The organism is Nocardioides ungokensis (assembly GCF_013466985.1).
In the GTDB taxonomy this organism is placed as follows: domain Bacteria; phylum Actinomycetota; class Actinomycetes; order Propionibacteriales; family Nocardioidaceae; genus Nocardioides; species Nocardioides ungokensis.
Genome location: NZ_CP059164.1, coordinates 335,222 through 558,180, shown reverse-complemented (window position 1 = coordinate 558,180; position 222,959 = coordinate 335,222). Strand labels below are relative to the sequence as shown.

226 protein-coding genes, 4 tRNA genes, 1 other RNA gene, 12 pseudogenes and 1 riboswitch (2 of these 244 running past the window's edge) are annotated in these 222,959 nt (G+C 72.4%); of the genes and pseudogenes, 85 read left to right on the top strand and 158 right to left on the bottom strand.

All coding sequences use genetic code 11. The features are described from left to right. On the top strand, positions 1–662 hold the 3' portion of the coding sequence (locus H0S67_RS02805) for an HhH-GPD family protein (protein WP_180935362.1). The gene continues 205 nt to the left of window position 1, outside the view; only the last 662 of its 867 coding nucleotides appear in the window; the start codon falls outside the window, past its left edge; it ends in the stop codon at positions 660–662. A gap of 81 nt (positions 663–743) precedes the next feature. On the opposite strand, the gene H0S67_RS02800 is transcribed toward H0S67_RS02805, so the two are convergent. The 8 genes from H0S67_RS02800 to H0S67_RS02765 form a co-directional block, all read right to left on the bottom strand. Further along, the gene (locus H0S67_RS02800; RefSeq protein ID WP_180935361.1) at positions 744–3,332 is read right to left on the bottom strand and encodes an ATP-dependent Clp protease ATP-binding subunit; all 2,589 of its coding nucleotides are present in this window, start codon (positions 3,330–3,332) and stop codon (positions 744–746) included. Positions 3,333–3,556: 224 nt separating this feature from the next. Continuing rightward, positions 3,557–3,892, bottom strand: a complete 336-nt coding sequence (locus tag H0S67_RS02795; RefSeq protein WP_180935360.1) for a histone-like nucleoid-structuring protein Lsr2 — start codon at positions 3,890–3,892, stop codon at positions 3,557–3,559. A gap of 195 nt (positions 3,893–4,087) precedes the next feature. Next, positions 4,088–4,861, bottom strand: coding sequence for a type III pantothenate kinase (locus H0S67_RS02790; protein ID WP_180935359.1), 774 nt, complete (start codon positions 4,859–4,861; stop codon positions 4,088–4,090). Positions 4,862–4,865: 4 nt separating this feature from the next. After that, positions 4,866–5,774: a carboxylating nicotinate-nucleotide diphosphorylase gene (nadC, locus tag H0S67_RS02785; RefSeq protein ID WP_180935358.1), complete on the bottom strand. Its 909-nt coding sequence runs from the start codon at positions 5,772–5,774 to the stop codon at positions 4,866–4,868. Then, positions 5,771–7,459, bottom strand: a complete 1,689-nt coding sequence (locus tag H0S67_RS02780; protein ID WP_180935357.1) for an L-aspartate oxidase — start codon at positions 7,457–7,459, stop codon at positions 5,771–5,773. Before H0S67_RS02780 ends, nadC begins: the two co-directional genes overlap by 4 nt. A gap of 9 nt (positions 7,460–7,468) precedes the next feature. After that, complete coding sequence (gene panD, locus H0S67_RS02775; protein ID WP_180935356.1) at positions 7,469–7,888, bottom strand: aspartate 1-decarboxylase; 420 nt, start codon at positions 7,886–7,888, stop codon at positions 7,469–7,471. Next, a complete protein-coding gene (gene panC / locus H0S67_RS02770) occupies positions 7,888–8,784 on the bottom strand; it encodes a pantoate--beta-alanine ligase (RefSeq protein WP_180935355.1) in 897 nt (298 codons plus the stop codon). The genes panD and panC overlap by 1 nt, the downstream gene beginning before the upstream one ends. Continuing rightward, positions 8,781–9,716 carry a Rossmann-like and DUF2520 domain-containing protein gene (locus tag H0S67_RS02765; RefSeq protein ID WP_180935354.1) on the bottom strand — a complete coding sequence of 312 codons (936 nt, stop codon included), beginning with the start codon at positions 9,714–9,716 and terminating at the stop codon, positions 8,781–8,783. The genes panC and H0S67_RS02765 overlap by 4 nt, the downstream gene beginning before the upstream one ends. 236 nt (positions 9,717–9,952) lie before the next feature. On the opposite strand from H0S67_RS02765, the gene H0S67_RS02760 reads away from it, so the two are divergent. Next, positions 9,953–10,759, top strand: coding sequence for a sulfotransferase family protein (locus H0S67_RS02760; RefSeq protein WP_180935353.1), 807 nt, complete (start codon positions 9,953–9,955; stop codon positions 10,757–10,759). A 110-nt stretch (positions 10,760–10,869) separates the two neighbouring features. Here H0S67_RS02760 and H0S67_RS02755 read toward each other — a convergent pair whose 3' ends face one another. Together H0S67_RS02755 and H0S67_RS02750 are read right to left on the bottom strand one after the other, a co-directional pair. Beyond that, positions 10,870–11,847 carry a glycosyltransferase family 2 protein gene (locus H0S67_RS02755; RefSeq protein WP_180935352.1) on the bottom strand — a complete coding sequence of 326 codons (978 nt, stop codon included), beginning with the start codon at positions 11,845–11,847 and terminating at the stop codon, positions 10,870–10,872. A 3-nt stretch (positions 11,848–11,850) separates the two neighbouring features. Further along, positions 11,851–12,921, bottom strand: a complete 1,071-nt coding sequence (locus H0S67_RS02750; protein WP_180935351.1) for a sulfotransferase family protein — start codon at positions 12,919–12,921, stop codon at positions 11,851–11,853. Positions 12,922–13,150: 229 nt separating this feature from the next. Here H0S67_RS02750 and H0S67_RS02745 point away from each other — a divergent pair, with 229 nt between their 5' ends. Further along, positions 13,151–14,260 carry a sulfotransferase family protein gene (locus tag H0S67_RS02745; RefSeq protein ID WP_180935350.1) on the top strand — a complete coding sequence of 370 codons (1,110 nt, stop codon included), beginning with the start codon at positions 13,151–13,153 and terminating at the stop codon, positions 14,258–14,260. Between the two features lie 7 nt (positions 14,261–14,267). Then, positions 14,268–15,521, top strand: a complete 1,254-nt coding sequence (locus tag H0S67_RS02740; protein ID WP_180935349.1) for a glycosyltransferase family 2 protein — start codon at positions 14,268–14,270, stop codon at positions 15,519–15,521. Here the strand turns inward: H0S67_RS02740 and H0S67_RS02735 are convergent. The 3 genes from H0S67_RS02735 to H0S67_RS02725 all read right to left on the bottom strand — a co-directional run bounded on the left by H0S67_RS02735 (position 15,499) and on the right by H0S67_RS02725 (position 17,987). After that, entirely contained in the window at positions 15,499–16,452 is a 954-nt protein-coding gene (locus H0S67_RS02735; protein ID WP_180935348.1) for an ABC transporter substrate-binding protein, read from the bottom strand. The two genes, H0S67_RS02740 and H0S67_RS02735, sit on opposite strands and share 23 nt — an antisense overlap. Before the next feature lie 66 nt (positions 16,453–16,518). Further along, positions 16,519–17,283 carry an ABC transporter permease gene (locus tag H0S67_RS02730; RefSeq protein ID WP_180935347.1) on the bottom strand — a complete coding sequence of 255 codons (765 nt, stop codon included), beginning with the start codon at positions 17,281–17,283 and terminating at the stop codon, positions 16,519–16,521. After that, positions 17,280–17,987, bottom strand: coding sequence for an ABC transporter permease (locus H0S67_RS02725; RefSeq protein WP_180935346.1), 708 nt, complete (start codon positions 17,985–17,987; stop codon positions 17,280–17,282). Before H0S67_RS02725 ends, H0S67_RS02730 begins: the two co-directional genes overlap by 4 nt. 3 nt (positions 17,988–17,990) lie before the next feature. Here H0S67_RS02725 and H0S67_RS02720 point away from each other — a divergent pair, with 3 nt between their 5' ends. Next, a complete protein-coding gene (locus tag H0S67_RS02720) occupies positions 17,991–18,977 on the top strand; it encodes an ABC transporter ATP-binding protein (protein WP_425489871.1) in 987 nt (328 codons plus the stop codon). Positions 18,978–19,000: 23 nt separating this feature from the next. Here the strand turns inward: H0S67_RS02720 and H0S67_RS02715 are convergent, their stop codons facing one another. The 15 genes from H0S67_RS02715 to dacB all read right to left on the bottom strand — a co-directional run bounded on the left by H0S67_RS02715 (position 19,001) and on the right by dacB (position 32,147). Beyond that, on the bottom strand, positions 19,001–19,741 hold the full coding sequence (locus H0S67_RS02715; RefSeq protein WP_246355067.1) for a GNAT family N-acetyltransferase: 741 nt from the start codon (positions 19,739–19,741) through the stop codon (positions 19,001–19,003). A 496-nt stretch (positions 19,742–20,237) separates the two neighbouring features. Then, complete coding sequence (locus tag H0S67_RS02710; RefSeq protein WP_180935345.1) at positions 20,238–20,846, bottom strand: hypothetical protein; 609 nt, start codon at positions 20,844–20,846, stop codon at positions 20,238–20,240. A gap of 9 nt (positions 20,847–20,855) precedes the next feature. Next, a complete protein-coding gene (locus H0S67_RS24260) occupies positions 20,856–21,152 on the bottom strand; it encodes a DUF3180 domain-containing protein (protein ID WP_246355318.1) in 297 nt (98 codons plus the stop codon). A 187-nt stretch (positions 21,153–21,339) separates the two neighbouring features. Then, on the bottom strand, positions 21,340–21,909 hold the full coding sequence (gene folK, locus H0S67_RS02700) for a 2-amino-4-hydroxy-6-hydroxymethyldihydropteridine diphosphokinase (protein WP_180935344.1): 570 nt from the start codon (positions 21,907–21,909) through the stop codon (positions 21,340–21,342). Further along, the gene (gene folB, locus H0S67_RS02695; RefSeq protein ID WP_180935343.1) at positions 21,906–22,277 is read right to left on the bottom strand and encodes a dihydroneopterin aldolase; all 372 of its coding nucleotides are present in this window, start codon (positions 22,275–22,277) and stop codon (positions 21,906–21,908) included. The genes folK and folB overlap by 4 nt, the downstream gene beginning before the upstream one ends. Next, positions 22,274–23,161: a dihydropteroate synthase gene (folP, locus tag H0S67_RS02690; RefSeq protein ID WP_180935342.1), complete on the bottom strand. Its 888-nt coding sequence runs from the start codon at positions 23,159–23,161 to the stop codon at positions 22,274–22,276. Before folP ends, folB begins: the two co-directional genes overlap by 4 nt. Continuing rightward, positions 23,161–23,775, bottom strand: coding sequence for a GTP cyclohydrolase I FolE (gene folE, locus H0S67_RS02685; RefSeq protein WP_180935341.1), 615 nt, complete (start codon positions 23,773–23,775; stop codon positions 23,161–23,163). The genes folP and folE overlap by 1 nt, the downstream gene beginning before the upstream one ends. After that, positions 23,772–25,823: an ATP-dependent zinc metalloprotease FtsH gene (gene ftsH / locus H0S67_RS02680; RefSeq protein WP_180935340.1), complete on the bottom strand. Its 2,052-nt coding sequence runs from the start codon at positions 25,821–25,823 to the stop codon at positions 23,772–23,774. Before ftsH ends, folE begins: the two co-directional genes overlap by 4 nt. Before the next feature lie 126 nt (positions 25,824–25,949). After that, positions 25,950–26,501 (bottom strand): hypoxanthine phosphoribosyltransferase, encoded by a 552-nt coding sequence (hpt, locus tag H0S67_RS02675; protein ID WP_180935339.1) that lies wholly within the window; start codon positions 26,499–26,501, stop codon positions 25,950–25,952. 50 nt (positions 26,502–26,551) lie between these two features. Next, positions 26,552–26,809: a hypothetical protein gene (locus tag H0S67_RS02670; protein WP_180935338.1), complete on the bottom strand. Its 258-nt coding sequence runs from the start codon at positions 26,807–26,809 to the stop codon at positions 26,552–26,554. Between the two features lie 35 nt (positions 26,810–26,844). After that, a complete protein-coding gene (locus H0S67_RS02665) occupies positions 26,845–27,480 on the bottom strand; it encodes a hypothetical protein (protein ID WP_180935337.1) in 636 nt (211 codons plus the stop codon). Positions 27,481–27,605: 125 nt separating this feature from the next. Then, a complete protein-coding gene (locus H0S67_RS02660; RefSeq protein WP_180935336.1) occupies positions 27,606–28,526 on the bottom strand; it encodes a hypothetical protein in 921 nt (306 codons plus the stop codon). Positions 28,527–28,606: 80 nt separating this feature from the next. Further along, positions 28,607–29,596, bottom strand: a complete 990-nt coding sequence (gene tilS, locus H0S67_RS02655) for a tRNA lysidine(34) synthetase TilS (RefSeq protein ID WP_180935335.1) — start codon at positions 29,594–29,596, stop codon at positions 28,607–28,609. Continuing rightward, on the bottom strand, positions 29,593–30,633 hold the full coding sequence (locus H0S67_RS02650; RefSeq protein ID WP_246355066.1) for a zinc-dependent metalloprotease: 1,041 nt from the start codon (positions 30,631–30,633) through the stop codon (positions 29,593–29,595). The genes tilS and H0S67_RS02650 overlap by 4 nt, the downstream gene beginning before the upstream one ends. A 62-nt stretch (positions 30,634–30,695) precedes the next feature. Continuing rightward, the gene (dacB, locus tag H0S67_RS02645; RefSeq protein ID WP_180935334.1) at positions 30,696–32,147 is read right to left on the bottom strand and encodes a D-alanyl-D-alanine carboxypeptidase/D-alanyl-D-alanine endopeptidase; all 1,452 of its coding nucleotides are present in this window, start codon (positions 32,145–32,147) and stop codon (positions 30,696–30,698) included. Positions 32,148–32,248: 101 nt separating this feature from the next. Here dacB and H0S67_RS02640 point away from each other — a divergent pair, with 101 nt between their 5' ends. Beyond that, entirely contained in the window at positions 32,249–32,770 is a 522-nt protein-coding gene (locus tag H0S67_RS02640) for an inorganic diphosphatase (RefSeq protein ID WP_281368944.1), read from the top strand. A gap of 75 nt (positions 32,771–32,845) precedes the next feature. Here the strand turns inward: H0S67_RS02640 and H0S67_RS02635 are convergent, their stop codons facing one another. The 8 genes from H0S67_RS02635 to H0S67_RS02600 all read right to left on the bottom strand — a co-directional run bounded on the left by H0S67_RS02635 (position 32,846) and on the right by H0S67_RS02600 (position 42,981). Then, positions 32,846–34,855, bottom strand: a complete 2,010-nt coding sequence (locus H0S67_RS02635; RefSeq protein WP_180935333.1) for an acyl-CoA dehydrogenase family protein — start codon at positions 34,853–34,855, stop codon at positions 32,846–32,848. Positions 34,856–34,951: 96 nt separating this feature from the next. Next, positions 34,952–36,283: a C40 family peptidase gene (locus tag H0S67_RS02630; RefSeq protein WP_180935332.1), complete on the bottom strand. Its 1,332-nt coding sequence runs from the start codon at positions 36,281–36,283 to the stop codon at positions 34,952–34,954. A gap of 258 nt (positions 36,284–36,541) precedes the next feature. After that, entirely contained in the window at positions 36,542–37,612 is a 1,071-nt protein-coding gene (locus H0S67_RS02625) for a phosphatase PAP2 family protein (protein WP_246355065.1), read from the bottom strand. A 1-nt stretch (position 37,613) separates the two neighbouring features. Next, positions 37,614–38,642 carry an ABC transporter ATP-binding protein gene (locus H0S67_RS02620; RefSeq protein ID WP_180935330.1) on the bottom strand — a complete coding sequence of 343 codons (1,029 nt, stop codon included), beginning with the start codon at positions 38,640–38,642 and terminating at the stop codon, positions 37,614–37,616. Between the two features lie 2 nt (positions 38,643–38,644). Then, on the bottom strand, positions 38,645–40,297 hold the full coding sequence (locus tag H0S67_RS02615) for an ABC transporter permease (RefSeq protein ID WP_180935329.1): 1,653 nt from the start codon (positions 40,295–40,297) through the stop codon (positions 38,645–38,647). 30 nt (positions 40,298–40,327) lie between these two features. After that, positions 40,328–41,389, bottom strand: a complete 1,062-nt coding sequence (locus H0S67_RS02610; protein WP_180935328.1) for a thiamine ABC transporter substrate-binding protein — start codon at positions 41,387–41,389, stop codon at positions 40,328–40,330. Continuing rightward, a riboswitch (TPP riboswitch) is annotated at positions 41,379–41,497 on the bottom strand. It overlaps the preceding gene by 11 nt. 15 nt (positions 41,498–41,512) lie before the next feature. After that, complete coding sequence (locus H0S67_RS02605) at positions 41,513–42,397, bottom strand: RNA polymerase sigma-70 factor (protein WP_180935327.1); 885 nt, start codon at positions 42,395–42,397, stop codon at positions 41,513–41,515. Continuing rightward, positions 42,394–42,981, bottom strand: coding sequence for a carboxymuconolactone decarboxylase family protein (locus tag H0S67_RS02600; protein ID WP_180935326.1), 588 nt, complete (start codon positions 42,979–42,981; stop codon positions 42,394–42,396). The genes H0S67_RS02605 and H0S67_RS02600 overlap by 4 nt, the downstream gene beginning before the upstream one ends. A gap of 80 nt (positions 42,982–43,061) precedes the next feature. Here H0S67_RS02600 and H0S67_RS02595 point away from each other — a divergent pair, with 80 nt between their 5' ends. Continuing rightward, positions 43,062–44,402, top strand: coding sequence for a GNAT family N-acetyltransferase (locus tag H0S67_RS02595; RefSeq protein WP_180935325.1), 1,341 nt, complete (start codon positions 43,062–43,064; stop codon positions 44,400–44,402). Positions 44,403–44,426: 24 nt separating this feature from the next. Here H0S67_RS02595 and H0S67_RS02590 read toward each other — a convergent pair whose 3' ends face one another. Continuing rightward, the gene (locus H0S67_RS02590) at positions 44,427–45,488 is read right to left on the bottom strand and encodes an MBL fold metallo-hydrolase (RefSeq protein WP_180935324.1); all 1,062 of its coding nucleotides are present in this window, start codon (positions 45,486–45,488) and stop codon (positions 44,427–44,429) included. Positions 45,489–45,634: 146 nt separating this feature from the next. Between H0S67_RS02590 and H0S67_RS02585 the strand changes: the two genes are divergently transcribed. Further along, a complete protein-coding gene (locus tag H0S67_RS02585; RefSeq protein ID WP_180935323.1) occupies positions 45,635–46,042 on the top strand; it encodes a VOC family protein in 408 nt (135 codons plus the stop codon). Continuing rightward, on the top strand, positions 46,039–46,551 hold the full coding sequence (locus H0S67_RS02580; RefSeq protein ID WP_180935322.1) for a DinB family protein: 513 nt from the start codon (positions 46,039–46,041) through the stop codon (positions 46,549–46,551). Before H0S67_RS02585 ends, H0S67_RS02580 begins: the two co-directional genes overlap by 4 nt. Positions 46,552–46,566: 15 nt before the next feature. On the opposite strand, the gene H0S67_RS02575 is transcribed toward H0S67_RS02580, so the two are convergent. Then, a complete protein-coding gene (locus H0S67_RS02575; protein ID WP_180935321.1) occupies positions 46,567–48,435 on the bottom strand; it encodes a glycoside hydrolase family 15 protein in 1,869 nt (622 codons plus the stop codon). 241 nt (positions 48,436–48,676) lie between these two features. On the opposite strand from H0S67_RS02575, the gene H0S67_RS02570 reads away from it, so the two are divergent. Next, positions 48,677–49,216, top strand: a complete 540-nt coding sequence (locus H0S67_RS02570) for a potassium channel family protein (protein WP_180935320.1) — start codon at positions 48,677–48,679, stop codon at positions 49,214–49,216. Between the two features lie 4 nt (positions 49,217–49,220). Here H0S67_RS02570 and H0S67_RS02565 read toward each other — a convergent pair whose 3' ends face one another. Together H0S67_RS02565 and H0S67_RS02560 are read right to left on the bottom strand one after the other, a co-directional pair. After that, positions 49,221–49,643: a hypothetical protein gene (locus H0S67_RS02565; protein WP_180935319.1), complete on the bottom strand. Its 423-nt coding sequence runs from the start codon at positions 49,641–49,643 to the stop codon at positions 49,221–49,223. Beyond that, positions 49,636–50,019 carry a hypothetical protein gene (locus tag H0S67_RS02560; protein WP_180935318.1) on the bottom strand — a complete coding sequence of 128 codons (384 nt, stop codon included), beginning with the start codon at positions 50,017–50,019 and terminating at the stop codon, positions 49,636–49,638. Before H0S67_RS02560 ends, H0S67_RS02565 begins: the two co-directional genes overlap by 8 nt. Here H0S67_RS02560 and H0S67_RS27160 point away from each other — a divergent pair. Together H0S67_RS27160 and H0S67_RS24250 are read left to right on the top strand one after the other, a co-directional pair. Next, positions 50,018–50,530: pseudogene (locus tag H0S67_RS27160) on the top strand (methyltransferase); the annotation flags it as partial. The gene H0S67_RS02560 and the pseudogene H0S67_RS27160 overlap by 2 nt on opposite strands. Before the next feature lie 52 nt (positions 50,531–50,582). Beyond that, positions 50,583–50,840, top strand: a complete 258-nt coding sequence (locus H0S67_RS24250; protein WP_246355454.1) for a class I SAM-dependent methyltransferase — start codon at positions 50,583–50,585, stop codon at positions 50,838–50,840. Positions 50,841–50,851: 11 nt separating this feature from the next. Here the strand turns inward: H0S67_RS24250 and H0S67_RS26385 are convergent, their stop codons facing one another. Both H0S67_RS26385 and H0S67_RS02550 read right to left on the bottom strand, forming a co-directional pair. Further along, positions 50,852–50,980: a hypothetical protein gene (locus H0S67_RS26385; RefSeq protein WP_281369062.1), complete on the bottom strand. Its 129-nt coding sequence runs from the start codon at positions 50,978–50,980 to the stop codon at positions 50,852–50,854. Further along, complete coding sequence (locus H0S67_RS02550) at positions 50,947–51,519, bottom strand: biliverdin-producing heme oxygenase (protein WP_219635446.1); 573 nt, start codon at positions 51,517–51,519, stop codon at positions 50,947–50,949. Before H0S67_RS02550 ends, H0S67_RS26385 begins: the two co-directional genes overlap by 34 nt. Positions 51,520–51,656: 137 nt before the next feature. Here H0S67_RS02550 and H0S67_RS02545 point away from each other — a divergent pair, with 137 nt between their 5' ends. Both H0S67_RS02545 and H0S67_RS02540 read left to right on the top strand, forming a co-directional pair. Then, complete coding sequence (locus H0S67_RS02545; RefSeq protein ID WP_180935317.1) at positions 51,657–51,965, top strand: STAS domain-containing protein; 309 nt, start codon at positions 51,657–51,659, stop codon at positions 51,963–51,965. Between the two features lie 17 nt (positions 51,966–51,982). After that, positions 51,983–52,408, top strand: coding sequence for an ATP-binding protein (locus tag H0S67_RS02540; protein ID WP_180935316.1), 426 nt, complete (start codon positions 51,983–51,985; stop codon positions 52,406–52,408). An 11-nt stretch (positions 52,409–52,419) separates the two neighbouring features. Here H0S67_RS02540 and H0S67_RS02535 read toward each other — a convergent pair whose 3' ends face one another. After that, positions 52,420–52,764 (bottom strand): STAS domain-containing protein, encoded by a 345-nt coding sequence (locus H0S67_RS02535; protein ID WP_180935315.1) that lies wholly within the window; start codon positions 52,762–52,764, stop codon positions 52,420–52,422. A 140-nt stretch (positions 52,765–52,904) separates the two neighbouring features. Between H0S67_RS02535 and H0S67_RS02530 the strand changes: the two genes are divergently transcribed. The 5 genes from H0S67_RS02530 to H0S67_RS02510 all read left to right on the top strand — a co-directional run bounded on the left by H0S67_RS02530 (position 52,905) and on the right by H0S67_RS02510 (position 58,597). Beyond that, positions 52,905–55,160, top strand: a complete 2,256-nt coding sequence (locus H0S67_RS02530; RefSeq protein ID WP_180935314.1) for a SpoIIE family protein phosphatase — start codon at positions 52,905–52,907, stop codon at positions 55,158–55,160. Positions 55,161–55,197: 37 nt separating this feature from the next. Next, positions 55,198–55,737 carry a DUF421 domain-containing protein gene (locus H0S67_RS02525; RefSeq protein ID WP_180935313.1) on the top strand — a complete coding sequence of 180 codons (540 nt, stop codon included), beginning with the start codon at positions 55,198–55,200 and terminating at the stop codon, positions 55,735–55,737. A gap of 35 nt (positions 55,738–55,772) precedes the next feature. After that, positions 55,773–57,086, top strand: a complete 1,314-nt coding sequence (locus H0S67_RS02520; protein WP_246355317.1) for an MFS transporter — start codon at positions 55,773–55,775, stop codon at positions 57,084–57,086. 84 nt (positions 57,087–57,170) lie between these two features. Beyond that, on the top strand, positions 57,171–57,923 hold the full coding sequence (locus H0S67_RS02515) for a hypothetical protein (RefSeq protein WP_180935311.1): 753 nt from the start codon (positions 57,171–57,173) through the stop codon (positions 57,921–57,923). A 53-nt stretch (positions 57,924–57,976) separates the two neighbouring features. Continuing rightward, positions 57,977–58,597 carry a hypothetical protein gene (locus tag H0S67_RS02510; RefSeq protein WP_219635445.1) on the top strand — a complete coding sequence of 207 codons (621 nt, stop codon included), beginning with the start codon at positions 57,977–57,979 and terminating at the stop codon, positions 58,595–58,597. Between the two features lie 40 nt (positions 58,598–58,637). Here the strand turns inward: H0S67_RS02510 and H0S67_RS02505 are convergent, their stop codons facing one another. The 4 genes from H0S67_RS02505 to H0S67_RS02490 form a co-directional block, all read right to left on the bottom strand. After that, on the bottom strand, positions 58,638–59,315 hold the full coding sequence (locus tag H0S67_RS02505; protein WP_180935310.1) for a TIGR00266 family protein: 678 nt from the start codon (positions 59,313–59,315) through the stop codon (positions 58,638–58,640). 102 nt (positions 59,316–59,417) lie between these two features. After that, on the bottom strand, positions 59,418–60,104 hold the full coding sequence (bioD, locus tag H0S67_RS02500) for a dethiobiotin synthase (protein WP_246355064.1): 687 nt from the start codon (positions 60,102–60,104) through the stop codon (positions 59,418–59,420). Continuing rightward, entirely contained in the window at positions 60,101–61,237 is a 1,137-nt protein-coding gene (locus H0S67_RS02495; protein WP_180935309.1) for an 8-amino-7-oxononanoate synthase, read from the bottom strand. Before H0S67_RS02495 ends, bioD begins: the two co-directional genes overlap by 4 nt. After that, positions 61,234–62,532, bottom strand: a complete 1,299-nt coding sequence (locus H0S67_RS02490; protein WP_180935308.1) for an adenosylmethionine--8-amino-7-oxononanoate transaminase — start codon at positions 62,530–62,532, stop codon at positions 61,234–61,236. The genes H0S67_RS02495 and H0S67_RS02490 overlap by 4 nt, the downstream gene beginning before the upstream one ends. Before the next feature lie 72 nt (positions 62,533–62,604). On the opposite strand from H0S67_RS02490, the gene bioB reads away from it, so the two are divergent. Both bioB and bsaP read left to right on the top strand, forming a co-directional pair. After that, positions 62,605–63,600: a biotin synthase BioB gene (gene bioB / locus H0S67_RS02485; RefSeq protein ID WP_180935307.1), complete on the top strand. Its 996-nt coding sequence runs from the start codon at positions 62,605–62,607 to the stop codon at positions 63,598–63,600. Next, positions 63,600–63,782, top strand: a complete 183-nt coding sequence (gene bsaP / locus H0S67_RS27775; RefSeq protein ID WP_180935306.1) for a biotin synthase auxiliary protein BsaP — start codon at positions 63,600–63,602, stop codon at positions 63,780–63,782. Before bioB ends, bsaP begins: the two co-directional genes overlap by 1 nt. On the opposite strand, the gene H0S67_RS26380 is transcribed toward bsaP, so the two are convergent. The 3 genes and pseudogenes from H0S67_RS26380 to H0S67_RS02470 all read right to left on the bottom strand — a co-directional run bounded on the left by H0S67_RS26380 (position 63,772) and on the right by H0S67_RS02470 (position 65,261). Beyond that, positions 63,772–63,900 carry a hypothetical protein gene (locus tag H0S67_RS26380; RefSeq protein ID WP_281368943.1) on the bottom strand — a complete coding sequence of 43 codons (129 nt, stop codon included), beginning with the start codon at positions 63,898–63,900 and terminating at the stop codon, positions 63,772–63,774. The two genes, bsaP and H0S67_RS26380, sit on opposite strands and share 11 nt — an antisense overlap. A 137-nt stretch (positions 63,901–64,037) precedes the next feature. Then, positions 64,038–64,307, bottom strand: a pseudogene (locus H0S67_RS02475) (flavodoxin domain-containing protein); the annotation flags it as partial. Between the two features lie 102 nt (positions 64,308–64,409). Continuing rightward, positions 64,410–65,261: a Cof-type HAD-IIB family hydrolase gene (locus H0S67_RS02470; protein WP_219635443.1), complete on the bottom strand. Its 852-nt coding sequence runs from the start codon at positions 65,259–65,261 to the stop codon at positions 64,410–64,412. 143 nt (positions 65,262–65,404) lie between these two features. On the opposite strand from H0S67_RS02470, the gene H0S67_RS02465 reads away from it, so the two are divergent. Beyond that, positions 65,405–66,073 carry a hypothetical protein gene (locus H0S67_RS02465; protein ID WP_180935305.1) on the top strand — a complete coding sequence of 223 codons (669 nt, stop codon included), beginning with the start codon at positions 65,405–65,407 and terminating at the stop codon, positions 66,071–66,073. 10 nt (positions 66,074–66,083) lie between these two features. Here the strand turns inward: H0S67_RS02465 and H0S67_RS02460 are convergent, their stop codons facing one another. After that, a complete protein-coding gene (locus H0S67_RS02460) occupies positions 66,084–67,739 on the bottom strand; it encodes an MFS transporter (protein WP_246355063.1) in 1,656 nt (551 codons plus the stop codon). Positions 67,740–67,899: 160 nt separating this feature from the next. Here H0S67_RS02460 and H0S67_RS02455 point away from each other — a divergent pair, with 160 nt between their 5' ends. Then, positions 67,900–68,073 (top strand): hypothetical protein, encoded by a 174-nt coding sequence (locus H0S67_RS02455; protein WP_180935304.1) that lies wholly within the window; start codon positions 67,900–67,902, stop codon positions 68,071–68,073. A 357-nt stretch (positions 68,074–68,430) separates the two neighbouring features. Here the strand turns inward: H0S67_RS02455 and H0S67_RS02450 are convergent. Continuing rightward, a tRNA-Thr gene (locus H0S67_RS02450) sits at positions 68,431–68,506 on the bottom strand. A gap of 107 nt (positions 68,507–68,613) precedes the next feature. Beyond that, complete coding sequence (locus H0S67_RS26375; RefSeq protein ID WP_281368942.1) at positions 68,614–68,742, bottom strand: hypothetical protein; 129 nt, start codon at positions 68,740–68,742, stop codon at positions 68,614–68,616. A gap of 199 nt (positions 68,743–68,941) precedes the next feature. Here H0S67_RS26375 and H0S67_RS02440 point away from each other — a divergent pair, with 199 nt between their 5' ends. Beyond that, positions 68,942–69,880, top strand: coding sequence for a TauD/TfdA dioxygenase family protein (locus H0S67_RS02440; RefSeq protein ID WP_180935303.1), 939 nt, complete (start codon positions 68,942–68,944; stop codon positions 69,878–69,880). Between the two features lie 43 nt (positions 69,881–69,923). Here H0S67_RS02440 and H0S67_RS02435 read toward each other — a convergent pair whose 3' ends face one another. The 4 genes from H0S67_RS02435 to topA all read right to left on the bottom strand — a co-directional run bounded on the left by H0S67_RS02435 (position 69,924) and on the right by topA (position 76,179). Continuing rightward, the gene (locus H0S67_RS02435) at positions 69,924–71,486 is read right to left on the bottom strand and encodes an alpha/beta hydrolase (RefSeq protein WP_180935302.1); all 1,563 of its coding nucleotides are present in this window, start codon (positions 71,484–71,486) and stop codon (positions 69,924–69,926) included. Beyond that, positions 71,483–72,664 (bottom strand): DNA polymerase III subunit delta', encoded by a 1,182-nt coding sequence (locus H0S67_RS02430; RefSeq protein ID WP_180935301.1) that lies wholly within the window; start codon positions 72,662–72,664, stop codon positions 71,483–71,485. The genes H0S67_RS02435 and H0S67_RS02430 overlap by 4 nt, the downstream gene beginning before the upstream one ends. Beyond that, positions 72,661–73,317 (bottom strand): dTMP kinase, encoded by a 657-nt coding sequence (gene tmk, locus H0S67_RS02425; RefSeq protein WP_180935300.1) that lies wholly within the window; start codon positions 73,315–73,317, stop codon positions 72,661–72,663. Before tmk ends, H0S67_RS02430 begins: the two co-directional genes overlap by 4 nt. A gap of 159 nt (positions 73,318–73,476) precedes the next feature. Continuing rightward, a complete protein-coding gene (topA, locus tag H0S67_RS02420) occupies positions 73,477–76,179 on the bottom strand; it encodes a type I DNA topoisomerase (RefSeq protein ID WP_180935299.1) in 2,703 nt (900 codons plus the stop codon). A 154-nt stretch (positions 76,180–76,333) separates the two neighbouring features. Between topA and H0S67_RS02415 the strand changes: the two genes are divergently transcribed. Beyond that, on the top strand, positions 76,334–77,161 hold the full coding sequence (locus H0S67_RS02415; RefSeq protein ID WP_180935298.1) for a hypothetical protein: 828 nt from the start codon (positions 76,334–76,336) through the stop codon (positions 77,159–77,161). Positions 77,162–77,164: 3 nt separating this feature from the next. Here H0S67_RS02415 and H0S67_RS02410 read toward each other — a convergent pair whose 3' ends face one another. From H0S67_RS02410 to H0S67_RS02395, 4 genes are all read right to left on the bottom strand, one after another. Then, positions 77,165–77,827 (bottom strand): GrpB family protein, encoded by a 663-nt coding sequence (locus tag H0S67_RS02410; protein WP_246355062.1) that lies wholly within the window; start codon positions 77,825–77,827, stop codon positions 77,165–77,167. Positions 77,828–77,829: 2 nt separating this feature from the next. Further along, a complete protein-coding gene (locus H0S67_RS02405; protein WP_246355061.1) occupies positions 77,830–79,185 on the bottom strand; it encodes a DUF7059 domain-containing protein in 1,356 nt (451 codons plus the stop codon). Positions 79,186–79,322: 137 nt separating this feature from the next. Next, positions 79,323–81,761: a sodium-translocating pyrophosphatase gene (locus H0S67_RS02400; protein WP_180935297.1), complete on the bottom strand. Its 2,439-nt coding sequence runs from the start codon at positions 81,759–81,761 to the stop codon at positions 79,323–79,325. Positions 81,762–82,002: 241 nt separating this feature from the next. Continuing rightward, a complete protein-coding gene (locus H0S67_RS02395) occupies positions 82,003–82,341 on the bottom strand; it encodes an anti-sigma factor antagonist (protein ID WP_180935296.1) in 339 nt (112 codons plus the stop codon). Between the two features lie 205 nt (positions 82,342–82,546). On the opposite strand from H0S67_RS02395, the gene H0S67_RS02390 reads away from it, so the two are divergent. Next, a complete protein-coding gene (locus H0S67_RS02390; RefSeq protein WP_180935295.1) occupies positions 82,547–84,850 on the top strand; it encodes a DEAD/DEAH box helicase in 2,304 nt (767 codons plus the stop codon). 11 nt (positions 84,851–84,861) lie between these two features. On the opposite strand, the gene H0S67_RS02385 is transcribed toward H0S67_RS02390, so the two are convergent. From H0S67_RS02385 to H0S67_RS02360, 6 genes are all read right to left on the bottom strand, one after another. Continuing rightward, positions 84,862–85,179, bottom strand: coding sequence for an Rv3654c family TadE-like protein (locus tag H0S67_RS02385; RefSeq protein WP_246355060.1), 318 nt, complete (start codon positions 85,177–85,179; stop codon positions 84,862–84,864). 47 nt (positions 85,180–85,226) lie between these two features. Continuing rightward, a complete protein-coding gene (locus H0S67_RS26370; protein ID WP_180935293.1) occupies positions 85,227–85,589 on the bottom strand; it encodes a TadE family type IV pilus minor pilin in 363 nt (120 codons plus the stop codon). Continuing rightward, a complete protein-coding gene (locus H0S67_RS02375) occupies positions 85,586–85,729 on the bottom strand; it encodes a DUF4244 domain-containing protein (RefSeq protein WP_180936689.1) in 144 nt (47 codons plus the stop codon). The genes H0S67_RS26370 and H0S67_RS02375 overlap by 4 nt, the downstream gene beginning before the upstream one ends. 212 nt (positions 85,730–85,941) lie before the next feature. Continuing rightward, complete coding sequence (locus H0S67_RS02370; RefSeq protein WP_180935292.1) at positions 85,942–86,655, bottom strand: type II secretion system F family protein; 714 nt, start codon at positions 86,653–86,655, stop codon at positions 85,942–85,944. Further along, positions 86,652–87,470 (bottom strand): type II secretion system F family protein, encoded by an 819-nt coding sequence (locus H0S67_RS02365; RefSeq protein ID WP_180935291.1) that lies wholly within the window; start codon positions 87,468–87,470, stop codon positions 86,652–86,654. The genes H0S67_RS02370 and H0S67_RS02365 overlap by 4 nt, the downstream gene beginning before the upstream one ends. Then, positions 87,467–88,036 (bottom strand): ATPase, T2SS/T4P/T4SS family, encoded by a 570-nt coding sequence (locus H0S67_RS02360; protein ID WP_425489870.1) that lies wholly within the window; start codon positions 88,034–88,036, stop codon positions 87,467–87,469. The genes H0S67_RS02365 and H0S67_RS02360 overlap by 4 nt, the downstream gene beginning before the upstream one ends. 235 nt (positions 88,037–88,271) lie before the next feature. On the opposite strand from H0S67_RS02360, the gene H0S67_RS02355 reads away from it, so the two are divergent. From H0S67_RS02355 to H0S67_RS02345, 3 genes are all read left to right on the top strand, one after another. After that, positions 88,272–89,075 carry a TIGR04255 family protein gene (locus H0S67_RS02355; protein WP_180935290.1) on the top strand — a complete coding sequence of 268 codons (804 nt, stop codon included), beginning with the start codon at positions 88,272–88,274 and terminating at the stop codon, positions 89,073–89,075. 583 nt (positions 89,076–89,658) lie between these two features. Beyond that, on the top strand, positions 89,659–89,889 hold the full coding sequence (locus H0S67_RS02350) for a hypothetical protein (RefSeq protein ID WP_180935289.1): 231 nt from the start codon (positions 89,659–89,661) through the stop codon (positions 89,887–89,889). A gap of 338 nt (positions 89,890–90,227) precedes the next feature. After that, positions 90,228–90,380 carry a hypothetical protein gene (locus H0S67_RS02345; protein WP_180935288.1) on the top strand — a complete coding sequence of 51 codons (153 nt, stop codon included), beginning with the start codon at positions 90,228–90,230 and terminating at the stop codon, positions 90,378–90,380. A gap of 593 nt (positions 90,381–90,973) precedes the next feature. On the opposite strand, the gene H0S67_RS27770 is transcribed toward H0S67_RS02345, so the two are convergent. The 25 genes and pseudogenes from H0S67_RS27770 to H0S67_RS02235 all read right to left on the bottom strand — a co-directional run bounded on the left by H0S67_RS27770 (position 90,974) and on the right by H0S67_RS02235 (position 114,222). Beyond that, a complete protein-coding gene (locus H0S67_RS27770; protein ID WP_180935287.1) occupies positions 90,974–91,174 on the bottom strand; it encodes a DUF4236 domain-containing protein in 201 nt (66 codons plus the stop codon). A 6-nt stretch (positions 91,175–91,180) separates the two neighbouring features. Beyond that, the gene (locus tag H0S67_RS02335) at positions 91,181–91,450 is read right to left on the bottom strand and encodes an excalibur calcium-binding domain-containing protein (protein WP_180935286.1); all 270 of its coding nucleotides are present in this window, start codon (positions 91,448–91,450) and stop codon (positions 91,181–91,183) included. 575 nt (positions 91,451–92,025) lie between these two features. Continuing rightward, entirely contained in the window at positions 92,026–92,247 is a 222-nt protein-coding gene (locus H0S67_RS02330) for a hypothetical protein (RefSeq protein ID WP_180935285.1), read from the bottom strand. 181 nt (positions 92,248–92,428) lie between these two features. Next, on the bottom strand, positions 92,429–93,808 hold the full coding sequence (locus H0S67_RS02325) for a phage major capsid protein (RefSeq protein ID WP_180935284.1): 1,380 nt from the start codon (positions 93,806–93,808) through the stop codon (positions 92,429–92,431). Positions 93,809–94,016: 208 nt separating this feature from the next. Then, a complete protein-coding gene (locus tag H0S67_RS02320) occupies positions 94,017–94,160 on the bottom strand; it encodes a hypothetical protein (RefSeq protein ID WP_180935283.1) in 144 nt (47 codons plus the stop codon). Positions 94,161–94,301: 141 nt separating this feature from the next. After that, complete coding sequence (locus H0S67_RS02315) at positions 94,302–94,682, bottom strand: hypothetical protein (RefSeq protein WP_180935282.1); 381 nt, start codon at positions 94,680–94,682, stop codon at positions 94,302–94,304. Positions 94,683–95,099: 417 nt separating this feature from the next. After that, positions 95,100–95,429, bottom strand: coding sequence for a hypothetical protein (locus tag H0S67_RS02310; RefSeq protein WP_180935281.1), 330 nt, complete (start codon positions 95,427–95,429; stop codon positions 95,100–95,102). A 120-nt stretch (positions 95,430–95,549) separates the two neighbouring features. Continuing rightward, positions 95,550–95,780 carry a hypothetical protein gene (locus tag H0S67_RS02305; RefSeq protein ID WP_180935280.1) on the bottom strand — a complete coding sequence of 77 codons (231 nt, stop codon included), beginning with the start codon at positions 95,778–95,780 and terminating at the stop codon, positions 95,550–95,552. 279 nt (positions 95,781–96,059) lie between these two features. Further along, the gene (locus tag H0S67_RS23060; protein ID WP_246355316.1) at positions 96,060–97,553 is read right to left on the bottom strand and encodes a recombinase family protein; all 1,494 of its coding nucleotides are present in this window, start codon (positions 97,551–97,553) and stop codon (positions 96,060–96,062) included. Positions 97,554–97,646: 93 nt separating this feature from the next. Continuing rightward, positions 97,647–97,805 (bottom strand): annotated as a pseudogene (locus H0S67_RS27155) (TadA family conjugal transfer-associated ATPase); the annotation flags it as partial. 409 nt (positions 97,806–98,214) lie between these two features. After that, a complete protein-coding gene (ssd, locus tag H0S67_RS02290) occupies positions 98,215–99,261 on the bottom strand; it encodes a septum site-determining protein Ssd (RefSeq protein WP_180935279.1) in 1,047 nt (348 codons plus the stop codon). A 143-nt stretch (positions 99,262–99,404) separates the two neighbouring features. Beyond that, positions 99,405–100,592, bottom strand: coding sequence for an acyl-CoA dehydrogenase family protein (locus tag H0S67_RS02285; protein ID WP_180935278.1), 1,188 nt, complete (start codon positions 100,590–100,592; stop codon positions 99,405–99,407). Further along, positions 100,589–101,737 (bottom strand): CaiB/BaiF CoA transferase family protein, encoded by a 1,149-nt coding sequence (locus tag H0S67_RS02280; RefSeq protein ID WP_246355059.1) that lies wholly within the window; start codon positions 101,735–101,737, stop codon positions 100,589–100,591. Before H0S67_RS02280 ends, H0S67_RS02285 begins: the two co-directional genes overlap by 4 nt. Further along, positions 101,734–102,033, bottom strand: coding sequence for a hypothetical protein (locus H0S67_RS24240; RefSeq protein ID WP_246355058.1), 300 nt, complete (start codon positions 102,031–102,033; stop codon positions 101,734–101,736). The genes H0S67_RS02280 and H0S67_RS24240 overlap by 4 nt, the downstream gene beginning before the upstream one ends. Further along, positions 102,033–103,229: an aldehyde dehydrogenase family protein gene (locus H0S67_RS23055; protein ID WP_246355057.1), complete on the bottom strand. Its 1,197-nt coding sequence runs from the start codon at positions 103,227–103,229 to the stop codon at positions 102,033–102,035. Before H0S67_RS23055 ends, H0S67_RS24240 begins: the two co-directional genes overlap by 1 nt. Positions 103,230–103,237: 8 nt before the next feature. Continuing rightward, positions 103,238–103,681 (bottom strand): hypothetical protein, encoded by a 444-nt coding sequence (locus H0S67_RS23050; protein ID WP_219635441.1) that lies wholly within the window; start codon positions 103,679–103,681, stop codon positions 103,238–103,240. After that, a complete protein-coding gene (locus H0S67_RS02275) occupies positions 103,630–104,742 on the bottom strand; it encodes an APC family permease (protein ID WP_219635440.1) in 1,113 nt (370 codons plus the stop codon). The genes H0S67_RS23050 and H0S67_RS02275 overlap by 52 nt, the downstream gene beginning before the upstream one ends. 177 nt (positions 104,743–104,919) lie before the next feature. After that, entirely contained in the window at positions 104,920–106,389 is a 1,470-nt protein-coding gene (locus H0S67_RS02270) for a biotin carboxylase (protein WP_180935276.1), read from the bottom strand. Continuing rightward, on the bottom strand, positions 106,386–107,627 hold the full coding sequence (locus tag H0S67_RS02265; RefSeq protein ID WP_180935275.1) for a serine hydrolase domain-containing protein: 1,242 nt from the start codon (positions 107,625–107,627) through the stop codon (positions 106,386–106,388). The genes H0S67_RS02270 and H0S67_RS02265 overlap by 4 nt, the downstream gene beginning before the upstream one ends. A gap of 34 nt (positions 107,628–107,661) precedes the next feature. Continuing rightward, positions 107,662–107,844, bottom strand: a complete 183-nt coding sequence (locus tag H0S67_RS02260) for a hypothetical protein (protein WP_180935274.1) — start codon at positions 107,842–107,844, stop codon at positions 107,662–107,664. 2 nt (positions 107,845–107,846) lie between these two features. Continuing rightward, positions 107,847–108,743, bottom strand: coding sequence for a pyridoxal 5'-phosphate synthase lyase subunit PdxS (gene pdxS / locus H0S67_RS02255; protein WP_180935273.1), 897 nt, complete (start codon positions 108,741–108,743; stop codon positions 107,847–107,849). Next, positions 108,740–109,867: an alanine dehydrogenase gene (gene ald / locus H0S67_RS02250; protein ID WP_180935272.1), complete on the bottom strand. Its 1,128-nt coding sequence runs from the start codon at positions 109,865–109,867 to the stop codon at positions 108,740–108,742. Before ald ends, pdxS begins: the two co-directional genes overlap by 4 nt. Before the next feature lie 38 nt (positions 109,868–109,905). Continuing rightward, on the bottom strand, positions 109,906–111,300 hold the full coding sequence (locus H0S67_RS02245) for an aspartate aminotransferase family protein (protein WP_180935271.1): 1,395 nt from the start codon (positions 111,298–111,300) through the stop codon (positions 109,906–109,908). 65 nt (positions 111,301–111,365) lie between these two features. Next, positions 111,366–112,769: an APC family permease gene (locus H0S67_RS02240; RefSeq protein WP_180935270.1), complete on the bottom strand. Its 1,404-nt coding sequence runs from the start codon at positions 112,767–112,769 to the stop codon at positions 111,366–111,368. A 10-nt stretch (positions 112,770–112,779) separates the two neighbouring features. Continuing rightward, positions 112,780–114,222, bottom strand: a complete 1,443-nt coding sequence (locus H0S67_RS02235; protein ID WP_180935269.1) for a gamma-aminobutyraldehyde dehydrogenase — start codon at positions 114,220–114,222, stop codon at positions 112,780–112,782. A 149-nt stretch (positions 114,223–114,371) separates the two neighbouring features. On the opposite strand from H0S67_RS02235, the gene H0S67_RS02230 reads away from it, so the two are divergent. Beyond that, positions 114,372–115,913, top strand: a complete 1,542-nt coding sequence (locus tag H0S67_RS02230; RefSeq protein ID WP_180935268.1) for a PucR family transcriptional regulator — start codon at positions 114,372–114,374, stop codon at positions 115,911–115,913. Positions 115,914–115,989: 76 nt separating this feature from the next. Next, positions 115,990–116,787 (top strand): HAD family hydrolase, encoded by a 798-nt coding sequence (locus H0S67_RS02225; protein ID WP_180935267.1) that lies wholly within the window; start codon positions 115,990–115,992, stop codon positions 116,785–116,787. A gap of 251 nt (positions 116,788–117,038) precedes the next feature. Here the strand turns inward: H0S67_RS02225 and H0S67_RS02220 are convergent, their stop codons facing one another. Beyond that, entirely contained in the window at positions 117,039–117,782 is a 744-nt protein-coding gene (locus H0S67_RS02220; RefSeq protein ID WP_180935266.1) for a Fic family protein, read from the bottom strand. 68 nt (positions 117,783–117,850) lie between these two features. Here H0S67_RS02220 and H0S67_RS02215 point away from each other — a divergent pair, with 68 nt between their 5' ends. The 4 genes from H0S67_RS02215 (at position 117,851) to H0S67_RS02200 (ending at position 122,840) form a co-directional block, all read left to right on the top strand. After that, positions 117,851–118,732, top strand: a complete 882-nt coding sequence (locus H0S67_RS02215) for a class I SAM-dependent methyltransferase (protein ID WP_180935265.1) — start codon at positions 117,851–117,853, stop codon at positions 118,730–118,732. Between the two features lie 121 nt (positions 118,733–118,853). Next, positions 118,854–120,848, top strand: a complete 1,995-nt coding sequence (acs, locus tag H0S67_RS02210) for an acetate--CoA ligase (protein ID WP_180935264.1) — start codon at positions 118,854–118,856, stop codon at positions 120,846–120,848. 205 nt (positions 120,849–121,053) lie between these two features. Beyond that, positions 121,054–122,346, top strand: a complete 1,293-nt coding sequence (gene nhaA / locus H0S67_RS02205; RefSeq protein WP_180936688.1) for a Na+/H+ antiporter NhaA — start codon at positions 121,054–121,056, stop codon at positions 122,344–122,346. A 74-nt stretch (positions 122,347–122,420) separates the two neighbouring features. Next, positions 122,421–122,840 (top strand): phage holin family protein, encoded by a 420-nt coding sequence (locus H0S67_RS02200; protein WP_180935263.1) that lies wholly within the window; start codon positions 122,421–122,423, stop codon positions 122,838–122,840. A 62-nt stretch (positions 122,841–122,902) separates the two neighbouring features. Here H0S67_RS02200 and H0S67_RS02195 read toward each other — a convergent pair whose 3' ends face one another. The 4 genes and pseudogenes from H0S67_RS02195 to nth all read right to left on the bottom strand — a co-directional run bounded on the left by H0S67_RS02195 (position 122,903) and on the right by nth (position 126,059). Then, positions 122,903–124,078 (bottom strand): MarP family serine protease, encoded by a 1,176-nt coding sequence (locus tag H0S67_RS02195; RefSeq protein WP_180935262.1) that lies wholly within the window; start codon positions 124,076–124,078, stop codon positions 122,903–122,905. Further along, positions 124,075–124,785, bottom strand: coding sequence for an NUDIX hydrolase (locus H0S67_RS02190; protein ID WP_246355055.1), 711 nt, complete (start codon positions 124,783–124,785; stop codon positions 124,075–124,077). The genes H0S67_RS02195 and H0S67_RS02190 overlap by 4 nt, the downstream gene beginning before the upstream one ends. A gap of 10 nt (positions 124,786–124,795) precedes the next feature. Beyond that, positions 124,796–125,407, bottom strand: coding sequence for a TlpA family protein disulfide reductase (locus H0S67_RS02185; protein ID WP_180935261.1), 612 nt, complete (start codon positions 125,405–125,407; stop codon positions 124,796–124,798). Continuing rightward, positions 125,404–126,059 (bottom strand): annotated as a pseudogene (gene nth / locus H0S67_RS02180) (endonuclease III). The gene H0S67_RS02185 and the pseudogene nth overlap by 4 nt, the downstream one beginning before the upstream one ends. Positions 126,060–126,243: 184 nt before the next feature. Here nth and H0S67_RS02175 point away from each other — a divergent pair. The 3 genes from H0S67_RS02175 to H0S67_RS02165 all read left to right on the top strand — a co-directional run bounded on the left by H0S67_RS02175 (position 126,244) and on the right by H0S67_RS02165 (position 128,811). Next, a complete protein-coding gene (locus H0S67_RS02175; RefSeq protein WP_246355054.1) occupies positions 126,244–126,921 on the top strand; it encodes a Crp/Fnr family transcriptional regulator in 678 nt (225 codons plus the stop codon). 184 nt (positions 126,922–127,105) lie between these two features. Next, positions 127,106–127,492, top strand: coding sequence for a SigE family RNA polymerase sigma factor (locus H0S67_RS02170; RefSeq protein ID WP_343050293.1), 387 nt, complete (start codon positions 127,106–127,108; stop codon positions 127,490–127,492). Next, a complete protein-coding gene (locus tag H0S67_RS02165) occupies positions 127,489–128,811 on the top strand; it encodes a PD40 domain-containing protein (RefSeq protein ID WP_180935259.1) in 1,323 nt (440 codons plus the stop codon). Before H0S67_RS02170 ends, H0S67_RS02165 begins: the two co-directional genes overlap by 4 nt. A gap of 94 nt (positions 128,812–128,905) precedes the next feature. On the opposite strand, the gene H0S67_RS02160 is transcribed toward H0S67_RS02165, so the two are convergent. The 6 genes from H0S67_RS02160 to H0S67_RS02135 all read right to left on the bottom strand — a co-directional run bounded on the left by H0S67_RS02160 (position 128,906) and on the right by H0S67_RS02135 (position 132,910). Then, positions 128,906–129,499 carry an endonuclease domain-containing protein gene (locus tag H0S67_RS02160; protein WP_180935258.1) on the bottom strand — a complete coding sequence of 198 codons (594 nt, stop codon included), beginning with the start codon at positions 129,497–129,499 and terminating at the stop codon, positions 128,906–128,908. A 492-nt stretch (positions 129,500–129,991) separates the two neighbouring features. Then, entirely contained in the window at positions 129,992–130,459 is a 468-nt protein-coding gene (locus H0S67_RS27150) for an MBL fold metallo-hydrolase (RefSeq protein ID WP_343050292.1), read from the bottom strand. 331 nt (positions 130,460–130,790) lie between these two features. Beyond that, the gene (locus H0S67_RS02150) at positions 130,791–131,645 is read right to left on the bottom strand and encodes an NUDIX hydrolase (RefSeq protein WP_246355053.1); all 855 of its coding nucleotides are present in this window, start codon (positions 131,643–131,645) and stop codon (positions 130,791–130,793) included. Positions 131,646–131,650: 5 nt separating this feature from the next. Continuing rightward, the gene (locus H0S67_RS02145) at positions 131,651–132,109 is read right to left on the bottom strand and encodes a RidA family protein (protein WP_180935257.1); all 459 of its coding nucleotides are present in this window, start codon (positions 132,107–132,109) and stop codon (positions 131,651–131,653) included. A 1-nt stretch (position 132,110) separates the two neighbouring features. Continuing rightward, positions 132,111–132,269 carry a Sp36 family protein gene (gene sp36 / locus H0S67_RS02140; protein WP_180935256.1) on the bottom strand — a complete coding sequence of 53 codons (159 nt, stop codon included), beginning with the start codon at positions 132,267–132,269 and terminating at the stop codon, positions 132,111–132,113. A 35-nt stretch (positions 132,270–132,304) separates the two neighbouring features. Beyond that, a complete protein-coding gene (locus H0S67_RS02135) occupies positions 132,305–132,910 on the bottom strand; it encodes a dihydrofolate reductase family protein (protein ID WP_180935255.1) in 606 nt (201 codons plus the stop codon). 130 nt (positions 132,911–133,040) lie between these two features. Between H0S67_RS02135 and H0S67_RS02130 the strand changes: the two genes are divergently transcribed. Then, positions 133,041–134,411 (top strand): MFS transporter, encoded by a 1,371-nt coding sequence (locus H0S67_RS02130; protein ID WP_180935254.1) that lies wholly within the window; start codon positions 133,041–133,043, stop codon positions 134,409–134,411. Between the two features lie 5 nt (positions 134,412–134,416). On the opposite strand, the gene H0S67_RS02125 is transcribed toward H0S67_RS02130, so the two are convergent. Then, positions 134,417–135,061 (bottom strand): CoA transferase subunit B, encoded by a 645-nt coding sequence (locus tag H0S67_RS02125; protein ID WP_180935253.1) that lies wholly within the window; start codon positions 135,059–135,061, stop codon positions 134,417–134,419. A 1-nt stretch (position 135,062) separates the two neighbouring features. Beyond that, positions 135,063–135,842, bottom strand: coding sequence for a CoA transferase subunit A (locus H0S67_RS02120; RefSeq protein WP_180935252.1), 780 nt, complete (start codon positions 135,840–135,842; stop codon positions 135,063–135,065). Positions 135,843–135,920: 78 nt separating this feature from the next. On the opposite strand from H0S67_RS02120, the pseudogene bagA reads away from it, so the two are divergent. The 3 genes and pseudogenes from bagA to bagB form a co-directional block, all read left to right on the top strand. After that, positions 135,921–136,817: pseudogene (gene bagA, locus H0S67_RS24235) on the top strand (ATPase BagA); the annotation flags it as partial. 44 nt (positions 136,818–136,861) lie between these two features. Further along, complete coding sequence (locus H0S67_RS24230) at positions 136,862–137,065, top strand: hypothetical protein (protein ID WP_246355052.1); 204 nt, start codon at positions 136,862–136,864, stop codon at positions 137,063–137,065. Further along, the gene (bagB, locus tag H0S67_RS02110; RefSeq protein ID WP_180935251.1) at positions 137,062–138,246 is read left to right on the top strand and encodes an ArsA family ATPase; all 1,185 of its coding nucleotides are present in this window, start codon (positions 137,062–137,064) and stop codon (positions 138,244–138,246) included. The genes H0S67_RS24230 and bagB overlap by 4 nt, the downstream gene beginning before the upstream one ends. 30 nt (positions 138,247–138,276) lie before the next feature. On the opposite strand, the gene H0S67_RS02105 is transcribed toward bagB, so the two are convergent. Continuing rightward, entirely contained in the window at positions 138,277–138,573 is a 297-nt protein-coding gene (locus tag H0S67_RS02105; protein ID WP_180935250.1) for a WhiB family transcriptional regulator, read from the bottom strand. A gap of 197 nt (positions 138,574–138,770) precedes the next feature. On the opposite strand from H0S67_RS02105, the gene H0S67_RS02100 reads away from it, so the two are divergent. Next, positions 138,771–139,061 carry a hypothetical protein gene (locus tag H0S67_RS02100; RefSeq protein WP_180935249.1) on the top strand — a complete coding sequence of 97 codons (291 nt, stop codon included), beginning with the start codon at positions 138,771–138,773 and terminating at the stop codon, positions 139,059–139,061. Continuing rightward, positions 139,052–141,190 carry a penicillin-binding protein gene (locus H0S67_RS02095; RefSeq protein WP_180935248.1) on the top strand — a complete coding sequence of 713 codons (2,139 nt, stop codon included), beginning with the start codon at positions 139,052–139,054 and terminating at the stop codon, positions 141,188–141,190. The genes H0S67_RS02100 and H0S67_RS02095 overlap by 10 nt, the downstream gene beginning before the upstream one ends. A gap of 61 nt (positions 141,191–141,251) precedes the next feature. On the opposite strand, the gene H0S67_RS02090 is transcribed toward H0S67_RS02095, so the two are convergent. After that, on the bottom strand, positions 141,252–141,710 hold the full coding sequence (locus H0S67_RS02090; RefSeq protein ID WP_180935247.1) for a GatB/YqeY domain-containing protein: 459 nt from the start codon (positions 141,708–141,710) through the stop codon (positions 141,252–141,254). A 26-nt stretch (positions 141,711–141,736) separates the two neighbouring features. Here H0S67_RS02090 and H0S67_RS24225 point away from each other — a divergent pair, with 26 nt between their 5' ends. The 4 genes from H0S67_RS24225 to H0S67_RS02075 all read left to right on the top strand — a co-directional run bounded on the left by H0S67_RS24225 (position 141,737) and on the right by H0S67_RS02075 (position 143,770). Further along, a complete protein-coding gene (locus H0S67_RS24225) occupies positions 141,737–142,246 on the top strand; it encodes a metallophosphoesterase (RefSeq protein ID WP_246355051.1) in 510 nt (169 codons plus the stop codon). A gap of 53 nt (positions 142,247–142,299) precedes the next feature. Further along, positions 142,300–142,686, top strand: coding sequence for a metallophosphoesterase family protein (locus H0S67_RS24220; RefSeq protein WP_246355050.1), 387 nt, complete (start codon positions 142,300–142,302; stop codon positions 142,684–142,686). 102 nt (positions 142,687–142,788) lie between these two features. Then, positions 142,789–142,865 (top strand) — tRNA-Pro (locus tag H0S67_RS02080). A 122-nt stretch (positions 142,866–142,987) separates the two neighbouring features. Then, a complete protein-coding gene (locus H0S67_RS02075) occupies positions 142,988–143,770 on the top strand; it encodes a hypothetical protein (protein ID WP_180935246.1) in 783 nt (260 codons plus the stop codon). A 30-nt stretch (positions 143,771–143,800) separates the two neighbouring features. Here the strand turns inward: H0S67_RS02075 and H0S67_RS02070 are convergent, their stop codons facing one another. The 7 genes from H0S67_RS02070 to ffs form a co-directional block, all read right to left on the bottom strand. Then, positions 143,801–144,856 carry an aspartate-semialdehyde dehydrogenase gene (locus tag H0S67_RS02070; RefSeq protein WP_180935245.1) on the bottom strand — a complete coding sequence of 352 codons (1,056 nt, stop codon included), beginning with the start codon at positions 144,854–144,856 and terminating at the stop codon, positions 143,801–143,803. Then, positions 144,853–146,127: an aspartate kinase gene (locus tag H0S67_RS02065; RefSeq protein ID WP_180935244.1), complete on the bottom strand. Its 1,275-nt coding sequence runs from the start codon at positions 146,125–146,127 to the stop codon at positions 144,853–144,855. The genes H0S67_RS02070 and H0S67_RS02065 overlap by 4 nt, the downstream gene beginning before the upstream one ends. A gap of 93 nt (positions 146,128–146,220) precedes the next feature. Beyond that, the gene (locus H0S67_RS02060) at positions 146,221–146,832 is read right to left on the bottom strand and encodes a DUF5063 domain-containing protein (protein ID WP_180935243.1); all 612 of its coding nucleotides are present in this window, start codon (positions 146,830–146,832) and stop codon (positions 146,221–146,223) included. Then, positions 146,829–147,425, bottom strand: coding sequence for a recombination mediator RecR (recR, locus tag H0S67_RS02055; RefSeq protein ID WP_180935242.1), 597 nt, complete (start codon positions 147,423–147,425; stop codon positions 146,829–146,831). The genes H0S67_RS02060 and recR overlap by 4 nt, the downstream gene beginning before the upstream one ends. Positions 147,426–147,436: 11 nt before the next feature. Further along, a complete protein-coding gene (locus H0S67_RS02050; protein WP_180935241.1) occupies positions 147,437–147,811 on the bottom strand; it encodes a YbaB/EbfC family nucleoid-associated protein in 375 nt (124 codons plus the stop codon). A gap of 31 nt (positions 147,812–147,842) precedes the next feature. Beyond that, positions 147,843–150,038: a DNA polymerase III subunit gamma and tau gene (locus H0S67_RS02045; protein ID WP_180935240.1), complete on the bottom strand. Its 2,196-nt coding sequence runs from the start codon at positions 150,036–150,038 to the stop codon at positions 147,843–147,845. Positions 150,039–150,093: 55 nt separating this feature from the next. Next, positions 150,094–150,184, bottom strand: an RNA gene (ffs, locus tag H0S67_RS02040) — signal recognition particle sRNA small type. A gap of 97 nt (positions 150,185–150,281) precedes the next feature. Here ffs and H0S67_RS02035 point away from each other — a divergent pair. Together H0S67_RS02035 and H0S67_RS02030 are read left to right on the top strand one after the other, a co-directional pair. Beyond that, positions 150,282–150,370, top strand: a tRNA-Ser gene (locus H0S67_RS02035). Between the two features lie 133 nt (positions 150,371–150,503). Next, positions 150,504–151,493 carry an asparaginase gene (locus H0S67_RS02030; RefSeq protein WP_180935239.1) on the top strand — a complete coding sequence of 330 codons (990 nt, stop codon included), beginning with the start codon at positions 150,504–150,506 and terminating at the stop codon, positions 151,491–151,493. Positions 151,494–151,503: 10 nt separating this feature from the next. Here the strand turns inward: H0S67_RS02030 and H0S67_RS02025 are convergent, their stop codons facing one another. The 4 genes from H0S67_RS02025 to H0S67_RS02010 are packed head-to-tail and all read right to left on the bottom strand — an operon-like array spanning position 151,504 to position 154,969. After that, a complete protein-coding gene (locus H0S67_RS02025) occupies positions 151,504–152,943 on the bottom strand; it encodes a type VII secretion protein EccB (RefSeq protein WP_180935238.1) in 1,440 nt (479 codons plus the stop codon). 3 nt (positions 152,944–152,946) lie between these two features. Continuing rightward, complete coding sequence (locus tag H0S67_RS02020; RefSeq protein ID WP_180935237.1) at positions 152,947–154,326, bottom strand: EsaB/YukD family protein; 1,380 nt, start codon at positions 154,324–154,326, stop codon at positions 152,947–152,949. Continuing rightward, complete coding sequence (locus H0S67_RS02015; RefSeq protein ID WP_180935236.1) at positions 154,323–154,619, bottom strand: WXG100 family type VII secretion target; 297 nt, start codon at positions 154,617–154,619, stop codon at positions 154,323–154,325. The genes H0S67_RS02020 and H0S67_RS02015 overlap by 4 nt, the downstream gene beginning before the upstream one ends. Positions 154,620–154,648: 29 nt before the next feature. Then, positions 154,649–154,969 (bottom strand): WXG100 family type VII secretion target, encoded by a 321-nt coding sequence (locus tag H0S67_RS02010; RefSeq protein WP_180935235.1) that lies wholly within the window; start codon positions 154,967–154,969, stop codon positions 154,649–154,651. A gap of 219 nt (positions 154,970–155,188) precedes the next feature. Between H0S67_RS02010 and eccCa the strand changes: the two genes are divergently transcribed. The 5 genes from eccCa to H0S67_RS01990 all read left to right on the top strand — a co-directional run bounded on the left by eccCa (position 155,189) and on the right by H0S67_RS01990 (position 160,397). Continuing rightward, positions 155,189–158,443, top strand: a complete 3,255-nt coding sequence (eccCa, locus tag H0S67_RS02005; protein ID WP_246355049.1) for a type VII secretion protein EccCa — start codon at positions 155,189–155,191, stop codon at positions 158,441–158,443. After that, the gene (locus H0S67_RS24215; RefSeq protein WP_246355048.1) at positions 158,371–159,159 is read left to right on the top strand and encodes an FtsK/SpoIIIE domain-containing protein; all 789 of its coding nucleotides are present in this window, start codon (positions 158,371–158,373) and stop codon (positions 159,157–159,159) included. Before eccCa ends, H0S67_RS24215 begins: the two co-directional genes overlap by 73 nt. A 150-nt stretch (positions 159,160–159,309) precedes the next feature. Further along, positions 159,310–159,483 (top strand): hypothetical protein, encoded by a 174-nt coding sequence (locus H0S67_RS02000; protein ID WP_180935234.1) that lies wholly within the window; start codon positions 159,310–159,312, stop codon positions 159,481–159,483. Between the two features lie 109 nt (positions 159,484–159,592). Next, positions 159,593–159,889 carry a type II toxin-antitoxin system VapB family antitoxin gene (locus H0S67_RS01995; RefSeq protein ID WP_180935233.1) on the top strand — a complete coding sequence of 99 codons (297 nt, stop codon included), beginning with the start codon at positions 159,593–159,595 and terminating at the stop codon, positions 159,887–159,889. A 1-nt stretch (position 159,890) separates the two neighbouring features. Then, positions 159,891–160,397 (top strand): LytR C-terminal domain-containing protein, encoded by a 507-nt coding sequence (locus H0S67_RS01990; protein WP_180935232.1) that lies wholly within the window; start codon positions 159,891–159,893, stop codon positions 160,395–160,397. 53 nt (positions 160,398–160,450) lie between these two features. Here the strand turns inward: H0S67_RS01990 and H0S67_RS01985 are convergent, their stop codons facing one another. Beyond that, positions 160,451–161,962 (bottom strand): potassium/proton antiporter, encoded by a 1,512-nt coding sequence (locus tag H0S67_RS01985; RefSeq protein WP_180935231.1) that lies wholly within the window; start codon positions 161,960–161,962, stop codon positions 160,451–160,453. Between the two features lie 149 nt (positions 161,963–162,111). Here H0S67_RS01985 and H0S67_RS01980 point away from each other — a divergent pair, with 149 nt between their 5' ends. The 3 genes from H0S67_RS01980 to H0S67_RS01970 are packed head-to-tail and all read left to right on the top strand — an operon-like array spanning position 162,112 to position 164,935. Continuing rightward, the gene (locus H0S67_RS01980; RefSeq protein WP_180935230.1) at positions 162,112–162,558 is read left to right on the top strand and encodes a WXG100 family type VII secretion target; all 447 of its coding nucleotides are present in this window, start codon (positions 162,112–162,114) and stop codon (positions 162,556–162,558) included. Beyond that, positions 162,558–163,442 carry a hypothetical protein gene (locus H0S67_RS01975; RefSeq protein WP_180935229.1) on the top strand — a complete coding sequence of 295 codons (885 nt, stop codon included), beginning with the start codon at positions 162,558–162,560 and terminating at the stop codon, positions 163,440–163,442. The genes H0S67_RS01980 and H0S67_RS01975 overlap by 1 nt, the downstream gene beginning before the upstream one ends. Beyond that, entirely contained in the window at positions 163,439–164,935 is a 1,497-nt protein-coding gene (locus H0S67_RS01970) for a hypothetical protein (protein ID WP_180935228.1), read from the top strand. Before H0S67_RS01975 ends, H0S67_RS01970 begins: the two co-directional genes overlap by 4 nt. A gap of 19 nt (positions 164,936–164,954) precedes the next feature. Here the strand turns inward: H0S67_RS01970 and H0S67_RS01965 are convergent, their stop codons facing one another. The 3 genes and pseudogenes from H0S67_RS01965 to H0S67_RS27760 form a co-directional block, all read right to left on the bottom strand. Further along, on the bottom strand, positions 164,955–166,331 hold the full coding sequence (locus tag H0S67_RS01965; protein WP_180935227.1) for a VWA domain-containing protein: 1,377 nt from the start codon (positions 166,329–166,331) through the stop codon (positions 164,955–164,957). 14 nt (positions 166,332–166,345) lie between these two features. Then, positions 166,346–166,822: an AAA family ATPase gene (locus H0S67_RS27765; protein ID WP_425489955.1), complete on the bottom strand. Its 477-nt coding sequence runs from the start codon at positions 166,820–166,822 to the stop codon at positions 166,346–166,348. A 194-nt stretch (positions 166,823–167,016) separates the two neighbouring features. Beyond that, positions 167,017–167,319 (bottom strand): annotated as a pseudogene (locus H0S67_RS27760) (AAA family ATPase); the annotation flags it as partial. On the opposite strand from H0S67_RS27760, the gene H0S67_RS01955 reads away from it, so the two are divergent. Then, positions 167,318–167,788: an RpiB/LacA/LacB family sugar-phosphate isomerase gene (locus tag H0S67_RS01955; protein ID WP_180935226.1), complete on the top strand. Its 471-nt coding sequence runs from the start codon at positions 167,318–167,320 to the stop codon at positions 167,786–167,788. The pseudogene H0S67_RS27760 and the gene H0S67_RS01955 sit on opposite strands and share 2 nt — an antisense overlap. A 23-nt stretch (positions 167,789–167,811) precedes the next feature. On the opposite strand, the pseudogene H0S67_RS24210 reads toward H0S67_RS01955, so the two are convergent. The 3 genes and pseudogenes from H0S67_RS24210 to H0S67_RS01940 all read right to left on the bottom strand — a co-directional run. Beyond that, positions 167,812–168,600, bottom strand: a pseudogene (locus H0S67_RS24210) (ROK family protein); the annotation flags it as partial. Between the two features lie 205 nt (positions 168,601–168,805). After that, positions 168,806–168,952: pseudogene (locus tag H0S67_RS27755) on the bottom strand (MarR family transcriptional regulator); the annotation flags it as partial. Positions 168,953–168,976: 24 nt separating this feature from the next. Continuing rightward, a complete protein-coding gene (locus H0S67_RS01940; protein WP_180935223.1) occupies positions 168,977–172,183 on the bottom strand; it encodes a glucan 1,4-alpha-glucosidase in 3,207 nt (1,068 codons plus the stop codon). Between the two features lie 129 nt (positions 172,184–172,312). Between H0S67_RS01940 and H0S67_RS01935 the strand changes: the two genes are divergently transcribed. After that, positions 172,313–172,702 (top strand): hypothetical protein, encoded by a 390-nt coding sequence (locus H0S67_RS01935; RefSeq protein WP_180935222.1) that lies wholly within the window; start codon positions 172,313–172,315, stop codon positions 172,700–172,702. Positions 172,703–172,717: 15 nt separating this feature from the next. Here the strand turns inward: H0S67_RS01935 and H0S67_RS01930 are convergent, their stop codons facing one another. Continuing rightward, positions 172,718–173,482, bottom strand: a complete 765-nt coding sequence (locus H0S67_RS01930; RefSeq protein ID WP_180935221.1) for a crotonase/enoyl-CoA hydratase family protein — start codon at positions 173,480–173,482, stop codon at positions 172,718–172,720. 295 nt (positions 173,483–173,777) lie between these two features. On the opposite strand from H0S67_RS01930, the gene H0S67_RS01925 reads away from it, so the two are divergent. The 7 genes and pseudogenes from H0S67_RS01925 to H0S67_RS24205 all read left to right on the top strand — a co-directional run bounded on the left by H0S67_RS01925 (position 173,778) and on the right by H0S67_RS24205 (position 180,903). Further along, positions 173,778–174,686, top strand: coding sequence for an ABC transporter ATP-binding protein (locus tag H0S67_RS01925; protein WP_180935220.1), 909 nt, complete (start codon positions 173,778–173,780; stop codon positions 174,684–174,686). Then, entirely contained in the window at positions 174,671–175,519 is an 849-nt protein-coding gene (locus H0S67_RS01920) for an ABC transporter permease subunit (RefSeq protein WP_219635439.1), read from the top strand. Before H0S67_RS01925 ends, H0S67_RS01920 begins: the two co-directional genes overlap by 16 nt. A gap of 63 nt (positions 175,520–175,582) precedes the next feature. Continuing rightward, the gene (locus H0S67_RS01915; RefSeq protein WP_180935219.1) at positions 175,583–175,789 is read left to right on the top strand and encodes a DUF1918 domain-containing protein; all 207 of its coding nucleotides are present in this window, start codon (positions 175,583–175,585) and stop codon (positions 175,787–175,789) included. Further along, a complete protein-coding gene (locus H0S67_RS01910; protein WP_180935218.1) occupies positions 175,752–178,310 on the top strand; it encodes a cation-translocating P-type ATPase in 2,559 nt (852 codons plus the stop codon). Before H0S67_RS01915 ends, H0S67_RS01910 begins: the two co-directional genes overlap by 38 nt. Positions 178,311–178,469: 159 nt before the next feature. Further along, positions 178,470–179,624, top strand: coding sequence for an alkaline phosphatase family protein (locus H0S67_RS01905; protein WP_180935217.1), 1,155 nt, complete (start codon positions 178,470–178,472; stop codon positions 179,622–179,624). A 149-nt stretch (positions 179,625–179,773) separates the two neighbouring features. Next, positions 179,774–179,938, top strand: a pseudogene (locus H0S67_RS27750) (alkaline phosphatase family protein); the annotation flags it as partial. Beyond that, on the top strand, positions 179,905–180,903 hold the full coding sequence (locus H0S67_RS24205; protein WP_425489954.1) for an alkaline phosphatase family protein: 999 nt from the start codon (positions 179,905–179,907) through the stop codon (positions 180,901–180,903). The pseudogene H0S67_RS27750 and the gene H0S67_RS24205, both read left to right, overlap by 34 nt. 19 nt (positions 180,904–180,922) lie before the next feature. Here H0S67_RS24205 and H0S67_RS01895 read toward each other — a convergent pair whose 3' ends face one another. Next, positions 180,923–181,192 (bottom strand): DUF1876 domain-containing protein, encoded by a 270-nt coding sequence (locus tag H0S67_RS01895; RefSeq protein WP_180935216.1) that lies wholly within the window; start codon positions 181,190–181,192, stop codon positions 180,923–180,925. Between the two features lie 76 nt (positions 181,193–181,268). Continuing rightward, positions 181,269–182,066, bottom strand: a complete 798-nt coding sequence (locus H0S67_RS01890; RefSeq protein WP_180935215.1) for an MBL fold metallo-hydrolase — start codon at positions 182,064–182,066, stop codon at positions 181,269–181,271. A gap of 102 nt (positions 182,067–182,168) precedes the next feature. Between H0S67_RS01890 and H0S67_RS01885 the strand changes: the two genes are divergently transcribed. Beyond that, the gene (locus tag H0S67_RS01885; protein ID WP_180935214.1) at positions 182,169–182,375 is read left to right on the top strand and encodes a hypothetical protein; all 207 of its coding nucleotides are present in this window, start codon (positions 182,169–182,171) and stop codon (positions 182,373–182,375) included. Here the strand turns inward: H0S67_RS01885 and H0S67_RS01880 are convergent. The 16 genes and pseudogenes from H0S67_RS01880 to H0S67_RS01810 form a co-directional block, all read right to left on the bottom strand. Further along, positions 182,360–182,515: a hypothetical protein gene (locus H0S67_RS01880; protein WP_180935213.1), complete on the bottom strand. Its 156-nt coding sequence runs from the start codon at positions 182,513–182,515 to the stop codon at positions 182,360–182,362. The two genes, H0S67_RS01885 and H0S67_RS01880, sit on opposite strands and share 16 nt — an antisense overlap. Before the next feature lie 223 nt (positions 182,516–182,738). Further along, positions 182,739–182,828 (bottom strand) — tRNA-Ser (locus H0S67_RS01875). A 141-nt stretch (positions 182,829–182,969) separates the two neighbouring features. Beyond that, positions 182,970–184,073 (bottom strand): PLP-dependent cysteine synthase family protein, encoded by a 1,104-nt coding sequence (locus H0S67_RS01870; RefSeq protein WP_180935212.1) that lies wholly within the window; start codon positions 184,071–184,073, stop codon positions 182,970–182,972. A gap of 58 nt (positions 184,074–184,131) precedes the next feature. Further along, entirely contained in the window at positions 184,132–184,398 is a 267-nt protein-coding gene (locus H0S67_RS01865; protein WP_180935211.1) for a helix-turn-helix domain-containing protein, read from the bottom strand. Positions 184,399–184,406: 8 nt separating this feature from the next. Further along, positions 184,407–185,006, bottom strand: coding sequence for a LutC/YkgG family protein (locus tag H0S67_RS01860; RefSeq protein WP_180935210.1), 600 nt, complete (start codon positions 185,004–185,006; stop codon positions 184,407–184,409). Further along, entirely contained in the window at positions 185,003–186,496 is a 1,494-nt protein-coding gene (locus tag H0S67_RS01855; protein WP_180936684.1) for a lactate utilization protein B, read from the bottom strand. Before H0S67_RS01855 ends, H0S67_RS01860 begins: the two co-directional genes overlap by 4 nt. A gap of 17 nt (positions 186,497–186,513) precedes the next feature. Continuing rightward, positions 186,514–187,260, bottom strand: a complete 747-nt coding sequence (locus H0S67_RS01850) for a (Fe-S)-binding protein (protein ID WP_425489867.1) — start codon at positions 187,258–187,260, stop codon at positions 186,514–186,516. A 2-nt stretch (positions 187,261–187,262) separates the two neighbouring features. Further along, a complete protein-coding gene (locus H0S67_RS01845) occupies positions 187,263–188,759 on the bottom strand; it encodes a rhamnulokinase (protein WP_180935208.1) in 1,497 nt (498 codons plus the stop codon). Beyond that, positions 188,756–190,804, bottom strand: coding sequence for a bifunctional aldolase/short-chain dehydrogenase (locus tag H0S67_RS01840; RefSeq protein ID WP_180935207.1), 2,049 nt, complete (start codon positions 190,802–190,804; stop codon positions 188,756–188,758). The genes H0S67_RS01845 and H0S67_RS01840 overlap by 4 nt, the downstream gene beginning before the upstream one ends. A gap of 4 nt (positions 190,805–190,808) precedes the next feature. Then, a complete protein-coding gene (locus H0S67_RS24200) occupies positions 190,809–191,306 on the bottom strand; it encodes a hypothetical protein (protein WP_246355047.1) in 498 nt (165 codons plus the stop codon). Positions 191,307–191,997: 691 nt separating this feature from the next. Continuing rightward, a complete protein-coding gene (locus tag H0S67_RS01830; protein ID WP_246355046.1) occupies positions 191,998–192,351 on the bottom strand; it encodes an L-rhamnose mutarotase in 354 nt (117 codons plus the stop codon). A gap of 86 nt (positions 192,352–192,437) precedes the next feature. Continuing rightward, positions 192,438–193,463, bottom strand: coding sequence for a rhamnose ABC transporter substrate-binding protein (gene rhaS, locus H0S67_RS01825; RefSeq protein ID WP_180935206.1), 1,026 nt, complete (start codon positions 193,461–193,463; stop codon positions 192,438–192,440). Beyond that, positions 193,460–193,879: an ABC transporter permease gene (locus H0S67_RS26365; RefSeq protein WP_281369019.1), complete on the bottom strand. Its 420-nt coding sequence runs from the start codon at positions 193,877–193,879 to the stop codon at positions 193,460–193,462. Before H0S67_RS26365 ends, rhaS begins: the two co-directional genes overlap by 4 nt. Before the next feature lie 97 nt (positions 193,880–193,976). Further along, positions 193,977–194,327, bottom strand: a pseudogene (locus tag H0S67_RS26360) (ABC transporter permease); the annotation flags it as partial. A gap of 224 nt (positions 194,328–194,551) precedes the next feature. Further along, positions 194,552–195,583 (bottom strand): ABC transporter permease, encoded by a 1,032-nt coding sequence (locus H0S67_RS01815; protein ID WP_180935205.1) that lies wholly within the window; start codon positions 195,581–195,583, stop codon positions 194,552–194,554. Further along, on the bottom strand, positions 195,580–197,172 hold the full coding sequence (locus H0S67_RS01810; RefSeq protein ID WP_180935204.1) for a sugar ABC transporter ATP-binding protein: 1,593 nt from the start codon (positions 197,170–197,172) through the stop codon (positions 195,580–195,582). The genes H0S67_RS01815 and H0S67_RS01810 overlap by 4 nt, the downstream gene beginning before the upstream one ends. A gap of 186 nt (positions 197,173–197,358) precedes the next feature. Here H0S67_RS01810 and H0S67_RS01805 point away from each other — a divergent pair, with 186 nt between their 5' ends. Beyond that, entirely contained in the window at positions 197,359–198,399 is a 1,041-nt protein-coding gene (locus H0S67_RS01805; RefSeq protein ID WP_180935203.1) for a LacI family DNA-binding transcriptional regulator, read from the top strand. 92 nt (positions 198,400–198,491) lie between these two features. Here H0S67_RS01805 and H0S67_RS01800 read toward each other — a convergent pair whose 3' ends face one another. Genes H0S67_RS01800 through H0S67_RS01790 form a run of 3 tightly spaced genes read right to left on the bottom strand, consistent with a single transcriptional unit; the run spans position 198,492 to position 200,707 of the window. Next, positions 198,492–198,779, bottom strand: a complete 288-nt coding sequence (locus tag H0S67_RS01800) for a DUF2218 domain-containing protein (protein ID WP_180935202.1) — start codon at positions 198,777–198,779, stop codon at positions 198,492–198,494. 12 nt (positions 198,780–198,791) lie between these two features. Next, positions 198,792–199,535: an SDR family NAD(P)-dependent oxidoreductase gene (locus H0S67_RS01795; RefSeq protein WP_180935201.1), complete on the bottom strand. Its 744-nt coding sequence runs from the start codon at positions 199,533–199,535 to the stop codon at positions 198,792–198,794. Beyond that, complete coding sequence (locus H0S67_RS01790) at positions 199,532–200,707, bottom strand: alpha/beta hydrolase family protein (RefSeq protein ID WP_180935200.1); 1,176 nt, start codon at positions 200,705–200,707, stop codon at positions 199,532–199,534. Before H0S67_RS01790 ends, H0S67_RS01795 begins: the two co-directional genes overlap by 4 nt. Before the next feature lie 220 nt (positions 200,708–200,927). On the opposite strand from H0S67_RS01790, the gene H0S67_RS01785 reads away from it, so the two are divergent. After that, positions 200,928–201,281, top strand: a complete 354-nt coding sequence (locus H0S67_RS01785) for an STAS domain-containing protein (protein WP_180935199.1) — start codon at positions 200,928–200,930, stop codon at positions 201,279–201,281. Positions 201,282–201,316: 35 nt separating this feature from the next. Here H0S67_RS01785 and H0S67_RS01780 read toward each other — a convergent pair whose 3' ends face one another. Both H0S67_RS01780 and H0S67_RS01775 read right to left on the bottom strand, forming a co-directional pair. Continuing rightward, entirely contained in the window at positions 201,317–203,623 is a 2,307-nt protein-coding gene (locus tag H0S67_RS01780; protein ID WP_180935198.1) for an ATP-binding protein, read from the bottom strand. Positions 203,624–203,642: 19 nt separating this feature from the next. Then, entirely contained in the window at positions 203,643–207,170 is a 3,528-nt protein-coding gene (locus H0S67_RS01775; protein ID WP_180935197.1) for a DUF5995 family protein, read from the bottom strand. 94 nt (positions 207,171–207,264) lie between these two features. Between H0S67_RS01775 and H0S67_RS01770 the strand changes: the two genes are divergently transcribed. From H0S67_RS01770 to H0S67_RS27740, 5 genes and pseudogenes are all read left to right on the top strand, one after another. Then, positions 207,265–207,489 carry a hypothetical protein gene (locus tag H0S67_RS01770; protein ID WP_180935196.1) on the top strand — a complete coding sequence of 75 codons (225 nt, stop codon included), beginning with the start codon at positions 207,265–207,267 and terminating at the stop codon, positions 207,487–207,489. After that, the gene (locus tag H0S67_RS23040) at positions 207,482–208,042 is read left to right on the top strand and encodes an NAD-dependent epimerase/dehydratase family protein (protein ID WP_219635438.1); all 561 of its coding nucleotides are present in this window, start codon (positions 207,482–207,484) and stop codon (positions 208,040–208,042) included. The genes H0S67_RS01770 and H0S67_RS23040 overlap by 8 nt, the downstream gene beginning before the upstream one ends. Beyond that, the gene (locus H0S67_RS23035; RefSeq protein WP_219635437.1) at positions 208,039–208,425 is read left to right on the top strand and encodes an NAD-dependent epimerase/dehydratase family protein; all 387 of its coding nucleotides are present in this window, start codon (positions 208,039–208,041) and stop codon (positions 208,423–208,425) included. The genes H0S67_RS23040 and H0S67_RS23035 overlap by 4 nt, the downstream gene beginning before the upstream one ends. A gap of 46 nt (positions 208,426–208,471) precedes the next feature. Next, positions 208,472–208,930: pseudogene (locus tag H0S67_RS27745) on the top strand (SMP-30/gluconolactonase/LRE family protein); the annotation flags it as partial. Between the two features lie 70 nt (positions 208,931–209,000). Continuing rightward, positions 209,001–209,132, top strand: a pseudogene (locus tag H0S67_RS27740) (SMP-30/gluconolactonase/LRE family protein); the annotation flags it as partial. Here H0S67_RS27740 and H0S67_RS23030 read toward each other — a convergent pair. Together H0S67_RS23030 and H0S67_RS01755 are read right to left on the bottom strand one after the other, a co-directional pair. Then, positions 209,092–210,201, bottom strand: a complete 1,110-nt coding sequence (locus tag H0S67_RS23030) for an SDR family oxidoreductase (RefSeq protein WP_219635436.1) — start codon at positions 210,199–210,201, stop codon at positions 209,092–209,094. The pseudogene H0S67_RS27740 and the gene H0S67_RS23030 overlap by 41 nt on opposite strands. Before the next feature lie 82 nt (positions 210,202–210,283). Next, a complete protein-coding gene (locus H0S67_RS01755) occupies positions 210,284–210,550 on the bottom strand; it encodes an MmcQ/YjbR family DNA-binding protein (RefSeq protein WP_180936682.1) in 267 nt (88 codons plus the stop codon). A 147-nt stretch (positions 210,551–210,697) separates the two neighbouring features. On the opposite strand from H0S67_RS01755, the gene H0S67_RS01750 reads away from it, so the two are divergent. After that, on the top strand, positions 210,698–211,012 hold the full coding sequence (locus tag H0S67_RS01750; protein ID WP_246355045.1) for a hypothetical protein: 315 nt from the start codon (positions 210,698–210,700) through the stop codon (positions 211,010–211,012). Positions 211,013–211,027: 15 nt separating this feature from the next. Here H0S67_RS01750 and H0S67_RS01745 read toward each other — a convergent pair whose 3' ends face one another. After that, a complete protein-coding gene (locus tag H0S67_RS01745; RefSeq protein WP_180935195.1) occupies positions 211,028–211,561 on the bottom strand; it encodes a hypothetical protein in 534 nt (177 codons plus the stop codon). 59 nt (positions 211,562–211,620) lie between these two features. Here H0S67_RS01745 and H0S67_RS01740 point away from each other — a divergent pair, with 59 nt between their 5' ends. Together H0S67_RS01740 and H0S67_RS01735 are read left to right on the top strand one after the other, a co-directional pair. After that, a complete protein-coding gene (locus H0S67_RS01740; protein ID WP_180935194.1) occupies positions 211,621–211,974 on the top strand; it encodes a VOC family protein in 354 nt (117 codons plus the stop codon). Between the two features lie 71 nt (positions 211,975–212,045). Next, positions 212,046–212,531 (top strand): nitroreductase/quinone reductase family protein, encoded by a 486-nt coding sequence (locus tag H0S67_RS01735; protein WP_219635435.1) that lies wholly within the window; start codon positions 212,046–212,048, stop codon positions 212,529–212,531. A 24-nt stretch (positions 212,532–212,555) separates the two neighbouring features. On the opposite strand, the gene H0S67_RS01730 is transcribed toward H0S67_RS01735, so the two are convergent. The 3 genes from H0S67_RS01730 to H0S67_RS24190 form a co-directional block, all read right to left on the bottom strand. Then, positions 212,556–212,828 carry a hypothetical protein gene (locus H0S67_RS01730; protein ID WP_180935193.1) on the bottom strand — a complete coding sequence of 91 codons (273 nt, stop codon included), beginning with the start codon at positions 212,826–212,828 and terminating at the stop codon, positions 212,556–212,558. A gap of 140 nt (positions 212,829–212,968) precedes the next feature. Further along, the gene (locus H0S67_RS24195; protein ID WP_246355314.1) at positions 212,969–213,109 is read right to left on the bottom strand and encodes a LuxR C-terminal-related transcriptional regulator; all 141 of its coding nucleotides are present in this window, start codon (positions 213,107–213,109) and stop codon (positions 212,969–212,971) included. A gap of 1 nt (position 213,110) precedes the next feature. Then, entirely contained in the window at positions 213,111–215,348 is a 2,238-nt protein-coding gene (locus H0S67_RS24190; RefSeq protein WP_246355044.1) for an ATP-binding protein, read from the bottom strand. Positions 215,349–215,453: 105 nt separating this feature from the next. On the opposite strand from H0S67_RS24190, the gene H0S67_RS01720 reads away from it, so the two are divergent. Together H0S67_RS01720 and H0S67_RS01715 are read left to right on the top strand one after the other, a co-directional pair. Continuing rightward, positions 215,454–216,026 (top strand): TIGR03086 family metal-binding protein, encoded by a 573-nt coding sequence (locus H0S67_RS01720; RefSeq protein ID WP_180935191.1) that lies wholly within the window; start codon positions 215,454–215,456, stop codon positions 216,024–216,026. 136 nt (positions 216,027–216,162) lie between these two features. Beyond that, a complete protein-coding gene (locus tag H0S67_RS01715; RefSeq protein WP_180935190.1) occupies positions 216,163–217,422 on the top strand; it encodes a glycoside hydrolase family 1 protein in 1,260 nt (419 codons plus the stop codon). A 7-nt stretch (positions 217,423–217,429) separates the two neighbouring features. Here the strand turns inward: H0S67_RS01715 and H0S67_RS01710 are convergent, their stop codons facing one another. Next, a complete protein-coding gene (locus tag H0S67_RS01710; protein ID WP_180935189.1) occupies positions 217,430–218,098 on the bottom strand; it encodes a hypothetical protein in 669 nt (222 codons plus the stop codon). 95 nt (positions 218,099–218,193) lie between these two features. On the opposite strand from H0S67_RS01710, the gene H0S67_RS01705 reads away from it, so the two are divergent. Next, a complete protein-coding gene (locus H0S67_RS01705) occupies positions 218,194–218,940 on the top strand; it encodes a lipoate--protein ligase family protein (protein WP_180935188.1) in 747 nt (248 codons plus the stop codon). Between the two features lie 16 nt (positions 218,941–218,956). On the opposite strand, the gene H0S67_RS01700 is transcribed toward H0S67_RS01705, so the two are convergent. Continuing rightward, complete coding sequence (locus H0S67_RS01700; protein WP_180935187.1) at positions 218,957–219,214, bottom strand: PspC domain-containing protein; 258 nt, start codon at positions 219,212–219,214, stop codon at positions 218,957–218,959. Between the two features lie 207 nt (positions 219,215–219,421). Here H0S67_RS01700 and H0S67_RS01695 point away from each other — a divergent pair, with 207 nt between their 5' ends. From H0S67_RS01695 to H0S67_RS23025, 4 genes are all read left to right on the top strand, one after another. Continuing rightward, complete coding sequence (locus H0S67_RS01695) at positions 219,422–220,027, top strand: hypothetical protein (RefSeq protein WP_180935186.1); 606 nt, start codon at positions 219,422–219,424, stop codon at positions 220,025–220,027. A gap of 38 nt (positions 220,028–220,065) precedes the next feature. After that, positions 220,066–220,656 carry a carboxymuconolactone decarboxylase family protein gene (locus H0S67_RS01690; RefSeq protein WP_180935185.1) on the top strand — a complete coding sequence of 197 codons (591 nt, stop codon included), beginning with the start codon at positions 220,066–220,068 and terminating at the stop codon, positions 220,654–220,656. Positions 220,657–220,682: 26 nt separating this feature from the next. Continuing rightward, entirely contained in the window at positions 220,683–221,462 is a 780-nt protein-coding gene (locus H0S67_RS01685; protein ID WP_219635433.1) for an alpha/beta fold hydrolase, read from the top strand. Positions 221,463–221,565: 103 nt separating this feature from the next. Further along, positions 221,566–222,654, top strand: a complete 1,089-nt coding sequence (locus tag H0S67_RS23025; protein WP_219635432.1) for a carboxymuconolactone decarboxylase family protein — start codon at positions 221,566–221,568, stop codon at positions 222,652–222,654. A 24-nt stretch (positions 222,655–222,678) separates the two neighbouring features. On the opposite strand, the gene H0S67_RS01670 is transcribed toward H0S67_RS23025, so the two are convergent. Then, on the bottom strand, positions 222,679–222,959 hold the final stretch of the coding sequence (locus H0S67_RS01670; RefSeq protein WP_180935184.1) for a fumarylacetoacetate hydrolase family protein. Its footprint extends 634 nt past the window's final position; the window shows 281 of its 915 coding nt (coding positions 635–915); its start codon lies beyond the right edge, outside the window; its stop codon occupies positions 222,679–222,681.

Here is a 222,959-nt window from a genome sequence, read left to right as displayed (position 1 = left end):
GCGAGGCGGTCCGGGCCTGGGGCAGGCTCGGCTACCCCCGTCGCGCGCTCCGGCTGCACGCGGCTGCCACGACCATCGTCGAGCGGCACGGCGGCGAGGTGCCGGCCTCCTACGACGACCTGCGGGATCTGCCCGGGGTCGGCGACTACACCGCGGCCGCGATCGCGACGTTCGCGCACGGCCGCCGGCACGTCGTCCTCGACACCAACGTGCGTCGGGTCCTGACCCGCGTCGCGACCGGGGCCGAGTTCCCCGCCGCCTCGGTCACCAAGGGCGAGCGCACCCTGGCCGCCGAGCTGCTTCCGACCGACGAGCCCACCGCGGCCACCTGGTCGGTCGCGGTCATGGAGCTCGGCGCGCTGGTCTGCACGGCCGCGAACCCTCGGTGCCACTCCTGCCCGGTCGCCGACCGGTGTGCGTGGCGCGCGGCCGGCCACCCGGCGTACGACGGCCCGCCGCGCAAGGTGCAGAGCTGGGCGGGCACCGACCGCCAGTGTCGCGGCCGGCTGCTCGCGGTCCTGCGCGACGCCGAGGGCGAGGTCAGCCAGGACCGGCTCGACGCGGCCTGGTCCGAGGAGCTCCAGCGGGCTCGCTGCCTGGCCAGCCTGGTCGAGGACGGGCTGGTCGCCCGTACCCCGCGCGGCAGCTACGCCCTCCCCTGACCCCGACTGCCCGGGACGTCGTACGGCCCGGTCGCAGGAGCGACCGGGCCGTATGACGCAGGCTGGAGGGCTGGAAGCCCGTCAGTCGTTGTCGGGGGACTTGGGCACGTCGATCGGGCCGGGCTCGTCACCCTCGTCGGTGGCGGTCTCGCCCGGGGCGAGCTCGACACCGGCGGTCTCGAACGGCGGCAGGTCCGGCAGGCTGCCGACCTTCTGCCCGTGGAAGGTGAACGTGGCGTCGGGCCCCTCACCCTCGACGCCCACGAGCACGATCTGGCCCGGACCGACCTCCCCGTAGAGCATCTTCTCCGCGAGGGTGTCCTCGATCTCGCGCTGGACGGTGCGACGCAGCGGGCGCGCACCCAGCACGGGGTCGAAGCCCCGCTGAGCCAGGAGGTTCTTGGCCGGCTGGGTCAGCTCGAGCTGCATGTCCCGGTCCTTCAGGCGCAGCTCCACCGCGGCGATCATGTTGTCCACCATCGAGATGATCTGCTCCTGCGACAGCGGCGGGAACACGATGATCTCGTCGACGCGGTTGAGGAACTCCGGCCGGAAGTGCTGCTTGAGCTCCTCGGAGACCTTCGCCTTCATCCGGTCGTAGGAACCGGCCGCGTCACCGCTCTGCTGGAAGCCGAGGTTGATGCCCTTGGCGATGTCCCTGGTGCCGAGGTTGGTGGTCATGATGATGACGGTGTTCTTGAAGTCGACCACCCGGCCCTGGGAGTCGGTCAGGCGACCCTCCTCCAGGATCTGCAGGAGGCTGTTGAAGATGTCCGGGTGCGCCTTCTCGACCTCGTCGAAGAGCACGACCGAGAACGGCTTGCGCCGCACCTTCTCGGTCAGCTGGCCACCCTCTTCGTAGCCGACGTAGCCGGGGGGCGAGCCGAACAGCCGCGAGACCGTGTGCTTCTCGCCGAACTCGCTCATGTCGAGCTGGATCAGCGCGTCCTCGTCGCCGAAGAGGAACTCCGCGAGCGTCTTGGACAGCCAGGTCTTCCCGACACCGGAGGGTCCGGCGAAGATGAACGAGCCGCCGGGACGCTTGGGGTCCTTCAGACCGGCACGGGTACGACGGATCGCCCGGGAGAGCGCCTTGACGGCCTCCTCCTGGCCGATGACGCGCTTGTGGAGCTCGTCCTCCATCTTGAGCAGCCGGGTGGACTCCTCCTCGGACAGCTTCACGATCGGGATGCCCGTGGCCACGGCCAGGACCTCGGCGATCAGCTCCTCGTCGACCTCCGCGACCTCGTCCATGTCGCCGGCGCGCCACTGCTTCTCGCGCTCGAGCTTCTTGGCGGTCAGCTGCTTCTCCTCGTCGCGCAGGCGCGCGGCCGCCTCGAAGTCCTGGCCGTCGATGGCGGCCTCCTTGCGCTGCCGCACGTCGCCGATCTTCTCGTCGTACTCGCGCAGGTCGGCGGGGGCGGTCATCCGGCGGATCCGCAGCCGCGAGCCGGCCTCGTCGATCAGGTCGATGGCCTTGTCGGGCAGGAAGCGGTCGGAGATGTAGCGGTCGGCCAGCGTCGCCGCCGAGACCAGCGCCTCGTCGGTGATGGTGACCCGGTGGTGCGCCTCGTAGCGGTCGCGCAGGCCCTTGAGCATCTCGATGGTGTGCGCGATCGAGGGCTCGGAGACCTGGATCGGCTGGAACCGGCGCTCGAGGGCGGCGTCCTTCTCGAGGTACTTGCGGTACTCGTCGAGGGTGGTCGCGCCGATGGTCTGCAGCTCGCCGCGGGCCAGCATCGGCTTGAGGATGCTGGCGGCGTCGATCGCGCCCTCGGCCGCGCCGGCGCCGACGAGGGTGTGGATCTCGTCGATGAACAGCACGATGTCGCCGCGGGTGCGGATCTCCTTGAGGACCTTCTTCAGCCGCTCCTCGAAGTCACCGCGGTAGCGCGACCCGGCCACCAGCGCGCCGAGGTCGAGCGTGTAGATCTGCTTGTCCTTCAGCGTCTCGGGGACGTTGCCCTTGACGATGTCCTGGGCCAGGCCCTCGACGATGGTCGTCTTGCCGACGCCCGGCTCGCCGATCAGGACCGGGTTGTTCTTCGTACGGCGGGACAGGATCTGCATGACCCGCTCGATCTCCTGCTCCCGGCCGATGACCGGGTCCAGCTTGCCCTCGCGGGCGTCCTGGGTGAGGTTGCGACCGAACTGGTCGAGCACCAGCGAGGACGAGGGCGCGTCGCTCGACGAGCCGCTCGTGGCGGCCCCCGACGACGCGGACTCCTTGCCCTGGAAGCCCGAGAGGAGCTGGATGACCTGCTGACGGACACGGTTCAGGTCGGCGCCGAGCTTCTGCAGCACCTGCGCCGCGACGCCCTCACCCTCGCGGATCAGGCCGAGCAGGATGTGCTCGGTCCCGATGTAGGAATGGCCGAGCTGCAGCGCCTCGCGCAGGGACAGCTCGAGCACCTTCTTGGCGCGCGGCGTGAACGGGATGTGGCCGCTGGGGGCCTGCTGGCCCTGGCCGATGATCTCCTCGACCTGGGCGCGGACCGCCTCCAGCGAGATGTCGAGGCTCTCGAGAGCCTTGGCGGCGACGCCCTCACCCTCGTGGATCAGGCCGAGCAGGATGTGCTCCGTCCCGATGTAGTTGTGGGAGAGCATGCGGGCCTCTTCCTGGGCCAGCACGACCACCCGGCGGGCTCGGTCTGTGAACCGCTCGAACATGCGCAACTCTCCTCAGGAGTTCGGGGCCGTCCCGCTCATTTGATCGTCGGGACCGGACAGGTGAACTAACCCCGTCCACAGCCTACGCGTTCCCGAAGGGCAGGTAATCACGCTCCGCTCTGAGCGAACAGGCCCGTGGTCACCTCCCCCGAAATGCGACCGAGTCGGCGTGAAGTTCCCTGACTGGCGGACACTTCACGCCGACTCGGCGTGGTGCGGGTGGCTCAGTGAGCCGCGTCGAAGGCCTCACGGACCTCGGCGGAGACGCGTCCACGATCGGGCACGTCGAAGCCGTTGGATCGGGCCCAGTCCCGGATCTCCCTGGCGCTCGGACCACCGGCTGCGGCCGCAGCTCCCGACGATCGACGACCGCGGCGGGAGGCGGACCCGACCTTGCGCGCGTGGCCCACGAACTCGGCGAGCGCGTCGCGCAGGCGGGCGGCGTTCGCGTCGTTCAGGTCGATCTCGTACGACGTTCCGTCGAGGCCGAAGGAGACCGACTCGGTCGCCTCGCTGCCGTCGAGGTCGTCGACGAGAACGATGTGCACCTTCTGAGCCATGGGATTACCTCGTTTTCGTTCCAAGGAATTCGAATCAACGAATTGATCATGCCATGAAAGGAATTCGTTCCGTCACCGGTCCCCGCCATTTGTCGCACCGATCGTGAACCCGAACTCGGCCCACACCCGGCAGCGGATGAGAGCCGTCACGGTGCCGGTTATCGAAGTTGCGGCCCGGCTCAGGTGCTGCCTGTATCAGGTGTTGCGGGCGAACACCATCTCGAGCCCGCGCAGCGTGAGCCATGGAGCGTGGTCGGTGAAGCAGCGACATTCCTCGAGCACCAACGGTGCGAGATAACCGGTCGCGATCACCCGCACGTCCTCATCCGTCACGCCGAGCTCGGCGATCATTCGGGCGACAATTCCCTCGACCTGGCTGGCGACACCGAAGACCATTCCCGACTGCAACGCCTCGACGGTGTTCTTGGCGATCACCGAACGCGGTCGCAGCAATTCCACCTTGCGGAGCTGGGCGCCTCTCCGGCCGAGCGCCTCCAGCGATATCTCGATTCCCGGGGCGATGGCGCCGCCGACGTACTGGCCGCGCGCGCTGACCACGTCGAACGTCGTGGCGGTCCCGCCGAAGTCGACGACGATCGCCGGGCCGCCGTAGTCCGTCGCGGCAGCCAGCGCGTTGATGATCCGGTCCGAGCCCACCTCGCGAGGGTTGTCCATCAGCACGGGGACGCCGGTCCGGACACCGGGCTCGACCACCACCCGGGGGACGTCGGGGAAGTGACCGGCGAGCATCTCGCGCCATTCGTGCAGCACCGCCGGGACCGTCGCGCAGACGGCGATACCGTCCACCTTGGCCAGGTCGTCGCCCAGCAGTCCCTTGAGGACCACCGACCAGTCGTCGGAGGTGCGCCGCTCGTCGGTCGCGACCCGCCAGTCCGCGACCACGTCCCCGTTCTCGAGGAGGCCGAGGACGGTGTGGCTGTTGCCGATGTCGGCCGCGAGCAGCGCCATCAGCTCACGCTTGCTCTTGGAGGTCCAGGCCGAGGTCGAAGACCTTCACCGAGTGGGTCAGCGCGCCCACCGAGATGAAGTCGACGCCGGTCTCGGCCACCTCCCGGGCCCGCTCGAAGGTGAGCCCGCCGGACGCCTCGAGGGTGGCGCGTTGCCCGACCAGCCGCACCGCCTCGGCCATCGTCGGGCAGTCCATGTTGTCGAGGAGGATCCGCTCGCATCCCGCATCCAGCAGCTCGCGCAGCTGGCCGAGGTCGGTCACCTCGACCTCCACGGGAAGGTCCGGGTAGGCCGAGCGGACAGCCTGGTACGCCGGGACCACGCCCCCGGCCGCGACGACGTGGTTGTCCTTGACCAGCGCCATGTCGGAGAGGCTGAACCGGTGGTTGAGGCCGCCGCCACAGCGCACGGCGTACTTCTGCAGGGCGCGGTAGGTCGGCAGCGTCTTGCGGGTGTCGAGCACCCGGGCCCGGGTCCCGTCGAGTGCCGCGACCCAGGCGGCCGTGGCGGTCGCGACGCCGGAGAGGTGGGAGGCGTAGTTGAGCGCGGTGCGCTCCGCGGTGAGCAAGCCACGGATCGGGCCGGACACGCGCATCACGACGTCGCCCGGGGCGACCGTGCTTCCGTCGGCGACCCGGTCGGTGACCTTGACGTCGTCGCCCATCACGTAGTGGAAGACCAGCGCCGCGACCGTGAGACCGGCGACCACGCCCGGCTCGCGGGTGGCCAGGTCGGCGGTCCCACGGGCCGTGTCCGGGATCGTGGCCGCGCTGGTCACGTCCTCGCCCGGGAGGTCCTCGGCGATGGCGAGGACGACGGCGTCGTAGACCGAGCGGGCGTCCAGGCCCGCGAGCGTGAGCTCCCCGAGCAGTCCGGCGGGGAGGGCGTCGTACGGCGTACGCACGATCGTCACGGGGTAGCTCCTTCAACGAGGTGGTCGGTGGCGGGGGCAGGCCGGAAGGCGAGCGTCGTCTCGCCGTCGACCATCACGGCGTCGAAGTGGCCGGCCCAGAGCTCGTCGTCACGCTCCGGGAAGTCCTCGCGCCAGTGCGACCCGCGCGTCTCCTCGCGCAGGGCGGCCGCCCCCGCGAGCGCGGCGCTGATCGTGAGCAGGTTGGTGGTCTCCCAGGCCTCCTGGCTGACCTCCTCGGCCGCGGCTCCGGCGACCTTGTCGAGCATCAGGGCGGCCTCGGCGAGCCCGTCGGCGCTGCGCAGCACCCCGACCCGGGAGGTCATCACCTCCTGCAGCTCACGGCGCACCGACCCGGGGACGAGTCCCGCGGTGCGGGTGTCCTCGACCGGGTCGGACCAGGGCCGCAGCTCGTCGGGCAGCACCGTCGCGATGCGTCGCGAGAAGACGAGCCCCTCGAGCAGGGAGTTCGACGCGAGCCGGTTGGCACCGTGCACGCCCGAGCAGGCGACCTCGCCGGTGGCGTACAGCCCGGCCACGTCGGTGCGTCCCCACAGGTCGGTCCGCACGCCGCCCGAGGCGTAGTGGCAGGCGGGGGCGACGGGGATCAGGTCGGTGACCGGGTCGACGCCGTGCGACCGCGCGGTGGCCAGGATCGTCGGGAAGCGGCGCTCCCAGAACTCCGCTCCGAGGTGGCGGGCGTCGAGCCACATGTGCGGCTGGCCGGTCTCGTTCATGCGCCGGGTGATCGCCTTGGCCACGACGTCGCGGGGGGCGAGGTCGGCGAGCTCGTGGACGCCCTGCATGAAGCGGTTGCCCCCCTCCTCGGGCAGAGCGTCGACGAGGAACGCGCCCTCGCCGCGCACCGCCTCGGAGATCAGCGGCTGCTGGCCGCGGGAATCGGGGCCGAGGTACATCACGGTGGGGTGGAACTGGACGAACTCCAGGTCGCGCAGCGCAGCGCCCGCGCGCAGCGCCACCGCCATCCCGTCCCCGGTCGAGACGGCCGGGTTGGTCGTCTGGGAGAAGACCTGGCCCAGACCGCCGCTGGCCAGGACCACCGCCCGGCAGTGGACCGCGCCGACGCCGTCGCGCTGGCCCTCCCCCATCACGTGCAGGGTGACCCCGGCAATCCCGCCGGCGTCGTCGAGGAGGAGGTCGACGGCGAGGGCGTGCTGGACCACCTCGATCTCCGGCGCCTGCTCGATCGCGGCGATGAGGGCGCGCTGGATCTCGGCCCCGGTGGCGTCGCCACCCGCGTGCGCGATCCGGTCGCGGTGGTGACCGCCCTCGCGGGTCAGCGAGAGCTCGCCGTCGGGGTCGTGGTCGAAGCGGGTGCCGAGCGCGATGAGCTCGTGGACCGCCTCGGGACCCTCGTTGACCAGGACGCGCACGGCCTCGAGGTCGCAGGCACCGGCACCGGCGACCAGGGTGTCGTGCTCGTGCTGGGCGGGGGTGTCGCCGGGGCCGAGGGCGGCGGCGATCCCGCCCTGCGCCCACTGCGTCGAGCCCGCGGCGAGCACGTCCTTGGTCACCACCAGGATCTTCTCGACCTTGCCGCGCAGGCGTAGCGCGGCGGTCAGCCCGGCGATGCCGGAGCCGATGACGACGACGTCGGAGGTCGTCGTCCACCCGGGCGGGGGCGCCGTGAGGCGACCGGGGACCCGGCGAAGGGGGGCGTCAGCCATTCATGCAGGCTATCGCCCGGCGGTCGCGTCACCGCGGACCAGACCGTTGCCGCCGAAGGTCTCGGCCGGGTCGAACCCGGTCGCCAGGACCTTGTTGTCCGCGTCGACGAAGACGACGTGGGGCTGGAAGGACCTGGCCTCCTCGGTGTCCATCTGGCCGTAGCCGATCAGGATCACCAGGTCACCGGGGTGCACCAGCCTGGCGGCCGCGCCGTTGATCCCGATCACCCCGGAGCCGCGCTCCCCGGCGATCGTGTAGGTCTCCAGGCGGGCGCCGTTGGTGATGTCGACGATGTGGACCAGCTCGCCGGGCAGCAGGTCGGCCGCCTCGAGCAGGTCCTCGTCGACGGTCACCGACCCGACGTAGTGCAGGTCCGCCTGGGTGACGGTGGCGCGGTGGATCTTGCTCTTCATCATCGTGCGGAGCATCAGAGTTCCTCCTGGCGCTGGTCGGGCGCGGACCCGAGGGTGAGGGGCATGTTGTCGATGAGGCGGGTGCCGCCCACACGGGCGGCCACCAGGATCCGGGCCTCGGTGCCGGCCGGTACGTCGGGCGGCAGGTCACCCAGCTCGGGGTCGGTGAGGGCCAGGTAGTCCAGGTCGACGCCGGTCGTGCGCCGCAGCTCCGCCCGGGCCGCGTCGAGCGCGACGTCGGCGCCGTACTCCGCCACCTCCTGGGCGGCCCGCAGGGTCCGGCTGAGCGCGACCGCCTCCTGGCGCGGCTCGTCCTCGAGGTAGCGGTTGCGGCTGGAGAGCGCGAGCCCGTCGGGCTCCCGCTGCGTGGGGGCACCGACGACCGTGACGGGCATGTTGAGGTCCAGCACCATCCGCTTGATCAGCACCAGCTGCTGGTAGTCCTTCTCGCCGAAGACGGCCACGTCGGGGCGGACCAGGCCGAGGAGCTTGGCCACCACGGTCAGCACGCCCCTGAAGTGCCCGGGACGGGTGCTGCCCTCGAGCACCGTGGCCAGCGGCCCCGGCTCGACCGTGACCTGCGGCTCCCCGCCGGGATAGACCTCGTCGACCGACGGCGCGAAGACGACGTCGACGCCCTCGCGCTCACAGACCTTCAGGTCGGCCTCGAGCGTGCGGGGGTAGCGGTCGAGGTCCTCGCCGGCACCGAACTGCAGCGGGTTGACGAAGATCGACACGACCAGCGCACCGTCGGCGACGTGCTCACGCGCGACCCGCATCAGGCTGGCATGGCCCTCGTGGAGCGCGCCCATGGTCGGCACCAGTCCGACCGGGCGCCCCCCGGAGCGGGCCGGGGACAGGATCTCGGCGAGCTCGTCGCGGGTGCGCGCGACCAGCGGTGTGGCACTCATGGCAGCGTCGGTCGCGGGGTCGACCCCGGAGCGGGCGCCTGGGCGTCCACCGACTCGTCGAGGACCCGGCGGATGGCTGCGGCCCGGATCGGCAGCAGCCGGCCGTCGGTCACGGCGCGGTCGACGGTGGCCCGCGCCAGTGCGACGTACGACGCCAGGGTCTGCGGCGCGTTGGCCTCGATGTCCTCGAGGTGTGCCCGGACCGTGTTGACGTCACCGCGGACGATCGGGCCGGTGAGGGCGGCGTCGCCGTGCTCCAGGGCGTTGTCGAGCGCCGCCGCCAGCAGCGGCCGGAGCGTGCCCGCGGGGTCGTCGGCCCCCGCCGCGGTCAGGATCTCCATGGCCTCGGTGACGAGGGTGACCAGGTGGTTGGCGCCGTGTGCGAGCCCGGCGTGGTAGAGCGTGCGCATCTCCTCGGCGACCCACATCGGGCGGCCGCCGAGGTCGGCGACGAGACGCTCGGCGATGGCCCGCTCGCCCGGTCCGGCGGTGAGGCCGAAGACGCAGCCGGACAGGCGCGGGAGGTCCACCGGGGTGCCGGTGAACGTCATCGCCGGGTGCATGGCGACCACGTGGGCACCGGCCGCCGCGGCCGGCTCCAGCACGCCCAGGCCGTGCCGACCGGAGGTGTGCACGACGTACTGCCCCTCGCGGATGGCGCCGCTGGCGCTGAGCATCGTCACGACGTTGGGCAGCATGTCGTCCGGGACCGTCAGCAGCAGCAGGTCGCAGGCGCGGGCGACCGCGGTGGGCTTCGCGTGCCGGGTGCCCGGCAGGAGCTCGGCGATGCGGTGGCGGGAGGCGTCGGACTCGCCCCCGGCGGCCACGACCCGGTGGCCGGCGTCGCGCAGGGCGGCGGCCAGGACGCCGCCGACCCGGCCGGCGCCGATGACGCCGACCCTGAAGGTGGGCGTCGAGGTGGAGCTCTTCATGCGTGAACCCTCCGTTCCAGTCCCTCCGACGCCCTCGGGCGAGGGCCGGTGCGGGTACCGGACGTGTCTCGGTCTGTGCAGTGAACACACACTAGGACGCGGTTGCTTCCCGGGGGAACGGCGTCGCGGTGTGACGAGGGCGACTCCCGCCTCCGTGTTAGCCTCCTGCCTCTGGGGATGGCCGTTTTTCGAACCAGTTGACGCGTCTGCCGGGCTGGTTCATGGGAGGAATTGCGTTGACGGAGATCGAGCCGGAGAACGACTTCGGCGACAGGCGGTACACCTTCTGCATCGCAGGCACCCAGAAGTCCGGGACGAGCACCCTCTCCGCGATGCTCGACAAGCACCGCATGATCCAGCGCGCTCCGAAGAAGGAGATGCACTACTTCGACGACGAGAAGCGCGACTGGGCCAGCGGGGACTTCTCCGACTTCACCGTGCCGGCCAAGCGACCCCGCCCGCAGCTGATGGGCGACGCCACCCCGCTCTACCTGTGGTGGCCGCAGGCCCTCGAGCGGATCCGTGCCTACAACCCCGACATGAAGATCATCGCGATCTTCCGGGACCCCATCGAGCGGCTGTTCTCGCAGTGGGTCATGAACGTCAACCGCTGGCCCGAGGTGGCCCCGGACTGGCCCGAGTTCCTGACCCGCTTCGCGCCCGACGGCCTCGAGGACCACATCCCCGAGGGGGCCAACGTGGACGGCTACCGGATGAACTCCGGTGTCGTGCGCGGCTACTACGGCGCCCAGCTCGAGCGCGCCATCGCGGTGATGGGCGCCGACCAGGTCCACGCCCTGGAGTTCCGCTCGTTCCTCGGCGACTACCGCAACGCGCTCGACAAGATCACCGAGTTCCTCGGCATCCACGCCTTCCGGACCTACCCGACCTCCCGCACTCGATGCCGGGCAAGCCCACCGTGGTGGGCACCACCCCCACGCCCGCGGACATCGCCGGCCTCGTGGAGCGCTACCGGCAGGACTTCGCGGTCTTCAAGAAGCTCTCGGGGCTCGACGTGTCCCAGTGGCCGCTGCAGCGCCTGATCGACGGCGACCTGCAGCCCGACGAGCTGGCTGCGCAGTACGCCAAGAAGGTCGTCGCCCACCCCCAGCACGACTGACCGGCTGAGCCGGTCGGGGGCGACCGACCCCCGTCAGCGGCTGTCGGCCCGGACCGGAACCTCGGGGGCCTCGGCATCGAAGCCCGGCCGCTGGTCGAGCGGGACCGTGACGGGGCGCGGCCGGCGGGGCAGCCAGGCCTGCGTGACGTAGGTGATCACGTGGTCGTAGTCCGCGGGCGCCTCGATCCGGACGACACCCTCGATCTCGTCGGCACGTCCCTCCTTGAGGGCGTGGAAGACCTCCCACTCGCGGAGCTTGCGCATCGTGCGCGGGGTGGCCCCGAAGGCGTCCTGCCCGTCCCAGTGGTCGAACTCGTCGCTGTCGAGGTACTTCAGCTCGACGCACAGGCCCTCGGGGAGGCGCACCCGGCGTGCCTGCCGCGGCACCATCCGCATCTCCCACTCGTAGGCCTTGACGTGGCGGTACTCCTCGCCCATGGGGAAGACGTACTCCTCGACGTTGATCATGTAGACGTCGAGGTAGGCGACCCGCTCGCTCTCCACGAAGAGCGGGTGGCGCGGCATCGCGATGACCGCCTCCACGCTCTCCAGCTGCCAAGAGAGGTCGGCGAAGGTCTCGATCCCCTCCCGGGTCAGCACCATGTCGCCGTCCCACTTCATGGAGTACGACGTGTCCACGTGCGCGAAGGACCAGTTGTAGAAGTAGGCGAGGTTGTGCACCGACGCCTCGGGCGTCGCGAGGTGCTCGGCACCGCACCGGCTCACGTCGAAGGGGTACGCCGTCACGGTCAGGCGCTCGGCGGCGCCGACCTGCTCGGCGACCGCACGGGCCACGTCGGGGGTGCCGTCGTCGGACTGGTTGTCGACGACCACCACGTGCTGGACCGCCTCGAAGAGCGGGGGCAGGACCCAAGGCAGGCTCCGCGCCTCGTTCTTGACCCGCAGCACCGCGGTGACGCCCGGCTTCTGTGCGTGGAAGTCGCGGGGCCACGAGACGTCGAAGTCGTGGCGCTCCTCGAGGTTGGAGAGCTGGAGGTGGTTGTCCGTCATCGCTCACTCACCCCGGTTCTGCAGGCGCCGCTTCACCCGTCCACCGGCGCGCCGGGTCCGCAGGTAGGTCTTGCGCATCGGGGACGCCGCCTCGAAGGCAGCGGCCGCCTCCGCCTCGGCCTGGGCGGCCCGGGCCTGGCGGGTCGCCCGCAGGAACGCCGGGCCGGCCGCGACCACGCTGGAGTTGGCCAGCGCCTCTGCGTCGGAGTAGACGGCCCCGTAGGCACGGCGCAGCTCGTCGAGGGCCGCGTGGACCTCCGGGGTGTCACCCCCGGGCTCGGCGAGCAGGTTGAGCTGGTCCCAAGTGGCCTGCGCGACCTCACGCAGGTTGTCCGGGACCGAGAGGTCGTCCCACGTGGCGCGCACCCGGCGCAGCTGCGGGTCGACGAAGGTGTGGACCTCCTGCATCTTGCCGGTGCCGGCCTCGGCGACCTCCGCGAGGTCGAGCTCCTCGCCGAGCCGCACCACGGTCTTGGTCCAGTCGTCGAGCAGGTCGTGGTAGCGGACGAACGCCCGGGCCGAGCCGCGGGTGGCGCGCTCGGTGCACAGCATCACGTTGGCCCAGCCGGCCAGCCGGCTGATGTCGCCCTGCCGGCCGCCGTAGTAGGCGTTCTTGCTGCCCACCACCTCGGCGGGCGGGCGCAGCATGGTGATGGTGCGCGTCGACGCGCCGGACCGCACCGCGGCCACGCGCCACAGGCCCAGGAACCACGAGATCCGCGGGTCCTTGATCACCAGCGAGTCACTGTGCGCGAACTGCTCCTCGAGCCACGTGGTGAGCTCGGAGCGGTTCAGCTCCCGGGTGCCGGCGCGACCGGCGTCGAACCAGGCACTGGGCCGGGCGTCCGCGGTGTGGACGTTGACGCGCTTGAGCAGCGTCTCGTGGAAGTCGACCACCCAGCGGGGCTCGCCGAAGCCCTTGGGATTGGTCGCGTCGGCGACCACCTCGGGCTCGGGCACGTGCATCCCCATGTGCTTGAGGATCCCCGACATCAGGCTGGTGCCGCTGCGGCCGGAGCCGGCGACCAGCACGACCTTGCGCTGGGCGTCCACCGCACCAGGGGTCGCCGACATCGCCAGGTCCTCATCGGTCAGCTTGTCCGTATCCGCTTCGACCGGAACCTGTTCGAGCATCGACTCGACCTCCATAGACGCAGTCGTGGTGTGTTGACGCAGGAGACACGCGGTGGTGCCGGTGGCTCAGGATAGCCCGAGGGGGCCGTACGAGCCTCACCCAGCCGGTCCCCCCACCTGCCTCCGCCCGGGGCGTCGCCGCGCCCGCGGGACTGGCTAGCATCAGGCCATGCTCCCGGACGACTCGTCACCCCAGACCTCTGTGACCCATCCGGGCACCGCACGCCGCCTGGTCCTCGTCGCCGGCGCCGGCCGCTCGGGAACCAGCACCGTGGCTGGCATCCTGCAGCGCCTCGGGCTGGTGGTGCCGACCCCCGAGGTCCTCACCGACGAGACCAACCCCAAGGGCTTCTCGGAGTCCCAGTGGGTGGTCGACTTCCACGACGACCTGCTCAAGCACGCCAACGTGCAGGTCTCCGACGCCCGTCCCGACGCGTGGACGCGCACCAGCGGTTTCGCGGAGCGCCCCGGGGCCACCCGGGTGCTGACCACCTGGCTCGAGCAGCAGTTCTCCGAGGCCGACGAGCTGCTGATCAAGGATCCGCGGATCTCGTGGTTCCTCCCCCTGTGGACGACGATCGCGCGCCGGGTCGGCGCCGAGCCGTCGTTCATCACGATGCTCCGGCCACCGGCCGAGATCGTGGGCAGCAAGCGCGCCTACTACAACAGCTCGTTGCAGGACGCCCACGGCGTCGCGGCCTGGGTGAACATGCTGCTAAGCACCGAGCGCGCGACCCGCGGCTCCGCCCGGGCCTTCGTCCGCTACCACGACCTGCTCGACGACTGGGCCCCCGTCGTCGAGGGGATCGGCACCGCCCTGGCCCTGCCCGGCCTCCAGGAGCTCGGACCGCAGCAGCGCGCGGCCGTCGGGGGCTTCGTCGACCCGGCCCTGCGCCGGGTCAGCCTGACCTGGGACGACCTCGACCTGCCGGAACGGCTCACCACCATCGCGCGCAGCGCCTGGGAGGCGCTCGACGAGCTGCCCGGCGCGGGCGCGGACACCGACGCCGTGAGCGCGCGCCTCGACGAGGTCTACGAGGAGTACTGCTCCTACTACCTGGAGTCGGAGATGGTCTCGCGCTCCTCGGTCATCGCGGCCCGCGCCCAGGAGCGCGCCCGGCAGGAGTCCGCGGAGGCTCCGGTCACGCCTGCGGCCACCGGGCTCCGGGCGGGCGCAGTCCGCGCGGCGAGGCGCGTCCCGGCTCCGGTGCGCCGCCTGGTCCCGGCCTCGGCCCGGGCCCGGCTCCGGGCCCGGCTCGCTCCGGGCGCGCGGCCGTAGGGTCCGCATGGCGAGCCTGCTGAGCCGGCTGCGGCGGCGCCCGGCCACCGACGGCGCTCCCCCGGCGCTGCTGAGCGTGGTGGTCCCGGCGTACGACGTCGAGGACTACCTCGCCGCCTGCCTCGACAGCATCCTGGACCAGTCCTACCCGGCCCTCGAGGTCGTGGTCGTGGACGACGGGTCGACCGACACGACCGGTGCGGTCGCCGACCGCTACGCCGACCGTGACCCGCGGGTGCGCGTCATCCACCAGGCGAACGCCGGGCTCGGCGCCGCCCGCAACGAGGGGACCCGGCAGAGCACCGGGGCCTACCTCGCCTTCGCGGACAGCGACGACCTGGTCAGCCCGGGGGCCTACGAGCGCCTCGTCGCCAGCCTGGAGGGCAGCGGCTCGGACCTCGCGATCGGCGCGGTCGAGCGCTTCGACGACGACCGCACCTTCATGACTCCCCTCATGCGGGAGAACCACCGCAGCGCCGCCGCGGCGGCGACCATCGAGGACCTCCCGCTGGTGCTGGCCGACGTCTTCGCGTGGAACAAGGTCTACCGGCGCTCGTTCTGGGACGGCGCGGGCCTGGTCTTCCCCGAGGACGTGCGCTACGAGGACCAGCCGGCCCTGACCCGGGCCCTGGTCCAGGCCCGCGCCTTCGACGTGCTGACCGAGCCGGTCTACCGCTGGCGGATCCGCTCCGACGGGTCCTCGATCAGCCAGCAGCGCGCAGACCCGCGCGACCTCGCGGACCGGATCCTGACCAAGCGGTGGAGCACCGAGGTCGTGCGGGAGCGGACCTCGGAGGCGACGCAACGGGTGTGGTTCGCCCGGGTGCTGCCGATCGACATGTGGGAGTACTTCCGCGCCGTGCCGGGCAGCTCCGACGAGTTCTGGGCGATGCTGCGCGCGGGCGTCGGGGAGTTCTGGGGTCCCGACACCGTCCCCTTCGAGGAGACGGCGCTGCCCTGGCGGCAGCGGGTGATGGGCTGGCTGGTCTCGCGCGGCGAACGGTCGTCGCTCGAGGAGTTCCTCGCGTTCGTCGACCTCCACCCCGACGGGCTCCCCCCGGGTCGTCGGGGGCCGCGAGGTCGTCGACCACCCGGTCAGCGACCGGCCGGACCTGCCCGACGCCCTGCGCGCCCCCTGAGCCGGCGGTCCCGCGATGTGGGATGGGCCCCGCCGGTCGGCACCTCCGGCAGGCCGGATCCGGGTGCCGAACGGCGGGGACTACCGGGAGCGCGTCAGGTCAGAGCAGGCCGGCCTGGGTGAGGAACTCGTGCGCCACGTCCTCGGGCTTCTGCCGGTCGACGGCGACATTGGCGTTCAGCTCGGTGAGCTTCTCGGTCGTGAGCGCCGCCATCAGGTCGTTGAGCGGGGCGGCGACGTCGGGGTGTGCCTTCAGGAAGTCCGAGCTGACCGCCGGGATGAGGTTCTGCGCCGGCTGGATCTTCTTGTCGTCGTCGAGCAGCACCAAGCCCTGGGCGTCGAGCGTCCCGTCGGTGGTGCTCGTCTCGCCGAGCTGTGACTCGCCGTCGATCACCGACTTGTAGGTCTGGTCGCTGGCGTAGCCGAGCGGCAGCACCTTGGTGATGTCGATGCCGTAGACGTCCGACAGGCCACCCTCGCAGTCGGGCCGGCCCTCGCAGTCCGGGGCCGCGGCGAGCACGACGCTCTTGCCCTTGAGGTCGGAGAGGGTGCTGACCCCCTCGGAGTCGGCGTAGTCCTTCGAGACGAAGAACGCGTTGGTGTCGGTCGCCTCGGACGGGTTGAGCAGGGTGATGCCCTGCTTGTCGAGGAGGCTCTTGCCCGCCGCGATCGACTGCTGGGCGTCGGAGGTCGTGATCGGCTTGGCGTCGGCGCCGTTCTGGGTGGTGTTGAGGAAGTCGAGGATGCCGCCGACGTACTCGGGGACGACGTCGACGCCCTGCGGGAAGGTCTGCATGTAGACGTCGCGGGTGTCGACCAGCTTCACGTCCGTGGTGTAGCCCGCGTTGGTGAGGACCTCGTCGTACATCGCGGCGACCAGGGCCGCCTCGGGGAAGTTCTGCCCGGAGATGTGGACCGTGCCCTTGTCGCCCGAGGCCGACGGCGAGGCGCTGTCGCTGGCCTTGGAGCTGTTGAGGTCGTTCCCGGCGCACGCGGTGGCGAGGAACAGGGTGCCTACGGAGAGCACCGCGGCGAGTGAGCGTCGTACCTGCATGGCGTCCAACCTTCTGTGTCCCGCGGCCCCCGCCGCGCGTGTCCGGATGCGAGCGGTGACCCGCTCTCAGCTGCCGACAGGCTCGGCCGCTTCAGCCACCCTACGGCGCCCCACCGACTTCGGGTGCCTGCGTCCACGCGACGAGGCCCCCGGAGTGGGGTCCACGGCTCGCTGGACGGTCGCCGCGAACAGCTCGAGGACCAGCGCCACGAGCGCCACGACGATGGCTCCCGCGATGCCCTTGGGGTAGTCGGAGCGGTAGAAGCCGTCGGTGATGACCCGCCCGAGGCCCGGCCCGGCGACGAGCGCCGCGATGGTGGCGGTGGCCCAGACCTGGACCAGCGCGAGCCGGACGCCGGACATGACGAGCGGGAGGGCCAGCGGCAGCTCGACCCGGGTGAACTTCTGGAGCCCCGTCATGCCCATCCCGTCGGCGGCCTGCCGCACGTCGGCGGGGACCTCGCGCACCGCCACGTAGGCGTTGGTGATGAGCGGTGGCAGCGCGAAGAGGGTCAGCGCGATCAGGGTGGCCACGCCCGCGCGGCCGTAGGGGCCGAACGTCCTCACCCCGGGGTGGTCGGCGGTGACCAGGATCGCCAGCAGCGCGAACGTCGGCACCGCGCGCCCGATGTTGGAGATGTTGATGGCCAGGAAGCCGCCCCGGCCGAGGTGGCCCAGCCACAGGGCGACGGGCAGGCCGATCACCATCGCGGCCGCCAGTGCAGTGACGCTGATCAGCAGCTGCTGGACGAGCAGCTGCAGCATGCCGCCCTCGCCCTGCCAGTTCCCCGGGTCGGTCAGGTAGGTCCAGGTGTCGGCGAAGACGTTCATGCCTGCGCTCCCCGGGTCCAGGGGGTGAGCACCCACTGGAGCACGACGATGAGCGCGTCCAGCACGACGGCCAGCACCACGCACAGCACCGAGGCGGTGAACAGCTCGGCGCGGAAGTCGGTGGTCACGCCGTCCTTGATCAGGTTGCCCAACCCGCCGTACGCCACCAGGGAGCCGACCGTGGTCAGCGCGACCGTCGACACCGTCGCCACCCGCAGTCCGGCCATGATCACCGGGAGCGCCAGCGGCAGCTCGACGCGGAACAGCAGCCGACCGGCGCCGTACCCGAGGCCGGTGGCCGACTCGCGCACGTCGTCGGGCACCGAGCGGAGCCCCTCGAGCATGCTGCGCACCAGCACGGTCAGGGCGTAGAGCGCCAGCCCGATGACCACCGTCGTGGCGGTCAGCCCCGTGAACGGCACCAGCAGCGGGAACAGCGCGAGCGAGGGGATCGTGTAGATCCCGGTGCTCACCCCGAGGATCGAGGACTCCAGGCGCGGCAGCCGCCGGGCGAGCAGCGAGAGCGGGAACGCGATCACGACGCCGAGCAGCACCGCGGCGACCGTGATGCCGAGGTGCTGGGTGGTGGCGTCGACGATCTCGCTGCGGTAGTCGTGGAGGTACTGGGTGCAGAACCACTCGTTGGTCAGCCTGCTGTAGCAGCTCGGCTGCCCGGCGGCTGTCGCCTGCGCGAGTAGGGTCACCGCATGGACGTTACCGGCTCCCAGCCGATGATCCGGCTCACCGGGGTCGGGAAGACCTACGACGACGGGACCGTCGCCGTCCGCGAGCTCGACCTGGACATCGGGCGCGGCGAGCTGGTCTGCCTGGTCGGTCCGTCCGGCTGCGGCAAGTCGACGACGCTGAAGATGATCAACCGCCTCATCGAGCCCACGACGGGCGCGATCGAGATCGACGGCGTGGACGTGACGGGCCAGGACCCGGTCAAGCTGCGGCGCGGGATCGGCTACGTCATCCAGCAGGTTGGCCTCTTCCCGCACCAGAAGATCGTCACCAACGTGATGACGGTGCCGCTGCTGTACGGCGAGTCCCGGGCCAAGGCGCGCGCCCGCGCGGAAGAGCTGATGGAGCTCGTCGGCCTCGACCCCGCGACGTACGCCGACCGCTACCCGCACCAGCTCTCCGGCGGCCAGCGCCAGCGCGTCGGGGTGGCGCGCGCGCTGGCCGCGGACCCGCCGGTGCTGCTCATGGACGAGCCCTTCGGGGCGGTCGACCCGGTGGTGCGTGGCCACCTGCAGGCCGAGTTCCTGCGGCTTCAGCGCGAGCTCGGCAAGACCGTCGTGCTGGTGACCCACGACATCGACGAGGCGGTGCGGATGGGCGACCGGGTGGCGATCTTCGCCCAGGGCGGCCGGCTGGCGCAGTACGCGACCCCCGCCGACCTGCTGGGTCGTCCCGCCGACGACTTCGTCGCCGACTTCGTGGGCTCGACCCGGGGCCTGCGCCGGCTCGCGGTGACACCGATCGACCGGGCCCACCTCGAGCCCCTCGACGGCGTCCGCACCGGCGACCTGGGCGCGGCCATCGACCTCGACTCGACCCTCGAGCACGCCCTCGCCGTGCTGCTGAGCGAGGACAAGGCGATGGTGGCGGTCAAGCAGGGTGCCCAGTTCGTGGGGGTGCTCACCCCCAACGGCATCCACCGGGCCCTGCGGGCGTCACTGACCGAGTGAGGACTCGCGGCCCGGCGGTTCTCTCAGCCCTGGTCCGGGTCCACCGGCACATCCCGGTGCCACGACTCGGTGACGTACTTGGTCTTCCAGCCCATCGAGGTGTAGAGCCCGGCGGCGCCGGTCGGTGAGTCCGCGTCGACCTCGAGGCCGACGCGGTCACGGCCCCGGCTGGCGGCGTCGGCGATGATCGTGCGCAGCAGCCCCTTGGCCACGCCACGACCCCGGGCGGCCTCGAGCACGCCGAGGTAGGCGACGTACGACCCGTCGGGACCGGACGAGCTCTCGCTGACGGTCCCGACCAGGGCGCCGACCGGCTGCGGGGTCTCGTCGTCGGTGAGCTCGGCGAGCCACCAGTGGTCCCAGCGGTGCCCCGGGTCCTCGCGGAGCCGGAACAGGAACTCCTCGAAGGTCTCCTCGTAGGAGTTGAAGTGGTCGACGAACGCCGACTCGAGGACCTCGTGCACCTCGCGCAGGTCGGACTCGTCGGGCATCCCGGCACCGGTGCGCCGGACCAGCCGGAAGACGACCCCGTCCTGCTCCCAGTGGTCGGGGGAGCCCGTCAGCGTCGCCTCGTCGGACGTCACCGGCCGGCTCATCTGCCACCAGGTGCGCACCCGCTCGAAGCCCGACCCCTCCAGCCACTGGTGCTGGCGGTCGTCGTCGGCGAAGGCACCGGTGTCGATCTGCTGGACCTCCAGCCCGGCGGGCGGGCACCCACGGCCCTGGCCTGGCCGACCGCCCACTCCACGAGCAGCGCGGAGCACCGGTTGGCGATGTTCTCGGGCAGGTCGCGCTCGACGATGTGCACGAAGAGCATCCGCCCCTCGGGCGGTCGTGGACGCTGCCCCACGCGCGGATCTCCCCGGACTCGTCGCGGACCACGACGTTCTCCCGCATCCGCAGGCCGCGCTCGGAGACCTCCACGAGCACGTCGTCGACGCCCGAGGCGGCCCAGCCGCGCCCGTCGCGCTCGGGGCGCGCAGCAGGTGGGTCAGGCGGGCGACGTCGAACCGGTCAGCGGGTCGGGAGTGCCGACCTCCCACCCCTTCGGCAGACCCGGTTCGGTGCCGAGCTCCGATCGGATGACGAGGTCGGGGTCGCTCTCGAAACGGGAGTCCTCGGGGATCACGAGGCTCGATTCTGCCGTAGGTCCCGGAAATGCGTGGACCCGCCCGCTGGTTGGCGGGCGGGTCGACGTCGTACGGCGTCGGGCCGGCTACCGGTCGGAGGACGCTGTGCGTCGCCGGCGACGGGTCGGCGTCAGGCGTGGCGGCGCGCCGGTGCGGTCTGCCAGGCGAGCAGCTCGGCGCGCAGGACGTCGAGCTCCTGCTCCAGCTCGGCCACGCGGACGATCGCCTCGGCCGCGCGCTGCTCGGCGGACTCCAGACGCTCGTTGGTCTCCGTCCCCTCGCGCTCGGCCACGTCGGCCCGGCGGGCCTCGGAGTTCATCTTCCGGGTCGCCTCGGCGGCGCGCTTCTGGGCCGAGGTCAGCGCCTCCTCGAGGTCGTGGATCGCCGACTCGTGGGCAGCGATGCGCGACTGCATCGTCTCGGCGTACGCCGCGTGCTCGGCCGTGCGGGCCACGGTGAGGTCGCGGTAGGCCTGGGCCTGCTCGGCCCGGTCGCGGGCCGCCTCACGGCGGGTCTCCATCAGCTCGGAGTGGGTGATGCGGGTGGCCGCGGCACCGAGCACGACGCCCACGAGGGCGGCGAGCACGAGCGCGAGCCACGACCCGCTGAGGACGCCGCCGAGGACCAGCAGAGCCGAGATCGCGAGGAGTGCGACAGCGATGGTGAGCCGGACGCTCCGCTGCCGACGACGGGCCTTGGGGGCCCGGCTGGAGGTGGCCGGATTCGACGGGGAAGGCATGAAAGCAGGTTATGTCGTGTCGTCGTCGGAACGGACGCGACACGCACGCTCGAGAAGGACCGCTGTGATAGTGATGGCCGCTCCGGCGGCGGCGGCGGCCAGCGAGCGCCAGGCACGCTGGTCGGCAAGCTCGGCGCCCACGCCCAGCCACGACACGGCGTAGCCCGCGTAGCCGCCGGCCACGAGGGCCCCGACGTACGCGCAGGACCGGGCGAGCAGGAGCCTGTTCACCGCCCGGCGCGGCTCGAGACGCTCGCGGCGCACGTGCACCGTGCGCCAGGTGACCCACGCGGTGGCGCCGACGATCGCGGCGCCGAGGAAGAGTGCGAGCGGCTGCGTCCAGGTGACGACGGGGCGCTGCCGCGGGTCCGTTCGGTGATCGGGTGGATCAGCCAGCCACCGACGAGGCCGACGACGACCCAGGCGGTGAGGGCGCCCGCGGACGTCGGTCGCAGGTGCCCGCCCGACGGCTCCTCGTCGGACGGGTCCGACGTCACTGGATCTCGAGCGTGAGGTCGTCCCGCCGTGAGATCCCGCTGCGATCGGCCTTCTCGAGGAGCTCGGCGATCGGGCCCAGGTCGGGGAACTCCGCCTCCGGCTCGAGGTCGTGCCAGGGCTGCAGGACGAACGCGCGCTCGGCGGCCCGCGGGTGCGGGAGCCGGAGGAAGTCGTCGTCGTTGCGGCGGTCGCCGACCACGATCAGGTCGACATCGAGGGTGCGCGGGGCGTTCCTGACGTCGGTGCGCTCGCGCTCGAAGGCGTCCTCGATGGCCAGGGCACGGTCCATCAGACGGGTGGCGGCCAGCGTGGTGTCGATCAGGACCACGGCGTTCAGGTAGGTCTTGGCCTCGGCGGGGCTCTCGACCGGCTCGGTCTCGTAGACCGGCGAGACGCCGGTGACCCACACGTCGGGAGTGTCCGCGATCGCGTTGACGGCACCCTGGAGGCTGGCCATCCGCTCCCCGAGGTTGGACCCCAGCGCCAGCACCGCCCGACGGATCGGACGCATCTCGCCGGTCAGTGTGTCGGCGTCGATGATGTTCGGGTTGGGGGTCTCAGTCACTTCGCGCCCTCACGTGTTCGGCTGATCGTCAGGGCGACGTCCGCAAACGTCGCCTCGATGGGTGCATCCGGCTTGTGGACCGTGACCCGAGCCCATTCAACACGGAGGTCCAAGAGGCAGACGCCCGCGATGCGCTCGGCAAGGGTCTCGATCAGGTCGACCGGATCTTTCTCAACGGCGGCCTTCACCGCGGCCACGAGACTTCCGTAGTCCACGGTGTCGCGCAAGTCGTCGGATGCCGCCGCGGGGGCGATGTCGAGGCCCAGCACGAGGTCGACCACGAAGGTCTGGCCCTCCCTGCGCTCGAAGTCGAAGACTCCGTGGTGGCCGAAGCACTCGATGCCGAGGACGGCCAGTTCGTCGGTCATGCACTCTCCTGAGGCGTCGGGGTCGGAAGGGTCTGGTGGTGCTCGGCCGCGAGCCGCTCGACGACGGCGAGGGCGTCCCGGCTGGCACGGACGTCGTGCACGCGGATCCCCCAGACGCCCTGCTGGGCGAGGTGGACCGTGACGGCGGTGTTGGCATCCTCACGTCGGTCGACGGGCCGCGGGGAGCCGTCGGGACCGGGCAGCAGGGACCCCAGGAAGGACTTCCGGCTGGCCCCCACGAGCACGGGGTGGCCCAGGGCCTGCACGGCGTCGAGCCCGGCCAGCAGCTGCCAGTTGTGCTCGGCCCGCTTGGCGAAGCCCAGGCCCGGGTCGAGCACGATCCGGTCGGGGGCGATCCCGGCGGCGAGCATGGCCTCGACCCGCTGGGACAGCTCCTCGCAGACCGCAGCGACCACGCCGCCGGCAGCGTCGTACCGCGCGAAGTCGCGCATGTGGTCGCTGTGCGCCCGCCAGTGCATGGCGACGTACGGCGCCCCGGCGGCCGCGACGACCTCGAGCATCCGCGGGTCGGCCAGGCCCCCGGACACGTCGTTGACCATGGTCGCGCCGGCCGCCAGCGAGGCCTCGGCCACGTCGGCGCGCATCGTGTCGACCGAGACCACGGCCCCGTCGGCCGCGAGCGCCCGGATGACCGGGACCACCCGGCCGAGCTCCTCCTCGACCAGCGGCCGCGTCGCGCCCGGGCGGGTGGACTCGCCGCCGATGTCGAGGATGTCGGCCCCGTCGGCCAGCAGGTCGTGGGCGTGCGCGATCGCCGCCCCGGGCTCGACCCACCGCCCGCCGTCGGAGAACGAGTCGGGGGTGACGTTGACGACCCCCATCAGCCGTGGGCGGCCGAGCGGCGCGAGGAGCGGGTCCGGCATCAGTGGCCGCGGTTGATCAGCGCCATCGCCTCGGAGCGGGTGGCGGCCCGGTGCATCATCCCGCGCACCGCGGAGGTGATCGTGCGCGCACCGGCCTTGCGGACACCGCGCATCGTCATGCAGAGGTGCTCCGCCTCGATCACGACGATGACGCCACGCGCCTCCAGGATCTCCATGAGCGCATCGGCGACCTGCGTGGTCAGCCGCTCCTGCACCTGGGGCCGCTTGGCGTAGACGTCGACGAGCCGGGCCAGCTTGGACAGTCCGGTGATCTTGCCGCTCTCGGCCGGGATGTAGCCCACGTGGGCGACGCCGGTGAAGGGCACCAGGTGGTGCTCGCACATCGACCACAGCTCGATGTCGCGGACCAGGACCATCTCGTCGTGCCCGATGTCGAAGGTGGTCGTGAGGACCTCCTCCGGCGTCTGGCGCAGGCCCACGGTCAGCTCGGCGTAGGCGCGCGCGACCCGGTCCGGGGTCTCGCGCAAGCCCTCGCGATCGGGGTCCTCCCCGATCGCGAGGAGCAGCTCACGGACGGCGGCCGCGGCCCGGTCGTGGTCGAACTCCGGCACCTGTTCCGGGGACCGGGTCGCGATGCCGATCGGGTCGGTCATCGAGAGGGCAGGTCCGAGCCGGGGTGCCCACCGGTGGTGCCGGGGTCGCCGTGCACGTCGCCACCCGAGCCGGGGGGCGTGATGATCGCGCCCGCCTCGGCCGGGGCCGACCCGTTAACGGCGGCCCGGTCGCGGATCTCCTGAGGGATCTCCACGGGCGGCAGGGCGGACGGGTTGCGGTCCGGCGACCCGGTCCAGGCGGGCCGGACCGGGCGGCGGCGCAGGGGCGCGAAGACCTCGGCGACCTCGGCCTTGTCCAGCGTCTCCTTGTCGAGGAGCTCGAGCACGAGCCGGTCGAGCACGTCGCGGTTCTCCTCCAGGATGTCGAACGCCTCCTGGTGGGCGGTGGCGAGGAGCTTCTTGGTCTCCTCGTCGACCTTGGCGGCGACGTCCTCGGAGTAGTTGCGCTGGTGACCCAGGTCGCGGCCCAGGAACGGCTCGGAGTTGGACTCCCCGAGCTTGATGGCCCCGAGGCGCTCGGTCATGCCGTACTGCGTCACCATGGCCCGCGCGAGGTTGGTGGCCTTCTCGATGTCGTTGCCGGCGCCGGTGGTCGGGTCGTGGAAGACCATCTCCTCCGCCGCCCGGCCGCCGAGCATGTAGGCCAGCTTGTCGAGCATCTCCGAGCGGGTCTGGGAGTACTTGTCCTCGTCGGGCAGCACCATCGTGTAGCCGAGCGCACGGCCGCGCGGCAGGATCGTGATCTTGTGGACCGGGTCGGTGCCCGGCAGCGCCGCCGCCACCAGGGCGTGGCCGCCCTCGTGGTAGGCGGTGATCAGCTTCTCCTTCTCGCTCATCAGCCGCGAGCTGCGCTGCGGGCCGGCGATGACGCGGTCGATCGCCTCGTCGAGCGCGCGGTTGCCGATCAGCTTCTGGTTCTGCCGGGCGGTGAGCAGGGCCGCCTCGTTGAGCACGTTGGCCAGGTCGGCGCCGGTGAAGCCGGGGGTGCGCCGGGCGATCGACATCAGGTCGATGTCGGGCGCCATCGGCTTGCCGCGCGAGTGGACCTTGAGGATCATGTGGCGGCCGGCCAGGTCGGGGGCGTCGACGCCGATCTGGCGGTCGAAGCGGCCCGGGCGCAGCAGCGCGGGGTCGAGCACGTCGGGGCGGTTGGTGGCCGCGATCAGGATCACGCCACCGCGCACGTCGAAGCCGTCCATCTCGACCAGCAGCTGGTTGAGGGTCTGCTCGCGCTCGTCGTGGCCGCCGCCCATGCCGGCGCCGCGGTGGCGACCGACGGCGTCGATCTCGTCGATGAAGACGATCGCCGGGGCGTTCTCCTTGGCCTGCTCGAACAGGTCGCGCACCCGGGAGGCGCCGACGCCGACGAACATCTCGACGAAGTCGGAGCCGGAGATCGAGTAGAACGGCACGCCGGCCTCACCAGCGACGGCGCGGGCGAGCAGCGTCTTGCCGGTGCCGGGCGGGCCGTAGAGCAGCACGCCCTTGGGGATCTTGGCGCCGACGGCCTGGAACTTCGCCGGCTCCTGGAGGAACTCCTTGATCTCGCCGAGCTCCTCGATGGCCTCGTCACAGCCGGCGACATCGGTGAAGGTCGTCTTCGGCATGTCCTTGGAGATCAGCTTGGCCTTGGACTTGCCGAACTGCATCACGCCACGGCCGCCGCCGCCCTGCATGTTGTTCAGCAGCCACAGGAACACCAGGAAGATCACGACGAACGGCAGCACCGAGAACAGGAAGGACCCGATCAGGCTGGGCTTGGCGATCTTGGAGTTGGACTCCTCGATGGTGCCCTTCGCGACCTGCTGGTTGACCTCCTTGATGATGCCGTTCTGCTGGCCGGCGACCCAGTACGCCGTCACCTTGTCGCCCTCGGAGCGCACGCCGCTGTCCAGGGTGGCCTGGATCTGCTGGTCACCACCGATGAACGTGATGTCCTTGACCTGGCCCTTGGCGATGTACGACTCGAGACTGGACGTGCTGATCTCGTCGTACCCGCCGTTCGGGCTGAGGTACTGCAGGGCGAGGAGGACGCCGACCACGGCGACGACGATCCACAGCCACGGACCCTTGACTATGCGCTTCACAGGCTTCTCTCGACACGGCTCTGCCGTCCGCCCGGACTCATGGGCGGACGATCAACTGAACTGACGACGGTACACAACCTCGACAACGCCCATTCTCGCAGGCAAGTGCCCGAGACGGGGAAGAGATCAGGAGTAGACGTGTGGGGCGAGGGTCCCGATGTCGCGAAGGTTGCGGTAGCGCTCGCGGTAGTCCAGGCCGTAACCGACCACGAACTCGTTCGGGATGTCCCACCCGACGTACTTCACCTCGACCGGCATCTGCAACGCCTCGGGCTTGCGCAGGAGGGTGCAGATCTCGACGCTGGCGGGGCTCCGGGAGCTCAGGTTGGAGGTCAGCCACGACAGGGTGAGCCCGGTGTCGATGATCTCGTCGACGATGACGACGTGTCGGCCCGAGATGTCGGTGTCGAGGTCCTTGAGGATCCGGACCACGCCGCTGGACTTGGTGCCCGACCCGTAGGAGGAGACCGCCATCCAGTCCATCTCGAGGTGGCGGCCGAAGCTGCGGGCCAGGTCGGCCATCACCATGACCGCGCCGCGCAGGATGCCGACGATGAGGAGGTCCTTGCCGTCGTAGTCGGCCTCGATCTCGCGGGCGAGCTCGCCGAGGCGCTCCTGGATCTGGGCCTCGGTGAACAGCACGTTGACGAGGTCTTTCTCGACGTGGGAAGCGTCCATGCACGGAAGCCTAGGGGCAGCCCGCCCGCGGGGTCGTGCCCGACCCCGGTTCAGGCGGCCCGCACGACCTTGAACGTCTCCACGTTGTTGCTGTCCATGAACTGGGACTCCGGGGCTCTGTCGTACCTGGCACGTACGGAGAACTTGCCCGCGGCCAGCCGGGGCAGCCGGAAGGTCACCCGACCGTGGTCCTCGGGGTGCAGGTGCACCATGTGCAGCCAGCGGGACGTGCCCGTGTGCGCGGGGCGCACTCGGGCGACGCGCAGCGAGATGCTGCCGTTCTGCGGCTCAGTGCTCCCCGCACTCATGATCCGGACCCTGACCCTGGCGCGGTCCTGTGTCGTCACGCGCTGCGGCGTGTGGATCTGCACGGCGGTGGGGACGGGTTCATCCCTGCAGCAGTAGCAGGTGACCATGACCGTCGACGTGGCGGCCGACCCGTCCGCGTGACCGGCGAGATGGGCGGTGACGACGGCGCTGAGCTCCTGGCCGCAGTCCTCCCCGGTCGATGAGTACGACGGGCGGTCGCGCCGGCGATCGGGACGCTGCCGCGCATCCACTGGTAGGTGAACGTCAGCCCGTCGGCGTCCCAGGTGCCGTCGCTGACCTGAAGGGTCCCGCCCACGCCGAACGCGCCCGAGACCTCGGGGGCCTCGACGTTCTGCGGCGCCGCACCCAGCACAGTCACCGGCTCCGACGCCGCGGTGCCGTCCGGGCCACCGGGCTGAGAGGCCACGATTTCGACGCTCAGCGCATGCCCCTCGTCAGCGGCGGTCGGGGTGTACTGCTCCCCGGTCCCGGCCTGCTCGCCGTCGACGAACCAGGTGTAGGCGTAGGCGACGTCAGCCGGGTCCCACGTCCCGGGGTCGGCCGAGACGGTCTCCCCCACCGCCACCACGCCCGTGATCGCGGGGCGAGCCGTGTTGGTCGGCGGCCCGTCGGCCGCGTCCGCCGCCGTGGCCCCTGCCAAGACGGTCACCGTCCCGAGCGCGCCGCCACCAGGACAGAACCCACCCGTCGCATTGCTCTCCCCCGCACTCCATGGTCGCGGAGGTCAACCTACTCCTGCTCGCGACGACCATCCGCCGGCGACCCGAAGCCGGGTCAGCGGTCTTGCACGACCTTGAACGTCGTCACGTTGACAGCGTCCATGAACTGGGAGCCGGGCGGGCTGTCGTACTCGGCATGTACGGCGAACTTGCTCACGGCGAGTCGCGGCAACCGGAACGTGACCCGGCTGCGGTCGTCCGGGTGCAGGCGCGCAGTGTGGACCCACCGAGCGTGGACGCGGCGCTTCACGGACGTGACACGCAGGGTGACCGTGCCGGTGCTGGGATTCGCACTGCCCGCGGATTCGATGCGAACCCGGATCTGCGCGCGGTCCTGCGTCGTCACGTGCTCGGGCACGTGTATCCGGACGGCGGTCGGGGCGTCGCACATGCAGTAGTAGCAGGAAACCCTGAATATGGGCGTGGCTGCGACCCCGTCCGCGTGACCTGCCAGATGGGCAGTGACGACGACATCGAGGTCCTGGTTGCAGTCCTCCCAGGTGGATTGGTACGAGGAGCCGGTCGCGCCGGCGATCTGTGTGTCGCCGCGCATCCACTGGTAGGTGAACGTCAGCCCGTCGGCGTCCCAGGTGCCGTCGCTGACCTGAAGGATCCCGCCCACGCCGAACGCGCCCGAGACCTCGGGGGCCTCGACGTTCTGCGGGGCTGCACCCAGCACGGTCACCGGCTCCGAGGTCGCGGTGCCGTCCGGGCCGCCGTGCTGCGAGGCGGACACCTCGACGCTGAGCGCGTGCCCTTCGTCGGCGGCGGTCGGGGTGTACTGCTCGCCGGCCCCCGCCTGCTGGCCGTCGACGAACCAGGTGTAGGCGTAGGTGACGTCGGCCGGGTCCCACGTCCCGGGGTCGGCGGTGACGGTCTTCCCCACCGCCACCACACCCGTGATCGCGGGGCGAGCCGTGTTGGTCGGCGGCCCGTCGGCCGCGTCCGCCGTCGTGGCCCCTGCCAGGACGGACACCGCCGAGCAGCGCCGCCACCAGGACAGAACCCACCCGCCGCATTGCTCTCCCCCGTCACTCCATGGTTGCGGAGGTCAACCTACTCCTGCGCAAGCACCTCGCGGTGAACACCAGCAGTCCCGCGCTGCGCCCGGCACCGCAGGTGGCCGGGCAGGTCGATCCACTTCTGTCCGTGCCAGTCGGTGACGAGGGCGTCCAGGGCCAGCACGTGGTCGTGGAACAGCTCCGAGGCGGGCGACCCGGCCGCCAGGGCGGCCAACCGGAGCACCCGCCGTCGCACGGGCGCGGGCAGCAGCGCGAGACGGTCGGCCGGCAGCGAGCCCTCGTCGGTGCGCAGTCGCTCCCAGTCGGCCTCGGCCAGGTCGTCGAGCAGGTCCACGTCGTCGCGGACCTGCTCGGCGGTGCGGGCCAGGGCCTCGGCGACGCCGGGTCCCAGCTCGCGCTCGAGCAGGGGCAGCACGGTCTCGCGCACCCGCACCCGGGTGAAGCCGGGGTCGTGGTTGTGGGGGTCGTCCCAGTAGTCGATGCCCTCGACCTGGCAGGCGGTGACCGTGTCGGCGCGAGCGACGTCGAGCAGCGGTCGGCGGTAGTGGTCGAAGGAGCGGCGCATGCCGGCGAGGGACCGGCCGCCGGACCCCCGGGTGAGGCCGAGCAGCACCGTCTCGGCCTGGTCGTCACGGGTGTGGCCGAGCAGGACCGCGACCGCACCGGTGTGCTCGGCGACCTGTTCGAGGACGGCGTACCTCGCCCGCCGCGCCGCCGCCTCGGGACCCAGGCCTCCGCCCTCCACCTGCACCCGGGCCGTGAGCGTCTCATCCGCCCCCAGCGCCGCCATCTGGGCCACGACGCGGTCCGCGTGCGCCGCCGAGCCCGGCTGCAGCCCGTGGTCCACGGTGGCGCCGACGACGCGCAGCGAGCCCGTCCTCGCCTCGAAGACGGTCGCCGCGAGCAGCGCCAGCGAGTCCGCGCCACCGGAGCACGCCACCACGACCGTGCTGCCCGGCTCGAGGTCCGCCAGGCACCGGCGTACGCCGCGGCGTACGGCCGCGACGGCCGGGTGCAGGCTCACAGCACCCGGGACACCCAGGCCGCGGGCTCGCCGATCTCGGCCTTGGTGGGGAGGTTCTCGGGGCGGTCCCACACCGCGTTGAACTCGTGCATGCCGACCTTGCCCACCACACCGCGGACGAACGCCGCGCCGTCGCGGTACTGCGCCATCTTCGCGTCCAGGCCGAGCAGGCGGCGCAGCACGCGGTCCAGGGGACCCACGCCCTTGCGGCGGCGGTCGAAGCTGCGCCGGATCTCGGCGACCGTCGGGATCACGGTCGGCCCCACGCCGTCCATGACCACGTCTGCATGGCCCTCGAGCAGCGACATCACGCCGGTGACGCGCTCGATGATCTCCTTCTGCTCAGGCGTCCCGATCGCGTCGATCAGGCTGGATCCGCCGCCGCCCTTGATGGCCTCCGTCACGCGCTTGAGGCCGTCGTCGAGGAGCTTGGTGGGCTCGAGCGTCTCGGCGATCTGCTGCATCTCACCGAAGAGGTGGTCGCGCATCCAGGGCACCGCCGTGAACTGCACCCGGTGGGTCTCCTCGTGCAGGCACACCCACAGCCGGAAGTCGCGGGGCAGGGCGTCGAGCTCCCGCTCGACGTGCACGATGTTGGGCGCGACCAGGAGCAGTCGACCCGCGGGCCCGAAGAACGGGTCGAACTGGCCGAGCACCTTGCCGGCGAGGAAGCCGAGCAGGCCGCCCACCTCCGCACCGGTGATCTTCGACCCGACCGCGAGCGCGACGCCGCTGGGCTGCCCCTTCTTCGCGGCGAGCTGCTCGATCACCGGCCCGAGGATGGTGGCGAAGCTGTCGGCGTTGGCCTGGATCCAGCCCGGCCGGTCGACGACCACGACGGGCGCGGTCCGCTCCTCGGCCACCAGGCCGGTGAACTCGCGGACCAGGCCGGTGGACCGGTTCGCGCCGGCGCGCAGCTCGGCCACGGCCGCTGCTGCCTCGTCCGGACTGACCCGGGGCCCGTCGCCGGCCACGCGGGAGCCGAGCGAGACCGCGAGGTCCCAGTCGACCATGGCCGAAGCCGGGTTGTTCGTCATGGCTCGACCGTACCCACGTCGGGCAATCCGCGTGGCCGCTACTCACGAGAGCGGACGCGAGCTCATCCCCCGCAGCGACAGGCGCCGAGGTCCGCGGCGAGGCGGTCGAGCGCGTCCCGGGCGGCCAGGGTGTCGGGGACGGCGACCCGGTCGGCCATCAGCACGAAGACCATCGGGTCGCCGGTCACGTCGGTGGCGACACCCGCCAGGGCGCTCACCCCGGTCAGCGTGCCCGTCTTGGCGCGCACCCGGCCCCGACCCTGGGGGGCGGCGTCGGCGAAGCGGTCCTCCAGGGAGCCGGTGAACCCCGAGACCGGCAGTCCGGTGACCACCGGACGCAGCTCGGGATGGTCGTCGGAGGCCGCGAGGGCCAGCACCGCCGCCAGCGTGTCCGGGTCCAACCGGTCCTGGCGGGAGAGGCCGCTGCCGTCGTGGACCACGGCCCCGTCCAGCGGGATCCCGAGCCCGCCCAGCACCCTCGTCACGCCGCGGGCACCGTCGACGAAGGACCCCTGGCCACCGGTGGCGATGCCGACCTGGTGCGAGAGCACCTCGGCGCCCTCGTTGTCGCTCACGAGCAGGATCTGCTCGACGATCTGCGACAGCGGCGGGCTCTCGACGCTCGCCACCGGCGTGGCGTGCGGGTCGGCGCGCTGGGCCCGGGGCACCCCGACGACCTTGATGCCGGCGCGGCCCAGGGCCGCGGCGAAGGTCGCCGCCGCGGTCGCCGGCGGGTCCGCCACCCGGCCGATGCCGCTCGGGGGACGACCCTCGTCGACCCACAGCGAGGTGATGGGCGCGACCACACCGTCGGGGACGTAGTCGGCCGGCCAGTGCGGGTCGACCCGGGGGCCGGTGAAGAGCGACGCGTCGTAGCCGAGGTGGACCCGGCGGATGCCCTTCTGCTGCAGCGCGCGAGCGGTGGAGCGGGCCAGCGTCACCACGTCCGCGCGGTGCGGGTACGTCGACGGGCTGACCGGCCGGCTCGCCAGGAACGGGTCCCCGCCGCCGACCAGGACGATCCGGCCGCCGCCCTCGCGGACGACCTTCGTGGAGAACGTGTGCTCCGGGCCGAGCGTCGCGAGGGCGGCCGTGGTGGTCAGCAGCTTCATGGTGGAGGCCGGCATCGCGACGCCGCTGCCGTGCTCGAAGACCGGCTTCGCCCCGTCCAGCGTCGCGACCGTGGCGAGGACGTGCCGTCCGAGGTCCGGGTCCTTCAGCGGGCGGGCCAGGGCGCGGCGTACCGACGCCCCGTCCAGCGGCGCCGCGGCGTCGACCGCCGGGGCCACCGGCGCGGGCGCCGCAGGGGGGCGCAGGGTCAGGCCGCTGGGCGGTGCGACCGCCGCGGGGTTGTGCACCGGGTCCGCCGGCTCGGTGCCGAACCAGCGCGGTCCGAGCTCGAAGCGGTACGCCGCGGCGGCCGAGCCGAGGAGCACCAGGACCAGCAGGACGGGGAGCCAGCGCAGGATCGGGTCGCCGGACCGCCGAGCGTGGCGTGTGTCACGTCCGACCACCGATTGCCCCTTCCCGAGTGCGCGTTTGCGCACATTGTGCGCGAGACTGTCCTGCGCCCCGACCGAGGGGCCCACACCGACAGCCGGTCCGACGGGGACCGATGACGACGATCGCGGAGGATGACGTGCTGGAGTTCGACGTACTCGTGGAGATCCCCAAGGGCTCGCGCAACAAGTACGAGGTCGACCACGAGACCGGTCGGATCCGCCTCGACCGCATGCTCTTCACGTCGACGGCGTACCCCGAGGACTACGGCTACATCGAGAACACCCTCGGCCAGGACGGCGACCCGCTGGACGCGCTGGTCATCCTCCAGGCGCCGACCTTCCCCGGCTGCCTGATCAAGTGCCGCGCGATCGGCATGTTCCGCATGACCGACGAGGCCGGCGGCGACGACAAGGTCCTGTGCGTCCCCACGCACGACCCGCGCCTGGAGCACCTGCGCGACATCAACCACGTCTCGAAGTTCGACCGCCTCGAGATCCAGCACTTCTTCGAGGTCTACAAGGACCTCGAGCCCGGCAAGTCCGTCGAGGGCGCCGAGTGGGTGGGACGCACCGAGGCCGAGGCCGAGGTCCAGGCGTCGTTCGAGCGGGCGAAGGCAGCCGGCCACACGCACTGAGCGCCTCGCTCCCCTGACACCCACGATCCCCCCGCTGTTGCGGGGGGATCGTCGTCGTTGCGGGCCCGGTCAGGCTCAGGCCGGGCCCACCAGGTCGGGTGAGCGCAGCATCTCCACCGGGACGTCGAAGGCGTCGACGAGGTCCCCGGCGAGCGGACGGATCTTGCGGCACAGGCTGCCGATCTCGCGGCTGATCGACTTGGACCGCGCCACCGTGAGCCGGCCGTGCTCCATGAACCAGGCACGGTCGGCCTCGATCGTGGCGAGGGCGTGCAGGTCGCAGAGCAGGTTCAGCGCGACCTTGAGGTCGCTCTCGGGCAGGGCGCGGACCTTGGCGACGAACGCCTCGAGGACGAGGCGCTCCACGTGCGCACGCGCCGCCGCGATCACGTGGTCCTGCACCCGCGAGAAGACCACGCCCGGGTTCATCCCTTGGTCGATGCCCCGCTTCAGCCGGCGGGCGACCCCAGCCAGCATGTGCTCCTCGCGGAAGCGCAGCATCGTCAGCTGGTAGTCCGGGTCGAGCAGCCCGGCCTCCTGGTCCCACTCGTCGCCGCCCGGGAGGATGTCCTTGATCCGCTCCAGCAGCTTGTGGACGTTGGTCCTCTCGATCACGGTGTCGACGGCCATCCCCGCGACGAAGCGCACCATGCCGAACTGGTCGAGGTCCTCGAAGTCGCTGGAGTAGTCGGTGAGCAGCCCCTTGGCCACGAGCTGGAGCAGCACGTGGTTGTCACCCTCGAAGGTCGTGAACACGTCGGTGTCGGCCTTGAGGGCGGCGAACCGGTTGACCGCCAGGTAGCCCGCCCCACCGCACGCCTCCCGGCACTCCTGGATCGTGCGGGTGCCGTGCCAGGTGCCGAGGGCCTTGGTCCCCGCGGCGCGCGACTCCAGCTCACGCCGCGCCTGCTCCGCATCCTCGCCCGCCGACGGGTCCGCGGAGAACACGTCGTGCAGCTGGGAGGCCACGACCTCCTGCGCGAAGTGCAGGGCGTAGGTGCGTGCCAGCAGCGGAAGCAGCCGGCGCTGGTGCATCCCGTAGTCGAGGAGCAGCTCCTCCTGCTCGTCGGAGCTCGCCTCGAACTGGCGGCGCCGCAGGGCGTACTTCACCGCGATCGCGAGCGCCACCTTGGCGGCGTTGATCCCGGCCCCACCCACGCAGACCCGGCCCTGGACCAAGGTGCCGAGCATCGTGAAGAACCGGCGGTTGGGGTTGTCGATCTCGCTCCGGTACACGCCCGCGGGCGTGACGTCGGCGAACCGGTTGAGCAGCGCGGTGCGGGGCACCCGGACGCCGTCGAACCACAGCCGCCCGTTGTCGACGCCGTTGAGCCCCATCTTGGCGCCGTCGTCCTCGATGCGGACGCCGGCGCAGGGCTTGCCGCCACTCCGGATCGGTACGACAAAGGCGTGCACCCCGTGGGAGGTGCCGGCCACCTCGAGCTGGGCGAAGACCACGGCCACCTCGGCGTGCACCGCGGCGTTGCCGATGTAGTCCTTGCGCGCCTGGTCGCCGTGGGTGGTGATCACGAACTCCTGGGTCGCCACGTCGTAGGTCGCGACGGTGCCGAGCGCCTGCACGTTGGAGCCGTGCCCGGACTCGGTCATCGCGAAGCAGCCCATCAGCTTCCCGGTGATCAGGTCGGGCAGGTAGGCCTCGTGGTGCTCGCGGGTGCCGAGCTGGAGGATCGCGCCACCGAAGAGACCGAACTGCACGCCGACCTTCACCAGCACCGACAGGTCGCCGTAGGCCAGGGTCTCGAACGCCGCCACCGAGGCGCCGATGTCGCCCCCGCCGCCGTACTCCTCCGGGAAGCCCATGCCGGTCTGGCCCGTCGAGGCCATCTCGACGACGACCTCCTTGACCCGCTCGCGGAACTCCGCGCGCGACATCGTCTCGGCCTCCTCGAGGATGGAGGCGTACTCCGCGAGGTTGGTGCGCACCAGGCCACGGACCTCGGCGTACTTGCCGTCGAGGAGCGCGGTCAGCGCCGGGACGTCGACCTCGGGCTGGACGTAGCGGGACGCCTCCGCGCCCCCTGTCGCTGCGGAGGACGCGGTCGGGGGCACGGTGTCGGTGGCCATGGCGTCAACGTACCCACGCGCCGGGGGTCCGGAAACCGACTGCGACCGGGACTGAGACCGGGACCGGGCCGCCGGCTCCCGGTCGGGGACGGGCGGTCAGGGACGGGCGTAGAAGTTGGGCAGGGTCCAGGCGTAGATGGACGACTCCCGCACCGGGACGCCGGTCCGCGGCGCCTCGATGATCTCGCCGCCGCCGATGTAGAGCGCGACGTGGTAGATCGACGACGGGCTGCTCGACGAGCCCCAGAAGACGAGGTCACCGGGCTGGAGGGAGGAGAAGGAGACCGGCGTGGACTGCTCGTACTGCGCCACCGAGTAGTGCGGCAGGGAGATCCCGCCGGCACGCCAGCTGCCCATGGTCAGGCCGGAGCAGTCCCAGGCGTTCGGGCCGGCGGCACCCCAGACGTAGGGCTCGCCGATCTGGGCCCGCGCGAAGCTGATCGCGCCCTGGGCGCCCGACGCCGGAGCCGGAGGGGCTGGCGGCGCGGGCGGGGCGGGCGGAGCGGGCGGCGTGCTGGGACCAGGGTTCGTGCCGGAGTGGTCCGAGCCGCCGGTCGAGGACGGCTGTTGCGCGTGCTGCTGGGCCTGCTGCTGGGCTTGTTCGTGGGCCTGCTGGGCGGCCTGGTGGGCGGCCTGCTGGGCGGCCTGCTGGGCCTCGAGCTCCGCCTGGTGCTGCGCCGCGGCTGCCGCGGCGGCCGCCGCCTTGGCCTCCAGGGCAGCCTGCCGGCGCTGGGCCAGCTGGACACTCACGTGCTGCAGGTGGGCCAGCTGCGCGATCAGCCGCGTCTTCTCCGCGGCGATCGACTGCGACTCGGAAGCGGCGGCATCCTCGGCCGCCTGGGCGGCGTCGCGGGCCGCGCGGGCCTTCTCGGCGGCGGCGGTCGCCGCAGCCTGCGCGTCCTTCGCCTGCTGGGTGGCGACGTCGGCGATGGTGGCCGACGCGCGGAACTCGTCGTAGCGGTCGTCGAGCGCGGACTCGGCGTTCTGCACCGTGGTCGCCCGCTCGATGACGGTGCGGATGCCGTCGGACTTCGCGATCGCCGACAGGGCGCTCAGGCCGGGGGTCATCTCGTACGAGCTGACCACCGCGTCGCCGTACACCTCGCGCTGGCGCTCGACGTCGGCCGCGGCGATGCGGGAGTGCTCCTGGGCGTCGCGGGCGGCCTTGCGGGCCTGCTGGAGCTCCCAGCGGGCGCCGTTGAACGCCTCCGCGGCCTGGGCCGCGCGCTGCGCCGATGCCTCGAGGCGCTGGTTGGCCAGCACGAGCTGGGCCCGGACCGACTCGACGTCGGCCGCGGCTCCGCGGACCGCCTCCCGCGACTGCTGCACGTCGTGGCGTGACGGCATCGTGTGGTCGTCGGCGACGGCGACACCGGCGACGGAACCGCCGGCCACCATGGTCAGCGCGATCGCGGTTGCGATCCCCATTGCACGCACGTCTCGGCCTCTCGTCACTGGTTCAGGACCGCGGATGACTGCCTTGTCACCCGCGACACTTGGAGCACGCTAGTGCTCATCAGTCACAAAAGAAACATTTTCCTCAACTTTTTCTCTGACCCCCGGCGTGTCGCCTTGACGAACTACAAGGATGTAATTCTCGAAGTGGCGAGTGGCCGCCCACGGAACGGCCCCTCCCGAGGAGCTCGGGAGGGGCCGCGTCGTCGTGGTGCGCTGGACCGCCGCGGGTCAGCCGGAGCCGGCCTCCTGGCCGACGGGGACCTCGGGCGAGGTGGCCTCCGGAATCGGCGCCGTGCGGCCGTGGCTGTCGAACTTCTGGCCGCTCACGACACCGCCCACGTAGAAGGCGATGAGGGCGATCATGATGCCGGCGATGTCGTCGGAGATGTAGTGCCAGCCGAAGTAGATGGTGGCGATCAGCGTGAACGCGAAGTTGACCCAGAACACCCACTTGAGCACCTTCGAGCGCAGCGTGAACTGCACCATCAGGGCGACCAGCAGCGTGATCGCGCAGTGCAGGCTCGCGAACCCGGCGACCGACTGCACGGCGCCGTCGATCCCCACGTTGAGGACGTTGTCGCGGCTGTACTGCAGGGAGTTCATCAGCGACGAGGCCGGGGTGTCCGGCAGGCTGTTGTACAGCCAGGAGTACTCGAAGCCGGGCCCGAGGGTCGGCAGCGCGTAGTACGACACCGTGCCCAGCGTCCAGGCGATGCACTGGGAGGTCGCGAACCAGTAGCCGTAGGTGAGCTTGCGCGACCAGACCAGCCACGCGGTCAGCGCCAGCGGGACCAGCGGCAGGAACCACAGGTAGATCCAGGACAGGAAGTGCGCGGAGATCCCCGTCCCGAGCAGGGTGTGCAGCGCGATCGCGGGGTCGTGCCCGAACAGCAGCGTCCGGTCGACGAGATGCAGCTCGCGGTCGTAGGTGGTCCGGCCCATCACGAAGGGCAGGAACGACTTGAGGTTCCGGTAGCTCACGTAGGTCAGGTAGAAGCAGACCACGCCCATCACGACCAGCGTCACACGCTGCCGCGACCAGTGGCTGCGCACCCGCGCCCGGAAGATCGCGGGCATCGCGCGGGGCCGGAGCCGGGAGTACCACAGGGTGCGTGGCAGCAGGTCGACGAGGAACGCCGAGCCGACCAGCAGCGGCAGCCGCGCCCACGAGGGGCCGAGGAACCCGTCGGGGTCGACGAGGTGCTTGCCGAGCAGCACCGCCGCCAGCATCGCCAGCGCACTCATGGTGGCGGCGATGCCGATCAGGAGGAGCTGGGCGCGGCGATACACGCAGGCCATTCTAGGGATCGCGTGAGTGTGCTCCGGCCGCGGGGAGTCCCCCGGCCGGGATGACGGCGAGCTTCGCGGCCTCGACCGCGAGCCGCAGCCGCTCCCCCGGTCCGGGGTGGAGGTCCAGCGGTGCGACCGCATCGATCTCGCCCACCCCGGGCACGGCCACGACGAGGCGCACCTGCTCGGGGGTCGCTCGCCCCGAGACCACCTCCCCGAGCAGCGGTCCGTCCGGCGAGGCGATGAGCGCCGAGCGCCGTACGGCGACCGCCGGGGCGGGCGGCATCGCGGCGGCCCCGAGCAGGACCCCGGCGGCGTCCCCGTGCAGGACTCGGGCGTAGCCGAGGAAGAGCGCCGTCTCGGGATCGGCCGGGCCGCGCCACACCTCGGCGATGGGGCCGGACTGGACCACCCGGCCGCCACGCATGACGGCGAGCCGGTCGGCGACCGTGAACGCCTCCTCGTGGTCGTGGGTGACCATGAGCGCGGTCGTCCCGGCCGCGCGCAGGATCTCGCGCAGCTCGGCGGCCAGGCGCTCCCGCAGTCCGGCGTCCAGGGCCGAGAGCGGCTCGTCGAGGAGGATCAGCCGCGGCTCCACGGCCAGCGAGCGGGCCAGGGCGACCCGCTGCCGCTCCCCACCGGACAGGGTGGCGGGCAGGCGGCCGGCGTACCCCGCGAGGCCCACCAGCTCGAGGAGCTCCGCGACCCGGCGCTCGACCTGCGGGCCGCGCACCCGCCTGATCCGCAGCGCGTAGCCGACGTTGCGCCCGACCGTGAGGTGGCTGAAGAGCTGGCCGTCCTGGAACATCAGCGCGAAGCCGCGCTTGTGCGTGGGCACCCCGGCGAGGTCGTGGCCGTCCCAGCCGATCCGCCCGGCGCTCGGGGTCTCGAGGCCGGCAACGGCGCGCAGCAGGGTGGACTTCCCGCAGCCGGACGGCCCGAGCACGGCGAGGACCTCGCCGTCCGGGAGGTCCAGCGTCACGTCGACCACGGCGGGCACCCCGTCGTAGTCCACCGACACGTCGTCCAGGGTCAACATCGTCAGAAGGCTCCCACGGACGGCACCCGCAGCCGCTCGACGACCAGCATCACGACGGTCGTGGTCGCAGCGAGCACCACGGAGGCGGCCAGCGCCATCCCGAAGTTCATCGGGCCGGGGTGCCCGATCAGCCGGTAGATCACGATCGGCACGGTCGGATGGTCGTCGCGGGCCAGGAACGACGTGGCGCCGAACTCACCCAGCGACGCCGCGAAGGCGAATCCGCTGGCGGCGAGCAGCGGCTTCCACACCACCGGCAGGTCGACGGTGAGCACGGCGCGCAGCGGCCCGGCGCCCAGGGACGCGGCCGCCTGGCGCTGGCGGTCGTTGATGCCGGCGAGGACCGGCACGATGGTGCGGACGACGAGCGGCAGCGCCACCAGCGCCTGCGCGATCGGCACCAGGAACGGCGAGTCCCGCAGGTCGATCGGCGGGTGGTCCAGCGTGATCAGGAAGCCGAAGCCGAGGGTGACCGCCGAGACCCCCAGCGGCAGCATGAAGAACCCGTCGAGGCCGCTGCGCACGCGTCGCTCGGCGCGGGACCGCGAGCGCCGGGTGACGACGAACGCCACGAGCAGCCCCATCGAGAGCGACATCCAGGTGGCATCCACCGCGGTGCGCAGCGACGTCACCAGGGCGTCGGTGACCGGGACCAGGAGCGCCTGGTGGGTGCCGTCGGTGGTCAGCGCCCGGTAGTTGTCCAGGCTCCACCCGCCGTCCACGTGCAGCGAGCCGGACACCAGGGTCGCGATCGGCGCCGCCACCAGCACCAGCAGCACCGTGGTCGCGACCAGCGCGGCAGTGTCTCCACGCGCCGGACGACGCGGCCGTGCGACGACCCGGTCGGCGCCCCCGCCGGGCACCGCGCGCAGCCGGCCGGCGACCAGCAGCAGCGCCGCCACGGCGACCAGCTGGAGGATCGAGAGCGCCGCCGCGGCCTGGAGGTCGAGCAGGTTCGTCGTGAGCAGGTAGATCTCGGTCTCGACGGAGGAGTACCGCAGCCCGCCGAGGGTCAGCACCACGCCGAACGCCGTGGCGCAGAACAGGAAGACCACGCTCGCCGCCGACACGATCGCCGGTCGCAGCGCCGGCAGCGTCACGGTCCAGAACACCTGCACCGGGCCCGCGCCCAGCGCTGCGGCCGCCTCGGCAGGTCGTGGGTCGAGGGACTCCCAGGCGGTGCCGACCCCCCGGATCACCAGGGCGACGTTGAAGAACACCAGCCCCGCGAGGATCGCGATCGCGGTCCCGTCGAGGCGCAGGAAGCCCAGCGGGCCGGCCTCCCCGAGGAGCTGGCGGAAGGCGACCCCGACCACGACCGTCGGCAGCACGAACGGCACCAGCAGCGCCGCCCGGACCAGGTCCCGTCCCGGGAAGCGCAGCCGGTGCAGCGCGTGCGCGGCCGGTAGGCCGAGGAGGACCGCGACCACGGTCGCCACCGTGGCCGACCAGACCGTGAACCACACGACCCGGTGCACCCGAGGTCGCCCCAGCACCTCGAGCACGGCCCCCGGGTCGAAGCTGCCGTCGGCCCAGAAGCCCTCGTGCAGCATCCCGGCCACGGGCAGCACGAAGAAGACGCCCAGCACGGCCACCGGCACCACGGCCAGGCCCGCGAGCGTGAGCGGTCTCGACCACCGGGTCCCCAATGTCATGGGAGATGCCGCGTCATGGGAGCACTCGTGTCATCGGGAGGTGACGTCGCTCCAGTCCCGGAGCCACTCGTCGCGGTGCGCGGCGATCTCGGCCGGGTCCACGGCGTACGGCTTCGTGGGCTGCACGGCGAACTTCGCCCACTCCGTGGGCAGCTTCACGCCGTCGACGACCGGGAAGACGTACATGCTCTCCGGCAGCGCCGCCTGCACCTCCGGCGTCTCGAGGAACTTCACGAACGCCTCCGCGCCGGCGACGTTCCGCGCCCCCGAGAGGACGCCGGCGTACTCCACCTGCTCGAAGCAGGTGTCGAGCAGCGCGCTGGTGGTCGACGTGCTCGACCCCTTCGGCACGGTGAACGCCGGCGAGGAGTCGTAGGACAGCACGATCGGCCGGTCGCCCTTGCCGCCGCCCTGGGTGAAGTCGACCTCGTAGGCGTCGGACCAGCCGGCCGTGAGCTCGGCTCCGTTGTCCATCAGCTTCGACCAGTAGTCCTGCCACCCGCTGCCGTAGGCCGCGATGGTCGACAGCAGGAACGCCATGCCGGTGGAGCTGGTGGCGGCGCCCGGCAGCACGAAAAGGTCCCGGTAGGCCGGCTTCGTCAGGTCGTCGAGGGTCTTCGGCGGCGCGAGGTGGTGGTCGGCGAACCAGGTGTCGTCGACGTTGACGCACACGTTGCCGTTGTCGACCGGCGTGAGCCGGTGCTGGTCGTCCCCCGGCAGCGCGTAGTCGGAGACCCCCTTCGGCTCGTGGAAGGAGTACGGCGCGAACACGCCGGCGTCGAGGGCGCGCGACGCGAAGGTGTTGTCGACCCCGAAGGAGACGTCACCGATCGGGTCGTCCTTGGTCAGCACCAGCTTGTTGGTCAGCTGGCCCGCATCCCCCGAGGCCCGGACGACGAGCTGGTAGCCCGACTGCTTCTCGAACTCCTGCTCCAGCTTCTTGGGGAGCACGAACGAGTCGTGCGTGACCAGCACGACCTGCTTGTCGGCCGCGGAGCTGTCGGTCTCCTGCCCGACCGCCGAGCACGCCGAGGCGGTCAGGCCGAGAGCGCTGAGCGCGCAGAGCGCTGCGAGCGCACGCGTGGACTTCATGTGGACTCCCTTCGCCGGTGCTAACCGGAGCAGGTTCGGAGGGTCTGCGGCTCGTCCGCACTCTCAGCACGCCGGTCCCGCGGGGCGCGTGCTCCCCTGTCTTGTGCCACTCACTCTACGGCGTCACCTGGTCAGGCTGACCACCTCGTCCAGGCGGACCAGCTTCTCGGGGTTGCGCACCCAATAGATGCCGGTCACCAGGCCGTCCTCGACCAGCAGCGAGCCGACCGAGTCCAGCTCGCCGTCGAGGAAGACCCGCAGCGCCGGGGCGCCGTTGACGACGACCATGTCCGCCTGCGCGCCACCCTCCGGCGCGACCCCGTCGAGGAATCGCAGCACCTTGTCGCGGCCCAGGATCGGACGCAGGGCGGCCTTCTTGAAGCCGCCGCCGTCAGTGACGAGCACGACGTCCGGGGCCAGCACGTCCATCAGGCTCTGGATGTCGCCCGTGCTCGCGGCGACCAGGAACTTCCCGATCACCTCGTCGCGCTGGCTGACCGAGACGTCGGCCCGCGGGCGCCGCTCGTCGATGTGGGCGCGGGCCCGGTGCGCGATCTGTCGCACCGCAGCCGGTGACTTGTCCACGGCCGCGGCGATCTCGTCGTACCCCACGTCGAACACCTCGCGCAGCACGAAGACCGCCCGCTCGGTGGGCGCCAGGGTCTCCAGGACGAGCAGCATCGCCATCGAGACGCTGTCGGCCAGTTCGACGTCCTCGGCCACGTCGGGGGTGGTGAGCAACGGCTCGGGCAGCCAGGGACCGACGTACTGCTCACGGCGGCGGGCCTGCGTGCGCAGCCGGTTCAGGCTGAGCCGCGTGACGATCCGGACCAGGTAGGCACGCTCGTCACGGACCGCTTCGTGGTCCACCTCGGCCCAGCGCAGCCAGGTCTCCTGGAGCACGTCCTCGGCGTCGGCGGCCGACCCGAGCATCTCGTAGGAGACGGTGAAGAGCAGGTTGCGGTGGGCGACGAAGGTGTCGGTCGCACTGGTGGTCACGCCGCTCATCCTGCCGCCGCCTCGGTCGGGCGGGCCAGTGGCAGCTCGCAGACGTCGGAGTAGCCTTGGCTCTGCAGCCCGGCGGCGGAGTTGAAGCGCGAGTACATGTTCTCCAGCGCCACCACCTGCGTCAGCTCGACGACGGCGGGAGCGCCGAGCTGCTCGACCAGGCGCGCCACCATCTCGTCGGTGACCGTCGGCGGCGTGACGGTCATCGCCTCGGCGTACTCGAGCACGTCGCGCTCGAGCGGGCTGAAGACGTCGGACTCCCGCCAGCGTGGCACCTCGCGCACCTTGGCCAGGTCCAGGCCGTCGTTGTGCGCGACGAAGTAGCCGAAGTCGAGGCACCAGCTGCAGCCGATGGTGCCGGCACTGGCCAGCTGGGCGTAGGACGTCAGTGTCGGGTCGAGGGCGTCCCACTTGCGCGCCTTGCCCGAGAACGACATCACCGCCTTGAGGACGGCCTTGTTGTGGAAGTAGACGTAGAGGTTGTCCGGGAGCCGGTCGCCGACCATGCGCGTGGCGAACGTCCTCATCAGGGCGCCGTAGACGCCGGTGATCTCGGCCTTGGGGATCCGGAAGGTGCTGGGCACGGTGTGCTCCTCGGTGCGTCGGTGTTCGTCTGTCGGCATCAAGACACCGGGGCCTCCGGGTTTGTGACAGCCTCGGCGCCATGTCTCCCAGCCGTCGCCACGAGCTGCTCGCCTGGGCCGTCCCCCGGGTCCGGAAGTCACGCGACCTCGACACCGAGGACGCCGAGCGCGCCCGGCTGGAGCGCTGGCACGACGGGCTGAGCCGTGCGCTCCCGGTCCGCCTCGTCCCCCGTTTCCACCGCCGGTTCTCGGTCGTCACCGAGACCCTGACCGGCCCGTCCGGCGAGTTCCCGGCCCACGTCATCACGCCGCGGCACGTCGAGCCCCGCGTCACCGTGGTCTACCTGCACGGCGGCGGCTTCGTGGCACCGATCGACGCCTTCCACGTCCGGTACGTCGCCCGGCTCGCGCAGGCGCTCGGCGCGCGGATCGTGCTCCCCGACTACCCGCTGGCCCCCGAGCACAGCTGGCGCGACTCGCACGACGCGGTGGCGGACCTGGCCGGACGATGGCTCGAGGAGCCGGAGCCGGTGGTGCTGGCCGGCGACTCCGCGGGAGGCGGCTACGCCCTGGCCGTGGCGGAGACGCTGTGCGACCGCGGTGGCCCGCAGCCCTCGCACCTCCTGCTGCACTCGCCGTGGGTGGACCTGACGACCTCGGCGCCGGAGACCGCGTCGTTCGCGGTCCGCGACACCTGGCTGTTCCTCGGCAAGCTCCACGCGTACGCCGCGTGGTGGGCCGGGACCCCGGACGACCTCGGCCGCCACGAGGTCTCACCGGCGCTGGCCGAGCTCGACGGGCTGCCCCCGGCGCTGATGTTCTGCGGCACCCGCGACCTGCTCGCCCCGGGGTGCCGCCTGCTGGCGTCGCGGGCCGGCCTCGTCGTGGGACCTCACCTATGTCGAGGAGCCCGACCTGATCCACGTCTTCCCGCTGCTCCCGCTCCTGCCGGAGGCACGTCGGGCGTGGCGCCGGACCCTGGCCTTCCTGTCATGAGAGTCGTCGCGGTCCCGTTCGAGCAGCTCGACGCCCGCACGGCGTACGACGTGTGGCGGCTGCGGCAGGCCGTCTTCGTCGTGGAGCAGGAGTGCCCCTACCCCGACCTCGACGGCCGCGACACCGAGCCCGGCACCCGCCACGTCCTGCTCCAGGAGGGAGACGTGCTGCTCGGCTACGCCCGCGTCCTCGACGACGGCTCGACGTGGCGGATCGGGCGGGTCGTCCTCGCCGCCGACGCGCGAGGGCGCGGCCTGGCCGACCAGCTGGTGCGGACCGCCCTGTCGGTCTGCCCGGGCCGCGACGTCGTGCTCGACGCCCAGTCGCCGCTGGCCGGGTGGTACGCGTCGTTCGGGTTCGCCGTCGACGGCCCGGAGTTCGTCGAGGACGGCATCCCGCACGTCCCGATGCGTCGCCGGACGTAGCTCCGGGGGGCGGCCGGGGCCGGCCTAGACGGCCGTGAACACCACCACGCCGTCGACCTCCTCGCGGGTGGCCAGGCCGCGTGCGACCAGCAGCTCGAGGTGCGCCTTGGTCTCGAGGCCGGCCAGGGCGCTGTTGAAGGTGTCGAGGTCCGCGAGCCGGTGCTCGTGCCGCGTCCAGGGCAGCTCGCCCGCGACGTCGTACGCCGTGGCGCTGCCGCCGGCGAGCGCCTCGAGGCAGTGCCGGAGCCGCTCCTCGTGGTGCTCGAGCAGCTGGTCGACGCGCGCGTGGGAGGACGGCGCCACCGGGCCGTGGGCGGGCAGCAGGGTGAGGTCCGGGAGCCCGCGGACCTTGGTCAGCGAGCCCATGAAGTCGCGCAGCGGCTGCCGGACCGGGACCGGCTCGAAGCCGATCGACGGGGTGATCGTGGGCAGCACGTGGTCGCCGGCGGCGAAGAGCAGGCCCGCGGCCCGCTCGGCGAAGACGAAGTGGCCCTGCGTGTGGCCCGGGGTGTGCACCGCGTCCAGGGTGCGGGTCCCGACCTCGATCTCGTGGTCGCCCTCCAACCAGGTGTCCGGGTAGCCCCACATCGCGAGGTCCGGCACCCGGCCGTCGGTGAACCGTTGCCACTCCTCGGCGATCCGGTGGGCTCCCGCGGCCCTGAGGAGCAGCAGCGTGGGGTCCTCGGTCACCTCGTCGACCGCGTGCAGCAGGTCGAGGGTGGGCCGGTCGCCGAGGCCGAGACTGACGTGGGCGCCGACCTCGGCGGCGAGCACGGCCGCGAGCGTGTAGTGGTCGCGGTGGACATGGGTCACCAGGAAGCGGGTGATGTCGGTGAACCCGAAGCCGATCTCGCCCAGCGACTTCTCCAGCAGCGCCCGCCCCTCGTCGACCGCCCAGCCCCCGTCCACCAGCGTCAGGCCGTGCTCGGTCTCGATCGCGTAGACGTTGACAGCGCGCAGCCCGTCCATCGGCAGGGGCAGCGGGATCCGGTGGATGCCCTCGGCCACCCGCCACGCGCCGGGCTCGGTCCAGTGCCGGCCAGAGTCGGGCGAGACGGCGTGGGCGGTGCTGGTCGGGGAGCTCACGCCCCGACCCTAGGGCGCGGCCGTGCCGGGCCGAGGGCAGCGTCCACGGCCGCTGTGGCCGAGGCGTCCAGCGAAGCCCTGGATGCTGTTGGTCCTCGACCCCTAGGGTGTGGTGGTCGATCGGCACAGATCTCAGGGGGAGCGCGATGGGGACCGACGTGAGGACACTGGGGAACATCAGCGCGATCAGCTTGTTCGTGGCGGACGTGCCGCAGGCCAAGGCCTTCTACGAGGACGTGTTCGGGGTCTCGGTCATCTTCGAGGACGAGGTCTCGGCCGCCATGAAGTTCGACAACCTCCTCGTCAACCTGCTCCAGGACTCCGAGGCCCCGGGGCTCGTCGAGCCCGCGCCGGTTGCCGCTCGCGAGACCGGCTCGCGTTTCCAGCTCAGCATCTGGGTCGACGACGTCGACGCGGTCTGCGTCCAGCTCCGGGAGCGGGGCGTGGCCGTGCTCGTCGGTCCGGTCGACCGGCCCTGGGGCATGCGGGTCGCGACCTTCACCGACCCCGCGGGCCACAGCTGGGAGATCGCCCAGGGACTGGAGACGTCGTGACCGCGGCCGACGTCACCACCGCCGAGACCGAGCTCCTGCTCGCCCACCTCCGCTCACAGCGACGGCACGTGCTCGGCATCCTCGAGGGGCTGGACGACGAGACCCTCCGCCGCCCGGTGCTGCCCTCGGGATGGTCCTGCCTCGGGCTGGTCCGGCACCTGACGCACGACGACGAGCGGTTCTGGTTCCGCGGGGTCGTCGCGGGCGAGCAGGCGGTCCGGGACGAGGTCGAGGCGTCGACCGGTAGCGCCTGGCGGCTCGGGCCGGACGAGTCGGCCGACGCGATCCTGGCCGCCTACCGCGAGGAGGCCGCGCGCACCGACGCGATCGTCGGGCGCACGCCCCTGGACGCCGCTCCGGCCTGGTGGCCGGACTTCTTCGGCGACTTCCGCCTGGACAGCCTGCGCGAGGTGCTGCTGCACGTGATCACCGAGACCGCGACGCACGCAGGCCACCTCGACGCCGCGCGCGAGCTGATCGACGGCCGCACCTGGATGGTCATCGACTGACGCCCAGCGCGGGCGTCAGACCGAGGTGCCGGCGTACGCCGGGGCCTGCGCCGCGGCGTGCAGGTCCAGCTCCCTGTCCAGGGTGATGGCCGCGTCGATCAGGGCCAGGTGGGTGAACGCCTGCGGGAAGTTCCCGATCTGCTCGCCGGTCAGGGCGATCTCCTCGGAGAACAGGCCGACGTGGTTGGCGTAGGTGAACATCTTCTCGAAGACCAGCCGCGCGTCGTCGAGGCGGCCGGCCCGGGCGAGCGCGTCGACGTAGGTGAACGTGCACAGCGAGAAGGTGCCCTCGGAGCCGCGCAGCCCGTCCGGGGAGGCCGCGGGGTCGTAGCGGTAGACGAGGCTGTCGGTGACCAGCTCCTCGTCCATCGCGCGCAACGTCGAGGTCCACATCGGGTCGTGCGGAGACACGAAGCCCACGCTGGACATCCGGAGCAGCGAGGAGTCCAGCACCCGGTCGCCGTACTGCTGCACGAAGGCCTGCCGCTCGGCGTTCCACCCGCGCTCCATGATCTGGCGGTAGATCGCGTCACGCTGCCTGGTCCAGTGGTCCAGCGGCGCCGGCCGGCCGTGCTCGGCCGCCAGCCGGATGCCGCGGTCGAGGGCAACCCAGCACATCAGGCGACCGTAGGTGAAGTCCTTCCGGCCGCCCCGCGTCTCCCAGATCCCCTCCTCGGGCTGGTCCCAGTTGTCGGCGACCCACTCCAGGAGCCGGCTGACCGCGAGCCAGCCGGCATGCCCCATCTCCAGGCCGTGGGCGTCAGCGTAGTAAAGGCTGTCGAGCGCCTCGCCGTAGATGTCGAGCTGGAGCTGGCCGGCAGCGCCGTTGCCGATCCGCACCGGGCTCGAGCGGCGGTAGCCCTCCCAGTGCGGGAGCTCCTCCTCCTCCAGGTCGGGCGACCCGTCGATGCGGTACATGATGTTGAGCGGCCCCTCGGCCCCCTCCACCTGCTCGTCGACCCGTTCGCGCAGCCACTGCGCGAAGGCCCCCGCCTCCTCCATGAAGCCCAGGCCGATGAGCGCGTAGATCGAGAACGACGCGTCGCGGATCCACGTGTAGCGGTAGTCCCAGTTGCGCTCGCCCCCGACCTGCTCGGGCAGGCCGGCGGTGGGGGCGGCGACCAGGCCGCCCGAGGGGGCGTAGGTCATGAGCTTGAGGGTGATCGCCGACCGGGTCAGCATCTCCCGCCAGCGTCCGGTGTACGTCGACTGCGCGACCCACGACTTCCAGAAGTCCACCGTGTCGTCGAGCAGGCGCTGCACCTCCTCCACGCGCATCGTCCGGGCCGGTCCGGCCGAGCCGGTCTCCAGCACGAGGCCGCGCAGCTGTCCCGCGGTCAGCGTGACCCGGGCGTGCAGGTCGCCGTTCTCGTCGACCTCCGCGTGCGCGAGCTGCTCGTCTCCCGGCTCCCTCACCAGGTGCACGGTCACGGCCTCGTCGCCGCTGGTCAGCACCCCTCCGTGCTCGGTGATCTGCATCTCGTGCGCGCGGCGCCCGTAGTCGAACCGCGGGGCGATGTGTGCGTCGAAGGTCATCTGACCGCGCACGCAGCGAACCAGGCGGACGATCCGGTGGGTGTCGGTGGCGGTGGTGCCGGTCACGGGCATGAAGTCGACGGTCTCGCCGACCCCGTCCTCGGTCATGAACCGGGTGATCAGCACAGCAGTGTCGGGCAGGTAGAGCTGCTTGGTCGTGACCTGGTCGCTGTCGGGCCGGATCCGCAGGTGACCGCCGTTGCCGTGGTCGAGCAGGGCGCCGAACAGGCTCGGGGAGTCGAAGCGGGGCGCGCAGAACCAGTCGATGGCGCCGTCGGTGCTGATCAGGGCGCTGGTCTGCAGGTCTCCGATCATTCCGTGGTCAGCGATGCTCGGGTAGTCGTCCATGGGATGCCTTTCTCGCGCTGAGCCCCCGGCCGCGCTCGGGTGGCGTCCGGCCCGGGGAAGGTCCTGGGACTGCCAGCCTCGTCGCCGTCCCCACCTCCGACCTCATCCATCGCGGGTGATCACAACGGGCCGGGGATCTCATCAGCCCCGGGCGTTGACCGGGGCCACGCCCACCGCTTGACTCGGAGCACCCGCGTGGAGGCCCGCACGGGTCCGGAACCGAGCGTGGAGTCGCAACGAGATGAGCCACGACCACCTGTCGTACGAGCAGCTCCCCCCGCGGGCGCGGCGTCGCCTCGCCCTCGCGTCGCTGCTGCGGTCGGCGGTGGTCGCGGTGGCCATCGTCGTGGGCTACTTCGTCCTGCCGATGACCAAGCTGCAGGCGGCGGAGGCGGGCGTGCTGGTGGCCGGCATCACCGTGGTCGCCCTGCTGCTGGCCTGGCAGATCCGCGAGATCACGCGCTCGCCGTACCCCCGGATCCGGGCCGCGGGAGCCCTGGCAACCTCCGTGCCGCTCTTCCTGATCATCTTCGCCACCAGCTACTACCTGATGGACCAGAGCCAGGAGGGGCAGTTCACCGAGCCCCTGAACCGGCTCGACTCGCTCTACTTCACCGTCACGGTCTTCGCGACGGTCGGCTTCGGCGACATCGCCCCCGTCTCGCAGGCGGCCCGCATCGTCGCCATCCTGCAGATGATCGGCGACCTCGCGATCATCGGCCTGGCCGCCCGGTCGCTCTTCAACGCGGTGCAGAGGGGGCTCGAGCGCAGGGGCGAGTGAACGCTCAGCGCTCGGCGCGAGCGCGCTCCGGCTGCTGCTGCTTCTGCCGGCGCAGCCAGACGAGCCCCGCGATCGGCAGCACCGCCGGGACGAAGCCGTATCCGATGCCGTAGTCGGACCACACCGAGGCATCGGGGAACCAGTCGCCCTGCACCAGGCTCAGGGTGCCGACCGTGAGCACGCCGGCCAGCTCGACCCACAGCATCACGCTGGCGAAGCCGGTGTGGCCGACGGAGGCCCGGCGGATGGCCACCCAGCCTGCGGCGTACGTCACCGCCGCGACCGCGGAGAGGGTGTAGGCGATCGGCGCTCGTCCGGCGTCGGTGGCCAGCTGCACCGCCGCCCGGGCGCCGGCGGCGAGCGTGAACAGGGCGTAGAACGTGAGCAGCACCTTGTGCGGGCCGCTGCGGGGAGCCGTGTCAGGCACCGTGCCCCCACGTCATCTGGAGGCGTACGGCGACCACGGCGACGGCCAGGGCCGCGACGGTGACCACGCCGGACGACCAGGTCCCGCGGTCCTCGGCGATGGACTGCATCGCGATCGGCAGCACGCAGACCGCCGCGACCAGGTAGCCCACGTGCGCCGACATCTCCTCGGGACGTTGCCCGTTGAGCATGCTCCCCACGCCGGCGACCGCGCGCACGACGAGCAACAGCTCGAGGATCCAGACCATGTGGTCGAGCCAGGTCGGGCGCGGGACCCGGCGCACGGTGACGACGAGGGCCACCACGGCGACGAGGGCGGCGTACCCCGCCGCGACCAGGGTGAGCTGGCCGAGCGAGGTGTGGAGGGCGTCGTGCATGGACCATCATCGCGTCCCGCCCCTCGAGCCCGGAGACCGCATGACCACAGCTGTCCCACCGGCCGACGTCGTGGCCCGGCTGCGCGCCGCCGGGTGTGTCTTCGCCGAGGAGGAGGCCGCGCTGCTCGTCGGTGCCGCCGGCTCCAGCGGGGAGCTCGAGCGGATGGTCGCCGACCGCGTGGCCGGCATCCCGCTGGAGGTCCTGGTGGGGTGGGCGGAGTTCTGCGGCCTGCACGTCGTGGTGCTGCCGGGGGTGTTCGTGCCGCGACGACGCACCGAGCTGATGGCCCGACACGCGACCCGCCTCGCTGCCAGGGGCTCGGTGGTCGTGGACCTGTGCTGCGGCACCGGCGCGGTCGGCGCCGCCGTCTCGGCGTCCGTCCCCGGCGCCGAGGTGTACGCCGCCGACCTCGACCCGGCGGCGGTGTCCTGCGCCCGGCGCAACCTCCCGCCGGAGCGGGTCTTCGGCGGCGACCTCTACGACGCGCTGCCCGGCGGCCTGCTCGGCCGCGTCGACGTGCTCGCCTGCAACGCGCCGTACGTCCCGACGGACGATCAGCCTGATGCCGCCCGAGGCGCGCCTGCACGAGCACCGGGTGGCGCTCGACGGCGGCGTCGACGGCCTCGACGTCCAGCGCCGGGTCGTGGCCGGCGCGGCCGCCTGGCTGGCTCCCGGCGGGCACCTGCTCGTCGAGAGCAGTGTCGCCCAGGCGCCGGTGACCGCGCGGCTGATGAGGGAGGTGGGCCTCGTCCCCGAGGTCGTCCACGACGAGGAGGTCGGCGGCACGCTCGTCGTCGGCGCCCGACCCGGGCCCGGCTGAGCGGCCGTCCGTCAGGGTCGTCCGGCCGGCTCGCGAGGGCGTCCCGTGCCGTCGACCTCGGTGCCGCCGACCTCGAGGCCTGCCACCTCGTCGAGGAGCAGCCGGTTCAGGCGGAACGCGTGCCGGACCTCCTCGACCACCTCCTCGCGCTGGTCCTCGGTGAGCGGGAGGTCGTCGAGCGTCGCCCGGTAGGCCCCGCTTGTAGGCCACCGGCTTCGGGACGTCGGGGAAGTCGTAGGAACGCCAGTCCGGCCGGTCCAGTCCCTGGCCGGGGGTAGCCGCGGCGCAGCGCCCGGGCCAGCATCCGGCCACCGGAGAGGTCGCCGAGGTAGCGCGTGTAGTGGTGGGCGACCAGCAGGTGCGGTCGGTGCGCCGCGCGCTCGATCCGCTCCGGTAGGCGGCGGTCGCCGCCGAGGTGGCCGCTCCGGCATCGCCCGGCGCCCAGTGGGCGAGGTCCCGGTCGAGGGCGTCGAGACGGCACAGGGCATCGTCGTGCACCGGGGCGACCCGCGACGTGGTGGCGCTGCTCGTGGACCGCCGTCTCGAGGGCGGCGTAGACGGCGCGCAGCCGGCGCAGGTAGGCGGCGTACCGCGCGGGGTGAGCCCTGCCGGCCATCAGGTCCGCGACGAAGTCCGACGACTCGGCGTGCTCGTGGTCGCCGCGGGAACCCTCCCGCATGGCGAGCGACAGAGGGAGCGACGGGTCGGCTGCTGGGTGCACCTGGTTCCTTCCGCGCGGGGACGGTGCCCACGCTAGGCCAACGCCTTGCCGCCGGGCACATCGCGCCATCCGGGCGCGCGGGCTATCCTCGCCACGTGGACGACTTGTCTTACTCATCCAGCTTCGACGAGGGCTCCTCGACCCTGGCCGCCCGCGGCGAGATCGACGAGGCAGCCGGCATCGTCCTGCGCGACGAGATCACGAAGTACTCCAACGACTTCGCGCGCACGATCCGCATCGACCTGAGCGGGGTCGACTACTTCCCGAGCCTGGCCGTCGGCGTGCTCGCCACGGCCCGACGCAAGGCCGAGACGGCCGGCGTCGACCTGGTGCTGGCGGCCGCCGACGGGACCGTCGCGCAGCGGGTGCTCACCATCTGCGGTCTCGACCACGAGACCGCCTGAGTCAGGAGGCCGGGGGCATGGGGGACTCGAGGATGCCGACGACGGCGACGCCCGGTGCGCGGACCGAGACCCACGAGCTGCCCTTCTCCCGCGAGACCAACCGGCGGGCCCGCCGGCTGCTCGCTGACTTCGTCGGTCGTCAGAAGCTCGGGGCCGACATGGCCATGGACGCCGCGATCGTGCTCGGTGAGCTGGTGGCCAACGGGCTCGACCACGGCCGGCCGGACCCGCACCTCGGACTCGAGGTGTCGTGGATGCTCGAGAACCACAGCCTGCGGCTGAGCGTGCTCGACGGGGGTGGCCGGACCCAGCCGCACGTGGTGGCCGCCGAGGCCACCGACACGCGCGGCCGCGGCCTGGCGATGGTCGAGGCACTCTCGTCGTCGTGGTGGGTGGAGCGCCAGGGCGGCACCCGGGTCACCGCCGTGCTCCCCGTCCACTGACGGGTGCGGCCTCAGGCGGGGACGTCGGACTCCGGCGGGTCGCCCTCGTCGTCTGCGGAATCCAGGTAGGGCAGCGCGCAGACCATCAGCACCCGCTGGGCGACGCTGCCGCGCCGTGCGACCAGGTCCACCTGGCTGCCGGAGCGGTCGGCGGCAGCGATCGCCTTCGTCAGCACCCCGACGGCGACGCTGGGGAGGTAGTCGACACCACTGAGGTCGACGGCCAACCGGCCGCCGGGCCTGGTGCCGTGCTCGGCGAGCAGGTTGCGCAGGGTGATGATGCCGTAGTCGTCCACGTCGCCGCGTACCACGAGGGTCTCGTCGACGATCTCTGCCTGAAATGTTCGGTCCAGCACCGGCCCAGCCTAGGGGCACTCCCCTCTCGGCCCCTACCACCCCTAGAGGTGAGGGCAACCCAATCCAGCGGAGTCCCGCGAGGGATAGGCTGGCGCGATCGTCCGGCCGAAGGAAGCCGGCACCCGCCGCGGAAGGTTCCATGGTCGACAGTCCCGACGTACGACACACGCCCGCCTACGGCGCTGTCGACCTGCAGAACTGCGAGGACGAGCCCATCCACATCCCGGGGGCCGTCCAGCCGCACGGCGTGCTGCTCGCGGTTGATCCGGGCACTCTCGAGGTGGCCATCGCCTCCGCCAACTGCGAGGCGATGACCGGCGTCGCCCTCGCCGAGGCCGTGGGCAGTCCCCTCTCCGCGTTCATCGGCGACGACGCCGCCGCCGAGGTGCACCGCCGAGCCGCCGACCAGACCTTCCGCGAGCCGCTGATCGTGCGGCTCCCCGCATCGGTCACCGGCACGCTGGGCGGCGAGGAGGTCGACATCAGCCTCCACACCTCCGGCCACCGCCTGGTGGTGGAGATCGAGACCCTGGGCCGCCCCCGTTCGGTGATGCTGAGCTACCAGTCGGCGCGCGGTGCCATGGGCAGGCTCGCGGACGAGACCACGACGCTCGGCCTGGCCACTCGCCTCGCCCACGAGGTCGCCGCGCTCACAGAGTTCGACCGGGTCATGGTCTACCGGTTCGACCGGGACTGGAACGGCGAGGTCATCGCCGAGGAGCGACGCGAGGACCTCAACCCGTTCCTCGGCCTGCACTACCCCGCCGCCGACATCCCGGCCCAGGCCCGCCGGCTCTACACCGTCAACTGGACCCGCCTGATCGCCGACGTCGACTACGCGCCGGTCCCGCTCCAGCCCGTGCTCGACCCCGGTACCGGCGCCCCGCTGGACCTCTCCCTCTCGACGCTGCGCAGCGTCTCCCCCATCCACCTCGAGTACCTCCACAACATGGGCGTCACCGCGTCGATGTCGATCTCCCTGGTCATCGACGGGGAGCTGTGGGGCCTGATCGCCTGCCACCACTACTCGGGTCCCCACCGGCCGAGCCAGGACGCCAGGGCTGCGGCCGAGTTCCTCGGGCAGGTGGCCTCCCAGCAGATCGCCGAGCGCCTGCGCTCCGACGCGCGCGAGGAGGACCTGCTGACGAGGTCGATGCTGGGCCGGGTCGTCGGCCGGGTGGCGGCGTCGTCGGCATCCGCCCTCGACGCCCTGCTCGACGACCCCGAGATCATGGACCTGATGGGCGCCACCGGCATCTCGATGCGCTACGACGGGATCATTCGCAGCGTCGGTGACGTGCCGCCCCCCGAAGCCGCTGCGTACGTCGCCCATGCCCTGCTCGGGCCCGAGGACGGCTCGTTGGGCTTCAGCGACCACGTCAGCGAGCTCGACGAGCGGCTCGCGTCGTACCGCGGTCTGCCCGCGGGCGCGCTCGTGATCGGGACGCTGCCAGACCGCTGGATGATCTGGTTCCGCCCGGAGCTGGAGCAGACCGTCGACTGGGGTGGCGACCCCCGCAACAAGCATCTGGCCACCACCGAGGGACCGGCGGTCCGGCTCTCGCCGCGCAAGTCGTTCGACAAGTGGCGCGAGATCGTGCGCGGCCGCAGCCGGCCGTGGCAGCCCGAGCACGGCCGGGCGGCCCAGCAGCTGCGCAGCCAGGTCAACGGCCTGCTCCTCAAGCGCTCGCGCGACCAGATCGAGGTGGCGGAGTCGCTGCAGCGCAGCGTGCTGCTCGACGGCACCCCGGACCTCGACGGGGTCGACGTGGCGGTGCGCTACACCACCGCGGAGTCCTACCAGCTCGGGGGCGACTGGTGGGACTGGCTGGAGCTCGACGGCGACCGCGTCGCCTTCGTCATCGGCGACGTCGCCGGGCACGGGGTCTCCGCCGTGGCCGCCATGACCCAGGTGCGCGCGGCCCTGCGGGCCTACCTCTTCGCCGGCACTCCCCCGGGCGCCAGCCTCGACCAGCTCGACCTGTTCATGGCCGAGCTGCTCGGGGACCAGATCGCCTCCGCGCTGGTCGTGACGATCAACCGGGCCACCCGCGAGCTCGAGATGGCCAGCGCAGGCCACCCGCCGCCGCTGGTGCTGTCCTCCGACCCCACGCTGTCGGCGCAGCCGACCGCGCGACCGGTCCTGGGCCTCGGCGCCGGCAAGGCCACGCCCAGCCGGGTCACCGTCCCGTCGGGCACGACCCTGCTGCTCTACACCGACGGGCTCGTCGAGCGTCGCGGCACCGACCTCTTCGACAACCTCCGCATGCTGGCCGACGTGGCCGGCAGCGGCCCGTCGCAGGGGGACCTCGAGCACTGGGTCGACCGCATCCTCGACGCCGTGCCGGGGCAGGGTGACGACGACACCACCGTCCTGGCGCTGACCGTCCACTGACCCTTCCGCCGAACCGTCTCGCCGGGAGAGGAGCCACATGTTCGACGAGCTGACCACCACGCCGGCGACGGCGCTCCAGGTCGTCGTCGCCACCGTCGTGGTCTACCTCGTCTTCCTGGTGCTGGTGCGGCTGGCCGGGCAGCGCACGCTGACGACCCTGTCGGTCCCCGACCTCGCCTGCGTGATGGCCCTCGGCGCGATCATCGGGCGCACCGCGCTGCTGGCGGTGCCCACGCTGGCCACCGGCGTGATCGCCCTGGTGACCCTGATGCTGATGCAGCGACTGCTGTCGCTGCTCCGCCGCAGCGGTATCGACCGGTGGCTGCACCCGGCGCCCGTCGTCCTGGTGCAGCACGGACGCCTGCTCCACGACAACCTGGCGGGGGCGAGGGTCTCCCACGACGAGCTGCGTCAGCAGCTCCGCCTCGCCGGCGTCGCCTCGCTCGCCGAGGTCGACCGCGCGGTGCTCGAGCGCACCGGTGACATCAGCGTCCTGCGCGCCGCGCAGCCGGTCGACGGCTGGCTTGTCGCGGACCTCGACGTCGACGAGTTCCCGGAGGGCTCCCAGGAGCCCTAGAATCTTTACCGCAGAGGGTTTCACGCGTCTTGGAGGTGGGTTCGGCGCGTCGTACCGACGCACCCGGAAGGCCCCCCACCCGTGTCCCTCTCTCCTCCTACCGACGCCTGCTCGAGCTCGCCGGACCGGCGTACGTCGTCACCGCGTTCCTCGGCCGGCTGCCGCTGGCGATGAGCCAGCTCGGCACCCTCCTGCTCGTCTCGACCGCCACCGGCCGGTACGCCGAGGGCGGGCTCGCCGCCGGTGCGCTGGCGGTCGCCAACGCCGTGAGCGCACCCGTCGCAGGCACCCTGGCTGACCGACTCGGCCAGCGGCCGATCGTGCTGGCGCAGTCCCTGGCAGGTGCGGCGGCCCTGGCCACCCTGGTGCTGCTGGTGCACCTGCACGCCTCCAGCGTCGTCCTGGTCGCCACGGCCGGGCTGGCCGGGCTCGCGCTCCCGCAGATAGGCCCGCTCGCCCGGGTGCGCTGGCGCCCGCTCACCGCCGGCACCGGGGAGCACCAGCGCCGCCTGGTCGACGCCGCCTTCTCCTACGAGGGAGCTGCCGACGAGGCATCGTTCGCCGTCGGTCCCGCCCTGATCGGCCTCGGCGCCGTCGCCGTCTCCCCGTCGGGGGGCCTGCTCGCGGCGGCGGCGCTGCTCGCGGTCTTCGGCTCGGCCTTCGCCCTGCACCCGTCTGGCCGCCACGCCGCCGGCCGGGCGGTCGGGGCGACGGCTGGCCGGCTGCTGACCGTCGCCTTCGTGGTGCTGGTCCTGGCCCAGCTGGCCATCGGCGCGCTCTTCGGCGCCACCCAGACCGGCGCCACGGTGCTGGCCACCGGCGTCGGCCAGCCCGGTGCGGCCGGCCTCGTCCACGCCATGCTCGGCGTGGGCAGCGCCGCCGCCGGCATCGGCACCGCATTCGTGCCGGCGCGGATCGGCCACGAGCGGCGGGTCCTCGTCTCGGCGGTCGCGCTGCTGCTGCTGTCCCTCCCGCTGCTCCTGGCGGACGGGCTGGTCGGACTGACAGCCACGGTCTTCGCGCTCGGCTTCGCGGTCGCGCCGTACATGATCGGCGTCTTCACCCTGGGCGAGCGGATCGTGCCCTCGGCCCGGGTCGGCGCCGCCATGACCGTCCTGGCCAGCGCCACCGGGGTCGGCTACGCGCTCGGGTCGAGCATCGCGGGCCGGCTCGCCGACACCCACGGCCACACCGCGGCGTTCACCGTCACCGTCGCCGCGACCGTCTTCGCCGTGGTGCTCGCCGGCTCGCAACAGCGTCGCCTGCGCCGGGCCGCGGGCCCGCGGACGCCGGCCGAGCCCGAGCCGGCGCGCGCCGAGGTCGGGGCGATGGCACCCGGGCGTCGGTGACCTTCTGCCCTTCTGGAGGCGGGCGCCGCACGGTGACGCTGGCAGCGACGGCGTACCGCCGCCGCCTCGACACCAGGGGGCACCATGACACCGGAGCAGCACGGCACCGACGGCCAGGACGCGCTGCTCGGGGCGATGATGAACCTGACCAGGTTCCACCGCGAGCACGAGGAGTTCTACGCCTCCTCACCCCGCGAGTTCGCCGTCACCCTGCAGCGACATGCCCGGACGCTGCTGGCCCTGGCGGACCGGTGGTCGACGGCCGAGCCGTCCACACGCGCGGTCCTCAGTCCCTACGAGGGCGCCGAGGACCTCAACAGCCCCGCTGCGGTGCAGCTCGACGGCATGCTGTTCCTCGAGGGTGAGGGCCGCCCGGCCGAGCTGACCCCGATCATCCGCGACCTACGAAACGCGGCCGACGACCAGCGCGGCATCGGCGAGTGGCTGGCCAAGGCCATGGAGTCGTCGTGGGCGATGGCGGCGACCCTCGTGGAGGTCGACGGCCTGGCCGACATGCTCGGAGAGCGGCACCGCATCATCGCCAACGACTGGCAGGCCGCGACCATGAACACGGTGACGGCCCGCGTCCTCGACCGCGCCGCGGACCTCCTCGAGCACGTCGACTTCAGCCCCGCGGCGTTGCGCGCCGACCTGGCCGCCGGCCGCGTCTCGGCCGGACTGCTCTACTCGGCCGCCGAGATGATCTCCCACGCCGCCGATCTCTGCAGCGAGTCGGCGGGGCTCGTCCACGGCAACGAACGACGGTGGCGGACCTTCCGCCTGCGCGTGGGTGAGGTTCTGGCCCGCGCGCGGGACGACGCCGAGGTCTCCCGCTGAGCCGGGACGACGCCCCCGCGACCGGGCCGGCGCAGGAGAGCTACGCCTGGCCCTTGGTCGCGCTGGTCCTCGTGATCCTGCCGCAGGTCCTGGTGCCGGCGAGCATGCGGGAGGGGCCGCCGCTCGTGGTGCCCGCGATCGAGGGGACCGTGGTCGTGGTGCTTCTCATCGTGGCCGCGAAGCCGGGTCCCGTCCCGCGGGCCGCGCGCCCGCTGGTGCTGTGCCTGAGCGGCGTGCTGATCGCCGCGAACACCGCGGGGGCCGCCCGCCTGGTGATCGTGATCATGCGTCCCACCCCGCACGGCGAGTCACCGGCCACCGTCACGCAGCTTGTCATCGGAGCCGCCCTGGTGCTCGCCGCCAACGTCGTCACCTTCGGGCTCTTCTACTGGCAGATCGACGGGGGCGGGCCCGCCGGCCGAGCCGCCGGCATCCGGGTCTACCCCGACTTCCAGTTCCCCCAGACCGGGACCGAGGGGCTCGGTCCGCCGGACTGGCAGCCGCGCTTCCCCGACCACCTGTACGTCGCGTTCACCAACGTGGTCGCGTTCAGCCCCACCGACACGATGCCGCTCACCCACCGGGTCAAGGGGCTGATGGCGGTCCAGTCGGTGATCTCGCTGTGCGTGATCGGGCTCGTGCTCTCGCGGGTGATCAACATCCTGCCGCCGTGACCCCGCGATGACGTCGGCGACCGGTCGTCGTCCGGGCCGGTCAGCTGCTCCGCTGGGCGGGCATCTTCGAGATCATCCAGTCGACGAGCTCCGAGGTGTTGCGGGTCTGGAACCACACCCGCCCGGGACCGGTGAAGTCGGTGACGAGACCCTCGCCGCCCAGGATCGTGGACTTCCAGCTGCCGGCCTTGCGGACGGCGTACTGCACCGAGCCGTCGAAGGCGACGACGTGGCCGGTGTCGAGGGTGAGCACCTCATCGGCCACGAGGTCGAGCCGCCGGATCGCGCCGTAGCTCGACACCAGCAGGTCACCCGACCCGGTGCACCGCAGCAGCACCAGTCCCTCCCCGCTGAAGAACGACTTGCCCCCGCCCCACTTGGAGTCGACGTCGACCCCCGGGTCGGAGGCCGTCCAGGAGCCGGACTGCACCATCACGGTGCCCGTGCCGTCGAGCGGGACCAGCGTCATGTCGCCCGGCAGGACCGCGGCCACGCCGACGAGGCCACCCTTCTCGGAGCTGAAGTCGTTGACGAAGAAGCTCTCGCCGCCCAGCGACCGGCGCAGGCCCTTCATGAACCCGCCGCGCGTGGACGTGGCCATCCGGATGTCGCCGCGGGTCAGCGCCATGGCGCCGGCTTCCACCCGGACGGCTCCCCCGGCCGGCACGGTGATCTCGCCGAGGGCGAAGGAGGGGCCTGAGTGGATGTCGACCTGCATGCGATCTCTCCTCGGTGCGGCTCGGGGCGTGGTGGTGCCCTGTCTACCCGCTGCCCGCCCGCCGGTCCCTCACCCCGACGGGATGAGCCGGCACCCCGTGGTTCAGGCGAACCAGCCAGGCGACGCTGCCCCGAACGCCTCCCGGTCCAGGGCGCTCGCCCCCGCGGGGAGGGTGGCGATCACGGGCACTCCGGTCACCCGCGGCAGATCCTCGACGTTGCACCGCTCGGCCAGGCCCGGCTCGGCCGGCCAGGAGCCGATCACCAGCCCGGCCGGCTCCAGGCCCCGGCTGCGCAGGGCCCCGACCGTCAGCTCGGCGTGGTTGAGCGTGCCGAGGCCGGCGCCCACCACGACCACCACCTCGGTCGTCACGGTCTCGGCCAGCTCGGCGGCGAGGTCGAGCAGGGTCCCTCCGTCGGTGTCCAGCCGCACCAACAGGCCGCCGGCCCCCTCGACCACGACCGTGTCGTGGAACTCCGAGAGCACCCGCACCCGGTCGGCGTACTCCGCGACCGGCGGCAGCCGCAGGCCCGCGCGGCGGGCCGCGGTCTCCGGCGCGAGCGGCTCGTCGAGGGCGGTGAGCTCCTGCACCGCGCAGCCGGTGAGCCGGTGCACCTCCCCGGCGTCGGAGTCCCCGTCCGCGACGCCGGTCTGCACCGGCTTCACGACCACCACCGTCTCGCCGGCGGCCGCCGCGCGTGCGGTGAGCGCCGCCGTGGCGACGGTCTTGCCGACCCCCGTGGAGGTCCCGGTGACGACCACGACCCGACGCAGCCGCTGGCTGCTCACGCGTGCTCCTTCACGACCGCCACCAGCACCTCGGTGGCCCGCGACCAGTCCTCCGCCCGCACGCCCGCACCTGCCGTGATCCGCAGCCGCGAGATCCCGTCGGGCACCGAGGGCGGCCGGAAGCAGCCGACGCGGACACCCTGCGCGAGGGCCGCCGCCTGGGCGGCGACAGCCACCCGGGGTGAGGGCATCGGCACCGAGAGCACCGCACCCGCCGACGGTTCGACCCCCAGCGCGCCGGCGAGGTCGGTCACCCGAGCGCGGATCAGCGCGGGCATCTCGGGGTGGGCGCGCAGCTCCCCGAGTGCGGCCAGGGCGGCCGCGGCCGACGTGGGCGCCAGCCCGGTGTCGAAGATGAAGGGCCTGGCCCGGTTGACCAGGTGCTCGACCAGCGCCTGCGGGCCGAGCACGGCGCCGCCCTGGCTGCCCAGCGCCTTCGACAAGGTGGCGGTCACGACGACGTGCGGCAGCCCGGCCAGGCCGAGCTCGGCGACGATCCCCGGCCCGTGGACCCCCAGGCCGTGCGCCTCGTCGACCACCAGGAGGGCGTCGTGCTCCTCGCAGACCGCGGCGAGCTCGACGAGCGGCGCCCGGTCGCCGAGCACCGAGTAGACCGACTCGGCGAGCACCAGCGTGCGCCGGTCCCCGGCGGCCACGAGCGCCGATCGGACGGCGGCCACGTCGTTGTGCGGGACGACGGTCAGCCCGGCGCGTGACAGGCGCACGGCGTCGACCAGCGAGGCATGGACGTGCGCGTCGGACACCACCCGACAGTCGCGCCCGGCGAGGGCCGTCACCACCGAGAGGTTGGCGTGGTAGCCGGTCGAGTGGACCAGCGCGGCCGGCTGACGCAGGTACGCCGCCAGCGCCGCCTCGAGGTCGGCGTGGACCTGGAGGGTGCCGGTCACGAGCCGCGACGCCCGGGCACCGGCGCCCCAGGTGCGTGCCGCGGCGGCCGCCGCGGCGACGACGGCCGGATGGTGGGAGAGGCCGAGGTAGTCGTTGCCGGCGAGGTCGATGACCCGGTCGCCCGCGGGCCGGGGCACCAGCGTGCGGCGCAGTCCGTCGCGCTCGCGCTGGTCGGCCTGGTCGCGCAGCCAGTCGCCCCACCGGCCGTCGATCGGCTCGGTCATGCGACCACCGCCGCGGCCTCGATCGCCGTACAGATCGAGGCGACGTCCTCGTCGCTCGTGACGTACGGCGGCATCGTGTAGATCAGGTCGCGGAAGGGGCGCAGCCACACGCCGTGCCCGAGGGCCGCCTCGGTGGCCTTGCCGACGTCGACCGGGTGGTCGAGCTGGACGACGCCGACCGCGCCGAGGGTGCGCACGTCGACCACCCCGGGAAGGTGCCGCAGCGGCGCCAGGCCGGCCTCGAGGCCGGCGTTCACCCGCGCCACCTGCTCCCGCCAGGCGCCGGTTGCGAGCAGGTCGAGACTCGCCAGCGCGACGGCGCAGGCGAGCGGGTTGCCCATGTACGTCGGCCCGTGCATCAGCACGCCCGACTCGGAGTGGGAGAGGCCTGCCGCGATCCGGGGCGTGCACAGGACGGCAGCCAGGGTGAGGTAGCCGCCCGTGAGCGCCTTGCCCACGCACAGCACGTCGGGGACCACCCCGGCGGCCTCGGCGGCGAAGAAGGTGCCGGTCCGGCCGAAGCCGGTGGCGATCTCGTCGAGGACCAGCACCAGGCCGTGCCGGTCGGCGACCTCGCGCATCACGGTGAGGCAGGCGGCGGGGTAGACGTACATACCGCCCGCACCCTGCAGCAGCGGCTCGACGACGATGCCGGCGAGCTCGTGGGCGTGCTCGGCGGCCACTTCCTCGAACGCCGCCGCCCAGGCGGCAACGCCGTCCTCCGTGGCGGGCGGCCGGGGCGCGAAGACCTGCCGGGGCAGGAGGTCGGCGAACATCGAGTGCATCCCGCCGACCGGGTCGCAGACGCCCATGCAGCCGAAGGTGTCCCCGTGGTAGCCGCCGCGGACGGTGAGCATCCGGGTGCGCTCCGGGTGCCCGACGCCCCGCTGGTACTGCAGCACCATCTTCAGCGCGACCTCCACGCTCACCGACCCGGAGTCGGCGAGGAAGACGTGCTCGAGGCCTGCGGGTGCGAGCTCCACCAGCCGCTGCGCCAGCCGGATCGCCGGCTCGTGGGTGAGGCCGCCGAACATCACGTGGGCGACGTCGTCGGCCTGCCGGGCGAGCGCGGCGTTCAGCGTGGGGTGGTTGTAGCCGTGGATCGCCGCCCACCACGACGACATGCCGTCGACGACCTCGCTCCCGTCCCCGAGGGTGAGCCGGACGCCGCGGGCTCCGGTGACCAGGCGCGTGGGTGCCGGGTCGGTCATCGAGGCGTAGGGGTGCCACACGTGGGCCCGGTCGAGGTCGAGCAGGGACTCGAGGGCGGCGGGGGCGACGGGTGACGCGGTCATGGTGGGCCGAGTCTAGGCCCATTCCTGAACACCGTTCAGAACAGTGTTCAGTTCTGGTCTACGCTGTCGCTCGTGACGGACATCCTGGAACGTGCCCGCGACCGAGCCCTCGACCGCGGCGAGGGCCTCTCGTACGACGAGCTGGTGGAGGTCCTGCGGCTGCCGGACGACCAGGTCCCCGCGCTGCTCGAGCTGGCCCACGGCGTACGCATGAAGCACTGCGGTCCGGAGGTCGAGGTCGAGGGGATCATCAGCCTCAAGACCGGCGGCTGCCCCGAGGACTGCCACTTCTGCAGCCAGTCCGGTCAGTTCACCTCGCCGGTGCGCTCGGTCTGGCTGGACATCCCGCAGCTGGTGCGGGCCGCCGAGGAGACCGCCGCCACCGGCGCCACCGAGTTCTGCATCGTCGCCGCGGTGCGTGGCCCCGACGAGCGGCTGATGTCGCAGGTGCGCGACGGGATCAGGGCGATCCAGGAAGCCGTCGACATCAACGTCGCGTGCTCGCTGGGCATGCTCACCCAGGAGCAGGTCGACGACCTGGCGGCGATGGGCGTGCACCGCTACAACCACAACCTCGAGGCTGCGAGGTCCTACTTCCCGTCCGTGGTGACCACGCACTCCTACGAGGAGCGCTGGGACACCTGCCAGATGGTCCGCGCGGCCGGCATGGAGCTGTGCTGCGGCGGGCTGGTCGGGATGGGCGAGACCCTCGAGCAGCGCGCGGAGCTCGCCGCCCAGCTGGCCGAGCTCGACCCGCACGAGGTGCCGCTGAACTTCCTCAACCCGCGGCCCGGCACGCCCTTCGGCGACCTGCCCCTGATGGACTCCGCCGACGCGCTGCGCACCATCGCCGCCTTCCGGCTCGCGATGCCCCGCACGATCCTGCGGTACGCCGGCGGCCGCGAGCTCACCCTCGGTGACCTCGGCACCCGCGACGGGCTGCTCGGCGGCATCAACGCCGTCATCGTGGGCAACTACCTGACCACCCTCGGCCGCGACGCCGACGAGGACCTCGCGCTCCTCTCGGACCTCAAGATGCCGATCAAGGAACTCGCGAAGACTCTCTAATGGGTGGCTACTGCGGCCTCTGCGGCGAGCCGCGGGACGACCTGCCCCACGCGGCCTGCGATGCCCGCCTGGCCCTGGAGCCGCCCCGGTTCTGCACCTCGTGCCGGCGGCGGATGAAGGTGCAGGTGACGCCGCGCGGGTGGTCGGCCGAGTGCGTGGAGCACGGGGTCGTCACGGGCTGACGAGCTCGGCCAGGAAGTCCTCGGTGAATCGACGCACACCGTCCCACTCGGTGTAGACGTAGTCGCGAGACACGTCGGTGCCGAGCTCGCCCGGCTTGGTCTTCGCGATCCGCTTCATGAGGTGCCGGGTGAGGAACCCGTACTGCGTGTAGAGCAGCGCGCCGCTGAAGAGGGCGACCTTCGAGGGCCGCCACTTGGTCTCCTGCTCGAAGTCCTCGAGGTACTTCTCCGCCTCGCCGGTGTCACCGTGGCGGCCAGGCTCACCGAGAAGAACGCCGACGGGATCCGTGCGAGGACGTCCCGGTTGCGCTCCACGAACTCCCCGAGACGCTTGTCGTGCTTCCCCCGGTGGATGGAGGCGCCGACGATGACGCCGTCGTACGCCGTGAGGTCGACGTCCGGGGCCTCCTTCAGGTCCACCGGCTGGGCCTCGAGGTCGTGGTGGATGACCAGGTCGGCGATGTACTCCGCGATCTTCGCGGTCTGGCCCTCGGAGGTCAGGTAGGGAATGCAGATGCTGGTCACGATCGCCCGCCCTCCTGCGGTCGGTGGGTCGAGCCGCCGCGACCGGGCGGCCCCGCTGTGCCGAACCTCCCAGCCCGGGCGGGGCCGGCACAGGGGCGAAGGTCACCGGTGCGGGACGCGCGCCTCGAGCAGCTCCTCGATCGTGGTGAGGACGCCGTGGTCGAGGTTGGACGGCGCGCGGAAGCTGGCCCGCTCCAGCACCTCGGGGTGCGCGTTGGCGACGGCGAACGAGCCGGCGGCCTCGTCGAGCATCTCGAGGTCGTTGAGGTAGTCGCCGAACACGACGGTCTCCGCACGGGTGATGCCGAGCCGCTCCTGCAGGCGCCGCACCGCGACGCCCTTGTTGACGCCGGCGCCCATCAGGTCGACCCAGTGCTTGCCGGACACGACGACCTGGTGGGACTCGCGGAACGACGTCAGGGCCTCGGCGGCGCCGGCGACGGCGTCGCCGAAGTCGAAGACCGCGACCTTGACGATCTCGTCCTCCACCTCGAGCACGTCGTCGACCCGGGCGAGCTCGCGGTAGTACGGCTCGGCCCGGTCGAGGAACCCCCGGTCGCCCCGCTCGACGTAGGCCGAGCGCTTGCCGCAGACCACGACACCGAGGTCGGCGCGCCCGTCGTCGTGGAAGGCGCGCAGGGTGTCGACGGCAGCCACGACCGCGTCCCGGCCGAGGCCGGAGGAGCTCAGCTCCTGCCCGTCGCGCACGACGTACGCGCCGTTCTCGGCGACGAACACCATGCCCTCCGAGGCGCGGTCGAACATGTGCGCCAGCGTGGCGTACTGGCGCCCGCTGGCCGGGGCGAAGGTCACCCCCGCGTGGGTCATCCGCTCCAGCAGCGACCACAGCCGGTCGGGGACCCGGCCCCGGCCGTCCAGCAGCGTGCCGTCCATGTCGGCGACGACGAGGCGGGTGCTCGCGGGCAGGAACGCGGTGTGGGACGACGGGGTCACGGGTGGCTGCTCCCAAGGGTCGGGTGAGAGCCGCCGCGGTGCGACGGCCACGACCAGTCTCGGGGACGGCGTAGGGGCGAAGGTCACCGGGAACCACCCGGCCGGCGCTTGACCGCCTCTCCCCGCTGCTCGACGCTGAGGAGATGGCCAGTCACCAGGCGGGCGACCAGGTCTCGCTGCCTCTGCTCACGCTCGGCCGTGTCGACCTGCTGCGGATCCAGGTCGGCTACCGGGCGAGGCCCGACGGGGCGGCGTACGAGCAGTTCCTGCTCGACCTGCCCGCGCCGGAGCCCGACGGTCCTGACGCCTCCGAGCCGGACGAGGCGCGGGTCCTCGCGGCGCTGGAGCCGGTCCTGTACGCCGGTGCCGACGCCCCGCGCCACTACTCCCTCCACCGGCACCGGTGGCACACCAGCTGGGGCGCGAGCCCGGGCGCCCTCGAGATCGGGCTCCTCGTCACCACCGGGCCGCGCACCCCAGCCGTCGCCGAGGCAGCACTCGAGGGCGTGGTCCACGCCTTCCGCGAACTCATCGGCGCCACTGGTGAGCCGGTGGCGACACCGACCTCCCGCGAGGCCGCCCTCGTGCGCGCCCGGCGCGCAGCGGCGACGGCGTACGCCCTGGACCCCGACACCCTGTCGCTCAGCTCGGAGGAGCACCACCCGGCCGAGAACTCCTGGTCGCTGGCGCTGCGCACCCCGGAGCGGGACAGGTACGACGTCGAGGTCGGCCTGGTCGACGGCCACGCCGGCTCGGTGCGTGTGCGGCACGTGGACCACACCGAGGTGTTCGACTCCGTCGGCTCCGAGTGAGGCCGGGGGCTCAGACCTCGGACGCCTCGGTCGTCTCGGGGGCGGCCGATCCGCGGCTGCTGCCCGGCTGGACGTCGGGGATGCGGCCGGAGAAGAACAGCGAGACCAGGGCGATCATCGCCAGCACGCCGAGGGCGGCGTCGAGGCCGTCGATCCGGGCTGCGGCGTTCTCGTCCACCGCGATCTGGGTGGCCTGGCCACTGGCGCCCCTGTCGGCCATCGCCGACTCCACCTGCTTGTCGGACAGGAACGGGACCCCCGAGGCCAGGTCCACGCTGGCCTGCGACGCCACGTTGTCGGGGACGTCGGGATTGGCCTCGAGCCCGGAGATCAGCGAGCTGGTCAGGGCGGCGATCATGACCGAGCCGGCGAGCGCGGTGCCCAGTGACGCCCCGAGGTTGGTGGCGGTGTTCTGCAGTCCGCCGACGTCGCTGCTCTCCTCGGTCGGCACGGAGGAGGCCGTGACACTCCCGAGCTGGGAGGCCAGGCACCCCATCCCCAGGCCGATGACCAGCATCGGCCACGAGACCACGGTCGCGTCGGCGTTCGCATCGATGGCTGACATCAGGATCACGATCCCGGCCAGCATCAGCAGGATGCCGACCCGGACCACGCGACGCGGCGAGACGTCGGGCAGCAGCTTGGGGACCCCCATCGCCGCGGCCAGCAGGCCGACGGACAACGGCATGACGCGCAGCCCGGTCTCGATCGCCGACACACCCAGCGCCACGGACAGGAACAGCGGGACGACGAAGAACACGCCGGCCTGCAGCAGGAACTGGAAGGAGAACATCACCAGCCCGCCGTCGAGCTGGGTGTTCGCGAACATCGAGGGCCGCACCAGCGGGTCGCGCCCGGCGCGGAGGACGTGGGCCTCCCAGCGGAAGAACACCCACACCACGATGAGTCCCGCCAGGATCAGCCAGAACGACGCGGAGAGGTTGAGCAGTGCCGGGGCATCCGGCTTGGGCCGCACGAACCCCCACTCGCTGGTCCTCAGCACGCCGTAGACCGCCATCCCGAGCCCCACCACGGACAGCAGCGTCCCCACCAGGTCGAGGCTGGCCTTCTCCACGACGGGCGCGTCGCCGATCTTGCGGGACATGAGCAGGATGAGGGCGACGATCACGACCTCGCCGAAGAACACCAGCCGCCACGAGGCGTACGTCGTCGCGGCCCCGCCGATCAACGGCCCGACCGCGACCGCACACGCGCCCGCGGCGGCGACCAGGCCGTAGGCCCTCGGCCGGCCGGCCACCTCGAAGTTGGTCGCCACCAAGGCGACGATCGCCGGCATGATCAGGGCCGCGCCCATCCCCTCCAGGAAGGACCAGCCGATGATCAGCACGGTGAGGTTCTGGGCGATCCCGGTGACGAAGGAGCCGGCTCCGTAGACCACGCAGCCGATGGAGAAGGCCCTGAGCCGCCCGATGTTGGAGCCGATCTTGCCCCCGGTGATCATCAGGGTCGCCATCACGAGTGTGTAGAGGGTGATCGCCGTCTGGATGCCGGTGATCGACGTGCCGAGGTCCTGTGCCACCGTCGCCATCGACACGTTCATCACCGAGCTGTCCAGCGTCATCAGGAACTGGGCCGAGGCCAGGGTCAGCAGGATCCCGCCGGTCGCCCTCGCCGTACCGGTTGCCAGCGTGTCTTGACGGTCCACGCGCCCTCCCTGCCGTCATGCGGCACACGAACCCCGCTGGAGCCTCCAGTCACACATCGCGACTGCCCCGATCGTGGACCCGGCAGGGACGGTCGGGCATCACCCGCGTCGGATGAGGGCCGCGTGAGATCACCGACCGGCGAGCGGTAGCCTCGTGTGCATGCCCGAGAACGACGACCTCGACCCCGGCGCCAACACGCAGATGTGGCAGGCCTTCGTCGATCGCGCCGATCCTGAGCCGTCCCGGTCGTCCGGGATGCGGGTGGCCCTGGTCGCCGCGGCTCTCGTCGTGCTCGTGATCGTGGTTGCCCTCGCCTGGCTCCTGTTCGGCTGACCCGCCGGCGGTCCCACTCAGCGCATCATCGCGGGGCCCATGGCCCCCGGTGGTGGCACCATCCTGCTCAGGTAGTCGGCCTCGTCGCTCACCCAGCCCACAGGGAGCCGCCTCTCGGGGTGGCCGGACCGGCGGTGAGCTGGCCACCGTTTCCGCCGACCGAACGGTGGCTGACCCACCGCCGTACGCGTGACCTGCCCGACCCACTTGGCCAGCGGTGAGCTGGCCACCGTTTCCGCCGACCAAACCGGGGCTGACCCACCGCCGGGCACGCGACCGGCCTCGGACCAGCGGGCATGAAGAAAGCCCAGGCCCGAGCGCGTTGGTGCACTGGTGGCGCTGACCTGGGCTTCTGTGTGGAGCCGCCTGTCGGAATCGAACCGACGACCTATTCATTACGAGTGAATCGCTCTACCGACTGAGCTAAGGCGGCGCGCTGCCCGGCTCTGGTCCGAGGACCTGGTCCGGGCAACCCGGGGAAGTATACGGACGTCTCCGCCCGGTCGCGAAACCGGCGTCCGCACCCCGGAGGGGTGAGGATCAGGCCGCGAGGGTGACCTTGGTGGAGCGCGTCGCGGCGCGTCCGGCGGTCATCGCCTGCTCGGTGCCGCACCAGCAGGTGAAGGACACGACTCCCCCGCCTCGCACCCGACGCCGGGTGGGTCTCACGGCGCCCACGCCAGTTCGACACGCTCGCGATCGTGCACCGCGCCGGGGCCACCCTGTCCCCCGCCGCCCGCCTGATGATCGAGCTCGCCACCACCCGCATCCAGGCCATCGCCGAGCCGGTCCGACCACGCTGAGAGAGCTCGCCACCGTCCTCCGGTATTATCTAGTAAGTCACTAGACAATAAGTACGGAGGATCGCATGACCATCAGCCTCGACCGCACCACGCAGACCCTGTCCGTCCAGCGCCTCGGCGGCCGCATCGGGGCCCGCATCGACGGCGTGCGCCTCGGCGCCGACCTCGACCCCGACACCGTCTCGGCCATCCGGGCGGCACTGCTCAAGCACAAGGTGGTGTTCTTCCGCGGACAGGACCACCTCGACGACGCGGGACAGGTCGCCTTCGCCGAGCAGCTCGGGACCCTCACGACCGCCCACCCCACCGTCAACACCGGCAGCGCGCACGTCCTGAGCCTCGCCGCCACCAAGGGCATGGCGGCCAACAGCTGGCACACCGACGTCACCTTCGTCGACCGGATCCCGGCCATCAGCATCCTGCGCGGCGTCACCATCCCGGAGTACGGCGGCAACACCGTCTGGGCCAACACCGTCGCGGCGTACGAAGCCCTCCCGCTGTCGCTGAAGTCGCTCGTCGAGCACCTGTGGGCGGTGCACAGCAACGAGTACGACTACGTCGCCGACGTCGAGGACCCGGAGAACGACGGCCCGGACCGCGACGCGCTGGACCGCGAGCAGTTCCGCTCGACGTACTACGAGACCGAGCACCCGGTCGTGCGCATCCATCCCGAGACGGGCGAGCGCGCCCTGGTGCTCGGGCACTTCGTCAAGCGCTTCCTCGGCCTGAACTCATCGGAGTCCAGCGCGCTCTTCCAGCTGCTGCAGAACCGGGTGACCCGCCTGGAGAACACCATCCGCTGGACCTGGGCGCAGGGCGACGTGGCGATGTGGGACAACCGCGCCACCCAGCACTACGCCGTGGCCGACTTCGACAACCACCGCCGGGAGGTGCGCCGGGTGACCGTCGCGGGTGACGTGCCGGTCAGCACCGACGGCCGTCAGAGCCGGGTCGTCGTCGGCGACTCGGACGGCTACACGCGCATCGACGAGCTGATCAGCTGACCCACCGCCGGAGGACGGCCCCGGTCTGCTGGCGACAGGGGGGTCAGCAGGACAGGCCGTCCTTCGGCACGGTGCCGTCGATCAGGTAGCCCTCGACCGCTCGGTCGACGCACTCGTTGCCCGCGTGGTAGCCGGTGTGGCCGTCGCCATCCCGCCGGATCAGCACCCCGGAGTCGAGCTGGTGGGCGAGGTCCACCGCCCACTTCATCGGGGTCGCGGGGTCGCGGGTGGTGCCGATGACCACGATCGGTGGCGCACCCTTCGCGTGGACGCTGCGGTCCCGCGCCCCGGACTTCACCTGCCAGCCGTCACAGGTGGTCAGCCCCCAGGCGAACACGTCGCCGAACGTCGGCGACACCTTCTCGAACGCCGGCAGCTCGGCGGGGACCTGCGCGGGCGAGATCGCCGTCGGGTCGTCGAGGCAGCTGATCGCGTAGAGGGCCTCGATGAGGTTGTTGCCGTAGCCGCCGCTGTCGTCGCGGGAGTTGTAGAGGTCCGAGAGCTTCAGCAGGGTCGACCCGTCGCCGGACATCGCCTGCTGCAGGGCGGCCGACAGCACGTACCAGTACTGGCGGTCGTAGAGCGGCAGCGCGATCCCGTAGAAGGCGTTCCCGATCTGGAGCTGCCGGTCCGAGCTCGTCGGCAGCGGCTGGGCGTCGATCCGGGTCAGCAGCGAGGAGATCTTCGCCAGCCCCTCGTCGAGGGTGCTGCCGAGGAAGCAGCCGTCGGTGTGGTCGACACAGTCCTGGACGTAGGCGCGCAGCGCGGTCTCGAACCCGCCCGCCTGCTCCAGCGCCAGCTCGCGCGGCCCGATGGAGAGGTCCACGGCCCCGTCGAGCACGAGCCGCCCGGCCCGGTGCGGGAAGAGGTCGGCGTACGTCGCGCCCAGCTTGGTGCCGTAGGAGGCACCGAAGTAGGTCAGCCGCGACTCGCCGAGCGCCGCGCGCAGCACGTCCATGTCGCGGGCCGCCTCGACCGTGGAGACGTGCGCGGCCAGGTCGCCGGAGCGCTGCACGCAGCCGCGGCCGAACGTGCGCAGGATCCCGGCGTAGGTGGCGCGCTCGGCGGCGGTGTCGGGCGACGGGTCAGCCGCGACGTAGCCGTCGAGCTGGGCGTTGCTGAGGCAGTCGACGGGGTCGCTGCTGCCGGTCCCGCGCGGGTCGAAACCGACGATGTCGAAGCGGTCGAGCAGCGGCTGCCCGAACGCCTGGGAGGCGCCCGCGGCGTAGTCCGTGCCGGGTGCACCCGGGCCACCGGAGTTGACCACCAGCGAGCCGATCCGCTGGGCGGGGTCCTGGGCGGGCACCTTGAGCAGGGCGAGGTCGATCGTCCGCCCATCCAGGTGCTGGTAGTCCAGCGGCACGGTGAGCCTGGCGCACAGGTCGCCGTCGCGGCACGACGACCAGTCGAGACGCTGGGTGTAGAACCGCGCCAGCCCCGGGCTCGGCGCCCGGGTGGCTGAGGGCTCGGGAGTGGTGGTCGGGACCTCGGAGGGGCTCGTCGACGAGTTCGTCCCGTCGGACGAGGAGAGGAGCAGCAGGGCGGTGGCGCCGACGGCGGCGAGCAGCATCGCGACCACGAGGACCGCGACGAGGACCCGTCTCATCGCACGCTCCGGTCGGGCACCCGAAGGGCGACCATCATCGACTCCAGGGCGAGCGCGACCGGCACGTTGAACTCCAGCATCTGCTCGCGGGCCTCGAAGATCCACGCGATCCGGCGCAGGTTGAGCTCCGGGGTGGAGCCGCGCACGAGCTGGTCGATGTCGCCGCGGATCTCCTCGTTGACCAGGCGGCCGGGCGCCCCCAGGGCCAGCGCGATCGCGTCGCGGTAGACCGACACCAGGTCCATCAGCCCGCGGTCGACGACGTCGAGGTGGCGGCGCTTGGCCCGGGTCTTCTGCCCCTTCTCCAGCGACGAGAGGGCAGGGGCGTACTCGCGGGGCCGGCGCCCGCGCTCGACCACGCCGTACGACGAGTCGAGGTCGGCCTTCTCCCGGGCGTCGAGCTCGCCGGTGATCAGGTCGGCCTCCTCCTTGGTCACCTCGGCGAGGTTGGCGGCGGCGGTCATGCACGCCCCCAGCGACGTGAGCCGCGCCGGGATCGAGACCACCTCGCGGCGACGGTTGCGGGTGCCCTCGTCCCGCGCGAGCGCACGCGCCCGGCCGATGTGGCCCTGGCTGGCGCGGGCGGCGTACGACGCGAGCCCGTCGGCGACGCCGTCGACCCGCGTCAGGAACGCCGCCACGTCGTCGGTGGTGGGTGTGCTCAGCGTGACGAGGCGGCAGCGGGAGCGGATCGTGGGGAGCACGTCCTCGACCGTGGGGGCGCAGAGCATCCACACGGTGCGGTCGGTGGGCTCCTCGATCGCCTTGAGCAGCGCGTTGCAGGCCGCGTCGGTGAGCCGGTCGGCGTCCTCGACGACGAGGACCTGCCAGCGCCGCCCGACCGGGGCTAGCGCCGCCCGGCGGACCAGGTCACGGACCTCGTCGACGCCGATCGAGAGCTTCTCGGTGCGGATCACCGAGACGTCGGCGTGGGAGCCCGCGAGCGCGGTGTGGCACTCGTGGCACTCCCCGCAGCCGGCGCGGTCGGTGCCCGTCTGGTCGCACTCCAGCGCCGCGGCGAACGCGATCGCGGCGTTGGACCGGCCCGAGCCCGGCGGGCCGGTGAACAGCCAGGAGTGGGTCATGCCGTGGCCGCCGGCAGCGCGGCGCAAGGCGTCGACGGCGTGGCGCTGGCCGACCAGGCCGTCCCAGACGGTGCCCTGCCGGGTGACGGTCATGCCTGCACCCCCCGGACGGCACGCTCGAGCAGCGGGGTCACCTCGGCGCGGATCTCCGCGGCGATCTCCTCCACCGGGAGCCGGGCGTCGAGCACCAGGTAGTGGTCGGGGTCGGCGCCGGCCATCTCCAGGAACGCTGCGCGCACCCGCTCGTGGAACTCCACCGACTCGGCCTCGATCCGGTCGCGCTCGGCGAACCGGCCCAGGCCGCGCTCCGGCTCGAGGTCCAGGACGACCGTCAGGTGCGGGCGCAGGTCGTGGGTGGCCCACCGCGCCACCTGCTCGACCTCGCGGACGTCGAGCGAGCGGCCGGCACCCTGGTAGGCCAGCGTGGAGTCGACGTAGCGGTCCGTGACGACCACGGCACCCCGGTCGAGCGCCGGTTGCACGACGGTCTCGACGTGCTCGGCCTTGTCGGCGGCGTAGAGCAGCACCTCGGTCCGGTCGGCGAGCTCCCCGGTCTCGGGGCTGAGCACGATCCGGCGCATCTCGCGGCCGACCTCGGTGTCGCCGGGCTCGAAGGTCAGCACCACGGCGTACCCCTCCGCCTCGAGCCAGTCGCGCAGCAGCCGGGACTGGGTGGACTTGCCGGACCCCTCGCCGCCCTCGAAGCAGACGAAGACGCCGGTGGGTGCGTAGACGCCGGTGCTCACGGCGTACACCCTAGGCGTCGGCTCCGACGGGGGCGGCCGCGCGGGCCACCCCGCGGCGGGCGGCCGGGCCCTGCGGGGTCACCGAATGGTCACGGACTGCACCCCACGGGCCCGGATTTCTGCGGTCTGGTCACCAACCGTGAGTCCGGACCGCAGTTCTCAGGACTTCTTGGCCGCGGCCTTCTTCGTCGTCTTCTTCGCCGTGGACTTCTTCGCCGCCGACTTCTTGGCGGGCGCCTTCTTCGCGCCCTTCTTGGCGGTCTTCTTCGCCGGGCCCTTGGCGCGACGCTCGGCGAGCAGCTCGGCGGCGCGCTCGATGGTGATCGACTCCACCGAGTCCTCCTTGCGGAGGGTGGCGTTGTACTCACCGTCGGTGACGTACTCACCGAAGCGGCCGGCCTTCACCACGACCGGCTGTCCGGAGACCGGGTCGTTGCCGAGCTCCTTGAGCGGTGCCGTCGCCGCGGCCCGGCCGCGCTGCTTGGGCTGGGCGTAGATCTTGAGCGCCTCGTCGAGGGTGATCGAGAGCAGCTGGTCCTCGGAGACCAGCGACCGGGAGTCGGTGCCCTTCTTCAGGTACGGCCCGTAGCGGCCGTTCTGCGCGGTGATCTCCTCGCCGTCCTCGCCCGCCCCGACCACGCGCGGCAGCGAGAGCAGCTTGACCGCGTCGTCGAGGGTGACGGTGTCCAGCGACATCGACTTGAACAGCGAGCCGGTGCGCGGCTTGGCGGACTTCGGCGCGTCATCCGGGAGCTCCTCGGTGACGTAAGGGCCGAAGCGGCCGTTCTTCGCCACCACGCGCAGGCCGGTCTCCGGGTGGGAGCCGAGCTCGATCTCCTCGCCCGCCGGGTTGGCCAGCAGCTCCTTGGCCTTCTCCATGGTCAGCTCGTCGGGCGGCAGGTCGTCGGGCACGTTGGCACGGCGACCGAACGGCGTGCCGTCCTCGTCCGGGCCCTCGAGATACGGCCCGTAGCGGCCCACCCGCAGCTGGACGCCGGAGTCCTCGCCGCCGACGGGGAAGGTCGCCAGGTCGCGCGCGTCGATCTCGCCGAGCTCGTTGACGAGGGTGTGGAGCCCCGCGACGTCGCCGGTGCCGTAGTAGAACTCGCCGAGCTCGGTGTTGCGGTCCTTGCGGCCGGCCGCGATCTCGTCGAGGACGTCCTCCATGGTGGCGGTGAACTCGTAGGACACCTGGCGCGGGAAGTGCTCCTCGAGCAGCCGGGTCACCGAGAACGCGAGCCACGCCGGCACCAGCGCGGTGCCCTTCTTGTAGACGTAGCCGCGGTTGAGGATCGTGCCGATGATCGAGGCGTACGTCGACGGGCGACCGATCTCGCGGTCCTCGAGCTCCTTGATCAGCGTGGCCTCGGTGTAGCGGGCCGGCGGCTTGGTCTCGTGGCCGCTGGCGCTGACCGAGGCGGCCGAGACCACGTCGCCCTCCTCGAGGGCGGGCAGGCGGGTCTCCTGGTCGTCCTTGGCCGCCGAGGCGTCGTCGGTGCCCTCGACGTAGGCCTTGAGGAAGCCGTGGAAGGTGATGACGCGACCGCTGGCCGAGAAGACGACGTCCTCGCCCGTCGAGGCACCGCCGCCGAGGCGGATCGTCACCGACTGGCCGACGGCGTCACGCATCTGGGAGGCGACGGTGCGCATCCAGATCAGCTCGTAGAGCCGGAACTGCTCGCCCTTCAGCCCCGTCTGCGCCGGGGTGCGGAACGAGTCGCCGGCGGGCCGGATCGCCTCGTGCGCCTCCTGGGCGTTCTTGACCTTCGAGGCGTAGACACGGGGGGCGTCGGGCACGTACTCCGCGCCGTACAGCTCGCGCACCTGCGCCCTCGCCGCGCCGACGGCGGCGTCGGAGAGCGTGGTGGAGTCGGTACGCATGTAGGTGATGAAGCCGTTCTCGTACAGGCGCTGGGCGACCGACATGGTCACCGACGCGCTCATGCCGAGCTTGCGGCTGGCCTCCTGCTGGAGGGTGGTGGTCCGGAACGGCGCGTACGGCGAGCGGCGGTAGGGCTTGGACTCCACCGAGCGGACGTCGTACGTCGCGTCCTGGAGCGCCGCGGCCAGGCCCTCGGCGCGGGTGCGGTCGAGGTGGACCACCTTGCCGTCGGCCGAGGACTTGAGCAGGCCGTCAGGACCGAAGTCGGAGCCACGGGCGACCCGGGCGCCATCGACCGAGTGCAGCTTGGCGGGGAACATCCGCTGCTCGTGCTTGCTGCCGGCGTCGAAGGTGCCCTCGAGGTCCCAGTACGACGCGACCCGGAAGCGCATCCGCTCCCGCTCGCGGTCGACCACCAGCCGGGTCGCCACCGACTGCACGCGGCCCGCGGACAGGCCGGACATGACCTTCTTCCACAGCACCGGGGAGACCTCGTAGCCGTAGAGACGGTCGAGGATGCGGCGCGCCTCCTGGGCCTCGACGAGGTCGTCGTTGATCTGGCGCGGGTTCTCCACCGCAGCCTGGATCGCGGGCTTGGTGATCTCGTGGAAGACCATCCGGTGCACCGGGATGTTCTTGGGCTTCAGCTCGTCGAGCAGGTGCCAGGCGATCGCCTCGCCCTCGCGGTCCTCATCGGTGGCGAGGTAGAGCTCGTCGGCGTCCTTGAGCAGCGACCTGAGCTTGGAGATGTGGGACTTCTTGTCACGCGGGACCACGTAGTAGGGCTCGAAGCCGTTCTCGACGTCGACCGCCAGCCGCCCCCACGGCTTGTCCTTGATCTTGGCCGGCGTGTCCGCCGCGTTGTTCGGGAGGTCGCGGATGTGGCCGATGGAGGACTCGACGACGTACCCCGCGCCGAGGTACCCGCCGATCGTGCGGGCCTTCGCCGGGGACTCGACGATCACCAACTTGTGTGCCACGTGCGCTTCCTTCTCCTGCTTGCTGCTGCTGGCGGGCCCCGCTGCAGGCCCCACGGCCGCTCACGGTAGCGCGTCCGGCGCAGAACCCATTCCCTCCACTCTCCACGAGGGGCCTGTGGATGAGCTCTGCGGGCCGTCCGCGGGACGTGCCAGCGTGACCCCACCGACACCCGAACGCCCGGAGGCGCACATGTACGACCATCCCTGGCTGGGGGACCCCGGCTACCCCGACGAGCCCTCGGCCCTGGACCGCCTGACCCACCTGGTGCTCGTCGACGGCCGCCTCGTCGAGACCTGGTCCGAACCGGTGGCCGGCACCCGCTGGCAGCGCTACGCCGACCGGTTCGACCGCGAGCTCGCCCGACCGCAGCCGAGCCCGCCCCCGCCACCCCCGTGGCAGCGGGTGCTCGACTGGCTGGCCTCCGTCTGCGGCGGCGACGCGGCCGTGGCGGCGCTCACCGTCGAGCCCCTGAGCGACGACGGCAGTGACCTCCCGACCGAGACCCCCGACGAGGGCGCCCGCCGCCGACTCGAGGCCACCGCCGAGCTGCTGGACGCGGTGGCCGCCCGCTGGTTCGACGCGGAGATGGCCGTGGCGTTCCGGCGCGCGCTGCTGCTCGTCTGGGCCGAGGAGCCCGAGACGGTGCGCCAGGCCCGCACCGCCGCGCACCTCGCCGGTGGCATCTGCTGGGCGGTCGGCAAGGCGAACGGCAGCTACCGCCCCCAGGGGGACCTGCGGATGGCCCGCGTCCAGGAGGCCCTGGCCCTGTCGTCGGCGATCTCCGGCTACGGCGGCACCGTCCGGCGGGCGCTGGTGGGCTTCCGCGACCTCCAGGGCCCGCGCTGGTGGCGACCCGAGAACGTGCCCGCCCTCGAGCCGCTCGGAGTCCCGGACCTGCTGACCTCGACCACCCGGGAGCGGCTGGTCCGGCTCCGCGACCGGGCACTGGCGGCACGCGACGAGGCGACCCAGGCGGCGTGAGGGTCAGGCCGACGGGTCGTTGAGCTGCCGGATCGCTCGCCGCTCGTCGTCGGTGAGGTCCGACTCCGCGAGCACCTTCTGGAGCACCTGCGACTTGCGGGCGATGTAGGTGTCGATGTCCATCGTCGGGTCCGCCGCCAGCCCGGTCTTGACCGCGGCGTACTCGTCCCTGAGGTCGTCGCGCCGCCGCAGGACGTCTCGGACCGCCAGGTGGTTGCGCACGTTGACGGTCCCGTCCAGGCAGACGTACACGTTGCGCGCCGGACCGTCCCCGGGCGGGGTGAACGCCTCTCGACCTGTCACGCCCAGGTCCCCGCGGTGCCGGTAGCCGACGCGCTCGAGCGCGGCGACGGCGAGGTCCATGTCGACAGCGTCGACGATGACGTCGATGTCGAGGACCGGCTTGGCCGCCAGACCGGGGACGGAGGTGGAGCCGACGTGCTCGACGCGCGCCGAGGCGACATCGGCGAGCGCCCGGCGCAGGTCGCGGGCCACCTCGTCGAACCGGGCCGGCCACTCGTCGCGGTAGGCGACCACCTCGACGGCCATGTCAGTCCTCCAGGAACCCTCGAGCACGAGCTCGCGCACCACGGGGAGGTAGGTCGTCCGGGTCGCCGCGGCGTCGAGGTCGAGCAGCTGGGCGAGCGCGTCGAGGATCTGGCCCACCGTCAGCTCGCCGTCGCAGGCGCCGACCAGGCCCGCCTCGACGGTGTCGACCCGGCGGGCCCGGCGCAGCCCACCTGCTGGCGCAGCACGACCGTCTCCGGGTCCTCGGCCCCCGGCGCGCCGAGCGTCTCCTGCTGGACGTCGGGGCGGACGAGCAACCGGGAGTCCGGCCCCACCTCGACCTCGCGGGCCGCCGCCCAGTCACGGATGGCGGGCGCGATCGGCTGCTCGACGTCGTAGGGCCACTCGAGCAGGTCGCGCGCGGGAGCGCCCGCCGCGTCCGAGCCGCGCCGGTGCAGGTTGATCCAGCCGAAGCCGATCCCCTCGACGCCCTGGTCGTCGAACCACGACAGCCAGGTGTCGTAGCGCTCGGCGTAGTCGGGGCCGCCGTGGAGGCCCGCGTCCTTGAGCCACAGCTCGACGTACGCCGCCGGGTCGAGCACCTCGCGCTGCACGACGAAGGCGTCGCAGTCCTCAGAGATCCACGACGCCAGCCGGTCGTCCCAGTCGCGGCCCCGGGCGATCACCCAGTTGGCCAGCACCTGGCACCAGCCGCCGTCGGCGAGGTGCCGCGGCGCGGCCCGCACGATGTCCTCCACCACCCGGTCCCCGGGGAGGCCGGAGTCGCGGTAGACGAGGCGCTCCCCGGTCGCCGGGGAGATCACGAACGGCGGGTTCGTGGCGATCAGGTCGAACAGCTCGTCGCGGACCGGCTCGAAGAAGGATCCGTCGCGGACCTCGACCCGGTCGGCCACCTCGTTCAGCGCGGCGTTGAAGCCGGTGATCCGCAGGGCACGCTGGTTGACGTCCGTGGCAACCACCCGGCGGCTGTGGGCGGCGAGGTGCAGCGCCTGGACTCCGCACCCCGTCCCGAGGTCGAGTGCCCGACCGACGGGCTCGCGCAGCGTCAGCTGGGCCAGCGACGTCGAGGCCGAGCTGATCCCGAGCACGTGGTCGGTCCCGACGCGCACCGGGCGGCCGTCCAGGCCGGGGGTCAGGTCGCTGACCACCCAGAGGTCCAGGTCACCGGTGGCGTACGGCCGGACGTCCAGGCGCGCCGCCACCTCGCCGACGCCCTGCTCCAGGAAGCCCTCGACGGCGAGCCGGTCGACCATGCCCGGGAGCGCGCGCTCGGCCGCGGCGACCGCGACCGGGGCCTGGAGCAGGAAGAGCCGTACCAGCGTCTCCAGGGGCGTCCCGCCCCGGGTGGCGCGCAGGCCGGGCGTGGTCTCGTTGCGGCCCAGGGCGGCGTGGCCGAGCGGGCCGAGCAGCTCCGCCACCGCGTCGTAGGTGAAGCCTGCCCGCTGCAGCGCCTCGCGCAGCCGGGCGGGGAGGTCGGAGCGGTTCGCGGGGGTCACGCCCCGACCCTAGGCGGTGCCGCCGCCCCACGAACGGCTGGGCGAACGGCTGGGCGACCGGCTGGGCGGCGTCGTACGGGCGCCGGCACGACACCGGCCCCCGGAGTGCTCTCCGGGGGCCGGTGGTGGTGCTGGGACTACTGCGCCGGCGGCTCGAACCGCTGGGTCGCCGTCGGGTCCGAGGGCGGCGGCGAGGACGGCGGCGGCGACGTGGGCACGTAGGCCCGGGGCTGGGTCCTGCCGGCCTCGTCGACCTCGTCAGCAGGGGGCGCTGACGGCGGCGGGGGCGGCGGGGGCGGGGTGCCCTCGCTGCTCCCGATCGCGACCTCGCGCTGCTTGGACACGTAGACCGCACCGGCGATGATCGCCACCGCCACCAGGGCGATGATGATCCGGAGCGGGTCGTTCTGGTCCTTGCCGACGCCCATCGAGACGACCGCGCTGGCGATCAACAGCGAGACCAGGTTCATCACCTTGATCAGCGGGTTGATCGCCGGGCCGGCGGTGTCCTTGAACGGGTCGCCGACGGTGTCACCGATGACCGTGGCCGAGTGGGCCTCGGAGCCCTTGCCGCCGTGGTGGCCGTCCTCGACGAGCTTCTTGGCGTTGTCCCAGGCGCCACCGGAGTTGGCCAGGAAGACCGCCATCAGGGTGCCGGTGCCGATCGCGCCGGCGAGGAAGCCGGCCAGCGACGTGACGCCGAGGCCGAAGCCGACCGCCACCGGGGCGAGCACGGCCAGGATGCCGGGCGTGACCAGCTCGCGCAGCGAGTCCTTGGTGACGATGTCGACGACCTTGCCGTACTCCGGACGGCCGGTGCCCTCCATGATCCCCGGGATCTCGCGGAACTGGCGGCGCACCTCGAACACGACGGCACCCGCCGCGCGCCCGACGGCGTTGATCGCCAGCCCGGAGAACATGAAGACCACGGCCGCGCCCAGCAGGACGCCGACCAGGACCGCCGGGTTGAACACGAAGAAGTCGGCCGCCGAGAACTCGGCGGCGGTCGGGTTCGCCTTCGCCAGCGCCTCGAACACCGAGGTGGAGTACGACCCGAACAGGGCCGTGGCGGCGAGCACCGCCGTCGCGATCGCGATGCCCTTGGTGATCGCCTTGGTGGTGTTGCCGACCGCGTCGAGCTCGGTCAGGATCTGCGCGCCCTCGGGGCTGACGTCGCCCGACATCTCGGCGATGCCCTGGGCGTTGTCGGAGACCGGACCGAAGGTGTCCATCGCGACGATGACGCCGACGGTGGTCAGCAGGCCGGTGCCGGCCAGCGCGACCGCGAACAGCGAGACGGTGAGCGTCGCGCCGCCCAGCAGGTAGGCGCAGAACACGGCGGCGCCGATGACCAGGGTCGTGTAGACCGCGGACTCGAAGCCGACCGCGAGGCCGGAGAGGATCACGGTGGCCGCGCCGGTCAGCGAGGTCTTGCCGACGTCCTTGACCGGGCGGTGCTCGGTCCCGGTGTAGTAGCCGGTCAGGGCCAGGATCCCGGCCGCCATCACGATGCCGATCACCACGGCCAGGGCCGCGATCACCCGCGGGTCGCCGTCGGCGGCGCCGATGCCGCTGGTGTGGTCGAGGTCAGCGAAGCTGCTCGGCAGGTAGACGAAGGACAGCAAGACCGAGGCGACCGCGGCGATGGCCGCGGAGATGTAGAAGGCCCGATTGATGGTCTTCAGGCCGTTCTCGCCGGCCCGCGGCTTGCACAGGTAGACGCCGGCCACGGCGGTCAGGGCACCGATCGCGGGGATCAGCAGCGGGAAGACCAGGCCCTTGTCACCGAACGCCTGCGATCCGAGGATCAGCGCGGCGACCAGCGTCACGGCGTACGACTCGAAGAGGTCGGCGGCCATGCCGGCGCAGTCGCCCACGTTGTCGCCCACGTTGTCGGCGATCGTCGCGGCGTTGCGCGGGTCGTCCTCGGGGATGTTCTGCTCGACCTTGCCGACCAGGTCGGCACCGACGTCGGCGGCCTTGGTGAAGATGCCGCCGCCGACCCGCATGAACATGGCGAGCAGCGCGGCACCGAAGCCGAAGCCCTCGAGCACCTTCGGGGCCTGGTCCTGGAAGAGCAGCACCACGATGCTCGCGCCCAGCAGGCCGAGGCCCACGGTGAGCATGCCGACCATCGCGCCGGTGCGGAAGCCGATGTTCATGGCCGGGTCGCGACCGGACTCGTTGGCCGCGGCGGCGACGCGGAGGTTGGCGCGGACGGCCAGTGACATGCCGAGGTAGCCGACGGTGCCGGAGAAACCGGCCCCGACCAGGAAGAACACCGACCGGAAGATCCGGACCGTGGTGTCGTCGGCGGGCAGCGCGAGCAGCGCGAAGAACGCCACGCCGGCAAAGACGGCGAGCGTCCGGAACTGCCGCGTCAGGTACGCGTTGGCGCCCTCCTGCACCGCCTGGGCGATGTTCTTCATGTTGTCGGTGCCTTCACCGGCGGACAGGACCTCTTGACGGAACATCGCCGCCATCGCGAGCGCGCCGAGCGCGATCAGTGCGACGACGATGACCAGGACGAGGTTGCCACCGGAGACGTCCACGACGAAGGGATGGATCCCCGCCATGTGTTTCCTCCTGCGAGCTCAAGGGAGTGATTCAGGTCTCACGGACGTCGGGGAGTCTACGCACGAGGGACCACTGCAGAGCACGAAGGTGTGACGCGCGCCACACGGCGCGTCGCGGTTGGAACGGTCGAAGGGCAGCAAAAGGGTGACGAAGCCCGGGACAGGGCTTCGCCGCAGGGGCGACCAGGAGACGGTCAGCAGAGGCGGCCGGGGCGAGCCCGGGCCGCGGTGGGGCCGGCGGTCAGCTGCCGGCGAGCGCGGCGTCGGCCGACTCGTGGATCACGAAGACCTTCGCCAGGCCGGTGATCCGGAAGATCTTGAGCAGGCGGTCCTGGTTGCAGACCAGCTGCAGGGACCCGTCGTGGGCGCGGACCTTCTTCAGGCCGCCGACCAGGACACCGAGCCCGGTCGAGTCCAGGAACTCGACGGCTTCCATGTCGATGACGATGTCGTAGACACCGGCCGCGACGAGCTCGGTGATCTTGTCCCGCAGCTTCGGGGCGGTGTAGACGTCGATCTCGCCACCGACCGCAACGATGGTCTTCCCATCGACATCGCGGGTCGCAAGAGTCAGGTCCACTTCGTCTCCCCTTGGAGGCACTTTGATTTCATCGGGTGCCGGTTGCCGTGGCGCACCAGCCCCGAAACTCGGCCAGCACAATGAAACCACGCTCGCCCCCCAACCGCACAAAGAAGTAAAGACTGTGCGAGGCCCGACGTCCAGTGTCGGAGCCATTTGCGAGACTGGAAAAGTGGATCTTGCGGTCGAAACCCTGCCCTGGCGAATGGGCCAGCTGGTCGACCGGCTCGCCTCCGTCCCGGGCCGCGAGGGACGCCTCACGCACCTCGAGCTCCTCCCCCGTCGCGAGGCGCGAACCGAGGACTGGCCCGCCTGGGCGGCCCCCGACGTCGTGGCCGCCTTCGCCGCGCGCGGGGTCACCCGGCCGTGGCGGCACCAGGCCGAGGCCGCGGACGCGGCCCACGCCGGTCGGCACGTCGTGCTGGCCACCGGCACCGCCTCCGGCAAGTCACTGGCCTACCAGCTCCCCGCACTCACCGCGATCCGGTCGGGCCGCGGTCCGCGGGGCCAGCGCGGCGCCACCGTCCTCTACCTGGCGCCCACCAAGGCCCTGGCCCAGGACCAGCTCGCGGGACTGACCGACCTCGGGCTCGACGTCCGGGTCACCACCCACGACGGCGACAGCGGTCGGGACCAGCGTGACTGGGCCCGCGACCACGCGGAGTACGTCCTCACCAACCCCGACATGCTGCACCGCTCGCTGCTGCCGGGGCACGCGCGCTGGTCCGCCTTCCTCGGGTCGCTGGCCTACGTCGTGGTCGACGAGTGCCACCACTACCGTGGCGTCTTCGGTTCCCACGTGTCCCACGTGCTGCGACGCCTGCGCCGCATCTGCGCGGCGTACGGCGCCGACCCCACCTTCGTGCTCGCGTCCGCGACCGTCGCGGAGCCGGAGCTGGCCGCCCGCCGGCTGATCGGCACCGACGTCGAGGCGGTCACCGACGACGCCAGCCCGCGCGGCGAGGTCGCCCTCGCGCTCTGGGAGCCCCCGTTCAGCGCGGGCTCCGGGGAGAACGGCGCCCCCGTGCGCCGGGCCGCCTCGTCCGAGACCGCGGACCTGCTCGCCGACCTCGTCGCCGAGGGGGTCCGGACCCTCGCGTTCGTGCGGTCCCGGCGCGGCGCCGAGCACGTCGCGATGACCGCGGCCGACTTGCTGGCCGAGGTCGACCCGTCGCTGCCCGGCCGGGTCGCGTCGTACCGCGGTGGTTACCTGCCCGAGGAGCGCCGGGCCATCGAGCAGGCGCTGCGGAACGGCGACCTGACGGGCCTGGCCGCGACCAACGCACTCGAGCTCGGCATCGACATCAGCGGCCTCGACGCCGTCCTCATGGCGGGCTTCCCCGGCACCCGTGCGGCGCTCTGGCAGCAGGTGGGGCGGGCAGGCCGGGGCGCCCAGGACGCGCTGGGCGTCCTGGTGGCCCGCGACGACCCGCTCGACACCTACCTCGTCACGCACCCGGAGGCGCTGCTCGGCCGTCCGGTCGAGTCCACCGTCTTCGACCCGACCAACCCCTACGTCCTGGGCCCCCACCTGTGCGCGGCGGCTCAGGAGCGGCCGCTCACCGAGGCCGACCTCCCCCTGTTCGGGCCGACCGCCCGCGAGGTGCTCGACCAGCTCACCGAGGCCGGGCTGCTCCGCCGGCGCCCGCGCGGATGGTTCTGGACCGATCGCCGACGTGCCGCCGACCTGGCCGACATCCGCTCCACGGGCGGGTCGCCGGTCCAGCTGGTCGAGGCCGGGACCGGCCGCGTCGTCGGCACCGTCGACGCCTCCAGCGCGCACGGCACGGCGCACCAGGGCGCCGTCTACGTCCACCGCGGGGAGACGTGGCTGGTGAGCTCCCTCGACCTCGACGACCACGTCGCGGTCATCGAGCGCGCCGAGCCGGACTACTCCACCTCCGCCCGCGAGATCACCGACATCAGCATCGTCGCCGAGCGGGAGCACCGCGACTGGGCGGGCTGCCGACTGTCCTTCGGCGAGGTCGACGTGTCCCACCAGGTGGTGTCGTTCCTCAAGCGGCGCCAGCCCGGCGGGGACGTCATCGGCGAGGAGCCGCTCGACCTGCCGGAGCGCTCGCTGCGCACCTGTGCGGTCTGGTGGACGGTCCCCGAGCACGTGCTGGCGGAGTCGGGGCTGGCCGAGCAGGACCTGCCGGGGGCCGCGCACGCCGCCGAGCACTGCTCGATCGGGCTGCTCCCGCTCTTCGCGACCTGCGACCGCTGGGACATCGGTGGCGTGTCGACGGCGGTGCACCCGGACACCGGGCAGCTCACCGTGTTCGTCTACGACGGCCACCCGGGCGGGGCGGGGTTCGCCGAGCGGGGCTTCCGGGCCGCCCGCGAGTGGCTCACCGCCACCCGCGACGCCATCGAGGCCTGCTCGTGCGTCGACGGCTGCCCCTCGTGCATCCAGTCGCCGAAATGCGGCAACCAGAACAACCCGCTCGACAAGCCTGGCGCCGCCCGGCTGCTCGACGTCCTCCTCGGGGCGTCGGTCGGGGCCTGACCGGCTCGTCCTCAGGCGGGTCCGGCGCGGGACTCCGCGGCCAGGTCGGCGTCCTGCCCGAGCCAGTGCGGGCCGGTCACCTCGACCCGCACCCGCGCCTCGCGCCCCTCGACCTCGCAGGCCACCAGCCTCGCGTCGTTGGCCGCCGCGATCCCCTCCCCCGCCGCACAGGCGTCGCCGCCCCACCCCAGCGCCGAGGCGACGGCCAGGGCGGCGAGGTCGGCCGCGGACTGGGCCTGGCGGTGCGCCCGGACCATCGCACCCACCACACCCAGGGCGGCCCCGAGCAGCAGCAGGACGCCGACGCACGCGACGACCACGAGGCTCACCGACCCGCGGTCGGAGCGTGATCGGGGAGCTCGACCACCGGGACACCTCACGGCGCCGGCTCCGTCGCCGCGACCGCCTCGGCGTGCAGCGTGACCCCGGGCAGGAAGCCGAAGAGGCCACCCGGCCCGGACACGCTGCCCTCCGCCGCGGCCGTCACCCGGTCACCGTCCGTGCTCACCGTGACCCGGCTGCCGGGTGGCGCCACGTCGAGCCCGCGCGCCACCGCCTCCGGGCTGCTCTCGCCGCGCGCCGCCGCCCGGGCCGACTCCCGCGCCGCATCGACCACCCGGATCTGGGCCGCCGCCACCGCGAGCAGCCACACCAGCCCGACCGTCACGGCGAGCAGCAGGGGCAGCGCCATCGCCAGCTCGGCCGTCGCCGCGCCGGAGTCGCCCCGGGACCGCCTCATCCGATGCCCAGGAGCCCGAGCACGTGGTCGAACAGGGTGCGCAGCAGCTGCTCGCCGAAGCCGCCGGTCAGCAGCTTGTAGAGCAGGCCGGCGAGGCCCGCGCCGGCGGCGGTGCCGACGGCGTACTCGGCGGTCGTGATGCCGGCCTCGTCCCGCCCCGGGGACGGGGCGGGGCGCGAGGACGCTGCGCTGACGGGTCAGGGACATGGGTTCCTCCTTCGGGTGCGGCCGCCGGTGCGGCCGTCTGACGACGACCCTCGGCGATCCCGCGCCCGGGCGCCGCCGGGCGACCACCGAGCTGGGGACGGCGCGTGCGGCGGGACGGGCTGTGGACGTCCGGCGGGCCGCCGACTCACAACGCCAGGCCCGTCAGCAGGCCGGCGACCAGCGGGACGATGCCGACCAGCACGAAGGCCGGCAGCAGGCACAGCCCCAGCGGCAGGGCGGCCTTCACCCCGACCGCCCGGGCCCGGTCCTCGACATCGGCCCGGGCCCGGCGGGCCAGGTCCTCGGTCAGGCGCACCATCGTGGGCACGACCGCCGCACCGGTCGCCTGGGAGCGGGCCAGCGCCCGTCCCAGGGGCGCCAGCTCGGGATCGTCGCCGAGCGCCTCCCAGACCTGGACCGGGTCGACCCCGAGCGCGAGCCTGGCCACGACGCCCGCGAGCCGCGCCGAGGCGGCTCCCGGGAGCGCGGCGCACACGAGCGCGATCCCGTCGCCCGGCGCCACACCCGACCGCAGCGCAGCCGCGAACAGCGTGACCAGGTGCGGGAGGTCGCGACGCACCTCCTCACGGGCGCGGCGGTCCTCGGGAGTCTCGGCGCGCCCGATTACCACCCACACACCGGCTGCGGCGCCGACGCCGGCCACCGGCCCCGCCGGCCCGCCCACGAAGAGCAGGGCCCCGAGGCCGGCGAGGAGGGCCCACAGCGGCCGGTGGCGGCGCATCCACCCCGTCGCGCGCTGCTGCGGCCCCGGTGCCGCGGCGGGAGGCAGGCGGGGCCGGCGGGGCACGGCGAGGGCCGCCGCCGACGCGGCGCAGGCGACCGGGACCCAGCTGGTCACGAGGTCCGGTCCACGTCGCGGGCGATCGCCTCGATCCAGGCCAGCCCCGCCAGCCCGAACCCGACGCCTCCGGCGAGGCACGCGACCCCGACCGGGCTGCCGACCAGGAACACCCACGGGTTGCCACCGACCCCGGAGCCCATGGCGAGCGCGGGGACCGGCAGCCCGGCGACCATCCGCGCGGTCGCCCGGGCCGACGCCAGCTCGCCCTCGACGACCCGGCGGCTGGCCTCGGCGGCCCGCAGCTCCGCGGCGACGTCGTCCACGGCCTCGGCCAGGCCCTGGCCGGTGCGGTGCGCCACCTGCCAGGCGGCTGCCACCAGGCGAAGGTCCCCGGCGCCGGGGAGTCGCGCCAGGTCGCGCATCGACGCCGGCACGTCGGAGCCGACCCGGAAAGCCTCGGCGGCGGGGGCCAGCGGCGGCCACGCCTCCGAGGCTCGCTCCAGTGCCCGTCCCGGGGGCTGTCCGGCGCCGAGCTCGGCCGCCAGCAGCTCGCAGGTCTCGAGCACCCGGCCCGCGACCAGGCGCGCCGCTCGGCGTCGTCGGCGGGCGCCCCACAACAACCCGCCTCCCACCAGCGCTCCGGCCAGGACCACGACCAGTGCCGCGGTCGCGGCGCCGACGCCGGGCCGGGTCACCACCAGCACGCCGCCACCGGCTGCGAGCACCGCGACCGCGGCCCGGGGAGGCGACGCAGCCCCGGGCGCGCCCCGGGGTCCGCCGGGAGGACCGTCGGCCAAGCGGGTGCGCGGAGGCAGCAGCAGGACCACGGCCAGCGCCGCGGCGAGTGCGGCCACCGCGCTCGGCGGGGTCACGACCCGAGCCGCTCGGCGAGCCGGCCGGCGGCCGGCCCCACCGTCGCCCTCCCGTGCGGGTCGAGCTCGAGGGCCACCGCCATCGTGACCAGCCCGTCGGCACCACGCTCGGGGACCGCGACCTGGCCCAGCCGTCGCCGACCCTGCCGGTCGCGGGCGAGGTGCAGGACGACGTCGACGGCCGAGGCGAACTGGCTGTGCGCCGCCGCGCGCCCGAGTCCGGCCGCGAGGGCGAGCGCCTCGACCCGCGCGGGCACGTCGACGGCGGAGTTGGCGTGCAGGGTCCCGCACCCGCCCTCGTGGCCGGTGTTGAGCGCCGCCAACAGCTCGACGACCTCACCACCGCGGACCTCACCGACGACCAGCCGGTCCGGTCGCATCCGCAGCGCCTGGCGGACCAGCGTGCGCAGGCCGATCTCGCCCGCGCCCTCGATGTTGGGCGGTCTGCTCTCGAGGCCGACCACGTGGGGGTGGTCCGGGCGCAGCTCGCTGGCGTCCTCCACCAGCACGATCCGCTCCTCGGCCGGCACCAGCGCGAGCAGCGCCGCGAGCAGGGTGGTCTTCACGACCATCGGAATCGGCAGCGTTACGCGGTACCTCACATGTGACGTTCGTGCTGCGTCATCGAGCCTCGGCCGACGATGGCGGCATCCTTGAAGACAACTTCATAGGACAGCGCCACTCAGCGTGGGAGTTGCGCCACACTGTTCCGGACGGCCCCTACTAGCCGCACCCAAACGCGTGTCAATATCGACGCATCACCACGCGGGCAATATGTTGTTCGTGCCCGTTGATCGACTCATGGAGGCCGACCTGACCAGCGTAGAGCCCGAGGACCTTCCCGGACTGGAGTTGGGGCGAAGGTACGCTCACGCTCCGATTGTGGAAGCCATCCTCGAGCTCCAGGTCCGCAATCGTGACGACTTGACCGTCGAGGAACTTGCACGACTGGGACTAGAGGGCGACTTCGCAGAGGCGACCCCGATCTTCAATGTCGAGGGGCAGTTGGAGTTCGTCGACGGAGCCTTTACGAGCCAAGCCCACGGAGCGCAGGTCGGCTGGGCACATCAGCGAACCGATGGCCAAAGAGTTGTACAAGCCGGAATTGACCGATTCACCTTCATTTGGCGCGGCCCATATGACAACTGGGACGCCTTCGCCGACGAAGCGTGGACGCATTGGAACAACTACCTTCGCACGGCCGAGCCGCTGGAAGTGGGCCTTATCGGGGTTCGCTTCGTTAATCGAATCCCGATGCGCAAGGTGAGCATCGAAATCAAGGACTACCTGCGTACATCCGTCGAACTGTCTCCGTACTTGCCACAGGCCGTAAACGCTTTGTTCATGCAAGTAGAGATGCCGCTGAACAGATATCAGGCCAACGCTACGATCACCTCAGCGATGGACACCTCACCCAATCCCGAGACCGGACAGCCCGCCGTTGCGCTGATCCTCGACATCGACACCAAGGCAGAGTTGAATCGTGTGACCGATGACCCTGAGTTCGATGCGGCATTGCGGGCTATAGTGGGCAGACTGCGGACGGCGAAGAACTACGTGTTCGAAGCGTGCATCACCGACGCAACGAGGGGATTGATTGACTGATGGCCATCGTGACACCCAACAACCTGCAGCGCTCGTTGCCGCAGTCGGGTACTGACACGCGACGCCAGTACAAGCTCGCTTCGCAGGCCCGTCTGACCGGAGCGTGTCAACCGGAGCGGCATGGAATCCGGCCAACCTCACGGTGGCGTCCTTCTCTCGGGTTTCGACCATCTCGTTCGATGACCGCGCTCCCGTTCGCCGCGTCAGGGGCGTCCGAGTTACTGAAGACGATCTCGACTGGTGACCGCCGGTTCGCCGGCGTTGGTGGAGGCCACCTGTAAGCCCTGGCTCTGCCAAGGAGACATCTTTGAATCAGTGCTCCTCGTCCGCGCGGCGTGACCCAGGGGATGGCAGCGCAGGCGATGGCTCGGGGACCCGCCCTGCTCATCAGTCATGGTTGTGCGATCGACAAGAAGTCGGGCAGCGGTCTGTCCAAACTTGAGTATCTGAGTTTCTTGCCCATCCAAGATGTGAAGAAGCTCGACCCCGGTCGCGCTGGGAACTTCGTGCGTCCGCGGGGGAGATGCGCCCTTACGAGGCCCTGTATCTAGGCGACATTCCCAAGGTGGGCGAGGGATACGCCATGCTGACGCAGCCGTACACCCTGCCCGCCACGCTGTTGCGCACGGAACTCATGACGTTCTCCGCTGAGCAGACTGGGGACGTGGAAGACAGGCGCATCGTGGCCGGAATCGGCGATACCCGTGTGGCGCATCTTTCGGAAGCGATGATTGAACTGTTCTGGCACAAGTGGGCGGTCCAGTGGACTCGCAACGATTTCATCCTGGAAGACGAAGACGCGTCCGAGAACTAGGTGGCCCAGCCGGGCGGGTTTCACCGGCGGGGCATGCCGTCGGCCTCTCGAACGGCGCCAGCCAGGTGGACGTCACATGCTGAGATCGTCTGCTTTGGTCCGACCACGGTGAACGCAGGCGGCGCGGCGCAATTGTCGGAGCCGCCTTGCCCACATCGCGTCTCACTTGCTCTCCCCACGTGCATCGCGGGGTCGAAGGCCCGCACTTCTGCCATGGTGGCTCACCTCCCGTAACCGACCACTGAGGCCGATCCTGCTCTCCATCGGTGGCGAAAGGAAGATGTCGCGGAGTACCCCGCGCCCGTTCTGGGCACGGACGAGTGAAGGGAGGAACAGTCATGCAACTCAGCGTTAACGGCCACACTGTCGACGTCGATCCGAGCGACAAGGTTCGCCTTCACCTACCCGGCACAGACTGGGTGGTCACCTACTTCGGCCATCGGCAAAGCGACATGGATCTGGTGCTCGACCAGCGCCCGGAAGAGGGGTAGCAGGTTCCGATCAGGGAAGCCACTCAGCGACGGTCTGACCACCAGGGCGCCAGTATCATCTTCTCGATCTTCAGCCCAGCGGTACTTCCAGTTCGATCCAACCCTTCACGCAGTCACCCGGGTTGAGGCTGACGCTTTCGGGGAACTTCGGGGTCGGCCAGTCGTTCCAGCTGCTGCCGTTCCCGGCAACCTGTTGCCCATTGGGACTCGTCGCGTACCACTCACCGTTGTAGGACGAGTAGATGTCTCCGCCACTCATGTCGGCGTCGGGGCGAACACACTGGCGGAGTCGCAGGCCGAGGAACTGTGGCCGGGCTGAGGCGCGCGGTACTGAGCCGGAGGCAACGGGTACTTGATCTCCTCCAGTGTCATGGTCGCCGACATGCCCTCGCGGGTGTCTCCCACCCTCAGGGCGCTGCTACCCACGTTCGGCGGAGCGGCTGAGGGCGTCGGGTCGGCGGAATGCGAAGCAGTCAGGGTCGTCGTTGGGGTGACCGGGGTCTGGGGCGCTGCTGCTGCTGACGAACTGTCGGAGCCGCCACATCCGCTTAGCCCAAGAACGACGGCACCCACGATGATGGCGGCACTGGTCTTCATTTCCGAGATCCCCGAGTTGTGGTGGTTCCTACAGTTTTGAAGCGCCAGGACAGTCCCTTGCCGAGGCGGATGCTGCCTCGGCGGCGACTGCTCAGGCTCAGCGGCCCAACCTTCTTGGTGACCGACGCGCCGGACTTGGAGAAGTTGAGGTTGAGGCCGCGACCGATGCGCTTGCGGCGATAGAAGGCGAGGCCCACCGCGGGTCAGGCCGCCTCGCAGGCGATGCCGTCCTTGTCGCGGTCCGAGCCGGCGTTCTTCTTGTACCAGAGCGGCTTGCGGGCGAAGTTCGTCACCGGGGTGCCCGACGTCTTGTCGTGGGCACCGATCTTGCCGACGCCATGCGGGAACACCTTGTGCATGGCATCGCAGTTCGCGAACTTGTGCGGAGTGGCCGCGTTCGCGGGAGCTGCGGTCACGGTGGCGGTGAGGATGACGGCTGCGCTTGCGAGTGCGGCGCGCTTGACGAAGTGCATGGTGCTCCCCCGAGGCTTGATGGATGGATTGCTGAGGCTTCCGCGAGCGAGGGTTCCATGAGGACCCGCGTGGGCGCAGCAGAATCAAGAACTCGGGAGCAGCCACGGGCGGTGCAACGCCGACGCCCTTGCCGAGCGCGATTTCGCTGTCGGGGTGGTTCAGAACTAGCGTCTGAACACCTCGGCCCCCGGCTCGTTCTCCCCCGTACGAGTCCGGGGGCCGAGGCTTCAAGTCCCGACGGCTGCTCGCGTGTGGCGCGCAGAAGGGCGCGAGATCGTCTACGGCACTCGTTGCTCGCGATCGGCCTGAACGCCCGTCAGCGCCCCCGCAGCGCCCGTCTCGTGCGGCGTCTGGCCGGTGCGCTCGCCGCCAGCGCAGCCGAAGGCCCGAGCAGCGGGATGGAGCACCGGCTGCTCGGGCCTCGGGTGGCCGTCCCCCGGCGCGGGCATGGTGCGCCGGGGGACGGCGCGGCGTGCGAGCGGGGCGACCAGGAGGGCACCCCGGCTCGGCGCTCACGCCGCTGGAGTCCCGCCCCCGCCGCGAGGGGACCAGACCCCACGACGCGGGCGGGCGATCACGCGACGATGCCGCCCACCACGGGCGGGTCGTCCTGCTCGACCACCACGTTCGGGGCGGGCTTGGCCGCCTGGACCTTGCGGTGGCCGTTGTCTCGGTGCTGGGCCGGGATGCGGCTGCCCTCGGCGTAGAAGGTCGAGTAGCCGTCCCCGAGGTCGGGGCGCTCTACCTCGAGGTCGTGCGGCGCCCGCTCTCCGAGCGCCTTGCTGGTGTTCGTCATGGTCGTGCCTTCCTACTCGCTGTCTGCGGGGACGCCGAGGACGGCCCCGTGTCGTTGGTCGCACGGGTCTGCTGGCCCTGCGCGATGAGTTCCACCTCGATGTCGCCGCCCACCGGGGGCCGGTAGCCGGGACCACACAGCCCGGCCAGCCCGACCACCGGGCGAGGCTGCTCGCTGGCCATCAGACCGGCCCGGTGAAGGTCGCCACGGCGAACGCGGCGGGGTGCTCCACGCCGACGTCGGCGCGCATCCGACCGAAGATGCCGACCTGCCCGGTCGCGCGGTACAACTCGCGCGCCGTCTGGAGGGTGAACTGCGTCCGCAGCCCGAGGAGGGCCTGCCGGAAGTCGCCCATGTAGACCTCGGTGAGCGCCGTGCCGGTGCCCTTGGTGAGGTTGGCCGGGACCGCCCCCGTGGTGCGCAGCAGCGACAGCGGGTTGACGTAGTTCGTCAGCACGGACGGGGGCTGGAGGTAGGCGTTCGTCGTCTCGGTCAGCGAGGCCAGCGCCACCGCGGCGTTGGGGCTCGTGATCGTCGCCGTGGGCTCCACGTTGGCACCCAGCAGCGCCTTGAACAGAGCGAGCACGACCGTCCAGTTGGCGACGTCGCCGTTGGTGCCCGGCGCGTACAGCGTGACGCCCGACTGGTTGCGGATGCCGCGCGGCTCGGGCGACGTGCCGGACCCCCGCAGCACGACGCGGTCGACCTCGGAGGCGAACGCCGACGCCATGCTCTGGGCGACCACCTGGCCGATGCCGACCGGGTCGCTGTCCTCCTCGAGTTCCATGCTGACTCGGGTGCCCGCGTCGAGGCGCTTGGCGACCAGCTGGACGCTGTCGAGCGTCGCGTCCGACAGGGTGAGGGCCGCGCCTTCGTTGAGCCACTGAGGCGTCACGTCGCCGGTGATGCGCGGCACGTTGACGGTCTTGTTGGACATCGGGACCGTCTTGAGGCCAGCCGCCGACGTGACCATCCGGTTCCGCAGAAGGTCGATGACGTAGCCCGCGATGACGGTGGGCACGAGCGCGCCGGCCGACCCGGTCGTCGCCATGTCCTTCGTCTCCCCGATCGCTCGGGCGTAGTGCTCGACCTCCTTGCGGTCGAGCGGAAACGACAGGCTCTTGACCAGCACGCCCAGCGCGCCGCAGATGTCGTCGTCGGACGCCTGCGCGCCGGTGACGCCCTGCTCGGCCAGGATGTCCATGACCTTCACGTCGGGCGGGAGCGGCTGCGACCACGCGCCCTCGGGGACGCCCTTGGTGTAGGACTTCGCGCCGCGCTGGCCGCCGAACGGCTTGCCGTCGATGCCGACGCCCTGCCCCTTCTGCTGGCCGGGCAGCGCAGTCATGTCGTGCTTGTAGTCCGGCTCCCTCGCCTCCTTGGAGTCGAGCCAGTCGGCCTCGGCCTTCGCCTCGTTGGCCTGCTTGCGTGCCTCGTCGTAGACCTCGCGCTGGTTGGCGTCGAGACGGTTGACGTCGCCGTGGCCGTGCGTGTCGAGGATGTGAGCGGCGATCCGCTCGTTCTGCTGCTGCGCCTTGCGCAGGATGTCCAGCGTGGACATGGGCATCACCTTCGGTGACGGGGGCGGCTGAGAGGGCGCGCCCGGTTGACGGTTGACGTCAAGGCCGCGCCCCTCGCCCGAGGCGGCGAGCCGGACTGATCGGGTCCGGCATTCCTCTGCGGCTGCGGCACCGGGTCACCCCGACGAGGGGCTCCACGGTTCCGGCTCGGCCCCTTGCACTCGGGGTCTCTCGCCGTTGCAGGCAAGCCTACTCCGTGCCACGGACGACGCCGGGCGGATCGTCGTCGGGCGACTCGTCGGGGTCGACCATCTCGACGTCGGGGTCCGGGTCGCCGTAGCCGTGCCGCCAGCCCTCGACCTCGGGATCGTCGATCCTGCTGTGCTCACGCATGTCACACCTCCAATCGGCTTGCTGTGCGCGGGGTTCCGGCCACTACGCCGTCACCTTTTTGGAAAACCTGCCCAGATGTGCGCGTGCCTGACTCGCAGGTCTTCCAGCGGTTCCGCTGAAGTCCGCGACCCACCCCCCCTGTCATGCGGCTGGGTCCTGCTGCTCGGCGGGGCAGGCGTGGTGTCGGGGCCGCATGACGTCGAGGTCGACGCTCCACGAGTCGAGCCGCGGCCTGATGCGTTGCGAGCACGCGCAGCAGAGCGTCCGTCCGTGCTGCACGACGCCGCGCCATGCGTCGCGGTAGCGCTCGCGCTTGTCGGGGTCGCTCGACCACCAGGCGGGCGTGCGGTCGCGTGGTGCGGTGAGCGCCCACGTGTGCATGTGCGGCCTGTGCTCTCGTCGCCACAGCGTCTTGTGCTCTGGACAGAGCCCGATGGCGCACGCACCATCGGGTGCCCTGTCGGGCGGCTCGTCGCAGCCGTGGACGCGGCACTCGGTCACGCGGTTGCTGATCGCGGGCATCGGTCCTCCTCGGGATGATCGCATCGGGAGCAGCAGGGCAGGCCGGAGACGTTCTCCTTCGAGTCGCACGCTGCCTCGGACGCGGCGCACGACCGGCACACCCTGCGCGGGACGTCGACGGGTCCGAGCTGCTGGGCGTCGTCGTGGCTCATCGCGTGCCTGTTGCTCTCGGGCTGTCGCTGGCTGGCAGGCAGCGGGCGGGCGACGCGGCGAGCGAGCCGACAGGCTCGCTGTGCTCGCGGTCCGGCACGGCCCAGAGAACAGAACCGGAAAAGCCGGGTGACGTCGCCGGGGGTTACGGCAGTCAGCCGTCTATAGATAGCGGGGTCACATGTTGACCCCGCTAACGCCTGAGCGGGCGATCGCCTTAGCAGGGTCAAATCCGACACCCCGTTAGCGGTGCAGAATCTGGCCCCGCTAAGGCCGGTCTGGGATGAGGGCCTGATAGGTGCCGGGGTAGCCGTGCGTGCCGTGCCGGACGAGACCGAGGAAGCCCTCCTTGCAGCACACCCGCAGGCATCGCCGGATCGTCTGCTCGGAGCACCCGAGCCGGTCAGCGAGGTAGGCCCGATGGAGCCGGACGACGCCCTGCGCATCCATCGCCCGGCTGCCTTGGTAGGCGCGTCCGTCCTGCTGCTGGGCTGGCAGTTCGGAGAGCAGCAGGAGGAACACCCTGTCCCGGTCGCTGAGGGATCGGCTGCGGTAGACAGCCGCGCGGAAGCGGGGCCGTCGATCAGGTGCTGCCACGTCACGCCTCCTCCCGGCGGTCGGAGACGTGCATTACCGTGGCGAGCGGAGCAGCAGAGCCCATCGCATGGGTGTTCTCTCGCAGCCGCCTCGCCCGGTCAGCGGGGCGGCTTCTCCATGTCACGAGCCACCGCCTGGCCCGGCGGGCTTGCTCAGGATGATGCTGAGGATGCGCTGCCGCTGCTCGTCGGTGAGCGCGGGCGCGTTGTCCGTGAGAGCACGAAGGCGCGCCTCGTAGTTGGCGAACCGGAGTTCGGCTGCGGCCTGCTCCGCGGCGGCCTTGTTGCCGTGGCGGATGGCGATGGCGCGCTTGCCTCTGGCGGAGGCTTGCGCCGGTGTCATGCGGGGCATTGCTGGAGACCAATCCACTTGAGGGGCTGAGGGCTGGTCAGGCCCGATGTTGGTCTCCTTGGGGTGCGGCCAGTCTGCCAGTACCACGCATGCGTGGTAGCAGGCGACCGGCGTGTCGGTCAGAAGGGCTCAGCCGCGGCCTGACGGGCGATCAGCAGCTCGGGCGTGCGATCACGCGCGACAGCACCCCAACGCCCGCGAGAGCACGGGTTCTGCCCGCATGGACCGCAACAGAGCCCCCACTCCGGGTGGGGGCTCGGCGATGACGACGCGCTGGGCTCAGAGCCAGTCGATGCGGATCTGGTCGGGGTCGACGTAGGACTGGCCGGGCTTCCACCCCTTCGGCCTGCCGCCACGGGCCGGGAGGATCGTCACGCGGGCCAGCAGGTCGAGGAGCGCGCGCTGCTGGTCGAGTCGGAGCCCGGCCCAGACGTCGCGGATCGGCACGTCGGGGGTGAGCGCGTCGAGCAGCGGGTCGGGCCGGGTCGCAGCGGCCAGCGTGGCGCGGCGCTCTGCGATGCGGTCGCGCACCTTGCGGAGCGCTGCCCGCAGGTCTGCGATCTCGTCGGGGTCGGCCTCGGTCAGCGACTCGCGCAGGGCCTCGGCGCGGCGCTCGTCGGTCTCGATCAGGGTGGCGATCTCGGCGACGTCGTCGCTGCGCCCGCTGCGGGCTCGCCGGAGCGCGTCCAGCAGGGCGGGGTCGTCGAGCCGGGCGCACACAGCCTCGGCCACGAGCGCGTCGGTGGGGGCGGCCTCCCGGTTGCTGTGCTGGGCGTCTGGCCCCGCGAGAGTGGGGTCCCAGCAGCGGTAGGCGGTGGACTTCACGCCGCCCCGGCTAGTCGCGCTGCTCCGCATGGGCTGGCCGCAAGCGCAGAGGTATAGGCCGCTCCCGAGGTGGGCCGGGGTGTTGCCGGTGGTCGTCTTCCGGCCGGGCGCGTTCAGCACGTCGACGAGGGTGTCATGCCGGTCGCGGTCCCACAGGGGCTCCCACTGGCCGGTGCCGACGACGACGCCGTCTCGGGTGGCGAGCCCGGCGTTGCGGGGACGGAGCAGCATGTCGCGGAGGGTGTTGGAGTGCCAGCGGCCCCCGGCCACGGTGGGCACGTGCTCGGCGTTGAGCCGGTTCACGATGGAGCGCAGCGACCCCCCGGCCACGATGACGTCGGCAGCGTCGCGCAACACGGCAGCCTCGGCGGGGACGAGGCTCATCCCGTCAGGGGTGAACCCGTAGCGGCGCCGGCCGCCGTGATTGCCCCCGGCGCGGGCTCGTGTCTCACACGCGGCCTGCACCCGGCGGCTCGTGTCGTCGCTCGCCTTGCGGGCCATCGTCACCATGACGCGGGCCATCGCCTCGTCGCTGCTGTTCGTCAGGCGGAGGCTGCCGGTCGCGCTCTCGGCGGGGATGCGCACCCGGTTGGTGAACAGCCCGGCGGCGACGTCGATCAGGTCCTCGAGGTCGCGGAGGTCGCGGGCGACCCGGTCGAGGTCGTAGGCCAGGAAGCCGTCTGCCTGCTTGCTGCGCAGCAGGTCGAGCGCCCGCTGGAACTGCGGGCGCACCGTGCGGAACTGGCCGTGCTCGTCCCGCTTGCGCTTCCACGCGCTGGTGTCGGGCTCGACGAGGATGTGGTCGACGTGCCAGCCCAGCCGGGCAGCGGTCTCGCGGATCGCTTCCTGCTGGCGGGCGAGCGAGGCGACGTCACCTCGGGCGTCGGAGATGCGGGCGTACCCGATCACGTGTCGCGGCTTGGTCTCTGGGGGGCGGTGCGACGTCATGTGTCGAGTCTGCGTCGTAACGCTGTCAAAGCCAAGTGTCGTCTTGCCGGTGCCGGTGCCGCCGCTGACCAAGAAGGCGAGCCGGGCGGCGACGACCGCGCGCAGCAGCTCGACCCCGTCGCCGGTGAGGGCCCCGGCGGCGCAGAGCTCCTCCAGCGTGAAGCCCCGCGGCCGGGGCACGCGCAGCGACACCAGCGTCCCGGGCCGCGCGACCGGGGCGAGGACGGCGTGGAAGCGGGTCCCGTCGGGCAGGCGGAGGTCGGCGTGCGGGTGGCGTCGTCGAGGCGGCGCCCGCCGAGGGCTGCGAGCCGCTGGGCCAGGCGCCGCACCGACTCCTCGTCGGGGAACCGGACGCTCGTCAGCTCCAGCCCCGACCCGCGGTCGAGGTAGACCCGGTCCGCCCCGTTGACCAGGACGTCGGTCACGCCGGGCGTGCGCAGCAGCGGCTCGAGCGGGCCGGCCCCGACCACGTCGCGGCGCAGCGTCTCGTAGACGGCGAGGACCGCAGCGTCCCCGACCGGACGACCGGTCTCCCGCAGCGCCCGGGCGACCCGGTGCGGGGTGAGCTCCCCCGGGTCGCGGGCCAGCCGGTCGCGGACCGCCTCGAGGTCCCCGGAACCGGCGGTCCCGGTGGCGGTCCCGGCTGGGGTCGCACCGGCGCTCACGCGGCCGCCCGTGTCATGGTCAGGCGCAGCAGCACGTCGGCGGCGGCCCGGCCGAGGGGACCCCGGCGGGACCGCACCGGGCCCAGGCCGAGATCGATGGCCTCGGCGAGACCGCGCTGGTCGGCCATCCGCGCCGCCACCTGTACGCCGGTCGCGCGGGCCACCTGCTCGGACTCGATGCCGGACCCGCGCACGACGAGCCGGAGCCTCGACGGATCGGCGAAGCGGGCGCACAGTCGCCCCGCGGAGGCGACGCCGGCGACCGTGGGCACGACGAGCACGAGCACCCGGTCGCACCTGGAGACCATCTCCTCCACGACCGGGTCGTCGGTGCGCGGCAGGTCGAGGACGACCGTGTCGTGGCCCCGCTGGGCCGCCGAGAGCGCCTCCCGCACGGCGAAGGCCTGCAGGCCAACGGTGGCGCCGGCGTACCACGTGAGCACTCCGAGCCGCTCCCGCCTCGGCAGCGCCTCGCGCAGCGACCGGGCACTGAGGCGACCGGTGGTCTGGCACAGGGCGTCCCACCGGACGCCGTCGAGGCTCTCCAGGCCCAGGACGCGGTCGGCTCCCGGGCCGAGCGGGTCGGCGTCGACCACCACCGTCGGGCCGGAGCGGGCCGCGAGCTGGCCGAGGGCGCAGGCGAAGGTCGTGGCCCCGGCACCGCCCGACCCGCCCACCACCCCGACCAGCAGCCCGTGCGGCCGGTCGCTGTCCCCGAGGTCGGTGAGCCGCTCGGTCAGCCAGTCGCCCGAGCGCGGCAGCTCCGTGACGCTCTCCGCGCCCAGGGCGACGGCGGTGCGGAACAGGTCGTCGGCCACGACTCCCCAGGCCAGCACGTGCACGCCCGCCCGTCGCGGCGGCACGGTCTGGGACACCTCCCCCGCCAGGTCGGCACCGACCAGCACCAGCGGAGCCGCTGCCCAGCCGCGCAGCGCGGCGGCACCGTCGCGGGCGACGTCGGGGGTGACCCCGGCAGCGGCCGCCAGGCGCAGGAGCTCGTCGAGGAGGGTCTGGTCACGGGTGACGAAGAGCGGCGCGGTCATGGCCGAGAGGCTGCCCCGCGGCGCGGCCGGGCCACCAGCCCGTCGCGCAGGGGTTGTGGACGACGAAGCCCGAAGGAGGCACTGGGGACACTGACCGGCCCGCCGTCGTCAACCCCGAGGGACGCCGACCGGGCGGCCGATGCTCAGCGGAAGGCCGGGATGCCCGTGAGCGCCTGGCCGACCACCAGCGTGTGCATCTCCACCGTCCCCTCGTAGGTGAGCACCGACTCGAGGTTGGTCATGTGCCGGATCACGGGGTACTCCAGCGAGATCCCGTTGGCGCCGAGCATCGTGCGCGCCGTACGGCAGATCTCGAGGGCCTCACGCACGTTGTTGAGCTTGCCGAGGCTCACCTGCTCGGGTCGCAGCGCGTGGGCGTCCTTGAGCCGGCCCAGGTGCAGGGCGAGGAGCACGCCCTTGGAGTACTCCAGGACCATGTCGGCCAGCTTCTGCTGGGTGAGCTGGAAGCCGGCCACGGGGCGACCGAACTGCTCCCGGTCCATGGTGTAGTCCAGCGCCGTCTCGAGCGCGGACCGGGCCGCGCCCATCGCACCCCACACGATCCCGAAGCGCGCCTCGTTCAGGCAGGAGAGCGGACCGCCGAGCCCGGACGCGTGCGGCAGCACCGCACTGCCCGGCAGCCGAACGCCGTCGAGCACGAGCTCGCTGGTCACCGATGCCCGCAGCGACAGCTTGTGCCGGATCAGCGGAGCGGAGAAGCCGGGGCTCGCCGTCGGTACGACGAAGCCGCGGATCCCGTCGTCGGTCTGGGCCCACACGACCGCCACGTCGGCGATCGACCCGTTGGTGATCCACATCTTCCGGCCGTCCAGGACCCAGTCGTCGCCCTCCCGCCGGGCGCGCGTGCGCATGCTGCCGGGGTCCGAGCCGGAGTCCGGCTCGGTCAGCCCGAAGCACCCGATCGCCTCGCCCGCGGCCATCGGAGGGAGCCACTCCTGCTTCTGCTCCTCGCTCCCGAACCGGTGGATCGCGAACATGGCCAGCGACCCCTGGACGGAGACCAGCGAGCGGAGGCCGGAGTCGCTCGCCTCGAGCTCGAGGCACGCGATGCCGTACTCGGTGGCCGTCATGCCGGCGCAGCCGTGACCCTCGAGGTGCATGCCGAGCAGGCCCAGCGACCCGAGCTCCTTGGCCAGGGCCCGGACGTCGGGGATCTCGCCGCTCTCGAACCAGTCGGCGACGTGAGGATCGACGCGGGTGGCGCAGAGCTGCCGGACCGCTGCGCGCACGTCCTTCTCGTCGGTGGTCAGCAGCGTGTCGATGCCCGCCAGGTCGAGCGTGTCGAGTGCGGGGGCGTGCGTGGTGGTCATGGTCTCCTCATCTCGTCGGTCAACCAACGGCGGACCTGGTCGTTGTGCTCGCCGAGGGCCGGCGGCGGCGTGGGCTCGCGCACCGAGCTGCGCGAGTAGGTGATCGGGTGGCGGACCTGGGCGGCGTGCGGAGCGGGCAGGTCCACGGTCGGCCGGAGCCCGAGCTCCTCGGCCCGGCGGACGCCGGCGCCCACGTCCCCCACGACACCGACGGGTACGTCGGCCTCGGTCAGGACCCGCTGCCAGTGCTCCGCGTCGTGCCGACCGAGCACCCCCTCCAGCGCGGCGACGAGCGCCTCCCGGTGCTCGACCCGTGCCGGGTTGGTCGCGAAGCGCTCGTCCTCGGCCAGTGCCCCCAGGGCCAGGGCCTTGACCAGGCGCACGAACTGGCCGTCGTTGCCGCAGGCCACGGCGATCAGCCCGTCCCGGCAGCGCAGCGTCTCGTACGGCGCGATCGAGGGGTGCTGGTTGCCCATGCGGGTCGGCGCCACGCCGGTCGCGAGGTACGCCGACGCCTGGTTCGCGAGCCCGCCCAGCAGGCTGGAGAGCAGGTTCACCTCGACGTGCTGGCCCAGCCCGGTCCGCTCCCGGTCGGCGAGCGCGGCCAGGATCCCGATGACCGCGTCCTTGCCGGTGAGCACGTCCACCAGGGCGACGCCCACCTTGGTCGGCTCGCCGTCGGCGTCCCCGGTGATGCTCATCAGCCCGCCCACGGCCTGGACGACGAAGTCGTAGCCGGGGAGGTCCGCGCCGGCCCCGGCCCCGAACCCGCTCACCGAGCAGTAGACGAGGCCCGGGTTGAGCGCGCGGGCCCGCTCGTACCCGAGCCCGAGCCGGTCCAGGGTCCCCGTCCGGAAGTTCTCGACCAGGACATCGGCGCGGGACACGAGCTCCTCCGCCACGCGCAGGTCGTCGGGGTCACGCAGGTCCAGCTCCAGGCTCTTCTTGGAGCGGTTGGCGCACGCGAAGTAGGAGCTGCCGGTCTCGGTCCAGGGCGGGCCCCAGGCGCGGGTGTCGTCGCCGGTCGCCGGACGCTCGACCTTGACGACCTCCGCACCGAGGTCGGCCAGGGTGCTGGTCGCGAGCGGCCCGGCGAGCACCCGGCTGAAGTCGGCGACGACCACGCCTTCGAGGGGCGCGGTCACGAGAGCACCCCTCCCACCCGCCGGGGCAGTCCCCACGGGTTGGCCGCGCGGAGCGCCGGGGGCAGTGCGGCGTCCGGGACCTGCTGGTAGGTGACCGGTCGGACGAACCTCCCCAGGGCGGCGGCGCCGACCGACGTCGTCTGCGGCGCCGACGTGGCCGGCCACGGCCCGCCGTGCTGCTGGGCCCAGGAGAAGGCGACCCCGGTCGGCCACTGGTCGACCGCCACACGGCCGACGAGTCGGGACAGGCCCGCGACCAGTCGGCCGGTGTCCGGGTCGTCGGGACCGGCCGTCATCACCGAGGCGGCCAGGGCCCGGGAGCCGGGTGAGCAGCTGGTCGAGCTCGGCCAGGTCGTCGTACTCGGCCACCAGAGCGACGGGCCCGAAGCACTCCTCGAGCAGGGGGCTCCCGGCGCGCAGGGCGGCCAGCGGCGCCTCCAGCACGACGGCCGGCATCGACCAGCCTCCGGTCGGACCCGGGACCCGCCCCACCACCGACGCGCCCGCCGCGACGAGCTGGTCGACACCGGCGAGGGCCGCCGCCGCGATGCCCTCGGTGAGCGCCCAGCCCCCGGTGGCGGAGTCGGCGAGGGCCCGCGCCACCAGGTGCGAGGCACCCCGGCCGGCGGGCGCCAGCAGCAGGCCCGGCTTCGTGCAGTACTGCCCGGTGCCGAGGTGAGGGTGAACGGTCCACGAAACCGCTAGCGATCGTGGGGAGGTCGCGGCCCGCTGCCGGCGTGACCGCGACCGGGTTCACCGTCCCCATCTCCGCGAAGACCGGGATCACGACGGGCCTGTCGTTCGCTGCCTGCCACAACGCCAGGCCGCCCCGCTGGGAACCGGTGAAGGCGACGGCCGAGACATGCTCGGAGCGCACCAGCGCGCCTCCTGCCTCGAAGCCGGCGACCATCCCCACGGTGCCGTCGGGGGCGCCGGCCGCACAGAGTGCCCAGACCGCGATGTCGACCAGACGCCGTGACAGCTGCGGGTGCGCCGGGTGCGCCTTGACGACGACCGGGCAGCCCGCGGCGAGCGCCGAGGCGGTGTCGTTGCCCAGCACGCCGAACGCCAACGGGAAGTTGCTCGCCCCGAACACTGCGACCGGACCGAGTGGGACGTGCACCCGGCCCAGCGCCGGGGTCGTCCCCGACGCCGGGTCGAGCGTCGCCCCTAGGTAGGAGCCCTCGGCGGCGACGGACGCGTAGAACCGGAGCTGCGCGGCCGTCCTCGCGAGCTCGGCCACCAGGCGGGCCTCGCCGAGCGCCGTCTCGGCGTCCGCGAGCGCCACGAGCTCGCCGGCGATCCTGGGGTGCTCGAGGTCCGCCGCCACTGCCTCCAGCCAGCGCGCCCGCTCTCGCGGCGGGGTCGCGGCCACCACGGGCGCCGCTTGGGCCGCCAGCCCGGTCACCTCGCACAAGGTGTTCGGGTGCGTGACCTCGACACTCGCCAACCGGACGCCCGTCCGCGGGTCGTGGCTCGTCTCGACCGTCATGGCTCTCCTCAGGCCTCGACGGGGGCCGCGGCGTGGGTGGGGACCGGGACGGCGTCGCCGTGCGGCGCCTCGGACCTGTGGTGGGGCTTGGCGATGACCATGTAGAGCGCACCGACGCCGACCACGAGGCCCGCGGACAGCAGCACGATCCAGTTGTCGTACCAGGCGGCGTCGGGCGTGCGCGGCCACGCCATGTTGGTGGCGGCCCCGACCTGGTAGACCAGCGCGGCGACGTTCACGGCCAGCCCCCAGCGACCGAGGGTGAACCTCCCGCTGGGCCGCCATCCGCGCAGGCGGGCGCGCAGTGCGGCGAGGACCACCATCATGAAGCCGAGGTAGATGCCGAGCGCCGCGAACGAGACGATCTTGGTGAGGGCGTCCGCCGACACCTTGGAGCCGATCACGATGACGGCCGGGACGATCGCGGCCAGCGCCAGGGCGTACGGCGGCACCGCGCGCCGGGCGGGAACCGGGCGAAGACCGAGCTCGCGGGCATCATCTCGTCGCGGGCGTAGGAGTAGACCAGACGGCTGGCTGCGGCCTGCAGGCTCAGGGCGCAGGAGACGAACGAGATGAGCACGACGCCGACCACGATGCGGAACCCGAGCGGACCGAAGGCGTCACGCAGGACGGTGGTGACCGGGTCCGGGTCGGCACCGGAGATGACCGCGCCGAAGTCCGGGACGGCCAGGAGCAGGGCCAGGGTGATGAAGAACGACGCGGCACCGCCGATGTAGATGGTCATCCGCATGGACCGGGGGATCTGCACACCCGGGTTGCGCACCTCCTCGGCCACGTCGCCGCAGGCCTCGAAGCCGTAGTAGAGGTAGACGCCGATCAGCGCGGACGCGAGGAACGCGGGCAGGTACGAGCCGGATCCCTGAGCACCGAACGAGTCGACGAGCACGCCGAGACCGTGCTCGCGGTGCGCCAGCAGCAGCCAGCCGCCGACGACGACGGCTCCCGCCAGCTCGGCGGCGAAGCCGAAGAAGGCAGCCCGGGCCAGCAGGGTGGTGCCACCGAGGTTGAGCACCGTCGCCAGCGCGATGACGCCCAGGGCGCACGCGATCGTGACGTTGACCGACGGGTCGATGCCCAGCAGCATCGCGACGAACGGTCCGGCCCCGTAGGACACGCTGGCGATCGTGACCACCAGGGCGGTGATGTAGACCCAGCCGGTCATCCACGCCCAGCGCCTGCCCCAGAGCCTGCGGGCCCAGGGGTAGATGCCGCCCGAGACCGGGAACTGGGCCACGACCTCACCGAAGACCAGCGCGACCAGGAGCTGGCCGACGGCGGCAAGGACCACCGCCCAGATCATCGGAGGCCCTCCGGTGCCGAGGGCGAAGGCGAACAGGCTGTAGACGCCCACGACGGGCGAGAGGTACGTGAAGCCGAGGGAGAAGTTCCCCCACAGGTTCATGTCGCGCTTGAAGTCCGAGGTGTACCCGAGGGCCGCCAGATGGGCGTCGTCGTCGGGGTGCTCGAGAGGCTTGTCGGTGGTGACAGTCATGCGTGGCTCCTTGAACCATCCGGCCCGTGACCGACGTCACGGGCGCTGCTGGGAACGCTAGGGCTGGGACCGGACGCCGTCAGATGGACGATCCGGCGAACTTGGCCCTCGTCGTCCCGCCGGAATGGCCATCGGCTTCGGCAGGACGACGGGGGTCGTCGTCGTGGTGGGGCGAGGTCAGAGGGCAGACGTGCCCAGGGCGGAGAACGGCAGGGCCGGCTCGATCGAGGACAGCGGTGGCTGGCTCACGTAGCGCGCCCGGATGGCCTCGATGAACCGGCGGCACCGGGCCGTGAGCTCCTTCGGGTCGTCGGTCTGGAGCCGGCCCTTGGTCACGAGGACGCCCAGGTCGGCTCCCTCGAACCGGTAGTCGCCGGGACCGTAGACCCGCAGGAAGAAGAACTCGGTGTCGTCCTGCAGGCCGTGCCAGTCCAGGGCTGCGCGCCGGAACGAGATCGACCCGTCCTCGGCGAGGGACCACTGGCCGGTGCGGGGTGCGGCGAGGATCCGCTCCACCGGTCCCGTCGGCTCCTTCATGATCAGCTGGCTCCACACGTCGACCGAGGCGAGCTCGCGCCACCGCTCGTTGACCTCCTCGACGTCGAGGTCGTAGTCGACGTCGAGGTACTCCAGGAGGTGGAAGAGGAACAGCGGGATGTCGGCGTACGCCCCTGCCGTCACGTTGGTCATCGACGAGGCACCGGAGATCCGTGGGTTGAGCTCGCCGAGGTAGACCTCGTCGGTGTCGAGGTCGATGAGGACGTCGACCTCGAAGAAGCCCTTGTATCCCTCGACGGCCAGCCGGTCACCGAGCCGGGACACGAGCCGCGTCGCCTGTGCCCGGTGCTCGTCGCTGAGCGCCTCGGGGAAGAGGTCGTTGCCGCACCAGCCGCCCTGGTAGGGCGTCAGCTCCGGGTAGCCGGTCAGGTCGGTCATGAACGGGCCCACGACGGTCCCGTGGCGGGTGATCACGGCCTCGACCGCGGCCGCGGTGTGCCGGATCCGCTTCATCACCTTGACCTCGTTGTCGACCAGGTCGTCCGCACAGTCGCGCCAGTCGTCCTCGCCGGCCACGAAGAAGGTCGTCTGACCCGAGTCGCCGTACGGCAGCTGGACGACCAGGTCGCTCCCCAGCCCGGCGAGGTCGGCCACGAGGAGCAGCTCGTCGTACGACGAGACCGTCGTGATCACGTTCGGCACGCTCGGTGCGCCACCCTCGTTGCCGAGCCGGGTGGTCGTGACCTTCGAGTCCAGGTAGGACCGCAGCTGGTGCGAGGGCAGGATCAGGTCGTAGCCCAGCTCCGCGCAGATCTCCTCGGTCTCGGCGTCGAAGAAGACGGCGGCCACCTTGGGCCGGCCGCCCCGCTCGGCCAGCCGCTGCTGCACGTAGGGGTGGCGCAGCAGGTGGTTGGTGATCTCCTCGGACGACTCGAACTGCTCGTCGCCTCGGGGCGGCACGATCATCCGCGGGTGCGCTCCGTCCCACGTGTCGTAGTAGGTCACGTAGTTGAAGTTGCGGACCCAGCGGTCGAGCCCGAGCAGGTTGAAGCCGGTCGGGCCGACGAAGTAGATCGGTTGCTCGTTGGTGCGGAAGAAGCTGCGGATCTCGGCGATGTTGCGCAGCCGGGTCCGGGTGGCGGTGGTCATCGGTGTTCCTCGGTGTCGATCTTCGGGTTGGTCGTGTTCGTCGGGGCCGAGTCCCCGCCGGTCAGGTGGTCGGTGATGGCGTGGAACGCCGCCACCGTGTCCAGGTGTCGGCCCGGGTCCAGGGGGACCGGCCAGCTCGAGAGCTTCACGCCGACGGTGCGCGCGACCCGGTCGACGAGGACCATCTGGCCGTGGATGCCCAGGCACAGCAGCACCTCGCGGTCGGGGTAGGGCACCCAGATCTGGTTGCGGTAGTGGCCCCCGGGCATGCCGGTCAGGGACGGGCTGTGCGCGAAGGCCGACTTGGAGTCGTGCCCGCCGTCGAGGGTGTCCCGGACCCACCAGGCCGGGAGCACCTGCTCGCCGGCCGGCGACCGGCCGTCGTCCAGGAGCGCCTGGCCGAACCGGGCCACATCGCGCAACGTGGCGGCGAGCCCTCCGTCGTGGATGGCGGTGCCCAAGGGGTCGACGCTGAAGATCGCGTCGTGCTCGGCACCCAGTCGCGACCAGACGAGGCCGCTCAGCAGCTCCTGCATCGGCGCACCCGCCGCCCGCTCGCAGACCCAGCCGATCATGTTCGTCTCGGCGGAGCGGTAGTGGAAGACCCCGCCGTGCGGCCGGTCCGCCACCAGGGTCACCAGGAAGTCGTACAGCGAGCCCGGCATGCCCGGCACGCGGGGTCGCCACTCGACCGCGTGCTCCATGCGGCGGACGTCCGACTCCGGATCCAGGTAGGCCTCGGAGAAGCGCACCCCGGACCGCATGTCGAGGAGGTCGCCGACCGTGGTGTCCCCGTAGCCGGTCCCCCGGGTCTCGGGAACGACGTCCGCGACCCGGGTCTCGCGCTCCAGCATCCCGGTGTCGAGCAGGGTGGCGGCGACCGCGCCGACGAAGGACTTCGTCACCGACATGAGCAGGTGGGGCTGGTCCGCGGACATCGACGGTCCGTAGTGCTCGTAGACGACGGCGCCGTCGTGCAGCACCAGCATGCCGTCGGTCTCCGTGTCGCGGACCACGCCGGCCACCGTGTCCACGGCACCGCTGGCTCGGACCAGGCGCAGCGACTCGATCTCCGCGGGGTCCAGCCCCAGGTCTGTGGACCGTGCCGCAGCGACCTTCTCCCCGCGGTGGACGCGACGGGTCGCCACCACCTGGTCGAGGTGCAGGAAGCTCCACCGGTTGTGTGGCGGGTCCTGCCAGTTCGCCAGCGTGGCCTCCGGCTGTTCTGTCCCCGTCATGGGGGCTCCTCTCAAGGGCTCGTGATGGGGCGGGTCAGCGGTCGACGTCGCCGTAGGACTCGAGCCAGGCGAGTCGGGCGTGGTCGAAGGGGAAGGTGCCGAGCCGGGTGTCGATCTGCCGGCCGAGGGCGCGCAGGTGGCGGGTCCGTGCGGCCGTGTCGTCCCGGGTGTCGACGTCCCGGGTGTCGGTGTGGGGGGCGTACGTCGTGCCGGGCACCGTCACCACCCCCGCTCGGCGAGGCGGTGGGGCTGCGGGAGCTCCTCGACGTTGATGCCGACCATCGCCTCGCCCAGGCCGCGGGAGACCTTGGCGACCACGTCGGGGTCGTCGAAGAAGGTCGTGGCCTTCACGATCGCCTCGGCCCGCTGCGCGGGGTTGCCGGCCTTGAAGATGCCCGAGCCCACGAAGACGCCCTCGGCGCCCAGCTGCATCATCATCGCCGCGTCCGCCGGGGTCGCGATGCCGCCGGCGGTGAACAGCACCACCGGGAGCTTGCCCTTCTCCGCGACCTCCCTGACCAGCTCGTAGGGCGCCTGCAGCTCCTTCGCCGCGACGTACAGCTCGTCGGCCTCCAGCCCACCCAGGCGGCGGATCTCGCGACGGATGGTGCGCATGTGGGTCACCGCGTTCGACACGTCCCCGGTGCCGGCCTCGCCCTTGGAGCGGATCATCGCCGCACCCTCGGTGATCCGGCGCAGCGCCTCACCCAGGTTGGTCGCCCCACACACGAACGGCACCGTGAAGGCCCACTTGTCGATGTGGTTGGCGTAGTCGGCCGGGGTCAGCACCTCGGACTCGTCGATGTAGTCCACACCCAGGGACTGCAGCACCTGCGCCTCGGCGAAGTGACCGATCCGGGCCTTGGCCATCACCGGGATCGAGACCGCCTCGATGATCCCGTCGATCATGTCCGGGTCGCTCATCCGCGACACCCCGCCCTGGGCACGGATGTCGGCCGGAACCCGCTCCAGCGCCATCACGGCCACCGCGCCGGCGTCCTCGGCGATCCTCGCCTGCTCGGCGGTGACCACGTCCATGATCACGCCGCCCTTGAGCATCTCGGCCATGCCGCGCTTCACGCGCATCGTGCCCGGGACGACAGCTGCCTCGCTCATGCCGGCGCCCCGTCCAGGACCTGGTCGACGCTGACCGCGTCGATGCCGACCGCCTCGCCGACGGGCGCGTTCGTGAGCTGGCCGGCGTGGGTGTTCAGGCCCAGGGCCAGGGAGTGGTCGTCGCGGCACGCCTGGGCCCAGCCCTTGTTGGCCAGCGCCACGGCGTACGGCATGGTCGCGTTGGTCAGGGCGTAGGTCGAGGTGTTCGGCACCGCGCCGGGCATGTTCGCCACGCAGTAGAACGTCGAGTCGTGCACCGTGTACGTCGGGTCCGCGTGCGTGGTCGGGTGGGTGTCCTCGAAGCAGCCACCCTGGTCCACCGCGATGTCGACCAGCACCGAGCCCGGCTTCATCTGCGAGACCAGCTCGTTGGTGACCAGCTTGGGCGCCTTGGCACCCGGGATCAGCACCGCACCGATGACCATGTCGGCCTCGCGGACCTGCTGCTCGATGGCCAGCTTGGACGAGGCCAGCCCGTGCACCCGGTTGTTGTAGCGCCAGAACGACATCCGCAGCTTGTCCAGGTCGGTGTCCAGCAGGGTCACGTCGGCCCCCATGCCCAGCGCGATGTTCGCGGCGTTCTGCCCCGAGACCCCCGCACCGATGATCACGACCTTGGCGTTGGCGACCCCGCCCACGCCACCCATCAGCACGCCCCGACCCCCCTGGGCCTTGAGCAGCGAGTAGGCGCCCACCTGCGGCGCCAGGCAGCCCGCGACCTCCGACATCGGGTAGAGCAGCGGCAGCCCACCCGAGGGCAGCTGCACCGTCTCGTAGGCGATCCCGGTGACCTGGCGCTTGATCAGCTCCTCGGTCAGCGGCTTGTCCGCCGCCAGGTGCAGGTAGGTGAACAGCGTCTGCCCCTCCCGCATCCGGTGGTACTCCTCGGCCACCGGCTCCTTGACCTTGAGCACCATGTCGGCGGTGCCCCACACGTCGTCGGCCGTGTCGAGGACCTTCGCGCCCGAGGCCAGGTACTCCTCGTCGCTGATCGAGGAGCCGACCCCGGCGCACCGCTCGACGTACACCTCGTGACCGTGGGCAGTGAGCTCGTGCACGCCGACGGGCGTGATGGCGACCCGGTACTCGTGGTTCTTGACTTCCTTCGGAATGCCGATACGCATGGCGGTTCCGCCTTTCGTGCTCGTGGATGTGGGGGTGGTCAGAGGAGGTCGCTGGCCTCGGTGAGGACCGACTCCAGCGCCTGGGTGATCTCGTCGAAGTGCGACTGGTCGCAGATCAGCGGCGGCGAGAGCTGGATGACCGGGTCGCCGCGGTCGTCGGCGCGGCAGTAGAGACCTGCGTCGAACAGCGCCTTGGAGAGGAACCCGCGCAGCAGCCGCTCGGACTCGGCCTCGTCGAACGTCTCCTTGGTGACCTTGTCCTTGACGAGCTCGATGCCGTAGAAGTAGCCCGCCCCGCGGATGTCGCCCACGATCGGCAGGCCGGCCAGCTTGTCCAACGTGAGTCGGAACGACTCCTCGTTGGCGCGCACGTGCTCGAGCACGCCCTCCTTCTCGAAGGCGTCCAGGTTCGCCAGCGCCACCGCGGTGGCGACCGGGTGGCCGCCGAAGGTGTAGCCGTGCAGGAAGGTGTTGTCGCCCTTCAGGAAGGGCTCCATCAGCCGGTCCGACGCGATCATCGCGCCGAGCGGGGCGTAGCCGGACGTGATGCCCTTGGCGCAGGTGATGATGTCCGGCTGGTAGCCGTAGCGCTCCGCACCGAACATGTGGCCCAGCCGGCCGAAGGCGCAGATGACCTCGTCGGAGACCAGCAGCACGTCGTACTCGTCGCAGATCTCGCGGACCCGCTCGAAGTAGCCGGGCGGGGGCGGGAAGGCGCCACCGGCGTTCTGCACCGGCTCGAGGAAGACCGCGGCCACGGTGTCCGGGCCCTCGTTCTCGATCTGCACGGCGATCTGGTCCGCGGCCCACCGGCCGAAGGCCTCGGGGTCGTCACCGTGGATCGGGGCCCGGTAGATGTTGGTGTTCGGCACCCGGAACGTCGAGGGCACGAGCGGCTCGAAGGGCTGCTTGAGCCCGGGCAGCCCGGTGATCGAAAGAGCACCGTGGGTGGTCCCGTGGTAGGCGATGGTCCGCGACAGCACCTTGTGCTTCGTCGGCTTGCCGGTGAGCTTGAAGTAGTTCTTGGCGAGCTTCCAGGCCGCCTCGACCGCCTCGCCACCGCCGGTGGTGAAGAAGACGCGGTTCAGGTCACCCGGGGCGTAGGCGGCGACCCGCTCGGCGAGCTCGACCGCGGTGGGGTGCGCGTAGGACCACAGCGGGAAGTACGCCAGCTGGCTCGCCTGCCTGGCAGCGGCCTCCGCGAGGTCGGTGCGGCCGTGGCCCAGCTGGTTCACGAACAGTCCCGCGAGCGCGTCCAGGTAGCGGTTGCCGTGGATGTCGTACACGTAGGCGCCCTCGCCGCGCACGATCAGCGGCACGTCGGCCTCGGCGTACGTCGAGTGGCGGGTGAAGTGCATCCACAGGTGGTCCTTGGCGGACCTCTGGAGGTGGTCGTACTGGTTCTGGTCGAAGGTGAAGGTGTTTTCGGGCATGACTCTCACAGCTCTCGTCTGGTGATGCGGGGTGGTGGTGGGTTGAGGGAGGAGGGGCGGAGGAGCTACACGGTGACCAGCTCCGGGGCGATCTCCTCGTCGCCGGAGTCGCCGGGGTCGCCGTCGGCGCCGTGGTCGCCGAGGTCGATGTCGGTCACGCTCCGCCCGGTGATCCGGCTGAGCACGACCGCGTAGACGACGCCGATGGCGGCCCACGAGAGCCCGACGATGAGCGCGTCGCGGTGCAGGAAGCTCCAGAGGACTCCGGTCATCGCGGTGCCGACCACGGGCAGCAGCACGTTGGTGGCGATCTGCTTCACGGTGTGGTGCTCACGACGCCGGAACACGAAGTAGCCGATCACTGACAGGTTCACGAAGGTGAAGGCAATGAGGGCGCCGAAGTTGATCATCGAGGCGACCAGCTCCAGGCTCGGCGTGATCGCCAGCAGGGAGACGACTCCGACCGCGATGGTCGCGTAGACCGGCGTACCGCGCTTCGGGTGGACGTAGGCGAACAGACGTGCCGGCTGCAGGACGCGGTTGCGCCCCATCACGTGCAGGAGCCGCGAGACGCTGGCGTGCGAGGCGAGCGCCGAGGCGACCGTGGCCGCGAAAGCGGCGGCCACGAAGAGGATCTGGAAGAACCTCCCGCCCACGAGGAGCGCCATCTCCGGGAGCGTGTCGTCGGTCTGGTGGAAACCGGCGACGGTCGGGAACACCGCCTGCGCGACGTACCCGGCGGCCAGGAAGATGGCGCCGCCGATCAGCAGGGTGATGATGATCGCCTTCGGCACGTGCCGCCGGTCCCGGGCCTCCTCGGTGTACATCGTGATCGCGTCGAACCCGATGAAGGAGAAGCAGACCACGGTGGCGCCCGTGAGCACGGCCGTCGCGTGGATCCCGGAGTGGAAGAGCGGCTTGGTGGTCAGCAGGGTGCCGTCGCCCATGCCCCGCGAGAGCTGGACGACCGCGAGCACCAGGAAGACCGCGATCAGCACCACCGCGAACACGACCAGGACGAAGTTCAGCCTGGAGGTGGAGTTGAGGCTCCACGCGTTGATCGCGGTGACACCGGCGACGAAGACCACGACCCAGATCCAGCCGGGGACAGCAGGGAACAGCGAGGTCATGTAGAGCCGGATGATCAGGGCGTTGACCAGGGGCAGCAGGAGGTAGTCGAGCAGCGCCGCCCAGCCGACCATGAAGCCCACCCGGGGATGGATCGCCTCACGTGCATACGTGTACGACGAGCCCGCGGTGGGGAACACCTTGGACATCCGTCCGTAGCTGATCGCCGTGAAGATCATGACCACGAGCGCCAGCAGGTAGGCCAGGGGCACGACGCCGTTCGTCTGCTGGGTGACGATGCCGAACGTGTCGAAGAGGACCGTGGGGGTCATGTAGCCGAGACCGAGGGCCACGATCGCCCACAGTCCGAGGGATCGTTTCAGCCCGCCTTGCTGCGCCATGGTCGTCTCCTCAGCTCTCGATGCTGGCCATCACGTGCTTGACGCGCGTGTAGTCCTCGAGGCCGTACATGGACAGGTCCTTGCCGTAGCCGGAGTGCTTGAAGCCGCCGTGCGGCATCTCGGCGACGAGCGGGATGTGCGTGTTGATCCACACGCAGCCGAAGTCGAGGCGCTGCGACATGCGCAGTCCGCGGCCGAGGTCCCGGGTCCACACCGAGGACGCCAGCGCGTAGGGGACGTCGTTGGCCTTGGCCAGCGCCTCCTCCTCGTGGCGGAACGTCTGCACGGTGATGACGGGTCCGAAGACCTCGTTCTGGACGAGCTCGTCGTCCTGCTCGAGCCCGGTGACGAGGGTGGGCTCGACGTAGAAGCCGCGGTCGCCCTGACGCCGTCCACCGACGACGACCGTCGCGTGGTCGGGCACCCGGTCCAGGAAGCCCAGCACCCGTTCCAGCTGCTGCGCGTTGTTGACGGGCGGCACCAGGGCCTCCTCGTCGTGACGGCCGCCCTCGTACGACGTGCGCGTGGCGCGCGCCTGCTCGGCAAGCGCGGCGACGAACTCGTCGTGGACGGCGTCGGCCACCAGGACCCGCGTGGCGGCGGTGCAGTCCTGGCCCGCGTTGAAGTAGCCGGCGATGGCGATGCCCTCCGCGGCCGCCTCGATGTCAGCGTCGTCGAAGACCACGACCGGCGCCTTGCCGCCGAGCTCGAGGTGCACCCGCTTGACGTCGTCGGCTGCCGCGCGGGCCACCTCCTTGCCGGCGCCGACAGAGCCGGTGATCGACACCATCTGCGCGGTGGGGTGGCTGACGACGAGGTTGCCGGTGACGCGGTCGCCGCACACGACGTTGAGGACGCCGGCCGGCAGGAACTCCGAGGCGATCTCGGCGAGCAGCAGCGACGTCACCGGGGTGGAGTCGCTCGGCTTGAGCACGACGGTGTTGCCCGCGGCCAGCGCCGGGGCGAACTTCCAGACCGCCATCATCATCGGGTAGTTCCAAGGGGCGACCTGGCCGACGACGCCGACCGGCTCGCGGCGGATCCAGGAGGTGTGGCCCTCCATGTACTCAGCGGCCGCACGGCCCTCGAGGACCCGCGCCGCCCCGGCGAAGAACCGGATCTGGTCGACCATCGGCGGGATCTCCTCCGCCCGGATGAGCGGGACGAGCTTGCCGGTGTTGCGGCTCTCGGCCTCGGCCAGCTCCTCGGCCCGCGCCTCGACCGCGTCGGCGATGCGGAGCAGGGCCTCCTGTCGCTGGGCGGGGGTGGTCGACCGCCAGCCCTCGAACGCCTTCGCGGCGCTCTCGAAGGCGAGGTCGACGTCGGCCGGCCCGGAGACCGGCGCGCGGCCGTAGACCTCTCCGGTGGACGGGTCCACGAGGTCGCTCCGACGGCCGTCGCGGGTGTCGACGTACTCGCCGCCGACGAAGTTCTGGAGGTTCAGCTGGGACATGGTCTTCCTTGGGTCTGCTCGGGTCTCTGGTGTGACGCTCCCCACGCGCTCATTCGAGAGTAGGGTCGGGATTGAGCCCGTCTGATGGACAGAACGGCGAAGTTCGGGCGTCGCCACTGTGCGATGTGGCAGGGCTCTCAGGAGGCCCCGTGACCGTGACCCTGGAGTGGCTCCTCGACCGCCCCGACCTGGGCCTGCGCCTGGTGACCGACGTCCCCACCGCCCAGGAGGTCACCTGGGCGCACGCCATCGACGTGGGTGACCCGACCCCGTGGCTCAACGGCGGCGAGCTCGTGCTCACCACCGGGCTGCGGCTGGCCCGGTCCGCTCGTGAGCAGCGCGCGTACGTCGAGGGCCTCGCCGACTGCGGGGTGGCGGGCATCGGCTTCGGGGTCGGCATCCGCTACGACGAGATCCCCGTGCCCATCGTCGACGCCTGCGCCGAGCGAGGCGTCCCCCTGGTGGAGGTGCCGCTGCCGACGCCGTTCATCGCGATCACCCAGGCGGTCGCCCGACGGCTCTCCGAGCAGGAGCTGGAGTCGCTCCAGGAAGCCCTCACCCACCAGCGGCGGATCACACGGGCCGCCGTTCGCGGCGGCCTCACCGGCCTGGTCGGGGTACTCGACAGGGAGCTGCACTGCGACCCGGTGGTGCTCGACGAGTACGGCGCGGTGATGGCCTCCTCGACGCGGGACAGCGCGTTGATCGACCTGGTCGGCGCGCAGTGGCGGCGGCTGTCCCGGGAAGCGCACGGGGGCGCCGTCGGCATCGAGACCCAGCGGGGCACCCTGGAGATCCAGTCGCTCCGCGGTCGGTCCGCGGTGGTGGGCTGGCTGGCGGTGCACCACCACACCCCACCGACGGCCACTGACCGGCTGCTCCTCAACCAGGCCGCCGGCCTGATCACCTTGCAGCTGGACTGGCCGGCCGAGCTCGTCGCGGCGTACCACGCGCTCGGGGGAACGCTCCTGGACCTGCTGCTGCACCCCGGCCAGCAAGCCGGGTCCCTCGTGCGTCACCTGCACCACTTCGGGTTCGCCCCCACCGACCCGGTGATGCTCGCGGTCGTCAAGGCTCCGCGCAGCCGCCCGCGGCTGCTCCAGGTGGTCTCCGACCAGCTCGAGTCCAGCGCTCTGCCGCACGTGGTGACCAGGCTGGAGGGCGGCGTGGCCGCGCTGCTCCGGGCCCAGGACACCCGCCACCTCGTGGAGGTGCTCGCTTCGGCCGCTGAGGAGGCGGGGATGGGGCGGGTCGTCATCGGCGTCAGCGGCTCGTTGCCGCAGGCCGACGTGGCCACGGCCATCGCCTCGGCCGAGCAGGCCGCGGCGTCCGCACAGCGCGCGCGGCGCAGCGTCGGCTGGTTCGACGAGCTGACACTGGGTGCGGTCGTCGAGGACGAGACGGTCCGCTCGCGGATCTGGACGCTGGCGGGGCCGGCGCTGGACGCGCTGGAGCGCGGGGCCACCGCCCGGGAGGCGGACCTGGTGCCCTCGTTGGAGGCCTTCCTGCACCACAACGGGTCCTGGGAGACGGCAGCGCGAGCCCTCGGTGTGCATCGGCACACGCTGCGCGCCCGGATGGCCCGGGTGGAGGAGCTGACCGGGCTCACGCTCGACAGTGCCGAGACCCGGGTGCTGCTGCTGCTCGCGCTGATGAGCCGACCCGGGGGCCCGGCACCCTCGTCACAGTGACCCGGCGAGCGCGCACGGGACACTCCGCTGCCCGGTCCGGCCGCGCTGGGTCGGCGCCCGCACCTACGATGAGCCCATGGCGCCCCGCCCCACCGCGGCCTTCTTCGACCTCGACAAGACGATCATCGCCAAGTCGAGCACCCTGGCGTTCAGTCGTCCCTTCCAGGCAGGCGGCCTGATCTCCCGGCGCGCGGTGCTGCGCTCGGCCTACGCCCAGTTCGTCTACCTCGTCGGCGGCGCCGACCACGACCAGATGGAGAAGATGCGGCAGTTCATGTCGCAGCTCTGCGCGGGCTGGGACGTGGCGACGGTGCGCGAGATCGTCGCCGAGACCCTGCACAACATCGTCGACCCGCTGGTCTACGACGAGGCGGTCTCCCTCATCGAGGAGCACCACCTCGCCGGCCGCGACGTGGTGATCGTCTCGACCTCCGGGACCGAGGTGGTCGGTCCGATCGGCGAGATGCTCGGTGCCGACCGGGTGGTCGCCACCCGGATGGAGATCGAGGACGGGAAGTACACCGGCAGCATCGAGTACTACGCGTACGCCGAGGAGAAGGCCCGCGCCATCCGCGAGCTCGCCGACCTGATGGGCTACGACCTCGAGCACAGCTATGCCTACAGCGACTCGGTGACCGACGTGCACATGCTGGAGGCCGTCGGCCACCCGCACGCGGTCAACCCCGACCGCGAGCTGCGCCGGATCGCCGCCTCCAACGGCTGGCCGGTGCTGGTCTTCACCAAGCCGGTCACGCTGCGCAGCCGGGTCCCGTTCCCCCCGGCGCGGCAGACGCTGGCCGCCCTGGCCGTCGGCGGAGTCGTCGCGTTCGGCGGCGTGATGTGGGCCAGCGCCCGCAAACGACGCCTCGCCTGATCTGTCGCGCAGCGGCGCCGAATGTCAACCCTTGAACACCTGACCGCAGCGGCGTAGAAACAGGGTCAGAACTCCACAGGGCAGCACGTGATCCGGGTACCCACGCGGCGATCCACCCTTCCTACAGGGCGCTTGCACACCGGGATCTTCCCGGGGCAGCAGTTGATGATGCACGCCTGGTAGCCAACGGATCACGTGTCAGCGGCGGCATCCGAATCTCTTCGAGTCGGGTGCCGCTCGCACGTCCGGAGCTACTCGGCGGCCTGGTCCTCGGCGGGTCGGCGCAGCGGGCTCGCCTCGGCGCCCGCGGCGTACGCCTCGGCCGCGTAGAGCACCCACGCGTGCACGCCGGCGGGTCCGCCGTCGGCGTACCCCCGCAGGTTCGACTCGTACGCCGGCCGCAGCGCGAGGTGGCCGGCCTCCGGGACGACAAGCGACTTCTCGTCCACCCCGCGGCCGACCAGCAGCAGGCGCTCGGTGGCCCGGGCGACGACCCCGTTGTGCGACGCGAACGGCGCGGCGGTGGCGAGGTCGGCGTGGACGACCGCGGCGACCACGAGGGCCGGCACCGAGGTGGGCGCGGTCAGCAGCTCGGCCAGAGCCCGCAGCCGGTCGGCGGACGCGGCGTCCCGGGGCCGGCCGAGCTGCTCCTGCGGGAGCGACGCCGAGGCGGCGAGCGCGTGGATCCGCGCCAGCGCCTGGAGCGGGGCGCGGGAGAGCAGCGGCGACAGCGACAAGAGCTCGGCCGAGACCCGGACGGCGTCCTGGGCCACCGCGTCCCCGGTCCCGGCGCGCACCTCGGCCAGCGACGACGATGAGCCCTCGAGCGCAGCGCTCGCGTGCGCACCGCGGAGCAGCGACTCGGCGGTCGTCTCGGGTGACGTGCGGCGCAGGCCACGGTCGCGCAGGACCACGTCGATCCCGTCCCGGGCCGCGGCGTACGCCGACGGCACGCCCTCCAGGGTCGTCAGCCAGGCCAGCGGATCCGTGCTCATGGCCATGAAGGCTAGGGCGCGGCGCCGGGGTCCCGATCGGGTGGCCCCTGCCCGGTACCGTGGTCGTGATGAGTGACGCGCGCCAGCCCCCACCCACCGGCCCGGCCGCGGACTGGGCCCGATCCTTCGGGTCGGTCGCCGCCGCCTACGACCGCGGCCGCCCGTCGTACCCCCGCGAGGCGGCGGTCTGGCTCGTCGGCAAGACCCCGGTGACCGTGCTCGAGCTGGGCGCCGGCACCGGCAAGCTGACCGCGGAGCTGGTGGCCCTGGGCCACGACGTGCACGCCACCGATCCCGACACCGCGATGCTCGACATCCTGCGCCGCGACCTCCCCGACGTCCGCACCTCGGTGGCGTCCGCCGAGGAGATCCCGGCGCCGGACCGCTCGGTGGACGTGGTGGTCTGCGCCCAGGCGTTCCACTGGTTCGACCTGGACCGGGCGCTGCCCGAGATCGCGCGCGTCCTGCGGCCCGGTGGCCGCCTGGCGCTGGTGTGGAACCAGCGCGACGAGCGGATCCCGTGGGTACGCCGCCTCGGCGCGCTGATCGGGACCCAGGACCAGCTCCGGGACCCGGTCGGGCCGCTGGTCCAGTCGGCGCTGTTCGGCTTCGTCGAGGACGCCACCTTCCGCTTCTGGCAGACCGTCGACCGCGAGTCCATCCAGGACCTCGTCCTGTCCCGCTCCAACGTCGCCGTCCTCGACGAGGAGGCCCGTGCCGCGAAGCTGGCCGAGGTCCTCGCGTTCTACGACGACTTCGGGCGCGGCATGGACGGGATGCAGCTGCCCTACTCGGCCGACTGCTTCCGCGCGGCCGTGATCGACCAGCAGCCGCACCACGACGACGAGGACTCCGCCGAGGAGCCGCACGGAGACGCCGCGGCGCCGGGCGAGGAGCGCGAGGTCTCCGACGGCACCGACACCGACATGCTGCTCATCGACTTCCGCTGACCCGGCAAGGCAACCTGCGACCAACCGGGCGCGGGGCACTCTGACCGCGGCACGTATCCACGGCCGGGACCCACGTCCTAGGGTGGCGTGAGCCACATCGAGCTGAGATTCGGGAGACACCGTGAGCGCAGAGACCCCTTCTGAACAGACCTTGGCCAACCTGTCCCGTGAGGAGCGCCGGTTCGAGCCGCCGGCCGAGCTCGCGGAGCACGCCAACCTCAAGGCCGAGGCCTACGAGCGGGCGGCCGAGGACCGGGAGTCCTTCTGGGCCGAGCAGGCCGAGCGCCTCGACTGGGACCAGAAGTGGGACCGGGTGCTGGACTGGGACAACCCGCCCTTCGCGAAGTGGTTCGTCGGCGGCCGGCTCAACGCGGCGTACAACTGCGTCGACCGGCACGTCGAGGCCGGCCACGGGGACAAGGTCGCCTTCCACTGGGTCGGCGAGCCCGAGGACGACGCGCGCACGATCACCTACGCCGAGATGAAGGACGAGGTCTGCAAGGCGGCCAACGCGCTGACCGAGCTGGGCGTGCGGACCGGCGACCGTGTCGCGATCTACCTGCCGATGATCCCCGAGGCGGTCGTGGCCATGCTGGCCTGCGCCCGCATCGGCGCCCCGCACACGGTGGTCTTCGGCGGCTTCTCCTCCGACGCCCTCGCGACCCGGCTCGTCGACTGCCAGGCCAAGGTCGTCATCACCTCCGACGGCGGCTACCGCCGCGGCGCGGCCTCCGCGCTCAAGCCGGCGGTCGACGAGGCCCGCGCCAAGACCGCGGAGAACGGCTTCACCGTCGAGAAGGTGCTGGTCGTGCGTCGCACCGGCCAGGAGGTCGACTGGGACGACTCGGTCGACGTGTGGTGGCACGACGCCGTCGACTCCGCCTCGGCCGAGCACGCATGCGAGTTCTTCGACGCCGAGCACCCGCTCTACGTCATGTACACCTCGGGCACGACCGGCAAGCCGAAGGGCATCCTGCACACGACCGGCGGCTACCTCGTGGGCTCGGCGTACACCCACTGGTCGATCTTCGACCTCAAGCCGGAGACGGACGTCTACTGGTGCTCCGCCGACATCGGGTGGGTCACCGGCCACTCCTACATCGTCTACGGGCCGATGGCCAACGGCGCGACCCAGGTGATGTACGAAGGCGTCCCGGACAGCCCCGAGCGCGGCCGCTGGTGGAAGATCATCGAGAAGTACGGCGTGACGATCTTCTACACCGCCCCCACCGCGATCCGCTCGTTCATGAAGCAGGGCCGCGAGATCCCGGACCGCCACGACATGTCGTCGCTGCGGCTGCTCGGCTCCGTCGGCGAGCCGATCAACCCCGAGGCGTACATCTGGTACCGCTCGGTCATCGGCGGCGACCGCACGCCGGTCGTCGACACCTGGTGGCAGACCGAGACCGGCTCGATCATGATCAGCCCGCTGCCCGGCGTCACCGCCGGCAAGCCGGGCTCCGCGATGACCCCCATCCCCGGCGTGGCCGCCGAGGTCGTCAATGACGAGGGGGTCCCGGTCCCGAACGGCTCCGGTGGCTACCTCGTGCTGACCCAGCCGTGGCCCTCGATGCTGCGCACCCTGTGGGGCGACGACGAGCGGTTCAAGGAGACCTACTGGTCGCGCTTCGAGAAGCAGGGCTTCTACTTCGCCGGCGACGGTGCGAAGAAGGACGAGGACGGTGACATCTGGGTCCTCGGCCGCGTCGACGACGTCATGAACGTCTCCGGTCACCGGCTCTCGACGACCGAGATCGAGTCGGCGCTGGTCTCGCACCCCAAGGTCGCCGAGGCCGCGGTCGTGGGCGCCAAGGACGAGGACACCGGTCAGGCCGTCTGCGCGTTCGTGATCCTGCGCGAGGAGGCCGGTGACGGCGGCGCGGACATCGTCGAGGAGCTGCGCAACCACGTCCGCAAGGAGATCGGCGCGATCGCCAAGCCGCGGCAGATCATGATCGTCGCCGAGCTGCCCAAGACCCGCTCGGGCAAGATCATGCGGCGCCTGCTGCGCGACGTCGCCGAGCACCGCGAGGTCGGCGACGTCACCACCCTCGCCGACTCCTCGGTCATGGACCTGATCTCGCAGGGCATCGACTCGGGCAAGTCCGAGGACTGACCCCTGACGCCGAGTCGGCCCTGGTCGTCAACCAGCGCCGACTCGGGGGGTCCTGGACGTCAAGCAGCGCCGACTCGGGGGGCCTGCGGGACGGTAGGCTGGCGGCAGGGAGCGCCGGGAAGTCTGGTCGGCACCGTTCCGCCGACCCCAGGAGCCCCGTGACCTCGTCCCAGCCGCCCCCCGGCCGCCCCGTCGCAGAGCACCGCTGCGGCTCTTCGCGCGCGGCTCGTTCCCCGAGAGCTCCCGCGTCGGGGAGATCCTGAGGGCGGAGACCACCGGCGGGATGCTGCTGATCGCGGGCGCACTGGTCGCCATCGTCTGGGCCAACACGCCGTGGTCGGACGCCTACACCGCGCTGCGCGACTGGACCGTCGGCCCCGCGGCGCTCCACCTCGACCTCAGCCTGGGCGCCTGGGCGGCCGATGGGCTGCTGGCGATCTTCTTCTTCGTGGCCGGGCTCGAGCTCAAGCGGGAGTTCGTCGCCGGCGACCTGCGCGACGTACGACGGGCCGCCCTGCCCGTGGTCGCGGCGGTCGCCGGCATGACCGTGCCCGCCCTCGTCTTCGTCGCGGTCAACCTCGGTGCCGGCGGCGGGCTGAAGGGCTGGGCCATCCCGACCGCGACCGACATCGCCTTCGCGGTGGCGATCCTGGCCGTGATCAGCACCCACCTGCCGTCCGGGCTGCGCACGTTCCTGCTCACCCTCGCGGTCGTCGACGACCTGCTGGCCATCACGATCATCGCCGTCTTCTACACCTCCGAGCTGCACCTGCTCTACCTCGCGCTGGCGGTGGTGCCGATCGCCGTCTTCGGGTTCCTCGTGCAGCGGCGGATCCACCGGGGGTGGCTGCTCATGCCCCTGGCGTTCGTGGCCTGGACGCTGGTGCACGCGTCCGGCGTGCACGCGACGGTGGCGGGCGTCGCGCTGGCCTTCACCGTCCCCGTGCTGCGGCGCGACGGGCAGGACGGCGCCGGGCTGGCCGAGCACCTCGAGCACGTGGTCCGCCCGGTCTCGGCGGGCATCGCCGTGCCGGTCTTCGCCTTCTTCGCCGCGGGCGTGACGGTGGGCGGCCTGCACGGCCTGGCCCAGGCACTCCGGGACCCGATCGCCCTCGGGATCGTCGCGGGCCTGGTGGTCGGCAAGACGGTCGGCATCGCGGGCTCCACCTGGGCACTCGCGACGTTCACCCGGGCCGACCTCGACGACGAGCTGAGCTGGACCGACGTGATCGGCATGTCCATGCTCGCGGGGATCGGCTTCACGGTCTCGCTGCTGATCGGCGAGCTGGCCTACGGGACCGGCAGCGGGCGCGACGACCACGTCAAGGTGGGCGTGCTCATCGGGTCCCTCGTGGCCACGGTGTGCGCCGCCGCCGTCCTGCGCACCCGCAACCGCGCCTACCGGCGGATCTGCGAGATGGAGGAGGTCGACGCCGACGCCGACGGGATCCCCGACGTCTTCCAGCGCGACGGCCGGGAGGAGCCGGGACCGGCCTGAGCGGGCGGTCCCACCCCGTCCTTCTGTAGGGTCAGCACCGGCCCACAAACACCCAGCACCAGGGGGAACACCGCATGGCAACCGAACCGGTCACGGCAGCACCCGCTTCGGACGGCGACCCCACCATCGGGCGTCTGGTCACCGACGCCAGCCGTGACATCTCGACCCTGATCTCCAAGGAGATCCAGCTCGCGAAGTCCGAGCTCAAGGTGAGCATCAAGGCGGGCGGCACCGGTGTCGGGCTCTTCGCCGCAGCGGGGTTCCTGGCCGTGCTGGCCGTCATCATGCTGTCGGTGGCGATCGCCTACCTGATCAACTGGAACGGCGACGGGCTGGCCCTGCAGTGGGCGTTCCTGATCGTCTTCGGTTTCTACCTGCTGCTTGCCGGCCTGCTGGTCTTCATCGGCGTCCGCAAGGTCAAGCAGGTGCGCGCCCCCGAGAAGGCCATCGCCCAGGGCAAGCAGATCCCGAACGCCCTCAAGGGCAAGGCCTGACGGAGCCGCAGCCGCGGATCCGCCGAGGACCGGCCGACCACCGGGCCGACCACCCGGGCCGACTACCCGGCGCAGTCTCCGGTCGAGACCGCGCCGTTGCTGGACCGGCCGAGGGCCGCGCTGCGCGACACCTGCTCGGCGGTGAGCGCGTAGCCGGTCTGCTGGTCGGTGACCGAGGCCGCGAACACCACGCCGACGACGTCACCGGCCGAGGAGATGATCGGCCCGCCCGAGTTGCCGGGGCGCACCAGCCCGCGCAGGGAGAAGACCTGGCGGATGACGGTGCCGTCGCCGTAGATGTTCGGCGAGCGGAGTCGCTGCTCGGAGCGGATGCGGCCGGGCTCCACGTCGTACGGCCCGTCCTCGGGGTAGCCGAGGATCGCGACACCCTCGTTGGCGTCGCCGTTCTGGTCGAAGTCGAGCGCCGGCGCCGCACCCGTGTCGAGGGCGAGGACCGCCACGTCGATGTCGGGGTTGTAGTAGACGACCTCGGCCGGCACCGACGAGTCGCCGACGATGACCTCGGGGTGGCTGACACCGGCGACCACGTGGGCGTTGGTCATCAGCCGGTCCGGGGCGTAGACGAAGCCCGAGCCCTCGACCCCGCGGCCGCAGTCGTTGGTGCCCCGCACCTTGAGCACGCTGGCGGCGGCGTCGGTGACGTCGGGGTCCTTCAGCAGCCGCTGCGGGCCGGGGGCGACCTGGACGATCCGCTCGGGAGCGAAGGGCTCGAGGTAGCGGGGGAAGAAGCTGGTGCCCACGACGTCGTTGAAGGCCTGGAGCACGCCGCTCGCCGAGGCGGGGAGGACGCCGTCGACCTCGCCGAGCACCGTGGAGCTGCGCACCATCGGCGTGATCCCGCCGATCCGGGTGCCGGAGATGGCCACCCCGAGCGCCCACGCGACGATCAGCACGGCCGCGGCGCTGAGTGCTGCGCCGCCGACCGCGTCGATGGCCCGGATGGGCTGCCAGGTGATCCGGTCGCGGATCTTGGCGCCGATGAACTGCAGCAGCGCCTGGCCGAGGGAGGCGCTCAGGATCACGATGAAGAGCGCCCCGAGGGAGACCAGCAGCGAGGGCGTGGCGTCGCCGAGCGCGACCGGGGCGAGCCACACCCCGAAGAGCCCGCCGAGCAGCAGGCCACCGGTGGCGAAGGCGCCGGTGATGAAGCCCTGCCAGTAGCCGGAGAGGGCGTAGGCCAGCACCAGGACCACCAGCAGCCAGTCGAGCAGGTTCACCGGCGTTCCTCGAATCGGGTGTTGGGCTGCACGTCACGCGGGACGGGCTCACCCTGCAGCATGTAGTCGGGCAGGTCACGCATCGGCGGGTCGTCGACCTCGTCGACCCACCCCAGGAAGTCGAAGAGGCGGACGATGATGCCGGCGGTGAAGCCCCAGACGATGACGTCCTTGTCCTCGCCGATCAGGAAGCCGGGGCCGACCCATCCTGAGGGATGGCGTACGGCGATGCGATGGGAGGGGTCGAGCAGCTCACGGATCGGGACCCGGTAGACCTCGTGCACCTCGTCGGGATCCACCACCGAGACCTCGGTGGGCTCGTGCCACCAGGCGAGGACCGGAGTCACCGCGAAGTTGCTCGGCGGCAGCCACAGTTCCGGCAGCTCGGCGAAGACCGAGACCCCCGAGGGGTCGAGCCCCGTCTCCTCCCAGGCCTCGCGCAGCGCCGCCTCCACCGGTGTCTCCCCGGGGTCGAGGGACCCGCCAGGGAAGGACACCTGCCCGGGGTGCGAGCGCATGTGGTGGGCGCGCTCGGTCAGCAGCAGGTCGGGACCGTCGGCCCCCTCTCCGAAGAGCATCAGGACCGCGCCCAGCCTGGCGTCGGAGTCCTCCGGCGGCATGAACCGGGTCAGGTCGTGCACGGTGATGGACTCCGCTCCGTCCGCGACGGGGCGCAGCCACTCCGGCAGCTCGGGGGTCTCGCTCACGCTGTCCGCCTCATAGGCCGACCCCCAGGTGGTCGTTGACGAGGGAGACGAGCTGGTCGACCGAGTCGACGCCGCCGGCTGCGAGCTCGACCTTGCCGTCCGCGTCGACGAAGGCGAAGAGCGGCAGGCCCATCCGGGCCGGGAACGGCGCCTTGCCCACGAGCGCACCCTGGGGGTCGGCCAGGAGCGGGTAGGTCACCCCGGACTTCTGGACCAACGCCATCGCGCTGAGCGTCTGCGGGTCCTCGAAGTCGACGCCGACCACGTCCACCCGGTCGCCGTACCTCCGGTGGAACTCCTCGAGCACCGGCATCTCCTTGCGGCACGGTGCGCACCAGGAGGCCCAGAGGTTGACCACCAGCGGGCCGCGCAGGCTCGAGAGGGCGACGTCCTTGCCGCCGCCCAGGCAGGGCAGGGTGACGTCCGGCAGGCCGCCGTCGACGGCCGCGGCGCCGCCCGGCTTGCAGGCCTCGACACCGGCGTCGTGCTTGAGCTGTCGCAGCTGGGCGGTGTCGACGTCGATCTTCGCCGCCCCCGGCGACGGGACGCTCGCCGAGCCGCAGGCACCCAGCACGAGCCCCGCTGCGGCCAGCGCAGCCGCCAGCACCGGTGGGACCCTCACGCGCGGCCCTCGGTCTTCACCAGCTTCGCCGCCGCCACCGGGTCGGTCGGGCCCTCGCCGAACGCCGGGCACCAGCGCGCGACCGGGCAGGCACCGCAGGCGGGGTTGCGCGAGTGGCAGATCCGGCGCCCGTGCCAGATCAGTGGTGGCTGAGCATCGTCCAGTCCCGCTTGGGGAAGAGCGCCCCGATGGCGTGCTCGACCTTGACCGGGTCGGTCTCGTCGGTCCAGCCGAACCGGCGCGCCAGGCGCCCGAAGTGGGTGTCGACGGTGATCCCCGGGATGCCGAACGCGTTGCCGAGGACCACGTTGGCGGTCTTGCGGCCAACACCGGGCAGGGTGACCAGGTCGGCCAGACGCGGCGGGACCTCGCCGTCGTACCGCTCGACGAGCGCCTGGCTCAGCTTGAGCAGCGACTCGGTCTTGGCGCGGAAGAAGCCCAGCGGACCGACGATCTGCTCGAGCTTGTCGCGCTCGGCCGCCGCCATCGCGGCGGCGTCGGGGTACGCCGCGAACAGGGTCGGCCGCACCGCGTTGACTCTCTTGTCGGTCGTCTGGGCCGACAGCACGGTCACGACGAGCAGCTCGAAGGGGTTGTCGAAGTCGAGCTCGCAGCGGGCGTCGGGGTAGGTCTCGGCGAGGGCGCGGTCGATCTTCCGGGCACGGCGGACCAAGCCGGTGGGGGTTTCCTCATCGAGCACGCGCCCAGCCTACGGCGCCCCGTGGACAGCCGTCGCAGCGCGACTTCCGGGGTGGGGTTGTTCCTGTGATGAAATTCCACTGGCTAGGATCATCGCGGCCGTCCGTATGGGGCGGGTGAGGTCACCAGGAGGATTCGTGGACAACGACGTACTGCGCCAGGCGCCGCTGTTCAGCGCGCTCGACGACGAAGCGGCCACCGCGTTGCGGTCGTCGATGACCGAGAGCCGGTTGCGCCGAGGTGACGTGCTGTTCCACGAGGGCGACTCCGGCGACAAGCTGTACGTCGTGCTGGACGGCAAGGTGAAGCTCGGCCGCACGTCCTCGGACGGTCGCGAGAACCTCCTCGCCATCCTCGGCCCCGGCCAGATGTTCGGCGAGCTCTCGCTCTTCGACCCGGGCCCGCGCTCCGCCACGGTGACGGCGGTGACCGACGCGTCGTTCGCCTCCCTCTCCCACGAGGACCTGCTGCGCTGGCTCGAGGGCCGCCCGGTCGTCGCTCGCGGACTGCTCGCGCAGCTCGCCGGCCGGCTCCGCAAGGCCAACGACGTGGTCGCCGACCTGGTCTTCTCCGACGTGCCCGGCCGCGTGGCCAAGGCACTGCTCGACCTCGCCGACCGCTTCGGCCGCACCGCCGACGACGGCGTGCACGTGCACCACGACCTCACCCAGGAGGAGCTCGCCCAGCTGGTCGGCGCCTCCCGAGAGACGGTCAACAAGGCGCTGGCCGACTTCGCGTCCCGCGGCTGGCTGCGCCTCGAGCCGCGCTCGGTCGTGATCATGGACGTGGAGCGGCTCTCCCGCCGGGCCCGCTGACCCTTCTCGAACTTTCTCGGGACCGGTGACCCCCGGAGCCGCCCCTGCGCGCGTCGTAGAGGTGAAAGGGGGCTCGAGTGCCGACTGCTGAGGACGACTTCCACGCGTTCGTGGTGGCGCGCACGCCTGCCCTGTCGCGCACGGCGTACCTCCTGACGGGGGACGCCCATCTCGCGGAGGTCTCGTGCAGACGGCACTCTTCAAGGCGGCGCGCAGCTGGCAGCGCATCCAGGGCTCACCGGAGGCCTACGTCCGGCGGATCCTCTACACCCAGAACATCTCCTGGTGGCGCACCCGCCGCGTGAAGGAGACCGCGCTCGGCTCGTACGACGTCCCCACGGCCACCGGCGACGCCGACCTGCGGATCACCCTGGAGCAGGCCCTGGCCGGGCTGACCACCCGACAGCGGACCGTGCTGGTGCTGCGCTACTTCGAGGACCTCACCGAGGTGCAGACGGCGGCCACGCTGGGCATCGGGGCCGGGACGGTCAAGTCGATCACCCGCCAGGCGCTGGCGCGGCTGCGGACGCTGGCACCCGAGCTCGCCGAGCTGGTCGGAGCGGACTCGTGACCGGGCGGCTGCGCGAGGAGCTGTCCCGCATCGGCGACACGGCGCCCGTCGCCCACGTCGACCCCGACACCTGGGGCCGGGCCCGGCGTGCGCGGACGCGCGACCGGGTGCTCGTCGGCGCCGCCGCGGTCGCCGTGCTGGCGCTGGTGGGCGGCCTGGCGGGGCTGCTCCCCGATCGGTCCTCGACCCCGGTGGCGGGCGCGCAGGGGGCAGTGCCGGACCACATCTACGCAGTCACCTCGACCGAGGACGTGCCGGTGACCTCCGACCTCGCGGTCGGACGGACGGCCGCGGCGTACGTCACGACCATCGGCGCGACCGCACGGGTCGTCACCATCGGGGCGGCGGACGGCGTCTACCACGTCCTCGACCTCCCCCGGTTCGCCGAGCGCGGCGGGCTGGAGTACGCCGCGTCCGCGCCGGTGGCCCTGTCCCCCGACGGCACGCAGATCGCCTACTCCTACTCGGGACAGGTCCGTGGCCACGCGCCCGTGCCGACCGGCCTGACGATCGTGGACCTCAGGTCGGGTGCGACGAGGAGCGTCCCGGTGACCGGCGGGCAGGGCGTCCTGGTGCAGACCGTCGCCTGGTCGCCGAACGGGCGCTGGCTGGTGTGGTCGGGCCAGGTCTCCACCCTCTGGACCGACCGCGAGCGCCGCTTCGGCGAGGAGATGGCGGCCGGCCGGATCGCGCCCGGTGCCAGCACCTCCGAGCCTGTCCCCGTCTCGAACCGCACGTCGCAGGCATTCGGCATCGGCAGCTCGGGCCAGGTGGCGATCACGTCCGCGAGCAAGCTGGTCGTTTGGGACGGCACCGTTGTCGAGCAGATCAGCGTGCCGCGTCGATGGGGACTCCCAGTGGACATCGCCCACGCCGGCGATGTCCTGGCGGACGTGCGCGCCGGACCGGCCGGGCAGGGGCGCCCCGCCTTCCACGTGCTGCGCTGGTCTGGCAACGGCAAGAGCCCGCGCCTCGCAACCCCGGACGCGGACGGCCTGACGATGGCGGTGCGCGGCTGGCTCGGTGACACGCCCGTCGTGGAGACGCAACCGCTCCGCGGCGCCTGGACCACCACCGCGCTCGAGCTGCTCACCGACTCCGGGCTGCGCGAGGTCGGACGGGTCGACTCCGGGGTGCAGGACCTGACCGTGGCCACGGACCTGATGACCGCCTCGCAGCCCACCGTCGCCGTACCCGCTCCCGACTGGGTGCCCCAGGACGGGCCCCCCTGGTGGTGGATCGGCCTCGGCGCCGGCCTCGTGATGCTTCTCGGCCTCGTCGCGCTGGTGACCGCCCGGCGCCGCCGCCCCACCCGTTGAGTTGGGCGGGGTTCGGCCTCGAGTTGGGCTTGATTCGGTCTCGAGTTGGGCCTCGTTTCGGCGTCCTGGTCCGCCAGGTCTGGCGACCACCGACTCAGCGCAGACCCAGGGAGTCGCGAATCTGGCGGATCCATCGATCCGTGCCCTCCGCCGTGAAGTCGTGCTTGGTCACCACGATCACCGTCCAGCCGTTGTCGCGGAGCCACTGACGACGCACTCGGTCTGCCGCGCGATCCTCCGGACTGGTGTGGAACTCCTCGCCGTCGTACTCGATGGCAACCCGCGCATGTGGATAGGCCAGGTCGAGCCGGTACGTCGGCACCCCATCCACATGGACCCAGTGCTGGAGCCTGGGACACGGAAGCCCGCGATCCAGGATCTCCAAGCGGGTCCACGACTCGCCGGGTGACTCGGAGGCGCCGTCCACCAGGGGAATCAGCTCCCGCAGCTGGATCACGCCGCGCCGCCGGAAGTACCGCGGCACGACCCTCATCATCTCGGCCAGCGTCAGCCCGTGCACGCGCGCGAGCGCATCCATGGCCGCGAGCGCATCGCGCCGAGACAGCTTGCAGCCGAGATCCATGGCGGTGCGCAGGGGCGTGTCACGCGGACACCATCGAGGGTCATCCAGTCGGTCGGCTTCAGTCTCGCGTCCCTCCAGAGCACTCCGGGCGGTCGGTCGGGTCATGACCTCTCAGGACGAACGACTCGAGCCTCGGCCCGACGTCTCGTTCGCGGAAGGGGTGCACGTCGGCACCGTGCAGCCACGCCGCGCTGCGGTCGCAGAGCACCGAGTGCTTGCTGATGACCAGAGCGCGGCTTGCGCCCGCAGCAGGGGCGTGAGCTCGACGTCCGCCCGCACGTAGACCCGCTGAACAACCGGACCAGCTGTCGTTGCCGTACGGCCGCGTCCACCTTCCATCGGCGGACGCCGAGCCTGGCCACCTGCGCCCAGGTGAACGGCGTCGAGGGGAACTCGGGTGAGACCACATGCGCCCACGGTGCGACGGCCCTGACACCGTCCGAGGCCGCTGACGCCGTACCTGTGCACAAAGGCGGCAGGAGGATGCGCTGTGGACGATCTGCGGCCGGATGCGCAGCGTCCCCTGTGCACGACACGCGGACTCGAGCCCAAGTCGGAACCGAATCAGGCCCAACTCAAAGCTGAATCAGGCCCAACTCAACGGGCGGAGAGGTAGGCCAGCTGGGCCCGCACGGACAGCTCGGCGGCGCCCCAGAGGGACCTGGTCGACGTCGGCGTAGACGATCTCCACGACGCGGCGGGGCAGCTCGTCGGCGGGGAGGCCCTCGGGGTGGTCGGCCACGAGCCGGGCGACCGCCGCCTCGACCTGCTCCAGACGCTCGCGACGGTGGGCGATGTAGAAGTCGAGGGCGCCCAGCGCGTCGCCGATGACCGGGCCGTGGCCGGGCCAGATGGCGCCCACCTCGTGGGCGGCGGCGAGGGCGTGCAGGCGGTCCAGGAGTCGAGGTAGGCGCCCAGCTGGCCGTCGGGGTGGGCCACGACGGTGGTGCCCCGGCCCAGGACAGTGTCGCCGGTCAGCACCACGCCCTCGGCGGGCAGCAGGAAGGACAGCGAGTCGGAGGTGTGGCCCGGCGTGCCGACGACCCGGATCTCGAGGCCGTCCACCGAGACCACGTCCGCCGTCGCCGAGGCCCTCCGAGCCGAGGCGGTACGCCGGGTCCAGCGCACGTACGCCGCACCCGACCCGCTCGGCGAACTCCGGGCGGCCTCGGCGTGGTCGGCGTGGTGGTGGTGAGCAGCACGACCCCGACCTCGCCGGCCTCGGCAGCGACCGCATCCAGGTGGGCCGGGATCGAGGGACCGGGGTCGATCACCACCGAGCGCCGGGCACCCGGCTCGCGCAGCACCCAGGTGTTGGTGCCGTCGAGCGTCATGATGTCGGCGTTCGGGGCGAGCACGCACCGGCCCCGCTCACCGAAGGTTCCTCCGGTCCAGCTCATGCGGGGCGCGACTCCACCAGCGGGCGCAGCGTCTCCGGCATCGACAGCGTGGCGTCCTCGCCCTCACCGACGACCTGCGGGGTGAACATCTCGACGGTGCGGCCGCCGGCGGCTGCGAGCACCGACGCGGGATCGGGGTACTGGGCGACCTCCAGGCAGGTCAGGTAGGTCGGCGGCAGCATCAGCATCTCGGAGGCCTCGACGGCCTCGACCGCGCCCATCGCGGGCAGCCAGGTGACTGACGACGACTCGGTCGACACGTCCCTGGTCCGCTGCCCTTCCGGCAGCTCCGCGACGAAGAACCACGTCCGGTAGCGGCGCGGCTCGAAGACCGGCGTCAGCCAGCCCGACCAGACCCCGAGCAGGTCGGTGCGCAGCACCAGCCCACGACGCGCCAGGAACTCGGTGAAGGCCAGCTCGCGCTGCTCCAGGGCGACCCGGTCGGCCTCCCAGTCCGCACCCGTCGTGTCGTCGACGACCGTGTGCGGGGAGGGCCCGGCCAGCAGCACGCCCGACTCCTCGAACGTCTCCCGGACCGCCGCACACACCAGCGCGAGCGCGGTCTCCTCGTCGGTGCCGAGCCGCTCTGCCCACTCGGCCGGGGACGGCCCCTCCCAGCCGACGTGGGCCGCGAAGTCGCGCGGGTCCACGCCGCCGCCCGGGAAGACGCACATGCCGGCCGCGAACGCCATCGACGTCTGGCGGCGCAGCAGGTAGACCGACGGGCCGGACTCCGAGGGCCGTAGCAGCACGACGGTCGCCGCGTTGCGCGGCTCGGCGGGCGTGCGCGTGCCGTCGGCGTACTCGCGCGCCTGCTCGACCAGCTGCGGCGGCAGCGGGATCCGGAGCACGGGCCTCAGACCTCGACGAGGATCTCGACCTCGACCGGGGAGTCCAGCGGCAGCACCGGCACGCCGACCGCCGAGCGGGCGTGGACACCCGCGTCGCCGAAGACCTTGCCGAAGAGCTCGGAGGCGCCGTTCGCGACCAGCGGCTGGCCGGTGAAGTCCGGCGTGGAGGCGACGAACGCCACCACCTTGACGATCCGCTTGACCAGCGAGAGGTCGCCGATCTCGGCCTTGACCGCCGCGATTGCGTTGAGCGCGCACTGCTGCGCGCACTCGACGGCCTCCTCCTGGCTGACCTCGCCGCCGACCTTGCCGGTGAGCATCAGCTCGCCCGACCGCATCGGCAGCTGGCCGGAGGTGAAGACGTGGTTGCCGCTGCGCACGGCCGGGACGTACGCCGCCACCGGCTTGGCCACGTCGGGCACGGACAGGCCGAGCTCGGCCAGCTTCTCCTCGGGAGTGCTCATCTCAACCCTCCAGCGGACGCTTGAAGTAGCCGACGAGGTTCTCGGGGTTCATGCCCGGCGCGATCTGCACCAGCTCCCACCCGTCGGCTCCGAAGTTGTCCAGGATCTGCTTCGCGGCGTGCGTCAGGATCGGCGCCGTCAGGTACTCCCACTTGGTCATGGGCCGCACCCTACTCGGCGCCGCGACGGCCCGGGTCAGCGCTTGACGGCGTACCGGACGTGCGTGGCGTACGCCGAGCTCCACACCCCGCGCACCTCCAGGTCGAGGTCCTGCTCGAACCCCTCGAACAGCCGCTTGCCCGCGCCCAGCACGACCGGCGCTGTCGAGATCGCGAGCTCGTCGACGACCCCCGCCGCCAGGCCCTGCCGGATCAGGTCGGCGCCGCCGCCCAGCGCCACGGTTCCGTCGCCGGCGAGCTCACGCGCCTTCAGCAGCGCGGCGTCGAAGCCGTCGACGAACACGAACCCGGCGGAGGGGTCGGGCTGGTCCTCGGTCCGGTGGGTCAGCACGACCAGCGGGCCGGGGAAGGGGTTGGTGCCGCCCCAGGCCCCGGCCGCCTCGTACATGTTCCGGCCGACGATGCCGGCCCCCATGCCCGCGGTGAGGTCGTCGAAGAACTCCTTGTCGGCCCCGTGCATGCCGTCGGCGCTGCGGCCGTCGTCGGCATAGGTCCACGGCCCGCCCATGACCCAGTGGTGGAGGCGCTCGCCCCCGACGCCCAGGCCCTGGCCGGGGCCGTCGTCCGGCCCCACGACGTGGCCGTCGACCGACGTGGTGATGGAAGCGATGGTCTTGCCCATGGTGTCCCTCCGAGGTGCTGGTTCGAGCGTTCAGACCGGCGCCGTGACCCCGACTCATCGGTGACCTGTCGGTCGCGCCGTCGAAACTGCCTTGACCTCCAGCGGACTTGAAGTCCTAGCGTTTCCACTCGTGACCCTCGCCCCGCCCCGGCCGCCACGTCGGGAACGCCTCCTCGACCCGGCGTACGCCGCCACCACCAGCGGGATGTTCGCGCTCATCGCGTTCGTGGCCTTCGAGGCGATGGCGGTGGCCACCGTGATGCCCACGGTGGCCCGAGACCTTGACGGGGTCGGACTGTTCGCGCTGTCGTTCGCGGCGCCGCTCGCGAGCGGCGTGGTCGGGATGGTGGCGGCCGGCATGTGGAGCGACAGGAACAGCCCGGTCCGACCGTTGATCGCCTCGCTCGTCCTGTTCTCGGCCGGCCTCGTCGTGTGCGGGCTCGCGCCCTCCATGGAGGTGCTCGTCGCCGGTCGCGTCCTCCAGGGGCTCGGAGGCGGGGCCCTGACGGTCGTGCTGTACGTGGTGGTCGGACTGTGCTTCCCCGCGGCGCTGCAGCCGGCCGTCTTCGCGAGCTTCGCGGCGGCCTGGGTGCTGCCGTCGCTGTTCGGTCCTGCGCTCGCTGCGTTCGTGGCGGACGCCGCGGGCTGGCGGTGGGTGTTCCTCGGCACGGTCGCCCTGGTCGGCGTCGCGGCCCTGCTGATCACCCCGGCGCTCCGCCGGCTCGGCCGGCGGGGCGAGGGTGAGCCCGCGCCCCGGTTTCGGCTGGCCTGGGCGGTGCTGGGCGCGGCGGCGGTGCTGGCGCTGGAGCTGCTCGGCTCCTCCGGCGGGTGGTCCCTCGTCCTCGCCGCGGTCGCGCTCGGCGTCGTGGCCCTCGCGCTGCACCACCTGCTCCCGGCCGGCACGCTGACCGCTCGCCGCGGGCTGCCGGCCGTCATCGGCACCCGCGGCCTGATGAGCGGGGCGTTCTTCTGCGCCGAGGCCTTCATCGTGTTCGTGCTGCAGGACCACTGGGGCCTCAGCCCCGGGCGGGCCGGGATCGCGCTCACCCTCGTCGGGATCGCCTGGGCGACGGCGAGCCAGACGCAGTCGCGCCTGGGTGACCGGGTGTCCCACGTGACGGCGATGCGGGTGGGCACTGCCGTGGTCCTGACCGGCGTCGCTGCTCTTGCGCTGGCGGTCGCGACCGACGTCCACCCGGCGCTCGCCGCGGCGTCGTACGTGCTGGCCGGCGCGGGCATGGGCTTCGGCTACCCGCGCACCAGCGTCGCGATGCTCGCCGCGTCCACCGACCGCGACCGTGGGTTCAACTCGTCGGCGCTGTCGGTCGCGGACTCCCTCGGGGCGGCGTTGGCGCTGTCCCTGTCCGGCGTGGTCTACGGCTCCGTCGACCGGGCGGGTGGGGACCCGTTCCTCGCGGTCTTCGTCGTGGCGACCGGGATCGGCGTCCTGGCGGTGCTGACGGCCGCGCGGACCCGGGCGACCGTCAGCCAGGTCGGCTGACCGAGTCAGCCGACGAGGACCTCGGGCTCGGTCTTCTCGCGCACCTCGTCCTCGGTGACCCCGGGTGCGAGCTCGACGAGCTTCAGGCCGTCCGGGGTGATGTCGATGACGCACAGGTCGGTGATGATCCGCTCGACGACGCCGCGGCCGGTGTAGGGCAGCGAGCACTCCTCGACGATCTTGTAGGAGCCGTCCTTGGCGACGTGCTCCATCAGCACGATGACCCGCTTGGCGCCGTGGACCAGGTCCATCGCACCGCCCATGCCCTTGACCATCTTGCCGGGGATCATCCAGTTGGCGATGTCACCGCCCTTGCTGACCTGCATCGCCCCGAGGATCGCGGCGTCGATCTTGCCGCCGCGGATCATCCCGAAGGACGTCGCGGAGTCGAAGAACGACGCCCCGCGTCGCAGCGTGACGGTCTCCTTGCCCGCGTTGATCAGGTCGGGGTCCTCCTCGCCCTCGACCGGGTACGCGCCCACGCCGAGGATGCCGTTCTCCGACTGCAGCACCAGCTCGACGTCGTCGCCGACGTAGTTGGGCACCAGCGTGGGCAGCCCGATGCCGAGGTTGACGTAGGACCCGTCGTGCAGCTCGGAGGCCGCGCGTGCGGCCATCTCCTCACGGGTCCACCCATGCGACTCAGCCATGTCAGTTGCCCTCCTTCGGACGCACGGTCCGCTTCTCGATCCGCTTGTCCGCCGCCTGCTCCGGGGTCAGCGGGACCACGCGCTGCACGAACACCCCGGGCGTGTGGATCTCGTTGGGGTCCAGCTCGCCGGGCTCCACCAGCTCCTCGACCTCGGCGACCGTCACCCGGCCGCACATCGCGGCCAGCGGGTTGAAGTTCCGCGCGGAGTCGCGGTAGACGAGGTTGCCGTGCCGGTCGCCCTTCCAGGCCCGCACCAGCCCGAAGTCGGCCACGATCGCGTGCTCGAGCACGAACTCCTTCTCGCCCTCGGCGGTCTCGAAGCTCTGCGTCTGCTTCGGCGGCGAGGAGACGACGACGTTGCCGTCCGCGTCGTACTTCCACGGCAGGCCGCCCTCGGCCACCTGGGTGCCGACGCCGGTCGCGGTGAAGAACGCCGGGATGCCCGAGCCGCCGGCCCGCATCCGCTCCGCGAGCGTCCCCTGCGGTGTCAGCTCAACCTCGAGCTCGCCGTGAAGGTACTGCCGCGCGAACTCCTTGTTCTCCCCGACGTAGGAGGAGATCATCCGGCGCAGCCGCTTGGCCATCAGCAGCCTGCCGAGGCCCCAGTCGTCGACGCCGCAGTTGTTCGACACCGCCTCGAGGTCCTCGGCCCCGGCCTCCAGGACCGCGTCGATCAGCACCGACGGGATGCCGCACAGCCCGAAGCCCCCGACCGCCAGCGTCGCACCGCTGGGGATGTCGGCCACCGCCTCGGCCGCACTCGCCACGACCTTGTCCACGTGATCGTCCTCCCTCGCCCACCAGGGGCCACACCTGTTTCGGGCCACGAAGGACCCCGACGTCAGGCGATCCTAGTCATGACGGACGTCACTCCCTATGGCCGCTCACCACACCCGGCCCCCGCTGCGGTGGTGCCCCCGGACATGGTCCGGCCCGCGGGATCCGCCGCAGGGAGGAGCGGCGGTGCGGACGCGCCGCCTAGGCTGCTCTACGTGTCCGAGCAGAAGCACGACTGGCCGCGTGTCCGTCTCCACGTCGTCACCGGCAAGGGCGGCACGGGCAAGTCGACGGTCGCGGCGGCCCTCGCGCTCGCGCTGGCCACGCACGGCAAGAACGTCCTGCTCTGCGAGGTCGAGGGGCGCCAGGGCATCGCCCGGATGTTCGACGTCGACCCGCTCCCCTACGAGGAACGACGGATCGCCACCGGCCTGCCCGGGCCCGAGGGCAACCCGGGCGTCGTGCACGCGCTCCACATCGACCCCGAGTCGGCGCTGCTGGAGTACCTCGCCATGTACTACAAGCTCGGGCGCGCCGGCCGGGCCCTGGACCGCTTCGGGGTGGTGGAGTTCGCGACCACCATCGCGCCGGGCGTCCGTGACGTGCTGCTCACCGGCAAGGTCTTCGAGGCGGTGCAGCGCAACAGCCGGAACAAGAAGGCGATCCGGTACGACGCCGTGGTGCTGGACGCGCCGCCGACCGGCCGGATCGCGCAGTTCCTCAACGTCAACAACGAGCTCGCCGGGCTGGCGCGGATGGGGCCGATCAAGAGCCAGGCCGACACCGTGATGACGCTGTTCCGTTCCCCGCGCACGGCGGTCCACCTGGTGACCGTGCTCGAGGAGATGCCGGTGCAGGAGACCGCGGACGGCATCGAGGAGCTCCGGGCGGCCCGGCTGCCCGTCGGCGGTGTGGTCGTGAACCTGGTCCGCCCCCGCGACCTCGACCGAGGCGACCTCGCGGCCGCCCTCGAGGGGAACATGGACCGCGCCGCGATCCGGTCGGACCTGAAGGAGGCGGGGTGCAGGACGGCAACGGCCTGGTCGACGGCCTCGTCGCGGAAGCCGGCGACCACGCCGAGCGACGCGCCCTCGAGGACGACCAGCGTGCACTGGTCAGCGAGCTGGAGGTGCCGACCTACGAGCTGCCCCGCCTCGCGGGCGGCGTCGACCTGGGCGGGCTCTACGAGCTCGCCACCGCACTCAGGGAACAGGGCATGGCATGAGCACCGCGCACCGGCAACGCAGCCGCTCACGTGTTGGCCCGCTGACCGAGGGACCGGCCTCCTCGCTCGACGTCGACGTGCTGCTCGACGATCCCGGCACGCGCATCATCGTCTGCTGCGGCTCGGGCGGCGTCGGCAAGACGACGACCTCTGCGGCCCTCGCGCTGCGGGCCGCCGAGCGTGGGCGCCGGGTGGTCGTCCTGACGATCGACCCGGCCCGCCGCCTGGCCCAGTCGATGGGCATCGAGGCGCTCGACAACACGCCCCGCCCGGTCGTGGGCGTCGACGCCGGGGCCGGCGGCTCGCTCGACGCGATGATGCTGGACATGAAGCGCACCTTCGACGAGGTCGTGGAGAGCCAGGCGACCCCCGAGAAGGCCCGCCAGATCCTGGAGAACCCCTTCTACATCGCGCTGTCGAGCTCCTTCGCGGGCACGCAGGAGTACATGGCGATGGAGAAGCTGGGACAGATCCACGGGGACGCCCAGCGCGACGGCAGCTACGACCTGATCGTGGTCGACACCCCGCCGTCCCGGTCGGCGCTGGACTTCCTCGACGCCCCCGAGCGGCTCTCGAGCTTCCTCGACGGCCGGTTCATCCGGCTGCTGCTGGCACCGGCCCGGGGGCCGGCCCGGATGATGTCGGCCGGCGTCGGCCTGATCACCAACGCGCTGACCAAGATCCTCGGCGCCCAGGTGCTGCGCGACATGCAGACATTCGTGGCAGCCTTCGACACGCTCTTCGGCGGCTTCCGGCAGCGCGCCCAGAAGACGTTCGAGCTGCTGCAGGCCGACGGTACGGCGTTCCTCGTCGTCGCCGCGCCCGAGCCGGACGCGCTGCGCGAGGCGGCGTACTTCGTGGAGCGGCTGAGCGAGGACCGGATGCCGCTGGCCGGGCTGATCGTCAACCGCGCCAGCCCGGAGCCCCAGGGCGACCTTTCGGCCGACGAGGCGATGGCGGCCGCGGCCCGGCTGCGCACGCAGGACCCGGAGTCGCTGACGGCGGGGCTGCTCCGGCTGCACGCCGACCGGTCCCGCATGGTCGAGCGGGAGGCACGGCTGCGCGAGCGCTTCGGCGCGGCCCACCCCGAGGTCCCGACCGCCGTGGTGCCGGCACTGGCCGGCGACGTCCACGACCTCGAGGGCCTGCGCCGCATCGGCGACCTGCTCGCCGGCGGCTGAGGATCCCTCAGCGGACGCGGCGCCGGGTCGTCAGACGTCCGCCGTGACCTTGACCGGGTTGGCACCCTGGTCGCGTGCCGCCTCGAGCACGGCGCGCCAGGAGGCGGTCGGCCGGCGGCGGAGCAGCGCGCGGCGCTCCCGCTCGGTCATGCCGCCCCAGACGCCCCACTCGATCTGGTTGTCGAGCGCCTCGGCGAGGCACTCGGTGCGCACCGGGCAACCGGCGCACAGCTGCTTGGCCTTGTTCTGCTCAGCACCGCGCACGAACAGCTGGTCCGGCTGTGCCTGACGGCAAGCGGCCGCTGAAGTCCAGTCTTCAACCCACATAGTTGATGTCCCCACATCGTCCGAGATAGGCGGCGTCCCCATGACGTCTACCCGGGTAAGTCCCCTCAGGGTATGAAAGTTAAGGACTTCGCGAGTGTTGCGGCAGACCCCTTCTACCCAAATGTCCTAGTCCGAAGTGACTAGTTACTTCGGGTCATGAATGGGTTGGGGGTCGGCCCCTCCCGTACTCTGGGCCCATGTCCAGCCCTCGGTCCACCCCGCCCGGCGAACGTCTCTCGGCCGGCCGCGTGGCCTCCCACCTCGGTGTGATGCTCGCGGTCGCTGTCGTCATGGGCGTCGTGGTCGCCGGTCTGGCCATCCCCTTCGCCGGTGTCCTCGGCCTCGGCGCACGCGATGTCGCGAAGACGATGGACAGCCTCCCGGAGGCCCTCAAGACCGAGGCACTGCCAGAGAAGACCACGATCGTCGACAGCCGCGGCAACACCATCGCGACCCTGTCGACGAGAACCGTGTCAGCGTGCCGCTGAGCCAGGTCTCCCGCACGATGGTCAAGGCCATCGTCGCGATCGAGGACTACCGCTTCTACCAGCACGGCGCCCTCGACCTGAAGGGCACGCTGCGGGCACTGGTCACCAACCAGGCCAGCGGCGGCGTGTCCCAGGGTGGCTCCTCGATCACCCAGCAGATGGTCAAGCTGACCCTGCTGAGCCAGGCCAAGACCAAGGCGCAGCAGCGGGCGGCCACGGCCGACACCTACGCCCGCAAGCTGCGCGAGCTGCGCTACGCCATCGCCTTCGAGCAGAACTACTCCAAGGACTGGATCCTCGAGCGCTACCTCAACATCGCCTACTTCGGCGACGGCGCCTACGGCATCCAGTCCGCGGCCCGGCACTACTTCAACAAGAACGCCAAGGACCTCGACCTGCGCGAGTCGGCGACGCTCGCGGGCCTGGTCAAGAACCCCACCGGCTACGACCCGACGAACGACCCGGAGCGGTCGATCGAGCGCCGCAACACCGTCCTGGACCGGATGGCGGAGCTGAACGTCATCAACCCGGTCAAGGCCGACAAGATCAAGAAGGAGCCGCTCGGGCTCCACCCGATCCCGTCCAGCAACGGCTGCGTCGACTCGCGGGCGCCGTTCTTCTGCTCCTACGCCATCTCCACCCTGATGAGGGACCCCGCTCTCGGCAAGACGCCGGAGGAGCGCAAGAAGCTGCTGTACGCCGGCGGCCTCACCATCCGCACGACCCTCGACCTGCGCGACCAGGCGGCGGCCGACAACTCCGTCCGCAACCACGTCGACCCCACCAACCAGGCGATCGGCGCGCTGGCCATGATCGAGCCGCGCACCGGTGACGTGAAGGCCATCGCCCAGTCGCGGCCGATGGGCAGCGACAAGGCGCGCGGCGAGACCTACCTGAACTACGTCGTGCCGCAGCAGTACGGCCACTCGGCAGGGTTCCAGGCCGGCTCGACCTTCAAGGCGTTCGTGCTCGCCGCGGCGATCGAGAAGCACATCCCGCTGAGCACCACGATCAACGCCCCGCCCACGGTGTACCTCAACGAGGGCTCCTTCCCCGACTGCCAGGGCCACTACCCGAGCACGCAGATCTGGCCCGCCCACAACTCCACCGACAGCGGCACGTTCAACCTCTACACCGGCACGCAGCTCTCGGTGAACACCTTCTACGCCCAGCTCGAGCAGCGCACCGGGCTCTGCGAGCCCTACCGGCTGGCCAAGGCCATGGGCGTCGAGCTCGACGACCCGGCCCACGAGCGGGTCCCGTCGTTCACCCTGGGCGTGCCGAGCACCAGCCCGCTGGAGATGGCCGAGGCCTACGCCACGTTCGCCGGCCGCGGCCTGCACTGCGACGCCCGCCCGGTCAGCGAGATCCTGGACTCCAACGGCAACACGCTCAAGCAGTACCCCTCGCAGTGCCAGCAGGTCATCCCCGCACCGGTCGCCGACGCGGTGAACGACGTGCTGCGCGGTGTCCAGGAGCCCGGCGGCTTCGGCTACGACGCGGGCATCTCGCTCAACCAGCCGTCGGCCGGCAAGACCGGCACCATCAACGACAACATGGCCGTGTGGTTCGTGGGCTACACCCCCAACCTCACCACCGCCTCGATGATCGCGGGCGCCAACAGCCTCGGCCACTGGGTCTCGCTGAACGGCCAGACGCTGCACGGCACGTACGTCGCCTCGGCGCACGGCTCGACCACGGCGGGCCCGATGTGGGGCGACGCGATGAAGGTGATCCAGCAGTGGCTGCCGGACACCGACTTCACCAGGCCGTCGGCCTCCGACGTCGCCGGCGTGCTGACCACGGTGCCCGACACCGGCGGCATGAACGTCACCCAGGCGCAGCAGGTGCTGCGGGCCGCGGGCTTCAGCCCGGTCCTCGGCGGCTACCGCGACTCGCCCAACGCGCTGGACTCGGTCGCCTACACCTCACCCGCGGCGGGCAGCCAGTCCGGCAGCGGCACCACGATCACGATCTACCAGTCCACCGGACACGTCTACGTCCCGCCGCAGCACCACGGCGGCGGCGGCAACAACGGCGGCGGCGGCAACACCGGTGGCGGCGGCAAGCCGGGTGGCGGCCCAGGTGGCGGCGGCCCCGGTGGTGGTGGCCCCGGCGGCGGGCACTGACTGATGCGCCGACCGCGGCCGGCCCGGATCCGGGCCGGCCGCGGTCAGGACGCCTGAGGCGTCACGCCAGCTGGCGGCGTACCTCCGCGGCGACGGCGCCACCGTCGGCGCGGCCCTTCACCTGCGGCTGCACCACGCCCATGACACGCCCCATGGCCTTCATGCCCTCGCCCGCGGCGCCGACCTGCTCGACCGCGGCGGTGACGAGCCCGGCGATCTCCTCGGCGGTCAGCTGCTCCGGCAGGTAGTCGGCGATGACGGCGGCCTCGGCCTTCTCCTTGGCCGCCATCTCGGCCCGGCCGCCGTCCTCGAAGGCGGTCGCGGCCTCCCGACGCTTCTTGGCCTCGGTCGAGAGCACCCCGACGATGTCGTCGTCGCTCAGCTCGCGCTGCTGCTTGCCGGCCACCTCGGCGTTGGTGATCGCGGTGAGGACCATCCGCAGCGTGGAGGAGCGCACCTCGTCGCGGGCCTTCATGGCGGAGGTGAGGTCGGTGCGCAGACGGTCCTTGAGGGTGCTCATGTCCGCCATTGTGGCAGCCTTGCGCCATGACTCCCCCCGCACAGGCTCCCCCGGCAAAGGCCTGGCATCCGCTGGCTGCCCTCGTGGGCACCGGAGCCGTGGCAGGGGCCGGCCTCGCGGCGTACGCCGCGTGGGAGGCACGGCAGTACACCCTGCGCCGCGTCACCGTGCCGATCCTGCCCCGAGGGCGCAGGCCGCTCCGGGTGCTGCACCTCAGCGACGTGCACATGACCCCGGGCCAGACCCGCAAGCAGGAGTGGCTGCGCGGCCTCGCCGACCTGCGGCCGGACCTGGTGGTCAACACCGGCGACAACCTGGCCCACCGCGACTCGGTGCCCATCGTGCGCGACTGCCTGGGGTCGCTGCTCGACGTCCCCGGGGTGTTCGTCTTCGGGTCCAACGACTACTACTCCCCCACGCTGCGCAACCCGCTGCGCTACGTGCTCCCCGACGACGGGCAGCGCAACATCCACACCCCCAGCTGCCCTGGCGTGACCTCGGGCGGGCGTTCACCGACGCCGGCTGGGTCGAGCTGACGAACACGCGCGAACGGCTCGAGGTCAACGGGACCAGCATCGCCTTCGCCGGCGTGGACGACCCGCACCTGGAGTACGACCGCCTGAGCGACGTCGCGGGCCCGGCCGACGCGGGGGCCGACGTCCGTCTCGGGGTCGCGCACGCGCCGTACCTGCGGGTCCTGGACCAGTTCGCTGCCGACGGCTACGACGCGATCATCGCCGGGCACACCCACGGCGGTCAGGTGTGCCTGCCCGGGCGTGGGGCGCTGACCACCAACTGCGACCTCGAGCCGGCCCGCGCGAAGGGGCTGCACCGCCATCCCGCGGCCTCCCGGCCGGGCGACCCGGGCTCGTCGTGGCTGCACGTGTCGGCCGGTCTCGGGACCAGTCCGTACACCCGGGTCCGGGTCGCCTGCCGCCCCGAGGCGACCCTGATGACGCTCACGCCGGCCTGCTGAGAGCACCCCTCCGACCACCACCCGGGCCGATTACAGCGGGCCGCCGGGGCTCGGGTATGCTCGCCGTGCTTGCGGGCCGGACCGGTTGGTCAGACCCGCAATCGGGCTGTGGCGCAGCTTGGTAGCGCGCCTCGTTCGGGACGAGGAGGCCGCAGGTTCAAATCCTGTCAGCCCGACCACACCAGGACCCCGATCCGCCGCCGCGGGTCGGGGTCCTGTCGTTGGCGGCTCGTTGACGGCATGACCCAGATGGGGTGGAGCGGGGGACGACCCGGGCATCGGTTCTGGCACACTGCCCGGCATGGTTGATGAGGACCGCGGGAACGACAAGCCGTCGCTGGAGCTGCCCTCGCTGCGCTTCGGACGCAAGCGGAAGCGCGCCGCCGAGGAGGCCCCGGCCCCCGACGCCCAGGCCCCCGACGCTCCCGCCCCGGTGCCGGAGCCGGCGGCGGTGGAGCCGACGCCGACCGAGCCGGTGCCCTCGGTGCCTGCCGACGAGACGCCGACCGCCCTCACGCCGCCGCCGGCGACCGCCGAACCGGTGCCGTCGCCGGATGCTCCCCCGCTGTTCGCCGACGAGGTCGCCCCGACCCCGCTGGCGCCACCGACCCCACCGGCCGCGGCGCCCGTGGTCGAGACCGCCGAACCCGCTGCGCAGGAGCAGCCGACCAAGCCGGCCCGGGTGCGCCGCCAGTGGTCGCTGCCCGCGATCGGGGGGATGGCCGCAGCCATGATCACCGGCGTGCTGGTGGGCGTCTTCACCGTGGGCCTGGTCTGGGCCTCCATGCACCTGTGCGAGGTCGTCCGTGGCACGTCCTCGTGCGGCGGGCCGGGCTACCTGCTGCTGCTCGGCATCGTCGTCGCCATGGTGCTGCTCGGGGCCGTCCTGCTGCGCGCGTGGGGCCTGCCGGACCCGTCGGCCACCAGCTTCCTGGCCGTGGGCCTGATGGGCGTCCTGGCCCTGCTCATGGTCGACCTGCTCTTCAACTGGTGGATGATCATCGTCATCCCCGCCATCGCGGCGGCCACGTTCGCACTGGCGCACCGGCTGACGGCGTCGTTCACGGAGCCCTCCGGGCGCTGACCGACGCCGACGAGAGCGTTCGTCGGCCGGTCAGCGGGAGGCGATCAGCTCGGCGATCTGCACGGTGTTGAGCGCCGCGCCCTTGCGCAGGTTGTCGTTGGAGACGAAGAGCGCCAAGCCGCGGTCGCCGTCGACGCCGGGGTCCTGCCGGATGCGCCCGACGTACGACGGGTCCTTGCCGGCGGCCTGCAGGGGCGTGGGGATGTCGGCCAGCTCGACGCCCGGGGCGTCGGCCAGCAGCTCGCGGGCCCGCGCCACCGTCATCGGCGCGGCGAACTCGGCGTTGATGGCCAGCGAGTGCCCGGTGAAGACCGGGACCCGCACGCAGATGCCCGAGACGCGCAGCTCGGGGATGCCGAGGATCTTGCGCGACTCGTTGCGGAGCTTCTGCTCCTCGTCGGTCTCGCCGAGCCCGTCGTCGACGATGGAGCCGGCCAGCGGCAGCACGTTGTAGGCGATGGTGCGGTCGTACTTCACCGGCTCCGGGAAGGCCACCGCCTCGCCGTCGTAGGCCAGCTCGCGTGCCTTGTCACCGGCTGCCGCGACCTGGGTGGCCAGCTCGTCGACACCGGCGACGCCGCTGCCCGAGACGGCCTGGTAGGTCGAGGCGATGAGCCGCACCAGCCCGGCCTCGTCGTGCAGCGGCTTGAGCACCGGCATCGCCGCCATCGTGGTGCAGTTCGGGTTGGCGATGATGCCGCGCCCGGCCGCGATCACGCCGTCCATCGCCTCGGGGTTGACCTCCGAGACCACCAGCGGGATCGCGGGGTCCCTGCGGAAGGCGCTGGAGTTGTCGACAACGATGACGCCGGCGTCGACGAACCTCGGCACCAGTGCGCGCGAGGTGGTGGCGCCGGCCGAGAAGAGCGCGATGTCGAGCCCGCTCGGGTCGGCGGTCTCGGCGTCCTCGACGACGACGCTCTGCACACCACGGGGTCCCGCGAAGGGCAGCACCGTGCCCGCGGACCGGGACGAGGCGAAGAAGCGGATCTCCTCGATCGGGAACTGCCGCTCCTCGAGGATCTGGCGCATGGCGACGCCGACCTGACCGGTCGCGCCGACCACGCCGAGCCGGACGGGCCTCATCGGCCGGTCCCGCCGTAGACGACGGCCTCGACCTCGTCGGCGTCGAGGTCGAACGCGGAGTGGGTCGCGCGGACGGCTTCGTCGACCTGGGCCTCGTCGACGATGACCGAGATCCGGATCTCGGAGGTGGAGATCATCTCGATGTTCACCCCCGCCGAGGCGAGCGAGGCGAAGAACTTCGCGGTGATCCCGGGGTGCGAGCGCATCCCGGCGCCGATCAGCGACACCTTGCCGATCTGGTCGTCGTAGAGCAGCTTGTCGTAGCCGACCTCCTCCTGGATCCGCGCCAGCGCGCCCATCGCGGACTGCCCGTCGGCACGCGGGAGGGTGAAGGAGATGTCGGTCAGGCCGGTCGCGGCCGCCGAGATGTTCTGCACCACCATGTCGATGTTGACCTCGGTCGCGGCGAGCGCCTCGAAGATCCGGGCGGCCTCGCCCACCTTGTCGGGCACACCGACGACGGTGATCTTGGCCTCGCTGCGGTCGTGGGCGACGCCGGCGATGATCGCCTGCTCCATGGGCTCTTCTCCCTCGGTGGGGTCGGGGATGATCCAGGTGCCCTCCTTCTGGCTGAAGGAGGAACGCACGTGGACGGGCATGTTGTAGCGGCGCGCGTACTCCACGCAGCGCAGGTGCAGGATCTTGGCGCCCGAGGCGGCCATCTCCAGCATCTCCTCGGTGGAGACCCGGTCGAGCTTGCGCGCCGCGGGCACGATCCGCGGGTCGGCGGTGAAGACGCCGTCGACGTCGCTGTAGATCTCGCAGACGTCGGCACCGAGGGCGGCCGCGAGCGCGACCGCCGTCGTGTCGGAGGCGCCCCGGCCGAGCGTGGTGATGTCCTTGGTGTCCTGCGAGACGCCCTGGAAGCCCGCCACGATCGCGATCGCGCCGTTCTGGATGGCGTTCTCGATCCGGCCGGGGGTGATGTCGATGATCTTGGCCTTGCCGTGCGCCGAGTCGGTGATCACGCCGGCCTGGGAGCCGGTGAACGACTGCGCCTTGTGACCGAGCTGCGCGATGGCCATCGCGACCAGCGCCATGGAGATGCGCTCGCCCGCGGTCAGCAGCATGTCGAGCTCACGCGGCGGCGGCAGCGGCGTCACCTGCTCGGCGAGGTCTCGCAGCTCGTCGGTCGTGTCGCCCATGGCGGACACCACCACCACGACGTCGTGACCGGCCTTGCGGGTGGCGACGATCCGTTGCGCGACCCGCTTGATCCCGGTCGCGTCAGCGACGGACGAGCCGCCGTACTTCTGCACGACAATGCCCACTGCACAGTCCTCGAGGGTCGGTTGGCATCTCCAGGCCGCCCGCGCCGGCCGGAGCCGGAGCAACGCCGCGCTGCGCCGCGACCGGCCCCGAGTCTACCGGGGTGCGGCGTCCTGCGAGCCGAGCATCTCAGCGTCGAGCATCTCGTCGGCCGCGGCCACCCGCTCCTCCTCGCCGTCGATCTCGGCGTCGAGCCGGTCGTGCGCCACCACCGAGAGCAGGGCGTTGAGGGCGGCGCCGGCCAGGTTGCCCCACGAGGCGACGTAGGAGAACTGCCACCACCACAGGGCCTCCTCGACGTTGCCGTTGCGGTAGTGGCGCAGGCCGTTCTCGAGGTCGGTGGCGATGCTGGTCAGGTCGTCGGAGAGCTGGCTCTCGACCACCTCGGGGACGTAGGGGTCGAAGACGAAGCTGTAGGTGTCGACGCTGTCGAGGATCCCGGCCAGCCGCAGCCGCATCTGGTCGAGGTCGGGCTCCGGGCCCACGTCGGGCTGGTACTCCGCCCGGGGCGTGAAGTCCCGCTGGGCACCCAGCCGGGCGCCGGCGAGGAGCACCTGGCTGATCTCGAGCAGCAGCAGCGACACCGCGCGGCCGCCGTCGGCCTCCCGGGCAATCGCCTTGAGCGCCAGCAGGAAGCTCGACACGGAGTCGGCGATCTGCTGCGCGAAGTCCTCGGTCTCGGCGTCGAGACCCGCGATCTCGGTCATTCAGCGTTCCGCCTTCCTGCGAATGCGCGCCCGAGGGTGACCTCATCGGCATACTCCAGGTCACCACCTACGGGCAGTCCACTCGCCAAACGCGTGACGCGCAAGCCGAGAGGCTTCAGCATCCGCGTGAGGTACGTCGCGGTCGCCTCGCCCTCGAGGTTGGGATCGGTGGCCAGGATGGTCTCGGTGATGGTGCCGTCAGCGAGCCGCACCATCAGCTCGCGGATGCGCAGCTGGTCGGGCCCGATGCCGTCGATCGGGGAGATCGCGCCGCCGAGGACGTGGTAGCGGCCACGGAACTCACGGGTCCGCTCGATGGCCACGACGTCCTTGTACTCCTCCACGACGCAGAGCACCGACGGGTCGCGGCGCGGGTCGCGGCAGATGCGGCACTGCTCGTCCTCGGAGACGTTGAAGCAGATGCTGCAGAACTTCACCCGGGCCTTGACCTCGATGAGCACGTCGGCGAGACGGCGCACGTCGGCCGGCTCGGCCTGGAGCAGGTGGAACGCGATCCGCTGCGCGCTCTTGGGACCGACGCCCGGCAGCTTGCCGAGCTCGTCGATGAGGTCCTGGACGACGCCTTCGTACAACGCAGCCCTTCCTAGAAACCGAGCTGACCGGGCAGGCCGCCGCCGCCACCGCCGCCGGCCAGCGGACCCAGGGTCTCGCTGGCGAGGGCGTCGGCCTGGGCCTTGGCGTCGCGGTAGGCGGCCACGATCATGTCGCCGAGGTCGGAGAGGTCGTCCGGGTCGCTGCCGTCGAAGCCGCCCGCCTTGATCTCGACCCCGACCAGCTCGCCGACGCCGTTGACCTTGACCGTCACCGCACCACCGGCGACGGTGCCGTCGACGGTCGTCTCGCTGAGCCGGGCCTGGGCCTCCTGGAGCTGCTCCTGCATCTGCTGGGCCTGCTGGAGCAGCGCGTTCATGTCGAAGCCACCGGCTCCGCCGAGCGCGTCGAAGGGGTTCTGGGTCATGGTGCGGTCACCTCTCGGGTTGGTCGGATGCTCACTGGTTCCGGATCTCCTCGATCACCCGGGCGCCGAGCTCACGCTCGAGCAGCTCGGTCCCCGCGAGGCCCTGGTTGTCCGCGTCGATGTCGTCGGGGTGGGCGTCGGCATCCGCGGCCGCCAGGGAGTCGGAGCGGCTGGCCGGCTCGCCGCCACCGGTCTGGCGGGTCTGCTGGATCGCAGCCTTGGCGGCGGCGATCGCCTCGGGTCCGGCCTTCTCACGCGTCGGCGGTGCGACCTGCTCCGGCGCCGGCTCGGCGCCCCCGCTCCCACCGTCGTGGATCTCGTCACGCGGCGGCTCCGGCGCACCGTCGGGCTGCTCGGTTGCCCAGGCGGGCGGCGCCTCGGGCGCGGACACCTGAGGGCCCGCCGGCGGCGAGTCCGGCGCGGCGGGCGTGCTGGGGGTGATCACCCGCGGGGCGTGGGGGTCGGCCTTGGCTCCCGGGTCGACGATGGTCACGACGCGCCAGTCGGCGCCGACGACGTCGATCGCGGCCTGGCGCACGATCTCGGCGCTGCCTCCGTTGTCGAAGGACTCGCGCGCACCGGCGTTGGAGAAGCCGAGGGTCAGCACCTTGCCCTCCACCGAGATGACCTGGCAGTTCTGCGTGAGGTGCATCCAGGTGACGCGCCGGCGCAGCTTGGTGGCCTCGACGATGTCGGGCCACAGGCGGCGCACCTCGACCAGCGTCAGGGCGCCCGACTCCGGTGCGGCAGCCGCCGCGGCCGACTCGGGTGCGGGGGTCGACACGGGGGCCGACACCGGGGCCAACACGGTGGGCGGCGTCACGGGGGCCGTCTCGGCGCGCGCGGCCGGCTCCTGCGCCGGCGCCGCGACGCGCTCCGGGTCCGGCGGTGCGGCCGGCGGTGCAGCCGGCGTCGCCTCGGGCCGGACCACTGCGGGCCCGGACGCGGGCGCGCTGGTGGGCGCGACGAGGTCGCTCTTGACGGTCACCGAGGCCGGGCGGTCCTGCGCGGGCGGCAACGAGGGCGCCGGTGCCGCGGCCGCCGGAGAGGGGGTGCCGGTGATCGCGTTCCGCTTCTCGAGACGGTCGAGGCGGGCCAGCACGCCGTCGGTGGCGTGGTCGGCCCCGGGCAGGAGCACCCTCGCGCACACCAGCTCCAGCAGCAGCCGCGGCGCGGTCGCCCCCCGCATCTCGGTCAGGCCGGTGGCGACCAGGTCGGCGGCCCGGCTCAGCTCGGCACCCCCGAAGCGCGCGGCCTGCGCCACCAGGCGCTCCCCCTGGTCCTCGGAGACGTCGATCAGCCCGGTGGCCGGGGCGTCGGGGACGGCGGCCACGATCACCAGGTCACGCAGCCGCCGCAGCAGGTCCTCGGTGAAGCGACGAGGGTCCTGGCCGGTCTCGATCACCTTGTCGACGACACCGAAGACGGCCGCGCCGTCACCCGCCGCGAACGCGTCTACGACCTCGTCGAGCAGCGTGTCGGGGGTGTAGCCGAGCAGACCGGTGGCGAGGACGTGGGTGACGCCCTCGGGACCGGCCCCGCCGAGGAGCTGGTCGAGGACCGAGAGCGTGTCGCGGGCCGACCCGGCACCGGCGCGGACCACCAGCGGCAGGGCCGCCGGCTCGATCGAGACGCCCTCCTTGTCGCACAGCTCGGAGAGGTACGACGAGAGCAGCCGCGGCGGGATCAGCCGGAACGGGTAGTGGTGGGTGCGCGAGCGGATCGTCGGCAGCACCTTGTCCGGCTCGGTGGTGGCGAAGATGAACCGCAGGTGGGGCGGCGGCTCCTCGACGAGCTTGAGCAGGGCGTTGAAGCCCTGCGTGGTGACCATGTGGGCCTCGTCGATGATGTAGACCTTGTAGCGGCTGCGGACGGGCGCGAAGAAGGCCTTCTCCCGCAGGTCGCGCGCGTCGTCGACGCCGCCGTGCGAGGCGGCGTCGATCTCGATCACGTCGATGGAGCCCGGGCCGCCGCGCGCCAGGTCGCGACAGCTGTCGCACTCCCCGCAGGGGTCGGACACCGGCGCCTGCTCGCAGTTCAGCGCCCGGGCGAGGATCCGTGCCGAGGTGGTCTTGCCGCAGCCCCGGGGGCCCGAGAAGAGATAGGCGTGGTTGACCCGGTTGTTCGCCAGCGCGACCCGCAGCGGCTCGGTGACGTGGTCCTGGCCGATGACCTCCCGAAATGTCTCGGGCCGGTAGCGGCGGTACAACGCGAGGGGTGACTCCACGCAAGAACCCTAACCACCCCCACCGACACCCGGTAGCGCGCGGCCCCGGGAAAGCAAAGGCCCCCCGCGTACCCGACAGAGCTCGCTTACCCTTGCTGCCTTCCGGCCCTGGGGGAGTTGGGCAAGATGCCGCCACACGGGGGGTTGGCCCCGAGTGTAGGGGAGCCGCTCGGCGGTCACCAAGACGGCACCCGCACCCGGGGGATTTCACGGCTCGGCGAACCGACCGGTACTCTCCTCCGCGGAGGATTCGCCTAGTGGCCTATGGCGCTCGCTTGGAAAGCGGGTTGGGTTAATAGCCCTCAGGGGTTCGAATCCCCTATCCTCCGCCACTCCCGAACGGCGTCGCACCACGTGCGGCGCCGTTCGTGGTTCCGGGTGCGGGTTGGGTCAACAGCACTCCCTGTCTCCAGGGGTCGAATCCCCTGTCCTCCCGGCGGTCCTCGTGTGCAAGGGTCACGTTCCGTGACCGTTGCGCTCTTCACCCTCGGTGGCACGATCTCCATGGCCGGCGTCGCGCCCGACGGCGACGGCGTCGTCGCCCGGCTGACCGGACGAGACCTGACGGCCGCCGTGCCGGGTCTGGCCGACCTCGGCGAGGACCTCGAGATCCACGACGTCGAGGCCGTGCCCAGTGCGTCGCTGACCTTCGCGCAGGTGCTCGACGTGGCGGCGGCCGCGTCCCGGGCGATCGAGGCAGGCGCTCGCGGCGTCGTGCTCAGCCAGGGCACCGACACGCTCGAGGAGACGGCGTTCCTCGTCGACCTGGTGTGGGCGCACGCCGAGCCCTTCGTGGTGACGGGAGCGATGCGCAACCCCACGCTGGCCGGGCCCGACGGCCCCGCGAACCTCCTCGCCGCCGCCCGGGTCGCGGCCTCCCCCGACGCCCGCGACCTCGGAGCGCTCGTCGTGCTCAACGACGAGATCCACGCCGCGCGGTGGGTGGGCAAGCAGCACAGCACCAGTACGGCGACGTTCGGGTCTCCCGACGCGGGCCCTCTCGGGCACGTCATCGAGGGCCGGGTCCGGCTCCTGACGCGGCCGCTGAGGAAACAGCCCCTCTCCGCGCCCGACCACGACCGCCTCGCAGCCCGGCGCGTGGCGCTGCACGTGGTGTCCCTCGAGGACGACGGGGACCGGTTGGACGGGCTTGCGGACACCCACGACGGCCTGGTCGTCGCGGGGTTCGGCGTGGGGCACGTGCCGGCCGCGCTCGCGCCACGGCTCGGAGCGCTGGCGGAGCGGATTCCCGTCGTACTCACGTCGCGCACGGGCGGCGGGTCGGTGCTGACCCACACGTACGGAGCACCCGGGTCGGAGGTCGACCTGCTCCGACGAGGGCTGGTCAACGGCGGGCTGCTGGACCCCTACAAGGCCAGGATCCTGCTGCGCCTGCTGCTCGCCGCCGGGTCGGACGGCGCCGCAATCGCGAGGGAGTTCGCGGAGCGCGGCTGAGGGAGGCCAGTCAGCGCCCGGACCGCAGGGCGTCGTCGACCGAGAGGCGCACGCCCCTGTCGAACAGCTCCACCCAGGAGCCGGGGACGACGGCGACGGGGTAGTGGGCGTAGCCCAGCCGGTCCGCGGCGTCCGGCCCCACCAGCCGGTGGCTCCGGCCCTGCGCATCGACGACGAACGGTCGGCCCCGGTCGATGTGGGACCAGTCCCCGGTGAGGACGTAGGCGCCGCGGCCCGGCTGGACGGCGACCTCGCGGTCGCCCGCGCGCAGGGTGGTCGGCGACGCGTCACCGGTGGCGTCGGTGGCGATCCGGACCGTTGGGGCGGCGCCGCAGGTCGCGTCGAGCACGGCGCAGTGGTCGCCGCCGGGGTCGTGCAAGCGGCCGGCGGGCCAGCGCGCGGCGGCGTACGCCGGACCGGCGCGGCCGATGTGCGGCGGCCCGTCGACGCGGAACTCGACCGGCTCGCCACCTCGGCGCGGCGCCTCCCCGAGCCTCCCCATGGGGGTCGGCCCGTTGCGGTAGACCGCCAGCGCGAAGTCGTTCAGCTCGACGACGGCCCTCCCGGTCAGCAGCAGGGACTCGGAGCCGGTGGTCAGCACGTCGCCCACGCGGGCGTCCGCCGGCAGGCCCAGCGTGCCCGCCCGCGGCACCCGGTCGCCGAACCCGCGGACCCGGAACGACGCCCAGTCCAGGTCGCCACCGTCGGGGAAGAGCCGCAGCCACTCCCCCGGCACCCGGGCGGCGCTGGAGCGGGACGGCAGCCCGAGCGCGTCGAGCAGGTTGTCCTGGTCGTCCCCGCCGCGTCCGGTGCTCGGCGGCAGCGCGTAGCGATGGGCACCCAGTGAGGTGCCGGCCCCGTCCACCGCCTCCGCGACCAGGTAGTAGGCGCCCTCGCTCTCGACCACGAAGCCGCCCTGGGGCACGTCCCGCACGGCGGCCTCCCCGGGGACCGCGACTCGCAGGCCTTCCCGATCGGCAGTGCACGCCGTCCAGCCGTCCCGGACCAGCCGCGAGGGGGCGGGCAGGCTCGCCGGCGCGCCGGGGATCCCGAGGTCGGCGCCGACCGTCTGGGCGTCGATGCTCCGCTGGGAGACGATGCGCGGCGAGGACCCGACCCCGGTGTCGAGGGCCAGGCGTGCGGAGGTGATGTTGTCGACCGGTCGCAGCACCGGGTGGTCACTCCGCTCGAGGATCACGTAGGCCGCTCCGGTCTCCCGCGAGACGACGAGGCCCGGCTCGGTCCACCCGGCCGGGTCTCTCGGCGACAGCATGCCTGCGATGGCAGCTCCCGCGACGAGCAGCACCGCCAGGGCCGCGCCTCCGGCCAGGGTGCGACCGGCGCGGAGAGGCTCGACCCCGCTGCCGGCGGGCGACCCCGAGACAAATGCGGTCACCAGGCGCCGGCGGCCGAAGGAGTGGGCCTCGGCGAGGTCGCGCCCGGTGGCCACGACTCAGCCCCGGATCGCCGTGAGGAGACCGCCGGCCACCACGAGGAGCGGCAGCAGCGAGACCAGGGCCACCGTCTCCGCGAGGTCGCCGGCGCGGCCGCGACGATCCGACCGGCGAGGCGGGTCGGCCCGCTCGGTCGGGGCCGACCGCATCAGCGTGACGAGCAGCAGCACGCCGCCGAGGGTGACGAGCGCGACGGCCGTGGCCGGTCGCCAGCCGACGTGCCCCATCAGCAGCGAGGTCACCACCGAGACCAGGCCGAGGACCCCGGACGACAGGCCGACGAGAACGGCCGCGTGGGCGTGGTACTGCCGGGTGCGCAGCATCGTGACCAGGGCCACCAGCACCGCGAGCGCGCTGCCGGCGAGCCCCAGCGAGACGGCGGCCGGCGCCAGCAGGACCAGCAGCAGGCCCACCGTCGCCGACAGGGACACGAGGACCTGGTGGGCCAGGCGGGCGTCTGCGCGCACCCGGGCCGGGTCGATCTCCGCGGCCGCGGTCGTGACCGGTGCGACCGCGCTGTGCCGGCCGGCGGTGGCCCCCGTGGCGCCCAGGGCCAGCCACGGGAACACGCTGCCCGCCATGGCCACCAGGACCAGGGCGGTGACCAGCACGACCGCGGGGTCGAACGCGGTCGCCCGCATCACGAGCCCGGCGGCCAGGAGGACGGCTCCCACCCCCGCGGGTGGGATCGCGAGGACCCGCCCCGCACCCAGTCCGAGCAGCGCGACCAGTCCCGCCACGAGCGCCCCGGCGCCGGCGCCGGCGATCGCGAGGCCGGGGAAGCGGTCGTGGGTCGTCGGCACCAGGCCGGCGACTCCGGCGTAGCCCGACGCCAGCCAGCTCATCCCGACGGGGACCGCGGTCTCGTCCCCGAGGCGGGAGAGCACGACCGCGCCGACCAGCAGCGAGATCGCCGCCACCGCCGCGGCCGCCGCGGCGAGCGGCGACCCCCGCTGGACCACCAGGGCGACGGCGCCGCCGAGGAGGAGCAGGCCCGCGGCCGTCAGGGCGGTACGCCGCCCCGCGGCTGCATCCCAGCCCCTGAGGTCGTGCAGCACGACGTCGGACATCGCCTCGACCACGTCGTCGTAAACCCGCGGCGCGGGGTCGTCGACGCCGGCGGCGAGGGTGAGCAGGCCGCCGTCCTCGATGCCCTGGACGACCAGTCCCGAGTCGCCCGACAGCTCGCGACCACCGGGCGTGACCACGCGGTAGCCGCCGGCCACCGTGGCGGCGTCGAGCAGTCCGACGCTGCGGGCCAGGTCGGGCACCAGCTCGGCCAGCGGGACGACGCCCGGGAGCGCGAGGTCGACCCGGCGGGTGCCGGACGCGACGGTGACGCGCAGCAGGGTCGAGGCGCCGCCGGGCGGCTGGCTCACCCGCCGAAGGACGCCGCGCCGCGCAGGTCCGCGGCGCGGTAGTCGGCGTTGGACTGCTGGACGGTCCTGCTCGTCTCGTCGAGGAGATCACGCATCTCCTCGATCGCCCTGTCCCACCTGGACTTGGCGACGCCGTAGGCCTGCTGGGCGCTCCCGGTCCAGTCGCTGCGCAGGGGCGCCACCTCCTGCTCGAGCCGGCCCATCCGTTCGTCGATCTCCCGGACCGTGCGGCACATGTCCTGCGCCGCGGTGTCGAGCCCGGCATGGTTGACGCGAAGTGCGTCGAGCGTCATGGCTGTGTCTCCTCGGTCCTCGTCGGTGGTCAGCCGAGGCGGCCGGCGGTGCGCTGGTAGCCGGCGGCCTGGGTCTGGTCGGTGTGGGTGTTGTCCCGCTCGGTGGACCGCAGGGACGCCTCGAACTCGTCGAGGGCGCCGGTGATCACGCGCTGCCTCTCGGTCCAGGCCTGGTGCAGCGCGAAGAACGCCGTGCCCCCGGCGCCGCACCACGCGCCCCGCAGCCCGGCGATCTGGCCGTCGAGCCTGCGGCTGAACCCGTCGAAGTCCTGCTTGGCCTCCGCCACCATCCCCGCAGCCCGGGACAGCGTCCGCTCGCCCTGTCCCATCTCGGGAGCGCTGTTCGACATGTGCCTTCCTCTCCTCACCGTGGCGGGCCACCGCCCCGGGATCCCCGTGGCGCCGCCCCTGCGACGCCCTGTCACTGAAGCACTTCCGGCGCGTCGGGGTTGATCGGTTTCCACAGGGGCGAAAGGAGGGCCGGGTTCTCCACAGGCGCCGCGGTCGACGGCCTCCGGGAGCCGGCCAGCGTGCCTAACATCGGGCCACGAACGGACGAGAGGGGCGTCGTGGGCACGAGGTTGCGCGGGACGCGGCCGGACGCGCCCGAGGTGCCGGCCGGCCGGGTCGACCTCCAGGCACCGCCGCGGCTCGAGGCCGGCGAGGGGGCCGGCGGCGTGCTGCTGAACGCGATCCCCATGCTCGGCAGCCTCGGGTCGATCGTCGTGATGGCGACGGCGAGCGGAGGCGCCGACGGCCGCAGCTACGTCACCGCCGGTGGCTTCCTGCTCGCCACGGTCAGCTTCGTCCTCGTGCAGCTGGACCGGCAGCGCCGGCAGCGCGCCCGGCAGGTCGCCGGGCCTCGCACCGAGTACCTCGGCTACCTGGCGGGAGTCCGCGACCTCGCGCGCCGGGCGGCCGACCAGCAGCGTCGGGCGCTGACCTGGCACCACCCGGACCCCGACGCCCTGCCGGCGCTGGCCGAGGAGCGCTCCCGGGTGTGGGAGCGTGACAGCTCCGACGACCACTTCCTGCACGTTCGCTTCGGCCTGTGCACGCAGCCGCTCGCCCTCGAGCTGGTCGCGCCGGAGGACGCGTCGCCCGACCGGGCCGACCCGGCCTGCGCCACCGCACTCCACCGCCTGCTCGCCGTGCACCGGGTGCAGCCCGACCTCCCGACCACCCTCGACCTGCGCGCCTTCATGCGAGTCGAGGTCTGCGGACCCGAGGAACCGGCACGGTCCCTGGCCCGCGCCCTGCTCTGCTCGGCCACCGGGTCCCACTCGCCCGAGCACCTCGTGGTCGCCGTGCTCTGCCCGGAGCAGGACCTGGTCCGCTGGGACTGGGTCAAGTGGTTGCCGCACGCCCTGAGCCGCCGCCGCTCCGACGCGGTAGGGCCGAGACGGATGGTGTCCAGCTCGCTCACCGACCTGGCCGCGCTGCTCCCGCCCGGTCTCGACGACGGCCCCCGCACGGGCGCTGACGAGCGACCCGGGCCACCGCACGTGCTGCTGGTCACCGACGGGATGCCGCTCCCGCCCGGGAACCCCGTCGTACCACCCGAGGGCCGGGACGGCGTCACCGTCCTCGACCTGCCGGTCAGCTGGAACGAGCTCGACGACGGGAGCCGGCTGCGCCTCCTGCTCGACGACGAGGCCGCGGCGGACGGTCGCCACCCGATGCAGGCGCTGCGGCTGCGCGAGGAGACCGTGCGCGGGCGGGCCGACCGGTGCGACCTTGCCACGGCCGAGGCCTTGGCACGCCGGCTGACCCCGCTCCACACGACCGGCCTCGGCCGGGTCGAAGGCAGTGCGAGCACCGGCCCCTCGGACGCGATGGAGCTGCTCGGTCTCGGCGACGTCGGCTCCCTCGACCCGGCCACCGCTTGGCGGCCGCGGCCGGCTCGCGACCGGCTGCGGGTGCCGATCGGCCTCGGCGAGGGTGGCTCGGTGGTCCACCTCGACCTCAAGGAGTCCGCCCAGCAGGGCATGGGCCCGCACGGCCTGGTCGTCGGCGCGACGGGCTCCGGCAAGTCGGAGCTCCTGCGCACCCTGGTCCTCGGGCTGGCGCTGACCCACTCGCCCGAGCAGCTGAACATGGTGCTGGTCGACTTCAAGGGTGGCGCCACCTTCGCCGGGATGGCGCAGGTGCCGCACGTCTCGGCGGTCATCACCAACCTGGCCCAGGACCTCACGCTCGTCGACCGCATGCAGGACGCACTGTCGGGCGAGATGGTGCGCCGCCAGGAGCTGCTCCGCGACGCCGGGAACCTCGCGTCGGTCCGCGACTACGAGAGGGCCCGGGCGGCGGGCGAGGACCTGGCCCCCCTCCCTGCGCTGTTCATCGTGGTCGACGAGTTCTCCGAGATGCTGTCGGCCAAGCCTGAGTTCATCGACCTCTTCGTCGCGATCGGGCGCCTCGGCAGGTCCCTCGGGCTCCACCTCCTGCTCGCGTCGCAGCGGCTCGAGGAGGGCCGTCTCCGCGGCCTCGAGTCGCACCTGTCCTACCGGATCGGCCTGCGCACCTTCAGCGCCGCCGAGTCACGCTCGGTGCTGGGCGTCCCCGACGCCTACGAGCTGCCAGCGGTACCCGGACTGGGCTACCTCAGGCCCGACCCCGCCACGATGCTTCGCTTCGAGGCCGCCTACGTGTCCGGTCCCGCGGCGGACCGGGTGCGGGCGCGTCGCGACGAGCGCGGCGACCCGCCGGGCATCCTGCCGTTCACGGTCGCCGAGGTGCACGGGCCGGGTCCCGCCGAGCCGGAGTCCCGGCCCGTGCCCGTCCCGGCCGCCGGCCCGGGCGACCAGCGGTCGCTGCTCGAGGTCGCCGTGAGCCGCCTGGCGGGGCACGGCCCCGCCGCCCACCGGGTGTGGCTGCCCCCGCTAGAGGCGCCCGACACGCTCGACGGGCTCATGGCCGGCCTGGACGAGGACCCACGCCTGGGCCTGGTCTCGCCGCGCTGGCTCGAGCGCGGTGGCCTGGTGGTCCCGGTCGGCACCGTCGACCTGCCGCGCGAGCAGCGGCGCGACACGCTGACGGTCGACCTCGACGGCCACGTCGCCGTCGTCGGCGGCCCGCGCTGCGGCAAGAGCACGATGCTGCGCACGATCGTGACCAGCACGTCGCTCACCACCACGCCGCTGGAGGCACAGTTCTTCGTCCTCGACTTCGGGGGCGGCACCTTCGCGCCGCTGGCGCGGCTGCCCCACGTCGCGGGGGTCGGCGCCAGGTCCGAGCCCGACGTCGTACGCCGCATCGTCGCCGAGGTCCGCGGTGTCGTCGACCGCCGCGAGGCCTGCTTCCGCGCCCACGGGATCGACTCCATCGAGACCTACCGGTCGCGTCGGGCGGCCGGCCGCGTGGACGACGGGTACGGCGACGTGTTCCTCGTCGTGGACGGGTGGAGCACCCTGCGCGCGGAGTTCGACGACCTCGAGACCGAGCTGCAGCAGCTCGCCACGCGAGGCCTCACCTTCGGCCTCCACGTCGTCGCCGGCGCGACCCGGTGGTCGGACTTCCGGGCCGCGACCCGGGACCTCTTCGGGACGCGCCTCGAGCTGCGGCTCGGCGACCCGATGGACTCCGAGATCGACCGTCGGGTCGCGGCGCAAGTGCCGCGTGGACGCCCCGGCCGCGGCCTGGTGCCGGGGGGCCGGCACTTCCTCGCGGCCCTGCCCCGCATCGACGGGGCGGCGGACGCGTCGACGCTCGGGGACGGCGTCGACGACCTGGTCGAGCGCGTCGCCGCGGCGTGGCGCGGCCCCGACGGACCCAAGCTCCGGCTGCTGCCGCGCGCATCGACCTCGACGACGTTCGCCGGCTGACCGCACCCCGGGAGGGCGACCGGCGGCTCCTGCTCGGGGTCGACGAGCGGGAGCTGGCCCCGGTCGCGCTGGACGCCGACGCCGAGCCGCACCTGCTGGTCCTCGGCGACGGACAGGCCGGCAAGAGCGCTGTGCTGCGGGCCCTCCTGCGGGAGGTCATGCGCACGCGGACCCCGCAGGAGGCCCAGATCGTCGTGGTCGACTACCGGCGCTCGCTGCTCGGCGAGGTGCCGGACGACTACCTGCTCCACTACCTGACCTCGGCGTCCCAGGCCCGACCGGCGGTCCGCGACCTCGCGACCTACCTGGAGGGCCGGCTCCCCGGGCCCGACGTGACGCCCGGCCAGCTGCGCAACCGCGCGTGGTGGCAGGGGGCCGAGGTGTTCGTGGTGGTGGACGACTACGACCTGGTGGCGACCCAGCAGGGCTCGCCGGTGCAGACCCTGCAGCCGCTGATGGCACAGGCCCGCGACGTCGGCCTGCACCTCGCGGTGGCGCGACGCTCCGGGGGCGCCTCGCGGGCGATCTACGAGCCGGTGCTCCAGTCGATGCGCGACCTGGCGGCGCCGGGCCTCCTGCTCTCCGGCAGCCCCGACGAGGGCCCGCTGGTCGGGAACCAGAAGCCGCAGCCGGCCCCGCCCGGCCGTGGCCGGCTGGTCACGCGCAACCGCGGCACCGAGGTCGTGCAGATGGCCTGGACCGACCCTGCGCCGTGACCCACGCAGAGCGGGCGGCCGTCGCCGACATGCCGCACCTCACACCTCGAGCCGGTCTCTTGACGTGGCTGTAACGCGTGGTCAACCTCCCGGCGATCTGGACCCCGCAGGCTGGTGCCTCCAAGGGGATCACCAGGTCAGGAGGACGAGATGGAGAGCACTACCTCGATGGAGCAGGACGTCGACCGCACGCGGGAGGTGCGCACCCAGCTGCGCAACCGCCACTCCCACGCCCTCACCTCGTTGATGGAGGCGCGCACGGACCTGCGGGGGGTCCACGCCCTGGCGGACTTCGTGGACGACTCGGTGCGCTGGTCCGCCTGACACAGGCCGGCCCCGGGGACCGGCCGTTGCCCAGCGGCGGCCGGTCGCCGGCGTACGGCGGGGCTCTGACCGCTCCGCCGGAGACCGCCCGGTGGCTATAGTCACGGGCGTGATCTTCAAGCGCGTCGGCGAGGGGCGCCCCTACCCGGACCACGGGATGTCCTCGCGCGCGTGGGCCGCGGTCCCGCCGCGCCAGGTCCGCCTCGACGAGCTCGTGACGACCAAGGACACCCTCCAGCTCGCGGCGCTGCTCGACGAGGACTCGACCTTCTACGGCGACCTCTTCGCCCATGTCGTGGAGTGGCGCGGCGAGTACTACCTCGAGGACGGCCTGCACCGGGCGCTCCGCGCGGCCCTGCAGCAGCGCAACGTCCTGCACGCCCGCGTCCACACCGTGGAGGACTGACGTGCGGGCGGGGGTCAGGTCGGCAGCGACGATCGGCGTCCTCTGCTTCATCCTCGTGCTCGGCGCTGTGTGGGGCTGGAAGGCCGTCACCGCCCCCTTCCCGAAGAAGGTGGCCGCGCCCCTCTGCGAGGACCAGAAGATCAGCAAGGGCGACAAGGTCTACCCCAGCGAGATCATCGTCAGCGTCTACAACGCCGGCACCCGCAACGGCCTGGCCGGCACCACGATGCAGTTCTTCACCGACCAGGGGTTCCAGGAGGGTGACGTCGGCGACGCCCCCGGCAAGAGCAAGGTCCCGTTCGTCCAGATCTGGACGACCGACCCGCACAACCCGGCCGTGAGGCTGGTCGAGAGCCGCTTCGGACCGGCGCACAAGGTCGTGAAGAAGAAGGGCCCCGGCAGCGGCATCAACGTGGTGGTGGGTGACGGCTTCACCAAGCTCCGCAAGGGACCGCACTTCGTGGTCGCCCGCGCCGACGCCGTGATCTGCAGCCCTCCCCTGGGTTGACGGGCTGGGCCGACGGGCTGGGCCGACGGGCTGGGCTGACAGGCCGGCTTCCATCAGGCCGGCCGGTGCGGAGGCCGTCCCAGCCACTGGGCCAGCCGCCCGCCCTCGCTGACCTGGCGCAGCCGCTGCTCGGTCTGGTCGCGGAGCCGGCGCGGGGTCACGACCAGCAGGTCGTCGCCGTGCCGCAGCACCGTGCGACGCTCCGGGACCAGCGTCTCCCCGTCCCGGATCACCATGCTCACCGAGACCCCCTTGGGCAGCCGCAGCTCGCCCACCTCCACCCCGTGCATCCGTGAGACGGGGCTGATCGTGACCTGCAGCAGGTCGGCCGCGATCCGCTCCAGCGGCGCGGCCTCCATCTCCAGCCCGCGGGGCTCCGAGCGCCGCGCGACCTTCAGCAGTCGCGCCACCATCGGCAGGGTCGGACCGGTCAGCATCGTGTAGATCACGACCATGACGAAGACCAGGTCGAAGAGCCGGGTGGCGCCCTCGACCCCCTCGGCCAGCGGGATGGTCGTGAGGACGATGGGCACCGCGCCGCGCAGCCCCGCCCACGACAGGAAGGACAGCTCGCGCCAGGACATCCGCTGCACGACCGAGCTGACCACCACCGACACCGGACGTGCCACGAAGGTCAGCACCAGCCCGGCCACGATGGCGAGCCCGACCGTCGACAGGCTGATCCGCGCCGGGGACAGCAGCAGGCCCAGCATCACGAAGAGGCCGATCTGGGCGAGCCAGGCCACGCCCTCCGCGAAGGAGCGGGTGGCCGCACGGTGGGGCAGCTCCATGTTGCCCAGCACCAGCGCGGCGACGTACACCGCGGCGAAGCCGGAGCCGTGCGCGGTGGCGGCGGCGCCGTACGCCAGGAAGGTCAGCGTGAGCACGGCGAGCGGGTAGAGGCCCGAGGACGGCAGCGCGGCCCGGCGCATCACCCACGCACCGCCGAACCCGCAGAGCAGGCCGAAGCCGGTGCCGGCCAGCAGCTCGTAGGCCACGATGCCGCCCGTGCCCAGCAGCCCGTGGTCGGACACCGCGCCGGTGGAGATCAGCGTCACCAGGACGACGGTGGGGGCGTCGTTCAGGCCGGACTCGGCCTCCAGCGCCCCGACCAGCCTCCGCGGCAGCGGGACCACGCGGAGCACCGAGAAGACCGCGGCCGCGTCCGTCGGGGAGGTGACCGCGCCGAGGAGCACGGCGAGCTCCCAGGACAGGCCGAGCAAGTAGTGCCCGGCCAGCGCCACCACCGCGACCGAGACGCAGACGCCGATCGTCGCGAGCGAGAGGCCGAGCCGCATGGAGGGACGGGCCTCGCTCCAGCGGGTGGTCAGGCCGCCCTCGGCCAGGATGACCGCGAGCGCGGCGAAGCCCAGGGAGTGGGCGAGCTCGGCGTTCTCGAAGTGGATGCCGAGTCCCGACTCGCCCAGCGCCACGCCCATCAGCAGGTAGACCAGCAGGCTGGGCAGCCCGGCGCTCGAGGAGAACCGGACGGCGAGGATCGCGAGCAGGGTGACCGCGGAACCCACCAGCAGGAATGTGTCGAGCTGGTGGACGTCGAACGACAAGAGGTCACCTCGTGCAATTGCAGGGGCGGCGAGCACGCAGTCTATCGGCCCCCGCTTCCCGGAACGGCCGTCCACAGCGCTGCCGCACCGGCGTTGCGCCGCCTCCGGGCCGGGAGCAGCATGCCGTCACCCGACCCGAGGAGCACGAGATGTACGGCGACACCCGCGTCCTCCGCGGCCTCGCCCGGGCGATGCGGGACCAGGCGGCCGACATCCGTCAGGAGGCCGACCGTCTCGCCGCCCGGGCAGAGCGCGTGCACTGGAGCGGCCTGGCGGCCGACGCGATGCGGCGCCGGTCGCACGACCGGGCGGCAGCCCTGAGGCGGACCGCGTCGCTCCACGAGGACGCGGCGGAGGCGCTCGATCGCCACGCGGCCGAGGTCGACCGCCTCGAGGAGCTGATCGCCGCCGTCGAGCGCCGGGTGCGCGCCCTCGTGGCGGGCGCCCGCGACCGGCTGGCCGCCCTCCGCCACGACCTGCTCGACGGGGTCCGGCACGTCCTGCCCGACCCCGTCGACGAGATGCTGGACCGCTTCGTCCCACCACCGCGGGGCAGCAAGGAGTGGCTCGAGGTCGACCTGCCGGGGCTGCCCTGATGGTCGCCGTGACCCTCGCCGCGGACGGCCGCACCGTCGCTCCTCCGGCGGAGCCGGCCCTCCGGCTGCCGCGCAGGCTCCGGCTCTCGCGGGCCGCCGTCGAGCACCTCGCGGACCGCACCGGCACCCCGCTGCCCTGGGAGCGCGGGCGCCGTCCCTCGGCCGACGCGCAGGATCCCGTCGCAGAGCTGCGTCGCCACCACCTGGTGACGCCGGACGGCCGGATCGACCCCGAGGTCGTCGGCGCGTGGGCGGTCCTCGGCTACCCCGAGGTCCTGGTCGACGTGGACGTGTCCGTCCGCCGCTCGGACGCCCCCGCCGGGTTCGTCCACCTGCACTCCTGGCAGCGGCGTCGTTGTGGTCGGGTGGCGAGCCTGTCCACCGCCGGGGGCCGGCTGCTCGAGCTCGGGTGGCACGACGACGACCTGTGGCAGGTCGAGCTCGCCCGTGCCGTGACCGTGCGGACCCCGTCGGCGCCCGGGCCCCCACCCGCCGCGGTGGTCGACCTCCCCCACGAGCTGCTGCTCGGCAGCGGGGCGGCGTTGCGGCTGCACCGCGAGGACGTGCTGGCCGACCTGGAGCGACGCCACGCCGGCGGGGTCCACGTCGACGACGACCCGGTCCCTCTCGGGCCGGCGACGACCGATGCGCAGGTGCGCCGGCTGCACGCCGCGGCGGTGGGCAGGATGCGCACGGTCGTGGCCGGGGTCGGCACCCGCGGTGCCCGGCGGATCGGCTGGGTCTCCTGGCTGCTCTTCCCCGACGGCTGGCGCGCGCTGGTGCCGCAGTTCCGCGACGGGCAACCCCGCGTCCGTCTCCAGCCCGTCGCGCCGTTGCGGCTGGGCGCCGAGGTGGCGCGGCTCGTCGTGGAGGTCCGGTCGTGACGGCCGAGAGCCGCGACGGCGGCCCCGTCGCGATCACCGGGGTCACCGGCGGATCGGCGGGCCTGGCCGCGACGTACGCCGCGGTGCTCGAGCTCGCCACGACGTACGACACCGCCGGCGACCGGATGCGCGGCTGGGCCGGGCTGGGCGCACGCATCCTGGCCGACGGCGACCTGGTGGCGTCCGCGGTGCTCTCACCGGTGACGTTCGCCGCGGTGGAGGGAGCGGTCCTCGACGCCACGACCGGTCCCGACGGACTGCTCGCCGAGTCACTGGGCTGGGAGACCGACGCGATCCTGGTCCGGGTTACCGTGCGGGTGCTCCAGGACGCCGACGAGATCGTGCACGCGACGTTCGAGGCCGTCGACTACCTCGTGGGCCGCGCCTCCGGGTCCGCCCTGATCCCGACAGTACCGGCCCTGCTCACGGTCGCTGTCACCGCCGGGCCGCTGGCGCTGCTGACCTGGCAGCACCTGCCGCCCGGGCTGCAGCAACAGCTGCGCCGGGGCGGCGCCGGCGCGGGCGCCGCCACCCAGTCCTGGCTGATGGACCACCCAGCCCTGGTCCAGCACCTGGTCAACGGGGGCGGCGGGCTGCTCGACGGGCTGTGGGACGGGACGACCCCCGGCCTGCCGGGCGGGCCGTTCGGGATCCCGGCGTTCACCCCCGACACCGAGTCGGCGGCCGGCACCCTGGCCGCGCTGTACGGCGACGACGGCGGCTTCGTGGTGCACGGCACCGACCTGACCACGACCGGCGGGCACACCCGGCCGGGCAGCCTCTCCGACGTCCTGGCGCACCTCGACGAGGTCAACGAGCTGTCCGACGTGCAGCACCCGGGCGCCAACGGCACCGTCGAGATCCAGACGATCCACCTCGGCGACGGGCAGGTCCGCCACATCGTGTACCTGCCGGGCACCGACGACATGACCACGCTGCCGTGGACCCAGGACGGCGACGTGCGCGACATGGGCACCAACCTCCAGCTGGTCGGCCGCCACGACAACGCCTACCTCGGCGGCATCCTGCAGGCGATGCACGACGCCGGCATCGGGCCGCACGACCCGGTGCTCCTGGCGGGTCACTCCCAGGGAGGCATGGAGGCGGCGGCGATCCTCGGCAACGGCAGCGACTTCGACGTGACGAACGTCGTCACCGCGGGGTCGCCGACGGCGCAGGTGGACGGCTTCCCACCCGGGACGCACGTGCTCTCGCTGGAGAACCACGGTGACGTCGTGCCGCTGCTCGACGGCGAGGAGAACCCCGACTCGCCCCAGCAGGTCACCTGTCACTTCGACGATCCCGGCACCGGGATCGGCGACAGCCACAGCCTGACGCACTACACCCACGGCGCGGCCGCGGTGGACGCCTCCGACGACCCGTCCCTGGTCGAGCAGCTGCACAGCCTGCGCCACCACGGCTTCCTCGCCGGGCCGGGCGCGGCCGACGTGACGGTGACCAGCCAGGTCTTCCAGATCACCCGGGCGCCGTAGGGTTCCCGCCCGGTGCGGGTCAGAGGATGTCGTGGACGAACTCGCCGAGCTGCGTGAGGTTGCGGCACTCCACCATCGGCACCACCTCGGCGTACCTCCCCGCCGCGGAGTCGCCGGTGTTCCAGTGCCGACGGTGCTCGGGGTTGAGCCACCAGGCGTGCCGCGCCGAGCCGGCCAGGTCCTTCAGCACCGGCAGGGAGAGGTCGCTGTAGTTGGAGCGCGCGTCGCCGAGGACGAGCAGCGAGGACTTCGGCCCGAGGGCGTCGGGGAACCGCTCGGCGAACGTCGAGAAGGCGCGCCCGTAGTTGGTGCGCCCCCACAGCGCGGCATGGGCGGTGCTGGCCGCGAGGTCGGCCATCACGTCCGCGACGTCCGCGCCCGGCCGGAAGTGGCCGGTCACCTCGTGGACGTCGTCGACGAACGTGAAGGCCCGCAGGTTCTGGAACTGGTCGCGCAGCGCGAAGACGAGCAGCAGCGTGAACTGGGCGAAGTTGGCGACCGAGCCGCTCACGTCGCAGAGCACGACGAGCTCGGTGCGGTGCGGGCGCTTCGGCTTGTGGTGGGTGACCAGGGGGACGCCGCCGGTGGAGATCGACGCCCGGACGGTACGCCGGAAGTCCAGCGGCCCGCGCCGCCGGGCGTGGTGCTCCTGGGTCAGCCGGGTGGCGAGCCGCCGGGCCAGCGGGTAGATCTCGCGCCGCATCTCCTCGAGGTCCGCCTTGCGCGCCGAGGTGAAGTCGATCCGGTCGATGGTCGGACGCAGCGCCACGTCGGCGACGTGGTCGGCGCCCTTCTCCTCGGCGATCCGCCGGCGGGCGTCGTCCTCCACCAGCCGGGTGAAGCCGCCGATCCGGCGGCCGGCGACGCGGGTCGCCTCCTCCTCGACGCGCCCCTCGCTCAACAACGACTGGACGATCCGGTCGGTGAGCTCGGCGGGAGACACCCGCTGGAGGGCGGTGTAGGCCGACCACGACGACAACCCCGGGCCGCGGCCTGGCATCGCCCCGAACCGGCCGACCATCTCGACCGCGAGGCGCTGGAGGGCCTGCCGATCGTCGGCCTCGAGCGCCGCGGCGAGCTCGGTGCGGAACGCCGAGAGGGCCGCGGCGTTGTCACGGACCGTGCCACCGTCGTCGCCGGCCTCAGCAGTCGCGGCCGCGGCCGCCCCCTCCCCGACCAGGCGCGGGAAGTAGAGGTCGAAGAGGCTGTCGAAGGTGGGCCGCTGCGAGTGCTTCTTGACCAGCGTGGCGGCGTACGCGTCCCTGACCGTCTCGCGGTGGTCCCACGGCAGGGCGCTCAGCGCGGCGATCGCGTCGAGGTCCTCGGCCAGGGACACCGGCAGCCCCGCGCCGCGCAGCGCCTCGAGGAACGCGATGTGGGAACCGACCAGCGACACGACGACCTCCCGGCTCAGGCCCGCCGGGCGAGCTTGAGCTCCCTGACCGCGCGGTCCTGGTCGGAGGCGTGCTTCAGGACGACGCCGAGGGTGTCGGCCACCGCCTGTTCGTCCAGGTCGCCGATCTCGAGCGCGATCAGGGTCCGCGCCCAGTCGACGGACTCCGCGATCGACGGCGCCTTCTTCAGGTCCAGCTCGCGGAGCCGCGCCACGGTCGCGACCAGCTGCCCGGCGATGCGGTCGTCCAGGCCCGGGACCTGGGAGCTCACGATCTCCCGCTCCCGCTCGGCGTCGGGATAGTCCAGGTGCAGGTAGAGGCAGCGGCGCTTGACCGCCTCGGACAGCTCGCGGGTCGCGTTGGAGGTCAGCACCACGAAGGGGCGGCGTACGGCGGCCACGGTGCCGAGCTCGGGGATCGTGACCTGAAAGTCCGAGAGCACCTCGAGCAGCAGACCCTCGACCTCGACGTCGGTCTTGTCGACCTCGTCGATGAGCAGGACCGTGGGCTCCGCGCGCCGGATCGCGTGAGCAGCGGCCGGGTCAGCAGGAACTCGTCGGTGAAGATGTCGTCGTGCGTCTCCGACCAGGACCGGTCGTCACCCTGCGACGCTTGGATGCGCAGCAGCTGCTTCTTGTAGTTCCACTCGTACAACGCCCGCGCCTCGTCCAGGCCCTCGTAGCACTGCAGCCGGACCAGGTCGGCGCCCGTCGCCCGCGCGACCGCCTTGGCCAGCTCGGTCTTGCCGACGCCCGCGGGACCCTCGACGAGGAGCGGCTTCTCCAGCGCGCCCGCGAGGTACGCCGTCGTCGCGGTCGCCGCGTCGGCGAGGTAGCCGGACCTCGCAAGGCGGTCGGCGGTGTCGGAGGGAGAGGAGAACCAGGCGGAGGTCACGCGACGAGCGTAGGCGCCACGCGCTGTGACCACCCGCCGGGCTCGGCACGCCTGGTGTCTGGCGGTCCTCTCCCCCGGGTGCGAGTCTCGGGGCATGAGGATTGCGCTGGCGAGCGACCATGCCGGGTTCGCACTGAAGGAAGAGATCAAGGCGTGGCTCACCGGGGAGGGCCACGAGACCGTCGACTTCGGGGCGCCCGACGAGACCGCCTGCGACCTGCCGGACCACGTCTACCCCGCCGCGCTGGCCGTGGGCAGGGGCGAGGCGGAGCGGGGCGTGTTCGTCGACGGGGTCGGCTACGGCAGCGCGATGATCGCGAACCGGGTCGCGGGCGTCGACGCCGCCGTCTGCCAGGACCCGTTCTGCGCGGGACTGGCGCGGTCCCACTCCGACACCAATGTGCTCTGCATCGGGGGGAAGATCATCGGCTCCGCCCTCGCGATGGAGGTCGTGAGGACGTGGATGGCCACCGAGTTCCTCGGTGGCGAGGAGAAGTACGCCCGACGGGTGGCCAAGGGACGCGCGATCGCCGAGCGCCACCTGCGCCCGCTCGCGGACCTGTAGCCGGCCGGGATCGGGCGGGCCGGTCAGGGCAGGACCGGCCGCGCGAGCCGCAGCGCCAGTGCCACCGCGCCCATCACCTCGGCCCGCTCGCCCAGCTCCCCGGCCACCACGTCGAGGCCGGCGGCCGCGGACCCGAGCACCGAGCCCGCCAGGGCGGCTCGGAGCGGTCCGAGCAGCAGCTCGCCGGTGGCGGCGACCTCGCCCCCGATGACCAGCCGCTGCGGGTTCAGCAGGTTGGCGAGCCCACCGAGGGCCACCCCCAGCCAGCTGCCGGTCCGGCCGATCGCGGCGGCAGAGGCCTCGTCACCCGCGAGGGCGGCGTGCACGACCTCGCGCACGGAGGCACGCCCGGAGCGGGCCAGCAGCGCCTGCCCGCCGGCGAGCACCTCCAGGCACCCCCGGCTGCCGCAGCGGCACCGCCGGCCGCCGGGGTCCAGGGACACGTGCCCGATCTCGCCGGCCGTCCCGGCGTACCCCCCGAACGGCTCGCCACGCAGCACCAGCCCGGCGCCGATCCCGGTGGCGACCTTGACGTAGGCCAGCTCCGAGCAGCCGCGGCCGGCGCCCCAGGTCGACTCGCTCAGGGCGCCGAGGTTGGCGTCGTTGCCGACCGCGGCGGCCGTGCCGAAGACCGCCTCCAGCCGCTCGACCGGGCGCACGTCGCGCCAGCCCGGCAGGATCGTCGGGTCCACGCCCCCGCCCCCAGTGGCCCGCACCGGGCCCGGGAAGCCGCACCCCACACCCACGACGTCCGCCCCCGGGGCACCCTCGGCGAGCAGGTCGGTCGGCGAGGCCGCGGGCCAGCTCGAGGTGGTGGTCCGCGGGGGCGTCCGCCTCGAGCGGGACGCTCCGCTCGCCGATGACCCGGTGCGCCAGGTCGGCCAGCGCGACCCGCACGTGGGCCTTCCCGAGGTCGATGCCCAGCACTACGCCGGCGGACCGGTGCAGGGTGAGCAGGGTGGCCGGGCGGCCGCCCCGCGCACCGGGCGCGGAGCGGTCCGCCAGCTCGACCAGGACGCCGGCGTCGGCCAGGTCGGCGACCAGGCCGGAGACGGTGGACGGCGCGAGCGCAGCCCGCCGCGCGAGCTCGGCCTGCGAGAGCGGGCCCCAGCGGCTCAGCGTGCCGAGCACGCGGGCCCGCCCGTCGCGGCGTGCCGTGCTCATGCGGGTGGTCTCATCCCGGTGCCGTCACCTCTCGATCGGGACCATCGGCAGCCGGACCGTCCCGTCCTGCCACTGCATCACGGTGTGCTGGTCCTGGCCCTGCCCCACCACGATGTCGAGGGCGTTGGGGTCGCGGGTGTCCGTGTCGTGGTCGGCACTGTCCTCCCACTGGCCGGCACCGCCGCCGAAGCGGTACTCCTTGATCCACCACGGGTCGCCGGCGTCCCAGTAGGCCTTGTCGTAGACCGGGCGGATGTAGCCGATGCCCTCGCCGGTCTCGGCGTTGCCGAACATCGCCACGCCGTACGACGCGGTGGCGGGGTCGAGGCCGCCCAGCGCCGACTTCGGGACGATCGCCGCGATCTGCCGGGTCTCCGGCACCGCCACCAGCCGGACGTCGCCGACCTTGCTTCCGTCGGGCGCGAAGACGCCCTTGCTGTCGTAGCGCCCGTCAGCCACCACGACGCGTTGCCAGCCCGACGCCGTGTCGAGGTTGGTCCCGGGCAGCGCCGCCGCCGGGTCGCCCGAGCCGTCGCCGAGGTAGACGTTGATGCGCTGGTGGCTGATCTGGTCGCCGCCCCACGGGTTGGTGATCTCGCCGCGGATCCCGGACACGAAGACCACGTTGTCGCCGTCCTGGTAGACGTCCTCGCCGGTGAGGTCGAAGATCCCGGGCAGGTAGACGGGGTTGGTCGGGTAGACGTAGGTCCCCGGCCCGTCGTCGTCGCCGGTCGGGTCCGTGAGCCCGCCGATGCGGGTCCCGTAGGAGACCACCGTCGCCGACCTCACGTTGGTGCCGCCCCGGCGGTCCACCGCGGCGACGGTGACCGGGTTGCGCACCTCGGCCAGCGGCACGGTCAGGTCGAAGGAGCCGTCCGGGTCCAGGTGCACCCGGCGGCGCTCGCCGGCCACGTCGACGTACACCCGGGTGCCCGAGGTCCGGCCGGTGACGCGCACCCGGTCGCCGTCGGCGACCGTGACGCGGTCCGGCGAGGTGAGCCGGAGCATCGGACGGCTCGGCGTCCCGTGCGTGTAGCGGTCGGCGACCACCGACGGGGTCTCGACGGGGTGGCCGGCGGCGATCGCCCGCGCCAGACGGACGTACTGCGCCATCGCCCAGGCCAGCGGTCCGGCCGATCCGGTGCCGTCGCCGAAGACGTGCCCGTACGACGTGGGCTCGGGCTGGTCCCACACCTGCTCGGGGATCATGAAGCCCTCGTTGGCCGAGCGGGCCATCGTCTCGAGGTAGCCCAGCCCCGCGTGGCCCCGGGCCACCTCGTACTCGCCCCGCTCGCCACCGAGCAGCGGCCACAGCCGGCCGATCCCGGTGCCGTCCCACGGCGAGCCGTCGGCCTTCTCGCCGTACCCGTCGTAGGTGTAGCGGTGCCACATCCGTCCGTTGGGCGTCATCTGGGAGATCGACGAGTCGGTGTCGGCGAGCGAGCCGGCGACGTACTTGTCACCCGGCGACTTCACGCCGAGGCGGACCAGCTCGAGGAAGCCCTGGTCGAGGACGCTGCGCTCGTCGTGCACCCCTGCCCCGTTGCCGTAGTCGCGGGTGTCGTCGTCGTTGGGGTCGGTGTCGCCGTCGATGCGCATGTAGTAGTGGTGGTCGCCGACCGGGCCGGTGGTGGTGTACAGCCAGCTCTCGATGCGGCGCTGCCAGTCGTCGGCCGTCGCCTGGTAGACGGCGGCGGACGCGTCGTCGTCGTTGCGGCGGGCAATGTCGGCGGCGGCGGTCAGGCCCGCGATCTGGCTGGCCAGGGTCGAGGGCGAGTAGCCGCCCGTCTCCTCCCAACGCTCCTGCGGGGTCTTCGGCCCCGCGGCCACCAGGTAGTCGGCGGCCGGCTTGACCTGCCGGCGGTAGAAGTCGTCTCCGAAGCGGTGGACCTGCCAGGCGAGCACGATCGGGAACGCCGTCTCGTCGAGCTGGACGGCCTGCTGGTCGGGGGTGCCGTCGACGTGCGAGGTCTGCGGGAAGTGCCCGTCGTCGCGCTGCTGCTTGCGGAAGAGCCAGGTCACCGCCCGTTCGGCGGCGCCGCGGTCGCCGGCGGCGAGCAGGCTGCTGACCTGCTGGTAGAGGTCGCGGGCCCACACGAAGTGGTAGCCCCCGCCGCCCTGGTCGGCGTTCACGCGCTGGCCCCACGGCAGTGTCAGGCTGGCGATGAAGGCACCGGGGTGGGCCTTGTCCTCGTGCGACCGCACCGTCATCAGTGCCACGTTGTACTGCGTACGCAGGTCACCGGTCAGCGCGGCCGGAGCGGGCTTGAGCCCGGCCAGGTAGTCGTGCCAGCCCGACTGGTAGTCGGTGCGGACGGCGGCGAAGGGTCGGGCCAGCGAGTCCCGGGCCGTGGTGAGCGCCTCCTGCTCGTCGGCGCCGAAGGCGAGCGCCAGGTCGACGTGCGCGCTGCCGGCGTCGGAGGTGGGGATCCGGCCGGTCTGCACGATGTTGCCCGGGCCTGCCGAGTCGTACGTCGTCAGCGCGTGGTCGCGACCGAGCTGGGCCCACCCGTCGCTGCCGCTGTCGGCGTCGCCGAGGTAGCCGGTGGACACCTGGCTGAAGCCCGAGGAGGCCACCAGCGCGCTGCTGACCGGCTTGCCGTCCACGTGCGTGTCGGAGGAGACCAGCGCGGGCCTGCCGTCCACCTCGGCGGTGTGACCGGAGTCGTCGGAGGCGTTGTTGGCCAGGGACATGTCGTCGACGACGTAGAGGCTGAGCGGGTCGCCGGTGAGCGTCTGGAAGTCGACGTCGACGAGCACGGTCGAGCGCGCCGGGTCGGTCACGTAGGTCTTGGTGAGCTGCCAGCGGCCGTCGTCGTCCCGGGTGACCTGGCGGTAGGTCAGCGACCTGGTGTCGGTCAGCTCGACGGTCCGGGTGGTGTGGTCGGTCTCGCGCTGGGTGAACGTCGACCCGTCGGTGACGACGAACGACAGGTCGCGGATGTTCGCGGTGTCGGCGGCCGGGTAGTAGACCTCGCTGAGGGTGCCCTCGGTGAGGGTGTACCAGACCTTGGAGGCACGGCTCAGGGCCGTGCCGACGCCGTCCTTGTCGCCGGTGCGCCAGGTGGTCGATGCCCCCGGGGCGCCGGGTGCTTCCCCCGCGGCGGAGCCTGCGGTCGAGCCCGCGGCGGCGGCCGGTGGGGCCCCGGCGAGCGTGGGGGTGAGGGTGGACAGGGCCACGGCCAGGCCGGCGGCGACCGCCAGGGACCGGGAGACAGCGAATCCGAGCATTCGGGCCTCGAGGGGTGTGTGAAGTTTGGTCGAAATCGAACAAACCGGACCCTAGGCGTGACCGCGGTCACAGGTCAACGGACCCGGGCGGTCCAGCCCGACGTGACCTGCGACCCGTGTGCTCGTTGGATGATCATGGAGCCTCTCACCCGTCGACCCCGTCTGCGCGGCGTGCGTCATCGCGTCCTGCAGGCGGCCGGGGTGACGCTGGTCGCCGCAGGCGTGGTGGCGGCGCTCCTCCCCGGCGGCTTCGACGTCGCCGACATGAACCTCCCCGGGAGCGGCAGCAGCACCGTCGGCTCCTCGCTCCAGACGCCGACAGATGCCCACCTGGCCGCGTTGATGCAGCGATACCGGTGCAGCACCGACGGCTTCGGGCACTCCCAGATCCCCGGGTCCGCGATCATCCGTCGAGCCGACGGCACCGTCGCGGTGGTCTCGTTCGACCGGGGCTGGCAGATCTTCAAGGCCGACGGCCCGGCCTCGCTGGTGGCCGTCTGTCTGCGACCGCACGACTGAGGCCGCGCGGGGGCCTCAGCCCTCGAAGGAGCCGTGCCGGCCCTCGCCGGCCACGAAGCGGGCGGCGCCGTCCAGCGCGCCGGCGGCGAGCGAGCGCACGCCGTGGTGGTACTCCCCCAGCAGCGCCTCGTCCTCGCCGAGCCCCTCCTGCTCCAGCGCCCCGAGACGGTCCCCGCGCATGCATGCCTGCGGGAACGCCGCCAGGGTCGCGGCCAGCGCCTCGGCCTCGGCCCGGGTCGTGCCGGGCGGCACCACCCGGTTGACCAGCCCGATGCGCTCGGCCTCGGCGGCGTCGACGGCGCGTCCGGTCAGGATCAGGTCCATCGCCCGGCTGGCACCGATCAGCCGGGGCAGGCGCACCGTGCCGCCGTCGATCAGCGGCACCCCCCAGCGGCGGCAGAAGGCCCCGAGGACCGCGTCCTGCGCCGCCACCCGCAGGTCGCACCAGGCCGCCAGCTCGAGGCCGCCGGCGACCGCGTGCCCCTCGATCGCGGCCACCACCGGCTTGGACAGCCGCAGCCGGGTCGGACCCATCGGCCCGTCCCCGTCCTCCTCGACCCGGTTGCCCCGCTCGGTCCCGACCGCCTTCAGGTCGGCGCCCGCACAGAAGGTGCCGCCCTCGCCGTACAGCACGGCGACGGCCTTCTCCGGGTCGGCGTCGAAGGCGCGGAACGCATCGGCGAGCGCTCGGGCCGTCGGCCCGTCCACCGCGTTGCGGGCCTCAGGACGGTGGAGGACCACGGTCGTCACGGGCCCCTGGCGTTCGACGCGGACGGTCATCGCGTCAGCCTAGGAGATCCGCCACGACAGAAGAGGACGAGGAGAGCCTCATCCCGTTTGACACGGGTAATGGAGTCTCGGGCGTCGGTCCGGTCTCCCGGACCTCGGTCCCGCAACCTTGGTCTGGCTCTCCTCGTCGCAACTTCAGTCAAGCCGGATCCGCGACGCCTCCCAAGGGCCCAAGGTCACCAGCAGCACGGGTGTCGAATCGCACCCCCGCCCCGGGACCAATGCCCCTGAGTCCGCCACTCGCAGCGCTCTAGCGTCGCAGGCAGGCGATCGGGAGGAGGCCGCGATGGAGGCCGCCGTCAGGACCAGCGGGCTGCGCAAGGAGTTCCGCGGCACGGTGGCGCTGCAGGGGCTCGACCTCGTCGTCCCTCCCGGCTCGGTCTTCGGCTACCTCGGGCCCAACGGGGCCGGAAAGACCACCACGATCCGGCTGCTGACCGGGCTGCTCCGCCCGACCTCCGGCACCGCCGAGGTGCTCGGGCTGGACGTCGCGAGCCGCCCGGACGAGGTGCAGCGCCGGGTGGGCTACCTGCCCGGCCGCTTCGTCGGCTACCCGGACCTGACCGGTGGGGAGTACCTCCGCTACCTGGCCGCGCTCCGCGGCGGCGTCGAGTGGTCCGAGGTGGACCGGCTGGCCGACAGGTTCGAGCTCGACCTCGCCCGCCGGCTCGGCACTCTCTCCCACGGCAACCAGCAGAAGGTGGGCCTGGTGCAGGCGTTCATGCACCGGCCGGACCTGCTGGTGCTCGACGAGCCGACCACCGGCCTGGACCCGATCATGCAGGCCGAGTTCCTGTCGCTGGTGGGCGAGGCGAGCCGGTCCGGGGCGACGGTCTTCCTCTCCTCGCACATCCTCTCCGAGGTCGAGGCGGTGGCCGACACCGTGGCGATCCTGCGCGAGGGCGAGCTGGTCCGCACCGCGACCATCCCCGAGCTGCGGGCCCAGGTGGTGCGCCGCTGGGACGTGACGTTCGTCCACGAGGTCCCGGCCGACGTGCTCCGCGCCATCCCGCAGGTAGCCGAGGTCCGGGTGCGGGACCGCACCGCGCACCTGGTGCTGGCCGGGTCCGCCGAGGAGCTGCTGCGCACGGTGGCGCCGTACGGCGTGGAGAACGTCGAGACCCACGAGACCGACCTGACCGAGGTGTTCCTCCGCTACTACACCCACGAGGAGGAGCCTTGGCGAGTCGCGTGATGCCGCTCCCCGGCACCGATCCGGGGACCCCGTTCCTCCTGCGCAGCGTCTACCTCAAGAGCCTGCGCGACGTGCGGCACGGCCTGGTCGGGTGGTCGATCGGCATCGCCCTGCTGGTGATCACCGAGTCGCTGATCTGGCCGTCCTTCCGGGACATGCCGGACATCGAGAAGCTCTTCTCGCAGTACCCCGACTACATGCAGCGGCTCTTCGACGTCTCGGCCATGACCAGCGGCATCGGCTTCATCAACTCCGAGCTGTTCACGCTGATGCTGCCGGTGCTGTTCCTGGTCCACGCGATCGGCCGCGGCGCCCGGCTGGTCGCCGGTGAGGAGGAGGACGGCACCCTCGACGTCCTGCTGGTCACGCCGCTCTCCACCACCCGCATCCTGCTCGAGAAGGCGGCGGCGCTGGTGACCGGCGTGTTCGCCCTCGGCCTCGTCCTGTACGTCGTGACGATGACCTGCAGCCTGTCCATCGGCATGGGCATCGGCCCACTCGACGCCCTGAGCGGATGCCTGTCCATGGTCCTGCTGGGCAGCGAGTTCGGCCTGATCGCCCTGGCCGCCGGTGCAGCCACCGGCCGCAAGTCCCTGGCCGTCGCCGTGCCCGCGGCACTGGCGGTGGCGGCGTACGTGCTCTACGTGGCCGGGCTGCTGGTCACCTCCGTCGACCCGTGGCAGCACCTGTCGCCGATGGAGCAGGCGCTGGCGAGCGGGCCGCTGGGCGGCGGTCTGCCGCTGGACTTCCTGTGGCTCGCGCTCGGCTGCGCGGTCGTCACGGTGGCGACCCTGCCCATGCTGGACCGCCGCGACATCGCGGCCCCCGGCTGACCCCCGTCCGATCCAACCAAGCCCCGATCCAACCAAGCCCCGATCCGATCCCGAGGAGACACCATGCAAGCCACCAAGGGTGACCGGCTGGTCATCCGAAGCGCCCACGTCGACGAGGCCGTCCGCGACGGCGAGATCCTGGAGGTGCACGGCGAGAACGGCGCCCCGCCGTACGTCGTCCGCTGGTCCGACACCGGTCACGAGTCGTTGACCTTCCCGGGGCCGGATGCCTATGTCCAGCACTTCGAGCACGACGACGCCGAGTCCTGAGCCACCCGGGGCCGCGCCGGTCGGCCTGACCGCGGCCGAGGCCGCCCGCAGGCTCACCGACACCGGCCCCAACTCGCTGCCCCAACCACCCCGCACCGGCCCGCTCGGCCGCATCGTCGGCCAGCTCCGGGACCCGATGATCCTGCTGCTGCTGGCGGCGGGGGTGGTGACGGTCGTGATCGGCGACGCTGGCGACGCCGCCGTGATCGCGCTGGTCGTGGTCGTGAACACCGCGGTCGGGGTGACCCAGGACCTGCGCGCCGACCAGGCGATCGCCGAGCTCGACCAGCTCACAGCGCCCGTCGCCGAGGTGGTGCGCGACGGCCGACGGGTCGAGGTGCCCGCGGCCGAGGTGGTGCCGGGGGACGTGGTGCGCCTCGACGCCGGCGGCATCGTGCCCGCGGACCTGAGGCTGGTCGAAGCGGTCACCTTCAGCGTCGACGAGTCGGCGATGACCGGGGAGTCCCAGCCGGTCGACCGCCGCGCCGGCGAGGAGGTGCTCTCCGGCACGGTCGCGACCCGGGGCCGGGCCGTCGGCGAGGTGCTGCGGACCGGCGCGGACAGCGGCCTCGGCAGGATCGCCGGTCTGATCGGGTCGGCCCGGGTGCGGGAGACACCCCTGCAGCGTCGGCTCCGCCGGCTCTCCCGCGACCTGGTCGTCGCGGTCCTCGCGATCGGGGTGGTCGTGGTCGTGCTCGGCCTGGTCCGCGGCGAGCCGCTGGTGCAGACCTCGATCCTGGCCGTCAGCCTCGCCGTGGCCGCGGTGCCCGAGTCCCTGCCCGCCGTCGTCACCATCTCGCTGGCCCTCGGCGCGCACCGGATGGCGCAGCGGCACGCCCTGGTGCGGCACCTGCCGGCGGTCGAGACCCTCGGCTCGGTGACCGTCATCGCCTCGGACAAGACCGGCACCCTGACCGAGGGACGGATGGTCGCCGGGGCGGTGTGGGTGGCACCCGGGCACCGCTACGACGTGACGGGCACCGGCTACGCGCCGCACGGGGAGGTGGTGGCCGACGGGGGCGCCGCGCCCGTGCCGGGGCTGGAGCGCCTGCTCCGCGACGCCGTGCTGTGCAACGACGCCCGGCTCGTCGAGCCGGCGGCGGACGGGGAGCCGTGGGGGGCGGCGGGCGACACCCTGGAGGCCGCCCTGCTCGCGCTCGCGGCGAAGGGCGGCGTCCCCGTCGAGCAGGCCGGACGGGCGTGGCCCCGCGAGGACGAGGTGCCGTTCGACGCCGAGCGCGGGTGGATGACGACCACGCACCGTGCGTCTGACGGCGACCGGCGGCTGCTGGTCTGCAAGGGCGCGCCCGAGGCGGTGCTCGACCTGGTGGCGCCGCCCGGGGAGGTGCGCGCGGCCGTGGAGGCCGAGACCACCCGGCTGGCCGGCCTGGGCTTCCGGGTGATCGCCGTGGCCGACGCCGCGTCCCACGACGGCACCTCGCCCGCGGAGTGTCCGCTGGACCTGGTGGGCCTCGTCGGCATCGCCGACCCGCCCCGCGAAGTCTCGCGCGAGGTGGTCGCCGACTGCCACGACGCCGGCATCGCGGTCGTGCTCGTCACCGGCGACCACCCGCTCACCGCCGACGCCGTCGCGGGCCGGCTCGGGATCACCGGGCCCGGCTCCACGACGGTCACCGGGCCGGAGGTGGCATCCGGGATCGACCCCGAGGCCCTCGGGGACACGCGCGTCTTCGCCCGCATCCGTCCCGAGCAGAAGGTGCAGATCGTGCACGCCCTCCAGGAGCGCGGCGAGGTCGTCGCGATGACCGGGGACGGCGTCAACGACGCGCCCGCCCTGCGCACCGCCGACATCGGCGTCGCGATGGGGAGGGGCGGCACCGAGGTCGCCCGCCAGGCCGCGGACCTCGTCCTCGCCGACGACGACCTGCGAACCGTGGTCGCGGCCGTCGAGGAGGGACGCCGGATCTACGGCAACATCCGCAACTTCCTGCGCTACGCCGTCTCCGGCGGCCTCGCCGAGGTGGTCGTCGTCGTGCTCGGCCCGCTCGTGGGGCTGGCGCTGCCGCTGCTCCCCGGCCAGATCCTCTGGATCAACATGCTCACCCACGGTCTCCCCGGCGTCGCGTTCGGCGCCGAGCCGGCCCGCGCCTCGGCGATGCGGAACCCGCCCCGCGCGCCCGACGAGTCCGTGCTGGGCGCCGGGCTGGCGCGCCAGATCGCCTGGATCGGCGCGCTGATCGGCGCACTCACGCTGGTGGCCGGCCTGGCCGCGCACCAGGCCGGCTGGCACGTGCAGACGACGGTCTTCCTCGCCCTCGGCTCGGCGCAGCTGGCGGTGGCGATGGCCCTGCGGGCCCCCGGACGACGCGGGGAGCGGCGGCCCCTGGACCTCGCGGTGGCGGGAGCGGCAGCGCTCCAGCTCGGCGGTGTCTACCTGCCGCCGCTCCAGGGACTGCTCGGGACCACCGCGCTGCCGGCCGCGGCCGCGGCGACGGCGATCGGCCTGGCGCTGGTGCCCGGGGTCGCGGTCTGGCTGCGGCTGAGCCCGTCGCGCCGCTGACCGCCACCCGACCCGTGGCTCGGTCACGCGCCCAGGCGTGGCGTCACCCACCGTTCACGTCGTCGTTGTTACTTCGTCGACCCGGGCGGGAATGTTCCCGGCGAGGGAAGTCGGGGAACCCGGTCCGAGCACGCCGAACCCATGAGGAGCACCTGCCCGATGCACGTCTGGAGTCTCACCACCCACGCCGTACGACGGGCGGTCGCCCCGCTCGCGGTCGCCACGCTCGCCGCCGCCGCACTGACCGCCGGGCTGGTCGCCCACCAGGCCGGCCCCGCCGACGCCGCGGCGGCCACCAGGAAGCAGATCGCGGCCGCGCCGGCCATCCGCCACGTCTTCGTCGTCAACCTGGAGAACAAGGGCTACGACCAGACCTTCGGGCCGGACTCACCCGCGCCGTACCTCTCGAAGACGCTGCGGGCGCAGGGCCAGCTGCTCACGCAGTACTACGGCACCGCCCACAACAGCCTGCCCAACTACATCGCGCAGATCAGCGGGCAGGGCCCGAACGCGCAGACCCAGGGCGACTGCCAGACCTACAGCGACTTCGTGCAGACGGGCACGGTCGCGCCCGGCCAGGCGGTCGGCAACGGCTGTGTCTACCCCTCCGGGGTCAAGACCGTGGCCGACCAGCTCGAGGCCAAGGGCCTGACCTGGAAGGGCTACATGGAGGACATGGGCTCGCCGTGCCGGCACCCGCAGCTCAACTCCGCGGACGACACCCAGAAGGCGAAGGTCGGCGACCAGTACGCCGCGCGCCACAACCCGTTCGTCTACTTCCACAGCATCATCGACAGCCCGACCTGCGCCCAGCACGACGTGGACCTCTCGCAGCTCACCGGCGACCTCGGCTCGGTCTCGACGACCCCGAACCTGAGCTACATCACGCCCAACCTGTGCGACGACGGCCACGACAGCCCCTGCGTCGACGGGCGACCCGGCGGGCTGGCCAGCGCCGACCAGTGGCTGAAGACCTGGATCCCGAAGATCCTCGCCTCCCCGGCGTACCAGCAGGACGGCCTGCTCGTCGTCACCTTCGACGAGGCCGACACCAATGACCCGAGTGGTGCCGACGCGTGCTGCGGTGAGGGCCCCGGGCCGAACGCCCCGCTCCCGGGCATCTACGGCCCCGGCGGCGGTCGCACCGGCGCGGTCGTGGTCTCGCCGTACGTCACCCCCGGCACCTGGAACGACACCGGCTACAACCACTACTCGCTGCTGCGCACGATCGAGGACACCTTCGGGCTGTCCCCGCTCGGCTACGCCAAGGACGCCCGCGGCTTCGGCACCGAGGTCTACGGGGCCGGCAAGTGACCCCGGCCAGCGGCCCGAGCCGCCGCCAGGTCCTGACCGGGGCAGCCGGCCTCGCCGGCGCCGTCGCGCTCGGGAGCGTCGAGACCGCGGACGCCGCGTCGACCCTGCCGTCGCCCTCGAAGTCGGGGATCGACCACATCATCGTGCTGATGATGGAGAACCGCTCCTTCGACCACTACCTCGGCTGGCTGCCCGGCGCCGACGGCAAGCAGGCCGGGCTGACCTACGTCGACCGAGACGGGGTCGCCCGCTCCACCCAGCACCTGACCGACTACCAGGGCTGCGCGCACCCCGATCCCGACCACTCCTTCGAGGGCGGGCGGGTGCAGCTCAACGGCGGCCGCTGCGACGGCTGGCTGCGCTCGGGGAGAACGACGAGTTCTCGATCGGCTACTACAAGCAGGGTGACCTGGGCTTCTACGGCCAGGCGGCGCCGTACTGGACCGTCTTCGACCGCTACTTCTCCGCAACCCTGGCCGAGACGTACCCCAACCGCTTCTACCAGCACAGCGCGCAGACCGACCGGATCCACAACTCGACCGACATCGCCACCATGCCGACGATCTGGGACCGGCTGGCCGACCGCGGCGTCTCGCACTCCTACTACTACGTCGACACTCCTTTCCTCGCCCTGTGGGGACCGAAGTACCTCGACATCGCGCGCACCTGGCCGCAGTTCCTCGCCGACTGCGCGACCGGGAGCCTCCCCGCGGTGTCCTTCCTCGACCCGAAGTTCCAGGACGAGGGCACCGGCACCTCGGCCGACGACCACCCGCACGCCGACATCCGTGCGGGGCAGTCGTTCCTCAACCAGGTCTACGAGGCGGTGACCGGCGGCCCCGCGTGGGGACGGACCGCGCTGGTGATCAACTACGACGAGTGGGGCGGGTTCTTCGACCACGTGCCGCCCGCCGTCGCGCCCGACGCCACTCCGGAGCGGGGCACCGGCCAGCGGGGGTTCCGCACCCCCGCGATGATGATCTCGCCGCGGGCGAAGCGCCACCACGTCGCGCACCACGTCTACGACCACACCTCGGTCCTGAAGATGATCGAGTGGCGGTGGAGGCTCGACCCGCTCACCAAGCGCGACGCCGCGGCGCGCAACATCGCCGAGGTGCTCGACTTCTCGCGGGCGCCGAACCTGCACGCACCACGCTGGTCCGTGCCCGCGGCCGTCAGCGCCCCGTGCGGGCCCGGCGGGACGGCCGACTACACCGACTGGCGCAACCTCGGTGCCCTGGCGCAGGAGCACGGGTGGCGGGTGGGTGGCACGGTCTGATCAACCGGGCCGACCTCGGTCACCGGTAGAGGTGCACGTGCTCCTTGGTGATCGCGCCGATGTCGTCGGCGGCGGCGTCCAGCAGCTGGTGGGCGAGGTCCGAGAGGGCGCGGGCCGTGGCGAGCTCGTCGCCGATCTCGGGCACGTCGGAGTCGGTGGGGTTCCGCCGGGCGGTCCCCTCGCCGGTCAGCTGCCGGGCCGACTTCTCCGAGTGCAGCCGCGCCTCGGCGTGGGTCCTGCCGTCCTTCTCGCCGATGAAGATCTCCACCGTCCAGGTCCTGGTGTGCATGGCTCCTCCTGCCCCGAATCGTGTCCCGTGTCCCCTCATCGAGCCACCCGCACGGGTGGCGCGTCAGGGGCCAAGGTCACCTGCGGGGTCCCGCGGGTCCCGCGGCCAGGTCCACCCGCTCCCCGTGGGCCGGCAGCACCGCGACCGTGCCGTCCCCCAACGCCTCCGCGAAGCGTCGTCCCGGCGTGACGAAGAGGTGCTGGTGCGTGCGCGGCGCGACCCGCCGCAGGCCGGTGCCCCAGAAGGTGCCCCAGTGCACGGGCAGAGCCCAGGTGGCACCGACCGTCTCCACCGCCTCCGCGGCCTGCACCGGGTCGAGGTGGTCGAGACCGAGCGTCGGCCCCCAGCCGCCGATCGGCGGCAGCGCCAGGTCGACGCGGCCGACGTCGCTCAGCTCGACGCCCGGACCGGTGTCGCCGGGATGCCAGAACGACCGCCCACCGCCCTCGACCCGGAACCCCACGGCGGTCCCCCGCCTGCCGGGCAGGGGCAGCCGGCGACCGTCGTGGTCGGCGGGCAGCACCTCCACCTCCAGCGTCCCCGCGTCACCCTCGAGGCGCACGGTCGAACCAGGCACGGCCACCACCACGCGGCGGAAGCCGAGCCTCCCGACCAGCTCCGCGGCCCCCGGGGCAGCGACGACCGTGGCGGTGCGCGGGAACAGCTTCAGCGACGGCACGTGGCAGTGGTCGGCGTGCGCGTGCGAGACGAGCACGACGTCGGCGTCCGCCGCCTCCGGTCCCGGCGACTCGGCGTACCTGCGCAGGTGGAGCAGCCGGCTCGTCAGCAGCGGGTCGAGCGCCACCCGCACGCCAGCCAGCTCGACGGTGGCCGACGAGTGACCCCACCAGGTGACGGCAAGCGGTTCGCCCATGTCTCCACGGTAGGGAACGGCCTCGTCGCCCGCCGAGTGCCGGAGGTCACCGGGTCATCGGCGTCCCTTCAGGATGCTCGACCCCGGACCGATACCCACGGCATGTGGACCCTCCTCGGCATCCTGCGCCACATCTTCTCCCGCGTTGCCGTGCTGGCCTGGTGGCTCGGCCCGGAGAACGGACCCGCCGTCGGCAGGCGTAGCAAGCGAGCCTGGCGCGGGTTGGTCGCCATCGGTCGCTTCGAGTGGCGGGCGGCGGTCATGCTCATCGTCGCGTTCTTCGCCTGGCTGGTCTATGCCGCCCACTGAGGCTGGACCACCACGTCCGCGGGCGATGCACGCACGGCCCACTGCTGGCGGACCAGCACCTGGGTCTTGAGGGCCAGCACGACCAGGCCGGCCAACAGGACCGCCGCGGCCGTCAGGGCGAGGATGCGTCGTGCGGTCACGTGGGGTGCTCCAGGCTCGGGCTGCATCGCCACCCGGTGGTGGCGATTCTCCTCCCAGAGACGCACGAGGGTGCCGATCGGTTGCCTTCGGCGGCGCGAACACGTTCCTCGGCAGCGTCGACGACGGCCTCTGTGCTCACTTCAGCTGAGTCACGAGCGGCGGTGGATGCGCCCCGGGCAATGACGAAGGGCCGGACCCCGGCGTGGGATCCGGCCCTTCGGCTGGCGGTGGCGGAGGGATTTGAACCCTCGGTGGGCTTGCACCCACAAACGCTTTCGAGGCGTTCTCCTTAGGCCGCTCGGACACGCCACCGCCGGAGAGAGTACCGGAGGGCCGGGGTGGCGGTGAAATCGGCTGCCCCGTGCTTGTAACGCGGTGTCCACGCATCTGGTGCGCCGTCGCAGCACCGCACCAGATGCGTGGACACCGCGTTACATGGAGACGGACCGACCCTCACGCGAGCTCGAGCAGGTGCTCCAGGCTCGCGAGGTGAGGGGCGATGTGCCAGCCCTGGGCGGCCACCCAGTCGTCGTCCCAGTACGTCGAGGAGTAGCGGTCGCCGCCGTCGCAGATCAGGGTGACCACGCTGCCGGTCTCGCCGGCGTCCCGCATCCGGACCGCGAGCTCGAGGGCGCCGACCAGGTTGGTGCCGGTGGAGGCGCCGACGCGCCGGCCGATGACCCGCTCGACCGTCCGCATCGCGGCGACCGAGGCGGCGTCCTCGACCCGGATCATCTCGTCGATCACGCCCGGGACGAACGACGGCTCCACCCGCGGGCGGCCGATCCCCTCGATACGCGAGCCGGGCGCGGTCGCCTCACAGCTGCGGGTCCGCCAGGCCTCGAGGAACGCCGAGCCCTCGGGGTCGACCACGGCCAGACGGGTGCTGGTCCGGCGGTAGCGGCAGTACCGCCCGATGGTCGCGCTGGTGCCACCCGTCCCGGCCCCGACCACGATCCAGGTGGGCTCCGGGTGCCGCTCCATGGCCATCTGCTCGAAGATCGAGCAGGCGATGTTGTTGTTGCCGCGCCAGTCGGTCACCACCGAGGCCCGGCCGAACTGGTCGAGGTAGTGGTAGCCCGGCTGCGCGCCCAGCCGCTCCGCCTCGGCGTACATCAGCTCGGCGCGCTCCACCAGGTCGCAGCGGCCGCCGGCGCGCTCGATCAGGTCCAGCTTGGCCTTCGTGGTGCCACGCGGCACCACAGCCACGAACTCCAGGCCCAGCATCGCCGCGAAGTAGGCCTCCGAGATTGCGGTCGAGCCGCTGGTGGCGTCGACGAGCACAGTGCCCTCGCTGATGTCGCCGTTGGCCAGCCCGTAGAGGACCAGCGACCGCGCGAGCCGGTGCTTCAGCGAGCCGGTGGGGTGCACCGACTCGTCCTTCAGGTACAGGTCCACGCCCCACGAGCGCGGCAGCGGGAAGACGTGCAGGTGCGTGTCCGCGCTGCGGTTGGCGTCTGCCTCCAGACGGCGGATCGCTTCGGTGACCCACGCTCGCTCCGGGTCGGCGGCGCGCGACGGGGCTGCGGGGGTGGTTGCGTCAGGCTCGACCGGCATGTCACGGAGCCTGCCAGAGAACGCCGGATCCGGCGCCCCCGGATCGCGACGGCAGGGCTCAGATCCACCGTCCGCGCACCGCGTGCACGACCGCCTCGATGGTCGAGTCGACGCCGATGTCGTCGGCGATCGAGCGCAGGCGTCGCCGCACGGTCCGGTCCGAGACGCCGAGGCGGCGCCCGATGCTCTCGACCGTGTGGCCCTCGGCGAGCAGGGCCAGGATCTCGAGGTCGGCGGGGTGCGGCGACCACGGCGCGCTCCCCGCGCCCGGTCCGGTCCGTCCGGTCCGTCCGGCCGGTCCCGAGGTCCTGCGCGGCTGGTCCATCGAAGGTCTCAGTCGACCACGATCACGTGGAGGGTGCGCGGGCCGTGGACGCCCTCGACACGGTCGAGCTCGATGTCGCTGGTGGCGCTCGGGCCGCTGATCCAGGTCAGCGGGTGGGTCGGGTCGAGCAGGTCCACCGCGTCCGGCACGTCGGCGACGACCTGGTCGGCGCGGACGATGCAGACGTGCAGGTCGGGCACCAGGGAGATCGCCCGGCGGCCCTGCCCGGGCCCGTGGTCGAGCACGATGGTGCCGGTCTCGGCGATCCCGACGCGTGCCTCGGTCACCACCGCGTCGATCCGGTCCAGGTCGCGGGCGGACAGACCGTCGTCGACGACGGCGCCTGGCACGTCGACACCGAGACCGACCGGCACCACGACCCCGGCACCCGCGGGCAGCGCGGCCGCCACCGCGGCGGGAAGGTCGGCCTCGGCACAGCGCTCGACGACGGCGCGGTAGTCGGCCACCCGCTCGGCGAACAGCCCGACCAGGTCGGCCGCGGGGTCCGGCGTGCGGCGCGGGGCCGGCGGGACCTCGGTGGGCGCAGACCGGTCCACGTCGGCCAGCGCCGAGCGCACCCGGGCCAGGATCTCGTCGCGGGCGCTCATCGCTCGTCCTTCCGTCCGCCGTCGGTTCCCCCGTGGGTGCCCCCCTGTGTGCGCAGCCACCACGCGCGGAACGACTCCCGCGGCGGCGCCGGCAGGTCGCGGGCACCGGTCCAGGCGGCACCGGGTCCGGGCAGTCGTCCGGCGGCCGGGCGGCCGCCGGGCAGCGTCGTAAGCCCCAGGCGACCGAGCACCCGCCCGGCCAGTCCCGAGGCCTTCTCGACCAGCGCCAGCCGCCGGCTGTCGCTGAAGGCGTACGCCGCCCCCTTCATGGCCACGGCCTCGGCCTTGGGCACCCGGTCGCCGCGGTGGGAGTCGACCACCTTCGACCGGAGGTGCACGAGCACCTCGGGGATGTCGATGCGCACCGGGCAGACCTCGAAGCAGGCGCCGCACAGCGAGGAGGCGTAGGGCAGCGAGTCGACCTGCGGGTCCTCACCGGTGCCGCGCAGCAGTGGGTTGAGGATCGCGCCGATCGGTCCGGGGTAGACCGAGCCGTAGGCGTGGCCGCCGACCCTCTCGTAGACCGGGCAGACGTTGAGGCAGGCCGAGCAGCGGATGCAGCGCAGCGCCTGGCGGCCGACCTGGTCGGCCAGCGCCCGGGTCCGGCCGTTGTCGAGGAGCACGACGTGCACCTCCTGCGGGCCGTCACCGGGGGTGACCCCGGACCAGGTGGAGGTGTAGGGGTTCATCCGCTCGCCGGTCGAGGAGCGCGGCAGCAGCCGCAGGAACGCGTCGAGGTCGGCCCAGGTCGGCACGACCTTCTCGATGCCCACCACCGACACCAGGACCTCGGGCAGCGTCAGGCACATCCGGCCGTTGCCCTCGGACTCGACGACCACGAGCGTGCCGGTCTCGGCCACCGCGAAGTTCGCGCCGGAGACGGCCACCCTGGCGCGCAGGAACTTCTCGCGCAGGTGCAGCCGGGCGGCACCCGCGAGCATCGCCGGGTCGTCGGTCAGGTCGTCGGGGGCGGCGCGGCCGGCGGCCGCCATCTTGTCGCGGAAGATCTCGCGGATCTCCGCACGGTTGCGGTGGATGGCGGGCACGAGGATGTGGGAGGGCAGGTCCTCGCCGAGCTGCACGATCAGCTCCGCGAGGTCGGTCTCCCAGGCGGCGATGCCGTGCTCGGCGAGCGCCTCGTTGAGGCCGATCTCCTGGGTGGCCATCGACTTGACCTTGACGACCTCGTCGGCGTCGTGGGCCCGGGCGACCTCGGCGACGATCGCGCAGGCTTCCGCCGCGTCCCGCGCCCAGTGCACGGTGGCTCCCCGCGCGGTCAATGCCGCCTCGAGGTCGACCAGGTGCCGGTCGAGGTCGCGCAGCGCGGACTCCTTGATCGCGGCACCGGTCAGCCGCAGGTCCTCCCAGTCCTCGATCTCGGCGACGACGCGGGCGCGCTTGTCGCGGATCGTGCGGGTGGCGTGGGCGAGGTTGTGGCGCAGCTGCGTGTCGGCGAGGGCCTCGCGCGCCGCCACCGGGAAGGCCGGCATGCCGACGAACGTGCCGCTCACTTCTGCTCCTCGGTGGCCGCCAGGATCTCGGCGAGGTGCATGACCCGCACCCCGGCTCGCTGCCGGGAGAGCACGCCGCCGATGTGCATCAGGCACGAGTTGTCGCCGGCGACCAGCACCTCGGCTCCCGTCTCCCGCACGTGGCGGGCCTTGTCGGCGCCCATGGCGACCGAGGTGTCGGCGTTCTTGACCGCGAAGGTGCCCCCGAAGCCGCAGCACTCCTCGGCCGCCGGGAGGTCGGTGAGCCCAATCCCCCGCACCGCCTCGAGCAGCCGGCGCGGACGGTCTCCCACGCCGAGCATCCGCAGGGAGTGACAGGTCGGGTGGTAGGTGACCCGGTGCGGGAAGTAGGCGCCGACGTCGGTCACCCCAAGCACGTCGACGAGGAACTCGCTGAGCTCGTAGACCTTCGGTGCGGTCTCGGCCACGGCGGCCTCGAGGCCTCGGTCCCCCGACCGGCGGGCCACGATCGAGTGCTGGTGCCGGGCCGACCCGGCGCACGACCCGGACGGGGTCACGATCGCGTCGTACCCCGCGAAGGCGTCGACGAAGGTGCGCACCACCGGGACCGCCTCGTCGAGGTAGCCGGTGTTGACCATCGGCTGGGCGCAGCACGTCTGCGCCTGGGGGAACTCCACGTCGACCCCCAGCCGGCGCAACAGCGTGACGACGGCCTTGCCGGTGTCGGGGAACATCGCGTCGTTGACGCAGGTGACCATGAGCGCGACACGCATGCGGCCCATCATCACACCGCTTCCCGGACACGGCGCTCGGCCGCGTCCCAGTCGAGCCCCGGTCGAGGTTCGTACCTGCGGACCTCATGCGTACGCCGCACCAGCGCGCGCATCGCGGCCAGGTCAGGAAGGTCGGCGCCCAGCGCACGCGCCTGCACCAGGGCGTTGCCGAGCGCAGCCGCCTCGGCCGGGCCGGCCAGCACCGGCAGCCCGAGCGCGTCGGCGGTGAGCTGGCACAGCAGCGCGTTCTGCGAGCCGCCGCCGACCACGTGCACCACCTCGACGTCGCGGCCGGCGACCTCGGCGGCCCGGCGCACGTGGAGGCGGTAGGCGAGCACCAGGCTGTCGAGGATGCAGCGGGTGATGGCCACCGGCGTCCGGGGCACCGGCTCGCCGGCCTCCGCGGCCAACCGCTGCACCCGCGCAGGCATGCTGTCGTCGGGGCCGGTGCCGGGCCGCAGCAGGCGCGGGTCGTCGATGTCCACGACCGTCCGCAGCGGGGGCGCCGCCTCGGCGCCGGCCAGCAGCGACGGCAGGTCCGCCTCGCGGATCCGCTGGTCCGACCAGGCCCGCATCGACTCGGAGAGCACCCAGAGTCCCATCACGTTCTTCAGGAACCGGAACGTCTTGTCGACCCCGCCCTCGTTGGTGAAGCCCGCGAGCCGGGCCTCCTCGGTCAGCACGGGCTCGTCGAGCTCGAGGCCCACCAGGGACCAGGTCCCCGACGAGATGTAGGCGAAGCTCTCGTCCCCGGCGGGGACGCCCACCACCGCCGAGGCGGTGTCGTGCGAGCCGACCGCCACCACCGGTACGCCGTGGGCGCCGACGTGGTCGGCCACCTCGGGCAGCAGCGTCCCGACGATCGAGCCGGGTTCGCGCAGCGGCGGCAGGATCGCCCACGGGATGCCCAGCCGGCCCGCGACGTCGACGGCCCACTGGCCGGTCCGCGCGTCGTACAGCCCGGTGGTGGAGGCGTTGGTGCGCTCCGCCCCGACCTCGCCGGTCAGCCAGTGCGTCAGCAGGTCGGGCAGCAGCAGCAGCGTCTCCGCTGCCTCAAGGGCCGCGGTCCCGAGGGAGGACACGAGCTGGTAGATCGTGTTGAAGGGCAGCTGCTGGAGGCCGGTGACGGCGTACAGCTCGGCCGGGTCGATCTTGACGTCCACCCGGGCCGGCATCCCGTCGGTGCGGGAGTCGCGGTGGCTGAACGGGTTGCCGAGCAGCCTGCCGTCGCGGTCGAGCAGCCCGTAGTCCACCGCCCAGGAGTCGATGCCGACGCCGTCCAGCGGGCCGGTCCGGGCCACCTCGCGCAGCCCGGCCAGGGTCTCGCGGTGGATGCCGAGCACGTCCCAGTAGAGGGAGCCACCGGCCCGGACCCCGCCGTTGGGGAAGCGGTGCACCTCCTCGAGGTGCAGCGACCGGGGGCCGACCCGGCAGGCCATCACCCGGCCGCTGGTCGCCCCGAGGTCGACCGCCGCGACCCGCACCGGCCCAGCCGAACGAGGGCTCATCGCAGGAACGCTGCGGCCACGCCCGCGTCGACCGGCACGTGCAGCCCCGTCGTGTGGCTCAGGTCCGGGCCGCACAGCACGAACACGGCGTTCGCGATGTTCTCCGGCAGCACCTCGCGCTTGAGGATGGTGCGCTGGGCGTAGAACTTGCCGAGGTCCTTCTCCTCCACCCCGTAGACCGCCGCCCGGTTGGCGCCCCAGCCGCCGGCGAAGATCCCGGAGCCCTGGACGACCCCGTCGGGGTTGACGCCGTTGACCTTGACGCCGTGCTCGCCGAGCTCGGCCGCGAGCAGCCGGACCTGGTGGGCCTGGTCGGCCTTGGTGGCGGAGTAGGCGATGTTGTTGGGGCCGGCGAAGATCGAGTTCTTCGAGGAGATGTAGACGATGTCGCCGCCCATCTCCTGGGCGATGAGCACCCGAGCGGCGGCCTTCGACACCAGGAACGAGCCCTTCGCCATCACGTTGTGCTGGAGGTCCCAGTCGTCGGCGGTCGTCTCGAGGAGCGACTTCGACAGCGAGAGCCCGGCGTTGTTGACCACCAGGTCGAGGCCGCCGAAGGCGAGCACGGTCGCGTCGACCATCGCCTGCACGGCGCCCTCGTCGGACACGTCGGCCGCGACGCCGACGGCCAGGTCGGGGCCTCCGATCTCTGCTGCCGCCGCCTGCGCCTTCTCCAGCGACAGGTCCGCGATGACGACGCAGGCGCCCTCGGCCGCGAGCCGCTTGGCCGTGGCCTTGCCGATGCCGCCGGCGGCGCCGGTGACCAGGGCGATCCGGGTGGCCAGGGGCTTGGGCTTGGGCATCCGCTGGAGCTTGGCCTCCTCGAGCGCCCAGTACTCGATGCGGAACTTCTCCGCCTCGTCGATGGGGGCGTACGTCGACAGGCCCTCGGCACCGCGCATCACGTTGATCGCGTTGACGTAGAACTCCCCCGCGACCCGGGCGGTCTGCTTGTCCTTGCCGTAGGAGAACATCCCGACGCCGGGCACCAGCACGATCAGCGGGTCCGCGCCGCGGATGGCCGGGGACTCCGGGGTCGCGTGCCGGTCGTAGTAGGCCTGGTAGTCCTCGCGGTAGGCCACCGCGAGCTCCCGCAGCCGGGCGATCGAGTCCTCGACCGAGGCCGAGGCGGGCAGGTCGAGCACCAGCGGCTTGACCTTGGTGCGCAGGAAGTGGTCGGGGCAGGAGGTGCCCAGCTCGGCCAGCCGCGGGTGCTCCGAGGCGGCCAGGAAGTCCAGGACGGCCTCGGACTCGGTGAAGTGCCCGACCATGGGACGGTCATGGGAGGCGATGCCGCGGATGGTGCCGGCCAGCGCGGCCGCCTTGGCTCGGCGCTGGTCCTGCGGCAGTGCGGCGTAACCCTCGAGCGGGGCACCGAAGGGCGCCGGCGAGCTGTGCTCGGCGATGTAGGCGGCGGCGGTGTCGATGATCCACAGCGAGTTGGCCTCGGCCTCGTCGCTGGTCTCGCCCCAGGCAGTGATGCCGTGCCCGCCGAGGATGCAGCCGACGGCCTGCGGGTTCTTCTCCTTGATCGCCGCGATGTCGAGGCCGAGCTGGAAGCCCGGACGGCGCCACGGCACCCACACGACCCGGTCGCCGAAGATCTTCGAGGTGAGCTGCTCGCCGTCGGCGGCCGTCGCGATGGCGATGCCGGAGTCGGGGTGCAGGTGGTCGACGTGCGCGGCGTCGACGAGGCCGTGCATGGCGGTGTCGATCGAGGGGGCGGCGCCGCCCTTGCCGTGCAGGCAGTAGTCGAAGGCCGCGACCATCTCGTCCTCGCGCTCGACGCCGGGGTAGACGTCGACCAGGGCGCGCATCCGGTCGAGTCGGAGCACGGCGAGACCGGACTCGGTCAGGGTGCCGAGGTCGCCGCCCGATCCCTTGACCCACACCAGCTCGACGGGCTCGCCGGTGACCGGGTCGGTCTCGGTGCCCTTGGCGGAGGTGTTGCCGCCGGCGTAGTTGGTGTTCTTCGGGTCGGCGCCGAGCCGGTTGGACCGGGCGATCAGCTCGGCCGCTGCGCTGTTGGTGACCGCGTTCGTCATGGGGTCAGTTCCATCCTGCCTGCGTCCCGCCCACGCGGTCCGCCTCGATTCGTTCCTGGTAGCCGCTCTCGAGGTAGGCCCGCATCGGGTTCGCCGGCAGGCCACGCTCCTCGCGCCACTGCGCGAGGTCGGCTCGTACGTCGGTGTAGAAGGCGTCCATGAAGATCTCGTTGGCCAGCAGGACGTCGCCGTCCTCCTGCGCCGCGCGCAGCGTGTCGGTGTCGACGAGCAGGGCCCGCGCGGTCATCTCCTGGACGTAGAGCACCGAGCGGATCTGGCCCGGGATCTTCCGCTCGATGTTGTGGCACTGGTCGAGCATGAAGGCGACGTCGCTGCGCCCCTCGGGGGTGGCGGGGCCGTAGCCGCCGCCGCGGACCACCTCGACGAGGATCCGGAACAGCTGGAACGGGTCGGCCGCGCCCACGATCAGGTCGTCGTCGGCGTAGAAGCGGCTGTTGAAGTCGAAGGAGCCGAGCTTCCCGAGCCGCAGCAGCTGGGCCACGATGAACTCGATGTTGGTGCCGGGCGCGTGGTGGCTGGCCGGTGTCGAGGCAGACGAACGCCCGGTCGCCGAGGGCCGCCACCTGGGCGTACGACGTGCCCCAGTCCGGGACGTCGGTGTGGTAGAACGCCGGCTCGAAGAACTTGTACTCCAGCACCAGGCGCTGGTCCTCGCCGACCCGGTCGTAGATCGCGGCCAGCGACTCGGCGAGCCGGTCCTGGCGGCCGCGCATGTCGCCCTGGCCGGGGTAGTTGGTGCCCTCCGCCAGCCAGATCTTCAGGTCCCGCGACCCGGTCGCGTCCATCACGTCGAGGCACTCGAAGTGGTGGTCGATCGCCTTCCGGCGGATCTTGGCGTCGGTGTGGGTGAGGGCGCCGAGCTTGTAGTCGTCGTCCTGGAAGGTGTTGGAGTTGATCGTGCCGAGCCCGACGCCGAGGTCCTCGGCGTAGCGGCGCAGCGCGGCGAAGTCGTCCACGAGGTCCCACGGGATGTGCAGGGAGACCAGCGGGGCGAGGCCGGTGAAGCGGTTCACGGCCGCGGCGTCGGCGATCTTCTCCTCCACGGTGCGGGGGGTGCCCGGAGAGCCGAAGACCTTGAACCGGGTGCCCGAGTTGCCGTATGCCCACGAGGGGACCTCGATGGCCTGGCCCTCCAGCAGGTGGCTGATCTGGCTGAACGTCGTCATCTCACATCACTTCTCGGTGTTCGTGGATCGGGCTGCCAGCTGGTCCTCGAGGTGGAAGACCTCCTCCAGCACGAGGAACCCCCGGTCCGGGGCGGCGCCTTCGAGGTCCTCGAAGAACTCCGACATCTCGGCCTGCCAACGGGCGTTGACCTCGGTGCGGGCCATGCCCGCGAGCGCGTCCTCCAGCGACGGGGTCTCGACGTAGCCGATGAGCATCCCGTCGGGGCGGAGGAAGAGCGAGTAGTTGTGCCAGCCGTTGTCGGCCAGCGCCCCGAGCATCTCCGGCCAGACCGCGGCGTGCCGGGCGCGGTACTCCTCGAGCCGGTCCGGGCGGACCTGGAGCTGGAAGCAGACGCGCACGACGGACTCCTTGGGTCGGGGAGATGGGGTACGGGGTGGTGGCCGCCCGGCCGGCGGGCGGGGATCCCGCCGGCCGGGCGGGGCGATCAGAACTTGAACTTGTCGATGTTGCTCTTGTCGAAGACGTACGGGTCACCCAGCAGGACGGTCGCGTCGGCGCCGACGGTGAAGGAGCCGAGCTTGCCCGCGTCGAACTTGTCACCCTCCTTGCCGGTGATGGTGCCGTCCACGAGCGCCTTGGCGGCGTACGCCGCGAGGTAGCCGAGGTCCTCGGGGTTCCACAGGGCGAACGAGGTGACGGTGCCGTCCTTGACGTACTCGCGCATCTGGTTGGGCGTGCCCAGGCCGGTCAGCGCGACCTTGCCCTTGTACTCCGAGGTGGACAGGTAGCGGGCGGCCGCCGCGATGCCGACGGTGGTCGGCGAGATGATGCCCTTCAGGTCCGGGTGGGCCTGCAGGAGCGCCGCGGTCTTGTCGAACGACGTCTGGTCGTCGTCGTTGCCGTAGACGGTGTCGACCAGCTTGATGTTCGGGTGGTCGGCGGCCAGGTCCTTCTTCATCAGCTCGATCCAGGCGTTCTGGTTGGTCGCGTTGGCGGCCGCCGAGAGGATCGCGATCTCACCGGAGTCGCCGATCTGCTTGGCGATCTCGTCGACCTGGACCTTGGCGATGCCCTCCGCGGTGGCCTGGTTGATGAACAGGTCCCGGCAGTCGGGGGACGTGTCGGAGTCGAAGGTGACGATCTTGGTGCCGGCGCTCTGCGCGGTCCCGATGGCGTTGCAGATGGCCTTCGGGTCGTCGGCCGAGATCACCAGGGCGTCGACGCCCTGCTGGGCCGCGGTGTTGATGAACGGCACCTGGGCGTCGGGGGTCGCGGTGTCGGGACCGACCTCGGCGTACGTGCCGCCGAACTCGTCGACGGCCGCCTTGCCACCGGCGTCGCTGGTGTCGAAGTACGGGTTGCCGAGGTTCTTCGGCAGGAAGGTCACGGTGGTCTTGCCACCACCGCTGCTCCCTGATGCGCCGTCGCTGTTCCCACCGCAAGCGGTCAGACCCAGGCTGGCCACCAGCGCCACTGCGGCCAGGGCGGAGAGCCGATTCTGGAACTTCATTGATCTCCCTTTCTGTGGTGCATCGCCGCTTGCCGGCGCCTGCCGAGGCGGAGCGCCCCGTTGGTCCTGCCTGAGGTCAGAGCCGAGAGCCAGGCGAGGAGGCTGGTGGACATCACCGAGAGCACGAGCAGCGCTCCGATGACGATGTTGATGACGTTGACCGTCAGGCTCTCCAGGCGCATCGCGCTGGAGAGGGCGCCGATGAGCACCACGCCGGCGATGACGCCGTGCAGGGCTCCGCGGCCGCCGAAGATCGAGACGCCGCCGAGGAGCACGGCCGCGATGACCTGCAGCTCCATCCCGGTCGCGTTGTCGCCGCGGGCGCTGCCGTAGCGCAGCGTGTAGTAGACGCCGGCCAGCGCCGAGACGGTGCCGGTCATCACGAACAGCCAGAACTTGGTGCGCTCGACGTTCACGCCGGTGAAGTGCGCGGCCTCGTCGTTCAGGCCGATCTCGAACCCCGCGGCCGAAGGGCGAGAAGTGCAGGAGCAGGGCGAAGAGGATCGCGAGGACCGCGATCGGGATGAGCACGACCGGGTAGCTGGAGGTGCCGATCCGGTCCTGTGCGAGGGTCGTCCACTTCTCCGGGAAGTCGGTCACCGCGGTGGTGCCGAGCAGTCCCACCGCGATGCCGCGGTAGAGCGCCAGGGTGCCGATCGTGACGGCCAGGGACGGCAGCCCGACGTAGGAGACGAGGAAGCCGTTGAACGCGCCGCACACCGCGCCCACCACCAGCGCGACCACCGCCGCCGCGGGGATCGAGAGCCCCGCGTCGTGGTGCAGCATCCCCACGAGCACGCTGCTCAGGCCCACCACGCTGGCGACCGAGAGGTCGATCTCGCCGGTGATGATGACCAGCGTCATCGGCAGCGCGATCAGGAGGATCGGCGTGATGTCGAGGAAGAGGAAGTAGAGGGTCAGCGGGCCGTCGAAGTTCGGCACGTTGAGGTTGGACCACACCAGGACGCCCACCAGCAGCGCGATCACGGCCATCTCGCGGGTCAGCATCACGCGCTGCCACAGCGGCCGGGAGTACGACGCGTAGGTGCGGGTCGCGGGGGTGTCGGGACGGGTCAGGACGGAGCTGGTCACGAGAGTTCCCTCGCTTCGACGAGTCGGCGTGCCTGGCGGACCGAGAGCACCCGGTCGAGCACGACGGCGCAGATGATCAGGGCACCGACCACGGCCTGCTGCCAGAAGTCCTGGATGCCGACGATCGGGAGCGCCCGGTTGATGGTGACGAGCAGGAACGCGCCGATGGCCGCGCCCCACACGGTGCCGCTGCCCCCGAAGATGGCCACGCCACCGATGACGGCGGCGCCCACGGCCTGGAGCTCGATGCCGTAGCCGGCACCGGAGCTGACCGTTCCGTAGCGCGCCGTGTAGACGACGCCGGCGAGACCGGCGAGCGCACCCGAGACGACGAACGCGGTGAGGACGCGGCGGGTGACCGGGAGGCCGTAGAGCTTGGCCGCGTCGGGGTCGGAGCCGATCGCGTAGAGCTCGCGACCGCCGCGGGCGGTCCAGAGCACGTAGCCGACGACCGCGAGGACGACCAGGGCGATGATGATGAGCACCGGGATCGTGAGGATCGAGGCGGTGCCCAGGTTGAGGAAGCCCTCGGGCATGTCGGAGGCGTTGATCCGGTTGCTGCCGGCCCAGGTCAGGAAGATGCCCCGGTAGATGTAGAGCGTGCCCAGGGTGATCACCAGGGCCGGCACCTTGCCGAAGGCCACCAGCACCCCGTTGACCGCGCCCAGCACCGCGCCGGCCAGCATGCCGATCACGAAGACCGCCACGATCGGCAGGCCCGGGTGGTCGAGGAAGAGTCGCCCGGTGAGGTACGCCGTGAGGCCGAGCACCGAGCCCACCGAGAGGTCGACGTTGCGCGTCACGATGACGACCGTCTGACCGATGGCGAGCGGCACCAGGATGCACGGGGTGAGCAGCAGGTCGCGCCACCCGTCGGAGCTGAAGAGGAAGGAGCTGCTCTTCAGCGTCGTCACCAGGATGACGGCCACGAGGACCGCCGCCACGGCGACCTCACGGGAGCGGAGCACGGTGCCCGCGGCCCGCTGCACCGGGGAGACGCGGCTGGGCCGCAGCATCAGGTCGGTCATGCCGTCACCTCCGTGGTGGTGGCCCCGTCGTGGTCGTGGTGGTCGTCGTGGTCGTCAGGGGCCTCGTCGCCGTGGCTGGCCTGGCCCCCGGCGTGGGTGGCGGCGTGCATCACGGCCTCCGGGGTGGCGTCGGCGCGGTCGAGGTCGGCGGTGATCCGGCCCTCGCAGACGACCAGGACGCGGTCGGCCATGCCGAGCACCTCGGGGAGCTCGGAGGAGATCATCACGATGGCCATGCCCTGGCCGGCCAGCTCGGAGAGCAGGCGGTGGACCTCGGCCTTGGTGCCGACGTCGATGCCGCGGGTGGGCTCGTCGATGATCAGCAGCCGGGGCTGGGTCGCGAGCCACTTGGCGATCACGACCTTCTGCTGGTTGCCGCCGCTCATGGTGGCGGCCTTGGCGTCCAGGGCGTTGGTCTTGACCTCGAGCCGCCCGGCCCACGGTCCGGCGGCGCGGTTCTCCGCGGCGCTGGTGAGCAGGCCGGCGTGGCTCAGGCCGCGGCGGATGACGCCGGCGACGTTGCGGGCCACCGAGCCCTCGGTGACCAGGCCCTGCCTGCGACGGTCCTCGGGGACGAACGCCATGCCGGCGCGGATCGCGGCGCGGGGGTTGTGGGCCGCCACCTGCTTGCCGCCGAGGCGGACGCGGCCGGCGTCGTAGCGGTCCACGCCGAAGACGGCGCGGGCGATCTCGCTCCGCCCGGCGCCCACGAGCCCGGCCAGGCCGACGATCTCACCGGCGCGGACCGTGAAGCTGACGTCGTGGAAGACACCGGCCCGCCGGAGCCCCTCGACCTCGAGGACCACCTCGCCGATCGTGGCAGGCGTCTTCGGGAACAGCTCGGCCACCTCGCGGCCGACCATCCGGGAGACGATCTCGGGGACCGTGGTCTCGGCGATCTTGTCGGTGGAGATGTAGGCGCCGTCGCGCATCACCGTGACGGTGTCGCAGAGAGCGAAGACCTCGTCGAAGCGGTGGGAGATGAAGACCAGTGCGCGACCCTCGTCGCGCAGGCTGCGCGCCACCGCGAACAGGCGCTCCACCTCGACCCCACTCAGCGCGGCGGTGGGCTCGTCCATGATCAGGAGGCTGGCGTCGAGCGAGATCGCCTTGGCGATCTCGATGATCTGCTGGTCGGCGATCGAGAGGCCGAGGGCCGGCCGGCGCGGGTCGATGCTCACGCCGAGGCGGGTGAACAGCGACTCGGCCTCGGCGTACATCGCGGCCCGGTCGATGCGACGCATCCGGCCGAGGGGCTGTCGGCCCATGAAGATGTTCTCGGTGACCGAGAGGTCGGGGAAGAGCGTCGGCTCCTGGTAGATCACGGCGACCCCGGCGTGCTTGGACTCCGCGGTCGAGCCGAAGTCGACGTCCTTGCCGTGCAGGCGGAAGACGCCACCGTCGCGGCGGTGGACGCCGGCGACGATCTTGACCAGCGTCGACTTCCCGGCACCGTTCTCACCCACGAGGGCGTGGATCGACCCGGGATGCACCTCGAGGCTGCCGGACTTCAGGGCCACGACGGAGCCGAAGGACTTGGCGACGTCGCGCAGCTCGAGCGCCGCGCCTCCGTTGGCCGGTCCTGACATCGGGAGCTCCTCTTGAAAGGTTTCAATTCTGTTGCCGATGACGGTAGGTGACCGCCATCACAGCCGTCAAGGTTCTTCTCAAAATTGACTCCGAGATCGGGCAAGAACTGGCGGACATCCCGGCCGAAGTCGTTGACGGAGACTACTTTGACCGTTTCAATTCGATCAACGAACAAGGGAGAATCGATGAGCGTCGGGGAGCGTCGCCCTCCGGGCGCGCGCAGCGCGTCGGTCAAGGACGTCGCGGCCACAGCGGGGGTGTCGCTCGGGACGGTCTCCAACGTCCTGAACCGACCCGAGCGGGTGAGCGCGGCCACGCGCGAACGCGTCGAGCGCGCGATGAACGACCTGGGCTTCGTGCGCAACGAGTCCGCACGCGCCCTGCGTGCCGGCAAGAGCCGCACGTTGGCCTACGTGATGCTCGACGCCACCAACCCGTTCTTCACCGACGTCGCCCAGGGCATCGAGCTCGCGGCCGAGGCGGCCGACCTGTCGCTGTTCATCTGCAACAGCGACAACCGGGCCTCCCGGGAGGACACCCACCTCGGCCACCTGCAGCAGCAGCGGGTGCAGGGCATCCTGATCACCCCGGTCGATCCCGAGGCCGACAGCCTCGACACCATCGCCCGGCACGGCACACCGCTGGTCATCGTCGACCGGATCCGACACGACGAGAGCTTCTGCTCGGTCGCGGTCGACGACGTCCTCGGGGGCCGGATCGCCGTGGAGCACCTGATCGACCGCGGGCACACCCGGGTCGCCTTCGTCGGCGGCCCGCTCTCCATCGGCCAGGTCGACGACCGCTGGCGGGGCGCCCGGGAGGCGTGGGCCGAGGCCGGGCTCCCCGAGGACGCACTCATCCTGATACCGACCACCGCGCTCTCCGTCTCCGAGGGCCGCAGCGCCGGCGAGCGACTGGCCGGCCTGCCCTCGCGCCGCCGGCCGACGGCGGCGTTCTGCGCCAACGACCTGATCGCGCTCGGGCTGCTCCAGCAGACGATCAGCAGTGGCCGCAAGGTGCCCGGAGACCTCGCGATCGTCGGCTACGACGACATCGAGTTCGCCGCGGCCGCCGCCGTACCCCTCACCTCGGTGCGGCAGCCGCGCCACGAGCTGGGGCGGATGGCCGCCGACCTGGTGATGGACGAGGCCGACAATCCCCGCCACGCCCACCAGCAGGTCACGTTCACCCCCGAGCTGGTCGCCCGCGCCTCGACCCTGGGCTGACCTGCCCGCATCCCATGTAACGCGGTGTCCACGTCACTGGGGCGGTGCTGCGACACCGCCCTGGCTGCGTGGACACCGCGTTACAAGGGCGGTCAGGAGGTCTCCCAGACCACCTCGAGCTCCTCGCGGGTGCCGAAGCGCTCGAGGTGGACCTTGACCACCTCGGCGAAGCGGTCGGCGTCCCCGTCGTCGGGGACCGACGCCTCGACGCGCAGTACGTCGGGCTCGGGGCGGAGCACCACCACCTGGCCGGTGTCGAACCTGATGACGGTGGCGCCGTCCTCCTCGCCCGCGCTGCCCTTGCGGGCCCAGTGTCCGGCGAGCTGCTTGGCGTAGCGGGCGGGCCGGTCGGTGGCCATCTGTCCGTGTCTCGTGTTCATGTCTTCCTTCTCTCAGGTCTGTGGGACGGGGGCGCCCGGGAGCACCGCTGACCAGCCCCCGTCGACGACGAGGTTGGCGCCGGTGACGTACGACGCCGCGTCGCTGGACAGAAAGAGCGCACACCGCACCACTTCCTCCGGCAGGCCGACTCGTCCCAGCGGGATGGCTCCGGCGATGCGGCGCATCGGGTGGTCCTCGGCGAGCAGGTCGCCACGGGTGGCCGGCGTGTCGACCATGCCGGGGCTGACGCAGTTGACCCGGATGCCGTGTGCGGCCCCTTCGGCCGCGAGCTGCTTCGTGAGCGCGATGACGCCACCCTTGGTGACCGTGTGCGCCACCCGTGCGTTGGTCACCGACCCGGTCAACCCGGCGGTGGAGCCGACCAGGACGACCGCACCGCCCGCGGCGCGCAGGTGCGGCCAGGCGTGCTTGACCGGGAAGAACACCACGTCGAGCTCGTGGCGGAGCACGAAGTGCCACTCGTCGCTGGTCACGTCCTCGACCGGGTTGAAGCGCGTGGTGCCGGCGTTGGCGTAGAGCACGTCGACCCTGCCGTGCTCCGCGACGGCGTCCTCGACCCAGGCCCGGACGGCGTCCTCGTCGGTGAGGTCGACCCGGGCGGTGCCGTGCGCCTCGCGGACGTCGCAGCCCACGACTGTGGCGCCTGCCTCGGCGAAGAGCCGCGCGGCCACGGCGCCCTGGCCACCCGCCGTTCCCGTGATCAGGGCGACCTTGCCGGCCAGGCTCACCTTCACGCGGTGGACTGTCCGGCCGGGGCCATCTCGGCGAACGTGTCCTCGATCCAGTCGGCCGTGTAGGCACCGACGTGCGGCAGGTGGTCGAGGCCGACGTGCTCGGTGGCCCCCTCCTCGGGAGTGAAGACCCGCAGCGTCCGCTTGGGGCTGTTGACGGCCTGGTCGTAGGACTGGTGGGCGTACTTCACGTTGATCTGGCGGTCGTTCTCGCCGTGGGTGATCAGGAAGGGGCAGGTGATCTGCTCGACGACGCCGTTGAGGTGGACGTCCTCCGAGGCCTTGATGAACGTGTCGAGGTCGTCGTAGCCCCACACCCACAGGACGTGCTCCCAGTAGTGCGGCACCGGGTTCTCGCCCTCGCGCTCGAGCCTGGCCCTCTGCACCTCGCCCCAGTTGTGGTTGGCGCCCCAGGCGACGACGAGCTTGATCCGCTTCTCGTACGCCGCGGCGCGCGGTGCGTAGTAGCCGCCCAGCGACCAGCCGACCAGGCCGATCCGGTCGTGGTCGACGTCGGCGCGGGTCTCGAGGTGGTCCACGCACGCGCGCGCCCAGTCCTCCGTCTCGACCCGGGACTTCAGGTCGAGGAAGCGCAGCGCCTCGCCGCTGCCGGGGCAGTCGACCATGAGCGTCGAGATCCCGCGCTGGGCCAGCTCCTGCGGCCAGCCCGAGGTGTACATGTGCTCCTTGGTGGAGTCCAGGCCGTTCCACATGATCACGGTCGGCGCCGGCGTGCCGTCGGACCGTTGCGCCTTCAGGAAGTACGCAGGCAGCTCGCTGCCCTCGAACGGCACGGCGACCCGGGTCGTGGCCGGGTCGACGAGGTCGAACGACCTCTGCAGCGCGGCGAGCCCCTGCCGGTAGAACGGGATCCGCTCGGGATCGGTCGAGCTCAGCATCCGCTCGGCCTGGCAGACGTACGCCGCGGACCGGAACCACTTCTGGCCGGCTGTGCGCAGGTGGCCGGCCTCCTCGGCCTCGGCCGCCTGCGTGGCGACCTGGTCAGCGACCCGCTTCCAGGCCAGCATCAGGTCGCGGGTCCCCGCGTCTCCCCGCTCGGCGGCCTCACGGATCGGCCGGCAGGCGCGGTCCACCTCGTCGATCGCGCCGCCGCTGTTGAGCGTGGCCGCGACGCCGAGGCTCCAGATGTAGTTGGTGGGGAAGTACTCGAACACGGCCGCCCTCGTCAGTCAGGTGTTGGTCTGCTCCGACTCTGCCGCGCGCACCGCCGACCCGGAACCAGCCAGCGGTGATGCTCGGCATCGGCCCCGGCGATGCCCCGGTCTCGTCCGGGAGTCACGTAGTGGACTCCGTAGTCCCGCGGAGGCCAGAGGCCGCCGGGCGCGTCAGGATCGATTCATCAGCCCTACGCGGAGCCCATGGAGTGATACCGAGATGCACGATCCGTTTCAGCGTCCGAGCCTGCTGTCGGTCTCGTTGGTCATCGAGTCCCCGTGCCTCTTCCTCAACCTGGCCGGGGAGCTCGACCTCTGCAGCGTCGACGAGGTGCCTCGTGAGGACTTCTCCTGGCGGCAGGACCTGACCACGGTCCTGGTCGACCTGGGTGAGCTCTCGTTCTGCGACGCGACCGGCATCAGGGCGCTGGTGGGCTTCGGCCGGATCCACGAGGCGCAGGGCCGGGCGGTCTCGGTCGTCCGGGCCAGCCCGTTCATCTGGCGCCTGATGCGCCTGTGCGGGATCTCCGACCGACTCTCCCTCACTCCCCCGACCAGCACCACCGCCGTGTGAGCAGCACTCCCGTGTGAGCGCTGCCGCGCGGGGGCTCAACGGCGACGCGCCTCCCGCTCGGCCACCCAGGCCGCCACCTGGGTGCGCGACCCGAAGCCGAGCTTGCGCAGGATGTGATCCACGTGGCTCTCCACGGTGCGCTGGGAGATCACGAGTTGCTCGGCGATGTCCCGGTTGGACAGGCCGGCCCCGACGAGGTCGGCCACCTCGAGCTCCCTTCGGGTCAGGAGGACCTGCTCCTCCGGTGCCTCTTCCACCGGAGTCCGCTCCAGCGCCAGGGCCAGCACCCGCTCGTCGGTGAGCTCCGCTCCGCGCTGGAACGCTGCACGGAAGGCGGCGTCCCCGCGGTCGATCCCGGCGCGCTCCTCGCTGTCGCGCCGGCACGACGAGAGGTGCGGGACGGCATCCGGGTCCACGCCCAGCTGCCGCCACACGGCGCCGGCGGCCCCGAGCAGCGTCGCGGCGTGCACCCGGTGGGGCTCGGCGGCTGCCACCAGGGCCAGCGCCTCGAGGACGAGGGCCGTGAGGGAGCGGTCGCCGAGCTCCGTCGCCATCACCAGCGCCTGCCGCTCGAGGGTGGCGGCCGCATCCAGGTCCCCGCGGAGCAGGGCCAGCACGCCCAGGGCGGACAACGCGTAGGAGCGGACGTGGACCTCCCCGGCCGGTCCGGTGAGGTCGACGCAGGCCTGCAGAGCAGCGCCGGCGCCGTCGGGGTCGCCCGAGAGGCCGCGGCAGACACCCAGGAGCACCAGCGCCGAGGACTCCAGTGGCCGGTCGCCGGCGGTGCGGGCCTCTGCCACGGCGAGCTCCAGCGGCGCCAGAGCCTCGGCGGGCGAGCCACCCCAGGTGGTCACGAGGGCGTCCGCGAGCAGCACGCGGCCCCGGACCGCGCCGTCGGCGGCGGCACCACCGGCGAGCAGGGCGACGGCCTCGTCGAGCAGGGACCGGCCGACGTCCGGCTCCCCCTGCAGGGTCGCCGCCCAGGCCGCCGTCGCCAGGCCGCGGGCCCGCGTGCCCGGGTCGGCCTCGACGACCTCCATCGCGCGCGCCAGCCAGTGCCGCGCCTCGCCCAGCTGCGCGGTCACCGCCCAGTAGGCCTCCAGCGCTGGCACCATCTCCAGCGCCTGAGCCGCGCGTCGGGGCTCGCCGACGGCGTGGCGGAGCGCCGCGCGCAGGTTGCCGTGCTCGCGCCGCAGGGTTCGCAACCAGCCGACCTGCCCGGGTCCGAAGGACTCGGCTGTCGCGCGGCGGACCAGGTCGGCGTACCACGCCAGGTGCCGGTCCCGCCCGTCCCGCTGCTGGTCCCCCGTGAGCTCCCCCGCGGCGTACGCGCGCAGCGACTCCGGCATCCGGAAGCGCACGTACGACGCGCCGTCGTCGTCCCGGGTCAGCACCGACTTCTCCAGCAGTCCGTCGACGAGGTCCAGCACGTCCACTGCGTCGAGGCCGTCTCCGGCGCACACCACCTCGGCGGCCTCCAGCGGGAACCCGCCGGTGAAGACCGACAGCCGGGCCCAGAGCAGGCGCTCGTCGGGGGTGCACAGCCGGCTGGTCGCCTCCAGCGAGGCGCGCAGCGAGCGTTGCCTGGGCGGCGCGTCCCGGGCGCCCTTCGCGAGCAGCCGTTGCCGGTCGCCCACGCTGTTGTCCAGCCGGTCGAGGATGCCCCGGGGCGTCAGCACGAGGATCCGGGCCGCGGCCAGCTCGACGGCGAGCGGCACGCCCTCGAGCTCCGCGCAGAGCTCCGCCACCGCGGCGGCGTTGTCCTCGGTGAGCCGGAACGTCGGCAGCGCGGCGCTGGCGCGGGCGACGAAGAGCGCCTGCGCGTCCTCGTCCGCCAGCGGTCCGATCGGTACGACGACCTCGCCGGTCACGCCCAGCTGCCGCTGGGAGGTGGCCAGCACCCGCAGCCGAGGGGCCGTGGCGAGGAGCACCGCCACCAGCTCGACCGCCTCGTCGAGCATCGCCTCGCAGCCGTCGAGCACCAGCAGGCCCGCACGATCGGCGACCGCGTGGGCGACGTCGCCGGCACCGGCCGACCCGTGGGCCAGCCGGACCCCGAGGGCGCCGGCCACCGAGTGGCCGAGGAGCTCGGGATCGACGAGGTCGGCGAGGTCGACGGCCCAGGTGTCCTCCCGGCGTACCCGCTCGTGGTCGGCAGCGGCGGCTCGGGCCAGCGCCGTCTTGCCGATCCCGCCCTGCCCGGTGAGCGTGACCAGCCGGGCCGACCCGAGCGTCTGCCGCAGGTCGGCGAGCTCGTGGCGACGCCCCAGCAGCTCACCAGGGCGCGACGGGGCGGTGGCGGTGCACGGAGGCGCCGTCAGCTGTTGGATCGCGTGCCGCATCGTGTCCGGTCAGCCCCGTCTAGTAGCCGTAGGGCTTGGCAGTGCCGAAGTCGTAGGGCATCGGCGGCGCGTCGTCGTGGTGCGCGGCGCACCACTGGTCCCGGGCAGTGGACGACGTCAGCGGCGGCACGTAGGACTGCGTGGCCAGGATGTTCTGCGCCTCGGCGGCGGCGTCGTTCTCGATGTTGGCGGCGACGAGGGCACGGGCCTGCGGGGTCGGCGCCGACACCAGCGCCTCGGCGTTGCGCCAGGCCTGCTCGCGCCACCCGGAGACGATCTGGAACAGCACGAGGTTGTTGAGCCCGAAGGGGTCCTCCGCATCGTCTGCGCTGGGGTCGAAGCGAGCCGCGACCTCGGCCAGCAGCGGCTCGGTGGCGGTGTAGAGCCACTTCTCGACCGCGTCGTAGTCAGGCTTGCGCGAGGACCCGTCCGGCGCGACCAGCCCGACCGAGGCCAGCACGAACGGCAGGTCGCGGTTGATGTGGGCGTTCATGCCGAGCAGGAGGCTCCCGGTGGCGCTGACCCGCTCGTCGCGTGAGGCGTCGAACGCGATGCGCCACGCCTGCGGCACCGAGGCGAGATCGCCCGAGGTGTAGGCGTAGTAGGCGTCGGTGTAGTGCTTGGCGAAGACGGCGTCCTGGTGGTTGGCGAACGGCACGTCCTGGTAGTAGCCGGGGATGTCCCGGCTCCAGCCGTACGTCTGCGTCATCCGCACGTAGGCGCGCGCGAAGACCGCGTCGTGCGAACAGCTCTTCGCGGTGGCGTCGGCGATCCTTGAGAGCTCCTTGAGCGTCGCCTTGAGGCAGTTGTCGCGGCCGGCCACGCAGTCGTTCGAGCTGGTCGGCACGTACTGGTCGGTCCAGCCGTTGAGGTACGACGACCACGGCACGTTCGGTGCGGTGGTCGCCGACGCACTCGTGCCGCCGACGGCCAGCGCGACGGCCAAGGCCGCCGCCAGGACCTCCCCCGTCCAGCGGGCGCGACGAAGCAAGGACTTCGCGGACACGTGGCTCCCTCCCCAGGCAGCGTGCCCCCCGCACCCGTCATTGTGCTCAACACCCCGGAGTTGTCGCGGGCCCGTGCCCCAAACGGGGGAAGCACGGCTGGGGTCCGGCCGGGACGGTCTAGTCCGGTCGCGGCTCGAGCCGGTTTCGGGCCGCAGTTCCTGTCGCTGATCCTGTTGTTGGTCGGCCACCCACGCGGCCAGCTGGGTCCGGGAGGTGAGGCTGAGCTTGCCGAGGATGTGGCCGACGTGGCCCTCGGCAGTACGCCGCGCCATCACCAGCCGCTCGGCTATCTCGCGGTCGGTCAGGCCCTCGGCCACCAGCGCGGCGACCTCGCTCTCCCGCCGGGTCAGCCGGACGCCGTCGCCGGATGCGGCCGTCGGAGCCGGCGTACGCCGCCCCACGGCGATCGCGACCGCGTCGTCGAAGCGCAGCAAGGTCCCCTCCTCGAACGCCGGGTCGAAGGCGTCGCCGAGCGCCTCGCGGGTCCGTGCGAGGCAGCGGTCGTGGTCGTCGTGCAGGTGGCCGAAGAGGCTCGCCCCGATCGAGTCGAGCGCGGCCTGCACCGCACCCAGGAGCCGGGCGGCCTCCACCGTGCGGCCCGCCTCGGACTCCGCCCACGCGACCACCTCGACCGACATCGCCATGCCCATCCGGTCGCCGAACGGCTCCTTGAGCCGCAGCACCTCACGGGCGTAGGTGCGTGCCCGGGCACCCCGGCCGAGCCGCCACTGGACCAGGGCCTGCACCCAGCGCGCCATCGCGGCGCACCAGCGCTCGGACGCCGCCTCGCTGAGCCCGATGCACTCCTCGGCGTACGCCATCGCCCGGTCGGGGTCGCCCAGGGTGGCGTGCACCGTGGCGAGCTGGACCAGGGCGAGCGGGACGCCGAAGGGGTCCGTGCCCTTCCCATGCAGCGCCAGCGCCTCCTCCAGCAGTGGCAGTGCCGCCGCGGGCTCACCCCAGAAGGCCGAGGCCAGCGCGAGCCCGTGCAGGGCGTGCGCACGCCACGTGGGGTCCCCGGCTGCGGTCGCCGCCGCGAGCGACTGCTCCAGCAGCGGCCGACCGACGTCGATCTCCCCCTGCAGGACGGCCAGCCGGCCCGCGACCTCCTCGCCGGCGGCCCGCGCAACCCTGCTTTCGGGGGGCTCGTCGTCGGTTGATGGCGGCAGCCGGGCCAACAGCCGCTCCGCCCAGGCGCGGCCCTCCCCGAAGCGGCCCACCATCACCCAGTGGTGCTGCAGCGTCGAGGCCATCCGCAGGCCCTCGACGGCGGCGCCCGGGTCGTGGGCCGGGTCGTGGGCCGGGTCGGCGGCCGGGGCGCGGGCAAGGCGTCCGAGGGCGGCGGCCAGGTTGTCGTGGTCGGCGCGCAGTCGGGCGAACCAGTCCACCTGGGCCGGGCCGAAGAGCTCGGCGGCGGCGGTTGCGGCCATCCCGGCGTACCAGCGGCGGTGCCGTTCGGCGTGCACCTCGACACCGCCGACCTCGGCCAGCCGGGCGTCGCCGTACTCGCGCAACGACTCCAGCATGTGGAAGCGCGATGCCCCGCCGACCTCGGCCGGCTCACGGACGAGAATCGACTTGGACACCAGCCCGTCGACGACCTCGGCGAGCGCGGCCGCGGGAAGGTCGTCGTCGCAGGCGACGGCCTCCAGGGCCGCGAGGTCGAACCCGCCCCGGAATACCGACGCCCGCGCCCACGCGAGCCGCTCGCGGGGCTCGAGCAGGTCGTGGCTCCAGTCGAGCAGCGCCCGGAGGGTCTGCTGCCGGGGCAGCGCGGCGCGGTTCCCCCGGGTGAGCACCGCGAAGCGGTCGCCGAGCCGGTTGAGCAGCTGCTGCACGGTCAGCGACCGCACGCGCACCGACGCCAGCTCGATCGCGAGCGGCATCCCGTCGAGCCGCCGGACCAGCTCGGCGAGCGCGTCCTGGTTGGCCTCGGTGACCTGGAACGACGGCCAGCTCGCGGTGGCCCGGTCGACGAAGAGCCGGACCGCGTCGTAGTGCATCAACGCCTCCGGCGAACCGGCGGCGCGGCCCGGGACGGGCATCGGCAACGGCGGCACCCGCAGCACCAGCTCCTCGGGCAGGGCCAGCGCGTGCCGGCTGGTGACCAGGATCCGGACGCCGGGACACCGGGCCAGCAGCTCCGCCACCAGTGCCGCGGCGGCCTCCTGCACGTGCTCGCAGTTGTCGAGCACCAGCAGCAGCTCGCGGCTGCGCAGGTGCGCGACGAGGCGTTCGGTGGGGCTGCCCCGCTCGGTGGACCGGATGCCCAGCGCCCCGACCACCGCCTCGGCGACCAGCTCGGGCACCTGCACAGGAGCCAGCTCCGCGACCCAGGCGCCGTCGGCCAGTCCGCGCTCCTGGTCCGCCGCGACCCGGAACGCCAGCCTGGTCTTGCCGATCCCGCCCGATCCGAGCAGCGTCACGAGCCGGTGCGAGGCCAGCCCGGCCCGCACCGAGGCGAGCTCATGCCTGCGTCCCACGAAGCTCGACAGCTCCGCGGGCACGTTGCTCCGGCGTTCGACCGAGGTCCCACGCATTGCCCGCCAAGCCTAGCCGCGGGCACCACTAGGGTGCCGTCGTGGATCCGAGGACCGAGGAGCTGCGCGCCGCCCACGACGTGCTGGCGGAGGCGTGGCCACGGCCTTCAAGCTGGGCGACGACTCGCTCCGCCGCGGAGGCGCCTCGCTGGATCTCGGCATCGGGTTCGACATCTACTGGCTGTCCCGCCACGAGATGGAGCGCTGCTTCACCGAGGCCCGCTTCGAGGTCGTCTTCTGGGCGGACCGGCCGCGGACCCCGACGAGGTCCAGCCGCAGGGATACCTCGTCGCGCGTGCCATCGTGTCCGCATGAGTGAGTCGAGCACTGCACCCACCGCCCTCGTCGTGGTCACCGGGGCCAACGGCCTCGTCGGCTCGCGCACCTGCGCGGCGCTGGTCGAGCGCGGCGCGACCGTGCGCGCCGTCGTACGACGCCCCGGCAGCGCCCCGGCGCTCACCGGCGTCGAGGAGTGGGTCGGCGACTTCCACGACCCCGAGCTGGCGGCCGCGGTCGTCGCTGGCGCGAGTGCCGTGGTGACGACGGTGCACCCGATGGGGTCCGACCTCGAGACCCAGCACCGGATCGCGGTCGAGGGCACGCCGGTGCTGGCACGGGCCGCGCGCGGTGCCGATGTCGAGCGGCTGGTGCACATCTCGACCGCGGGGGTCTACGACCGCTCGCCTGGAGTCGGGGACGTGGACGAGACGTCACCGCTCGTCGGCGACGACGCCGACGCCTACGCCGTGACCAAGCGCGACACCGACGCCGCGTGGCCGGGATCGACGGGCTCACCCGCGTCCTCGTGCGTCCGCCGGCGATCCTCGGCCCGGGCGAGACGTCGATCTGGAACGCCGTCCGCCCGGCCATGATCCGCGACCAGGAGCAGGCCCGGCACGCCGTCCCGGGGCAGAGCTTCGCGTGGGTCCACGTCGACGACCTCGTCGCGCTCACCGCCGACGTGGCCTCGGGTCGCGTCGAGTCCTCGACGGACGCCGGGACCGGGCCGGTGGAGGGCGGGTGCACCGCCGTCAACGTCGCCGCGGACCCGGCCACGGTGCGTGACTACTACGAGACCGTCACGGCCGCCGTCGGGGTCGACCCGGTCTGGGACGACCGCCCCGCGTGGACCGGCCGCATCCTGGCCGGACGGGCGCGGGGGTGGGGCTGGGCTCCGACCGTGGACCTCTCCCGGGCGCTGGCCGAGCTCGCCGAGGGGTTGCGCGCGCACCCGTCGGGCTCTGCGAGCGACTGACCCGGAGTGACGATGAGTCCTCCCGCTGGGCCCGGTCTGACTGGTCATGAAGACTGACGTGCTCGCCACCGGACTCGCCATGGGCGAGTCACCTCGATGGCACGACGGACTGCTCTGGGTGTGCGACTGGCTGGCCGGTGAGGTCCTCACCGTCGACTCGCACGGTCACACCGCCGTCGTCCGCCGGATCGAGGGACTGCCCTTCTCGGTCGACTGGCTGCCCGACGGCCGGGAGGTCTACACGACCCGTCGCGGTGTCTTTGTCGGCCCGGACCTGGCGCCGTACGGCGGCACCGGGCGTCCGTGGAACGAGATCGTCGTCGACCCCCTCGGCCGCGCCTTCGTGAACATGCCCGGCTCGATGCCCGGCGAGGAGCCGCGTCCCGGCGTGCTCGCGGTCGTCACCCCCGACGGCGAGACCCGGGACGTCGCCGACGACCTGTGGTTCCCCAACGGCATGGCCGTCACCCCCGACGGCTCGACCCTCATCGTCGCGGAGTCGCACGCGCACCGGCTCACCGCCTTCACCATCGCCGCCGACGCCTCCCTCTCGGACCGCCGGGACCTGGGCGGACCTGGGCGGCGACGCTGCGCCGGACGGCATCTGCCTCGATGCCGACGGCGCCGTCTGGTACGCCGACGTGCCCAACCGGCACTGCCGTCGGGTCAGCGAGGGCGGGCGGGTGCTCGAGACCGTCGAGGTCGATCGTGGCTGCTTCGCGTGCATGCTGGGCGGTCCCGACGGTCGGCTGCTGCACATCGTGGCGACGGACTGGGAGCGGCTCGACTGGCAACACGGTGGCGGCGAGCGCACCGGGCAGGTGCTGACCCATCCGGCTCCGGCACCGCACGCCGGTCGACCCTGAGCGTCGTCGAGGCGTCAGCTCGCGGCAGCCGCCTGATCCCTGATCCAGTCGCTGGCCGGGCGCGGGGGATGCCTCGTTCGCGCAGCGGGGTGTCGTCCCAGGTGGCCTCGTGCTGATCCATCATCAACCCGAGGCCGAAGACCGTCGCCAGCGCGGGATTCGGGCGGCCCAGCAGCAGCCGCATGCCGACGCTCGCCACGGCACGGGGCATCCGCTGGACCTTCATGGTCCTCCCGGTCGCCTGCTCGGCCAGGGCGATGGCCTCGTTGCGGCTCAACGCCTCCGGGCCACCGAACGTGACCACGTCGGGTGGGTCCTCCTCACCGGTCACGGCGACGACGAGCGCCGCGACGTCCTCGGTCGCCACCCAGCGACGCCTGGTGTCGCCCTTCCCGAACACCGCCACCTTGCCGGCGCGGACGTCGAACCGTCCGAGGGGCGCCAGGTGGACCTCCTGGAACGCATCGGGTCGCACCACGACCCTGCGCATCGGTGACCGCGCGAGCCGCGCTTCGGTCGAGACCTTGGCGCGCTCGAGCGGCGTGCCCAGCGCCGAGTCGACCCCGGCGTACGAGACGTAGACGAACCTCGCCACGCCGGCGCCTGCTGCGGCGTCGACGAGTGCCGCCATCCCCACCTCGTCGACCTCGTGGATGTCGGGGTGCCTGGCCCCGGCGAGCATCCGGGCGACCGCCGTCGCCGACGCGACGACGGTCTCCACTCCCTCGCACGCCGCGCGCAGGCTCGCGGGATCGGTGAGGTCCCCGCGTACGACGTCCACCCCCCACCCGCGCAGCGTGGCGTCGCTCACGGCCGGACGCACCAGGCACCGGACCTCCGCCCCGCCGTCCCGCAGCCGTCTGACGATGCGGCCTCCCAGGTCTCCCGACCCGCCCACGACGAGGATCATGGCGTCTCCTCCTCGGCCGTCGCCCTGCGAGGTTCCGGCCCCGTCCTCAGCATCGTGACTTCCGATGGTGGACGCAAGGGGGTCAGCTGGGCAGCCGGTCTCCGCGGCGATCGACCAGCGCGGCCGGCGCCGTGAGCCGCCACGCCTCGAAGGTGAGCTCGGCCAGCTCGTCGCGCTCGACCCCCTCCAGCCGGACCACGACCCAGCCGAACCCACCCGTGGTGAACTGGACCTCGAAGGTCTCGGGACGTTCGGCGACCAGCGCGAGCTGCTCGGCCAGGGTCTGCTTGAGACCGACGGTGCGGGTGGGCTCCCAGAGGTAGCCGAAGGTGTGGTTGCCGACCGCGATGCGCCAGTAGGCCGTTGTCGACCCGGGTGACCTCCGGCAGCTGGTCGGCCAGGTCGAAGAGGTCCGCGATCGTGCAGCCGGTCACCGAGTCATCCTGACAGCAGCCGCCGACGTAGGCTCCACACGCCGACCCAACAGGAGTGCGACATGACGGCGAGCCGATCTGCTCGTGAGAAGAAGGCCGCAGCAGAGGCAGGTCCTCTGGCGAGGGTGAAGATCGACCTCGGTGCGGACCAGCAGTTCGTCTACAAGATCAGCTGCACCACCTGCCGCGTCAAGGGCAACCGCAGCTGGTCGGCCTACCGCCCCGGCGCCGACAACGGCTTCATGGCGGCGATGGACCGATGGATCTTCCACCTCAACGAGAAGCACCCGGGGGCCGAGGCGCCGTGCCTGCCTTCCTGCCGGCGGCCCAGCAGCGCCCTGCACGAGCGGCGCGAGCTGTCCGACGACGGTCGATGATCGACGGGCCACTGATCAGTCGCTGGGCGGCGGCGATGACTCGGGGATCTCGAAGGTGTACACGTTGGTCCCGGCCGGGAGGTTCCCGTCGTCCGCGGTGATCAGGTCGACCAGGCGGCACCGTGACCCGGCGAGGTCGGGCCGGTAGCAGTCGACGGGTTCCCAGGTGACGACGTACGTCAGGGCGTCCTCGAACATCTGCCGGCCGTGGACCACGGCGTTGCCGGGTCCCGTCACCATCGCCAGGCTCACCACGGCGTCGTCGGTGGTGACGCACTGGAGTGCGCCCGCGAAGCACGCATCGAAGGCATCCGTCCACGAGACGTCTGCCCTCGCCGCGGCCGGCGGTGGGGTCATCGTGATGCCGGGGTCGGCGTACTCGTGCCTGTGCGTGACCGCACCGACGAAGCGGCCTTCGTGGCCCTGGATGGTGGTGCTGCGGACCTCGGCAGGCTCCGGTGCCGTCGCCCCGGTGGTGGTCGCGTCCGCGCAGCCACCCGCGACCAGCGTCGTGGCGATCACCAGCCCGGCCGTCGTTCGTCGCGTCACGCCCGGCATCGTGCCAGTCCCGTCCTGCCGCCGCTCCCGCAATCTGGCAATCTGGCGGCATGGAACGGGTGCTCGGAATCGGTGGTTACTTCCTGCGGGCCGACGACCCGGAGTCCCTGAGCGCGTGGTACCGCGACTGCCTCGGCCTCGACGCAGACGAGCACGGCCTGTGGCGACAGGGAGACGGGCCGACGGTGTTCGCGACGTTCGGCTCCGACACCGACTACTTCGGGTCCCGCACCCAGGGCACCATGCTCAACTTCCGCGTCGGCGACCTCGACGCGATGCTCGCCCAGCTCCGCTCCCGCGGAGCGGACGTGGCCGACGAGACGCAGGACATGGAGGGTGTCGGTCGCTTCGGGTGGGTCACCGACCCCGAGGGCAACCGGGTGGAGCTGTGGCAGCCCGTCTGACCTGACCTGCGGTCCGTGGCCGCGGACCTCCGACCCTGGCGAGCCCGTCCCGGGCCGGTCACGCTCGAGGTGTGTCCGAGGAACCTGGGACGAGTGCCGGGGAGGCGCGTGGGCGGAAGGCCCGGCTGCCGCCCCGGTGGTTCGTGCGGCTCTTCTGGCACGGGCACCGCGCGCTGCTGCGCGTGTCCGGCGGGCGGGTGGGTCTGTGGCGGCCCAAGCCGGACGGGTGGGGAGCGCTGCGGCTCACCACGACCGGCCGACGCACCGGGAGGCAGCGGCAGGTCGTCGTCGGCTACTTCGAGGACGACCGCAACCTGGTCACGATGGCCATGAACGGGTGGGGCGCGGGCGAGCCGGCCTGGTGGCTGAACCTGCAGGACCATCCGGACGCGATCGCCCAGACCCGCGACGGGACACGACCGGTGCACGCACGTCGGGCGGAGGGCGAGGAGCGCGCGCGGTTGTGGGCCCGCTGGGCCGAGATCGACGACAACCTCGACGCCTACGCCGCGCTACGACCGACCGAGACCGCCGTTGTCGTGCTCGAGCCCCGGTGACGGGCGCCGGGGCTCAAGGGCACGTCAGGCGTCGAACGTGCCGAGGTACTGGCCCAGGGACGGCCGGCCCAGGTGACCCGCCTCCTGCAGGATGCTGGCGGTCTCCGGGTCCGTCGCGAACGACGTCCACCCGGCGTCGTCCCAGTCGAACACGGCCCAGACCCGGTCCTCCTCGATCGGGTCGCGGTAGACCGTGGCGCCGGCCGAGCCGTGCGATCCGCGCTTGTCGGCGCCCTTCGTGCTGAACACCTCGAGGAAGTGGTCGAGGTCCTTCACCTTCGTCGTTGCCAGGATCATGTCGTCCTCCTCTGTCCGGGACCTTCCGGTCCCCGTGTCGCCGGCCTCGTGACCGGCTCGACCCGATCCTCGGCCTCCGACGGGCCTCCGCACATGAGGAGATGTCCTCATTCGGGGTCCCCATCTGCCGGGGCGGGCGGTCAGCCGGCCCCTGCCTCCACGACCTCGTGGTCGAACGCCCAGCGCGTGGCCGCGGCCCGGTTGGTCACGCCGAGCTTGATGTAGATGTGCTGGATGTGGTTGTCGGCGGTCTTCGCCGAGATGAACAACCGCTCGGAGATCTCACGGGTGGTCGCGCCGTCGGCGATCAGCCGCAGGACCTGCAGCTCGCGGGCCGTCAGGCGCGGCGGCTCCGCCGGCGCGCCCCTCGGCCGCCAGGGCGCGACGGGCCAGCTCGATCTGGTGCAGGGCGTACGACGCGGTGTCCCGGACGACCATGGCGCGGCCCGCCGCGTCGTACCGCTCCGAGGCCTCCTGCCCGAGCTGCTCGTCGAGCCGGCCACCGAGGTCGGCCAGGCCGGGCACGTGGTGGAAGCTCGCCTCCTCCCCGGCCATGGCGCCCAGGACGGTGCGCGCGACACCCGGACGGTCGAGCCGCTCGAACAGGGCCGGGAGGCTGGCCAACGAGATGACCAGCTGGGCCTCGGCGCCGGACCTCACGAAGGCCTCCACCGAGACCGCGAAGAGGCGCAGCGCCGTCTCCAGCTGGCCGTCCGAGGTGTGCAGCAGGGCGGCGTCGCGGGCCAGGAACCCCTCGAAGAACCGCACGTCGTGCTCGTCCAGGTAGGCCACGGCCTCGTCCCAGGTCTGCAGGGCGCGCTGGGGATCCGTCCTCGACCAGGCCAGCCCCACGATCCACAGCGTGTAGGTGAGCCAGTAGGGGTTGCCCAGCTCGCGCGCCGCGGCAACGGCAGGCTCCGTGAGCGGCAGCGCCTCGTCGACCCGTCCGGCCGACTGCAGGCCGTCGACGTAGGCGGCGATCCCGTACGCCCGCCCTCGGCCGGGCATCCCGGCGACCTCGCGGGTCAGCTCGACGTAGCGGTCCAGGTGCCCGCAGTAGACCTGGCCCAGCGCCTCGATGAAGGTCGCGTAGCCCGGCTCGCAGGACTCGTGGCCGGGGCGGCCCTCCAGCTCGACTGCCCGGTGGGCGTTCGCGGACGCCACCTCCGCCCGGCCCACGAAGCAGGCGTATCCCGCCGCGGCGTACAGGCGCGGGAGCCGCCGCACCCCGGCCTGCTCCGCTGCCGGCAGCACGGCCTCGGCCCACCCGATGGTCTCGAACAGCTCGACGGAGAACCCCATCAGGGCGGTGTGGGCGGCTACGTCCGTGGCGGTCTCGACCCGGCCGCGGTCGAGGCTCCACCGGTACGCCGACCGCAGGTTGGCCAGCTCGGTCTGCACCCAGTCGACCTGGGTCCGCCACCCGGGACCGTTCCAGAGCTCCCACCGGCGTACGGCCTCGCCGGCGAGGTACGCCGCGTGCCGGTCGTGGGCCGCGTCGCGCCCGCCGGTCTCGGCCACCCGCTCGTCGGCGTACGCCCGGATGGTCTCGAACAGGCTGTAGCGGGTCCGTGCGGAGCCGTGGTGGGCGATGACCAGGGACTTGCGCACCAACGAGTCCAGCAGCCGCAGCACCTCGACGTCGTCGCCCGCCCCGGCGACGGCGCAGAGCGCGTGGAGGTCGAAGCCGCCCGAGAACACCGACATCGTGCGCAGGATCGCGCGCTCGTCGTCGTCCAGCAGGTCGTAGGACCAGCCCACCGCGTGCCGCAGGGTCGCCTGGCGGTCCGGCCCCAGCTCGGGCCCGGTCAGCAGCCGGAGCCGGTCGCCGAGCCGGTCGCACACCTCGACCGGGCTCATGGACGCCATCCGGGCCGCAGCGAGCTCGATCCCCAGGGGCAGCCCGTCGAGCGTCGCGCAGATCCGGATCACCGCGTCCGCTGTCTGCTCGTCGAAGATGCCGAAGCCGGGTCGCACACCGCGGGCCCGCTCGACGAACAGGGTCACCGCGTCCGAGGTCACGCCGTCCACGGCCAACGGGGGCACGTCCACCAGGGCCTCGCCCGGCCCGCGCAGGTGCTCCCGCGACGTCGCGAGCACGTGGGGCGCGTCGGAGCGGGCCAGGACCTCACCGATCGCCTCCGCGACCGCCGGGAGCAGGTGCTCGCAGTTGTCCACGACGACGAGCACGCGACGTCCGGCCAGTGCCTCGGCCACCGTGTCGATGACGCGGGCACCGCCCTGCGCGGTGATGCCCAGGGCGGTGGCGATCGCGTCGGGCACCGCGTCGGCGTCGCCCACGGGTGCCAGCTCGACCAGCCACACACCGTCCGGGAACTCGTCGGCGAGCTCCGCGGCGACGGCCAGGGCGAGCCGCGTCTTCCCGACGCCTCCCACCCCGCTCAGGGTCACCAGCTGCCGCGAGCGGACCAGCGAGGCCACCTCGGCGAGGACCCGCGAGCGCCCGACGAGAGCGGTGGTGGAGCGCGGCAGGTTCCGGCGGCCGGCCTGCGTGCTCACCGTGCCAGTCTGACATCGGCGCCGTCGGCCCCGCGGCCCCGACGACGTGCCCTCACGGCGAGCGTGGTGTCTGGTTCAATCGACGTATCGACCAGGGAGGTGCCGATGGACGACCTGATGCTCCTGGAGCACGCCGAGGACCAGCTCGACCGGGTGATCCAGGGCCTCGACGAGGCGGAGATGACCGGCGTCACCAACTGCCCGCCCTGGACCGTGCGCCGCCTGGCCAGCCATGCCCTGAAGAACCAGCTGTTCTGGGCGGGCACCGTCACCGGCCGGCAGCTGATGACGCAGGAGGAGGCGATGGCCGCGGTCGCGTACGACGGCGACCTGGCACCGATCGCCGCCGACGTCACCGCCCGGGTCGTGGAGCTGTGGCGCGGCGACGGCGTGGTCGACGCGCAGCACGAGACCCCGTTCGGCGTACTGCCCGGAGCGGTGGTGCTCGACTTCGCGATCATCGACGCTGCCGCACACGCCTGGGACCTCTCGGCGAGCCTGGGCCGCGCGATCGAGTTCCCGGCCGAGACGATCCCCGCGATGAAGGGCGTCGTCGCGACCACGTGCACCGACCACGCGGTGGAGCTCGGCCTGATCAAGCCCCCGGCGGAGCCGCCCGCGGACGCCACCGACACCGAGCGGCTGATGGCCGCCGCCGGCCGATCGATCCCTCGCTGACCCCCGGCCGGATCGGGCGCCTGCGCCCGCTGATGCGAGGTATCGCCGACGCCGTGTTCCGCCCCGGCGGGAACTCGACTTTGCTGGTCGACGAAGCCCGCCGCGACCGGGAGCCGAGCACGACGAGGAGCCACGCATGACCCAGCGAACCTTCCCGAGCACCTTCCTGTGGGGTGTGGCCGGCTCGGGCCACCAGACCGAGGGCGACAACGTCGACAGCGACACCTGGTACGCCGAGCACGTCTCCCCCACCGTGTTCAAGGAGCCGTCGCTCAAGGCGTGCAACAGCTGGGAGCTGTGGCGCGAGGACATCGAGCTCGCGGCGGGGCTGGGCCTGGACGCCTACCGCTTCTCGGTCGAGTGGGCCCGGGTCGAGCCGGTCGAGGGCACCGTGTCCGACGAGGTGCTGGACCACTACGAGGCGGTCGTCGACGAGTGCCTCGCCCGGGGTCTGGCGCCGGTCGTGACGTTCAACCACTTCACCTCGCCGCACTGGTTCGCCCTGCGCGGCGGCTGGCTCGACCCCGAGGCGCCCGCGCTGTTCGCCCGCTACTGCGACCTGGTGATGTCACGCTTCGGCGACCGGATCGCCGTCGCCATCACGATGAACGAGCCCAACCTGGCCCGGCTGCTCACCTGGCTCCAGCTGCCGGACTTCGTCCGCGACCTCGAGCGGGCCACCCTCGCGGCAGCGAGCGAGGCCGCCGGCGTACCTCGCTACCGGCTCTCGAACGTCATGCTCCCCGAGGAGATGGACGCGATCGCCGACGGCATGACCGCCGGCCACGTCGCGGCGCGCGCCGCCATCAAGGCCCGCCGCCCCGATCTCCCGGTCGGCCTCTCGATCGCGGTCGTCGACGACGTCGTCGTGGGCGACGACCCTTCGGTCCGCGACCGCAAGCGCGCCGAGGTCTACCAGCGCTGGCTGGAGCTGGCCCGCGACGACGACTTCGTGGGCGTGCAGAACTACGAGCGGGTGCCGTACGACGCGTCCGGCGCCGTACCGCCCCCGCCCGGCGCCGCGCTCAACCAGATGGGCACGGAGATCGAGCCGCTGTCCCTGGCCGGTGCGGTCCGCTATGCCTACGAGGTCGCCGGTGTCCCGGTGCTGGTGACCGAGCACGGGATGGCCAGCGACGACGACACCCTCCGGGCCGCCTTCATCGAGCCCGCCCTCGACGGACTGCACGACGTGATGGCCGAGGGGGTGCCGGTGCTGGGCTACTGCCACTGGACGCTGCTGGACAACTTCGAGTGGATCTTCGGCTACGACTTCCACTACGGGCTGCACGGGGTCGACCGGGAGACGTTCGCGCGCACGCCCAAGCCGAGCGCGGGCGTGTACGCCGCGTACGTGCAGGCGCAGGCCACCCGGCCCGCCCCCGCGTCGGCCTGAGGGACCGTCAGGGCCGGGCGGCGACCCGCTCGGCCAGGCGCGAGGCGGCGAGGGCCACGACGTCCGCGGTCTCCGGGTCCGCCGCGGCCTGCTCCGGCACCAGTCCGCCGAGGAGCGCGGCCGGCTGCGTGAGCCACACCCAGGCGCGCCAGGGGTCCATCCGGGCCGCGAGCAGCGGCTCGAGCACCGCAGCGAGCTCGGGCCTCGGCTGGCCCTCGGGGGTGAGCTGGAAGGCGGGCACGATCGCGCGCTCGTCCGCCGGCACCACCAGCAGCCGGTGGGTCTGGCCGGCCTTGTGGACCGCGAACCGGGTTGCCTCGAGCGATGTGCCGCGGACCTCGGCGAGGGTCTCGTAGGTGAACCACCGGCCGGCGAGCAGCTCACCGCGCACGCGCGCCTGCCGGGCGATCAGCACCAGCGGCACGGGCACGGCGTGCTGCGGGTCCGAGCCCTCGCTGTGCAGCAGCCGGTCGAGCTCCGCGAGCCGGTCGGGGGCCAGCGGACCACCCGCGTCCGGCTCGCTCCAGACGGCCCGGCCCTGCTCGTCGCGCTCGAAGGTGGGCAGGCCCGCCTCGGCCAGGTGCGTGGCGAGGTCGAGGTCCTCGAGCCAGGCGGCGAGCCGCTCGCCGAGCTCGTCCACCCGCGGGTCGTCCTGGGTGCCGTCCGCCGAAGTCATGGTCCAAGCCTGAGGCACCCGCCCGCGCGACGGCGAATTCCCCGAGCCCCGCGTGCTGTCGGGAGCCTGCTTGGGAGGTGCCCGATGATGGGCGCATGCGGTTCCTGCGCGGTGCTCTGGTCGACAGCGAGCCGGCGCTCGAGCTCGCCCTGGCCCGCGCCCTGGTGATGGACGCGGGCTCCGGGCCGGTCGAGGAGTCGTTGCGGGTCTACCGGCCGGCCTCGCCCGTGGTCGTCTTCGGCCGCCGTGACACCCGGCTCCCCGGCTTCCCCTCGGCGGTCGCCGCGGCCCGGGCCGCCGGCTTCGAGCCGGCGGTGCGGGCGACGGGAGGCAGGGCGGTGGCCTACACCTCCGACGCCCTGGTGGTCGACCACGTGCGGCACGAGCCCGGCGCGACCGGTGGGCAGGATGCCCGCTTCGAGACGTTCGGCGAGATGTTCGTGGACCTGTTCCGGGGGTTCGGCGTCGACGCCCGCCTGGGCGCCGTACCGGGTGAGTACTGTCCGGGCGCCCACAGCGTGAACGCACGCGGCGTGGAGAAGCTCGTCGGCACCTCCCAGCGGATGGTCCCCGGCGCGTGGCTCTTCAGCTCACTCGTGGTGGTGGGGGACGAGGGCCGGCTCCGGCCGGTGCTCGCGGAGGTCTACCGCTGCCTCGGGCAGGAGTTCGACGAGGGCTCCGTGGGCTCGCTGTCCCGCGAGGTCCCGGGCCTCGACGTCGACACCGTGGAGGCGGCCGTCGTCGACGCCTACGTCGCGGGCCGTCCCGCGACTCCCGTGCCGGTCCCCGATGACCTGCTCGAGACGGCCCGCGACCTGGTCGACCAGTACCGAATCCGCTAGGTGCACCCGCCCTGGTTCAGGTTGCGGGCGTCGGCGGGACGGGCGACGGCCGCACCCCGACCGTCTCCTCCGACGGCATCAGGATCCACAGGATCGGGTAGGCGAGGATCTGGCTGCCCGGGATGACCATGAGCAGCAGCACGAAGAGGAGCCGCGCGGTCCACGGAGCGAGTCCGAACCGGCGCCCGAGGCCGGCGCACACACCTCCCAGCACCCGCCCGTCCCGTGGCCGGACGAGGCCCTGCTGGGCGAAGGTCTGGTGGATGTCGTTCATGGTTGCTGCCCTTCCTTGACTTCAGTTCGGTTCGGTTGTCCGGGGCTTCTCCCCGACACCTCCACTGTGCGCCGCGCACGGTGTCCGCCACATCGGGCGCAGCCCTGAGCCACCCCCGGTCGTCGCGGTCCGGCACGTCAGGGTCGGGAAGGGAAAGTTTCACCGCGTTCCCGCACGCAGGCGACGTCCCGCGTGAATACTCCGCGCATGTCCACGACACCGCCGGCTCGGCCGACTGCCGCGCCTCCCGCGTCGCCTCCGCGCGGCGCCGCACCCCGGCGCCACCCCGGTGCCGGTTCGGCGCTCGCGGTCGCCGGCGTGCTGCTCGTCGTCGGGGCCGGGCTCGCAGCACGTTGGTGGACGCATCCGGCCCTCTTCGACGACGCAGGCGATGCCTTCGTCGCCGACCCGGTCCCGGTGGCCGAGGCTGCGCTGCACGCCGGCGTGGTCCTTCCGCCCGTGGACCCGAAGGACGAAGCGGTCGTGACGATCCACAACGTCCGGGCACACTTCGTCACCAACACGGCGCGCGCCACCGCGTCCTTCTCCATCTGTCGGGGAGGCGGCACCCTGATCGGGTACGTGCACGGCGATCTCCACCGGTACTGCCCGGACGTCGTGCCGCTCGACGAGCCCACCCGCTTCAGGTACGCCGCGGACTCGGGCGACGTCCTCGTGCTGACCCTGTCGCCCCGACAGGCGGGCAGGGCCCGGGTCGACGGCGTACACCTCGACTACGCGCTCGACGGGTCGCACCTGTGGCAGCGCGGCGACCAGACCATCGCCGTGGACGTCACCGCCCGAGCGCGCTGACCCTCGCGCGCCCGCGCGCCGGGGGTCAAGATGGAGGCATGTTCATCGACACCACCCCGGAAGAGGCCGCCGAGGGCGCCCTCGCCGAGTTCTACGGGCAGCAGCGAGCGGCCTGGGGCTTCCTGCCGAACTTCGCCGAGGTCTTCTCGACCCGACCGGACGTGGCGAAGGCCTGGGCCAACCTGAACAAGACGGTGCGTGACGGGATGGACCGCCGCCGCTTCGAGATCGCCACCATCGCGGCTGCTCGGGCGCTGCACTCGACGTACTGCACCGCCGCGCACTCGAAGTTCCTGCGCGACGAGTGCCACGACGAGGCCGCCATGACCGCGATCGCGCGGGACCCGAGCGGCGCGGGCCTCGACGAGCAGGACCGCGCGGTCTACGAGTTCGCCGCGCGGGTGGCCCGGGACGCGTCGTCGGTCGAGCAGAGCCACGTCGACGCGCTGCACGAGGTCGGGCTGACCGACGCCGACGTCGCGGACGTCGTCTTCGCGGCGGCCGCCCGGTCCTTCTTCACCCGGGCCCTCGACGGGCTCGGGGCCCGGCTCGACGTGCAGACCGCCGCGACCTTCGCCCCGGACATCCTCGAGTCGATGGTGGTCGGACGCCCGGTCGCCGAGGCCTGAGCGGCACCGCGTGGTCGGTTGCCGAAGTGGAGACTCCAGCCGGCCCGATCGCGATCCACCACGTGGAGCACGGAGCCGGCCGACCGGTGCTGGTGCTGCACGGTGCCGGCGTCGACCACCGCGAGCCCGAGGCATGCTTCGAGCCCGTCTTCAGCGGCGTGCCGGGGTTCCGGCGGATCTATCCCGACCTGCCCGGCATGGGCCGGACGGCGGCTCCCCAGCGGCTGCGCAGCGCCGAGGACGTCCTCGCCACGCTCCGCGACTTCGCCGCGGAGGTCACCGACGGCACTCCCTACCTCCTCATCGGCCACTCCGCCGGCGCCTACTACGCGCAGGCGATGGCCGCGAGGATGTCGCGGCAGGTCGCTGGCCTCGCGCTGATCTGTCCGCTGCTGCCGGGCGTGCGTGACGTCCCGCAGCACCGCGTCGTCGCCGGGTCCGGCGAGATCGGCGACGACCGGTTCCGGAGCTACTTCGTGGTCCAGAGCCCGGAGATGCTCGAGCGGTACGAGCGCCACGTCGCCCCTGCCGCCAGGCTCGCCGACCAGGAGGCGCTCGAGCGAATCGGTGGGAGGTGGGAGCTCGCGCCCGCTGACGGACCGGCGTACGCGGGTCCGACACTGGTCGTGGCGGGCAGGCTGGACTCGACGGTCGGGTACGCAGCCGCCGCCGACCTCCTCGACCACTACCCGCACGCCTCGCTCGCGGTGGTCGATGACGCCGGGCACGCCCTGCCGCACGAGCAGCCGGACCTCCTGCGCGCGCTCGTCACCGAATGGCTCGCGCGCGTCGAGCGCTCGGCCTGAGACGCAGCCACCGAGCGGCTGGCGGCCCCCGTGTCACAACAGGGCGCCGGCCGGTGTCTCCATGGGGAAACCGATCCCACACGTCGATCACGATGGAGGAGACATGACCAGCACGACCCGGGTGCCCGCGGCGGAGATCACCGGCGTCAAGGGCGCACTGACGAAGCGGATGGCCATCAAGACGCTCGGCAAGGTCCCGACCGCGGTCGGGGTGTACTGGCACAACCCCAAGGTGCTGATGACGACCTTCGGCCTGGGCGGCAAGGTGCAGAAGTGGGACGCCTGCGACGAGCAGCTGAAGTCGTTCGCACACATGGCGGTCGCCTCGATGGTGGGCTGCAGCTGGTGCCTGGACTACAACTACTTCCAGGCCCACAACGAACATCTCGACCTCGAGAAGGCTCGAGAGGTGCCGCGGTGGCGCGCGTCCGACGCCTTCACGGCGCTCGAGCGCGACGTGCTGGCGTACGCCGAGGCGATGACCCAGACCCCACCGACGGTCACCGACGAGATGTCGACGCGGCTGCTCGAGCAGCTGGGCGCACCGGGCCTGGTCGAGCTGACGGCCATCATCGGGTTCGCCAACCTCACCACACGGGCCAACGTCGCGCTCGGCATCGAGTCCGACGGCTTCGCCCAGGCCTGCGGCCTCAGCCCCTGGCCCAGCCGACCGGGGACCCGTCGCTGTCATGACGCCACCTCCGTCCCCCGCAGCCCCGCACTCTCGAGGACCGGAGAGATGATGAGCGGCATGCTGGGGGACAGGTGGGGCGTCACCGATCACGAGACCACGCTGCACTACCCGTGCGACGACTTCGTCGCCGCTGCGAACCTGCAGGCGTGGAGAGGCGTCACGGTGCATGCCACTCCCGCGGTGGTGTGGTCGTGGGTCACCCAGGTCAGGGTGGCGCCGTACTCCTACGACTGGATCGACAACCGCGGGCGCCGGTCGCCCCGGCAGCTCGTGGACCTTCCCGAGCCGCGGGTCGGTGAGGCGTTCACCTCCTCCGGCTCCCGACCGCTGGGACGGATCGTGTCGGTCGACCGCGGACGCCACCTGACGGCGACGATCATGGGCGCGTTCATGTCCTACGTCCTGATTCCCACGACACCACGACGAGGCTCCTCCTCAAGGTCTCGATGTCGACCAACCGCCTCGCGGCTCCGGCCATCTGCATCGGCGACCTGGTGATGGCGCGACGCCAGCTGCTCAACCTCAAGCAGCTCGCGGAGCGCGCACCCGACCACCCAGAACCCCGATCGCCTCGACCTCCATCGTGACCTCGTCGCCGGGCTCGAGGGGCGGCGGGGTCCGGGTGCCGTTGCGGCCCCAGAGCTCGGCGAGGCAGCCACCCCCGCCGGTGGTGCCGGAGGCGAGGAGGTCGCCGGCGAGCACGACGGAGTCGCGGGACGCGTGGGCGATCATCTGGGGAAAGGTCCAGTGCATGTGCGCCAGCCGGTCGTGCCCGATGACGGTGCCGTTGACCGAGACACGGC

Coding starts and splice junctions, on each gene's coding strand:
- H0S67_RS01715 (WP_180935190.1), top strand. CDS start 216,163: ATGACCCAGCGAACCTTCCCGAGCACCTTCCTGTGGGGTGTGGCCGGC.
- H0S67_RS02325 (WP_180935284.1), bottom strand. CDS start 93,808: ATGTCCACGCTGGACATCCTGCGCAAGGCGCAGCAGCAGAACGAGCGG.
- H0S67_RS01720 (WP_180935191.1), top strand. CDS start 215,454: ATGGACGACCTGATGCTCCTGGAGCACGCCGAGGACCAGCTCGACCGG.
- H0S67_RS02220 (WP_180935266.1), bottom strand. CDS start 117,782: ATGAGCACGGATCCGCTGGCCTGGCTGACGACCCTGGAGGGCGTGCCG.
- H0S67_RS02390 (WP_180935295.1), top strand. CDS start 82,547: ATGGGCCAGCTGGTCGACCGGCTCGCCTCCGTCCCGGGCCGCGAGGGA.
- H0S67_RS02275 (WP_219635440.1), bottom strand. CDS start 104,742: ATGACTGTCACCACCGACAAGCCTCTCGAGCACCCCGACGACGACGCC.
- H0S67_RS23060 (WP_246355316.1), bottom strand. CDS start 97,553: ATGACGTCGCACCGCCCCCCAGAGACCAAGCCGCGACACGTGATCGGG.
- H0S67_RS01705 (WP_180935188.1), top strand. CDS start 218,194: ATGCGGTTCCTGCGCGGTGCTCTGGTCGACAGCGAGCCGGCGCTCGAG.
- H0S67_RS02125 (WP_180935253.1), bottom strand. CDS start 135,061: ATGGCTGAGTCGCATGGGTGGACCCGTGAGGAGATGGCCGCACGCGCG.
- H0S67_RS02350 (WP_180935289.1), top strand. CDS start 89,659: ATGCTGACGCAGCCGTACACCCTGCCCGCCACGCTGTTGCGCACGGAA.
- H0S67_RS02800 (WP_180935361.1), bottom strand. CDS start 3,332: ATGTTCGAGCGGTTCACAGACCGAGCCCGCCGGGTGGTCGTGCTGGCC.
- H0S67_RS02650 (WP_246355066.1), bottom strand. CDS start 30,633: ATGACGAACAACCCGGCTTCGGCCATGGTCGACTGGGACCTCGCGGTC.
- H0S67_RS02525 (WP_180935313.1), top strand. CDS start 55,198: ATGTTCGACGAGCTGACCACCACGCCGGCGACGGCGCTCCAGGTCGTC.
- H0S67_RS02060 (WP_180935243.1), bottom strand. CDS start 146,832: ATGACCGAGATCGCGGGTCTCGACGCCGAGACCGAGGACTTCGCGCAG.
- H0S67_RS01850 (WP_425489867.1), bottom strand. CDS start 187,260: ATGGGCCGCATGCGTGTCGCGCTCATGGTCACCTGCGTCAACGACGCG.
- H0S67_RS01860 (WP_180935210.1), bottom strand. CDS start 185,006: ATGAGCGCCCGCGACGAGATCCTGGCCCGGGTGCGCTCGGCGCTGGCC.
- H0S67_RS01780 (WP_180935198.1), bottom strand. CDS start 203,623: ATGCGGCACGCGATCCAACAGCTGACGGCGCCTCCGTGCACCGCCACC.
- H0S67_RS02570 (WP_180935320.1), top strand. CDS start 48,677: ATGAGCCACGACCACCTGTCGTACGAGCAGCTCCCCCCGCGGGCGCGG.
- H0S67_RS02100 (WP_180935249.1), top strand. CDS start 138,771: ATGTCCAGCCCTCGGTCCACCCCGCCCGGCGAACGTCTCTCGGCCGGC.
- H0S67_RS02435 (WP_180935302.1), bottom strand. CDS start 71,486: ATGAGACGGGTCCTCGTCGCGGTCCTCGTGGTCGCGATGCTGCTCGCC.
- H0S67_RS01730 (WP_180935193.1), bottom strand. CDS start 212,828: ATGATCCTGGCAACGACGAAGGTGAAGGACCTCGACCACTTCCTCGAG.
- H0S67_RS23035 (WP_219635437.1), top strand. CDS start 208,039: ATGATCCGCGACCAGGAGCAGGCCCGGCACGCCGTCCCGGGGCAGAGC.
- H0S67_RS02440 (WP_180935303.1), top strand. CDS start 68,942: ATGACCATCAGCCTCGACCGCACCACGCAGACCCTGTCCGTCCAGCGC.
- H0S67_RS02670 (WP_180935338.1), bottom strand. CDS start 26,809: ATGAGTGCGGGGAGCACTGAGCCGCAGAACGGCAGCATCTCGCTGCGC.
- H0S67_RS02355 (WP_180935290.1), top strand. CDS start 88,272: ATGGAGGCCGACCTGACCAGCGTAGAGCCCGAGGACCTTCCCGGACTG.
- H0S67_RS02240 (WP_180935270.1), bottom strand. CDS start 112,769: ATGGCGCAGCAAGGCGGGCTGAAACGATCCCTCGGACTGTGGGCGATC.
- H0S67_RS02530 (WP_180935314.1), top strand. CDS start 52,905: ATGGTCGACAGTCCCGACGTACGACACACGCCCGCCTACGGCGCTGTC.
- H0S67_RS02145 (WP_180935257.1), bottom strand. CDS start 132,109: ATGAGCACTCCCGAGGAGAAGCTGGCCGAGCTCGGCCTGTCCGTGCCC.
- H0S67_RS23055 (WP_246355057.1), bottom strand. CDS start 103,229: ATGACGGTCGAGACGAGCCACGACCCGCGGACGGGCGTCCGGTTGGCG.
- H0S67_RS01710 (WP_180935189.1), bottom strand. CDS start 218,098: ATGACTTCGGCGGACGGCACCCAGGACGACCCGCGGGTGGACGAGCTC.
- H0S67_RS02740 (WP_180935349.1), top strand. CDS start 14,268: ATGGCGAGCCTGCTGAGCCGGCTGCGGCGGCGCCCGGCCACCGACGGC.
- H0S67_RS01910 (WP_180935218.1), top strand. CDS start 175,752: ATGTCCAGCACTTCGAGCACGACGACGCCGAGTCCTGAGCCACCCGGG.
- H0S67_RS26380 (WP_281368943.1), bottom strand. CDS start 63,900: ATGAAGCGGATCGCGAAGACCAAGCCGGGCGAGCTCGGCACCGACGTG.
- sp36 (WP_180935256.1), bottom strand. CDS start 132,269: ATGACCAAGTGGGAGTACCTGACGGCGCCGATCCTGACGCACGCCGCG.
- H0S67_RS02465 (WP_180935305.1), top strand. CDS start 65,405: ATGGCCAGTCACCAGGCGGGCGACCAGGTCTCGCTGCCTCTGCTCACG.
- H0S67_RS01895 (WP_180935216.1), bottom strand. CDS start 181,192: ATGCACACCAGGACCTGGACGGTGGAGATCTTCATCGGCGAGAAGGAC.
- H0S67_RS02550 (WP_219635446.1), bottom strand. CDS start 51,519: ATGCGGGAGGGTTCCCGCGGCGACCACGAGCACGCCGAGTCGTCGGAC.
- H0S67_RS02335 (WP_180935286.1), bottom strand. CDS start 91,450: ATGCACTTCGTCAAGCGCGCCGCACTCGCAAGCGCAGCCGTCATCCTC.
- H0S67_RS01865 (WP_180935211.1), bottom strand. CDS start 184,398: ATGGACCAGCCGCGCAGGACCTCGGGACCGGCCGGACGGACCGGACGG.
- H0S67_RS23025 (WP_219635432.1), top strand. CDS start 221,566: ATGACCAGCACGACCCGGGTGCCCGCGGCGGAGATCACCGGCGTCAAG.
- panD (WP_180935356.1), bottom strand. CDS start 7,888: ATGCTCCGCACGATGATGAAGAGCAAGATCCACCGCGCCACCGTCACC.
- H0S67_RS01975 (WP_180935229.1), top strand. CDS start 162,558: ATGGTCGCCGTGACCCTCGCCGCGGACGGCCGCACCGTCGCTCCTCCG.
- ssd (WP_180935279.1), bottom strand. CDS start 99,261: ATGACCGCGCCGCTCTTCGTCACCCGTGACCAGACCCTCCTCGACGAG.
- H0S67_RS02320 (WP_180935283.1), bottom strand. CDS start 94,160: ATGCGTGAGCACAGCAGGATCGACGATCCCGAGGTCGAGGGCTGGCGG.
- H0S67_RS02640 (WP_281368944.1), top strand. CDS start 32,249: ATGACGACGATCGCGGAGGATGACGTGCTGGAGTTCGACGTACTCGTG.
- H0S67_RS02795 (WP_180935360.1), bottom strand. CDS start 3,892: ATGGCTCAGAAGGTGCACATCGTTCTCGTCGACGACCTCGACGGCAGC.
- H0S67_RS01935 (WP_180935222.1), top strand. CDS start 172,313: ATGATCATGGAGCCTCTCACCCGTCGACCCCGTCTGCGCGGCGTGCGT.
- H0S67_RS02750 (WP_180935351.1), bottom strand. CDS start 12,921: ATGTCGGCGACCCCTGGTGCGGTGGACGCCCAGCGCAAGGTCGTGCTG.
- H0S67_RS02615 (WP_180935329.1), bottom strand. CDS start 40,297: ATGACATTGGGGACCCGGTGGTCGAGACCGCTCACGCTCGCGGGCCTG.
- H0S67_RS02630 (WP_180935332.1), bottom strand. CDS start 36,283: ATGGGGATCGCAACCGCGATCGCGCTGACCATGGTGGCCGGCGGTTCC.
- H0S67_RS24225 (WP_246355051.1), top strand. CDS start 141,737: ATGACTCCCCCCGCACAGGCTCCCCCGGCAAAGGCCTGGCATCCGCTG.
- H0S67_RS02010 (WP_180935235.1), bottom strand. CDS start 154,969: ATGTCGAACAGCGCTCCCGAGATGGGACAGGGCGAGCGGACGCTGTCC.
- H0S67_RS02050 (WP_180935241.1), bottom strand. CDS start 147,811: ATGACCCAGAACCCCTTCGACGCGCTCGGCGGAGCCGGTGGCTTCGAC.
- H0S67_RS02400 (WP_180935297.1), bottom strand. CDS start 81,761: ATGGCGGGGATCCATCCCTTCGTCGTGGACGTCTCCGGTGGCAACCTC.
- bsaP (WP_180935306.1), top strand. CDS start 63,600: ATGGGTGGCTACTGCGGCCTCTGCGGCGAGCCGCGGGACGACCTGCCC.
- H0S67_RS02075 (WP_180935246.1), top strand. CDS start 142,988: ATGGTTGATGAGGACCGCGGGAACGACAAGCCGTCGCTGGAGCTGCCC.
- H0S67_RS01925 (WP_180935220.1), top strand. CDS start 173,778: ATGGAGGCCGCCGTCAGGACCAGCGGGCTGCGCAAGGAGTTCCGCGGC.
- H0S67_RS02305 (WP_180935280.1), bottom strand. CDS start 95,780: ATGCCCCGCATGACACCGGCGCAAGCCTCCGCCAGAGGCAAGCGCGCC.
- H0S67_RS02330 (WP_180935285.1), bottom strand. CDS start 92,247: ATGACGAACACCAGCAAGGCGCTCGGAGAGCGGGCGCCGCACGACCTC.
- folP (WP_180935342.1), bottom strand. CDS start 23,161: ATGCCGGACCCGCTCCTCGCGCCGCTCGGCCGCCCACGGCTGATGGGG.
- H0S67_RS01955 (WP_180935226.1), top strand. CDS start 167,318: ATGAGGATTGCGCTGGCGAGCGACCATGCCGGGTTCGCACTGAAGGAA.
- H0S67_RS02515 (WP_180935311.1), top strand. CDS start 57,171: ATGACACCGGAGCAGCACGGCACCGACGGCCAGGACGCGCTGCTCGGG.
- H0S67_RS01905 (WP_180935217.1), top strand. CDS start 178,470: ATGCACGTCTGGAGTCTCACCACCCACGCCGTACGACGGGCGGTCGCC.
- H0S67_RS01800 (WP_180935202.1), bottom strand. CDS start 198,779: ATGAACACGAGACACGGACAGATGGCCACCGACCGGCCCGCCCGCTAC.
- H0S67_RS02315 (WP_180935282.1), bottom strand. CDS start 94,682: ATGCCCGCGATCAGCAACCGCGTGACCGAGTGCCGCGTCCACGGCTGC.
- H0S67_RS02560 (WP_180935318.1), bottom strand. CDS start 50,019: ATGCACGACGCCCTCCACACCTCGCTCGGCCAGCTCACCCTGGTCGCG.
- H0S67_RS02620 (WP_180935330.1), bottom strand. CDS start 38,642: ATGTTGACCCTGGACGACGTGTCGGTGGACTACGACGGGGTGCCCGCC.
- H0S67_RS23030 (WP_219635436.1), bottom strand. CDS start 210,201: ATGATCCTCGTCGTGGGCGGGTCGGGAGACCTGGGAGGCCGCATCGTC.
- rhaS (WP_180935206.1), bottom strand. CDS start 193,463: ATGAAGTTCCAGAATCGGCTCTCCGCCCTGGCCGCAGTGGCGCTGGTG.
- H0S67_RS02490 (WP_180935308.1), bottom strand. CDS start 62,532: ATGACCGCGTCACCCGTCGCCCCCGCCGCCCTCGAGTCCCTGCTCGAC.
- H0S67_RS01930 (WP_180935221.1), bottom strand. CDS start 173,482: ATGACCGTCCGCGTCGAACGCCAGGGGCCCGTGACGACCGTGGTCCTC.
- hpt (WP_180935339.1), bottom strand. CDS start 26,501: ATGGACGCTTCCCACGTCGAGAAAGACCTCGTCAACGTGCTGTTCACC.
- panC (WP_180935355.1), bottom strand. CDS start 8,784: ATGAGTGCCACACCGCTGGTCGCGCGCACCCGCGACGAGCTCGCCGAG.
- H0S67_RS02595 (WP_180935325.1), top strand. CDS start 43,062: ATGTCTCCCAGCCGTCGCCACGAGCTGCTCGCCTGGGCCGTCCCCCGG.
- H0S67_RS01810 (WP_180935204.1), bottom strand. CDS start 197,172: ATGTCAGGACCGGCCAACGGAGGCGCGGCGCTCGAGCTGCGCGACGTC.
- H0S67_RS02245 (WP_180935271.1), bottom strand. CDS start 111,300: ATGCCCGAAAACACCTTCACCTTCGACCAGAACCAGTACGACCACCTC.
- H0S67_RS01845 (WP_180935208.1), bottom strand. CDS start 188,759: ATGAGCCCTCGTTCGGCTGGGCCGGTGCGGGTCGCGGCGGTCGACCTC.
- H0S67_RS26370 (WP_180935293.1), bottom strand. CDS start 85,589: ATGAGGCGGTCCCGGGGCGACTCCGGCGCGGCGACGGCCGAGCTGGCG.
- H0S67_RS02790 (WP_180935359.1), bottom strand. CDS start 4,861: ATGGCGCTGCTCGCGGCCGACATCGGCAACAGCCACACCGTCCTCGGC.
- bagB (WP_180935251.1), top strand. CDS start 137,062: ATGAGCACCGCGCACCGGCAACGCAGCCGCTCACGTGTTGGCCCGCTG.
- H0S67_RS02765 (WP_180935354.1), bottom strand. CDS start 9,716: ATGAAGAGCTCCACCTCGACGCCCACCTTCAGGGTCGGCGTCATCGGC.
- H0S67_RS02235 (WP_180935269.1), bottom strand. CDS start 114,222: ATGTCCCAGCTGAACCTCCAGAACTTCGTCGGCGGCGAGTACGTCGAC.
- H0S67_RS02635 (WP_180935333.1), bottom strand. CDS start 34,855: ATGGCCACCGACACCGTGCCCCCGACCGCGTCCTCCGCAGCGACAGGG.
- H0S67_RS24250 (WP_246355454.1), top strand. CDS start 50,583: ATGCCGCCCGAGGCGCGCCTGCACGAGCACCGGGTGGCGCTCGACGGC.
- H0S67_RS02585 (WP_180935323.1), top strand. CDS start 45,635: ATGGGGACCGACGTGAGGACACTGGGGAACATCAGCGCGATCAGCTTG.
- H0S67_RS02455 (WP_180935304.1), top strand. CDS start 67,900: ATGCCCGAGAACGACGACCTCGACCCCGGCGCCAACACGCAGATGTGG.
- pdxS (WP_180935273.1), bottom strand. CDS start 108,743: ATGAGCGAGGCAGCTGTCGTCCCGGGCACGATGCGCGTGAAGCGCGGC.
- H0S67_RS02575 (WP_180935321.1), bottom strand. CDS start 48,435: ATGGACGACTACCCGAGCATCGCTGACCACGGAATGATCGGAGACCTG.
- H0S67_RS01855 (WP_180936684.1), bottom strand. CDS start 186,496: ATGCCGGCCTTCCCGGTGGCGGCGCGCGAGGCCCTCGCCGACACGCAG.
- H0S67_RS02780 (WP_180935357.1), bottom strand. CDS start 7,459: ATGGCTGACGCCCCCCTTCGCCGGGTCCCCGGTCGCCTCACGGCGCCC.
- H0S67_RS02000 (WP_180935234.1), top strand. CDS start 159,310: ATGGAGAGCACTACCTCGATGGAGCAGGACGTCGACCGCACGCGGGAG.
- H0S67_RS01915 (WP_180935219.1), top strand. CDS start 175,583: ATGCAAGCCACCAAGGGTGACCGGCTGGTCATCCGAAGCGCCCACGTC.
- H0S67_RS02505 (WP_180935310.1), bottom strand. CDS start 59,315: ATGCAGGTCGACATCCACTCAGGCCCCTCCTTCGCCCTCGGCGAGATC.
- H0S67_RS02105 (WP_180935250.1), bottom strand. CDS start 138,573: ATGTGGGTTGAAGACTGGACTTCAGCGGCCGCTTGCCGTCAGGCACAG.
- H0S67_RS01870 (WP_180935212.1), bottom strand. CDS start 184,073: ATGCCGGTCGAGCCTGACGCAACCACCCCCGCAGCCCCGTCGCGCGCC.
- folB (WP_180935343.1), bottom strand. CDS start 22,277: ATGACCGACGAACTGGCCGTCCTCGGCATCGAGTGCTTCGGCCACCAC.
- H0S67_RS01885 (WP_180935214.1), top strand. CDS start 182,169: ATGTGGACCCTCCTCGGCATCCTGCGCCACATCTTCTCCCGCGTTGCC.
- ald (WP_180935272.1), bottom strand. CDS start 109,867: ATGCGTATCGGCATTCCGAAGGAAGTCAAGAACCACGAGTACCGGGTC.
- H0S67_RS02710 (WP_180935345.1), bottom strand. CDS start 20,846: ATGCCTTCCCCGTCGAATCCGGCCACCTCCAGCCGGGCCCCCAAGGCC.
- H0S67_RS01890 (WP_180935215.1), bottom strand. CDS start 182,066: ATGGGCGAACCGCTTGCCGTCACCTGGTGGGGTCACTCGTCGGCCACC.
- H0S67_RS02430 (WP_180935301.1), bottom strand. CDS start 72,664: ATGACCGTCACCCGGCAGGGCACCGTCTGGGACGGCCTGGTCGGCCAG.
- H0S67_RS02090 (WP_180935247.1), bottom strand. CDS start 141,710: ATGAGCACCCTCAAGGACCGTCTGCGCACCGACCTCACCTCCGCCATG.
- H0S67_RS02610 (WP_180935328.1), bottom strand. CDS start 41,389: ATGAAGTCCACGCGTGCGCTCGCAGCGCTCTGCGCGCTCAGCGCTCTC.
- H0S67_RS01775 (WP_180935197.1), bottom strand. CDS start 207,170: ATGCGTGGGACCTCGGTCGAACGCCGGAGCAACGTGCCCGCGGAGCTG.
- H0S67_RS02540 (WP_180935316.1), top strand. CDS start 51,983: ATGGGGGACTCGAGGATGCCGACGACGGCGACGCCCGGTGCGCGGACC.
- H0S67_RS02215 (WP_180935265.1), top strand. CDS start 117,851: ATGAGTGACGCGCGCCAGCCCCCACCCACCGGCCCGGCCGCGGACTGG.
- H0S67_RS01840 (WP_180935207.1), bottom strand. CDS start 190,804: ATGACGAACGCGGTCACCAACAGCGCAGCGGCCGAGCTGATCGCCCGG.
- H0S67_RS02265 (WP_180935275.1), bottom strand. CDS start 107,627: ATGACGGGGACAGAACAGCCGGAGGCCACGCTGGCGAACTGGCAGGAC.
- H0S67_RS24240 (WP_246355058.1), bottom strand. CDS start 102,033: ATGACGGCCGGTCCCGACGACCCGGACACCGGCCGACTGGTCGCGGGC.
- H0S67_RS02720 (WP_425489871.1), top strand. CDS start 17,991: ATGGACGTTACCGGCTCCCAGCCGATGATCCGGCTCACCGGGGTCGGG.
- H0S67_RS02070 (WP_180935245.1), bottom strand. CDS start 144,856: ATGAGGCCCGTCCGGCTCGGCGTGGTCGGCGCGACCGGTCAGGTCGGC.
- H0S67_RS01700 (WP_180935187.1), bottom strand. CDS start 219,214: ATGAACGACATCCACCAGACCTTCGCCCAGCAGGGCCTCGTCCGGCCA.
- H0S67_RS01805 (WP_180935203.1), top strand. CDS start 197,359: ATGAGCGTCGGGGAGCGTCGCCCTCCGGGCGCGCGCAGCGCGTCGGTC.
- H0S67_RS01980 (WP_180935230.1), top strand. CDS start 162,112: ATGTACGGCGACACCCGCGTCCTCCGCGGCCTCGCCCGGGCGATGCGG.
- H0S67_RS01785 (WP_180935199.1), top strand. CDS start 200,928: ATGCACGATCCGTTTCAGCGTCCGAGCCTGCTGTCGGTCTCGTTGGTC.
- H0S67_RS02160 (WP_180935258.1), bottom strand. CDS start 129,499: ATGACCCGACCGACCGCCCGGAGTGCTCTGGAGGGACGCGAGACTGAA.
- H0S67_RS01690 (WP_180935185.1), top strand. CDS start 220,066: ATGTTCATCGACACCACCCCGGAAGAGGCCGCCGAGGGCGCCCTCGCC.
- H0S67_RS02225 (WP_180935267.1), top strand. CDS start 115,990: ATGGCGCCCCGCCCCACCGCGGCCTTCTTCGACCTCGACAAGACGATC.
- H0S67_RS02345 (WP_180935288.1), top strand. CDS start 90,228: ATGCAACTCAGCGTTAACGGCCACACTGTCGACGTCGATCCGAGCGAC.
- H0S67_RS02735 (WP_180935348.1), bottom strand. CDS start 16,452: ATGCAGGTACGACGCTCACTCGCCGCGGTGCTCTCCGTAGGCACCCTG.
- H0S67_RS02625 (WP_246355065.1), bottom strand. CDS start 37,612: ATGGCCTGCGTGTATCGCCGCGCCCAGCTCCTCCTGATCGGCATCGCC.
- H0S67_RS02285 (WP_180935278.1), bottom strand. CDS start 100,592: ATGACCACCACGCACGCCCCCGCACTCGACACGCTCGACCTGGCGGGC.
- H0S67_RS02605 (WP_180935327.1), bottom strand. CDS start 42,397: ATGAGCGGCGTGACCACCAGTGCGACCGACACCTTCGTCGCCCACCGC.
- H0S67_RS01695 (WP_180935186.1), top strand. CDS start 219,422: ATGTCCACGACACCGCCGGCTCGGCCGACTGCCGCGCCTCCCGCGTCG.
- H0S67_RS02730 (WP_180935347.1), bottom strand. CDS start 17,283: ATGAACGTCTTCGCCGACACCTGGACCTACCTGACCGACCCGGGGAAC.
- H0S67_RS01750 (WP_246355045.1), top strand. CDS start 210,698: ATGACGGCGAGCCGATCTGCTCGTGAGAAGAAGGCCGCAGCAGAGGCA.
- H0S67_RS02495 (WP_180935309.1), bottom strand. CDS start 61,237: ATGACCGAGCCGATCGACGGCCGGTGGGGCGACTGGCTGCGCGACCAG.
- H0S67_RS23040 (WP_219635438.1), top strand. CDS start 207,482: ATGAGTGAGTCGAGCACTGCACCCACCGCCCTCGTCGTGGTCACCGGG.
- H0S67_RS02755 (WP_180935352.1), bottom strand. CDS start 11,847: ATGACGGACAACCACCTCCAGCTCTCCAACCTCGAGGAGCGCCACGAC.
- H0S67_RS02200 (WP_180935263.1), top strand. CDS start 122,421: ATGGCAACCGAACCGGTCACGGCAGCACCCGCTTCGGACGGCGACCCC.
- H0S67_RS02745 (WP_180935350.1), top strand. CDS start 13,151: ATGCTCCCGGACGACTCGTCACCCCAGACCTCTGTGACCCATCCGGGC.
- H0S67_RS01940 (WP_180935223.1), bottom strand. CDS start 172,183: ATGCTCGGATTCGCTGTCTCCCGGTCCCTGGCGGTCGCCGCCGGCCTG.
- H0S67_RS01815 (WP_180935205.1), bottom strand. CDS start 195,583: ATGACCGACCTGATGCTGCGGCCCAGCCGCGTCTCCCCGGTGCAGCGG.
- H0S67_RS02135 (WP_180935255.1), bottom strand. CDS start 132,910: ATGGGCAAGACCATCGCTTCCATCACCACGTCGGTCGACGGCCACGTC.
- H0S67_RS02015 (WP_180935236.1), bottom strand. CDS start 154,619: ATGACGCTCGACGCACTTCGCGTCAACCATGCCGGGCTCGACACCGCG.
- H0S67_RS02270 (WP_180935276.1), bottom strand. CDS start 106,389: ATGACCACCGCCACCCGGACCCGGCTGCGCAACATCGCCGAGATCCGC.
- folE (WP_180935341.1), bottom strand. CDS start 23,775: ATGACCGACCCGATCGGCATCGCGACCCGGTCCCCGGAACAGGTGCCG.
- H0S67_RS01740 (WP_180935194.1), top strand. CDS start 211,621: ATGGAACGGGTGCTCGGAATCGGTGGTTACTTCCTGCGGGCCGACGAC.